This is a genomic window from Lysobacter sp. S4-A87 (assembly GCF_022637455.1).
Taxonomy (GTDB): domain Bacteria; phylum Pseudomonadota; class Gammaproteobacteria; order Xanthomonadales; family Xanthomonadaceae; genus Lysobacter_J.
Genome location: NZ_CP093341.1, coordinates 1,998,795 through 2,226,215 on the forward strand (window position 1 = coordinate 1,998,795; position 227,421 = coordinate 2,226,215).

The following is a 227,421-nucleotide window of genomic DNA, read 5'->3' on the forward strand; positions in this document are numbered from 1 at the left end:
GGTACTTGCGCGCGACGCTGTCGACCACGTCCGGCGTGGTGCCGGTGGCGCCGTCGCTCCAGCCTTCGGGCACGGTGCCAGGCTTCTTGCCGTTGTCGCCGTCGTTGTAGCAATCGGCGTCGCCGTACGAGAGCGCCCAGCGCGGCAGCAGGCCGGCGCGTCCGGTCAGCGCGGTGTAGCGGTCGAGCAGCGTGTGCAGGCTGGCGCCGACGAAGTAGTACGCGTCGAAGCGGTCTTCGCGGTGCATCAGCGTGGCCTGGTCGGACTGGCGCAGGTCGTAGCTGCCGTCGCTCCAGGTGTTGCGCAACATGCCCCAGCCGCGCGAGCTCAGCAGCATCGGCGCAGGACTCGGGCGATCGCCCTCCTCCCAGCCACCGGAATAGGAAATCTCGAGCTCGCGGCCCTTGAACTCGAAGCGGCCGTTCTGCTGGCCGCCACCATAGAAATGTTCGTCGGCCTGGCTCGACAGGGTCTGCACGCTCTGTCCGGTGGCCAGGTCCAGCGGCTGCAGTTCCTGCCACAGCGCGACCGGACTGCCGTCCTCGATGCGCTCGAGCGAGAGCCGCAGCGGCTGGCGCTGGATGTGCAGCACCATGGCATCGGTGCGGATGCGCACTTGCCCCGCGTCTTCTTCGAAGGTGAAGGCCACCGGCGACACCGTCTGCGGCAGTACGATCGGCGCAGCCTTGTCACCGGCGGGAAGCAGCTTGCCTTTGCGACCAGCCTGCACGCGCACGACATCGGCGCGGAGCAGATCGATGCGCACGCGCGCACCGCTGTCGGTGGTCAGGTCCCAGCCGGCCTGGCCGCCCTTGCCGACAACCGGGGCGATCTGGCGCAGGTTTCCCACGGACTCGGCCAGGGCCGTGGCGGGCAGGGCCAGCCACGCAGACGCCATCGCGATGGCCAGGCACACATTCTGTCGTCCGCGGATCTTCAACTTGCCCCCAAGCCCGCAATTGGCGGGAATCCGAAACCATGGCGGCCGACTCTAGGGCAGCAGATTGAAACGTGTCAACGAATTGCAAAGAAAATAGAAGGTATTTTTCTTCATATCGAAACTTTGTGCAAAGCAACACTTTCCTATCGTCAAGACAAGCCTTCGAAAAGCCCTTATCGGCAGGCCGTTTGGCAGACCGGTTCGCGTGGGAACATCGCAAGGGTGACGAACCAGGGCCGCCCGGCAGCGAAACCTCCGCCCCCATAACCTTTTGTTTACCTTTCGATATTTGACATTTCGAAAGAAAACGCAGATCGTGCGCTCGCCCAACAGGAATCCCGAATGGACGCCACCCTCCATCCCGACTTGTCCACCTGGCAGCGCCTCGGCGGCGGCCACACCGCGCAGGAAATCGCACAGCAACCGGCGCTGTGGGACGAACTGGCGGACACGCTGGGGAAGGCCAGCGGCGAGCTCGATGGATTCCTTGGCGACTGCCTGCGCAACCCCTCGCAGCGGATCATCCTCACCGGCGCGGGCAGCTCGGGCTTCATCGCCGAGATGGCGGCCGACCAGATCAACGCGCAGTGGCCGGCCGACGTGCGGGCGATCCACACCACCAGCCTGCTGACCCATCCCGAGCTCTACCTCGATGGCGACCGTCCGACATTGCTGGTGTCGTTCGGGCGCAGCGGTTCCAGCCCGGAGAGCGTCGCCGCAGTCGAGCTGGTGCGCGAGCGCGTGGCGAACGCGCGCTTCCTCGACATCACCTGCAATCCCGACGGCGAACTGGCGCAGCGCGGTCGCGGCCGCAGCGACACGTTCACCCTGCTGATGCCTGCCGCCAGTTGCGACAAAGCCTTCGCGATGACCAGCAGCCTGAGCTGCATGCTGCTGGCGGCGCTGGCGACGTTCGATGCGGCGACGTGGGCACAACGACTGGATCGCCTGCGCACCCTCGCCTCGCTGGGTCGACTGGCGCTGACGCAGTGGGATGCTGACGCTACGCAGCTTGCAAGCGCGGCATACACGCGCGTGATCTACCTGGGCAGCGGCCCGCTCGAGGCGCTGGCACGCGAGTGCGCGCTCAAGGTGCTGGAGCTGACCGCCGGCCGCGTGCTGGCACTGGCCAATACGCCGCTGGGGTTCCGCCACGGCCCCAAGTCCACCGTCGACGGCGACACGCTGGTGGTGGTGCTGCGCAGCGCCCAGCCGCTGGCGCGCCGCTACGAGCAGGACCTGCTCGACGAACTTCGCCGCGATGGCATCGCCGGACGCGTGCTGTCGGTCGGACCGCATGCCGGTGACGACGACGCATCCGACTTCACCCTCGCCGTCCCCGCGCTTCCTGACGCCTGGCTGGCACCGTTGTGGCTGACGCTGCCGCAGCGCTACGCATTGTTGCGCTCGTCCGCGCTTGGACTGACGCCCGACAATCCGTTCCCCGACGGCACGGTCAATCGCGTCGTGCAGGGCGTGACCATCCACCGTCACGGCTGAGCGCATCAGACCATGCAGACCTGTTACGGCATCGACATCGGCGGCACCAAGATCGAACTGGTCGCCTGCGGCCACGATCTCGAGGTCGGTTATCGGCGTCGCATCAACACGCCGACGCAGGACTACGACGCATTCCTGCAGGCGATCGCCGGGCTGGTGCGCGCGGCCGACGCGGACCTGGGCGAAACCGCCACCGCGGTCGGCATCGGGGTACCGGGCGTGGTCGACCGCGGCAGCGGCCGCCAGCTCAGCGCCAACGTGCCCGCACTCACCGGCCAGAACGTCGGCGCGGACCTGCAACGCCTGCTGCGCCGTCCGCTGCACCTGGGCAACGATCTTCAATGCTTCGCCCTCTCCGAAGCGCATGGCGGTGCGGCGGAAGGCTACGCCAGCATGTTCGGCGTGATCCTCGGTACCGGCGCCGGCGGCGGTTACTGCGTCGATGGCCGCCTGGTCGCCGGCTACAACGGCATCGCCGGCGAATGGGGGCACTGGACCATCCCGGCCACGCTGCTGGCGCGGCATGCGTTGCCGATCCTCGAGTGCGCCTGCGGACTGCGCGGCTGCCTGGAGCGCTACGTCTCCGGCAGCGGCCTGGCGCTGATCCATCGCCATATCGGCGGTGATCAGGTCGAGGCCGGCCAGATCGAGGCCAGCCAGGTCGTGGCGCGTGCGCAGGCCGGCGACACGACGGCAAAGCAGGCCTTGGCCATCCATCGCGACCTGCTCGGCCACGGCTTGGCGGGCGTGATCCTGGCGGTGGATCCCCACGTCATTGTCCTGGGCGGCGGACTGTCGAAGTTCGACCAGCTCTATCGCGAGCTGCCCGCCGCGATCGCCACCCACTTGTTCAAGGGCGTGCGGGTGCCGCCGATCCTGCCGCCGACGTTCGGCGATGCCGGCGGCGCGCGCGGCGCGGCCCTGCTCGCACGCCAGCGCAGCGGCGCCATCTGAAACACACCGGAGCCCTCCCCCATGCCCGCAGCCGACTCCCCGATCGCCACCCTGCTCGCCGCCCATCGCCGCGGTGAACACGTCGGCATCTACAGCGTGTGTTGCAGTCACGAGCAAGTGCTGCTCGCGGCGATGCAGGTGGCACTGCGCTACGACACGCTGCTGCTGATCGAGGCGACCTCCAATCAGGTCGACCAGTTCGGCGGCTACACCGGCATGACCCCGCCGCAGTTCCGCGACTACGCGCTGCGCCTGGCGCATGCGCAGGGCTTTCCGGTCGAGCGGCTGGTGCTCGGCGGCGACCACCTCGGTCCGAACGCGTGGCAGAAACGCCCCGCGGACGAAGCGATGGCCAATGCCCGCGACCTGATCGCCGCGTACGTCGCTGCCGGCTTCCACAAGATCCACCTCGATTGCAGCATGTCCTGCGCCGGCGATCCCTCGCCGCTGCCGGACGAGACGGTTGCCGCGCGCTCGGCGGACCTGGCGCGGATCGCCGAACGCACCGCGCGCGATGCCGGCCTGCCAGCGCCCGTGTATGTGATCGGCACCGAAGTGCCGGTGCCCGGCGGCGAAGCCTCGCTGGCCACCGGAATACAGGTGACCCGGCCCGAGGCCGCCGCGCGGACCCTGGAGATCCACCGCCAGGCCTTCGCCGCCCCCGACCTGGCACCGGCCTGGGAACGCGTGATCGCGATGGTGGTGCAGCCCGGCGTCGACTTCGACCACAGCGACGTGCACCACTACGACCGGTCCGCCGCAGCCGCGCTGTCGGACTTCATCGAAGGCCAGCCGCGCATCGTGTTCGAGGCGCACTCCACCGATTACCAGACCGAGCCGTCGCTGCACGCCCTCGTGCGCGACCACTTCGCCATCCTCAAGGTCGGACCGGCAGCGACATTCGCGTTGCGCGAGGCGCTGTTCGCGCTGGCGGCGATCGAGGACGAACTGCTGCCGAAGGGCGAGCACCTCTCGCACCTGCCCGAAGTCCTGGACCGCTGCATGCTCGAGCATCCGTCCCACTGGCAGAACCATTACAGCGGCGACGAGCAGCAACTGCGCCTGCTGCGCCGTTACGCCCTCAGCGACCGCTGCCGCTACTACTGGGGCGAGCCGCGGGTGCGCGACGCGGTAGAGCACCTGGTCGACAACCTGCGGCGCCACCCGCCGACACCGACGCTGCTGAGCCAGTTCATGCCCGAGCAGTACCGCGAAGTGGTGGCCGGCCGCCTGGCGCCGGAGCCGGACGCGCTGATCCAGCACAAGGTCTTCGGCCGCCTGGCCGAGTACGCCCGCGCCTGTGCCCGCAACCAGGCCGGGGCCCGGACGGCATTCGAAACTTCCGCCGCCGTTGCCCTTTCGGAACGATAAGCTTCCCGCTTCCGAACCGAACGAACAGGCCCGCCATGCGAAACACCCGCCAACGCCGGCAACAGATCCTGCAGCTGCTGGTCCTGCACGGCAACGTGCAGGTCGCCGACCTGGTGGAGCGTTTCGGGGTGTCATCGGTGACGATCCGCGCCGACCTGAGCCACATCGAGTCGCAGGGACTGGCCACCCGCAACCACGGTGGCGCCGCGCTGGTGCGTACGCCGCCGCCGGAGCAGAACATCCACGAGAAGGATGCGCTGAACCTGCCACTCAAGGATGCGATCGGTGCGCAGGCCGCGCGGCTGGTGAAGCCGGGCGACAACATCATCATCGACTCCGGCTCGACCACGATGACGCTGGCGCGCCACCTGCACCTGCACCGCGACATCACGGTGATGACCAACGGCCTCAACATCGCCTGGGAGCTGGCCAACGCACCGGGCGTGGAGCTGCTGCTGACCGGCGGCCTGCTGCGCAAGCAATCGCTGTCGCTGCAGGGCAGCCAGGCCGAGGCCAGTCTCAATGCCTACAGCTTCGACACGCTGTTCCTGGGCGTGGACGGACTCGACCTGCAGTTCGGCCTGACCACGCACCACGAGGCCGAAGCCAGCCTCAACCACCGCATGGTCGAGCACGCGCGCAAGGTCGTCGTGCTGACCGATGCCTCCAAGTTCGGTCGGGTCAGCCTGCATCGCATCGGCCGCCTCGACCAGATCCACACCGTCATCACCGACGCCGGCATCAGCAGCGAGTACCGCGAGGGACTGCAGCGGCTTGGCATCGAGGTGATCATCGCCGAGCCACCGCCTTGACCCAAGCACGCACACTGCACGGCCGCATCCTCACCGCAACGGGCTGGATGCGAGGGGAAATCGAGTTCGACCAGCGCGTGCGCAGCCTCCGTGCCACGCCCGACGGCCATCCAGACGGCGACCTGCCGCTGATCCTTCCCGGCTTCATCGACCTGCATGTGCATGGCGCCGCCGGCGTCGACATCATGCAGGGCGGCGATGCGATCAGGACTGTCGCCCGCACCCACGCACGACACGGCACCACCGCCCTGCTCGGCACCACCATGACCGCGCACGAGGACGACATCGTCCAGGCGCTGCGCGGCCTGGCCGGCGCGATCGGCACACGCGATCCGGGCACGGCGCGCGTGCTCGGCGTGCACCTGGAAGGTCCGTTCATCAGCATCGAGCGGCTCGGCGCGCAGCCGCCGCTGGTGGTCGAGGCGACGATCGAACAGGTCGAACGGCTGCATGCGATCGCGCCGATCCGGGTCCTGACCCTGGCGCCGGAAATAGGCAACCACCGCGCGCTGATCCCGCGCCTGAACTCGCTCGGCATCCGCGTGCAGCTCGGCCACAGCGCCGGCACCTACGACGATGGCGTGGCCGCGCTGGAAGCCGGTGCCGCCGGGTTCACCCATCTGTTCAACGGCATGACCGGCGTCGACCACTACCATCCCGGCATCGCCACCGCGGCACTCGCACACGCGCAGTACGCCGAACTCATTCCCGACCTGGAGCACGTGCATCCAGGCGCCATCCGCACCGCGCTGCGCGCGATCCCGCGGCTGTACTGCGTGACCGACGCCACCGCCGCCACCGGCATGCCCGACGGCGAGTACGCACTGGGGTCACAACGCGTCTTCAAATGCCTGGGCTGCGTGCGACTGGCCGCTGGCTCACTGGCCGGCAGCGCGCTGACCATGGACCAGGCCCTGCGCAACCTGGTGTCGCTCGGCCTCGAACTGGCCGACGCCTCCAACCGCCTGTCGCGCTATCCGGCCGACTACCTCGGCCTGCACGACCGCGGCCGCCTGCAGGTCGATTCGTGGGCCGACGTGGTCGTGCTCGATGCGCAACTGCGGGTACGCCAGGTCTTCGTCGAAGGCGACGAGGTCGAACCCGCCTGACTTGCAAGCGTTTTGCCGGCGCGCCCATCGCGCCACGGCAACCCCCACTTCCCAGGACCGGCCCGATGAACGACGTCTCCGTTGCGATGCCCGTGCAAGCCCGCGCAGCCAGCCCGCAGTGGCAGGTCCGCTACCTGCTTTTCATCGCCGGAATGGGCGGGCTGCTCTACGGCATCGATATCGGCATCATCGCCGGCGCGCTGCCGTACCTGGAATCCACGGCCAGCATCAGCTGGCACCTGACCAGCCAGCAGCTCAGCTTCGTCGTCGCGGCGGTGCTGCTGGGCAGCGTGCTGTCGTCGCTGTTCGCCGGCGCCATCGCCGACATGATCGGGCGACGCGGGGCGATGCTGCTCGCTGGCGTGCTGTTCACCCTCAGCATTCCGGTGATGGCGCTTGCTTCGGGTTACGTGCCGCTCTTACTTGGCCGGCTGCTGCAAGGCATCAGCGGCGGGCTGATCGGCGTTGTCGTGCCGCTGTACCTGGCCGAAGTCCTCAGCCCGGACCGCCGTGGCCGCGGCGCGGCGATGTTCCAGTTGCTGCTGACCATCGGCCTGGTGCTCGCCGCGCTGATCGGCCTGTACCAGGCCCACGCGGTCGACAGCGCCGCTGCCACCGAGCAGGCGCTGGCAAGCGAGGAGCAGCGTCGCATCCTCTTCGAAGTGAAGGACCACGCCTGGCGCACGATCTTCTGGAGCTGCCTGCTGCCGGGCCTGGTGTTCAGCGCCGGCGTGATGCTGCTGAGCGAGTCGCCGCGCTGGCTGGTCCGTCGCGGTCGCACCGCGCAGGCGCGGCTGGCATTGCAGCGCACCGTTGCAACCGACGAGGTGGAAGCGACCCTGCGCGCGATGCAGGCACCGTCCACATCGGCCGCCGAAGCGGGTGACAAGCGCGACAGTCTCCTGAGCCGCCGCTACGTGTGGCCGTTCCTGCTCGCCTGCCTGATCCTCGCCTGCACCCAGGCCACCGGCATCAACTCGGTGCTGGCCTACGCCGTGACCATCCTCCATCAGGCCGGCTTGCCCGGTGCGGTCGCCAACGGCGCCGACGTGGCGATCAAGCTGCTCAACGCGGTGATGACCGTGGTGGCGCTGCTGTTGGTGGATCGCAAGGGTCGCAAGTTCCTGTTGATGCTCGGCAGCGGCGGCATCGCGCTGGCGCTGCTGTCGGCGGCGCTGCTGTTCCTGCAGGCCGAACGCGGCAATGTCGACGTGCGCCCGGTGCTGCAGCAACAGGTCACCGCCGACGCGCTGACGCTGAAGCTCGACGCGGAGAACTGGCAACGACTGGCTGGCAGCGATGCGACGCAGCCGCAGCAGCTGACCGTGTCCTACGCCTATGGCGATTTCACCAACGTGCGCTCGTTGCGAAGCGATGCGGTCGATGTCGACGGACTGGTCATCCGCCGCGACGCGAGCGTGCAGGCCGACGGTGTCATCGGCGCGTTCTTCCGCCGCCTCCACCTCAACCCGTTCCCCGACCCCGTCGCCGCCGATCAGGCACCGCTGCTGATCGAGCGCGCCAGCATCGGCCCGGTGCCGCCGCCGGCGCACGGCTGGGCGGTGGCCGTGTGCATCCTGGTGTTCGTCGCCTTCTTCGCCGTCGGCCCGGGCGTATGCGTCTGGCTCGCATTGTCGGAACTGATGCCAACGCGCATCCGCTCCAACGGCATGAGCATCGCCCTGCTGATCAACCAACTGGTGTCGACCACCATCGCCGCGGTGTTCCTGCCGGTGGTCGGCCACTACGGCTACGCGAGCATGTTCTTTGCGTGGGCGGGGTGCGCGGTTGTGTACTTCCTGGTCGCCGCGTTCCTGTTGCCGGAGACCAGGGGGAAGTCGCTGGAGCAGATCGAGGCAAGCTTCCGCTGACGCGCGTCCCGGGTGCGCTTCGCTTACCCGGGCTACCGGTGCGAGGTCGCGCGACTAGAGGTGATCGGCGTCGATCACTGCTTGCGCGAAAGCTTGCGGATGTTCCTGCGGTGGGTTGTGGCCGATCCCCCCGGAAAGGAGCCGATGCTCGTACTTTCCGGTGAAACGTTTGGCGTAACTCTCCGGCAATGGGTGCGGCGCGCCGTTGGCATCGCCCTCCAGCGTTATTGTCGGGACCGTGATCGATGGAAACCGGGCGAGCTTCGCCTCCGGCTCGTCGTATTTCGCCTCGCCTTCCGCCAGGCCAAGCCGCCACCGGTAGTTGTGGATGACGATATCCACGTGGTCCGGATTCTCCAGCGCGGCGGCGCTGCGGTCGAAGGTCGCGTCGTCGAATGCCCACTTTGGCGACGCCAGCTTCCAGATCAGTTTGGCAAAATCGTGCCGGAACCGGGTGTAGCCTGCGCGCCCACGCTCCGTGGCGAAGTAGTACTGGTACCACCACTGCAACTCGGCATCGGGCGCCAGGGGTGTTTGCGCGGCTTGTTGGCTACCGATGAGGTAACCGCTTGCGACCACCAGCGCCTTCACCCGTTCCGGCCACAACGCAGCGACGATGTCCGCCGACCGGCCGCCCCAGTCGTAGCCCGCAATGACGGCCTTGGGGATCCCGAGCGCATCCATCAACTGGATCACGTCGTCCGCCAATGCCGCAGGCTGGCCATTGCGAAGCGCATCGGCGGACAGGAAACGGGTACTGCCGAAACCACGCAGGTACGGGACGATGACGCGGTAGCCCGCCGACGCAAGCAGCGGCGCCACGTCGACATAGCTGTAAATGTCATAGGGCCAGCCGTGCAGGAGGATCACGGGCGGGCCTGCCTCCGGTCCGTCCTGTGCAAAGGCGATCTCCAGCGTGCCGGCACGCACATGCTTCAGCGGAGCGAATGACCTGTGCGCCATGTCCTTTACTCCCACTCCGGCTTTGGCATCCACCATTGGCTGCGCATTGGCCGTGCCGACCACGCCGAGGGGTACCGCTGCGACGCCCAGGGCCGCCGCCTCCAGCAGGAGTCGGCGGTGACGGTCAACGATCCCGGCACTGGTGTGTTCCATGATGCCTCCGATCGATTCGACTGCGGTCGATTCGAGCACGGGATGTGCTTACAGGGAAGATAGCCCGCGAGCACCGCGCTGGTTCCTCGAGAGCAATGATCCAGGCACCCAAGGCGCGCCGTGCCGCCGCCGGGATTGCTCCGGCAGCAGGAGGGCTCAGAGCTCGATGATGCCCCGTCGCGCTGCGACCGTGACGGCGTGAGTGCGGTCCGCCACGCCCAACTTGGCGAAGACGCTTTTCAGGTGTCCCTTTACCGTCTCTTCGGACAACCCGAGTTCAGACGCAACCTGCTTGTTCGCCTTCCCGATTGACACGAGGCGAAGAATCGCCACCTCGCGGCTGGACAACGGTTCATCGACAACGTGGACGGCGATCTCATCGGCGACGTCGCGATGGACGTGACGCTGGCCGCGATGGACGTCTCGAATGGCATCGATCAACTCGGTCCGCAGGCCACTCTTCAGCAGGTATCCGACTGCACCTGCCTTCAGTGCGCGAACCGCCTGCACATCGCCCGCATAAGTAGTGAGGACGATGATCTTGGCCCCCGGGTCTGCTGAGCGGATTTCGGTGATCGCATCGACTCCGTTCATGCCAGGCATCTGGAGATCCATGAGCGTCACATCCGGGCGCAGCGACCGGAACCGGTCGACGGCTTCGCGCCCGTCCCGCGCCTCGCCGATCATCGTCATGTCGGACTGGTTTTCCAGGATGGCGGCAACGCCATCCCGCAGCACCGGATGATCATCGACGACGAGAACGCGGATCTTTGGATCATTCATCGCTGGGATTCCTGTCAAGGAGACGTTGCCACCATGGCCATCCGCGGGGCTTGCGCTTGGCGAATGCGAGCTTCGCCGGCACTGCGAGTGTAACTTCCGAGCCGCCGTCCGGACCGCTGCTGATGGTGATCGAGCCACCCATCTTCTCGGCGCGCTCGCGCATTCCAATCATGCCGAAATGGCCAGCCTTCTGGCCACGCGCAAGAACCGCTGCGGGAATGCCAACTCCGTTGTCCCGCATCCGAATGGCCAGGTGCCTTGCCTCGAATCCGATCGCGATCTCGGCCCACGACGCGTGCGCGTGATAGGCAATGTTGAGCATGGCCTCACGCACGATCCTGGCGATCTCCGCGGCGATGAGCGGATGCAGTGGCCGCGGCCTGCCTTCGACGACGACGCGAACCGGAAGCGGCTGATCGAACGGGATCCCGGCCACGACCTTTTCGACCGTAGCGCAAAGATCGTCCGTGACTTCGTCCGCGCGCAGGTCGCGGACGCGGTTGCGCGCATCCACCACGACGTGCTCTGCCGCCGCCAGCGCCGCCTCGAGATGACCCGTGGACTTGTCCTCGCTGGACAACCGGTCCGCGACAGCCTGGAAGCGCAGGATCAGGCCCTGGACACCCTGCAGCAATGTGTCGTGGAGTTCACGCGCAATGCGTTCGCGCTCCGCGATGCGCTCCTCCAGCCGACTGCGGATGCGAGCGGCCACCTGCGCTACGCGGAATCGATACAACGCCCACAGTGAGGCGAGCGCCAGGGCGGAACACAAGAGAAGGAACCAGACGGATTGAACGAAGCTGGGGGGAATCTCGAAGTCCACCACTCCCCCGGTCCGGTTCCAGACGCCGTCATTGTTGGCGGCAAGCACGCGAAACCGGTACTTGCCCGGAGGGAGGTTGGTGTAGAACGCCTGCCGCCTGGTCCCGGGATCGACCCAACTCCGATCGAAGCCTTCGAGCATGTAGCGGGCGCGAACCCGACCAGGGTCGGCGAAACTCAGTACCGCGAAGTCGATCTCGACATTGGCCGTCGATGTCGGAAGCCTCACCGCCGTTGGATCACGGAAGGTGCGGCCATCCCCGTTGATCGCCCTGATCGAAACGCTGGGTGGGACCAGATTGCGAACCAGTCGTGCCGGATCCATCCATAGCGTTCCGGTTTCGGTGGCTACCCATATTCGGCCATCTCCGCCGCGCACCATGGATCGTTGCGAGTGCGAATGGGGTCTGCTGACCAGCCCGTCCCCAGGACCGAGCGCCAGTGTCGACACTGGAAGCGCCTTGTTGGAGAAGGCGCGCTCAAGCTCCTGTGGCCGGAACCGGGCCAACGACTTTGGATAAGCAAGCCAGGTATCGCCGTCAGGCGTCTGCACGATCCCGTTGATGCGACTGCCGAGGGACACCTCGGGTGCCCACGCGGTCTCGGTTCGCCCCGGTCGATGCCGGGCAAGCCCAAAGCTGCCCGCCGAATAGACCCAGTCTCCAGCGTCCTGGAGCGTGAGTACCTTGAGGCCGCTTCCACCAAAATCCAGGTGAGTGATTGCCTGCGCGGAGCCCCGAACCCAGATCAGACGGTCGCCCGACTGCACGACCACGCCGCCCTGCGGTGTTCGAACCATGGTCGTGGGAAAGAAGTCGACCACGTGGCCCGGCTGCAGGACGGTTTCCCAATGCCCGTTCCCGTACCGGTGCAGGCCGCTGCCTGCGGCGGATATCCAGTAATCGCCACTGGCGTCGAAAGCGCAGTCATAGATGATGTTGTGGTTTGCATCCTTGTCGGGACGTTCGATCGTCTGTCGAATGCTGCCGTTCGCCCAGACCAGGATCTGGTTCTCGAATCCCATCCAGATCGCGCCGTCCGGCGCTTCGCACAGACTCTCCGGCTCCACCACGTCACGCAGTATCGCCTCCGGCATTCCACCCGGCCTGACGCGATGGATGGTTCGCGCCTGCCCGATATAGACACTGCCGTCGGACGCACCCAGGAGCTTGTCGCCGAACTCGGCAGGCGAATCCAGCGCAGCTTCGGCGATCAGCGTGGCGGGCCGGAACCTGTCCAGCCCTACTTCGGTGCCGACCCAGATATTCCCTTCGCGGTCTTCCAGCACCTGGTTGGTAACGTCTGAGGACAGTCCATCGCGGCTGGTGAACGACTCCGTTCCGGTGCCGCCGTCAGTGGCAGGAACGCCGCGCGTACGAATACGTTTGACGCCGTCGTAACGCGTTGCAATCCACAGATTGCCTTCACGATCGAATGTTGGACCGAGCTGGATCTGCTCATCACCCGTGCGATAGGGATTGCGAAATGGGGCTGGCGAGCCGCGGCCACCGGGCCCGGTAATGGGGAAACTTCCGTGGCTGTCGGAGATCCACACGCGACCCTCCGGATCCTGCGACAGCGCGCCCTTGGGCATGCTCCCGACAAGTTCGAACCTCGCCGCGCCTGGCGCCAGGCGCGCGACCGCACTGGTACATGCCACCCAGATCGCGCCATCGGCCGCGACGATCATGTTCGTTATGTTGCTCTGTGGCAGTCCGTCGGCGGAATTGAACGTGCGCCAGCGTCCGTCATGGAAACGCAGCAATTCCGCGTCATAGCTGGCCGTCCGCGCCCAGATCGACCCATCGGGCCCTTCCGCCATCTCGTAGATCCGGCTGGGCGCGGTGATTCCGTCAAGGACATGCAGAGCGCCGTTGCGGTAGATGGCGAAGCGGCGCGAGGTTTCGAAGTTTGTCCACACGTCGCCGCTTCGTGTCACCAGCAGCGCGCTGGGCAGGCCGTGCTTGCCTGCGCTGTTTTCGTCTTCGATCTGCTCGAATCGTATGCCGTCGAATCGAAACAGCCCGTCACCGGTCGCCAGCCAGAGATAGCCATCCCGCCCTTGCGCCATCGCAACCACGGGCACGGGCGCTTCACTTCCGATCCAGCGCTGGTGAACGTAGTGCGCGAAGCGACGGGACTCCCCTGCGGACGCCGCAAGAGGCAACGCCATGACGGCGAACAGAAGGACCCTGGTTAGCCACATGCTGCCATTCCCCGCTTTAGGCTTCGTCCAACCGTCCGGCCTGTAGTTATGCCGGCTGAAGCGCCGCCATCTTACCCTCGAATGGGGGGGCTCCATGCGCCTCGATCGGGTCTGACGTGACGGTGGCGGGGCTTTATCGTCTGCGCATGACCAACTATGTATGCCGGTACCCCGACGGCGCCGCCGGCCTAGGACTGCTGTTCGTTCGCACTTGCCATGTACCCGCCGCTTTTGCCATTGCAGCATCGGCCGTTGCTGTCGATCCCCATGTCAGGTATCCGCTTGCGGGACTGATCGCGCTGCTTCTTGTGCTCGGATTGGCGACACGATTGGCCGCTCTGTCGCTGGGGGTGGCCGCTGCCGTCGCCATGGCGGCCTCCAGTTCAATCGAACCGTGGTTGCTCGTGGGCCATGTCGGCGGCTGCGCGGGGCTCATGTTGCTTGGCGCAGGGGCGTACTCGGTTGACGCAAGGCTTCACGGTCGACGTGTCATCCACCTGCACGCCACTACCCCCGACAGGGGTGCCGACGACTGACCTGCCTTGGGATGCCGCTCGTGCGCAGTCGCTGCCAACCTCAGTCGGCCATACTCACGACACGAGGTCACCATGTCGATCGTCCCGTCACCACAAGCTTCGTTGGACCACCGCGATGCGCTCATCTCGAGCCTGGCCGCCAGCTATACCGGCCTGGTCGCCTTCATCGCCGTGGCCAATGAGGGCAATTTTGCCCGAGCCGCCGACCGGTTGGGCATAGGCCGATCGGCTGTCAGCCGAAGCGTCCAGAGACTGGAGGTGCAAGTGGGAGCGCGCCTGTTCTCGCGCACCACTCGCAACACGACCATCACCCGCGAAGGCGAACAGTTCTACGAGAACTGTCGGCCAGGGCTCGAAAGGCTGCTGCAGGCGCTGGAAGACATGCGGGACCTGCGTGAGGGTCCGCCACAGGGCCACCTGAAGATCAGCGCGCCCATCGGTTTCGGCCGTAACGTCGTCGCCCCACTGCTCGCCGATTTCCGCAGGCAGTTCCCGGAAGTGACGCTGGAACTGCTGGTGGACGATCGCATCGTGGATCTGAGCGCCGAGCGGATTGACGTCGCTTTCCGCGATGGCCGCCTGGAGGACAGTCAGGTGGTCGCAAAGAAGCTGATCCCCATGCGGATGCTGGTTTGTGCGTCGCCAGACTACGCCCGCCGGCACGGCCTGCCGGCTTCGGTCGATGAACTGTCCTCGCACGCCTGCATCAACCAGCGGCTGGCCAATGGCCGGCTGCAGTCGTGGGACTTCAAGGTCGACGGCCATCCCCGCACCGTTACACCGAACTCAACCGTCGTCGTCAACGACCCATCGCTGGCGACCCAGGCGGTGCTCGACGGACAAGGCCTTGCCCAGCTGCCCGCCTATCAGGTTTGCAGCGCGCTGCGTGACGGCATGCTGGTGGCGTGCCTTGAATCGGTGGCACCGGACGATCGCGGGCACTACCTGTGCTATCTGAGCCGCTACCAGCTGCCCAAGCGAGTCCGGGTGTTCATCGACTTCATGACCGCCCGGATACGTGCACTGGACCTCGAAGGTCCACTCGCCGGACTGGGTTCGGATCAATCCCTGCGATCCGCGGACCCGATCGCAGGGATTGGCGTTGCCGCCTGAGCCATGTTGTGCTCGTGCAACTGATTGCACGCAGCACGCATGGACGGCATTGATGCTGCGGATCCAACAGCGTGGTTCCACCCGGTTGCCTACCGCCACCCCACTGCCCTGCCTAGAGTGTCTGACATCGACCATCGGTGGCACGACGCAACAGGAGTGCGACGCGATGAATTCCGACATCAGCGAGGGGTGGCAATGCAACGTTCGCGCAAGAGCATCGACAGGAGATTGTCGTCACTGGACACATGCATGGTGACAATGCGCGCGCGATCCAGTCGCCGCGACGACATCCTGTCTTCGTTCCATTCCGTGTCGACTGCAATAATCGAAGAGGCTGGCGAGCACGAACGCTATGTATCTGCCAGGTTGCGTTCGATCCTGTTTGCAAACGGCTTCCATGGCGAACCATCCATCCATTCGGAAGGTCGTTCGCGCGAACTGAACCACTTTCTCGGACTGATCAACCGGATGGTCCACGCGTGCGTGCGGACGAGAGCATATCGGGGCACCCCATGCAGAGCGGAGTAAGGATCGATCCAGCCACTTCAGTACAGCTGGGTGCCAACACCTGGATTGCCATCGTCGAATCCCTTCCACGATCCATGCGGACACGTATCAGGAAGAAGAGCGGTGCTTACCAGCGATTCGTGGAAGCGGCGATCTGGGTGGCATGGGCGGATGCGCATTGGGCAGAGCTGCCGCCGGAATGCGGCGCCTGGCGATCGGTGCACGCGCGCTTCCTGCGCTGGAATCGTCGCGGCTTGTGGAATGTCGTCGCCATGCACATCGGAAACGAGGCATCCGCGCACCTGTTGCGACGCGCCGCAGGTGCAAGGCAGCGATCACGCCCGACGCTGCCGTTGGCGGCGCGCCCGATTGAGCCACCGCAGATACTTCATCCCGTTCGCAGCGTCGCGATAGTGGATTGAGGCGAGCTTCCGCAAACTCGCGTAGCCTGGATAAGCGCAGCGCATCCGGGGGCCGTCAAGTCACGCGCGTCCCGGGTGCGCTTCGCTTACCCGGGCTACCTGTGCGAGCCGCGAGGCCACAGGATGATAGGACGCGCTGACCCGCGTAGCCCGGATAAGCGCAGCGCATCCGGGGCGTTAGGTCACGCGGTTTACTCCACCGTCACCGACTTGGCCAGGTTCCGCGGCTTGTCGACATCCGTGCCGCGCGCGAGCGCCGCGTGGTACGCCAGCAGCTGCACCGGGATCGCATGCACCACCGGTGACAGCACGCCGACGTGGCGCGGTGCGCGGATCACATGCACGCCGTCGGACGGGCCGAACTGGCTGTCCTCGTCGGTGAACACGAACAGCTCGCCGCCGCGTGCGCGCACTTCCTGCATGTTCGACTTCACTTTCTCCAGCAGGCTGTCGTTGGGCGCGATCACCACCACCGGCATGGTCGCGTCGACCAGCGCCAGCGGGCCGTGCTTGAGCTCGCCGGCCGGGTAGGCCTCGGCGTGGATGTAGGAGATTTCCTTGAGCTTTAGCGCGCCTTCCAGGGCGATCGGGTAGTGCACGCCGCGACCGAGGAACAGTGCGTGCTGGCGCGGCGCGAAGCGCTCGGCCCAGCTGACGATCTGCGGTTCAAGGTTGAGCGCATGCTGGACGCTGCCCGGCAGGTGCCGCAGCGCTTCCAGGTATTCCGCTTCCTTCTCTGCCGACAGTCGCCCCTGCAGCTTGGCCAGCGTAGCGGCCAGCGTGAACAGCGCCACCAGCTGGGTGGTGAAGGCCTTGGTCGAGGCCACGCCGATCTCGGCGCCGGCGCGGGTGTAGTAAACGAGCTTGCTGGCGCGCGGGATCGCGCTCTCGGGCACGTTGCAGATCGACAGGCTCTTGTCGTGGCCGAGCGACTTGGCGTACTTCAGTGCTTCCATCGTGTCGAGTGTTTCGCCCGACTGCGAGATGGTGACGATCAGGTGCCTGGGGTTCGCCACGGCCTTGCGGTATCGGTACTCGCTGGCGATTTCGACCGAGCACGGGATGCCGGCAATCGCCTCGATCCAGTAGCGCGCGGTCATGCCCGCGTAGAAGCTGGTGCCGCAGGCGAGGATCTGCACGCCATCGCATGCGCCCAGCACTTCGGCCGCATTGGCGCCGAACAGCGCCGGCGAAAAACCGGTGCCGTCCATCACCGCTTCGATCGTGTCGGCGATCGCACGCGGCTGCTCGTGGATTTCCTTCTGCATGAAGTGGCGGTACGGGCCCAGCTCCAGCGAGGCCAGCGATACGTCGGAGACATGCACTTCGCGCTCGACCGGCTCGCCGTCGATGTCGAACACGCTGACGCCTTCACGACGGACGTCGGCGGTGTCGCCTTCTTCCAGGAAGATCACGCGACGCGTGGACTGGATGATCGCCGAGACGTCGCTGGCGATGAAGTTCTCGCCTTCGCCCAGGCCAACCAGCAGCGGGCAGCCCATGCGCGCGGCAATCATGCGGCCCGGCTCGTGCTTGCTGACGACGGCGATCGCGTAGGCGCCGGTGAGTTCGCGCACGGCGAAGCGCACCGCCACCAGCAGGTCGCGGCCCTGCGACTGGAAGTAATGGATCAGGTGGGCGATGACTTCGGTATCGGTTTGCGATTCGAAGGTGTAGCCAAGACCACGCAGGCGCTCACGCTGCTCTTCGTGGTTCTCGATGATGCCGTTGTGGACCACGGCCAGCTCGCCGAAGCTGATGTGCGGGTGCGCGTTGGCTTCGGTGACGCCGCCATGCGTGGCCCAGCGGGTGTGGCCGATGCCCAGGCTGGCGTGGAAGCCCTCGGCCTGCGCGGCCGCTTCCATCTCCGAAACCCGTCCGGTGCGGCGCACGCGGCGCATGTCCTGTCCGTCGAACACGGCAATGCCCGCCGAATCGTAGCCGCGGTACTCCAGGCGCTTGAGGCCTTCGATCAGGACCGGGACCACGTCGCGATCGGCGATCGCACCAACAATTCCACACATTCGGCAGCACTCCTTGATGTCGCGCTAGTTTAGCCGGGGCCACGGTATGGCTGCTGTACGGCGGACACCCGGGTGTCCGGGCGGACACAGCGGACACCCTCGGCCCTTCCAAGCCACTGATTTCAATGGACTGATCGCTGGCACGGTTCCTGCGTTGTTTAAGCGCATTCTCATTCCTGCGCATCCGACACTGCATGATCCGCGACACCTCTGGACAAGACCGCGTACTCGCGGCCACACCGGCCAACCCGCGCCGCAAGCAGCTGCTGATCGGCGGCGGCATCGCCGCGGTGCTGCTGCTGGCATTGACCGTCCCCACGCTCGGGCGCTGGCTCGGCTCCGGACAGTCGGTCAGCGGCGAGCGCCTGCGCGTGGCCGAAGTCCGCCGCGGCACCCTGGTCCGCGATGTCGCGGTGCAGGGCCGCATGGTCGCCGCCGTCAGCCCGACCCTGTACGCCCCGGCCGCCGGCACCGTGACGCTGCGGGTGCAAGCCGGCGACGTCATCAAGCAGGGCCAGACCCTGGCCGAAATCGACAGCCCCGAGCTGCGCAGCCGCCTGGTGCAGGAACAGTCGACCCTGGCCAGCCTGGAGGCGGAGGCGCGCCGGGCCGCGCTGGACGCCCAGCTCGCCCGCTCGACCGCACGCAAGCTGCTCGACCAGGCCGAGATCGACCGCACCGCGGCGATGCGCGACCTCGAGCGCGGCCAGCGAGGCTTCGAAGGCGGCGCGGTGTCGCAGGTCGAAGTGGCGCGCGCGCAGGACGCGGTGAAGAAGGCCGACATCGGCCTGCTGCACGCCAAGCGCGACTACAGCCTGCAGGACCAGGGCGTCGGGCTGGACACCCGCAACAAGCACCTGCTCGCGCAGCGCCAGCAGGCGATCGTCGCCGAGCTGCAGCGCCAGGTCGACCAGCTCAACATCCGCTCGCCGGTCGAGGGCGTGGTCGGCACCGTCGCGATCACCGACCGCACCGTGGTGCCGGCCAACCAGGCGCTGCTGGTCGTGGTCGACCTGCGCGAGCTGGAAGTCGAGCTGCCTGTGCCGGAAAGCTTCGCCGATGACCTGCGCCTGGGCATGGCCGCCGAGATCAGCTACGGCGGCCACAAGTACGCCGGCAAGTTGCGCTCGGTGTCGCCGGAAGTGGTCAACGGCCAGGTGATGGCGCGCGTGCGCTTCGCCGACGACATCGCCGCCGAAGGCCGTCCGTCGGGCCTGCGCCAGAACCAGCGCGTCAGCACGCGCGTGCTGATCGAGGAGAAGCCGAACGTGCTGATGGTGCAGCGCGGCCCGTTCCTCGACACCGGCGGCGGCCGCATCGCCTACGTCATGGACGGCGACACCGCGATCAAGCGCCCGATCACCGTCGGCGCCAGCAGCCTGTCCGACGTGGAGATCCTCACCGGCCTGCAGCCCGGCGAGCGCGTGGTCATCTCCGACATCACCCCTTTCAACGGCGCCGACCAGGTGCTGGTCAACAACTGATCAACGCAAGAATCGCCATTCAAGACCCAGGAGTACGAACATGTTGAAGATGACCCACCTGAGCAAGGTCTACCGCACCCACATGATCGAAACGCACGCGCTGCGCGGTTTCGACATCCACGTGCGCGAGGGCGAGTTCGTCGCCGTCACCGGGCCGTCCGGCTCGGGCAAGACCACCTTTCTCAACATCGCCGGACTGCTGGAGGAATTCAGCGACGGCGAGTACCTGCTCGACGGCGTCGCCGTGAAGGGCCTCAACGACAACGCCCGCTCGCGCCTGCGCAACGAGAAGATCGGTTTCATCTTCCAGGGCTTCAACCTGATCCCCGACCTGAACCTGTTCGACAACGTCGACGTTCCGCTGCGCTACCGCGGCATGAACGCGGCCGAGCGCAAGCAGCGCATCGAGCACGCGCTCGGCCGGGTCGGCCTGATGTCGCGCATGAAGCACTACCCGTCCGAACTCTCCGGCGGCCAGCAGCAGCGTGTCGCGATCGCGCGCGCCCTGGCCGGTTCGCCGCGCCTGCTGCTCGCCGACGAACCCACCGGCAACCTCGACTCGCTGATGGCGCGCGGCGTGATGGAGCTGCTCGAGGAGATCCACGCCCAGGGCACGACCATTGTCATGGTCACCCACGACCCGGAACTGGCCGCGCGCGCGCAGCGCAACGTCCACATCATCGACGGCCAGGTCACCGACCTGGACGATTCGCCGCGCCTGGGCGGCGAAGTCGCCGCGGCGACCGCTGCCGCGGCCGTGTCGGCCACCTGAGGACATCGCCATGATCGGCTACTACCTCCGTCTGGCACTCATCTCGCTCCGGCGAAACCGCATCCTCACCGCGCTGATGGTCGCCGCCATCGCGCTCGGCATCGGCATGTCGATGACCTCGATGACCGTGCTGCACATGATGTCGGCCAATCCGCTGTCGCATAAGGACGAGCAGATCCGTCGCGTCCAGGTCGACAACTGGGATGCCAACAATCCCTGGGACGACGACAACCCGGCCGAGCCGCCGGACCTGATGAGCTATCAGGACGTGCGCAACCTGGTCGCCGCGCACAAGGCCGAGCACGAGGCCGGCTTCTTCCCCAACGTGCTGTCGCTGGAACCGCCGCAGCGCGAGATCAAGCCGTACATGGTCGAGGCGCTGTTCACCACGCACGGCTTCTTCCCGATCTTCGAACCGCCGTTCAAGTACGGCGGCGGCTGGAGCCAGGCCGAGGATGACAATGCCGCGCGCGTGGCCGTCATCGACCAGGAAACCAACGAGAAGATCTTCGGCGGCGAGAACAGTGTCGGCCGCAAGGTCCGCCTCAGCGGCGAGGACTACACCGTGGTCGGCGTGCTCGAGAAATGGCACCCGACGCCGCTGGTCTATCACATCGCCGCCGGCGCCTTCAACGACCCGCAGGCGGTGTTCGTACCGATGAGCATCGGCATCGAGAAGGAGCTCGTCAGCGGCTCCAACAACAGCTGCTACGAGGACAGCTCCGACCCGGGCTACCAGGGACTGCTGGGCTCGGAGTGCATCTGGATGGACCTGTGGGTGCAGGTCAAGGACGACGCCGACGCGCAGCGCTACCTGAGCTTCCTCAACAATTACGTCGCCGAGCAGAAGAAGAACGGCCGCTTCCCGCGTCCGGTCAACAACAAGCTGCGCAGCGTGTCTGAATGGCTGGTGGCGCAGCGCGTGGTCAGCCGAGACGCACGCACGCAGGTGTGGCTGGCGTTCGCCTTCTTCGCTGTGTGCCTGATCAACACGGTCGGCCTGCTGCTGGCCAAGTTCATGGGCAAGGCGCCGGAGATCGGCCTGCGCCGCGCGGTTGGCGCCAGCAAGCCGGCGGTGTTCGCGCAGTACCTGACCGAATCGGGCCTGGTGGGCCTGGCCGGCGGCGTGATCGGCCTGGTCTTCACCGGCCTGGGCCTGCTCGCGCTGCGCAAGCTCTACGCCGGCACCTCGATCGAGAAGCTGGCGCAGCTGGACTGGACCATGGTCGGTCTGTCGCTGTTGATCGCGCTGGTCGCCAGCCTGATCGCAGGCCTGTACCCGACATGGCGAGCCTGCCAGGTGCAGCCCGCCACGCAATTGAAGACGCAGTAACGGAGCACACACATGGAATTCCGTCCAGTACTCAACGCGCTGATGCGCAACAAGACCGGCCTGCTGCTGATCGTGCTGCAGGTCGCCATCACCCTGGCGATCGTGTGCAACAGCGTCTTCATCATCCTGCAGCGCATCGAGAAGGTGAACCGTCCCAGCGGCATGCAGGAAGCCGGGCTGTTCACCGTCAACAGCCTCGGCTTCGCACCGGACTTCGACCTGCAGGGCAGCCTGCGCGAGGACCTCGATGCACTTCGCTCGATCCCGGGCGTGATCGACGCGACCACGATCAACTCGGTGCCGCTGTCGCAGGGCGGCTGGAGCGAGGGCATCTCCGACCAGCCCGACAGCGTGCCGCAGGAAAAGCGCATCCGTGAGGGTTCGGCTGTCTACATGGTCGACGAACACGGCCTCAACACACTCGGGGTAAAGCTCGTCGCCGGTCGCGACTTCAACGCCGGCGACATCAGTGCCCGCACCAAGGACGACAAGGGCACGCTGCACTCGGTGATCATCACCCAGGCGCTGGCCGACAAGATCTTCCCGGGCGGCTCGGCCGTCGGCAAGACGATCTACAGCAGCCTGCCCGGCAAGAACGGGCCGGTGACGGTGGTCGGCGTGGTCGAGCGCCTGCAGGCGCCGTGGGTGGGCTGGGACAAGGTCGAGCAGACCACCCTGGTGCCGCAGTACAGCCTCGGCGAGTTCGACGCCAACAGCGCCCGCTACCTGATCCGTGCCGAGCCCGACCGTCGCGACGAGGTCATGAAGGAAGCCGAACGCAAGCTCGGCGAGATCAACACCGGCCGCATCGTCCGCGGCCTGCGCTCGATCGAGGAAGTGCGCGGCGACAGCTACCGCCAGGACCGCGCGATGACGATGGTGCTGACCACGGTGATCTTCGCCCTGCTCGCCGTGACCGGCCTGGGCATCGTCGGCATGGTCAGCTTCTGGGTCACCCGGCGCATCAAGCAGATCGGCACGCGCCGCGCTTTGGGCGCCCGCCGCTTCGACATCCGCCGCTATTTCATGATCGAGAACCTGATCGTGGTCGGCATCGGTGTTGCGGTCGGCCTGGTGCTGACCTACGGCTTCAACATGTGGCTGATGAAGCACTACGAGCTGCCGCGCCTGGCCTGGTACTACGCGCCGATGGGCGCGCTGACCGTGCTGCTGCTGGGCCAGCTGGCCGTGTTCGGCCCGGCCACGCGCGCCACCCGGGTCTCGCCGGCCGTGGCCACGCGCACCGTCTAGGCCATGTTGCCGCTGTGCCGGACGGCGACCACCGTCCGGCACATTGCGGCCACGCGGCCCGCTGCTAGGCTAGGCCGATGCGCACCATCCTGGTCATCGACGACAACCATGCCGTGCACGTCGCGCTCGACGTGCTGTTCTCGCTCGCCGACCTGCGCGTACTGAGCGCGGAGTCACCGGACGAAGGCCTGGAGATGCTCGAGCGCGAGAACATCGACCTGGTCATCCAGGACATGAACTTCACCGCCGACACCACCTCCGGCGAGGAAGGCATCGCGCTGTTCCGCACCATCCGCGACCGCTTCCCGGATCTGCCGATCATCCTGCTGACCGCGTGGACGCGACTGGAATCTGCGGTCGCACTGGTCAAGGCCGGCGCCGCCGACTACCTCGGCAAGCCGTGGGACGACCACAAGCTGATGACCGCGGTGACCAACCTGCTCGAACTGGGCGAGGCCAACCGCGCACTGGCCGAGCGCCGCGCCGACGAGCGTCGCCGCCGCAAGGAACTCGAACGCGATTACGACCTGCGCGGCGTGGTCTTCGACGATCCCGCCAGCGAACGCCTGATCAGCCTGGCCTGCCATGTCGCCCGCGCCAATGTGCCGGTGCTGATCAGCGGCCCCAATGGCGCCGGCAAGGAGCGCATCGCCGAAATCATCCAGGCCAATTCCTCGGTGCGCAGCGGGCCGTTCGTGACGCTCAACTGCGGCGCGTTGCCGTCGGAGCTGATCGAGGCCGAGCTGTTCGGCGCCGAGGCCGGTGCCTACACCGGCGCCAACAAGTCGCGCGAGGGCAAGTTCGAAGCGGCCGATGGCGGCACGCTGCTGCTCGACGAGATCGGCAACCTGCCGCCGGCCGGGCAGATGAAACTGCTTCGCGTGCTGGAGACCGGCCGCTTCCAGCGCCTGGGCTCCAATCGCGAGCGCCAGGTCGATGTCCGCGTCATCGCCGCAACCAACGCCGACCTGCCGGCGATGATCCGTGCGGGAACCTTTCGCGAGGATCTCTACTACCGGCTCAACGTCATCGAGCTGCGCGTGCCGCCGCTGTCGGAGCGGCGTGGCGACATCCTGCCGCTGGCCGAACACTTCCTCGAAGGCCGGCGCCAGCTCGACGACAGCGCGCGCTCGGCGTTGTTGCGCCATGCCTGGCCGGGCAACGTGCGCGAGATGAAGAACGCGATCCAGCGCGCCCTGCTGCTCGGCCAGTCCGATCGCATCATGCCGGACGAACTCGGCCTGCCGGACTCGCCGCCGCAACCGCGGCCGCACGGCGATGACGAGATCAGTCGCGACGCCATCGAAACGGCCATGCGGCGCGCCGGCGGCGTGTTGAGCCAGGCCGCCGCCGAACTGGGACTCAGCCGTCAGGCGCTGTATCGGCGCCTGGAGAAGCTGGGCATTCCGCGCTGACGTCATGCGCCCGGCGTCGCACCGCTTTTCGTTGACCGGCAAGCTTGCCTTGCTGCTGTTCGCCTTCGCGCTGGTCGCGGTGGGCGCGACCTGGCTGTTCGACTACCTGCTCGACAACCTGGCGCTCGCCGTTTGCCTGTCGGCGCTGCTGTGCTCGGTGCTGGCGCCGTGGCTGTCGGCCCGCTACCTGGCACGGCAGCTGAGCCTGTTCCGCGCACTCTCCGGTTCGGTCGCCAGTTTCCGCGATGGCGACTTCAGCTTCAGCCTGGCACGCAACTCGAGCGACGAGCTCGACGACCTGGTCGCGGCGCACAACGAGCTGGGGAATGTCCTGCGCCAGGAACGGCAATCGCTGTTCCAGCGCGAGCTGCTGCTCGACACGGTGGTGCAGAACACGCCCACGGCGCTGGTGCTGACCGAACCGGGCGGTGCGATTGTCTACGGCAACCTGGCCGCGCGGCAGCTGTTCAATGACGGCCGCAAGATCGAGGGCGTGCGTTTCGCCCAGCTGGTCGAACGCACGCCGGCGCCGCTGCGCGAAGCCCTGGGGGAAGGTCGCGATCGCCTCTTCACCTTCGAGTACGCCGGCCAGGAAGAGACCTACCACCTTGCCCGCCGCGAGTTCCATCTCAATGGCCGCGTGCACACGCTGTTCCTGTTCAAGCGCCTGACGGCCGAGCTCAATCGCCAGGAAGTGGCGACCTGGAAGAAGGTCATTCGCGTGATCAGCCACGAGCTCAACAACTCGCTGGCGCCGATCACGTCACTGGCGCATTCCGGCGCCGAGCTGCTGCGACGCGAGGATCACAGCAAGCTGGGTCGCATCTTCGACACCATCGAAGAGCGCGCGCGCCACCTGCACGGTTTCCTGCGCGCGTATTCCAGCGTGGCCAAGCTGCCGGTGCCGGAGCTGGAGACGATCCAGTGGACGCCGTTCCTGATGCGCCTGCAGCAGCACTATGCGTTCGAGCTGGACGGCAAGCCGCCGGAAGCCACGGTGCGGTTCGACGCGGCGCAGATCGAGCAGGCGTTGATCAACGTGCTCAAGAACGCGCACGAATCCGGCTCGGCGCCCGAACAGGTGACGCTGGCCGTGCGCCAGATCGGCCGCATGGTGCGCATGGAAGTGGGCGACCGCGGCCCGGGCATGTCGGAAACGGTGCTGGCGAATGCGCTGGTGCCGTTCTACTCGACCAAGCGCACCGGCAGTGGCCTGGGGCTGGCGCTCGCGCGCGAGATCGCCGAAGCGCATGGCGGACGGATCGCGCTGGCCAATCGCGATGGCGGCGGGCTGACGGTGAGCCTGACGCTTCCGGTGGAGTGAACGGACGCCCTCATCCGCCCTCCGGGCACCTTCTCCCGCACGCGGGAGAAGGGACGCTTCTTGTGAACGTAGCCCGGGTAAGGCCAACGGCCGCACCCGGGGAGGCGCACGGCGCCCGGACGCGACCGTACCCCGGGTGCGCTTCGCTTACCCGGGCTACCTGCTCGATTAATGCTTGGGCTGCTTCTTCGGCCGCTGCCAGCCTTCTACCGTCATCTGCCGCGCACGCGCCACGGTCAGCTGACCGTCCGGCGCGTTCTTCGTGATGACCGACCCGGCGGCAATCGTCGCGTCCTTGCCGATCGTCACCGGCGCCACCAGCGAGGAGTTCGAGCCGATGAAGGCGCCGTCCTCGATGATCGTCGTCGACTTGTTCACGCCGTCGTAGTTGCAGGTGATCGTGCCGGCACCGACGTTGACGCCGCTGCCGATTACGGCATCGCCGATGTAGCTGAGGTGGTTGGCCTTGCTGGTCACACCGATGCGCGCGTTCTTGGTCTCGACGAAGTTGCCGATGTGCACACCGTCGGCAAGCACGGTGCCCGGACGCAGGCGCGAGTACGGCCCGATCTGCGCCGCGCCCTCCACGACCACGCCGTCGAGGTCGCAATGCGCGCGCACTTCGGTGCCCGGCCCCAGGCGCACGTCCTTGAGGCGGCAGAACGGGCCGATGCGCACGCCGTCGCCCAGCTCGACGCGGCCTTCGAGCACCACGTCGACATCGATCTCGACGTCACGTCCAACCACCACCTCGCCACGCTGGTCGAACCGGGCCGGGTCGATCAGGCGCGCGCCCTGCACGCACAGTGCACGCGCTGCGCGACGCTGGAACGCGCGCTCGAGCTGGGCCAGCTGCCACGGGTCGTTGGCGCCCTCGACTTCGAGCGGGTCCTGCACATGCACCATCTCGGCGGCATTGAACTCGGCCGCCGCCGACGCGAACACGTCGGTGAGGTAGTACTCGCCCTGGGCGTTGTCGTTGCGCAGGTGCTGCAGCCAACCACGCAGCGCCTCGCCGTCGGCGACGAGGATGCCGGTGTTGACGGTGCGGATCGCGCGCAGCTCGTCGTCGGCGTCCTTGTGCTCGACGATGCGACCGACGCGTCCCTGCGGGTCGCGCACGATGCGGCCGTAGCCGGTGGGATCATCGAGGTCGGCCACCAGCACCGCGATCCGGCCCGGTGCGGCCAGCAGGTGCTGCAGGGTGTCGTGGGCGATCAGCGGCACATCGCCGTACAGCACGAGCACGCGCGCGTCCTGCGGCACGGCGGGCATCGCCTGCTGCAGCGCATGGCCGGTGCCGAGGCGTTGTTCCTGTTCGGTCCAGTGCAGATCGGTCTGGTCGGCGAAGGCGGCACGTACCTGCTCGCCGCCGTGGCCGTACACGACATGGATGCCGTCGGCGCCCAGGCGCCGGGCGGTGTCGATGACATGGGCGAGCATCGGCCGTCCGGCGATCTTCTGCAGCACCTTGGCCGTGGCGGACTTCATCCGCTTGCCCTCGCCCGCGGCGAGGATGACTACGTGCAACTGGCTCATGCGGGATCCTGTTCGATGCTGCGCCGGCGCTGGCGCCCGGCCCAATCTTAGCAATCCCCCGTTGGTCCGGACGCGCAGGGGAAGTCGCAGGTTGCCGGACGCAGGAACATCTGCGCCCGGGGCGCCATCGTGTCTAGAATTGCGCCATGCGAAAACTCCTCCAGGACTCCACGCTCGTCCGCCAGGGCGGCAGCTACTTCGTCATCGGCGTGGGGCAGTTGCTGGTCGACTGGGCGATGTTCGTGGCGTTCAGTGCGCTGGGCATGGCCGTGGAGCCGGCAAACGTCTGCGGCCGCATCGCCGGGGCACTGCTCGGGTTCTGGCTCAATGGCCGCTTCACCTTCGCCGGCGCCGCAACGGCGGTCGGTCGCCGCCAGTTCGCGCGCTTCCTGATGATGTGGCTGGTGACCACTGCGCTGAGCACGTGGGGCGTGGCCCATGTCGAACACGCCGTCGGCCTGAAGTGGGCGTGGCTGGCGAAGCCGGTCATCGACCTGGGCTTGTCGGCAGTGCAGTTCGTGCTGTCGCGGCATTGGGTCTACAAGCGCTGACCGCGCAGCCGACGTTCGAGCCGCATGCCTTCTCCAACGAAAAACGCCGGCACATGGCCGGCGTTCTCGGGTCGTGCATCGATCCGCTGCGCGGACCTGCGTTCGACACTCAGTGCTTCATGTTCTTGCGCAGGCGCTCGAGCGCGCTGAGCTGGGCGATGCTCATGGCCAGCTGGCTCTGGGCTTCTTCCATGCTCATCTTCGGATCCTTCTTCGACAGGATCCGCTCGGCTTCTTCCTTGGCGGCGCGGACAGCGGCTTCGTCGATGTCCTGGGCGCGCACGGCGGTGTCGGCCAGCACGGTCACCACGGTCGGCTGCACCTCGAGGATGCCGCCGGAGATGGCGAAGTCCAGGTGCTCGCCGCCCGGCAGGGTCACCACGACCTTGCCCGGCTTGAGGCGGGTGATCAGCGGCGCATGCTTGGGTGCGATGCCCAGCTCGCCCATCTCACCGGTGGCAACCACCAGCTCGGCTTCGCCGTGGAAGATTTCCTGCTCGGCACTGACGATGTCGCAACGAATGGTGGATGCCATGGGAATCTCTTAATGCGTCTGGGTGAGGATGAGGGCGCTGCATGCCCTCACCCTGACCCTCTCCCGCAAGCGGGAGAGGGAATAAAGATCAGCCTGCGATCTTCTTGGCCTTCTCGACCGCTTCCTCGATGCCGCCGACCATGTAGAACGCCTGCTCCGGCAGGTGGTCGTACTCGCCTTCGACGATGCCCTTGAAGCCGCGGATCGTGTCCTTCAGCGCGACGTACTTGCCCGGCGAACCGGTGAAGACTTCGGCGACGTGGAACGGCTGGCTGAAGAAGCGCTCGATCTTGCGCGCACGCGACACGGCCTGCTTGTCTTCTTCCGACAGCTCGTCCATGCCCAGGATCGCGATGATGTCCTTGAGCTCCTTGTACTTCTGCAGGGTCGACTGGACCTTGCGCGCGACTTCGTAGTGCTCCAGGCCGATCACGTTCGGGTCGAGCTGGCGCGAGGTCGAGTCGAGCGGATCGACTGCCGGGTAGATACCCAGCGAGGCGATGTTTCGCGACAGCACGACGGTGGCGTCGAGGTGGGCGAAGGTGGTCGCCGGCGACGGGTCGGTCAGGTCGTCCGCGGGCACGTACACGGCCTGGATCGAGGTGATCGAACCGGTCTTGGTCGAGGTGATGCGCTCCTGCAGGACGCCCATTTCCTCGGCCAGCGTCGGCTGGTAACCCACGGCCGACGGCATGCGGCCCAGCAGTGCCGACACTTCGGTACCGGCCAGGGTGTAGCGGTAGATGTTGTCGACGAACAGCAGCACGTCGCGGCCCTTGCCCGAGGCGTCCTTCTCGTCGCGGAAGTACTCGGCCATGGTCAGGCCGGTCAGCGCGACGCGCAGGCGGTTGCCCGGCGGCTCGTTCATCTGGCCGTACACCATCGCAACCTTGTCGAGGACGTTGGAGTCCTTCATCTCGTGGTAGAAGTCGTTGCCCTCACGGGTACGCTCACCCACGCCGGCGAACACGGACAGACCCGAGTGCGCCTTGGCGATGTTGTTGATCAGTTCCATCATGTTGACGGTCTTGCCGACGCCGGCGCCGCCGAACAGGCCGACCTTGCCGCCCTTCGCGAACGGGCACATCAGGTCGATGACCTTGATGCCGGTTTCGAGCAGGTCGTTACCCGAGGACTGGTCCTCGTACGACGGGGCAGCGCGGTGGATTTCCCAGTGAGCCGAAGCGGCGACTTCGCCGGCTTCGTCGATCGGGCGACCGAGCACGTCCATGATGCGGCCCAGGGTGCCGGAGCCGACCGGCACCGAGATGCCCTTGCCGGTGTTGATGGCCACCAGGTTGCGCTTGAGGCCATCGGTCGAGCCGAGCGCGATGGTGCGCACGACGCCGTCGCCAAGCTGCTGCTGCACTTCGAGCGTGATCTCGGTGTTGTCGACCTTCAGCGCGTCGTACACCTTCGGCACGGACTCGCGCGGGAACTCGACGTCGACGACCGCGCCGATGATCTGAACGATCTTGCCCTGACTCATGGTGGTTTCCTCGTAACTTTAAAGCTGGTGTGCGGTCGCGACGATCGCGCCCACGGGATTGGGTGTTGCCTGCGCCGGCGCGGTCAGACCGCGGCGGCGCCGCTGACGATTTCCGAGATTTCCTGGGTGATCGCAGCCTGGCGGGCCTTGTTGTAGACCAGGTTGAGCGTGCCGATCAGCTTGGTGGCGTTGTCGGAGGCGGCCTTCATCGCGACCATGCGCGCGGCATGCTCGGAAGCGACGTTCTCCAGCACCGCCTGGTACACCAGCGACTCGACGTAGCGGGTCAGCACGTGCTCGAGCACGCTGGCCGCGTCGGGCTCGTAGATGTAGTCCCAGTCGTGGTGCGCGACCTTCGTGTCCGACTCGGGCAGCGGCAGCAGCTGGTCGAACGCCGCGCGCTGGGTCATCGTGTTGACGAAGTCGTTGTAGCAGATGAAGACGCGGTCGACGGCGCCGCTGCTGTAGCCGTCCAGCATGACCTTGATCACGCCGACCAGCTGCTCGAGCTTGGGCTGGTCGCCCAGGTGGGTGACCGAGCCGACCATGTTGACGTTGATGCGACGGAAAAACACCGAGGCCTTCTGGCCGATGGTGACCACGTCGATCTCGACGCCCTGCTCCTGCCACTTGCGGAACTCGCCCAGCAGCTTGCGGAACAGGTTGTTGTTGAGGCCGCCGGCCAGGCCACGGTCCGAGGACACGATGATGTAGCCGACGCGCTTCACTTCCTGGCGCTCGACCAGGTAGGGATGCTGGTAGTCGGAGTTGGCCTGGGCCAGGTGACCGATCACCTGCTTCATCACGCGCGCATACGGACGCGAGACCTTCATCCGGTCCTGCGCCTTGCGGATCTTGGATGCCGAGACCATTTCGAGCGCGCGCGTCACCTTGCGGGTGTTCTGCACGCTCTTGATCTTGGTTTTGATTTCGCGGCCGCCTGCCATGTATCGCTCGCTTTCGGTTCGTCATCGGGCGGGCCGGAGCCCGCCGTTGGCGCAGGGACGGGCTGGGCCCGTCCTTGCAACGCTTTACCAGGTGCCGGTCTGCTTGAACTCGGCGATACCCTGCTTGAAGGTCGCCTCGATCTCGTCGTTCCAGCTGCCGGTCGCGTTGATCTTGCTGACCAGCTCGCCCTGGGTGTTGACGAAGTGGGCGTGCAGGCCCTCTTCGAACGCCAGCAGCTTGGCGACCGGCACGTCGTTGAGGTAACCCTCGTTGACGGCGTAGATCGACAGCGCCTGCAGCGCGATCGACATCGGCGCGTACTGCTTCTGCTTCATCAGCTCGGTGACGCGCTGGCCGTGCTCGAGCTGCTTGCGGGTGGCTTCGTCCAGGTCGGAGGCGAACTGCGCGAACGCAGCCAGCTCACGGTACTGGGCAAGCGCGATTCGGATACCGCCCGACAGCTTCTTGATGATCTTGGTCTGGGCCGCACCACCGACGCGCGACACCGAGATGCCGGCGTTCACGGCCGGGCGGATGCCGGCGTTGAAAAGGTCGGTCTCGAGGAAGATCTGGCCGTCGGTGATCGAGATCACGTTGGTCGGGACGAACGCCGAAACGTCGCCGGCCTGGGTCTCGATGATCGGCAGCGCGGTCAGCGAGCCGGTCTTGCCGGTGACCTTGCCACCGGTGAACTTCTCGACGTACTCCTCGGACACGCGGGCTGCGCGCTCGAGCAGGCGGCTGTGCAGGTAGAACACGTCGCCCGGGTAGGCTTCGCGGCCCGGCGGGCGCTTGAGCAGCAGCGAGATCTGGCGGTAGGCCACGGCCTGCTTGGACAGGTCGTCGTACACGATCAGGGCGTCTTCGCCGCGGTCGAGGAAGTACTCGCCCATGGTGCAGCCGGAGTAGGCGCTGATGTACTGCATCGCGGCCGACTCGGAAGCGGTGGCGGCAACGACGATCGTGTGTGCCAGGGCGCCGTTCTCTTCGAGCTTGCGCACGACGTTGGCGACGGACGAGGCCTTCTGGCCGATCGCCACGTACACGCACTTAATGCCGGTGCCCTTCTGGTTGATGATCGCGTCGATCGCCAGGGCGGTCTTGCCGGTCTGGCGGTCGCCGATGATCAGCTCGCGCTGGCCACGACCGATCGGGATCATCGAGTCGACGGTCTTGTAACCGGTCTGGACCGGCTGGTCGACCGACTTGCGCCAGATCACGCCCGGGGCGACGCGCTCCACCGGAGCGGTCAGCGTGGCGGTGATCGGGCCCTTGCCGTCGATCGGCTCGCCCAGCGCGTTGACGACGCGGCCGAGCAGTTCCGGACCGACCGGCACTTCGAGGATGCGGCCGGTGGTCTTGGCCACGTCGCCCTCGCGCAGGTGCTCGTAGTCACCCAGGACCACGGCGCCGACCGAGTCGCGCTCCAGGTTCAGCGCGAGTGCGTAGGTCTCGGCGCCCTGATCAGAAGCGGGCAGCTCGATCATTTCGCCCTGCATCACGTCGGCCAGACCGTAGATGCGCACGATGCCGTCGGCCACCGAAGTGACGGTGCCTTCGTTGCGCGCTTCGGCGGTCAGCTTGACCTTCTCGATGCGGGTCTTGATCAGTTCACTGATTTCGGACGGGTTGAGCTGGGTGGTAGCCATGGGTGTGAGTCCCTTGATCCGGCGCTAACCGGAATTTGCAGATGAATTCGTTATTGCGCGAGCGTGGACTGCAGGCGCGCGAGCTTGCCCTTGAGCGAGCCGTCGATGACCACTTCGCCGGCGTCGATCACGGCGCCGCCGATCAGCGATGCATCGACCGCGGTCTCGATCTCGACGTCGCGGCCGAAGCGCTTGACCAGCGCGGCCTTGATGGCGTCGAGCTCGGCGGCCGGCAGTTCGCTGGCAGCAGTGACCTTGGCCTTGACCACGCGCTCGGCATCGGCACGCAGTTCCTCGAACAGGCCGGTGATCTCCGCCAGCAGGGCGAGGCGGCGGTTGTCGGCGAGCAGGCCGAGGAAGCGGGTGAAGGCTTCTTCGGCACCGTCCATCGCCAACAGGCCGACGGCGTCGACCGGGTTGAGCAGCGGGTGGCCGAGCAGCGCCTGCGCCTGCGGATCGGCTGCCACGCGGGCGGCAAACGCGAGCGCCTGCGACCATGCGGCGGTGCGACCGCTTTCGCGCGACAGCGCGAAGGCGGCACGGGCGTACGGACGGGCGAGGGTCAGTGCCTGGGTCATCGCTCAGCTCAGATTTCTGCGGCCAGCTCGTCGAGCAGCGCCTTGTGGGCGTTGGCATCGATTTCGCGCTTGAGCAGCTTCTCGGCACCGGTCACGGCCAGCGTGGAGACCTGCTTGCGCAGCTCCTCACGGGCGCGATTGGCGCTGGCTGCGATCTCGGCGTCGGCCACTGCCTTCTGGCGGGTGGCTTCTGCGATCGCGTCGTTCTTGGCCTGGTCGATGATCTGATTGGCGCGCTGGTGCGCCTGCTCGATGATCTCATTGGCCTTGGTACGGGCGGTGCGCAGCTCGGCGTCGACGCTCTGCTGTGCCTGCGCGAGGTTCTTCTGGCTCTGCTCTGCAGCGGCCAGACCCTCGGCAATCTTGTGTTGACGTTCTTCGATCGCCTTGTTGAGGGGCGGCCAAATGAACTTCATCGTGAACCAGATGAGGATCGCGAACGTGATCATCTGGCCGAAGAAGGTCATGTTGAGATTCATGACAGCTCCGATAGGACGCTGCGGGCGGTGATGCCCGGGAGAGCCGTCCGCATTGCGGACGGCTCCGGTGGATCAAGATGGATCAAACTGCTTGGCAAGCTGCCGCGATCAGGCGCCAGCGGCGGTCTGCAGGGCGCCCAGCAGCGGGTTGCCGAAAGCGAACAGCAGGCCGACGGCGAGCGCGATGATGAACGCCGCGTCGATCAGGCCGGCCAGCAGGAACATACGGCCCTGCAGCATCGGCACCAGCTCCGGCTGACGGGCAGCCGACTCAAGGAACTTCGAGCCCATCAGCGCGATGCCGAGGCAAGCGCCGATAGCGCCGAGGCCGACCATCATGCCGATCGCGATAGCGGTCAGGCCCTGCACACTGGCGATGAATTCCATGGTTTTCTCCTACTGAAACGTTTTGGTTGGACTAACGGATAGATAAAGCGCGGAAGGGTGAAGCGAAAACGAAAAGCGGACTCAGTGACTCTCGTACGCGCCGGCGATGTAGACGACGGTGAGGATCATGAAGATGAAGGCCTGCAGCAGCACGATCAGGATGTGGAACAGCGCCCATGCGGCGTTGAACAGCACGCCCGGCACGAACATCAGCAAGCTGCCGCCGAGCAGGCCGGCGATGAGCATGAACACCAGCTCGCCGCCGTACATGTTGCCGAACAGTCGCATGGCCAGGCTGACCGGCTTGACCAGGTACTCGATGACGTTGAGGCCGAGGTTGGCCGGTGCCAGCGCGATCTTGGTGCCGGTGCCGTGCGCGTGGAACGGCGCGGTCAGCAGCTCCTTGCCGAAGCCGAAGCCGCCCTTGGCCTTCACCGAATGCCACAGGATCAGGAAGAACACGACGACCGACATGGCCAGCGTGGTGTTGAGGTCCGCGGTCGGGACCCAGCGGAAATAGGTGTGGTGCGCGGCTTCGGCGCCGGCAGCGAGCTTGATCGCGGTGTACGGCGCATCCAGCGGCAGCAGGTCCATGCCGTTCATCATCACGACCCACATGAAGATGGTCAGCGCCAGCGGGGTCAGCGAACGGCGGTCGCCGTGGAAGCTGTCCTTCACCTGGCCATCGATGAACTCCAGGATCAGCTCGACAAAGGCCTGGCCCTTGCTCGGCACGCCGGACGTGGCCTTGCGAGCGAAGAAGCCGAACCAGGCGATGAAGATCAAGCCCAGCACCAACGACACCGCCCAGGTGTCGATATGGAACGCACCGCCAAACAACTCGACCGAGTTCTGCTGGAGGTGGTGCTGGATGTATTCGTTCAGGCCGCCCGAACCGGTCTGTTCACTCACGAAAGACACCTATCGTCTAAAAAGGTTGGCCAGGACGAATGCAAGCGTTCCCGCAAGCACTCCCACCAGCATTGGCAACGGCGGCAGCTTGAACCCGGCGAGGCCGAGCGTTAAAACTGCAAACACCACCACCCACTTCAACATCACCCCGGCCAGTAGCCGCCCTACCGCCGTCCCGGCCGGCTGGATACCACCTCCGAGGGCCATCAGGGCCGCTACGACACTGCCCGCGACGATCGCGCCACCGCCGACCGCCGCCGCCAGCGCCGAGGGCGCCCCGAGGGGGAGGAAGGCCAGCGCGACCAGCGCTGCCGCGCCGGCCTGCCAGGCAGTCGCGCGCGACGCCAGCCGGCGACCTGCGGACAATGGATCGTGCACGCGGGACTCGTCGGTCTGGGGCAGGCGCAAAGCGCCCGGTAGAGCCGCAAAAGTATAGAGGTCGCCGGCGTTTCCGGCAACCGCCGCCAGTCCCGTTTGCGAGGGTGCAGGGCCCGGACAGGGCGCTGCGGAGGGCGTCTGGCGGCTTCACGGCGGCCAGCGTGCCGCCGACCGCCCGCACGCTCAATTACCTGGAAGGTAAGGCCGCCGGGGCCTGCAGGAGATGATAGCGCTACCCTATCGAAGCGACTGCAACTTTGAATTTGACTCCGCGCCGCCAGCATGCAGAATCGATAATCATTCTCATTTGGAGCGCGTCATGACCAAGACCCTCAGCTTCGCCGCGGTCCACTTCACCGTCGCGTTCATGGTTGGCTATCTGATGACCGGAAGCGTCTGGGTCGGCGGCGCGCTCGCCCTGGTCGAGCCGGCCTGCAACACCGTCGCTTTCCATTTCCACGAGAAGATCTGGAAACGCATCGAACAGCGCCGGAGCGGTGATCGGCAAGACGGCCCCACGGCGATGACGGCCTGAGCCGCAGTCAGGCAACCAGGCGGCTCAAACGGCACATTGGCGACGGAACCTTTCCTGATTCCACCGGTCCCACCTAGAGATCGCCCGCCCAGTCTCTACTCCTCGTCAAAGCAAGCTACGGCGGGCCCTCCGAAGCCCCGGTCTCCCTACCGGGGCTTCGCCTTTTCCAAGGCGCACGCGTAGCCCGGGCAAGCGAGGCGCACCCGGGAATCGTTGCGTCGAACCCCGGGTGCGCTTCGCTTACCCGGGCTACGGCTTATTTCTTCTTGGGGATGTACAGGTCGGTGATCGTGCCTTCGTACACTTCCGCCGCCATGCCGACCGATTCGCTCAAGGTCGGATGCGGGTGGATCGTGTGGCCGATGTCGGACGCTTCGGCGCCCATCTCGATCGCCAGTGCCACTTCGGTGATCAGGTCGCCGGCATGCACGCCGACGATTCCGCCACCGATGACGCGATGGGTCTTCTCGTCGAAGATCAGCTTGGTGAAGCCTTCGCTGCGGCCGATGCCCACCGCGCGCGCCGAAGCCGCCCACGGGAACTTGCCGACGCCAATGCTCAGGCCCTTTGCCTTCGCCTCGGTCTCGGTCACGCCAACCCAGGCGATTTCCGGATCGGTGTAGGCCACCGACGGAATCACCCGCGCCACCCACTCGCGCTTCTCGCCGGCGGCCACTTCGGCTGCCAGCTTGCCTTCGTGCGTGGCCTTGTGCGCCAGCATCGGCTGGCCGACGAGGTCGCCGATGGCGAAGATGTGCGGGACGTTGGTGCGCATCTGCCGGTCGACCGGTATGAAACCGCGGTCAGTGACCTGCACGCCGGCCTTGTCGGCGTCGATCTTGCCGCCATTGGGCGAACGACCCACCGCCACGAGCACGCGGTCGAAGGTCATCGGCGCCGGTGCGGCGTCGCCTTCGAACGACACGGTGATGCCCTGCTTGGACGCTTCGACGGTGGTTGCCTTGGCCTTGAGGTGGATGGCCACGCCCTGCTTCTTCAGGCGATCGGCCAGCGGCCTGACCAGGTCCTTGTCGGTGCCCGGCATCAGCTGGTCCATGAACTCGACCACGGTCACTTCGCTGCCGAGCGCCTTGTACACCGTGGCCATTTCCAGGCCGATGATGCCGCCGCCAACCACCAGCAACTTCTTCGGCACGTCGACCAGGTCCAGCGCGTCGGTGGAGTCCATCACGCGCGGATCGTCCCACGGGAAGTTCGGCAGCTTCACCGCCTGCGAACCGGCGGCGATGATGCACTGCTCGAAGCGCAACAGCTGGGTCTTGCCGTCGTCGCTCGTGATTTCCAGTTCGTTGGGCGAGACGAACCTGCCCACGCCCTGCACCGTGCGCACCTTGCGCTGCTTGGCCATGCCGGCCAGGCCCTTGGTGAACTGCGAGACGACCTTGTTCTGCTTGAAGTCGCGCAGCTTGTCGATGTCGATCTTCGGCTTGCCGAAGTCGATGCCGATATCGGACGAATGCGCGGCTTCCTCGATCAGCGCGGCAGCATGCAGCAGCGCCTTCGACGGGATGCAGCCGACATTGAGGCAAACGCCGCCGAGCGAGGCGTAGCGCTCGATCAGCACCGTGTCGAGGCCGAGATCTGCGGCGCGGAACGCGGCGGTGTAGCCACCCGGGCCGGAGCCGAGCACGACCATGCGGCATTCGATGTCGGCCTTGCGGCCGCTGGCGGATGCTGCCTTGGGTGCGGGCGCACGGCCCGCAGGCGCGGGCGCAGCTCCGGCGGCCGCAGCGGGCGCCGGGGCTGCCGCCGGTGCAGGCGCTGCGGCGGGTGCCTTTTCTCCGGTCGCGCCGGCGCTTTCGAGGATCGCGATCACCGCACCCTCTGCCACCTTGTCGCCGACCTTGACCTTGAGTTCCTTGAGCACGCCGTCGGCCGACGACGGCACTTCCATCGTCGCCTTGTCCGATTCCAGCGTGACCAGGCCCTGGTCCTTCTTGACGGTATCGCCTACGGCAACCAGCAATTCGATCACCGGCACGCCGTCGTAATCGCCGATGTCCGGCACCTTGACTTCAATGGTCGCCATGCATGTCTCCTGCGCTCAACCGGTGGCGCCGGCGAGCGATTGTTCCAGTTCGTCAAGCTTCTCTTCGAGCTTGCGCCAGCGCTTGATGCGCTTTTCGTCGCTGTCGTCGGTGGCCTCGATCAGCAGGCCGACCTGTTCCATGAGCTGGCTGGCCGGCCCGCAGCCGGGCTGCAGGCCGCTGACGCGCAGATCGTTGACGACGAACAGCAGCACTTCGTTGTCATGGAACTGCGCGGTGCGGTCCGCCGGCACCTGCGTGCTCAACGCACGCTGCCAGTCGGCGACCACGCGTCGCGCCAGCGCGGCCGGCATCGGCACCTGCTGCACGTCGGGCTGCTGGCCCACGCGCAGTTCGCGCTTGCCGTCACTCCAGACCTGCACGCGTTCGTCGGCCTGGCTGTAGCGCAGGGTCCAGTCGCCATCGCCTTCGGCCGCGAACAGCTGCACGGCGCTTTCGACGCTGCGCGCCGGCAGCCGGGTCATGCTCAGCGCCGGCTTGGCGCCGGCCGCGAACAGGCCTTCGACCGCGGAACCGTAGTTCTCGGTCGCCGGCGGCCAGCCGCGGCCGAGGTCGAGGTTGCACACGTCGTCGGCGTGCGCGCTTGCCGCTGCCTGCACGGCCAGCAGGCTCGCCATCAGGTACAGCGCGCGCAGGCTCACAGGAGCACGCGCCGCATGTCGGCCAGCAGCTGCGCCAGGTGGGCGGCGAAGCGTGCGGCCAGGGCACCGTCGATGACGCGGTGGTCGTAGCTCAGCGACAGCGGCAGGATCAGGCGCGGCGCGAACTGCTTGCCATCCCAGACCGGCCGGATCGCCGACTTCGACACGCCGAGGATGGCCACTTCCGGCGCGTTGACGATCGGCGTGAACTTCGTGCCGCCGATGCCGCCCAGCGAGCTGATCGAGAAGCAGCCGCCGCTCATGTCGGCCGGGCCGAGCTTGCCGTCGCGGGCCTTCTTGGCCAGCTCGGAGGTTTCCTGGGCGATCTGGATCACGCCCTTCTTGTCGACATCGCGCACGACCGGAACGACCAGGCCGTTGGGCGTGTCGGCGGCGAAGCCGATGTGGAAGTACTTCTTCATCACCAGGTTCTCGCCGGTCGCGTCGAGCGAGGCGTTGAAGGCCGGGTACTTCTGCATGGCCGCGACCGAGGCCTTCATCAGGAAGGCGAGCATGGTCAGCTTGATGCCGCTCTTCTCGTTTTCCTTGTTGAGCGCGACACGCAGCTCTTCCAGGTCGGTGATGTCGGCGTCGTCGTGCTGGGTGACGTGCGGGATCATCGCCCAGTTGCGCGCCAGGTTCGCGCCCGACAGCTTCTGGATGCGCGACAGCGGCTTGGTTTCGGTCTCGCCGAACTTGCTGAAGTCGATCTTCGGCCACGGCAGCAGGTTGAGTCCGCCACCCAGTGCGACCGGTGCGCCGGCAGCTGCCGGTGCCGCGCCGCCCTGCATCACGCCCTTGACGAACTTCGCCACGTCGTCCTTGCTGATGCGACCGCCGCGCTCGCTGCCGGCGACGTGCGCCAGGTCGACGCCCAGCTCGCGTGCGTACAGGCGCACCGCCGGGCTGGCATAGGGGACCTTGTCGGGCATCAGCTCATCCGCGCCAAAGGTCACCGGCGGGGACACCGGGTTTGACAGCGCCGGCGGCATGGCCTCCGGATCGGTGCCCGGGCGCTGCGCATCGATCGACGCCTGGGCGATGCGGTCGGCCTGCGCCGCCACGACCACCGGTTCGACCCTGGTGCCGGTCTCGGCGGCCTTGACCTGCTGCGACGGCGCGGCCGGTTCGGCGCGCGGCGGCGGCGAAGGCTTGGCCGGTTCCGCAGCCGGAGCCGGTGCAGCCGCGCCTGCCTCGGCCGGCTCGATCAGCGCCACGACACTGCCCTCGGACAGTTCGTCGCCGATCTTGACCTTGATCTCGCGCACGACACCGGCAAAGGGCGCTGGCACCTCCAGCGTCGCCTTGTCGGACTCCAGCGTGACCAGTCCCTGGTCCACTTTCACTGTGTCGCCGACGGCAACCAGCAGTTCGATCACGGGCACGCCATCGTAGTCCCCGATGTCGGGAACGCGCGCTTCTTTGAGGTCAGCCATGTGTGGGGGTCCGGCAGTACGCGAAAACCCTATTGTGCGGCCTGCCGGCGACCGCGCCAACCGCAGGCGACATACGTCACGGTATCGCCCGCAAGGCCGACAGGTCAGCGTGCCTGGGCCTGCGCCGCCTCCGCCGCGGCGTCCCTGGCGGGGTTGGCACCATCCTTGTCGGTTGGCCTGTCCTGGCGTGCTTCCAGCATGTTGAGCGGCTGGCCGTTGGCCAGGCGGAACTCCAGCGAGTCGTCGATCCGGTCCAGCTCGACCATGCGCCGGCACAGGCCGTCGGCACGCTGTTCCAATGCCTTGGCCCGGGGTTCGACCCGCGCTTCGATCTGGGCGTCGAGGTTCTCCAGGCGCCTGAGGCGGCTGGCGTCGCCGCTGAAGGCGGCGCCGATCGCCCCGCTGACGATGTCGCCGATCATGCTCGGGATCACCTCGGCCACGGCGTCGCCGATGCCCTGGCCGAGGTCGCGACCATTGAAGCGCGTGGGCGTGACCGACCGCGCCAGGCGCGTGTCGATCCTGGCCCGTGCCTGCGCGATCCTGGCCTGCGCCGCCTTGGGATCGCTGCTGAAACCGGCGGCGACTTCGCCCAGCACGGTGAAGGCGATGTCGGCCGCTTCGCGCCCGATGGCCTGCGCTTCCGGCATCGCCGCCCGCGCGCCCTTCTCGAAATCGGCGATGCGCTGCGTGTCGGCGCTGCTCAGAGTCACCCAGCGGTCATCCACGAACAGCTTGCCCTGGCGCATCACGATCGCCTTTGGCACGCCGTCGTCGCGGGTGAGGATGACGCTGCGGTCGTCGATGGTCAGGTCGTAGTCACTGTCCATGTTGCATGACAGGTCCACGTCGGTTTCGGCGGCGTGTGCACACGCGACCGGCAATGACAGGGCTATGAGCACGCTGTGCAAGGACACACTGCGCATGACGACCCCCGTGGCTGCTGGAGCCCCCATCTTGCAGCTTCCGCAGCCCGATGTCCCCTGTCGCGCGTTGCCACCTGTTGCGGATTCGTTCGATGCCCACGCGCCACATCGGTCCGCCGTCACCGCGAGTTCATGCGCGTCATGTTTACGCGCGCACGTCAGTGAACACGGGCTTCGCGCGAAAGTTCCGCGCTGCGCGAACGCAGGGGCAAGAACGGTTCATGCATCGGTGATTAGGGTGGGCGCGCCTTCCCCCAAGGCAGCCTCCCCCAAGGCGTCAATCAAGTCGTATCCAATAACGAGGAGTTCCCTCCATGATGCATTTTCGTCATTTGACCCTGGCCGTCGTGGCCACCCTGGCCATCGCCCCGTCCGCCTTTGCGCAGGACGCCACCACCGAAACAGGCGGCAAGCGCTTCGCCGTGGTCGGCGGCTACGCGCTGTCGGAGCCGACCAAGAATCCGGAGATCGCCGGCGCCCGAGCCCACGTCGACGGCGATGCCGCCGCGACGCTGAGCGCGAGCTACTACGTCACCGACAACATCGCCATCGAAGCGTGGGGCGCGGCCGACAAGTTCGGCCATCGCGTCAGCACGCCCAATGGCAAGATCGCCAGCATCGACAGCCAGCCGTACGCGCTGAGCGGCCAGTACCACTTCGGCAGTTCGGCCAACCTCGTGCGTCCGTTCGTCGGCCTGGGTTACTTCGAGGCCAACGTCGACGGCGAGAAGGCCGAGCCGACCGGCGCACTGGCCGGCCAGCACATCGGCGTTGAAACCGCCAAGGGCGCGATGGCCACCGCCGGTGTCGACGTGAACATCACCCCGACCTGGTTCGCGCGCGCCGACGTGCGCTACATGCACGACACCACCGGCCAGCCGGACGTGAAGGTCGACGGCGCCAAGGTGGGCAAGGCCGAGCTGAATCCGGTCGTCCTGGGTGTCGGCATCGGCGCCCGCTTCTGACGTCTGCAGCAACTGCACCGGCAACGGGCCCCGCGCGGGCCCGTTGTTTTCTTCACGCGTCGATGACAACGCGGGGCGGCCGCCGCTCCGGGGCCTCGCGGCGTTCACGCTGCGATCACCGCCCGCAGTTAGGGTCGCGGGTGTTTCCTAAAGGCAGGAGTTACGCATGACGACCAAGCTCGATAAACCGCTGCGTCGCGAGATCCAGATCGAGGATCGCCCGTACACGCTGACCATCGATGCCGATGGCCTGAAGCTGGTGGAGAAGGGGCGCCGCAACGGCCAGGAAGTGCGCTGGGCCGACCTTGTCGGCGGCAATACCGCACTGTCGGCCGCACTGAGCGCCAGTACCGAGAACTGACCACAGTACGTCGCGGCACCGATCGAATCGACGGCGCGGCTCGCCTGGCCGCGCCATCGACCGTCAGGCCGTCAGGGATGCTCGGCTTCCGCGTGCACCCGTTCGCGCTTCAGCAGGTACAGGCCACTGGCGACGATGATCCCGGCGCCGAGCCAGGTGATCGCATCGGGCAGGACGCCCCACAGGGTCAGGTCCAGCAACACGCCCCAGATCAGGGCGGTGTATTCCAGCGGCGCGATCAGCGACGCCTCGCCCATCCGGAACGCTTCGGTGATCGCGTACTGGCCAAGCGCGCCGGCCACGCCCACCCCGGCGATCAGCCACAGGTCCCCGCTGCGGATGGGCACCCACTGCGGCCAGGCCAGCACGCCGGCGCCGACCGCGATCATCGCCATCAGCCACACCATCATCGACTGGGTGCTGTCGGTGCGCGCCAGGATGCGTACCGTGATCGCGCTGACCGAGTACATCAGCGCCGCCACCAGCACCGCCAGCGCGGCCAGGCTCACCAGGCCTTCGCCGGTGGGCCGCAGCAGCACCAGCACGCCGATCAGACCGACGCCAATGGCGGTCCAGCGCCGCGGCCCGACTTTCTCGCCCAGGAACGGCACCGACATCGCGGTGATCAGCAGCGGCGCGACGAAGAAGATCGAGTACGTGGTCGACAGCGGCATCCGGCTCACCGCGTAGACGAACGCGGCCATCATCGCCACGCCCAGCACGCCGCGCAGCAGGTGCAGCGACCAGCGCACCTTCAGCAGCGGCGCCACGCCGACCGTGGCCAGCGCCCACACCAGCACCAGCGGCAGCGAGGCCGCGCCGCGCAGCGAGGCCACCTGGAACGCCGGGTAGTGCGCCGAGAGCTGCTTGAGACCTGCGTCCATCATCGCGAACAGCGCGACGGCGACCAGCATCGTCAGCATGGCGCGGATCTGGCGCGGGTTGTGGCCGGTGGGCACGGTCAACTGCCCTGCGACGCCCAGCGGCCGATGTCGATCACGAAGCGGTAGCGCACGTCAGCCTTGAGCATCCGCTCGTAGGCCTCGTTGACCTGCTCGATGCCGATCAGCTCGATGTCGGAGGCGACGCCATGCTCGGCGCAGAAATCCAGCATCTCCTGCGTTTCGGCGATGCCGCCGATCATCGAACCGGCCAGGCGCCGGCGCCGCCGGATCAGGGTTCCGGCCGACACCGCCTGCGGTGCCTCCGGGATGCCGAGCAGGACCATGGTGCCGTCGAGCTTGAGCAGCTCCAGGTAAGCGTTGTAGTCGTGTTCGGCGGAGACGGTATCGAGGATGTAGTCGAACTGCTGTGCCAGCGTCTTGAAGGCGGTGCCGTCGCGGGTGGCGGCGAAATGCTTCGCACCGAGCGCCAGCGCATCGCCGCGCTTGGACTCCGACGTGCTCAGCACCGTGACCTCCGCGCCCAGCGCCACCGCCAGCTTGACGCCCATGTGCCCCAGTCCGCCCAGGCCGACCACGGCGACCTTGTCGCCTGCCTTGACGCCGAAGTGCTTGAGCGGCGACCAGGTGGTGATGCCGGCGCACAGCAGCGGCGCGGCACGGTCGAGCGGGATCGACGGCGGTATGCGCAGCACATAGGCCTCGTCGACGGTGATGCGGGTGGAGTAGCCGCCGTAGGTCGGCCGCGACTTGTCGAAGCGGCGGTCGCCGGGATTGCGCTCGAAGCTGTTGTAGGTGCCGCTCATGCCCTGCTCGCAGAACTGCTCCTCGCCGGACCGGCAATTGGCGCAGCTGCGGCAGGAGTCGACGAACACGCCCACGCCGACGTTGTCGCCGACCTTGAACTTCGCCACCTGCGTGCCGACGCTGGCGACCCGGCCGACGATCTCGTGGCCGGGCACCATCGGGAAGCTCGAACTGCCCCACTCGTCCCGGGCCTGGTGGATGTCGGAATGGCAGACGCCGCAGTAGAGGATGTCGATCAGTACCTCGGTCGGCCCGGGCTCGCGGCGCTCGATGGTGAAGGGGGCGAGCGGCGAACGGGCATCCTGCACGGCGTAGGCGGGCGTCTTGAGCATGGCGCTTCCAGGCATCTTTCAGGCACGAGTGGGCCGCCAGTCTAGCCTCCACCGGCATTGCGCCGCGCGTGCGCAGGCGCAACGCAGCGTGCCGTGGCTGCGCGGCGACGCAGCCTGCGCTAACCTTTGCGCCCCCGAATTGGTGTTCTGCTGGAGCCGGCCATGCCTTCTTTTGACGTCATTTCCGAAGTCGACACCCACGAGTTGACCAATGCCGTCGACCAGGCCAACCGCGAGCTCGGCACGCGCTTCGACTTCAAGGGCGTCGATGCCAGGTTCGAGCTCGACGACCAGGTGATCAGCCAATCGGCGCCGAGCGAATTCCAGCTCAAGCAGATGAACGACATCCTGCGTGCGCGCCTGATCGCCCGCGGCATCGATGCGCGCTGCCTGGAGTTCGGCGACGTCGAGACCAACCTGGCCGGCGCGCGCCAGAAGATCACCGTCAAGCAGGGCATCGAGCGCGAGCTGGCCAAGAAGATCCAGGCCGCCCTCAAGGACGCCAAGATCAAGGTCGACAGCCAGATCAACGGCGACAAGCTGCGCGTCAACGGCAAGAAGCGCGACGACCTGCAGGCGGCGATCGCCCTGCTCAAGTCCGCCGAGTACGAGCGGCCGCTGCAGTTCGACAACTTTCGCGATTGAGGTGGCGATGAGCGGCGAAGACCCCATCGTCGCGACCCGGCGCTGGCTCGAACGAGCGGTGATCGGGTTGAACCTGTGCCCGTTCGCCAAGGCGGTGTACGTCAAGCAGCAGGTGCGGTTCGTGGTGAGCGAGGCATCCACGCCGGAGGCGCTGCGCGAGGAGCTCGCATCGGAGCTGGCGCTGCTTGCCGCCACCGAGCCGGAGCAGACCGACACGACCCTGTTGATCCATCCGCGGGTACTGGGCGACTTCCTCGATTACAACGACTTCCTCGACCAGGCCGACTCGGTGATCGCGTTCCTGGGACTGGAAGGCCACATCCAGATCGCCAGCTTCCATCCGCAGTACCAGTTCGCTGGCACCGGTGCCGACGATGTCGGCAACTGCAGCAACCGTTCGCCCTACCCGATGCTGCACCTGCTGCGCGAGGCCAGTGTCGAGCGCGCGGTGGCGGCGTTTCCGGATCCGGAGGTGATCGTGGAGCGCAACATCGCCACGCTGGAGAAGCTGGGCATCGAGGGCTGGCGCAAGTTGATGGAGCCGTAGGGCGCAGGCCTGGGTCCCGGCGTTCGCCGGGACGACGGTGTCGGATCAGCGCAGCGCCGGCTCGATCAGCGTGCGTGCCTGCACCAGCGAATCGACGATCCGATGCCCCAGCGCGCGCGCCGTTTCGTCCGGCACCACCAGGTCCGGCACCTGGATCGGCGTCATGCCCGCGGCGAGTGCCGCGCGCACGCCCGGCACCGAGTCTTCCAGCACCACGCAATGCGCGGGCGCGACGCCCAGGCGTTCCGCCGCCAGCAGGTAGATGTCCGGCGCCGGCTTGGAATGAACGACGTCGCTGCCGGTGACGACCGTGACGAAGTGCGGCAACAGGCCGCACAGCTCCAGCTTCTGAATCGCCCGCTCGCGCCGGGTCGAAGTCACCACCGCGCGCGGGACGCCGCGCTGCGCCAGCAGTGACAGCAGCTCGATCAGGCCCGGCTTGAGCGGCAAGCCGGCTTCGACGTGCGCGTCGTAGCGCGTGCGACACCCCTGCAGCAGCGCCTGCAACCGGTCCTCCGGCAGGATCGCGCGCAGCAGTTCATGGCAGGCGCGATCGGACTGACCAACGAACGACAGCCACAGTGAGTCTTCGACTTGCAGCCCCAGCTCGTCCGCGGTTTCGCGCCAGCATTGCAGCAGCGCGCGCTCGCTTTCGATCATCAGCCCGTCCATGTCGAACAGGACCGCGACCGGGGTGAACTGCACCGGTTCCAGCAGGCTCATGCCGCCGCCCCGAACAGGCGCGCGATGTCGCCGGCATCGAGCAGGCGCCATTGCCCGGCCGGCAGGCCATCCAGCCCAAGCCCACCGATGCGGCTTCGATGCAGCGCGTCGACGTGGTTGCCGGTCGCGGCGAACATGCGCCGCACCTGGTGGTAGCGGCCTTCGGTCAGGGTCAGTGCGGCGTGGCGCGGGTCGGTGACCTGCAGCTGCGCCGGTGCCAGTGGCGTGTCTTCGGATTCGAGCACCAGCGTGCCGCTGGCGAACAAGGCACCCTCGTCACCGCGCAGGTCCTGCGCGAGCGTCGTCTCGTAGACCTTCGCCAGCCTGGCCTTGGGCGAGACGATCCGGTGCAGCAGCGCGCCGTCATCGGTCATCAGCAGCATGCCGGAGGTGTCGCGATCGAGCCTGCCGACACTGGACAGGATCGGCGAGCGCAGGCGGTAGCGCGGCGGCAGCAGGTCGTAGATGACGCGGCCTGGGTCCTTGGTGGAACAGGTGTAGCCGATCGGCTTGTGCAGCATCAGGGTCAGCCCGGCGGGCGGGTCGAGCGGCTCACCGTCGATGCGGATGGCGTCGTGGCCGACCTTGTCGTCGGCATAGAGCACCTCGCCGGCAGGATCGGTGATGCGGCCTTCGCGGAACATCGCCGCGACGTCCTTGCGGCTGCCGTAGCCGAGGTTGGCGATCAGCTTTACCAGCTTCATTTCCAGTTCCTTTCCCTGGCCCTGCCCTTGCTCCTTTCCCTGCGCACAGCGCCGGCCGGCGGCGCGGGCGCCGCGTGCGGCGTGGCCATGGCGGCGATCACCTTGAAGCCGTCGCGCTGGGCCACGGTACGCACGTCGCCGAAATGCACCGCCAGCATCTCCTCGTAGGGCAGATGGCGATTGGCGACGAGCCACAACTGCCCGCCAGGCCGCAACGCCTTCGCGGCGGCAGAAATGAAGGCCCGGCCGATGTCGGGGCGATCGGCGCGACCCTGCGCGTGGAACGGCGGATTGCTGACGATCACGTCGTACTGCTTGTCCAGGCCGCGCGTTACGTCGTGCCAATGGAAGCCGAGCTCGACCCGCGATGCCGATGGCGCCAGGTTGCTGCGCGCCAGCTCGAGCGCGCGTCCTTCGGCTTCGAACAGGTCGAGCGCGGTGATGCCCGGGCAGCGCGCCAGCAGCTCGCTGGCGATGTAGCCGTAACCGGCGCCGAGGTCGGCGGCACGGCCGGCCAATGTCGCCGGAAGCTGTTCCACCAGCAGCCGCGAGGCGGGGTCGATGCGGTCCCAGGCGAACAGGCCGGGCCGGCTGAGGAAGCGGCCCTCGGCGATCGCGCGCGGCGCGTCGGCCTGCAGCCATTGCCTGGCCAGCTCCGGATCGGCCGGACCCTCCATGGGCGCGGTCCAGAACACCCGGCACTTGTGCTTGGACAGGTTCCCGACGGGACCGGCGATGCGCGCCAGATCCGCTTCGCCCGATTTGGCACCTTCGTTGTTGCCCAGGCAGGCCACGACGCGACCGCCCGGTGCGCAACGCGCCAGTGCGCGTGCGAACAATGCCCGCGCCTCGTCACGCTGGCGCGGCGGCAGGACCAGCACCAGCGGGTAAAGCGTCTCGTCGCTGGCATCGACCCGGGTGAGGCCAGAGTGTTCGAGCGCGTCGGCCTCGGGCTTGAAGCTCTGTTCACAGACCAGGCCGGGAAGCGCGCGCTGGTGCAGCGGCCAGCCGTCGCGTGCGCGCAGGAACAGCGCGCCACCTGACGCCGGCCAGGCCAGTACGCCGTCCACGAACGGCAGAAGCAGGGCCTGCAGGGCCGCGTCGTCGCCTTCAGCACGCATGCCGGGCACTCTTGGGGGATTGTGCTGGTGTCATTTCACAATTCTACGCGGCCGCGCGCCGCACTACCGCCAACGTGCAGCAGCTTCATGCCGATTCAACGCTTTGCGCGGCACCATGGAGCCAGATTCAGGCAAGGAGAATGGCGATGCGCGCGCTTTTCGTAGGTGGACTGGTCGATAACAGCGAGCTCGACCTGGACGGCGCCGAACCGCCCCTGCATTACCCGGAGAACACCGGCGCGGGGCAATCACGTTATCGGCTGCACCAGATCGGCATGCGCGAAGGCGAGATCGCCTACGCGGTATACGGGGCCCCGGACCTGCCCACCGACGAGGTCGATCGCGTTGCCAGCGAGCGCGGCTACCCGCGACGGTTCAGCGCCAAGCCGCAGCAGGTGTTCCAGTAGCAGGTGCTCCAGTAGCAGGTGCACCAGTAGCCGGGCTTCGAACCTGGCTGCTCCCGCCTCAGCGGGAGCAGCCGCGCTTCAATCCTGCAACTCCCGCAGCGTCACCGACGGTGGCGCGTCGAGCACGCGCCGCGTGGCGAACATGCCCGCCAGCAAGGCCGCCAGCACGCCGATGGCGGCGCCGGCCGCGGCCAGGCGCCAGTCGGTCTTCCACGGCAGGTCGAACACGCGCGTGGCGATCACGCCGGCGAGCACCGATGCGGCGATGGCGGCGGTCAGGCCCGACAGCAGCCCGATCGCGGCGAACTCCGACGCCTGTGCCAGGCGCAGCTGGCGACGGCTGCCGCCGATGGCGCGCATCACGCCACCCTCCAGCAAGCGTTCGTCCTGGCTGGCACTGACCGCGGCCATCAGCACCAGCAGGCCCGCCGCCAGCGAGAACACGAACACCACCTCGACCACGGTCGACACCTGGTCGGCAGTGCTGCGCACCTGCTTGAGCACGGCATCGATGTCGATCACCGACAGGTTCGGGAAACGCTCGACCAGGTCCGCGGTGAAACGCGTGCGTGCCGGTGGCACGCTCACGGCAGTGATGTGGCTGGCCGGGAAACCATCGAGCGACCCCGGTGAGGCAACCACGAAGAAGTTGGGGCGGAAGCTTTCCCAGTCGACGCTGCGCAGGCTGGTGATCTTCGCCTCGAACGGTTGTCCGGCGATGTCGAACGCGATGCGGTCGCCGATCTTCCAGCCCAGTCGCTCGGCGAAGTCTTCCTCGACCGACACTTCCGGATTGGCGGGCCTGCGCTTGCCCCAGAAGGTGCCGGACGTGATCCGGTTGTCCTCGCGCAGCTGATCGCTGACCGACAGGTTGAACTCGCGTTCGGCCAGTCGCTGCGCGCGCTCGCCCTGCGCCTCGTAATCGGCGCCGGTGACCGCCTTGCCGTTGTGCGAGACCAGGCGGCCGCGGATCATCGGGTACAGCACGGGTTCGGCGATGCCCTGCCTGGCGATGAAGGCGCGTACATCGGCGACCTGGTCGTCCTGCACGTTGATGATGAAACGATTTGGCGCATCGGCCGACAGCGACAGCTGCCAGCGATCGAGCAGGTCGGTGCGCACGAAGGTCAGCAGCAGCAGTGCCATCAGGCCCAGGCCCAGCGCCGACACCTGGGCGATGCTGGCGCCGGCACGCCGGCTGACGTTGGCCAGGCCGTAGCGCAGGCTTCCACGCAGGCGCGAGCGGACGCGGCGGACGACCAGGATCAGCAGCCACGCCAGCAGCGCGAGCACGACCAGCGTCGCCGCGATGCCGAGCAGCATCGACAGTCCGAGCGCAGCCGAGCCGGCCTTCCACCACAGCAATGCGGCCAGTCCGGCGAAGCCGGCGACGGTCACCAGCCACGCGCTCGGCTCGGTCGGGTCGAGGTCGCGCCGCAGCACGCGCAGTGCCGGCACGCGCCGCAGCGCCAGTACGGGCGGTGCGCCGAAAGCGAGCAGCACGATCAGGCCGACGCCATACCCTTGCAATGCCGGCAGCAGGCCCGCCGGCGGAATCGACAGTTTCAGCGCCTGCTCCAGCCAGCCGCCGATCAGCCATTGCAGGCCGAAGGCGAGCAGGACACCCACCGTGCTGGCGATCAGGCCCAGCATCACCAGCTCGCCGACTTGGATGGCGACCAGCGTGCGCTGGCTCGCGCCGAGGCAGCGCATCACCGCCGTGCCGGACAGATGACGCTCGCTGTGCCGGCGCGCCGCCATCGCCACCGCGACCGCCGCCAGCACCACCGATACCAGCGCGGCCAGGCCCAGGAACCGGCCGGCGCGATCGAGCGCGGAGCGGATCTCCGGACGCGCATCGGCAATGGTTTCCAGGCGCTGGCCACGGCCGAGCGCCGGGCGCGCACGCGCAACGAAGCGCTCGACTGCAGCCGCGGGTCCGGCGACGACGAGGCGGTAGCGGATGCGGCTGCCTTCCTGCACCAGACCGGTCGACGGCACATCGCCCAGGTTGAGGAACACCTTGGGTGCGACGTTGAAATAGTCCAGTGCCGCGTCCGGTTCCTGCATCACCAGTGCGGCCAGCTTGAAGCGGGTATCACCGATGGCGATGTCGTCGCCGAGCCGGGCACCGAGCGTGTCGGCACCGGCGCGACTCATCCAGACGGTGCCCTTGGCAGGCACCGCACCGGCATCGCGCTCGACGCCACTGGCGTCGGCGATGCGGAAGCTGCCACGCAGCGGGAATCCTTCGCCGAGACCGCGCAGGTCACCCAGCTGCAGGCGCTCGCCGACGCGGATCATGGTCTGCAGCTCCTGCGTCTGCGTGCGCTGCAGTTGCGGGTCGTCGGCCGCCTCGCGCACCACGCCGGTGATCGGCGTGTCCGCGCGCACCACGGCGTCGCCGCCCAGCAGCCGGTTGGCTTCGATCGCCAGCGCGCGTTCGGCGCGGTCGGTGACGAAACCGACCGCGGTCACGGCCAGCACCGCCAGCACCAGCGCCGCGATCAGGATGCGGACGTCGCCGGCGGCGAGGTCACGCCGCAGTTGCCGCCAGGCCAGTCCAATCTGCCTCATGACGCCACCAGCCGGCCGCTGTCCAGGCGCAGCATGCGGCTGCAGCGCGAGGCCAGGTGCTCGTCGTGGGTGACCAGCACCAGCGTCGTGCCGGCGTCGGCATTGAGTTCGAACAGCAACTCGATGATGGCCTGCCCGGTATGGGTGTCGAGGTTGCCGGTGGGCTCATCGGCGAACAGCAATGCCGGCCGGGTGACGAACGCGCGCGCCAGTGCAACGCGCTGCTGCTCACCGCCGGAGAGCTGGCGCGGGTAGTGGCCCAGGCGCTGCGCCAGGCCGACCTTTTCCAGGATCGTGCGCGCGGCCGATTCGACCTCGCGATCACCGCGCAATTCCAGCGGCAGCATCACGTTCTCGATGGCGGTGAGCGAGGGCAGCAGCTGGAAGTTCTGGAAGACGAAGCCGACCTTCTCGCCGCGCACGCGGGCGCGACCGTCCTCGTCGAGCGTGGAAAGCACTTCGCCGTCGAGGCTCACGCGTCCGCTGCTCGGCGTGTCGAGGCCGGCCAGCAGCGACAGGAGCGTGCTCTTGCCGGAACCGGACGCTCCCACTATCGCCACCGTGTCGCCGCGGCCGATCTCGAAGCCGACATCGTCGAGGATGACCAGCTCGCCCGAGGACAGCATCACGCGCTTGCCCAGGCCTTCGACCTGAAGCGTGGCCGAAGCCGTGGCCGGTGGAGTGGCGCGCAGTTCACGTGAATCGGCCATGATCGTCTCTATGCTTGAAGGGGAAATCACTTTTTCAGCCGGAGCCCGGGTCACGATGTTCACCAAGACATTCGCTGCGATGAAACAAGGATATGCGGCATCGTATCGGCGCGTTCAATGTGCCATCGGATGGGGTGCCGCCCTGGCGCTGGCGCTGGCCCTTGCGACGCCAGCATTGGCACAGTCCACGGCGCGCGCGACGCCGGCGGAGCCGTCGCGCACGGTGCTGGTAATGGGCGATTCACTCTCGGCCGGCTATGGCCTGGCCGCATCGCAGGGCTGGGTGGCGCTGACGGCCGACCGGATCGCAAAGGACCGGCCGCGCTGGCGCGTCGTCAATGCCAGCATCAGCGGCGAGACCACGGCCGGCGGGGCGGCGCGCATTGCCGGCGAGATCAAGCGCACGAAGCCGGCAGTGGTGGTGATCGAGCTGGGCGCCAATGATGGTTTGCGCGGCCTGCCACTGGCGCAGTCGCGCGCGAACCTGGAACGCATGGTTCGCGCATCGAAGGACGCAGGCGCGAAGGTGCTGCTGATCGGCATGCGCATGCCGCCCAACCTCGGCCGCGAATACACGCAGGGCTTCGCTGACAACTACAGTGCGCTGGCCAGGCAGTACAGCGTCGCGCTGCTGCCGTTCCTGCTGGAACCGATCGCACTGGACCGCAATGCATTCCAGGCCGACAACCTGCATCCGGTGGCGAGCGCGCAGCCGAAGCTGCGTGACCACGTGTGGACGCAGCTGGGACCGTTGTTGAAGTAGAGGGGTTTGCTCATCCCGGCGCCCGCCGGGGTTGTGTTCAGAGCTTCAGCACGCCCTTCTCGATGATGGCCTTGCCATCCAGCGTGACCGTGCTGCCGGGCAGGAACGCGATGACGCCATAGGGCACCGAGTTGTCGCCGCCGGCCCAGGTGTTGCTGCCGGTGCCCACGGTGACTGCGCCTGCAGGCACCCAGGTGCCGACCGTGCTGCTGGCAGGCAGCGTGACATTCGGATTGATGCCGAAGTCGACGAAGGCGAACTGGTCCTTGCGTGGGTCTTCGACCGCGTCGTATTCGGCCTTGAAGTCGCCATAGCCCGGGCCGTCGCCGGTCATCGACGTGATCTTGCCGCCGTCGATGGTCAGGGTCAGGTTGTCGATGGGCTTGCCGCGGAAGTAGGTGCGCGTGTGCACCACCTTGCCCTGGGCCGAACCGGGTACCGGCGTGGTGTACACCTCGCCGGCCGGCAGGAACGCCGCCAGCGAGGGGCCGCCCGCCTTCTGGTCGTCAGGCGAAATGATGCCGTCGCTGACCAGCACGCGGCGATCCTTCACCTGCAGCTTCAGGTCGGTGCCGTTGGGGTTGGTGATGTGGAGCTCGTTGCCCGCCGAGATCGCCGCCTTGATCTGCTCGCCCCGGGTCTGCAGCTGCGCATAGTCGATGTTGAGTCCCTTCCAGAACGCATCGGCCAATTGCGCCTCGGTCATGCCGTAGCGTTCGGCGCGCCACGGTGTCGGATACAGGTTGTTGCCGACTTCCACGATCCGCACGCCTTCGTTGAGGAAGGCCTGGCTGACCGCCTCGTCGGCCTTGCCGCGCGCGGCCATGCGCTTGGGGTCGGCGCCTTCGAACAGGTTTTCACTGGTGCCGTTGTTGAGGCCGATCGCGACGTCGGCGATGTCGGCCAGCTCCAGGCCGAGCTTGTCGGTCTGCGAGTCGTACTTGTCCGACACGTCGAAGAACATCCGTCGCGACATGCGGTCGCTGCCATAGGTCACCAGCGGGAAGGCGCCGAGCTTGCGCACCTGCACGGCGATGTTCTCGATCAGTTCGGCGTCCTGCGGGCGACCGCTCACCAGCACGACCTCGCCTTCCTTGACCGCGGCAGATTGCGTCACCAGGCGTTCGGCAAGTTGCTCGAGCTCGGTGGCCGAAGGCCTGGGCACGGCCGTCGCCGTGGCGGCGGCAGGCGCGGTAGCGGTACCCGCTGCAGCGGCCGGCGCATTGGCGGCCTCGTTGCCGGACTGTTTCTGGCAGGCGGCGAGCGCGGTGCAGACGGCGACCGCGAGCGCGGCCGTGACGAGGGAACGGTTCATGGCGGGCCTCGCATGCCCCGGGTGGAGGCCGGGCTGGGAAAGCCAACGCCAACCGCCGGGGTCAACGGTCACCGTACGTCGGCAACCGTCCGTCGGCAACGGCCGTCAGGCAGGGTGTCCTTGGTCGTGGTGCAGCATGCGTCCGCCCCATTGCCATGCCAGCGACAGGCCCAGGCAGACCAGCAGCAGGCCGCCCCACCCGGCCGCCTGCGGCGACGGTTGCGGCCACAGGGCGGCGAAGGCCGACGCCCAGCCGGCGCCGTAGATCGCCACCGCACCGACCGCGGCCATGGCCAGCACCGCGATCAGGATCCGCAGCAGCCAGCCTTCGACCCGCTCGCCGAGGGTCTGCGCAGCCTCGACCCGACGCACGATCTGGGCGGCCAGGTCGTACGGCACCGGCTCCATCGCCGGGGCCCGCAGCGCGCGGGCAATCAGCCGGTACTCGCCAATTCGCGGATCGGCGGGATCGAGCGGAACGCCGCGTCGCTCCTGTTCCATGGCGCGCTCCTGTGCCTGCCACTCGCGCTCCAGGCGCTGGGACTCGGCGGGGAGGCGGTGGTTGCCCAGGGGCTTGCGGTCGTCGGGGGTGTTCATGCGATGGCTCCCATCCGGGCCTGCAGGCGTTCGCGCAGGCGCGCCCGGCTCCGGAACAGATGGCTCTTGATCGTGCCTTCGGCGAGACCGGTGATCCGGGCGATCTCGACGATGGGCACTTCATCCAGGTGATACAGCGTCAGCAGGGTTCGCTGCAAGGGCGGCAGCGCCTCGATTTCCTCGTGCAGGCCGGCGGCGATCTCGGCGTCGGCGCAGGCGCCCTCGAGGTCGAAACCGTCGCTGACCTGATCCAGCAGCGAGAGGCCGTCGTCGTCATCGCCGCTGTCGGCAATGGCGATCCGGCGCTTCTCCAGGTGCCGCTTGGCCACCGAATAGGCGACCTGGCCGATCCACGACTTCAGCGCGCTCTCGCCGCGGTACTGGTGCAGGCACTGGTGCACGCGCAGGAAGGCTTCCTGGCACAGCTCGCGGGTGTCCTCGGGCTGGCGGACCATGCGCTGGATGATGTGCCAGCACAGGCCCTGGTACTCGCGCACGAGCCGTTCGAACGCGCCGGGCACGTTGCCCAGCACGTCCTCGACCAGCTTGCGGTCGTCCGGTGTCACAGCAATCCACCCGTCATGGCTATGTGGATACGCGCAGGGCCGGGATGGTTGCAATCGATTTGCGCCCGGGCAGGTGCAACCGGTCCCGGCCTGGCCGTATCTGATGGCCTGAACCCGGAGCCTTTCCTGGTCAACCACGTCCCGACCACCGAGCCAAGAGAGCCGCCATGAATTTCGAGCTGCTGATCCCGATCACCCTGTTCATCTGCGTCACCTACGCCATCAAGGTCGTGGTCGATGCCCGCACCCGCGCCAAACTCATCGCCGGCAACGGCTCGGAAGAGCTGATCCGCACGATGGTCCAGGCCGAAGCGCAGCAGCGCCGCCACACCTCGCTGCGCTGGGGCATCCTGTTCGTCGCTCTGGGCCTGGGCTTCGCCCTGATCGAAGCCTTCGGCTGGCGCGAGATCACCCCCGGCGTGGTCGCCGTGCTGCTGGGCATGACCGGCCTGGGCAACCTGCTGTCGTACGCGGCAGCGCGCAAGCTGGGTTGATCGGCGGCAGCGTGACCGCGCAGTGCGGGACGTGGCTGCCTGATCGCTGAAAAGCAAAAGGCGAAGCATCGCTTCGCCCTTTGCTCACCTCACCCATGCCCTCACCCCGGCCCTCTCCCGCCCTGCGGGAGAGGGAGCAAGGTGTTACTTGCGGTCGCCCGCGGTCGCGTCACGCGCCGCGCGGAACTCCGATGCGGAATCCCAGTTCGGCCAGCGGTCCGAATCGGCCAGGTCGTGGCCGACCGTGTACAGCAGCTGCAGGTCGCGCGCCATGCCGGCGAAGGTCCAGCTCGCTTCCCACTGGTCGGCCGGCTGGTGGTAGCGGTCGGCGACGTATTCGTCTTCGATCTTCTTGCCCGCTGCCAGGCCGCCGTGGACCAGGTCGTTGCCGGAACCGAACGAGATCGCCGGTACGCCGCGCTTGGCAAACGGGAAGTGATCGGAGCGGAAGAAGTGGCCGGCTTCCGGCTTCGGATCAGTCACGTAGCTCAGGTTCCACTGCTGGGCCGTGGTCACCAGCTGGTCGAGCAGCTCCTGCTTGGCGCTGCCGGAGGTGGTGAAGTTGCGCGCCAGGCCGTGCGGGTCGAGTGCGTCCATGTTGATCACGGCCACGGTCTTGCCCAGCGGGTACAGCGGCTTGGAGGCGTAGTACTCCGAACCGAGCAGGCCCTTCTCTTCGGCGGTCACGGCCAGGAACACGATCGAGCGATCCGGTGCCGGGGCCTTGGCGAAGCCGCGCGCCAGTTCGAGCATCGCTGCGATGCCGGTGGCGTTGTCGACGGCGCCGTTGTAGATGGTGTCGCCCTTGGCATCGGGCTGGCCGACGCCGAGGTGGTCCCAGTGGCCGCTGTAGATCACCGTCTCGTCCGGACGCTTGGCACCGTCGATGCGGCCGACGATGTTGTGCGAGGTGATGACTTCGCGGTTGACGTCGTACTTGGCCGACAGCGTCGCGCCCTTGAGCTCGACCGGCTTGAAGTCGCGCGTGGCGGCCTGCTTCTTCAGCGCGTCGAAGTCCTGGCCGGCGCCCTTGAACAGCGCAGCGGCGAAGTCGCGCTGGATCCAGCCTTCCATGGTCGGATGGACCGAGGCCGGGTCGTCGCGGACGACGTCGAACATGGTGTTGGTGTTGGAGTTCTTCACCGTCGCCCAGCCGTAGGAGGCCGGCGCGGTCTCATGGACGATCAGCAGTCCGAGGGCACCCTGGCGCGCGGCTTCCTCGTACTTGTAGGTCCAGCGGCCGTAGTAGGTCATGGCCTTGCCGCCGAAGTCACCCTGGCCGCTCTCGAAGTCCGGATCGTTGATCAGGACGACGGCGATCTTGCCCTTGAGGTCGACGCCCCTGAAGTCGTCCCAGTTGCGCTCCGGCGCCTTGACGCCGTAGCCGACGAACACCAGTGGTGCGTTGGCGATGTCGATGGCGGTGGTGCCGTTCTGCGCGGCGCGCACGGCGATCTGCTCGCCCTGGGTCAGCGCCTGCGACTTGCCTGCGACCTTCACCGACACCTGCGGCGTGCCCTTGATCTCGGCGCGTGCCAGCGGCACGGCCTGGGTCCACTCGCGCTGGCCGTCCTTGAGGTCGCCACCGGGCTTGAGGCCGGCGGCCTTCATCTGCGCAATCACATAATCGACGGTCTTGACCTCGCCCTCGGTGGCGGGGCCGCGGCCTTCGAACGCGTCGGAGGACAGCACCTTCACGTCGTTGGACAGGCGCTTGGGATCGAAGGTCGGGGCGGTCGGCTTGGCCGCCGAGGCTGGCTGGACTGCCAGCGCGATCGACAGCGCCAGCAGGGAAACGGCAGGAAACTTCATGGACGCTCTACCAGTTGGAGTCCGCCGATCTTAGGCAGGGCGGGCGGCCAGGGCCAGCATGACCAACGGCCCGGGCGCCGGGCCGCCCCTCCGGCACGGGGCGGAGCTGAACGTAGACGCGAGCTTCACGGGTGCAACGTTGCCGGATGTGTCGGGATGCTTCGCTGCGTCGGTGTCGCCGCCAGGTCGCGATTACCATGGAACCCAGCGTTGCCCGATCGCGGCTGGTTTCGCCTGCATGCGGCGCGCACACTTTCGGCTCGCACAGTTTTCTTTCCCACGGCTGACCTTTCGCCCTGCGGACCTCGCTTTGCTCCCCCGCCTGTCGTCGCAGGCACGAACCGGTATTCCACGTGACAGCTTCCTCCGCCGTATTGCCGATCGCGCGCCCGCTGTGGCGCGACCGCACGCTGGTGCTCGCCGGCATCGTGCTGTCGGCGTTCAACCTGCGCACGGCGGTGACCTCGCTGACGCCACTGCTCGACAGCCTCGGGCAGACGCTGGGTTTCGGATCGACCATGACCGGTGTGCTCGGCATGGTGCCGACCGCGGCGTTCGCGGTGTTCGGCGTGGCAACGCCCGGCATCGCCCACCGCCTCGGCCTGGAGCGCACCGCGCTGATGGCGATGGTGCTGGCAACGGTGGGCCTGTTCGCACGCGCCTTCGTCGGCGATACCGGGATGCTGCTGCTGACCTCGGCCGTGGCGCTGTCGGGCATGGGCATGGGCAACGTGGTGCTGCCGCCGCTGGTGAAGCGGTATTTCGCCGATCGCGTCGGCACGGTCAGCACCTTCTACATCACGGTGCTGCAGTTGGGCACGATCCTGCCGGCATTGCTGGCCGTGCCGCTGGCGCAGAGCGTCGGCTGGCGCGCCTCGCTCGGCGGCTGGTCGCTGATCGCGGCGGCGGCGGCGCTGCCGTGGATCGCGGTGCTGTGGATGGAACGCTTCGGTCATTCGCGCCAGGCGCAGTCATTGGCGCACGCGCACGATTGCGCGGTGAAGGTCGGCGACGAAGCGCCGGAGCTGGCCGAGCCTGTCGCACCGGGCCGGGTGTCGCGCTCGCCGGTGGCGTGGGGCCTGGCGCTGATGTTCGGCATGACCTCGCTGATCACCTATTCGATGTTCACCTGGTTGCCGAAGCTGCTGGTCGAAGCCGGCGGGAGCCCTGCCCTGGGCGGCAGCATGGTCGCGCTGTTTTCCACGCTCGGGCTGATCAGCGCGCTGGTGCTGCCGGCCGTGGCGGTGCGGGTGAGCAATCCCTATCCGATCGTGATCGCATGCGCCGTCGCCTACATCGCCGCGTTTGCCGGCCTGTTGCTGGCACCGATGTCGGCGCCGTTGCTGTGGGTCGCGCTGCTGGGCCTGGGGCCGAGCACGTTCCCGCTGTCGCTGACGCTGATCAACCTGCGCACGCGTTCGCAGGTCGGCTCGGCCAAGCTGTCGGGCTTCATGCAGGGCGTGGGCTACAGCCTCAGCTGCCTGGGGCCGTTGCTGTTCGGCCTGCTGCACGAGATGACGCATGGCTGGGCCTGGCCGTTCGCCTTCCTGCTGGTCTGCCTGGCGGTGTTGCTGGCCGGTGGCTGGCTCGCCTGCCGGCCGCGCATGCTCGAAGACACCTGGTGATCACCCCGGGTGCGCTGCGCTTACCCGGGCTACAGGCTTGCGGGTAACCTGTCGCAGCTTTTCATCGGCTGCGCCCATGTCCCTGCGTTCGATCACTGCCGCCCGCTACGTCACTCCGCTGCGCGAAGGCGGATCGCTGCCTGCCGTCATCGAGGGCGATGACGACGGCCTGTATGTCCTGAAGTTCCGCGGCGCCGGGCAGGGCCCCAAGGCGCTGGTGGCCGAACTCGTCGCCGGCGAGATCGCCCGCTCGCTGGGCCTGCCGATGCCGGAACTGGTGTTCGTCGATCTCGACCCGGAGCTGGCGCGCACCGAGCCCGACCCCGAGATCCAGCAGCTGATCCGCGACAGCGCCGGGCTCAACCTGGCGCTCGACTACCTGCCCGGCTCGATCAACTTCGACCCGGTCGCCGAGCAGGTCGATGGCGCACTGGCCTCGGACGTGGTCTGGTTCGACGCGTTCGTCAGCAACGTCGACCGCAGCTTCCGCAATCCCAACCTGCTGATCTGGCACCGCAAACCGTGGCTGATCGATCACGGCGCGGCGCTGTACTTCCATCACGGCTGGGACGGCTCGCCGAGCCACGCCGGCAGCGCATTCCCGATGATCCGCGAGCACGTCCTGCTGGCGCGCGCCGACGACATCGCCGGCGCCGATGCGCGACTGGCGCCGAAGCTGGCGCGCGAGGACTTCGCCGCGATCATGGCGATCGTGCCCGATGCCTGGCTGGTCGGCGCCGACACGCCCGCCGACCCGGCCGAACACCGTGCCGCCTACGTCGAACACTTCATGCAACGGCTGGCGCAGCGCCAGCGTTTCGTCGAGGAGGCCGTCAATGCACGCGCCTGACCCGCAACGCCACGACACCTACGACTACGCGGTGATCCGCGTCGTCCCGCGCGTGGAGCGCGAGGAGTTCGTCAACGTCGGCATCATCCTGTCGTGCGCCGGCGCGAAGTTCCTGGAAGCACGGATCGAGCTGGACGAAGCGCGGCTGCTCGCAGTCGATCCGCAGGTCGACCTGGAAACCGTGCGTCGCCACCTGGCGGCGATCGAAGTGATCTGCGCCGGCGGCCCCGGCAGCGGCCCGATCGGCCAGCTGCCGCAGCGCGCGCGCTTCCACTGGCTGACCGCCAAGCGCAGCTCGATCATCCAGACCTCGCCGGTGCACATGGGCCGCTGCCCCGCGGTCGGCTCGGCGATCGACCATCTGATGGCGAAGATGGTGCGGGTTACCCGGGCCTGAGGTCGCGCATGGCCTGGGCCGCATGCAAGGTCGCAGCGGCAAGCCCAAACACTCAGACGCCCCGACAAATGGGCAAAAAAAAACCCGGCCGAAGCCGGGTTTTTCCTTCGTCAGCGCGTTAGCGCCGCGACGATGTCAGACTCAGACCGCCTGCACGGCGTCGGCCTGAAGGCCCTTCTGGCCCTGGACGACGGTGAAGGTGACCTTCTGGCCTTCCTGCAGGGACTTGAAGCCCGAGCCCTGGATCGAACGGAAGTGGACGAACACGTCCTCGCCGTTCTCGCGGCTGATGAAGCCGAAGCCCTTGGCATCGTTGAACCACTTGACGGTACCGGTTTCACGGTTCGACATTTTGTTAACTCCTTGGAACATGGTGAATTACCGCTTTCGCGGCGTGAGGCTGGTTGCAAGGAGAAAACGAGGTGCAACGATGGAGTGAAACATGATCTACATCGGGCCACATTCACGGTGACCCTTGGCTAACTCAGCGCGAGAAACGTTAGTCGCTATTGCCTCGCAAAGCAATGGCGAGGATGCAATTCTGTTCAGAGAGCGTCCGTTTGACCCCTCCAGACGCCCTCCAGCCCTCCTCCACGACCTCCGGGAGCCCCCGATGACAGGCCCCAGCCCGCCATGACCGTGTATGTCGACGACGCCGTTCATCTCTGGCGCGGCCAGCGCTGGGCGCACCTGATGGCCGACACGCTGGACGAACTGCACGCCATGGCCGGCCAGCTCGGGATCCCGCGCCGGGCCTTCCAGGACAAGACCTCCGGAGCCCATTACGACGTCCCCGCCGAGCTGCGCGAGCGCGCCATCGCCCTCGGAGCGGTGCCGATTTCTCGCCACACCGACCGCGAACGGGTCCGCGCCGTCATCCACGTGGCCAAGCTGCAGGGGCGCGGCGAACACCCCTGATCGCCTCCCGCGTGCTTCACGGCGCCTCGGCATCGGCTGCGCATACTCAGCCGACCCTTGCCCCCGCCTGGCCTGCCCCGCCTGGAGACCCGCCGATGAACCCCTCCCGGAAGATGACCGCCGCGCTCCTGCTGGCCCTGTCTGCCGCCTTCGCCCCGGCCGTGGCCCAGCAGCAGGCCGCGGCAGCGCGCGACATCGACCCCAACAGCCTGGCCACGGCGGCGATGCAGGCGGCGCGGCTGATCGATGCCGGCCGCGCCGGCGAAGTCTGGGACGGCTCCTCGGCCGTGGCAAAGCGCAGTGTCGACCGCAAGAAGTTCACCGACTCCATCGCCGCCCAGCGCAAGCCGCTGGGGGCGACCACGGCACGGCGCTGGACCGTGGTGAGCCGGCACTCGACACCCGGCACCGAGCAGCTTCCGGCCGGCACCTACGCCAATGTCGAGTTCGACACCCAGTTCGCGGGCAATCGCGTCGGCCACGAGCTGATCTCGTTCCGCCAGGACGAGGACGGCACCTGGCGGCTGGCCGGCTACGTCCTCAAGTGAGTTCAAGCCGGTGAATTGAAGCCGGACACGGTCCGGGGCCAAGTATCCTTATGGCCCCGCGCGGTCCACGCCGTCGCGGCAGCAGCCACCACGGACCACGACGACCATGACCGACACCGCCCCGCCCGACCGCCTCTCCAACAACCCGCGCAGCCCCCACTACAACGAAGCGATGCTCGAGCGCGGCATCGGCATCCGCGTCAACGGCGTCGAGCGCACCAATGTCGAGGAGTACTGCATCAGCGAAGGCTGGGTCCGCCTTCCGGTCGGCAAGGCGCTCGATCGCCACGGCAATCCGATGACGATGAAGATGCAGGGCACCATCGAAGCCTGGTTCCTGACCTGACTTTCAGAAACCGCCGCTGTACGGCCGCCGCGTCGCCCATGGCGGTGGCGCGGAGGCAGGCAGACAATCGGTGTGTACCAAGTCCGGTACCTCTCCGGAGCCTGCCATGAACCTGCGGCCCGCCCTCATTGCCCTCGCGCTGGCGATCGTCAGCGCCGGCCTGCCCGCCGATGCGCGCACACGCAACGTCACCGATCCCGATGCGCCACGCGCCCTGCCCATGGAGGGCCCGGTGAACGTGCGCTGGGAAGACCCGGCCAAGTTCACCGACATCCGCTACAGCCGCAATCGCTGGGAAGCCGTGCGCGGCAACTGGGTCGAGCAGCTCGCCGAGCACATGCGCAAGAGCGCCGAGAAGCGCCTGCCGCCGGGCCAGCGCCTGGACGTGGACATCGTCGACATCCGCCGCGCCGGTTCCTATGAGCCCTGGCACGGCCCGGACCTCGACGACACGCGCATCATCCGCGACATCTATCCGCCGCGCATGACCCTCACCTTCCGCCACACCGATGCCAACGGAGCGGTCCTGGGCGAAGGCGAGCGCAAGCTCAGCGATACCGGCTTCATGATCGGCGCGAGCCCGGTGTCGAACAACGACATCCTGCGCTACGAGAAAAGCATGATCGACAGCTGGCTGCAGCGCGAGATCGGTTCGCCGCAGACCTGACCAGTCAGGTCGTCGGCTGCCTGGTTCTCCAGCTGCCTAGTTCTTCAACTTCCAGCCGGTGCGGAAGATCCACCACACGATCGCCAGGCACAGCACCAGGAAACCCAGGATCGCCGCCGCGCTGACGCCGACGTTGACGTCGGAGATGCCGTAGAAGCTCCAGCGGAAACCGCTGATCAGGTACACGACCGGGTTGAACAGCGCGATCTTCTGCCACAGCGGCGGCAGCATGTTGATGGAATAGAACGCGCCGCCGAGGAAGGTCAGCGGGGTGATGATCATCAGCGGCACGATCTGCAGGCGCTGGAAGCTGTCCGCCCACAGGCCGATGATGAAACCGAACAGGCTGAAGGTCACCGCGGTCAGCACCAGGAAGCACAGCATCCAGAACGGATGCGCGATCTCGTAAGGCACGAAGAAGCGCGCCGTGACCAGTATCAGCGTGCCCAGCATCAGCGACTTGGTCGCCGCCGCGCCGACGTAGCCGATCACGATCTCGAACGCCGACACCGGCGCCGACAGCAGCTCGTAGATGGTGCCGGCCCACTTGGGCATGTAGATGCCGAAGGACGCATTGGAGATGCTCTCGCTGAGCAGGGACAGCATGATCAGGCCCGGGATGATGAAGGCGCCGTAGCTGACCCCGCCGACTTCGCCCATGCGCGCGCCAATCGCCGCGCCGAACACGACGAAGTACAGCGAGGTCGACAGCACCGGCGAGACGATGCTCTCCATCAGCGTGCGGAAGGTGCGGGCCATCTCGAAGCGGTAGATGGCGCGGATCGCGTGGAAGTTCATGCCCGCACCTCCCGGCCCTGGCGGACCAGGCTGACGAAGATCTCCTCCAGCGAGCTCTCGCTAGAATGCAGGTCGCGGAAATCGATGCCGTGGTCGTGCAGGCGGCGCAGCAGCGCGGCGATGCCGGTCTCCTGCGCCTGCACGTCGAAGGTGTAGACCAGGGTGGAGCCGTCGCCGGACAACTCCAGCGGATAGCCCGACAGCCCCTCCGGGATCGTCTCCAGCGGCGACTGCAGCTGCAGCGTCAGCTGCTTCTTGCCGAGCTTGCGCATCAGCGTGTCCTTGTCCTCGACCAGGATCAGCTCGCCGTGGTTGATCACGCCGATGCGGTCGGCCATGTCCTCGGCCTCCTCGATGTAATGCGTGGTCAGGATGACGGTGGTGCCGTTCTCGCGCAGGCGCCGCACCATCTGCCACATTTCGTGGCGCAGCTCGACGTCGACACCGGCGGTGGGTTCGTCGAGGAACAGGATCTGCGGCTCGTGCGCCAGCGCCTTGGCGATCAGCACGCGCCGCTTCATGCCGCCCGACAGCGCCATGATCTTGCTGTCCTTCTTGTCCCACAGCGACAGGTCGCGCAGCACGCGCTCCAGGTAGGCCGGGTCGGGGGCCTTGCCGAACAGGCCGCGGCTGAACTTCACCGTCGCCCAGACGCTTTCGAACGCGTCGGTGGACAGCTCCTGCGGCACCAGGCCGATCTTGCTGCGCGCGGCGCGGTAGTCGCGCACGATGTCGTGGCCGTCGGCCAGCACCGTGCCGGAGCTGGCGTTGACGATGCCGCAGATGATGCTGATCAGCGTGGTCTTGCCGGCGCCGTTGGGACCGAGCAGGGCGAAGATCTCGCCGCGGCGGATCTGCAGGTCGATGCCCTTGAGCGCCTGGTAACCCGACGCGTAGGTCTTGGTGAGATTGCGGACATCGATGACCGGCACGCGTGGATCCTCTTGCACGGATGGCAGCGCCGCATCGTACCCGAGGGCGCTGCCGGCCATGCCGGCCGCGGTGGTGCGATCGGCCCGGTTCAGCCCATCGCTCCGAAGCTGCGCACGGACGGGGTTGCCAGCGCGCGGATCAGGCCGAGCAGGTGGAGGAGGCGCGAAACGATCGGGGACAGGAACGAGGCGAATGCGGGACGGGCGTGGGCGGACGTCGACATGGGGGCGCTCCATCGGGGGTACGGACAGAGTAGGCAGCGACGGTGTCCGCGATAAGTCGCTGATCCGGGGAAGAATCATCCCGTGAGCGGGCGAATCGCGCGTCTGTCGCCTTTGGCACATGAGCCCGTGCCGCGATCGGCCACAATGGCGGTTCCAACGATCCAGCACCCTGCCAGGAGGCCCCAGTGAAGTTTTTGTTGATGGTGTACACCGACCCCAAGCTGATGGATGCACTGCCCGAGGGCGAGTTCGACCGCATGATGCGGGGCTGCCTGCAGAAGGCCGACGAACTGCGCGCCTGCGGCACCCTGCTCGATGCACAGCAGCTGGAGGCTCCGGTCACCGCCAAGTCGCTGCGCGCGCGCAACGGCAGCACCACCATTTTCGACGGCCCGTTTGCCGAGGCCAAGGAAGTGTTCGCCGGCTTCAACCTGATCGAGGCGGCCAACATCGAGGAAGCGCTGCAGATCGCCCACTCGTTCCCGTGGATCCGCGTCGGCTCGATCGAAGTGCGGCCGGTGCGCGACATGGACGCGGTCCGCGAACGCGTAGGCGCATGACACCAGCTCCCTCCCCCTTCGCGGGGGAGGGTCGGGCGCCATGGACGCCAGCGCGAGGGGAAGCTTTACTCCCCGCCGCGAAACACCTTGCCCTGCTTCATCACCAGCACTGGCCGCTCGGTCGCGCGGATGTTCTCGAGCACATTGCCGGACACGGCCACCACGTCGGCAAACTTGCCGACTTCCAGCGTGCCGGTCTCGCCGTCGACGCCGAGCAGCTTGGCCGAGCCCTGGCTGCTGGTCAGCAGCGCGGTCGCCGGGCTCATGCCCAGGTCGACCATGTCGCCGAATTCCTGGGCGTTCATGCCGTGCGGGTAGACCGCGGCATCGGTGCCCAGCGCGATCGGCACGCCGATCCTCAAGGCTTCCTTGAACATCTTCGTATGCGCCTCGCCGGCCGCGCGCGCCTTGGCACCGATCTTCGGCGGATACGAGCTGGCCTTGTCGACCACCCACACCTGGGTCATGCGCGTGGGCACCAGGTAGGTGCCCTTCTGCTTCATCAGCTGCAGGGTCGAAGCGGTCAGGAAGCTGCCGTGCTCGATCGAATCGACGCCGGCCTCGACCGCCTGCCGCGCGGCCAGGTCGCCGTGGCTGTGCGCGGCCACCTTGCGGCCCCAGGTGTGGGCCTCGCCGATGATGGCTGCCAGCTCGTCCGGGGTCAGCTGCGGCACGTCGACCGGGTCGGCCTCGGACAGCACGCCGCCGGAGGCGCAGATCTTGATCAGGTCCGCGCCGAACTTCATCTGCTCGCGCACGGCCAGGCGGCATTGCTCGGCGCCATTGCAGACGCCTTCCAGGGTGCCGGCCGGCTTGACCCGCTCCGGCGGAAAGGGTGACGCGTCGCAATGGCCGCCGGTCGAGCCGATCGCGTGGCCGGCCACGAGCATGCGCGGACCTTCGGCCAGGCCACCGTTGATGGCATTGCGCAGGGCCACGTCGACAAAGTCCGGGGCACCCACCTCGCGCACCGTGGTGAAGCCCGCTTCGAGCGTCAGCTTGGCGTTGCGCGCGGCGTGGAACGACTGCTCCACCGGGAAGCGCAGCATGTTCTCGTAGAAACCCTGCGCCCAGTTGTCGTCATGGTCGGAGGCAATGTGGGTGTGGGCGTCGATGAAGCCCGGCAGCAGGGTTGCTTCGCCCAGATCGATCACGCGCGCATTGGCGGGCAGCGGCGCCGAGGGGCCGATACCGACGATGCGGTCGCCCTGCACCACCACCAGGCCCGGTGACGTCATCCGCCCGCTGCGGCCGTCGAACAGGTGCGCGGCCCTGAGGACCACCGGTTGCGCGGCAGGTGCCGCGGTGCCCGCGGGCGCCTGGGCGTGGGCGATCAGTGCGGCGGACAGGGCCAGCGACAAGCCCGTCAGGGCAGCGGCGACGTGCAGCTTCATTCGATTCCCCTTGGCGACGATGCGGATGTTGACGATGCGGATGGTGGTGATGCGTCCCGGCCCGAGTGTAGGTCAGCCGTCTCGCCTGGTGCGACCGCCGGCGCCGACACTGGCCGCCTCCTCGTCAGGGAGACAGCGGGGCGACGCGCGGACTGGGCCCGCGCGCCGCCCCGGCTTTTTTCGGCCGCTGAAATCGCTTACCTAAAGGCTGAATGAAGGGCGTCATCCGCGAACAGAGACGGCCGTCATGGTTTGCAAAGGGCGACCCTTGCCTTTGCCGGCGGCGACGTAGGATCGCAGCGCACATGCCAACTGCACTGCAATCCACAGGGGAATCCATGAAGCGCCTGCTCTGCGTACTACTGATCGGTTTCGTGTTCCTGGCGCCAGCTGCGGCTTTTGCCAACGGCAAGAACAAGCGCGGCGACGACCATCACCACCATGACGATCACGACCGCGATCGCTACGACGACCACGACCATCATCCTGGCAAGCACAAGGGCCACCACAAGCAGGAATATCGCCGTGGCGTGGTCTACGTCGAGCGCCGGGTCTATGTCGACGACTACCCGCGCTACCACCTGCACGAGCCGCCGCGCGGCCACCGCTGGGTGCGCAGCGACGACGGCAAGTACGTGCTGATCGCTGTGGCCACGGGCATCATCGCCGACGTGCTGCTGCATCATTGAGGTCCCGCCCCGGGTGCGCTTTGCTTGCCCGGGCTACGCAGGACTGCTTGGAGCCCCGCTTTGGCGGGGCTTTTTGTTTGCCGGTGTGCGGGCATGAACCCGGCCTTCACTTGCCCTTGCGCAGACTGAATCGGGGCGCCCTGCTGCACGGCACATCGCCGACCGGACCCGTCCGGTCGCCGCCATGCCACGGCCGTCCACCCCCGCTGTCCGGCGGCGTCCTTCCGGGTCGCATGCCTGCGTGCGGGCTGCGGATCGCACCTTCCAAGCAATCAATGGAGACCGTAGTGAAGACATCCTCACTGTCGCGCGCCCTTCCCCCAGTCCTGGCGCTGGGCCTGACCCTTGCGCTGGCCACGGCCTGCTCGACCAATGCCCCGGCCGACACCGGCCCGCGGGAAACGGTGGCGATGAACGTGCAAGCCACGGGCAAGATCGTGGACATCGACACGCCCTCGCGCCTGATCACCATCGAGAACGAAGCCGGCAAGCAAACGCAGGTGCACGCCGACGAGACCGTGCGCAATTTCGACAAGATCCGCGTCGGCGACGTCGTCCAGATCGACTACATCAACGCGGTGACCGTCGACATCCAGCCTGCCGGCAGCGCCGAGCCGGGGGCCTACATCAAGGAAGACCAGGACGTCGCCAAGACCGGCGACAAGCCGCGCTACGGCGAATCACAGGTGGTTACGGTGCTGGCCCCGATCGAGGCGATCGACACGGTCAACAACACCATCACCGTCAAGGGTCCGCGCGGCAACGTGGTCACCCTGGACGTAAAGAAGCCCGAACACCAGGCACGGCTGAAGAACCTCAAGGTCGGCGACATGCTGCGCATTGCCTTCACCGAAGCCGCCGCGGTGTCGATCAATCCGACGAAGTAAGCATCCCGCGGATGCAGGAAGGGCGGCCATGCGCCGCCCTTTTTCATGCCCCCAGCACAGTCCGCAGCACGCGCTGCTTCACGCGGCCAGCACCTCCACGACCGGCAGCTGAAGGCTTCCGGCACGGGTTCCTTCGCGTTCAGTCGCGCAGTGGAAACTCGAAGCGGGTATTCCCACGGAGGTACTGCATGAGCATCAAGCCAGTAGCAGCACTGACCGCCGTCGCCTGCGCGATGGCCATCGGCATGTTGGCGCCGGTGCCGGCGCGCGCCGCCGACATCGACTGCAAGCTTTCCTACAAGCTCGACGGCTGGTCGTTCATCTACAAGCAGACGTCCGGCAACGGCACCGTGACCTGCGACAACGGCCAGTCGATGCCGGTGCACGTCAGCGCCAAGGCAGTCGGCCTGACCGCAGGCAAGTGGCAGATCGACAACGGCAAGGGCCGCTTCACCGACGTGCACACCATCAACGACGTGCTGGGTCATTACGCCCAGGCCAGCGCCAATGCCGGCATCGTCAAGTCCGGCGAAGCACAGGTACTGACCAAGGGCCCGGTGTCGCTGGCGTTGGCCGGCGGCGGCGAGGGCATCAACCTGGGCGTGGACGTCGGCGCGTTCAACATCGAGCGCATCGGCGGCAAGCGCTGATCGTGCAGGGCCCCTCTCCTTCTTTGGGGGAGAGGGGCTCGGGCGGGAGCGGCCTCAGCCGCTGACCGGATAGGGACCGTCGGCAAACACCTGGTCGTGATACCCCTTGCTGCCCACCGCTTCGGCGAGCGCGCTGCGGAATTCGCCGCCGCTGGCCATCGCGGCCAGCACGCCGCGGTAGTCATGACGCGGTTCCCAGCCCAGCTCTGACCGGGCCAGCGAGTTGACGTAGACACGATCGAGCTGCGGGAACATCCGCCAGCCGCGCGCGGCATACAGCGATGCCGCCTCGGGGAAGAGCCGGTTGACCACGCCGGGCGCGTCGCGTCGAAGCTCGGCCAGGTCGGACTCGCTGAAGGGTGTCGTGGCCGAGACGATATAGCGACCAAATCCGATATCGGGCGCACGCTCGACCGCAAGCAGGTGCGCATCTACCGCGTCTTCGATGTCGAGCCGGCGGTAGAGCAGTTCGTTGGCCTGCGCGTTGGCGGTGACATAGCCGCTGCGCATGTCGATGCTGTCGTCCGGCTCCGGGAAGAAGCGCGAAGTGCGCAGCACCACCACCGGCAAACGGCGCTTGCGGAAGAACAGCTGGCACAGGTGCTCGGCCGACAGCTTGGTGACGCCGTAGATGTTCTTGGGGATCGGCGCGACGTCTTCGGTGATCCATGCCGCCGGCAAGCCCGGTGCCGGCGTCAGCGCGGCGCCGAACGTACTGGTGGTGCTGGTGAACACGAACGACGCGACTCCGGCGGCGACGGCCTCTTCCAGCAGCACCAGCGTGCCGCTGATGTTGGTGTCGATGAAGTCCTGGTGCGGGTGCGTGGCCACGTGCGGCTTGTGCAGCGTCGCGGTGTGGATGACCGCGTGCACATGCGGCATGCGACGGCGGATGAAATCGCGATCGGTGATCGAGCCGACGTGGTCGGTGAAGGGCGAGGGCTTGATGTCGATGCCGACCGCTTCCCGGCCTGCCGCCCGAAGTTTGCGCATCAGGGCTTCGCCGAGATGGCCGGCGCTCCCGGTCACGAGAATCGTCATGCGTGCGCTCCTGTGGCTGGATGCCTTTGTCCAGAGTATCGGGTCCGGAGCCGAGTCCGGGCTCCAATCCGTGCGGGATCCCGGTCATCCCGGGCGATCGATTGGCCCTGCCGACAGGGGCAATAGTGGCTCTCGCATGGGTCCGCCTGCGCTCCTATCGTCGACCCCGCTGCCCCCACAACCTATGGAGAGGTCGACGATGAATACCCGTTCCCACCGTGCCCTGCGCCCCCTGGCATCCGCCGCCCTGGCCCTGGCCGCCCTGTCGCTGGCCCCGGCGGTCCTGGCCGGCGGCCACGGCAATGCCCGCGGCTGCGCCCGCCAGTTCGAGCTGGCCCAGCGGATGGACATGGAGTCCTTCCGTGACTACGACGAAGAGACCTTCCGCGCCGTCCACGACGACCGCGCGGTCACCATTTTCGGCAGTGGCGCGGTGCGCTACGGCATCGACGCGATCATGACCGCGCTGGCCAGCCACTTCACCGGACGCGAGGCGGTGTGGACCTGGACCGAGAAGTACCGCGTGGTCGATGGCTGCAACTCGGCCTTCATCCTCTACGAGACGGTCTACGAGATCCCGCGCATCGGCTTCCGCCAGCACGCCCTGACCGGCGTCACCTACAGCCATGACGGCCACCGCTGGCTGGCGATCGCCGACCAGGGCACGCCGCTGCCCTGACGGGCGCAACATCGCGCAGTGGCGGGATCTGGCAGATCCCGCCCTGCGCGCGCGTTGGCGGTGGGCTACTCGCTTCCAGCGGACAGGTACGCCGCCTGCGGCGAGGAAAGGCTGCCCTTGACCTGTCGACTGGTGTCGTCGGCAAGGACTTCCTCGCTGCCATCGTGCAGCGCGCGCACGATCTGTTCGGCGACATCCTTCGGTGCGATCTTCGGTGCATCGAAACCGGCGGTCATGTCGGTGTCCATCAGGCCCAGGTGGACGCCGACCACCTGCGTGCCCTGCCCGCGCAGTTCGTTGCGCAGGCCGTTGGTGAGTGACCAGGCCGCCGCCTTGGAGACGCAGTAGGTCGCCGTGCCCGGCAGGCTGATCCAGCTCAGCACCGACAGCACGTTGACGAGGGCGCCACCCCCGTTGCGCGCCAGTGTCGGTGCGAACGCCTGGGTCATCCGCCACGGGCCCCAGAAGTTGGTGTCCATTTCCTCCCGTGCGGTCTGTTCGCCGGTGTCGGAGAGCAATACGCCACCACGGGCGATGCCGGCGTTGTTGATCACCACGTTGACGTCGGGGCAGGCCTTGGCGGCCGCGGCGATGCTGGCGGCCGAAGTGACGTCCAGGGCGATCGGGGTGACGCCTTCGACGTCGATGGAGTCGGGGTTGCGTGCGGCTGCGTAGATCTTCGCCGCGCCGGCCTGCTTGAGCGCGTCGAGCAGGGCCCGACCGAGCCCGCGGTTGCTGCCGGTGACCAGTACAACGGCCTTGCTGATGTCCATCGTGCACCTCTGTGGGGAGTGTTGCGGGTGGGGATGCGGGTGGTGTGTCAGGGCATGCGTTCGATGGCGATCGCGGTGGCTTCGCCGCCACCAATGCACAACGCCGCCACGCCACGGGTGAGGCCGCAGCGCTGCAATGCATGCAGCAGGGTGACGATCAGGCGCGCGCCGGTGGCGCCGATGGGATGGCCGATGGCGCACGCACCACCGTTGACGTTGAGGCGGTCGCGGTCGATGCCCAGGTCCTGGGCGGCGGCCATGGCCACCACGGCGAACGCTTCGTTGATCTCGAACAGGTCGACGTCGGCGACACTCCAGCCGACTTTGTCCAGCAGCTTGCCGATAGCCGGGATCGGTGCAGTCGTGTACCAGGCCGGCGCCTGGCTGTGGGTGGCATGGGCGCGGATCTCGGCGAGGATCGGCAGGCCCTCGCGTTCGGCCAGGGAACGGCGCGTCAGCACCAGGGCCGCGGCGCCGTCGGCGTTGGCCGATGCGCTGGCGGCGGTGATCGTGCCATCGCTGGCGAAGGCGGGCTTGAGCGTCGGGATCTTCTCCGGCGAGACCTTCAGCGGGTGTTCGTCGGTGTGGACGATGCGCTCACCACCCTTGATGGGCACGGGCACTGCGACTATTTCGTCAGCGAACGCGCCGCTTTCGATCGCGCTGCGGGCGCGGGTCAGGGTTTCGACCGCGTAGGCGTCCTGGTCGGCGCGGCTGAAGCCGTATTTCGCCGCAGCCGCCTCGCCGAACTCGCCCATCGCGCGCCCCGGTTCGTAGGCGTCCTCGAGGCCGTCGAGCATCATGTGGTCGAAGATGCGGTCGTGTCCGACGCGGTAGCCGCTGCGCGCTTTCGACAGCAGGTACGGTGCGTTCGACATCGACTCCATGCCGCCGGCCACGATCAGGTCGGCCGAGCCTGCGAGCAGCAGGTCGTGGGCGATCATCGTGGCCTTCATGCCCGAGCCGCAGACCTTGTTGACGGTGGTCGCGCCGACGGCGTCGGGCAGCCCTGCAGCGCGCGATGCCTGCCGCGCCGGCGCCTGGCCCTGGCCGGCGGGCAGCACGCAGCCCATGAGCACTTCATCGATGCGTTCCGGTGCCAGGCCGGCGCGCGCGAGCGCGGCCGAGATCACGTGGGCGCCAAGCTGCGGGGCGGTCAGCGGCGACAGGTCGCCGAGGAAACGTCCCTGCGGCGTGCGGACGGCGGAGACGATGACGATGGGGTCGTGTGGAGAGGACATGCGCAACTCGTTGGGGGGATAGGCAGGAAGCCGGCTCCGGCTAGGTCGCAGGGGCCCGGTCGATCACCAGCAGGGTGGAGGTGGCCGTGGCATAGAGGCGGCCGTCGGCGCCGGTCAGCCGCGCTTCGGCGAACGCGGCGCGGCGACCGATCGAGACGACCTTGCCTTCAGCGCGCAGCAGGCCGGAATCGCGCGTCACTGCCTTGTGATACGCGACCTTGAGTTCAAGCGTCGTGTAAGCCTGCTGCGCGTTCAGCCGTGAATGCACCGCGCAGCCGCAGGCCGAGTCGAGCAGGGTCGCGGCGTAACCGCCGTGGACCATCCCGATGGGGTTGTAGGCATGGTCGCCCGGGGTGCCGGCGAACACCGCACGACCGGGCTCGACTTCGATGAAGTCGAAGTCCAGCGAATGCAGGATGCCGGGCTTGCGCCCCGAGGCGATCAGCGCCTGCAGTTGCGACAGGCCATCCAGGCCTGCGCCGATTTCATCGACCATGCTCATGCATCGATCACCAGGTTGAGGCGGCGGCCCAGCTGCCGGCGTGCCGCCGACAGGAGCGCGTCGGAGCGGGCGCGGTTGCTTTCGCAGCGTGCCATCGCCAGCGTGCCGATCAGTTCGGCCAGCACCGAACTGGCAAGCGCGTGGGCGTCGTCGTGACCCAGGCGCGCCAGCAAACCGGCCAGGCTCTCAGTCAGCTGGCGCGAGCCGCGGGAGTAGGCCTCGCGGGCGGCGGCATCCAGGCGCGGAAGTTCGGACGCCAGCGCGGCCATCGGACAGCCATTGCCCGGTGCATCGCGATGTTCCGCAGACAGATACACCCGAAGACAACTGGCCAGGCCGTCCGCGTCGCCCCGACCTTCCAGGGATTGGCGCCACTGCGCCCCGGAGTCCTCGAACATCTGTGTGATGGCGGCGGCGACCAGCTCGTCCTTGGACTGGAAGTGGGCGTAGAAGCCGCCGTGGGTCAGGCCTGCCTCGCGCATCACCCCGGCAACGCCGACCCGCGCCGGGCCCTCGCTGCGGATGGCGCGGGCGGCGACCCGCAGCACGCGCTGGCGGGTCTGGATCTTGTGGTCGGGGTCGTAGCGCATGCGACTTTATATGATGCCTATCATATAAAGTTCAAGGGTGCCTGCCCCAGGGCGCCCGGTCCGGCGGGCGAACTCCGGAGGCGCCCCCTTACACCTTCGCGTAGCGCACGAAGGCGTGGATCGCCGGCAGCGTCTGGTAGTGCAGCTCCGCCAGCAGCGCGCGCTCGCTGCCCGAGAGCGGCTCCAGCGGTTCGGTGTGGAGATCGCTGTAGCTGCGTCGCCATCCGAGCACCAGGGCGGCATCCATCGGCACGTCCGTGAAGTCGCCGTACGGTCGCCGCGGGGCGATGTAGGGCAGCGGCGAGAACACCTGGCGCGTGCGCCACGAGGCAGCCTTGAGTAACTTCAGGTGCTCGCCGGTGAAGCGGAAGCAGTCGCCCGCCATTCCCGACCTGGGTACATCGAGGAACTCGGCGATGTCGCGCGGCAGGTGATAGTCGCCGGGCACGAGGGTGGCCTTCTCGACGAACTCCGGCAGCGCGAACACGGCTTCGAGGAACAGGCGCAGGCGTTGGCCTTCTTCCTGCAGCGTGGTCATGCGCCGCAGCGACGCGAAGCCGTCTTCATCCAGGTGCAGCGGCGTGATCGGATTGACGCAGGGCGCACCGCTGTCTGTCGGCATCCAGTCGAATCGGATTTCCCGGATCAGCTCGACATGGGCGTCGATCAATGGCACTGGCGTGAAGCCGATGAAACCGCACAGCGCCTCGTAGAAACGTTCACGCTCACCCATCATTCTTTGCAACAACACCGCCACTGGATCAGCAGTTGATCGCGGACGCCAGCGCGGCCCCATAAGAATTGTCTGAATGTGCGGGGATATCGGCCACTCAAGCGCTATCCTTGCCGCTACCGCGTTGCTGTTGCGCAGACCGCATGGCCGCACTCCGATCCATCGGCAGACTGGGTGGGATCAGTTGCCCCACTGCTCCAGGAATGACACGCCTGGCGCTGTCCGGCGCGGTGCTGCTTGCGTCGGCCAGCGGCACGACGCGCGCGCAGGCGGTGATCGACCTTCACCATGTCTCGCTGGCCGATGCCGATTTCGGCCCAGCTGCGGAGCTTGGCGGGCGCGAGGATGGCCTGCTGCTGCGCACGCCGAAATTCGATGTCGCCGGTGGCGGGTTCGACGTCGCCGCCGACTACACCTACACCCATTACGAGTACAGCGGGCTGGCGACGCGCGACCGCGACCTGCACCGGCTGGAACTGCCACTGACCTGGACCGGCAACTCACGCACGCATGGGCGGATCGGCGTCGTGCCGACCGTGGCGGCGTCGTCGAACGTGTTCAAGGACCTGTTCTCCCGCGGCGGCGGCGACGACTTCTCGTTGTATGGCCACGCCAGCATCGAACGACTTCCGAGCCAAGGCTGGGGCTGGCGTGCCGGGGTTGCCTACGATGATGCGTTCGGAGACGAGCGCGCCTACCCGCTGCTGGCACTGTTGCACGACAGCGACGCAGTCACGCTGGCGCTTGGGTGGCCGCACACCCGCGTCGACTGGCATGTGCACCCGCAAGTGGACCTTGGCCTGGACATCGCACCGGCCGGTGGCCGCTGGCATGTGGTCAGCGACGAACGCGACGGCGCCGAATTCTTCTACATCACCAAGGCCTGGCGCGCGCAACTGCTGGCGCAGTGGGCGATCACCCCGCACTGGCACCTGGACGCCACCGTCGGCTACGAGTTCGATCGCAGCCACGAATTCGAGGACGACAACGGCGCGCGCATCGACGAAGACGTCGATTCGACGATCCTGTATGGCGTGAACGTCGCGTACCGGTTCTGACGCCCCTAGGCGACACCCTCGAGCGTCTGCTTCATCGCCTCCAGGCCCTGTTCGATCATGCCGCCGATCTGCGCTTCCAGCGTGTCGGGCAGCAGGTCGGCGATCCACACCAGGCGGGTTCCGCCGTCGCCGGACTCGAAGGCCTGCACCGACGCGTTGTGGTGGGCAAACGGCTCCCCCTGCACCGACCAGACCACCCGCTGCTCGGCGTCGTCGACATCGATGATGCGCTCGCGCACGCTCATGCCATTGGCGAAGGTGATCGTGCGCACGTCGCCTTCAAGCTGGCAATCGGTGACGAATCCGCGCACCAGACGCTCATGAATGCGGCCCACGTCGCGCAGCGCGTCCCAGGCCTGCGCGGGCGGCACCGAGACCTGGATCTCCCTGCGGATCGAGGCCATGGCACTTCCTCCTGTCGAATGCGTGTGAAGACGGCCAGCTTCGTGCGCCCTGTGCCGGCAAGATAGTCTGTCGACGCGCAACCCGATGTGAGGCGCCGTCATCACCAATCAGAGCGTCGCGCGTTCGATGGCCGTATCCTGTCGACTTGGCCAATCGGCGGAGGCCGCCATGAGCACCCATACCGAATACGACCCCGACGACAACTTCGCCCGTTCATTCACCGCCGACGCCGACATCGACGAGGAAGCGGCGCTCGAGGCGGTGGCGTGGCAACTCCTGCTGCTGATCAATCCCGGCGACGAAGACGCCGCGATGCAGCAGTTCCAGGCCTGCCGCGACTCGCTCGACGAGGGCGAGGATCCGGTCGAGCTGATCCGTGACGTGATCGACTGGAAGTCAGGCTTCCACGTCGAGGACAGCGACCCGGCTGGGTTGATCGAAGTGCTCGACGAACTGGCGTCTCGCTTCAACCTGCGCATCGAGTGGGGCGTGGAGGATCCGACCGACGAGGACTTCCTGTCCGACGCCGAAGTCCCGTCGCTGATCGGCGTCGCCTACGACCGCCTGCGCGAACATCACTACACACTGTGGACCTGGGAGACCGGGCACGACACGCACGCCGGTTTCATGACCCTGCAGCGTGACGACGAGGCATTGCGCGCGGTGGCCGGTGCGCTGGGTTTCCACGTCCGGCCCGGCGCGGGTTGACGGCTGCTGTCACGCAGGCATTCGCGCAGGTCATGTGACTTGCACGTGCGCCGGCTCGTCTTCGTTGCCGGCGAACTTGGCTTTGCGCGGCACGGTGGGGGCCGGTTGAGCCTGATCAGATTCCTTGTGCGGCCATCGCGGCCAGCTTCGCGACGGTGTTCAGGTTGCGTGCGGTGCCGGACTTCGCGGCCGGAATGACCAGCTTCGAGCTGGCCATGCCGTCGCCGTAGTGCACGTAGATCTCGCACCTGCCCATGGCGATGGCCTCGTCGGTGCGGTGTCGCACGGCCGCCATCGTGTCGGCAGGCGGCGCTGCATCGAGGAAGATCGCGACGGCGCGGTTGGGCGCGGCATCGGCAAAGGGATTGTCCGCCAGCACCTGTGCCATTTCCGCTGCAGTGCGGATCGCGACACCGACCGGCTTGCCGGCGTAGCGCTCAAGCACCGCCTCAAGCGATGACTTCGCCTTGGCGGCGGTGCCGGTCGTGTCGAACACGACGTTGCCGCTGGCGATGTAGGTGCGCACGTTCGTGAAGCCGAGGGCTTCGCACATGGCGCGCAACTCCGCCATCGGCAGTTTCCCGGTACCGCCGACGTTGACGGCGCGCAGGAGGGCGATGAAGGTGGCCATCGGCGGAAGGATAGCGTCCCTTCCCGTCCATCATCCCCGATTTCGCGGAGATGACTCGCCTACTCCGCCTCGCCCATCGCCAGCGCGACCTCGCTCTGCGTCGCATCGCGCCGCGCCCACGCATAGATCAGCAAGCCGAACAGCGCCGTGACCGCACCGACCACGCCGGTCGACGTCCAGCCGTAGCCAGCGGTGATCGCCATGCCGCCCAGCCACGGGCCCAGCGCGTTGGCCATGTTGAAGGCCGAGTGGTTGGAGGCCGCGGCGAGTGTCTGCGCTTCGGCGGCAACGTCCATCAGGTGCGCCTGCAGGATCGTCGCCAGCGCGCCCATCGTGCCGACCGCGACCACCACCGGCAGCACCGTCCACACCGAGCGTGCGGCCAGCGGGAACAGCAGCAGCACCACGATCGACCACACCAGCACCACCGGCGCCGCGCGGAACTGCAGGCGATCGAACAGCCAACCGCCGGCAACCGTGCCGATGATGCCGCCAATGCCAAAGGCGACCAGGCCAAACGGGATGAAGGTTTCGGCCACGCCGGTGACGTTGACCAGGGTCGGCGCGAGGTAGCTGAAGACGCAGAACATGCCGGCAAAGCCAATCGCGCCGATGCCCAGCGCCAGCCACACCGGCTTGCGGTTGAAGTCGCGCAGCTCGCGCAGCGCATCCGGGCGCGGTGCGTTCATGCCGCGCGGCAGCACGCGCATGGTCATCGCCACCGTCATCAGCGCAATCACCGATACCAGCGCGAACGCCCAGCGCCAGCCGAACGCCTGGCCGAGCCAGGTGGCCAGCGGATTGCCGACCAGCAGGGCGATCGACAGACCCAGCATCACCCGGCCGACCGCCGCGCCGCGTTGCTCCGGTCGGCTGATGCGTGCGGCGACCAGCGCGGCAATGCCGAAGTAGGCACCGTGCGGCAGGCCGGCGACGAAGCGGGCCAGCATCAGCGTGTGGTAATCCGGCGCCATCGCACTGGCGAGGTTGCCGACGGCATAGAAGCCCATCAGCGCCAGCAGCAGGCTGCGGCGGGACATCTTCGAACCCAGGATGGCCAGCACCGGTGCGCCGACCACCACGCCCAGGGCGTAGGCGCTGATCACGTGGCCGACCTGCGGCTCGCTCACGCCCATGCTGCGGGCGATCTCGTTGATCAGCCCCATGATCACGAACTCGCTGGTACCGATGGCGAAACCGCCCATCGCCAGGGCGAACAGGATCAGCGCGACCTGGCGCGGGGACAAAACGGGCGTCGACGCCGCGGGGGCCGCAGCGGGGGGGAGATTGGCAGGCATGTGGCCATTATGGTGCATTGCAGCATGTGACGGGCGGGTGCTGGCGGCCCACAGCGTTGCGGCAGCGCCCCCATGACACCGGATCTGGCGTACGACTCCACCGGTTCGGACGACCAGGACGCTCCGCCAGCTCAGCCTGACCGCCTCCCCACCCTTGGAGGCAGGCGATGAATCGCGGTTGGCAACGTTTCGGATCCACGGCGCTGCGCTGGACGATGGCACTGGCCTTTGTGGCGCTGTGCCTGGCTGTCTCGGCCTATGCCTTCACCTACGTGTATCTCCCGCACGGACCCGGCGACCAGATGGCCGCCAAGTTCGCCCTCTCCGGCCTCGACGTACCGGCGCACTTCTTCGGCGCCGGGTTGGCGCTGCTGCTGGCTCCGCTACAGATGAGCAACCGCATCCGCCAGGTGGTGCCGCGCCTGCACAGGCTCAGTGGCGGGCTCTACACGGGCGGAGTGCTGTTCGGCGGCCTCGGTGGGCTGTCGCTGTCGACCCACGCCACCGGCGGTGCGGCGTCCGGCGTCGGGTTCGCCCTGCTCGCGGTCGCGTGGTTGACCACGACGGGCATCGGGATCGGCTACGCGATCGGCGGCGACCTCATCCGCCATCGGCGCTGGATGGCGCGCAGCATTGCCCTCACCGCCTCAGCGATCACCCTGCGGCTGACACTCGGCGTCGGCCTTGGCGCGCTGCATCTGCCATTCCTGGCCGTCTACATCTTCGCCGCGTGGAGTTGCTGGACGATCAACCTGGCGCTGTGCGAGTTGTGGCTGCACTGGCCGGCCATCCGCGCGCGGCTGATGGCCACCGGTTCGCTGTCACGAGCCGGCGTCGGCCACGGATGATGCCTGCGCCTGTGCCTGCCGGTACGCGCTCGGCGTGACCGACAGCTGCCGCTTGAACGCGGCATTGAAGGTCGACTTGGAGGTGAAGCCGCAGGCGTAGGCGATGTCGAGGATGGTGCGCGTGTCGGCTGCATCGGCCAGGCAGGCCCGGGCGGCCTCCACGCGCTGGCGGTTGATGTAATCCCAGAAGTTGCCGGCGAAGCGGCGGTTGATGACCGCCGAGACCAGGTACTCGGGATAGCCACTGCGTCGCGCCAGCTGGCCGATGGTCAGGGCCGGTTCGCTGTAGAGGTGCTCGCCTTCCATCAGCTGCGTCAGCCGCGCTTCGACGGCGGCAAAGCGCGGGTCGTCCGCGGCGGGAATGGTCTCTGCAGGCGCATCGTTTCCGGGTTCGGCCACCTGCACCACCACTGCTACCTGGCTCAGGCTGAGGTAGCCGATCACGAACACCCAGGCCACCACCGCGCCATAGATCAGCGGGTAATCGATCCACGGGATCCGGAACTGCCATTGCGCCACGGCGATGCACCAGATCACGATCTGCGACAGCGCCATCGCGTCGATCCAGTGCAGCGACATGCGGTCGGCATCGGAGCGGCGCTGCAGGAGCTCCCCTCTGTAGCGGCGCACGCGCACGAGACCGGCGAAGACGTAGGACAGGCTGTAGGCGTAGAGGGCCACGTCCAGCCACGGCGAGCCCCACGACCCGCCCGCGGCGATGCGGTCCAGGAATGCCTGCGTCTGCGCGGGATCCATCAGGAACAGCTTCGCGTGGAGCCCCAGCGCGGCGATGAAGCCAAGCAGGTGCACGCCGTCGCGCACGCCAGGCGCGCGGCCCTGGGTCAACGCGCGGACATAGAGATAGAACGCGCTGCCATACAGGAACGGAAACAAGCCGACGAACCGGTACAGCTTGAACAGGTCCGCCGATGGTTCACGGAAGTAGATCGCCTTCACCGCCAGGTCGAAGCCGATCACCGCGATCCACACCGCCAGCACGCGGTTGGCCTGCGCGTTGACCGGTCGCCGCCACAAGGCAAGCGCCAGCAGCGCCGCCTGCGCGGCACCGATGAGGAAGACGATGCTCCAGAACTTCATCGATCGCGCGTCATGGTCGGGCCGAAACCACGCTCGTCACGGCATCCACCACGACCTGCGGCTGGTCCAGCTGGATCTCATGAGAGGCACCGGGAACGTCGACGCGGCGACCGCGGGTGGAGGCGGCGACCAGGCGTGCGTGGGTCTGGTTGCGCGCGGCCACGAGGACGCCGCGCACGTCATCCGACACGCCCGTGAAGTCGTTGTCGGCCGACAACACGACGACCGGCATCGCGCCGAAGCTGGCATCGGGCGGAACGGGCGCGGCAAAGATGGCGGTGTTCTCGTCCAGCTCCGAGTGCAGCGTTGTCCAGTAGCCGGGTTTGAGCTTGTAGGCACGAATGGCTGCGGCAACCGCGGGGCTCTGCCACGCGGGCGGCTCGCGCAGGCAGGCCTTCAACGGGCCGTCTGCCGCGCCGAGCGTGCCGCCGGCCGCGGCCTGCGCACAGGCATCGAGGAATGTGTTGCGCTGCTTGCGCATGACCTCGTCATCCTGGCGCCATTGCGCCGGCATCTTTCCTTCGGCGCCCTGCTCCGGCGGATCGACCAGGACCAGGCCGGTCACGGCGGACGGATACTGCTGCGCATAGCGGCGGACGATGTTGCTTCCGAGCGAATGGCCGACGAGCACCAGTGGCGCCTTCAGCTTCGCCTTCTCCAGCAGCGCATGCAGGTCATCGACGTCGGCTTGCAGGCTGCGCGGCATCGGGCCAGGGTCGCTGAAGCCATAGCCCGCGCGGTCGTACGAACAAACACGCACCTTGTCCGACAGCAGCGACTGCACGCGGAACCACGTGCTCGAGTCCGCATTGCCGCCGGCTTCCAGCACCACGGTGCGCGGCCCCTTGCCGCTGCAGCGCAGGTTGATCGCGCGGCCGGGGGCGATGCTGACGCGCTCGCCCGCCTGGGCGTAGCTGTCTGGCGTGCGTTGCGGCACGGCCGCGGCGGCGGGCGTCGCGAGCACGAGCAGGAGCACCGGCGTCATCGTCCAGTACGTCACCTTCATGATCGTCTCCATGGGGGAAGGCAGGCTGGAAGCCTGACAGGCCACGGCTGGCGCCCGCAACCGTGCCCGCCACCTTCGCGGATCACCAGCCAGGACCGGTAGAGTCCCGGTCATGGACGCCCTCTCGCCCGCCACGGCCGCTCTGCTGGCCGACGCCATCCTGTTCGCGCACGTCGGCATCGTCGCCTTCGTCGTGCTCGGCGCGGTGGCGATCCTCATCGGCGGCCTGTGCGGGTGGCGCTGGGTCCGCGACTTCCGCTGGCGGTTGGCGCACGTGCTGCTGATGGTGTTCATCGCCGCACAGGCGTGGCTGGGCGCGCTGTGCCCGCTGACGATCTGGGAGCAGGCGCTGCGCGAGCACGCGGGACAGGCGGTCTATCGCGAGTCGTTCATCGCCCACTGGCTGTCGCGGGCGATCTTCTTCGAGGCGCCGTGGTGGGCGTTCGTGGCGGCGTACTCGTTGTTCGCCGCGATCGTCGTGCTGGAGTGGGTCTTCGTGCGCCCACGGCGACCCGGCAACTAGCGCGGCGCCGGCGCCCCGCGCTCGAATCGCGTTGCGGCACTATTGGCCGGTGCGATCCGCGAATCGCTTTGATCCGGCCCCACATCTCCGACGTGGTCGCGATCTCGCCACCTTCGGTACTGCGCAGCGTGTAGTGGACGACACCATGGCCGGCCGTGCGGCCGCCGATCTGCGTATCTGTGGCCGGCTCCATCTTCGCATCAGCAAACTGCCGCGCCCTGGCGGGCACCACCACCTCGATCACGGCCTTGCCCGTGTGCAGAGGCAGCGCGCCGAACGGCTTGTAGAGCACCTTGAGGCTCGGATTCAACCCTTCGTGCGGCTCCGGATGCTGCGCCAGGACGAGCACAGGCGCGCTCGCCTGCTCGAGCACCCGCCGCTTGAGTTCCCCCAGGCGCACGCTCCTGACCCCCCACCCCGGGTCCTTACGTTGACCCGGAATGTCGGCCCCGCTCCCGCCCGTGGCCGCCCCCCCGGAGCCACCATGACCGTCACCAACTCCCAGTCCGGCACCAACGTCCACGAGATCGCCGAGCACATCTACCGGATCAACACGCCGGTGGCGCTGCCGGGCAACACGCCGTTCTCGTTCAACCAGTACCTGGTCGTCGACGACGAGCCGTTGCTGTTCCACACCGGGTTGCGGGGACTGTTCCCGATGGTGTCCGAAGCGGTCGCCAGCGTGATGCCGCTGGCACGCCTGCGGCATGTGGCGTTCTCGCATGTCGAGGCGGACGAGTGCGGCTCGATGAACCAGTGGCTGGCAGCAGCGCCGCAAGCAGCGCCGCTATGCGGGACCATCGCGGCGATGGTATCGATGAACGACCTCGCCGACCGGCCGCCGCGCGCCCTCGCCGACGGTGAAGTGATATCGCTTGGCCGCCATCGCGTGCGCTGGTTCGACGCGCCGCACCTGCCGCATGGCTGGGAGTGCGGCTACCTGATGGAAGAGCACACTTCCACGTTGTTCTGCGGGGATCTGTTCACCCAGCCAGGCACCGGGCATCTGTCGCTCACCGAGACTGATGTGCTCGGACCGAGCGAGGCCTTCCGCCATCAGATGGACTACTACGCGCACTCGACCAATAGCGGCGCGATCCTGGAGAAACTGGCGCAGGCCAGCCCGCACACGCTGGCGTGCATGCATGGGAGCGCGTGGCGTGGGGATGGGGCGGCGCTGTTGCGGGCCCTGGCCGGGGAGTTGGCGCGCTGATCTGGCGGGGCGAGTCGCTTGCTGGCGCGGCGGGGCGTGGGATCTACCAGGCGAGAATGCCTCGCCGAATCCAGTGAACGCTTCGGGACTGGCGTCGTCCATCCGAACGACCTCAATCCAGTTGGAGCATCGCCTCAGCGAACCGCGAACTCCCCTTGCCCCAGGATGTCGTCCTTGAGGCGCACTTCAATCTGGTAGCGACCCGGCTTCCAACCGCCGGGCTGCGTGCCGGAAAGGACGAAACGCTTGCGGCCGCCTTCTTCCAGCGGCGACGTCTGCTCGTGGCGGATGACCGGATGGCCGGCATCGTCCAGGTAGATCCATCGCACGCTCAGTGACTCGCCCACTGCGTCCGGGGACGTCAGCAGGTACTCGACGACCGCGCTCACCTTGTCGCTTGGCGCGAACATCGGAGTGAACATGGCCGCACCGGTATCGCCGCCTTCGACGCCTTCGCCGCCTTCGGCGCCGAGAAGCGTATAGGTCGCCAGCACGCGTACGCCCTGGCTGCAGTGCGGCCACTCCGCCGGAGCGGCAAAATCGACCGGTACGCGCACCCTCGAGCGCACGGGGATGCCGTACTCGAATGCCGGCCTGAACTTCCATTCCAGGCTCGCGGCGTAGGCGGCGCTGTCCAGGGAAGGATGTCCGCTGGATTTCTCGACGACCGTTTCGAGCACCGATCCCGTGGGCGAGATCGTCAGCACGAGCTTGGTCAGTCCCGTCAGCTGGCGGCACAACGCCTCGTCCGGGAACTTGGGCGGCCGGTTGGTCAGCTTGGAAGGCGGAACGTACGAAGGCAGCCGCAAGGAGTTCGTTGAATCAGAAACGGGCGGAGGTGGCGGAAGCAGCGGAGGTGGCGGCGGCAAGGGCGGCAGCGGTACGGCCGGGTCCGCGGCAAGGCAGCTTCCGGCCAGCGGAAGGGCAATGGCAAGCGCAATCCACGCGACAGCGTTGCGTGCTCTCAAGAGATCCCCCAGCGGAGCGCGATGGCCCCTCCAGCCAGCTGCGCAGCCTCCCCAGGCATCGCGTCAGCCCGGCGATGATCGCACGACCGGGCGGCCGCCGGCAGGCGGGCGGAGGCGCGGCGCCTCCGCCCCGCCGAACGGTCAGCGCATGCCGCCGGCCGCGTTCAGCAGCTCACCGCTGAGCCAACCGGAATCGTCCGACGCCAGGAACACCGCGATCGACGCGATGTCGCCCGGCAGACCAATGCGACCCAGCGGGGTCTGCGCGACGGCGTGGTGGTTGAAGTCCGAGCCGATGAAGCCGGCGGCATGGGTGCCCTCGGTCTCGACCATGCCGGGGTTGATCGAGTTGACGCGGATCTTGCGCGGGCCCAGCTCCTGCGACAGCACGCCGGTGATCGCGTCCACGGCGCCCTTGGTGGCGGTGTAGACCGCGCTGCCGGGCGGGGTGATGCGGGTGACGAGCGAACCGATGTTGATGACGCTGCCACCCTCGCCGAGGTGCTTGGCGGCCGCCTGCGTGGTCAGCAGCATCCCGAGGACATTGATGTTGAAGTGGCGATGGAAGTCGGCCTCGGTGATCTCTTCGAGCGGGGCGAAGTTGTAGACACCGGAGTTGTTGACCAGGACGTCGAGCCGGCCGAACTTGGCGACGGCCGCATCCACGATGGCTTCGGCGTCGGATTTGCTGGAGACGTCGCCGCGCACGGCGATGGCCTTGCCGCCGGCTGCGGTGATGCGTGACACGACCGCGTCGGCCGCCTCCTGGCTGGAGGCGTAGTTGACGACAACCGATGCGCCTTCGGCGGCCAGTGCGGTGGCGATGGCGGCGCCGATACCCTTTGATGCGCCGGTTACGACGGCGACCTTGCCTGCAAGCTTGCTCATGATCTTGAATTCCGGAAGTGGGAGATAGGCGAAGGCCAGTGGCCACCGCTCCCCCCAAGACTTGGCGCCCGCCCGGCCGGAGATAAGGGGGGATTCCAGGGAATGAACATCCCGCGCACGGGATGGCGGGGGCATTTGCTGCCGTTTGGATGTCTGCCATGTTGGCGAAGAACCACCAGGCACCTCCACGGCCGGAACGGGGCCAGGACCCACCGGGCCCTGACCCCTCGCAGCTACACCCCGGGCCTCCCGCGTAGCTCCTGCCTCACATCAAAGCGAATGTCGTTCGCCTGCGGAGCCAACGAGTGCGCCAGAGGATTGGCGAAGCCCTCGATCAACGAGATCAGCCGCGGATCGGGCATAGGCACACGCACGATCTTTCCATTGACCAGCGCCACCAGCGTGTTGCCGGGCCCGAGGATATACAGCGGCGTCTCGTGATAGAGCGGCGGCCTGATGGCCATCACCGACAGACGGAGCTTTGCCACCTTCCGGCGCAGGTCGAATGAAACGATGTGGACGCGCACCCCGCCGGTCTGGCCCAGGAGCTGGGTGGTGGCGTCATAGGTCTGGCCCGGTTGCCATTCGTTGTTGTTGCTGGCCAGGTTCGAAGCGATCACCGTCGAGTTCGGATTGGCGGGTTCGTGGATCAACACCGCAGCCCGCGGTATCGCGCTATCGAATCCTTCCGGGATCCGGAACTCCACGATCACGCCACCCAGTTCCGCTGCAAGGAAGCCTGGCGTGTCCGGACTGCTCAGCGCCACCAGGTCGATGTCGTAGATGCCGCTGCTGTTCTTTGATGGCGGATGCCAGACGCGACTGGCCGGCATCCACTCCATGCGCTGCAGGTTGGCGGCATTGAGCAGTGGGCCGCGTGGAGAGAACCGGTGGCCGGCATCGCTGAGGACATTCATCGCACTCATGATGTCGTGCTGATCGTAGTACTCACCCGGCATCGACCAGCTCATCAGCGTTCGTGTGGACTGGTCGAACGAGTGATCAAGGCCCAGCACGTGGCCGATCTCGTGTCCAAGGAATGTCACGTTGGCGTCCTCGGGGGCGCACAGCACGCCGCCCTGGGCGCCACCATCCCCGAGACCGACGTTGAAGATCGCGACCACGGCCGCGAATTGCGACGTATCGACATCACTGAACGCGTCGATGGCGCCCTTGATCTTGTCCCATCGACCCGGATGCGCGGCGATGAAGTCATCCCGGGTGGTATCGATGGTGGTCCATCCGAACACCTGCGACCCATCGAGGTTGATCGCGCCCAGCGATGCCGCCGTAAAGTAGTCGTTGACGCCGCCGGTGCCGCGGCGGACAAGCAGGTCGTTGTAGAACGAGGTCGGATTGGGTTCGGTGTGTGCGGTGTCGTTGAACTTGCATAACAGGACTGCGAGTTTCTGGGGTCCTTTGATTGCCATGACTGTCCCTCTGCGGTGCGTCCAAAGACCGCCGTGGAGAGCCCCCGGCGGGTGCAGATGTAGTGACGAAGTCGATCGGGCGAACCGGACAAGCGACGCGTTCGCTGTCGCCGTGGCGGAATGCCTGGGCGAGGTACTCGCGGCACGGCCGAGGCCGCCGCGTGCCGTCGGTCGGCTGGTGTCAAAGCCTGTTCGGAAGCATCCCCCACTACCCTCCCCGGCAGCCCTCGGGCAGACTCATGCCCTGCCGACACAGCAAGGGTATGGGGATGCCGTTTCTGGGGATGGGACTGCACATCATGATTGCAGTCTGTTTTGCCGTGCATGCCGTGCGAAATGGGCACGACCGCTACTGGCTGATCATTCTTTTCATGTTCCCGCTGCTTGGGAGCCTGGTGTACGCGCTGGCGATCTGGTTGCCGTCGATGCGCTACACACAGCAGGGCCGTGCCGTCACGCGCGGCGTCGACCGCCTGCTCAATCCCGGGCGCGAGCTGCGCGAAGCGCAGGACGCCTTTGACATCGCCGCCACTGTCGACAACCGCCTGCGCCTGGCCGACGCCCTGGTGGGCGACAAGCGCCCGGCCGAGGCGATCGAGCACTACCGCAACGCCCTGCGCGGCATCCACAGCGACGACCCGGACATCCAGGTGCGACTGGGCCAGGCCCTGCTCGAATCCGGCAGGCCCGCCGAAGCGCGCCAGCTGCTGGACGATCTGATCAAGCGCAAGCCGGACTTCCGCTCACCGCAAGGGCACCTGGTCTACGCCCGCGCAGTCGCTGCCGAAGGCAACCGAGACAAGGCGAAGGAAGAGTTCGAGACGCTGATCGGGTACAGCAGCGGCTTCGAAGCGCAGGCGTACTACGCGCAGGCGCTGGTGGACTGGGGTGAGCGCGAACGCGCGCAAGCCGTGTGCGAAGGTGCGCTGGCGCAGGCGAAACGGTTGCCTGGGTATTCGCGCAGGATGAACAAGGATGCGTTGGATCGATTGAAGCGGCTTGGCGCGAAACAGTAATCGGGCAATCTTCCGCGGGGGAGGGAACCATGTTCGTTAGTACGCTCGCAGCTGTAGCGCTGCTGGCTCTCATAGATGTGCACTATGACGCCGCGGTTGCCTGCGGTCAGTCCCAAAGTATCTCTTCTGGAAGCTTGCTGCTGACCTGGTCTTCGTAAGTCGAGTCCACGTGCTTCAAGAAGTCCTCAATAGTTGGAAGACCGGCCGCAAGCTGCAACTTCGTGGTCTCGTCCACAAGATTCGAGCCGTTGATGAGCATCACCGGATACTGGTCCTCATAGATCTCTCGCTGCACGGCGTCGGAGAAGAATGACGTCGTAACGTATGCCCCTAACCACCCTCTTCGAAGGCGAGCGACCGTTCGAGCAATGTGCACTCCACCCGTTGGAGTGTCGACCTTCTCGCACTTGGCCTGGCCAAGCACTACTAGTTTGGTACGTGAGATGCCCTCGCCAACGTCAATGCGGCCCACGAAATCTAGACCTCCGTCGCCCGTCCCTCGCGTCAGCCATCCGCGGCGATAGCTAGCTCCTGTATCTCGGATCATCGACTCGCAGGCTAGGCTCGCCAGCGCCTCGAATCGATGCTTCCTTCCATCGTAGAACGAGTAGATCTTGTCTAACGCCTTTCGCTTTGTTGACTCCGTTGGCGCCACCTGCTCCTTCTTGGAGACGATGTGATACCGCGCGACGCGTCGCCTCAATCCTTCCAACTCAGCGCTTCCATACTGGATCCACTCCCTCCAAGCTTTCGGCGCCAGAGCATTGGCCGCCGTCAAGTCAGCACCCTTCTCTCTTCGACTCGCGATCCAAGCCATATCCACACTCTCTTTCTCGTCAGTGAGCGACACGATTGCGAGATCGAATAGGTAGTTGGTGAAGTATCCGCCATTGCGCTCGGAGTACTGCGTTACACGCTTCGCACCTGTTATGACGGACAGCCCAGCGAATTCCTTGTATCCCTTTCGCGACGACCTGAACAGAAGGATTGGCGCTGCGCGCTCCCTCTTCTTTCGGTCGGGTGACGTATGGAGATCGAACTGCTGCAACAGCTGCCGATTTCCCTTTGGATAGCCAGGATCGAGATCGGGCGTCTTGTTGTCACCAAAGTAGCGAGCAAATCCCGCATCTGGCTCGATGGTGTCGTGCCAGGGATTCTCCGCCGACCCCAGCTTGTTCTCATTGCTCGCCAGCAGAATCACACTGAGTCGTTCACCGTCCCTGGCAAAGGTCGGCGCGGGCGAGTTGATGCCTCGCTCCAGCTGCAGGGTGGGCATACCATCGACCGAGACGATGTGATGGAAGTTCGGCAGGCCATCCACCGTCTCCTCATCGGGAGCCATGGGTCGCGCGTACCGGTAGAAACATCCCATTCTGAATTTCTTCACAAGCCCCCCAGCTTGTTTATTCGCCTCCCCCAAGGCCCCACGGCCACCAGGCAGATGCAGTTCGACGCGGAAACTATTGCTTAGCACGTAATAGGCCGGAAAGATCGGCCGCGACGGCGGTGTCGCAACCAAAAAAAGAGCGGCCATTAGGCCGCTCTCTCCGAGTAACGTCTCTGCTCAAACCCCAATCGGATTCGGCTTCTCCCCATCAATCTTATAAGTCTTGATGGCCCGCGCTACATCCTTCGCCGTCATCTTCCCTTCCGCCGCCAGCGCCGCGATCGCGGCATGGGCGATGTAGTACCGGTCGACTTCAAAGTGGCGGCGCAGGTTCGCACGCGTGTCGCTGCGACCGAAGCCATCCGTGCCCAGCACCGTGTAATGCATCGGCACGAACTCGCGAATCTGGTTGACGTACGTGCGCACGTAGTCGGTGGCGACGATCGCCGGGCCCTGGCGGCCTTCCAGCAGCGTGGTGACGTACGGCTTGCGCGGGGTGGCTTCCGGGTTCATGCGGTTGTGGCGGATGGCGTCTTCGCCGTCGCGCGCCAGCTCGTTGAAGCTCGGGCAGGACCAGATGTCGGCGGTGACGCCGAAGTCCTTGTCCAGCAGTTCGGCCGCGGCAATGGCTTCGCGCAGGATCGTGCCCGAACCCATCAGCTGCACGCGGAGTTCGCCCTTCTTGGCCTTGCCCGCATCCTGCAGCAGGTACATGCCCTTGATGATGCCTTCGGCCGAGCCTTCCGGCATTTCCGGATGGCTGTAGTTCTCGTTCATCAGGGTGATGTAGTAGTACTCGTCCTGCTGCTCGGTGAGCATGCGCTGCATGCCGTGCTGCAGGATCACCGCGACTTCGAAGCCGAAGGTGGGGTCGTAGCTGCGGCAGTTCGGGATGGCGCTGGCCAGCAGGTGGCTGTGGCCGTCTTCGTGCTGCAGGCCTTCGCCGTTGATGGTGGTGCGGCCGGCGGTGGCGCCCAGCAGGAAGCCGCGCGAGCGCATGTCCGCCGCCTGCCAGGCGCTGTCGCCGATGCGCTGGAAGCCGAACATCGAATAGAAGATGTAGAACGGCAGCATCTGCAGGTCGCTGGTGCTGTAGCTGGTGGCCGCGGCCATCCAGCTGGCGAACGCGCCGGCTTCGGTGATGCCTTCTTCCAGCACCTGACCGGCTTCGTCCTCGCGGTAGTACATGAGCTGGTCGCGGTCGACCGGCTTGTACTTCTGGCCGTGCTGGGCGTAGATGCCGATCTGGCGGAACAGGCCTTCCATGCCGAACGTGCGCGCTTCGTCGGCGACGATCGGCACGCAACGCGGGCCCACTTCCTTGTCGCGCAGGATGATGTTGAGCGACTGCACGAACGCCATCGTGGTGCTGATCTCGCGCTCGCCGGTGGCCTTGAGCAGGCGGTCGAACACTTCCAGCTTGGGCGCTTCGAGCGAGATGCTGGCCTTGCGGCGGCGCTTGGGCAGGAAGCCACCGAGCGCGTTGCGGCGCTCCATCATGTATTCCACTTCCGGCGACTTCTCGCCCGGGTGGAAGAACGGCACCTTGCCGTCGGCCAGCTGCGCGTCGGTGACCGGGATGTTGAAGCGGTCGCGGAACATGCGCACGGCGTCGTCGTCGAGCTTCTTGGTCTGGTGGGTCGGGTTGAGCGACTCGCCAGCCGGGCCCATGCCGTAGCCCTTGACCGTCTTGGCCAGGATCACGGTCGGCATGCCCTTGGTGTTCACGGCCTCGTGGTACGCCGCGTAGACCTTGTGCGGATCGTGGCCACCGCGGTTGAGGCGCCAGATGTCGTCGTCGCTGAGGTTGGCGACGAGCTGGGCGGTCTCGGGGTACTTGTTGAAGAAGTTCTCGCGCGTGTACTTGCCGCCGAACGCCTTGCAGTTCTGGTACTCGCCGTCGACAGTTTCCATCATCAGCTGGCGCAGCTTGCCGGTGGTGTCGCGCGCCAGGAGCGGATCCCAGTAGCTGCCCCAGATGGTCTTGATGACGTTCCAGCCGGCGCCGCGGAACTGGCCTTCCAGTTCCTGGATGATCTTGCCGTTGCCGCGCACCGGGCCGTCGAGGCGCTGCAGGTTGCAGTTGATGACGAAGACCAGGTTGTCGAGGCCTTCGCGGCCGGCGACCGAGATCGCGCCGAGCGATTCGGGCTCGTCGGTTTCGCCGTCGCCGAGGAACGCCCAGACCTTGCGGTCGGTCTTGGGCATCAGGCCGCGGCTTTCCAGGTACTTCCAGTTGCGCGCCTGGTAGATCGCGGCGATCGGGCCCAGGCCCATCGACACGGTCGCGACCTGCCAGTAATCCGGCATCAGCCACGGGTGCGGATAGGAGCTGATGCCGCGGCCGTCGACTTCCATGCGGAAGTTGTCGAGCTGCGATTCGGTCAGGCGGCCTTCGAGGAACGAACGGGCGTAGATGCCCGGCGAGCTGTGGCCCTGCACGCCGATGATGTCGCCCGGGTGGTCGCCGTCGGCGCCGCGCCAGAAGTGGTTGAAGCCGACGTCATAGAGCGTGGCCGCCGAGGCGAAGCTGGCGATGTGGCCGCCCAGGTCGCCCGGCTTGCGGTTGGCGCGCACGACCATCGCCAGCGCGTTCCAGCGCAGGATCGAACGGATGCGCCATTCCATCGCGTGGTCACCGGGGCTCTTGGCCTCCATGTGCGCGGGGATGGTGTTGATGTATTCGGTGGTCGGCGAGAACGGCAGGTGCGCGCCGGCGCGACGGGTGACTTCGACCATGCCTTCGAGCAGCTGGTGGGCGCGCTCTGCGCCTTCGCGCTCGATGACGGCCTGGACGGACTCGATCCACTCGCGGGTCTCGGTCGGGTCCGGGTCGTTCTGGAGGATGTCGGAAATCGCGGCGTGGAGAGAAGTCATGCGTATCGCGGCCCCTATTGGCCGCGCCTCGTGTGGGGCGGGGGTTTAGAGTCCGGATTCTAACAGGGCGACACCGGTGGACTAGCCCGTAACGGTGGGCTGGAGCGTTGCGACCAAAGGGGGATTGAAAGCTTGAAATCCCTACGGGCGCGAATGGGGCGGCTGTGGCTCGGCCACGCTGCGCTCCGTCATACCGCGAAGGCGGGAACCCGGCGACTTTGCCGCTTCGGTCGTTCGCACCGTCGGGGGCGTTAGGGCTTCGTTATCCCCAGCCGCCCCGTCATTCCCGCGAAGGCGGGAATCCATGGACGTTGGCTGTCCCGGCGGGACAGGAAAGACGCTCTGCCGTCATCCCGGCGAATGCCGGGACCATTTGCGCTGCTTCTGCCAGGGCAGGAGCGACGTCCTTGGATCCTCGCCTTCGCGGGGATGACGATCCATTACCGGCTCGACGGCGCGATCGGCACGCCCAGGACTTCGCGCTGGAAATTGAGCATCTCCTCGCGGGTCACGCGCTCGTCGTGGTTGGCGTCCATGTGCTCGAACAGCGAGCGGGCGCCGGCGGCGTGTTCCATCGCGGTGACCACGCCGTCGCCGTCCAGGTCCATCGGCATCGGGTCGCTCGGCGGCGGGGGCGGTGCGGCGGGGGCCATGGGGGCCGGCGCGGGAGTCGGCGTCGGCGGCGGGGACGACTGCGCCCAGAGCCAGGCGGGTACGGCGACAATGGTCAGCATCAGCGCTATCCGGACTGCGGCTTTCATGATCCGACCTCCCAGGGACGACGGCACGGCACAAGGTATCGACCCGCCTGTATGCAGGTCTTCACGCCGCGCCGCCCGGCCGTCGGCCATCGCCGCGGCCTGCCTGATGGCCCTGTCTCCGGCGATGGCGCAGCAGGCGCCACCATCGGCCACGACCCTCGACACGGTCGAGGTGCTCGGCGCGCGTCACGCGCTGTCCGACTTCCCCGGTTCGGTCACCGTCATCGACGGCGACGCGCTGCGCGCCGGACAGCGCCAGGTCTCGCTGGCGGAGGCGCTGGTGCGGGCGCCCGGCATCACCGTGCTCGACCGCCAGAACTACGCGCAGGACCTGCAGGTGCAGAGCCGCGGCTTCGGTGCGCGCTCCACGTTCGGCATTCGCGGAATCAAGCTGATCGTCGATGGCATCCCCTCGTCCGCGCTCGATGGCCAGGGCCAGGCGGCGAGCTTTCCGCTCAGTGCGCTCGATCGCATCCAGGTCCTGCGCGGGCCGCTGGCGTTGCAGTACGGCAACGCGGCCGGCGGTGCGATCGTCGGCGAGACGGTGCTCGATGGCGGGCATAGCGTCGATGTCGATGCCTGGACCGGATCGAATACGAGCGGCCGGCTTGCCACCGGCGTCGAGGGCGCCAGCGACGACGATGTCTGGCGCTGGCAGGCGCTGGGCAGCTATTTCACCACCGATGGCGATCGTCCCCATAGTTCGGCCGAGCGCGGGCAGCTCGATGCGATCGCGCAGTGGGTGCCCAGCGAGGGCCAGCGGCTGCGGCTGGTCGCGGGCGGATTGCATCAGCCCTACACCGACGATCCGCTCGGACTCACCCGCGCGCAATGGCAGCGCGATCCGCATGGGACCGATCCGGTCGCCGAGCTGTTCGACACGCGAAAGCGCATCGACAACGGGCAAGCCGGCGCTCGCTGGGAGGATGCGTATGCAAATGGGCGCGAGTACTGGCTGGGCGGCTATGGCGTGGCGCGTGATGTCGTGCAGTTCCTGGCGATCCCGATCGCGGCGCAGCGCGCGCCGACCAGCGCCGGCGGCGTCATCGACCTGGGCCGGCAATCGTCCGGTGTCGAAGCCGGGCACCGCTGGGACGGCCAGCGCGGCGCGCTGACCATCGGCGCCGAAGCCGGCTGGCTGCACGAACAACGGCGCGGTTACGAGAACTTCGTCGGCACGCAGCTCGGCGTGCGCGGACGCCTGCGTCGCGACGAGGACAACCGCATCCGCAGCAACGAGGCCTACGTGCTGGGCGATCTGCGGCCGGCCGACGACTGGACGGTGCTGGGCGCGGTGCGCCATGCCCGCCTGCACTTCTCGTCCGACGACCACTACATCGCGCCGGGCAACGGCGATGACAGCGGCAGCCTGGATTACAGCGAGACCGCGGCATCGCTGGGCGTGGCGCGTGCATTCGCGCAGGGCGAAGTGTTCGCCAGCATCGGCCGCGGTTTCGAGACTCCGACGGTGACCGAGCTGGCCTATCGGCCCGACGGCGGCGCCGGTCTGAACTTCGGCCTGCAGCCGGCGCACTTCGACAGCGCCGAAGTCGGTGCGCGCTGGCGCTTCGGTGGCGGCGACGCCAGCATCGCGGCCTACCGCATCGACGGCGAGGACGAAATCGTGCCGGCCGACAATCGCGGCGGCCGCGCCAGTTTCGCCAACGCCGGACTGACCCGACGCGAAGGCGTGGAGGCCGGCATCGAAGCGCGGCTGCACCCGCGCTGGTCGTACGTGCTGACCGTCAACTGGCTGCGGGCGCGCTTCACCGAACCTTTCAGCTATCGCGTGGTCAGCGGCGGCGTCGAGCAGGTGCAGGAGGTGGATGCGGGCAATCGCATTCCCGGCATCCCGCAGGCCGATGGTTATGCGGAGCTGGCCTGGAACGATGCCAGCGGCCGGCTCATCGCGGCGCTGGAGGCGCGCGCCAGCGACCGCATCGCCACCGATGACCGCAATACCGACTACGCGCCGGGCTATGCGCAGTTCGCGCTGCGATTGCAGTGGCGTGCAGCGGCGTCGGAGTGGCGGGCGTTCATGCGCGTGGACAACGTGTTCGACCGCGAGTTCGCCGGCTCGGTGATCGTCAATGAGGGCAATGCGCGGTTCTTCGAGCCGGGGGCGGGGCGCGGGGTGACGGTAGGGATCGGCTGGGGAGACGGCCGGCAATAGCCCCTCAGTCGCCGTCATTCCCGCGAAGGCGTGAATGACGGGGGTTGGCGCCGGCATCACATCCCGGCGCTATGCTGCGGCGAAGGGGCTCCCGATCCGGTACCGCCATGACCCAGCTCATTGCCGAGTTGCCTGCGTCCGGCCGCGCGGTGCCCTGGTACCGGAGCCTGCGCACGCGGCTGGTGCTGTGGATCTGCCTGGGCTGCGTGGCCGTGCTCGTGGGGGCGACGCTGGTCGTGCAGGCGCGCTCTGCGCAGTTGCTCACGGCGCAGAGCGAGCGCGAGATCCGCACCCTCGCCGAACAGACCGCGCTGGGCCTGCACGCGACACTGGAGTCGGTCCAGGTCGGTGCGACCACCCTGGGCGAGGCCGTGCGCGGGGTCGGTCGCGAACCCCGCACGCTCGACGCCCTGCTCCGCGCCACCGTCGCCGGTGACGACGACATCGAAGGGGCGATGCTGATCCTGGAACCCGGCGCGCTCGATGACGGTGACGCCGGCTACAGCTGGTACGTGCGTCGCGAAGGCAAGGGCTTCTACACCCAGCCGATGCGATCGCGCGGCTACGACTACCACGACCAGCCGTGGTGGAAGCGCACGATCGGTGAGGGTCGCGCCTGGTGGTCGGAGCCCTACCGCAACGCGGCCACCGGCGATCAGATGTTCGTCACCTACAACCGGCCGATCCGGCGCAACCCTGAAGACCTGGCGTCGGCACCGGTCGGCATGGTCAGTCTGGACGTGCCGGTGAGCCGGCTGCGTACGCTGATCGGCCAGCAGTCGATCGACTCGCCGGTGCTGCGGATCGTGCTGAGCCCGGAGCATCTGTATGTCGTGCATCCGTCGCCCGAGCTGGAACTCAAGGTGCGCCTGGACGATCGCGCCCGCCAGCTCGACGGTCATGTCCTGCAGCCGTTGCTCGATGCCGTGCGCGAGCGCCGCAGCGCCGATGTCACCTACCTCGACCCGACCACCCACATCCGCCGCATCGGCATGGTGCAACCGGTCCCCGACAGCGCTTGGACGGTGGCGGTGTCGGTGTCGGAGCAGTACGCACAGGAGCAGCTGCGGCGGACCACGCGTGCGGTGATCGCCGGCGGCCTGCTGGCAGTGCTGGTGCTGGTGCTGGTGCTGTGGCTGATCGCGCGGCCGATCACGCGGCCGCTGCTGGCGTTGACGTCGTCTGCCGGACACTTCGCCGCCGGTGAGTTCGACTGGCCATTGCCGCACACCACCCGCCGCGACGAAGTGGGCCTGCTCGCCCGCGCCTACGACCGCGCGCGCAGCTCGATCAAGTCGCAGTTGGCCGAGATCGAACGCATGGCGCGCAGCCGGCAGAAGCTCGAGAGCGAACTGTCGATCGCGCGCGACATCCAGCTGGCGATGCTGCCGCCGGCACCGACGCTGCATGCCGACGGCCATTGCCTGCAGGCACATGCGCTGCTGGAGCCGGCGAAGGCGGTCGGCGGCGACTTCTACACGTTCTTCGTCCGCGACGAGCGCGTGCTGTGGTTCGTCATCGGTGACGTCTCCGACAAGGGCGTGCCGGCGGCGCTGTTCATGGCGCGGGCGATGACCGTGCTCGAAATCGCCACGGGCCTGGGCGGCACGCCCGACCGGGCATTGCGTGCCGCCGCCGCACGCCTGGTCGAAGGCAACGACACCTGCATGTTCGCCACCGTGCTGTGCGGCGCGATCGATTCCGGGACCGGTGAGATGGTGCTGGCCAGCGCCGGCCACGAGGCGCCGGTGTTGTTGCGTGCCGGTGGTCGCCGCCAGTACGTCGAAGTGCCGACCGGCCCGCCGCTGGGCGTCGACATTGCCGACAGCTACCCGCTCTGGCGCGGCCGGCTGCAGCCCGGCGACGCGTTGGTGGCCTACACGGACGGCATCAGCGAGGCGCTCGACGGCGGACAGAATGCCTTCGGCACAGAGCGCCTGCTGTCCGCGCTGCCCGCCGGCGCCGACGCAAAAGGCCTGTGCGAGGCGCTGGTGGCGGCCGCGCACGGGTTCGCCGACGGTGCCGCGCAGTCCGACGACATCACCGTGCTGGCGCTAAGCTTCGATCCATCGACAGGGGGGAATGCCTGATGCGACTGCGCCTGCAGATCCCGTGCGAACGCACGCAGCTGGGCCTGCTGCTCGATTCGATCGAGCAGTCACTGCTCGAACATGGCATCGCCAGGGAACTGCGCGACGACATGCGCCTGATCGCCGAGGAAGTGGTCAGCAACGCCATCAACCATGGCGATAACGGCGGCGGCGCCGACGGCGAACCCACACCGCGCCGGATCGCGGTCGACATCGCCCGCGACGATGACGGCCTGCATGTCGAGTTCCGCGACAACGGCAAGCCCTTCGACCCGCTCGACCAGGAACCTCCGGACCTGGACGCCGACATCGTCGACCGGCCGGTAGGCGGACTGGGCGTGCACCTGGTGCGTGAACTGGCGCGCAGCGTGCGCTATGTCCGCGAGGAGCCCTACAACGTGCTGCACGTGGTCCTGCGTACCCGCTGATTGCAAGGCAAGTCCCCCACACGAGGTCGCCCATGGAACTCCAGATCCACATCGATCCACCCAGCAACGGTTCGCAGCGCGTCGCCCTCGGCGGACGCCTGGACACCAACAGCTACGCCGAGTTCGACCGCCAGCTCGAGCCGCTGCTGGCCGGCATGCAGTCCCTGCTGCTCGACCTGAGCGAGCTGGTGTACATCAGTTCGGCCGGGATCCGCTCGATCTTCCGCGTGCGCAAGGCGCTGGCGGGGCATGCGGGCAAGGTGCTGGTGCTCAACCCGCAACCGCAGATACAGAAGGTGTTCGACGTGGTGAAGGCGGTGCCGTTGAACGAGATCTTCTCGTCGGCGGCGGAGGCCGACGCGTATCTGGATGCGATGCAGAGCAAGGTGTTGCGGGGTGGCGATGACGACGAAGGGTACTGAGCCGTCGCGCGGTCATCCCCGCCTTCGCGGGGATGACGGGCCAGGGCAACGTCCTTGGATTCCCGCCTTCGCGGGAATGACTGACTAGCCCTGCCCCAGCGACGCGCGGATCTGCGCATCCACCGCCGCGATCGCCGTCATGTTCACCACCCGGCGCGGCGTCGACGCCGGCGTCAGGATGTGCGCCGGCTTGTCCAGGCCCATCAGGATCGGCCCGATCGCCACGCCTTCGGTCATCACCCGCACCATGTTGTAGGTGATGTTGGCCGCATCCAGGTTGGGCATCACGAACAGGTTGGCGCGGCCCTTGAGGCGCGTGTTCGGGAAGATGCGGTGGCGCAGCTCCTCGTCCCACGCGGTGTCGGCCTGCATTTCGCCGTCCATCTCCAGCTTCGGCACGCGGTCCTTGATCAGCTGGTAGACCTTGCGCATCTTCGCGGCCGAGGCGTTGTCGTGGCTGCCGAAGTTGGAGTGCGACAGCAGCGCCACCTTCGGCTCGATGCCGAACAGCTTCAGGCGGAAGCTCGCCTGCAGGGTCGCTTCGGCGATCTGCTCGGCGGTCGGGTCGCACTGCACGTGGGTGTCGAGGAAGAACCACACGCCCTGGTCGTTGATCACGCCGGTCATCGCCGCCGTGCCGGTCACGCCCGGGTCGAAGTCGAAGATGCTGCGCATGTAGCCCAGCTTCTTGTGGAAGCGACCGACCAGGCCGCAGATCATCGCGTCGGCTTCGCCGCGCTCGACCATCAGCGCCGCGATCAGCGTCGGACGCGAACGCAGCAGGTTCTTCGCCGCCGCCGGGGTCACGCCGCGACGCTCGGTCAGGGCGTGGTAGGTCTGCCAGTAGTCGTTGAAGCGCGGGTCGTCGTTGATGTTGGTCAGTTCGAAATCGACGCCGGCGCGCATGCGCAGGCCCAGGCGCTGGATGCGCGTGTCGATCACGTCCGGACGGCCGATCAGGATCGGGAAGGCCAGGCCATCGTCGATCACCGTCTGCACCGCGCGCAGCACGGTCTCTTCCTCGCCTTCGGCGTAGACCACGCGCTTGCGGTCACTGCGGGCGCGGTCGTAGACCGGCTTCATCACCAGGCCGGTGCGGTAGATGAACGTGCCGAGCTTTTCCTCGTAGGCGCGCATGTCCTCGATCGGACGGTTGGCGATGCCCGATTCCATCGCCGCCCGGGCCACGGCCGGGGCCAGGACCACCAGCAGGCGCGGGTCGAACGGGCGGGGGATCAGGTATTCGGCGCCGAACGTCGGCACCTCGCCGCCATAGGCACTGCCCAGGTCGGACGATTCCATCCGCGCCAGCTTGGCGATCGCGCGCACGCAGGCGAGCTTCATCGCTTCGTTGATGCCGGTCGCGCCGACGTCGAGCGCACCACGGAAGATGTACGGGAAGCACAGCGCGTTGTTGACCTGGTTCGGATAGTCCGAACGGCCGGTGGCGATGATGCAGTCCGGGCGGACCTTCTTGGCGTCCTCCGGCAGGATCTCCGGATAGGGATTGGCCAGGGCCAGGATGATGGGCTTGTCGGCCATCGTGGCCACCATCTCCGGCTTGAGGATGCCGCCGGCGGACAGGCCGAGGAAAATGTCGGCGCCCTCCACTATTTCGGCCAGGGTGCGCTGCGCGGTGTCGCGGGCGTAGCGGGCCTTGTCCGGGTCGAGGTGGTCGCGGCCGGTGTAGATCACGCCCTCGCGGTCGAAGGCGGTGATGTTTTCCTTCTTCACGCCCAGCGCGACCAGCATGTCCAGGCAGGCGATGCCGGCGGCACCGGCGCCGGTGGTGGCGATCCTGATGCTGCCGATGTCCTTGCCGACCACTTCCAGTGCGTTGATGACCGCCGCACCCACAATAATCGCGGTGCCGTGCTGGTCGTCATGGAACACCGGGATCTTCATCCGCTCGCGCAGCTTGCGCTCGACGATGAAGCACTCCGGTGCCTTGATGTCTTCCAGGTTGATGCCGCCGAAGGTCGGCTCCAGGCTGGCGATGATGTCGACCAGCTTGTCCGGGTCGCGCTCGTCGATCTCGATGTCGAACACGTCGATGCCGGCGAACTTCTGGAACAGCACGCCCTTGCCTTCCATGACCGGTTTACCGGCAAGGGGGCCGATGTCGCCCAGGCCGAGCACGGCGGTGCCGTTGCTGATCACCGCCACCAGGTTGCCGCGCGCGGTCAGTTCGCTTGCGCAGTTGGGATCGGCGACGATCGCCTCGCAGGCGAAGGCCACGCCCGGCGAGTAGGCCAGGGCCAGGTCGCGCTGGGTGACCATCGGCTTGGTCGCGCTGACCTTGATCTTGCCGGGCGGGCTCAGGCGGTGGTAGTCGAGCGCGGCTTGCTTGAGGTCGTTGGCGGGCGAGGTGTCGGACATCACAGGGAAACCACAGGCGGGCCGCTGATTCTATCCGCTTAATGCGGACGTCGAGGACGCCACGGTATGGCGCGGTTGCCGGCCATTACTCACAATGCGGCCGAAAGGGGGAGACATGGACACTATGCGCACAGGGAATGGGCCGGCATGGCGACAGTGGCTGGCGGTGCTGGCGGCGGTCCTCGTACTGCAGGCGCCGCTGGTGTTCAATCCGGGCTATTTCAGCCATGACGAGCTGCAATGGGCCGCCTTTGCGGGCAATGACGCCAACCTGCTCGGGCGCGGCGACCTGTGGACCGGCCTCGACAGCTTCCAGTACCGCCCGCTGACCTTCAGCCTGTGGCTGTGGCTGTCGCAGCACCTGTTTGCCCATCCGTTCGCCTTCCATGGCGTGATGGTCGCCTGGGGCGGCCTCAACTGCGCGATGCTGGCGGCGCTGCTGCGCCGCTTCGGGGTCGCGCCGGCGCCGGCCTTCACTGGCGCGCTGGTGTTCGCGCTCAGCCCCTTCGCCGTGCAGGCCCATGGCTGGGTCGGCACCATCGGCGACCTGATCTGGGTCGGCTGCGCGCTCGCCACCGGTCTGCTGGCGCAGCGTCCGCGCGCACCGCTGGCGATCGCCGTGGGTGCCGCGGCGCTGACCGCGATCGGCCTGCTGTCGAAGGAATCGGCCATCGTCATACCGGCCCTGACCGCGGTCGCCTGGCTGATGCTGGGCCGCCCCCGCAGCTGGCTCTACGCCACCCTGGGCGCGCTGGTGCCGGTGGCGATCTACCTGGCGCTGCGCCTGGGCGTGATCCTGTTCGCGCCGCGCCAGTCCAACTACGGCTGGAGCCTGGCCAACCTTCCGCTGCGCTGGCTCGAGTACCAGGTGTTCCCGCCGATCGCGACCCGCCTGGGCATCACCGGCCTGCTGCCGGATGGATTCTCCGATGCGCGCACGTGGCTCGGCCTGGGCATCTGGCTGGCGCTGGCCTGGGCGTTCTGGCGCGCCGGCGTGCGCTGGCTGGTGGCATTCGTGCTGCTCGGCGTCGCAGCGCTGGGGCCGGTGCTGATCCTGGCCGAGTCGGCCAACCAGTACGGGTACGGCTACGCGGCCGCTGTCGTCGGGCTCGGTGCGGCGGCATGGGCGCGGATGGCGCGGGCTGCCCGCATCGTGCTGGTGCTGGCGGCGCTGCTGAGCTGCTGGCACGGCGTCAACGTCATGCGCCGCATGCACCAGATCGGCGAATTGCAGTCGGTCTTCTCGCCGTCGCTGGCACGTGCGGTGGCCGCGTCCGGAGACAACGGCGTGCGGATTCGCGCGCTGGTTCCCGGCCAGCACTGGATATACCTTCGCCTGTGCCACGAAATCCCCAGCTATGCGGGGGTGCCCATCGGCGACCGCGTAACGCTGGTGGCCAGCGACGCCCCGGCCGACTACGTGATCGGCAAGGACGGCGCGCTGTCACCCGCACGCTGAACCTGGGCTCCGTTGCCGGACCCGCCAGGCGCCCTCAGGCGCCCGCTTCGACCCGGTAACCGACCCCGCGCACGGTGACGATGCGCAGCCGCGACGCCGCGATCCTGCGGCGCAGGCGGCTGACGTAGAGCTCGATTGCGTTGGGCCCGGCGCCGTCGTCGAAGCCGAACAGGCCACTGCCGATTTCCTCGCGGCTGACGACACGGCCGACGCGGCCGATCAGGATTTCGAGCAGTCGGAACTCGCGGTTGGGCAGGTCGATGACGGCGCCGTCGAGCGTGACCCTGCGCGCAGCGCTGTCGAAATCCAGGCCACCGACCCGCACCAGTTCCGATGCCCGCCCGCGGCTGCGCCGCAGCAGCACGCGGCAACGCGCGTCGAACTCGCGCAGGTCGAACGGCTTGGCGAGGAAATCGTCGGCGCCGACATCCAGCGCCTGCACACGGTCTTCGATCCGGTCGCGCGCGGTCACCACCAGCACCGGCGTGGTGTCGCCGCGTTTGCGCAAGCCTGCAAGCAGCTCCAGGCCGCTCATGCGCGGCAGCCCGATGTCGAGCACGACCAGGTCGAAGCGCTGGTAGCGAAGCACGCGCGACGCCGAGAAACCGTCGGCCTGCCAATCCAGCGCATGTCCATCACGACGCAGCTTGAGAACGATTGCATTGGCGAGACAGGCATTGTCCTCGACCAGGAGGATTCGCATCAGCAGTGCTTCCTTGCACGTTTCTCCTGTCGTCGTTGCGTAATTTGCAATGACAGGTCAATGACAGGTTCGCATGCCTAGCCTGAATCACGCCAACGATTCCAACGCGCGGAATCGCAGCAGATCAGGAGAAAAAGCCGCATGCGAAAGGATCGCAGCCGTCCGTCATCGACCACTCTGTCCACGTTGTTGTTGCTGACCTTGGCCACAACTGTTGCCAATGCAGACGAAGGTGATGTCACAGCAACGCTTGGAGGAAGACTGCACTGGGACTTCGGGCAATTCGAGAACGACCGGCGCGGTGCGCCCAACGTCGACGACACCGAGATCCGCAGGCTGGCACTGGAAGTGTCGGGCAAGCTGTACGGCCTGGAGTACACGGTGGAGGGCAACTTCGCCGACCTGCAGGACGATTTCAGCGTCGAGGCGATCGAAGCCTGGGACGTCCTGGTCAGCAAGAAGTTCAGTGCCGGCAAGCTGACCGTCGGCCAGTTCAAGCAGCACTTCACCCTCGACGACCGGATCAGCTCGAACTACGGCGTGTTCCTCGAGCGGTCGCTGTTCGCACAGACGCTGGCGCCGCTTTACCGCCTCGGCGCGGGCTGGCTCAGTGCCGGCGACGCCTACACCATCGGCGGCAGCGTCTACAGCCTGGAAAGCATCGACGAGTGGCAGATCAAGGGCCGCGCATTCGGTGGCCGCGGCACCTGGGCGCCGATGCACGAGGCCGGGCGCGTGTTGCATCTGGGCCTGTCGGCGGCACGCGAGTACTACGACCATCCCGGCCGCGACGGCGCGCCGGCGTTGCGCATACGACCGCGCCCGGCAGGGCATCTGTCCGACGCCAGCCGCTTGACGCTGGTGAGCTTCGGCAGCGGGCGCGACACCGATGTCGACAAGACGTCCATCGAATTCGCCGCCGTGCGCGGTCCCTTCCATGTCCAGTCCGAAATCGGTGACGCGCGCTTCGACGACGGCGGGCAGAGCGGTCGCGTCGATTCGGCCTATGCCGCCGTCGGCTGGTTCATCACCGGCGAATCGCTGCCCTACGATCGCGGGGGCGGGCGCTTTGGCCGGGTCAAGCCCAACCGCAGCAGCGGCGCCTGGCAGCTGGCGTTGCGCTACGACACGATCCGCGGCCGGCAGAACCTGTACGGCGTACGCGACTTCAGCGACACCTCGATCGCGGCCACCACTGCCGCCGTCAACTGGCACCTTCGCTCCAACCTGCGCTTCCTGCTCGACTGGACCAGCAGCCGCAACTACGACCACCTGCGTGCGCTGACGCTCGACCGCACCCAGGCGCTGACCGGTCGCTTCCAGTACGACTTCTGACGTCTCCCTGCATCCACCACCGGCGCATGCCGGTCTTTGCCATTGCCGATCCACGAGGCCACTGAATGTCCCTGCTCCGCTTCCTGCTTCCTGCTGTCGCCGCCTTGTCGCTGCTGTTGCCCGCACACGCCATTGCCGATCCCTCCCGCCCCGAATGCATCGCCCCGGCTTCGCCCGGTGGCGGCTTCGACCTGACCTGCAAGCTGGCCCAGACCGGACTGGTCGAAGGCAAGGCGCTGTCGCGGCCGATGCGCGTGACCTACATGCCCGGCGGCGTCGGCGCGGTCGCCTACAACACCGTCGTCGCGCAGCGCCCGGCCGATGGCAATGTCATCACCGCCTTCTCCAGTGGCTCGCTGCTCAACATCGCCCAGGGCAAGTTCGGCCGTTACGACGAGAATGCGGTGCGCTGGCTGGCGGCGGTGGGCACCAGCTACGGCGCGATCGCGGTGCGCAGCGATTCGCCCTTCAAGACGCTTGGCGACCTGATGGCAGCGCTGAAGAAGAACCCCGGCAAAGTCGTCATCGGTTCCGGCGGGACGGTCGGCAGCCAGGACTGGATGCAGACGGCCATGCTGGCCAAGGCCGCCGGCATCAGTCCGAAACAGCTGCGCTATGTCGCGCTGGAAGGCGGCGGCGACATCACCACCGCGTTGCTGGGCGGTCATATCCAGGTCGGCAGCACCGACATCGCCGACTCCATGCCGCAGGTGAAGGCGGGCAAGATGCGCATCCTCGCGGTGCTGGCCGACAAGCGCCTTGCCCGGCCCGGCATGACGTCGATCCCGACCGCGAAGGAGCAGGGTTACGACGTCGTCTGGCAGGTCGCCCGCGGCTTCTATGTCGGCCCGAAGGTGAGCGCGCAGGACTACGCCTACTGGAAGGCCGCCTTCGACAAGCTGCTGGCCTCCAGGGATTTCGCCCGCCTGCGCGAAGAGCGCGAGCTGTTCCCGCTGGCGCTGACCGGGCCGCAGCTCGATGCCTACGTGAAGCGGGAAGTCGCGCGCTACCGCCAACTCGCGCGCGAGTTCGGCCTGGCCAAACGCTGACCCAGGCCAAGGAATGCCCATGACGACACAACCCGCCGCGCTGGTGCAGCGGCTGTTTGCCGGGGCCTGGCTGCTGACCTGCATCGTGTTCGCGGTGATCGGCTGGGACTACCAGGCCGAGTTCTCGTACGAGCCGGTCGGCCCGCGCGCGTATCCGCTGCTGTGCCTGGGCCTGATGGCGATCGGCCTGGCGTGGCTGATCGTGCGACCGCCTGCGCTCAAGCACGAAGAAGACGATGCACCGATGGACGCGGCGCTGCTGCGCAAGGCGATGCTGTGCATCGCACTGTTGCTGGCCTATGCCGGGCTGTTCGAACCGCTCGGCTTCATCCCCAGCAGCGCGCTGGTCGGCAGCTTCATTGCCCTGCTCTACGGCGGCCGCCCCCTTCCCGCCGTGACCACCTGCACATTGCTCAGTGCCGGCCTGTACCTGCTGTTCGACTGCCTGCTTGAAGTGCCGCTGCCGCTTGGCGTGCTCGAGCGACTTCCCTTCTGACGGGCCCCATACGATGGAAACCTTCAACTACCTCGGCCAGGGCTTCGGCGTTGCCCTGACCCCCTACAACCTGGTCACCGCGCTGCTGGGAACGCTGATCGGCACGGTGGTCGGGTTGCTGCCCGGCATCGGCCCGATCAACGGCGTCGCCCTGCTGATCCCGGTGGCCTACGCGCTGGGCATGCCGCCGGAATCGGCGCTGATCCTGCTCGCGGCGGTCTACCTGGGCTGCGAGTACGGCGGCCGCATCTCCTCGATCCTGCTCAACATCCCCGGTGAGGCATCGACGGTGATGACCACGCTCGACGGCTACCCGATGGCCAGGCAAGGCCTGGCCGGCGTGGCCCTGTCGCTGTCGGCATGGAGCTCGTTCCTCGGCGCCCTGATCGCCACCTGCGGCATGGTGCTGTTTGCGCCATTGCTGGCGCGGTGGGCGATCGCGTTCGGGCCGGCGGAGTACTTCGTGCTGATGGTGCTGGCAATCGTCGCGCTCAGCGGCCTGGCCAACGATCGGCCATTGAAGACGCTGCTTGCGGCCTTGCTGGGGCTGTTCCTGTCGAGTGTCGGCATCGATGCCAACAGCGGCGTGTACCGATTCACGTTCGACAGCCTGCATGTCGCCGACGGCATCCAGTTCGTGGTGCTGGTGCTGGGGCTGTTCTCGGTCAGCGAGATCCTGTTGCTGCTGGAGAAGACGCACAGTGGCCATCGCATGGTCGAGGCCACCGGTCGGATGCTGTTCAACGCCCGCGAGGCGGCGTCGGTGTTCTGGATCAACATGCGCTGCGGCGTGCTCGGCTTCTTCATGGGCGTGCTGCCCGGTGCCGGTGCGACGCTGGCCAGCGCGGTGGCCTACATGTCCGAGAAGCGGCTGGCCGGCGACAGCGGCCGCTTCGGCCAGGGCGACCTGCGCGGACTGGCCGCGCCGGAAACCGCGATCGGCGGCGCCGCCTGTGGCGCGATGGTGCCGATGCTGACCCTCGGCGTGCCCGGCTCCGGTACGACTGCGGTCATGATCGGCGCGCTCAGCCTGTACAACATCACGCCCGGGCCGCTGCTGTTCCAGGAACAGCCGCAGGTGGTGTGGGGGCTGATCGCGTCGCTGTTCGTCGCCAACGTGATGCTGCTGATCCTCAACGTACCGATGGTGCGCGTGTTCACGCGGATCCTGGCGGTGCCGAACTGGGCGCTGGTGCCAGCGATCGCAATCATCACGACGATCGGCGTGTACGCGGTGCACGCGACCACGTTCGACCTGGTGCTGATGGTGGCCATCGGCGTGCTGGGCTACCTGTTGCGCAAGCTCGACTTCCCGCTGTCGCCGGTGCTGCTGGGTTTCATCCTGGGGGGATTGATGGAGCAGAACCTGCGACGGGCCCTGTCGATCTCCGACGGCGAGCTGGGGATCCTTTGGGCGAGTCCGATCTCGCTGGCGACGTGGGGCCTGGTGGGTCTGATGCTGGTGCTGCCGTTGTGGCGGGCCTGGCGGAAGCGGTGAGGTAGAGGGGGCGCCGCGGGGTCAGAGCTCCGGCGCCTTCCCGTCCACCACGATCTTGTCCAGCCGGATCCGGTTGGCGAACAGCGAGAACGCCAGCATTCCCGCCAGCCCGTTCGCACGCGCCACCCACTGCGGCAGCCAGCGCGCCGGCTTGATCACGCCATCGGCGAACAGCGGCTCGAACCGCTGCACGTCGGTCAGCGTCATCTTGCCGGCGAACAGCCAGCGGCACAGCTGCAACTTGCCGTCGCGCAACGCCCAGCGGAAGAACGTGTGCACGCCGACCAGGCCGCGCAGGTACACGGTGTCCTTGGTGAAAGCATGGCCGCCAGTGGTCGGCACGCCGCGGAAAACGCGCTGCGCCGAGGCGAAGCTGTCCTCCGGCGTTTGCCCGGAGTCGAGGAAATAGCGGAAAACCTCGATGAAGTCGGCGCCGGCCAGCGCCATCGCCACCGCCTCGATGCGCAGGCTGATGCGCTTCATGCGGCCGATGTCGATGCTGCCGGTGATCTGTTCGGCGAACGTCGCCAGGCCTTCCTGGGTCGCGGTGATGCGCGGCGACGACAAGGCCAGGCTCGGCAGTACCGGCTGTTCACGGCCATTGAGGGCAGTGAGCGAGTGCACGAAGGCTTCGTGCTGCAGCAACTGGTGACGGTCGTAGTCGCTGAAGGCGGCGCCATGGCGCAGGCGGATGCGGGTGGCACCCGCGGCGGCCTTGGCGATCAGGTCCGGATCCAGTTCGACCGAGATCACGCGCCCGTCGAAGTAGGTGTCGAGCTCGCGCTGCAACTGCAATTGCAGCGCGGTGGCGGAGATGGTGACGTGCTCGGCCGGCGACATCAGTTCGCGGTCGAGCTCGTCGGCGATCGAGATGAAGTGCTGCGCCGCTTCACGCGTGGTCGGTCCATCGCCCGGAAGGGCTTCGTCGGGGCGACCAAACAGCTTGATCGAGTGCTCGCAGACTGCCGGCGTGCCCAGCGATTCGCACAGTGCCGCGGCCTGCGACCAGCTTCGCGCCGAATCGATCAGGTACTGGCCCAGCGGATGGTGCGGGTCGGCCTGCGTCGCGATCGCCTCCATTTCGGCGCGCGTCTGGCTGAAATCCAGGCTTGGGTATTCGATCTGCGGGAGCTTGACCACACCGCGCGCGTAGTCAGCCAGGAATGCTGCCTCCTGGCCCGCCGGCCAGCTGACCAGGGCCAGCAACCGCACATCCTTCGCCGCTGCGACCATGCGCGCATCGAGCGCGGCGTGATGGGCGATCTCGGGCGCGAATCCGGTCATGTCATCGAGTAGCCCGGGTAAGGCCACAGGCCGCACCCGGGTACCAGGCGCATCCGACCCCGGGTGCGGCCTGTGGCCTTACCCGGGCGACTAGTGCTTCCCATACTTCTCATCGAGGCGCTTGTTGAGCGACTTGCCTGCCACTTTTTCTTCGGCCTTCTGCGCGCGCCGGTTGGCCAGGCGATTGGCGGCGCCGGCAACCTCATCGCTGAGCTTGAGGTAGTTGGCGAAGCGTTGCGGGTCGAGCTTGCCGGCCTCTATCGCTTCGCGCACGGCGCAGCCGGGCTCGCGCGCGTGCTTGCAGTCGCGGAACCGGCACTTCTCGGCCAGGGCTTCGACGTCGCTGAAGTTCTCGGCGACGTCTTCCTCGCCGGTCGGCTTGAGCTCGCGCATGCCCGGGGTGTCGATCAGGCAGGCGCCGGTCGGCAGCGGGATCAGCGCGCGATGGGTGGTGGTGTGGCGGCCGCGCGAATCGTTCTCGCGCACTTCGCCGGTCTTCATCCGCTCGGTGCCGAGCAGGGTGTTGGTCAGGGTCGACTTGCCGGCGCCGGAACTGCCGACGAAGACCGCGGTCGTGCCGGGCTGCAGCCAGGGATCCAGGGCCGCGACGCTGTCGGGGTCGCGGGCGTTGACCGCACGCACCGCCACGCCCTGGGCCGCCAGTTCCACCAGCGCGGCCATCGCATCAGGCAGCACTTCGGGGTCGGCGGCCTCGGCCTGGTCGGCCTTGGTCAGCACCACCACGGGTTCGACGCCGCCGCCGCGCACCAGCAGCAGGTAGCGCTCGATGCGACGCGGATTGAAGTCGGCATCCAGGCCGCAGACCACGAATACGGTGTCGACGTTGGCCGCAATCAGCTGCTGCTGGTAATGCTCGCCGGCGGCGCCGCGCTTGATCGCGCTGCGCCGTGGCAGCAGCGCCACCGCCTTGCGGCCTTCCACCAGCAGCCAGTCGCCGACACCGGGGCGCTGGTCGATGGTGACCGTGCCCTTGCGGTAGCCCGGCGGACGCTGCCATTCGGGCAGGGACTCGACCGGGAAGCCGTGGTCGGGGCCGTCGGCAACGATGTAGCCGCTGCGGTGCTGTTCGATGACCCGCGCCGGCCTTGCACCGGGGTGCTCGGCCATGAGGTCGAGCCAGACCTGGTCGAGCGGCGGGGTCTCAAGCGACGGGGTCTCAAGCGACGGGCTCTCAGGCAGCGAGCTCTCAGGCGACGTGACCTCAAGCGACGAGCCCGCGACCGGATCTGGCGAACTGGCCTTCAACGGCCAACCAATGGCCTGCAGGGCGTCGAAACCGGGGATCAAGACTGTGCGGAGGCTGGGGACATGCCCGGATTCTAGCGGTCAACCGGGGGCAGGGACGGATCCGTGTTGCCGGGTCGGGTCGCGGTCGCGAGCGGATGCACCGTCCGGCACCCGTAGTGAAGGCGCTGGCGGTTACCGCTCACACCGGCGCAGTTGCACGTAATTGCGCCATTTCCGCTGCCGTTCGCGCCGGTTTCGGCTAGTCTGGCTCTCCGACCCCCCATTTGCCTGCAGCAATGTCCCAGTCCCCCGTGAAGACCCGCGAACGCCTGTCCGAAGTCCGCTACGAAATCCGCGGTGAACTGGCCCGGCGAGCCCGCGAGCTGGAGGGCCAGGGGCGCAAGCTGATCAAGCTCAACATCGGCAATCCCGGCGCGTTCGGTTTCCGCGCCCCCGAGCACCTGCAGCGCGCGATCGCCGACCACATCAGCGACACCGACCCCTACACCCACCAGCAGGGCCTGCCGGCCGCGCGCGAGGCCATCGCCAGCTTCCACAAGCAGCGCGGCACGCCCAATGCGAGCCCGGAGCGCGTGTTCGTCGGCAATGGCGTCAGCGAGCTGATCGACCTGTCGCTGCGCGCCCTGCTGAACCCGGGCGACGAGGTGCTGCTGCCCTCGCCCGACTATCCGCTGTGGTCGGCGGCGACCATCCTCAACGACGGCCGCCCGGTCTATTACCGCTGCCTGCCGGAGAACGGCTTCCTGCCCGACCCGGACGAGATCGCCTCGCTGGTGTCCAGCCGCACCCGCGCGATCGTGCTGATCAACCCCAACAACCCGACCGGCGCCGCCTACCCGCGCGAGCTGATCGAGAAGATCGTCGCCATCGCCGCACGCCACAAGCTGCTGCTGATGTGCGACGAGATCTACGACTCCATCCTCTATGACGGCAACCAGTTCACCCCGATCGCACCGATCGCCGGTGACCTGCCGTGCCTGTCGTTCGGCGGCCTGAGCAAGGTCCACCGTGCCTGCGGCTGGCGCGTGGGCTGGGCGGTGCTGTCGGGCGACCCGGTCGCCAGCGGCAACCTGCACCACGCCATGGACCTGCTCGGCGCGCTGCGCCTGTGCGCCAACGTGCCCGGTCAGTTCGCGATCGAGGCGGCGCTGCATGGCGAGGACACCATCGCGCCACTGTGCGCGCCCGGTGGCCGCCTGTTCGAGGCACGACGCGCGGTCATCGACAGCGTCGCCGCCAGTCGCCACTTGCAACTGGTTGAACCGGCGGGCGCGCTGTATGCCTTCCCGGCCGTCACCGGTGCGGCGGCGCAGGGCTTCGACGACCATCGCTTCGCGCTCGAACTGCTGGAGACCGAAGACGTGCTGGTGGTGCCGGGCTCGAGCTTCAACGTGCCCTACCGCAACCATTTCCGCGTCACCCTGCTGCCGCAGCCCGACGACCTGCGCGAAGTGTTCCGCCGCATCGAGCGCCTGCTCGACCGCTACGCGGGCAGCGAAGCCGGACAGGCGCAGGCGGCCGTGGCCTGATCGTGATGGACAGCGTTCCCGCCACCGCTCTGTCGTACCTGGCGCTCGGCGACAGCTACACCATCGGTGAAGGCGTGGCCGCCGATGGCCGCTGGCCGCACCAGCTGGCGCATGCGCTGCGCGGGGAAGGTATCGCCCTCGCCGACCCGCGCATCATCGCCACCACCGGCTGGACCACCGACGAGCTCACCTGGGGCATCGATGGCGCCGAACCGCTGGGCGAATGGGATTTCGTCAGCCTGCTGATCGGCGTCAACAACCAGTACCGCGGCCGCAGCGCGGTCGAATACCGCAGCGAGTTCGAGACCCTGCTCAGGCGCGCTATCGCCTTCGCCCGCGGCCGCGCCGACCGCGTGCTGGTGCTGTCGATCCCAGACTGGGGCGCGACCCCGTTCGTGAAGACCACCCAGGCCACACCGGCCACCATTGCCGCCGAGCTCGACACCTTCAACGCTGCCGCGCAGGTGGTGTGCGAGGCGCACGGCGTGGCGTTCGTCGACATCACGCCGGTGTCGCGCGAGCGCGGCGGCGAGAAGGAGATGCTCGCCGACGACGGCCTGCACCCCTCCGCGGCGATGTACACGCAGTGGACCACGCTGGCCTTGCCGGCCGCGCGCGGGCTGCTGGCACGATGAGCGATTCCTGCGGCGCGACGACGCACGCTGCCACGGCACCGTTGCCGGGCAAGCAGGCACGCGCGCTGGCATCGGCGTTCCTGCCGCGCGAACACTGGTACGGGCGCCGCGACTACTACTATGCGTGGAGCAAGTTCGGCACCGATCCGCTGTATCCCGGTGTCTGCGAGGCCCTGCGCGGAACCCGCGCACCTCTGCTCGACATGGGCTGCGGGCTGGGCCTGCTCGCGCATGCACTGCGCGCCGATGGCCAGCGCATGCCCTACCGTGGCTACGACAACGACGTCGGCAAGATCCTGCGCGCGCGCAAGGCCGCGGCGCGCTGCGACCTGGGCGAGGTGACGTTCGAAACCGCCGACCTGGCCGAGGGCGTGCCCGCGCATCGTGGCAGCGTGGCCGTGCTCGACGTCCTGCAGTTCGTGCCGGTGGAGGCGCAGATGCGGGCGATCGACGAGGCCATCGCGATGCTCACGCCGGGCGCGAAGCTGGTGATCCGCACCGGATTGGCCGACGGCAGCCATCGCGCCCATGTCACGCGCTTCGTCGACATCTTCGCCAAGGTCGTTGGTTGGATGAATGCGGCGCCGTTGAACTATCCCGACGCGGACGCCGTGCGTGCGCGCCTGGCCGATGCCGGATTGAAGGCGAGCTTCACCTCGCTGCGCGGACGCACGCCGTTCAACAACTGGCTGATCGTGGCGGGTTGAGCGTCGCGGGCCGAGCGCTGCCCTACGACTGCGCCTCGAGCTGTTCCGGCAATACAGTGCGGTAGCCGCGCTGGTCGAGGCGGTCCAGCACCGCCGCCAGCGTTTCGACATTGCGACCATGGCGTGAGCCCTCGTGCAGCAGCACGATCGCGCCGGGCGCGAGGTCGCGCTCGATGCGCGCGGCCACCCCGGCCGGCTCCTTCAGCACCGCATCGAAGCCGCGCGCCGACCACGCCACCCGTGCCAGTCCGTGGCGCTTGAGCGCGGCGGCGACAAACGGATTGGCCATGCCGACCACGGCACGGAACCATCGCGGCGGCGCACCGGCCAGTTGCGTCAACGCGGCCTGGGCATCGTCGATCTGCGCCCGCATCGCCATCGGCGGCAGCGCCCAGAACCGCGCCTGGGGATGGGTGTGGCTGTGCTGGCCGATGCCGTGTCCACGGCGCGCGATCTCGCCGACCAGCTCCGGCCGGGCCTGGGCGCGGTCGCCCACCAGGAAGAACGTGGCCCGGGCATTGCGCGCATCGAGCAGGTCGAGCATCGCCCGGGTGTCGTCGGAGGGGCCATCATCGATGGTCAGCCAGACCACGGGCTCGGCCGTCGGCAACCGCGTCAGCACCGGACTGAGCAGGCGCGACTGCGGCCGCAGCGTTGCCCAGACCAGGGTCAGGTGGCTGGCCAGCAGTGCCGCAAGCCCCGCAGGCCAGCCCCATTGCCACCAGATCGCGACCACCGCCAGCTGCGAGGCGGCAAACAGCCAGGCCCAGGCGTGGGGATGGCGAGGCGGTTGATGGAAGACTGGCATCGGGATCCATGGTAGCCGGGGTTGCCTCCCGGCTGCGGCGCCCCCACATGCACCACATCCCCTCAAGGCCAGACCCCATGTCCCTCGACCCCGCCCTGCGTTCGCGCATCGAAACCCTGCTGCAGTCCAACCGTGTCGTCCTGTTCATGAAGGGCGCGCCGGAGGCACCGCAGTGCGGCTTCTCGGCCAAGGCCGTTGGCGTCCTCAATGCGCTGCTGCCGCAGGGCTACGCCCACGTCGACGTGCTGTCGGACGCGGCGATCCGCGAGGGCATCAAGCAGTACGGCAATTGGCCGACCATCCCGCAGCTGTACATCGATGGCGAGCTGGTCGGCGGCAGCGACATCGTCGAGCAGATGGCCGGCAACGGCGAACTGCACGGCGTGCTCGGCCTGCCGGCACCGGACCGCAGCCCGCCGAAGCTGACCATCACCCCCTCGGCGGTCGAGATGCTGCGCGGCGCCATCGCCAATGCCGGCGCCGGCTACGCGGTCCAGCTCGACATCGACGCGCGCCACAACGCCCGCCTGCAGCTGGCACCGGTGGATGCCAATGCGGTGGCGGTCGAAGTCGACGGCGTTCGCGTGCAGACCGACTGGATGCAGGCGCGTCGCGCCGACGGCATCACCATCGACTGGGTCGATGACGAGCGTGGTCGCGGCCTGGTCGTGCACAACCCGCAGGCACCGCCGGCCGTGCAGTCGATCGCGCCGGCGGATGTCGCCGCACGCGTCGCCGCAGGCACGCTGCGCCTGGTTGACGTGCGCCCGGCACCCGAGCGCCAGCTGGCCAGCGTCGCGGTCGCCTTCGACAGTTTCGACAACGGTCTCGATGCGCTCGAAGCGCTGCCCAAGGACACCGCCCTGGCCTTCCTGTGCCATCACGGCGGCCGCAGCCAGCAGGCGGCCGAGCACTTCCGCGACCTGGGATTCCGCGAGGTATACAACGTCGTCGGCGGTATCGACGCGTGGGCGGACGTCGACGCGAGCGTGCCGAAGTACTGACCTTCCCTTGATCCTGCAGGGGCCGGTTCGCTGGCTCCTGCATTCGCCTCTGCCTCAGCCGAAGCCACCGCCCGCATCCAGGTAGGCCTGCTCTTCCGCCGTGTTGATCCGGCCCAGCTCGCGATTGCGATGCGGAAAGCGGCCGAAGCGCGCGATCACGTCGCGATGGCGACGGGCGTAGTCGAGGTAGTTGTTGCCCGATTCGCCACCGATCGAAGACGCCAGTTTGACCGACCGCTCCTGGTCGGCGATCGCCTCGGAGTGTTCGAACGGCATGTAGAAGAAGACGCGCAGCACCGGATCGACCTGGTGGTCGAAGCCGCGTTCGATCGCGCGTGCGGCGTAATGGCGCGCCAGCGGATCGGTGGCGTAGGCATGGCCGCTGCCGCGGAAGACGTTGCGCGGGATCTGGTCGAGCAGGATCGACAGCGCCAGTGCGCCCGGCGCGGTGTCCATCCAGTCTTCGAGTTCGCGGCGTGCGGCGCGGTGGTGCGTTGCCAGCCATTCCTCGTGGCAGCGCGCGTCGAAGCTGTCGTCGCGGTCGAACCAGCGCTCATAGCCGGCTTCCAGCCAGAAGGCGAGGACATCGTGGGGAGTGGTGGGCATGACGGTACTCACACCGATTCGTCGGCCAGCTGCGTTTCCAGCTCGTTGATCCAGAGCTCGGTCACGCTTTCCAATGTCACCGCGTGGATCAACGGGCGGATCGATCCGCCCGAGTACGACTGCGAGACAAAACGCGCGTAGCGCTCGCGGAATGCCAGCCAGCTGCGATGGGCTTCGTCGAACACCACCAGCGATTCGCCGTCGAGCTGGCGACGCAGGTGCGCCACCACCGTGGCCAGCCGCGTTTCGACGCGCTGCAACTCGCTGGCCGCCTGCTGGTTCATGTCGGACTGGGTCACGGCGGCATCGTCGCTCTGGCGGGCGACTTCCTCGGCTTTGGTGAAGTAGTTGTCGGCGATCCGCGCGGCGTTCTCGGCCTTGCCGATCAGGCGCTGCTCGAACTGGCGCAGGTCGTCGAGGTTGGTGTTGGCACTGTCCAGGCCCTGCTTGAGGTCAAGCAGCTTCTGGTTGCGCTCGATGGCCTCGACCGCGCCGCGCCGCTCGACCCTGCGCTGGACGAAATAGAACAGCCAGGTGAGCAGTGCGCCCGCCAGCAGATAGATGAATTTCTCCATTCCCCGTCCCCCGCTCCAAGTCCTCATTCCCAGGCCGCTAGTGTGCCCGGGAGGCGTCGCAAGGTCTGCGATGGCGGGCGGCGAAAGTACTTGGCGGGCCCTGACGACATGTCCTTCACGGGGCCTGCACAAGACTGAACAACCCCGCGGGCCGCTCAGGCGGCCGTCACATCGCCACCGCCATTTTCCATGGCGCAAGTCACTTCCAGAGGGAAACAACCATGAAGCAGTCTGTTGTCGCAGCCCTGTTGCTTGCAGGCCTGCTCGCTCCACTCGCAGGGAACGCGCAGAACATCCAGTGCACGCTGCTCTGCAATCCGCCTCGGATGATCTGCTATCCGGCCGGAACGATACCGCCGATCAACCGAATCTGCCCGCCGAGCCGCACTGCCGAGGCGCCCGTCACCGAGTCGACGCTGGCACCGCCATCGCAGTCGACCGCCGCGCAGAGCGCGTGCTCGGCGGTGTCGGTGTTCAACGAGGAAACGCAGAGCTTCGAGTGGCAGATGGATTGCGATTGATCGCATTGCCATTGCACCGCACGTGGAAAAGGCCGGCAGATGCCGGCCTTTTCTTTGGCGTGCTATCCCGGGTGCGCTTCGCTTACCCGGGCTACCTTGCAACGTGTGGTCCGGGCTGCCTTGGGCGTAGCCCGGGTAAGCGAAGCGCACCCGGGGCCTGTGCAATGACCTACTCGTCGAAGCGCAGGTGCCGCACCGACTTGCCGTTGCGGCGGATCAGCCTGAGTGCTTCGATGCCGACGTTGATGTGGTTGTCGACGTAGTCCGAGCTGACGCGCGCATCCGAGGCTTCGGTCTTGACGCCCTCCGGGATCATCGGCTGGTCGGAGACCAGCAGCAGTGCACCGCAGGGGATGCGGTTGGCAAAGCCCGCGGCGAAGATCGTCGCCGTCTCCATGTCGATGGCCATGCAGCGCATCGTGCGCAGGCGCTCCTTGAAGGCGTCGTCGTGCTCCCAGACGCGGCGGTTGGTGGTGAACACCGTTCCGGTCCAGTAGTCGTGGCCGAGGTCGCGGATCATCGTCGATACCGCGCGCTGCAGCGCGAACGCCGGCAGCGCCGGCACCTGAGCCGGCAGATAGTCGTCGCTGGTGCCTTCGCCGCGGATCGCCGCGATCGGCAGGATCAGGTCGCCGAGCTGGTTCTTCCGCTTCAGGCCGCCGCACTTGCCCAGGAACAGCACCGCCTTGGGCATGATCGCGCTGAGCAGGTCCATCATCGTGGCGGCGTTCGGGCTGCCCATGCCGAAGTTGATCATGGTGATGCCGTCGGCGGTGGCACTGGGCATCGGCCGGTCCATGCCGATCACTTCGGCGCCGGTCAGGCGGGCGAAGGTGTGCAGGTAGCCGCCGAAATTGGTCAGCAGGATGTGTTCGCCGAACTGGTCCAGGGGCACGCCGGTGTAGCGCGGCAGCCAGTTGTCTACGATCTGTTCCTTGTCTTTCACGTACGTGTTCCTCGCGTTGTCTCTTGCCGGGGCCAGCGGACTGGCACAAATGACAAGCTCCAACGCCCGGTCGCCAGCTTGCTGGCGCCTACCAGGGCGGGGGCTGCCTGGAGCTGCATTCTGTCATGCCCGGACATGACCTTCGTCGGCGATTGCACGGACCCGCTACCGCAGCTAGGGTGCGGATTGATTGTTCGTGCCACCTCCGGGGAAATCCATGTTCCGACCTCTGGTCGCCGCGCTGGCCGCGGTGCTTTCCGTCGGCGTCGCCCATGCGGCTTCGCCCGACGCACCTGCGTCGAAGTCCTCCGCCTCGAAGTCACGTTTCGTCGAGGACCCGTACCCGAGTACCTACCGTGCGATCGCCGCCGGCCCGGTCCTGATCGAGCATGCGACCGTGCTCACCGGCACCGGCCAGCGCCTCGACAACGCCGACGTACTGCTGCAGGACGGCAGGGTGATCGCAGTCGGGAGCGCGCTGCAGGCGCCGGCCAACGCCACCCGCGTCGACGGCAACGGCAAGTGGGTGACGCCGGGCATCATCGACGTGCATTCGCACCTGGGCGTGTATCCCGCCCCCGGGGTAAGCGCGCACAGCGACGGCAATGAAATGACCGGCGCGGTCACCGCCAACGTCTGGGCCGAGCATTCGATCTGGCCGCAGGATCCCGGCTTCGCCGCGGCACTGGCGGGCGGCATCACCTCGCTGCAGGTGCTGCCGGGCTCGGCCAACCTGGTTGGCGGTCGCGGGGTGACGCTGAAGAACGTCGCCGCCACCACCTACCAGGCGATGAAGTTTCCGGATGCGCCGTGGGGCCTGAAGATGGCCTGCGGCGAGAACCCCAAGCGCGTCTACGGCCAGAAGAGCGGTCCGGCCACGCGCATGGGCAACGTCGCCGGCTACCGCGCCGCCTTCATCGATGCCAGCGAGTACCTGCGCAAGAACGGTGGCGGCGGCAAGAAGAACGACGAGACGGCGAAGAAGAAGCACTGGTGGCAGTCGAGCAACGGCAACGGCGCCGACAGCGAGAAGGACACCGGCGGCAAGCGCGACCTCAAGCTCGACACGCTCGCCGGCGCCATCAACGGCGACATTCGCGTGCACATCCACTGCTACCGCGCCGACGAAATGGCGATCATGCTCGACCTGGCCAAGGAGTTCGGCTTCAAGGTCGCCGCGTTCCACCACGGCGTGGAGGCGTACAAGCTGGCCGACCGCCTCGCCGCCGAGGGTGTCTGTGGCGCGCTGTGGGCCGACTGGTGGGGCTTCAAGATGGAGGCCTTCGACGGCATCCAGGAGAACATCGCCCTGGTCGATCGTCCCGCCAACAGCTGCGCGATCGTCCACTCCGATTCCGACGAAGGCATCCAGCGCCTCAACCAGGAGGCGGCCAAGGTGATGGCGCACGCCAGGCTCGCCGGCATGGACATCGCGCCCGAGCGCGCGATCCGCTGGCTCACCCAGAACCCCGCGCAGGCGCTCGGGATCCTCGACCGCACCGGCACGCTGGAGCCGGGCAAGATGGCCGACGTGGTGGTCTGGAACGGCAATCCCTTCAGCGTGTACGCGCATGCCGAGCAGGTGTACATCGACGGCGCACGCGTGTTCGACCGCAACGACCGCAACCGCCAGCCGGTGTCGGATTTCATGCTGGGACAGGGCGCTGCGGCGCAGGGAGGTGTGCTGTGAGGACGATCCAATCCCACAAGGCAGGCCGACGTCCATGGATTCCCGCCGTCGCGGGAATGTCGGTGCTGCTGGCAGCGCTGGCGCCCATGGCGGGCGTCGCCCAGGAACTGCTGATCCGCAATGCCACCGTCCACACCGCGACCGCGCAGGGCACGCTGCACAACGCCGACGTGCTGGTCAGCGGCGGCACGATCCGCGCCGTCGGCAATGGCCTGGTCGCGCCCGCGGGTGCGCAGGTCATCGATGCCCAGGGCAGGCCACTGACGCCGACGCTGTTCGGCGGCATCACCGAGATCGGTCTGGAAGAGGTGTCCGGCGAGAAGGACACCAACGACGAGACCCTCACCCTCGGCGCTGAAACCAAGCAGATGACGGTGCGCCCGGAGTTCGACGTGACCCTGGCCTACAACCCCGACTCGGTGCTGATACCGGTCGCGCGGATCGAAGGGATCGGCTGGACGCTGCTCGGCGCCGGCACCGGTGCCGGCGGTTCGATCGTCGCCGGCCAGGGCGGCGTGGTGCGGCTGGACGGCAGCGCCGATCCGGTCGGGCCGCGCGAACTGTTCGTGCGCATCGGTGGCGATGCCATTGGCCTGAGCGGCAACTCGCGCGCCGCGCAGTGGATGATCCTCGACCAGTTGATCGACGAGGTGCGCGGGCGCATCCCGGCCGATGCCAATGCGGCGCTGCTGACGCCGGCCGGACGGGCGACGCTCGCCCGCTACATCGGCGGCGGCGGCCGCGTGGTGGTCGCGGTCGATCGCGCCGCCGACATCCGCCAGCTGCTGCGCTGGTCGGCCCGCCACAACGTCCGCATCGCCATCGCCGGCGGTGCCGAGGCCTGGCGCATGGCCCCGCAGCTGGCCGCGGCCAAGGTGCCGGTGTTCGTCAATCCGCTCGGCAACCTGCCGTACGACTTCGACCAGATCGGCGCGACCATGCAGAACGCCGCACGCCTGCGCGCAGCCGGCGTCCGGGTCGGCTTCACGCAGACCGGCGATGCCTCGCACAACGCCCGCAAGGTCCGCCAGCTGGCCGGCAATGCCGTGGCCAACGGCCTGCCCTGGGACGACGGCCTGGCCGGCCTGACCCAGGTGCCGGCCGAAGCGTTTGGCGTGGCCGATCGGATGGGCAGCATCGCGCCGGGCAAGCGCGCCGACCTGGTGCTGTGGAGCGGCGACCCGCTCGAGGTCAGCGCCCTGGCCCTGCAGGTGTGGATGGACGGCCGCGCGATCCAGATGCGCAGCCGCCAGACCGAGCTGCGCGACCGCTACCTCCACCCGGCCACGCCGGCGGAGAACGGCGGCTTGCCGCGAGCGTATCCGCAGTCGGGTCGCTGAATCCTTCCAGCCCTGGCAGCCCCGGCCCGACTGCGGGCCGGGGCTCAAGCCACGTATGCCCACCAGCTCGTTTGGCAAAGCAGACGGGTATGCTTCGCCCATTCCGCATCACACGAAGACCCGCTCAATGACCTTGCCGCACATCGACTTCAACTGGCTGGCGGTGATCGCCGCGGCCGTCTCCGCGTTCGTCCTGGGCGGGATCTGGTACGGACCGCTGTTCAAGCGCGTGTGGTGCCGCGAGGCCGGCATCGACCCGGACAGCGCTCCGCAGCACCCGAAGCTGACCTTCGCCACCGCCTTCGGCTGCAGCCTGCTGGCGTCGCTGATGTTCGCGATCTTCCTCGGTCCGGATGCCAATGCCGCCAGCGGCTTCGGCGCCGGCTTCGTGGTCGGCCTGTTCTTCGTCGCCATGAGCTTCGGCATCAACTACGCGTTCGCCCAGCGCAGCGCGAAGATGTGGATGATCGATGCCGGCTACCACATCGCCCAGTTCAGCCTGTACGGGCTGATCCTCGGCGCCTGGCACTGAGCCGCGGCCATGAGCGCGGCCCCGCTGGTCTGGTACTTCGATTTCATCTCGCCGTTCTCGTACCTGCAATGGCAGAAGCTCAAGCCGCTGCTGCGCGAGTTCGAGATCGACGGGACGCCGGTGCAGCTGGTGCCGATCGTGTTTGCCGCCGTGCTCGATGCCTGCGGCCAGAAGGGCCCGGCCGAGATCCCGGGCAAGCGTGAATTCACCTATCGGCACGTGCTGTGGCTGGCACGCCAGCAGGGCGTGCCGCTGCGCTTTCCGCCGACGCATCCGTTCAACCCGCTGGCGGCATTGCGGTTGAGCATCGCCGCGGGCAACACGCCCGAGGCGGTCGATTCGATCTACGACTGGCTGTGGGCACAGGGCCGCGCCGGCGACAGCCTCGAAGCGCTGGTGCCGCTGATGGCGGTACTCAACGTGCCCGCCGAGGCGCTCGACGCAGCGCCGACCAAGGCCGAACTGCGCGCCAACACCGATGCGGCGATCGCCGCCGGCGTCTACGGCGTGCCGACCCTGGCCGTGCACGGCGAGCTGTTCTGGGGCAACGACGCCCACGACTTCGCCCTGGCGGCGCTGCGCGAACCGGCGGTCCTGGATGACGCCGAGATGCAGCGGGTCTCGCAGCTGCCGGTCGGCCTGCAGCGCCGGCGCTGAGCGGCCGGAGCACAGACGTAGCCCGGGTAAGCGAAGCGCACCCGGGGCCCGACACGCACGACCCGGGTGCGCTTCGCTTACCCGGGCTACGGTCCGGTCCGATCGGTCCGATCCGGGCTCCATTCAGACTTCCGCTGCGCCGATCCCTTCGCGCAATGCTTTGCTGCACCCGCAGCGAGACGTCCTGCGCGAAGCAGGTATGCTGCGCGTCACAGTTTGACGCCAGCGCTGGTATTCGGAGGGGGAACATGCGCATTGGACTCGTGGTCGATTCGGCCTGCGACCTGCCATTGGAGTATCTGGAGCAACACAACGTCGATGTGTTGCCGATCACCGTGCGCATCGGCGAAGCGGTGCTCGCCGACCGTCGCAACGAACAGGCCACGCTCGAGTTCCTGCACGCCCACGTCGCCGAACGCGGCCACGAAGCGCAGACGACGCCCTACACCGTGCAGCAGATCCAGGACCTGTTCCTGAGCCGGCTGGTGATCGACTACGACTACGTGTTCTGCATGACGATCACCAAGACGCGCAGCCCGATCTTCGACAACGCGCAGCAGGCGAGTTTCGCGATCCTCAGCGACTACAAGGCTGCACGTTCGGCCGCCGGCAACAACACGCCGTTCGCGCTGCGCGTGGTCGACAGCCAGAACCTGTTCGCCGCCCAGGGCATCGGCGCGGTCGAGGCGGTGCGCCTGCGCGAAGCCGGTGAAGGCGCGCCGAAGATCCGCGCGCGCCTGGAGCACCTGGCCCTGCACACGCAGGGCTACATGGTTCCGCCGGACCTCTACTACCTGCGCAACCGTGCCCGCACCAAGGGCGACCGCAGCGTCAGCTTCATCAGCGCCGCACTGGGCAGCGCGCTCGACATCAAGCCGGTACTGCACTGCAATCGTGGCGAGACCGCCCCGGTCGCCAAGATCAAGGGCTTCGAACCGGCGGTGGAGAAGCTGTTCGAGCATGCCGCGCAGCGGGTCGAGGCCGGCGAACTGCTGACCCCGACGATGTGCCTGAGCTACGGCGGCGAACTCGACGACATGCGCAAGCTGCCGGGCTACGAGCGCCTGCGCAATGCCTGCGTCAACAACAACATCGAGCTGTTCGAGTCGGTGATGAGCCTGACCGGCATGGTCAACGTCGGCAAGGGCGCGGTGGTGGTCGGCTTCGCGGCCGAGGGTCAGAAGTTCCACGGCTAGGCATTGCCGTCACGGTGGCGGAGTAATGTAGGCGCACTGGTTCCTAAAACGACCGCACCCCGGACAGACTGCATGGCTACCCGTTTCTACATCCGGCTTCCCGATGCAACACGTGCGCGCGGCAGTGATGCCGCGCTCTCCTTCAGCGCCGTCAGCGCCGAAGGATTCGCCGAGCAGCTGCAGGCCGCGCTGCGCGACAACGCGCTGTTCGAACGCTGGAAAGCCCGCCAGGAGGATCCCGACGCGGTCGATCCCGCGCTCGGTGCGACCGACCCCGCGGCTTCCGTGCACGGCGAGCAGGACGACCTGCACATCGACCTCGTCGTGACCTCGACCATCTCTGGCACGGTCCTCAAGCACCGCCTGCGCCTGCTCGCCGGCGGCGGCTGGGAACTTCGGGACGTGACCTCGGCATGAGCCGGCGGTTGTTGTCGTGGAGCGGCGGCAAGGACGCGGCCTGGACCCTGCACACCTTGCAGCAGCGCGACGATGTCGAGGTCGTGGCCTTGCTGACCACCGTCACCAGCGGTTACGAGCGCGTCGCCATGCACGGCATTCGCCGCGACATCCTGCACGCGCAGGCCGAAGCGACGGGACTGCCGCTGATCGAAGCAGTGATCCCGCCCAAGTGCGACAACGACCACTATGAGTCCGCGTTCGCACTGGCGCTGGCGCAGGCGCGCGAACGCTGGCCGGACCTGGACTGCATCGCCTTCGGCGACCTCTACCTGGCCGATGTGCGCGCCTGGCGCGAGGCCTCGTGCGCGCGCCTGGGCTGGACGATCGACACGCCGTTGTTCGGCGCCGATACCGCGGCGCTGGCGCGCGAGATGACCGCTTCGGGACTGCAGGCGCGGCTGTGCTGCGTCGATACGCAGCAACTGGCGTCGGAGTTCAGCGGGCGCGCGTTCGACGATGCCCTTTTGGCCGCGCTGCCGCCGTCGTGCGATCCGTGCGGCGAGAACGGCGAGTTCCACACGCTGGTGCATGCCGGGCCGATGCTGCGCCGGCCCATCGCGTTGCAGGCGGGCGAGAAGGTGCTGCGCGACGATCGGTTCGCGTACGCCGACTTCCTGCTGGCGTAGCCGCATGCAGGTGCGGGAGGGGCTCGGCCCCTCCCATCGATGCTCAGTCGGCCAGGGCGTGGGCGTGGTGCGCGATGTGCTCGCCGATGAAGGTGGCAATGAAGTAGTAGCTGTGGTCGTACCCCGGGCGCAGGCGCAGATCGAGCGGATGGCCCGCGGCCTCGCACGCGTCGCGCAACAGCTGCGGCCGCAACTGCGTGGCCAGGAACTCGTCCGCCTCGCCCTGGTCGACCAGCAGCGGTAGCCGTTCGCCCGCACGGGCCACCAGTTCGCTCGCGTCCCAGGCTTTCCATGCCTCGCGGTCCTCGCCCAGGTACGCGGAGAAGGCCTTCTGCCCCCAGGGCACCTGGCTCGGCGCGACAATCGGCGAGAACGCCGACACGCTGCGGTAGCGTCCCGGGTTGCGCAGCGCGGCCACCAGCGCGCCGTGCCCGCCCATCGAATGGCCGCTGATCGCGCGCGCATCACTGGCGTGGAAGTGCGCCTCGACCAGCGCCGGCAACTCCCGGGTGACGTAGTCGTGCATCCGGTAGTGCGACGCCCACGGTGCCTGGGTGGCATCGACATAGAAGCCGGCGCCCTGGCCGATGTCGTAGCCATCGGCGTCAGCGATGCCCGGGCCGCGCGGACTGGTGTCGGGCGCGACCACGATCACCCCGTGCTCGGCGGCATGGCGCTGCGCACCGGCCTTGGTGATGAAGTTCTGCTCCGTGCAGGTCAGGCCGCTGAGCCAGTACAGCACCGGCAGCCTGCGCTGCCCGACCTGCGGTGGCAGGTAGACGGCCAGCCGCATCTCGCAGCCGAGCGATGCCGATGCGTGCTTCCACACTTCCTGCTGCCCGCCGAAGCAGGCATGCCGTTCGATCCGTTCCATCATTCTCCTTCCGGTTCAGGCCTTGAGCACGCCGGACTGCTTCGCCGCGTGCGTGGAAAGTGCATCCATCAGTGTCGGTGACAGGCAGTCATAGGGCTCCAGGCCCAGTTCGCGCAGGCGCGCGCGCACCGCAGTCCATGCGCGCCGGGTCGAAGCAAGATTTGATGATCGACGAAACGAACGCGGCAAAACCCGGATGCCCTGGTCCACGGATGGGTGGACGGCCACTGCACTGTTCATCGTTCACCTCCAGTCGTGGCGTCGCAGGTTCGCAGCGACGCGGGTGCCCCCCGGTGCGTGGCTCCCTCAGAAATGGATGACGGTGCGGATCGACTTGCCTTCGTGCATGAGGTCGAACGCCTCGTTGATCTGCTCCAGCGGCATCGTGTGGGTGATGAAGGGATCCAGCTGGATCTCGCCCTTCATCGCCTGCTCGACCATGCCCGGCAACTGCGTGCGGCCCTTGACGCCGCCGAAGGCCGAGCCGCGCCAGACGCGGCCGGTGACCAGCTGGAACGGCCGCGTGCGGATTTCCTGGCCGGCGCCGGCAACACCGATGATCACGCTCTCGCCCCAGCCCTTGTGGCAGCACTCCAATGCGGCGCGCATGACGTCGACGTTGCCGATGCATTCGAAGCTGAAGTCGACGCCGCCGTCGGTCAGCTCGACGATGACCTCCTGGATCGGCTTGTCATGGTCCTTCGGGTTGATGCAGTCGGTCGCGCCCATGCTGCGCGCCAGTTCGAACTTGCCCGGGTTGGTGTCGATGGCGACGATGCGCCCGGCCTTGGCCTGCACCGCGCCCTGGATCACCGCCAGGCCGATACCGCCCAGGCCGAACACCGCGACGCTGTCGCCGGCCTTGACCTTGGCGGTGTTGTGGACCGCGCCGATGCCGGTGGTGACGCCACAACCGAGCAGGCAGACCTTCTCCAGCGGCGCCTGCGGGTTGACCACGGCGAGCGAGACTTCCGCCACCACCGTGTACTCGCTGAAGGTGCTGGTGCCCATGTAGTGGTAGATGGGCTGGCCGTTGTAGGAGAAGCGCGTGGTGCCGTCGGGCATCAGGCCCTTGCCCTGGGTGGCGCGCACGGCCTGGCACAGGTTGGTCTTGCCCGACAGGCAGAACTTGCACTTGCGGCATTCGGCCGTGTACAGCGGGATCACGTGGTCGCCGGGCTTGACGCTGGTGACGCCTTCGCCGACTTCGATGACGATGCCGCCACCTTCGTGGCCGAGCACGCTCGGGAAGATGCCTTCCGGGTCGTCGCCGCTGAGCGTGAACGCATCGGTATGGCAGACACCGGTGTGGGTGATCTTCACCAGCACTTCGCCGGCCTTGGGCGGGGCGACGTCGATTTCGACGATCTGCAGCGGCTGGCCCGGGGCAAAGGCGACGGCGGCACGGCTTTTCATGGGAGGCGGATCCGGAGCGGGGAACAGCCGATGATTCTAGGCCCCGGGTGTAAAGCCAGTGTTGCCCACATCAGGCCGTAGCCCGGGTAAGGCCAAAGGCCGCACCCGGGGCAGACGCGCCCATGACCCCGGGTGCGGCCTTTGGCCTTACCCGGGCTACGTCAGCCGGTGTTCTGGATGCCGGCGGAGATGCCGTTGACGGTGGCCACCAGCGCCTGCAGCAACGCATCGTCGGGACGCCCGGCGGCGCGCCAGCGGGCGAGCAGGTCGACCTGCAGCAGGCTGATCGGGTCGACGTACGGATTCCTCAAGCGGATCGACTGGCGCAGGCGGTAGTCGCCGGCCAGCAGCTCGTCGCTGCCCTTGATTGCCAGTACCGCAGCGCGCGTGCGCTCGAACTCCGCGGCGATGCCCGGGTGGAAGCGCTCGTGCAGGTCCCCTGCGAGTTGCGAATAGCGCTCGAAGATCGCCGGATCGGACTTGGCCAGCATCATCTCCAGGTCGTCGACCAGGGTGCCGAAGAACGGCCAGTCGCGCGCCATTTCTGCCAGTGTGTCGCGGCCATGCGTCTGCAGCGCCTGCGTCAGCGCGCTGCCGACGCCGTACCAGGCGGTCAGGCCGGCGCGATTCTGCGACCAGGCGAACACCCACGGGATCGCCCGCAACGACGACACGTCGCCGTCGCCGGCGCGCTTGGCCGGACGCGAGCCGATGCGCAGGCGCTCGATCACGTCGATGGGCGTGGCGGCGCGGAAATAGGCCGGGAAATCCGGATGCTCGTGCACCAGCGCGCGGTAGTGACTGCGCGCGTTGGCCGACAGCTCGTTGGTGATGGCGCGCCAGGTGGCTTCGCGCGGCTCCGGCGGCCGTGGCCGCAGGGTCGCGCGCATCACCGCGCCGGCGGCCTGCTCGAGGTTGCGCAGCGCGATCGCGCGGATGCCGTACTTGCGGTGGATCACCTCGCCCTGCTCGGTCAAGCGCAGGTAACCGTCGACCGAACCTCGCGGCGCGGCGATCACCGCGCGCTCGGTCTTGCCGCCACCGCGGCTGATCGAACCGCCGCGGCCATGGAAGAAGGCAATGCGCACGCCACTTTCCTGCGCCAGTGCCGTCAGCGCGATCTGGGTGCGCTGCAGTGCCCAGCGCGAGGCCAGCATGCCGCCATCCTTTGCGCTGTCGGAGTACCCCAGCATCACCACCTGGCGGTCACCGCGCGCGGCAAGGTGGCGGCGATAGACCGGGTCGGCGAACAGCGCGCGCAGCGTATCGGGAGCGGCATCGAGGTCGTCGACGGTTTCGAACAGCGGCGCGACATCGAGCGGCACCCGGCCGTCGCCATCGATGCAGCCGGCGATGCGTGCCAGCGCCAGCACCGCCAGTGCGTCGGCGGCGCTGCGGCTCATGCTGACGATGTACGGGCCGAAGGCGCGCGGGCCGTAGCGCGGGCGCAGTCGCGCCACCGCGCGGAACACCTCCAGCGTCGGCCGCGCCTGGCCATTGCCAAGCGTCGGCGCCGGCGCACTGCCGTCGAGCAGGGCGTGCAGTCGCTGCGCGCGCTGTTCGCGGGTGCGCGATTCCCAGGCGGGATCGGCGAGCAGCTCGGCCAATGCCGCGTCGTGCGTCGCCGAATCCTGGCGCAGGTCGAGGCTGGCCAGATGGAACCCGAAGCATTCGATGCGGCGGCGCAGGCGGCGCACGGCGAAACCGCCGGCGTGCTCGCCCTGGTGCGCTGCCAGGCTGCGCTCGATCAGCGAGATGTCGGCCAGGAAAGTCGCAGCCTCCGGATACCCGTGGACATGGTCCTCAGCAGTGGCGCGCAGGCGCGCTCCGATCAGTGCCAGCAGGTTGCGGTAGGGCATGTCGGCGTGGCGCGGGCGCAACGCCGCGGCGGCCTTGGGCAGCAGGTAGCGGTATTCCTCGATGCGCGCCATCACCTCGTCGGCGACGCTGACGCGTCCCAGCGACTGGCTCAGCAGTTCGCCCAGTGCCGATACTTCCTGGCGGTACGCGCCCAGCACCAGCTTGCGCTGGCCGGCCAGGCTGGCGGCAATGGTGTCGGCGCCGACGTTCGGGTTGCCGTCCATGTCGCCACCGACCCAGGTGCCGAAGCCGATCACGTCCGGCGCCGGCGTGGCCTCACCGTAGGCTTCGCGCAGGGCGTCCTCGAACACTTCGTAGAACACCGGCAGCACCCGGTACAGCACTTCCGACAGGTAGAAGCCGACATGCTCGAACTCGTCGGCCACGCTCGGCTTCACCGGCGAGGCTTCGGCGGTCTGCCAGCCGGCGGTCAGCGCCAGTCGCATGCGCTCCAGGTCGGCGCGGTGTTCGTAGGGCGTGCGACTGCGGTCGATGTCGTCGATCAGGCAGGTGACGATCTGCCGTTCCTTTTCCAGCAGCGCGCGTCGCACCGCTTCGGTCGGGTGCGCGGTGAACACCGGTTCGATGCGCAGCCGCGACAGCAGGCCGACCACTTCGTCCAGGCTCACGCCCTGCGCGGCCAGCGACGACAGGACTTCGCGCAGGCTGCCGGGCTGCGCACTGGCGCCGCGGCGCTCGTAGTCGCGGCGGCGACGGATGCGATGGACGCGCTCGGCGACATTGACCGCCTGGAAGTACGTGGCGAAGGCACGGACGAGGTCGCTGGCATGTTCGAGCTCGGTGCCGGCCAGTGCCTGCGCCAGTTCGGCGACCGGCGCCTGGCTTTCGCGGCGGCGGATCGCGGCCCGGCGCAGGCGCTCGACTTCGGCCAGGAACTGCGGGCCCCGCTGCTCGGCCAGGATCTCGCCGACCAGGGCACCGACGGTTTTGACGTCCTCGCGCAGGAGCGCGTCGTTGGGCGCGAACTCGACGACGCGCAAGGGTTCTTCGGCGGGCTCCGCACTCGACTCGGAGGCGGACTGGATCGTGCGGCTCATGGTCATCCGCCGAGCCTACCGCACTGCAACAATTAACGGCGACGGTTTCAGGCGCAACGGATGGGACGGGGCTCCGGAGTCGTGTTCATGCCCCCGCGGCGGCCTCCCGGGCCTGCCCATGGCGTTTCATGTCCAGAATGCCGTCACGCCGTCCTTCGCGCCCTCCACTCCCGGGAAGGAGTGGACCCCGTTCCGCATCTCGTGGTGATAACCCATGACCCGAACCTTGGTTCTGCTGCTGAGCTGCTTCGCCCTGCTCTCCTGCGAAGCCCCTGCCCCCCGTGACGAGAAGGCTGCGGCGGCGCCGCCGCTGTTCGACACGTTCGGGCAACTGCACCGCGACATCGGCACGCGCGTGCCGGAAGCGCAGCGCTATTTCGACCAGGGCCTGCGCCTGGCCTACGGCTTCAACCACGAGGCGGCCGGCCGCGCATTTGCCGAAGCAGAGCGCCTCGACCCCAAGTGCGCGATGTGCGTGTGGGGCCAGGCGCTGGTGCTGGGTCCCAACATCAACCTGCCGATGCCGCCGGAGCTGGCGGCCGATGCGACCCTGCTGGCCACGCGCGCGCAGGACCTGGCCAAAGGCGCCAAACCGGCCGACCGCGCCCTGATCGCGGCACTGGCCAAGCGCTACACCGCCCCCGCACCCGACGATCGCAAGGCACTCGACGAGGCCTATGCGAAGGCGATGGGTGAGGCCGCGACGCAGTTCCCCGACGACGACGACATCGCCACGCTCTACGCCGAATCGCTGATGGACCTGTCGCCGTGGGCGTACTGGGACGCCGACGGCCAGCCTGGCCTGCATACCGGGACCCTGGTCGCCATGCTGGAGAAGGTGCTGCAACGCAATCCCGACCACATCGGTGCGGCCCACTACTACATCCATGCCGTCGAAGCGTCGAACGACCCCAAGCGCGCCGAAGGCTATGCCGACAAGCTCGCTGCGCTGGCGCCGGGTTCCGGTCACCTGGTGCACATGCCTGCGCATGTCTACATCCGCATCGGCCGCTACCACGACGCCACCCTGAGCAACTTCGCCGCCAGCACCGCCGACAAGGATTTCCTTGCCGTATGCCGCGGCAGCAACGGCGCGTACCCGCTGGGCTACGTGCCGCACAACTGGCACTTCGCGGCGATGTCCGCGGCGCTGCATGGCTCGCGCACGCTGACGATGCAGGCCGCCGAGCAGACCGCCAAGCGGGTCGACCCGCAGCAGATGGAAGCGATGAGCTTCATGCAGCAGTTCCTGGTCACGCCGCTGTTCGCGCAGGTCCGCTTCGGCGAATGGGAGCAGATACTGGCGACGCAGGAGGCGCCGGCGGCTTTGCCGTTCCCGCAAGGGGTCTGGCATTTCGCCCGCGGCATGGCGCTGGTGCGCACCGGCAAACCGGCCGCCGCGCGCAAGGAGCTGCGCGCGCTGCAGGCCATTGGCGCCGACCCGGCGCTGGCGAAAGTGGGATTGTTCGGCATGAACAGCGCCGACAAGGTGCTTGCCGTTGCCGAGCCGATGCTGCGCGGCGAGATCGCGCTGGCCGAGCGTCAGCGCAACACCGGCCTCGCCGCGTTGCGCGACGCCGTCGCCGCCGAGGACAAGCTCAACTACAACGAGCCAGCGGACTGGCCGCTGCCGGTACGGCCGTACCTGGGCGCGGCGCTGCTCGATGCCGGGCGTGCGAAGGATGCGGTTGCCGTGTACCAGGAGGATCTGAAGACGTATCCGGAGAACGGCTGGTCGCTGTACGGCCTGGCGCAGGCACAGAAGAAGCTCAAGCAGGATCCGGGCGATGCCGAGCGGCGCTATGCGGCAGCGTGGGAATGGGCGGATGTGAAGCTGGCGGCTTCGCGGTTCTAGGATGCGCCCGGAGTGCGCATCGCAGGCCACCCCGGTCAACGGTCGGTGGCCTGGCCTGCCTGCACGGGCTCAGTAGGCGAACTCGGTGAAGACCGGATCGACGTTGCCGCCCCACGGGCCATGGAACAACTCGAGCTTGCGCTCGGCCGGGGTGATGCCGGCCTCGGCGAACTCCATCATCGGATCCAGATAGATCGACTCGTCGGCGCCGTTGCGGTTGAGGCGTGCGCGCCTGGCCAGGCCGTGCGCGGAAATCTCCAGCGCCCTGCGTGCAAGATCGAGCACCGTGCCGCCACGGAACGGCAGCTTCAACGCCTGGCGCGGCACGCCATCGCGCAGGGCGTGGCGTTCTTCCAGAGTGAAATCCTTGACCAGGTCCCAGGCGGCGTCGAGCGCCGTATCGTCGTAGAGCAGGCCGATCCAGAACGCGGGCAAAGCGCAGATGCGGTTCCACGGGCCGGAATCGGCGCCGCGCATCTCCAGGTACTTCTTCAACCGCACTTCCGGGAAGGCGGTGGTGCTGTGGTCGGCCCAGTCGCGCAGCAGCGGACGCTGGCCCGGGTAGGCCGGCAGCTTGCCGTCGAGGTAATCGCGGAAGGACTGGCCGGAGGCGTCGATGTACTCGCCGTCGCGGTAGACGAAGTACATCGGCACGTCGAGCAGGTAGTCGACATAGCGCTCGTAACCGAAGCCGTCCTCGAAGACGAAATCGAGCAGGCCGGTGCGGCCGGCATCGGTGTCGGTCCAGATGTGCGAACGGTAGCTGAGGTAGCCGTTGGGCTTGCCCTCGGTGAAGGGCGAGTCGGCGAACAGCGCGGTCGCGATCGGCTGCAGCGCGAGCGAGACGCGGAACTTCTTCACCATGTCGGCTTCGGAGCCGACATCGAGGTTGACCTGCACGGTGGACGTGCGGGTCATCATGTCCAGGCCGAGCGAGCCGACCTTGGGCATGTACTCGCGCATGATCTTGTAGCGGCCCTTGGGCATCCACGGCATCTCGTCGCGGCGCCACTTGGGCTGGAAGCCCATGCCGAGGAAGCCCAGTCCCATCGGCTCGGCGATCGCGCGCACTTCCTTGAGATGGCTGGAGGTTTCGCTGCAGGTCTGGTGCAGGTTCTCCAGCGGCGCGCCGGACAGCTCCAGCTGGCCGGCCGGCTCCAGCGATACCGAGGCCTGGTCGCGGGTGAGCGCGATGACGCGGCCATGCTCCTCGACCGGCTGCCAGCCGAATCGGGTCAGGCCCTTGAGCAGCGCCTCGATGCCGCGATCACCGTCGAAGGTGGGCGGGCGCAGGTCATCGTTGCGGAAACCGAACTTCTCGTGCTCGGTGCCGATCTTCCAGTCCTCGCGCGGGCGCGCGCCGGAGCTGAGGAACTCGACCAGGTCGGCCCGGCCCTCAATGGCTACTTCCTTGACATGACTGGGACCGGACACGTGCACCTCGCGGGGGGAACTCCATCTGCAGGGCCGTTGCCCTGCTCGCGCGATGTGGCCAAAGCGCGGAACGGCGATGCAGTGTCGCGATTACTCCCGCAACCGGCGACGTGAAGGCATCAACCTGACCTGCATGGTGGGGACGTACCCGGTGATAGCAAGCCTTGCGCAGTGTAGCGGTGCGCGAATCTGGAACAATGGCGGCCTTGAAACGCTGTAGGTCGCCTTTTGGCTATCGACAGGGGGCCTGGTGGCGGACCCGGGTGCGGCCTTTGGCCTTACCCGGGCTACAGAGTGCCCCGGAGTCGTAGCCCGGGTAAGCGAAGCGCACCCGGGACCAGGCATGCCCCCATTCCGCCCGCGCTGCGCTGCGGCATGCCTTATGGGACAGTGCTGCCTACACTGGCCGAATGTCGCAATTGCAGTTCATCGGTCGCAGCAAGAAGACCAAGACCACCTCGCTCGACATCGCCCACCGGGCCGGCGTCTCGCAGGCAACGGTATCGCGCGTGCTGCGCGGCAGCCCGCTGGTCAATGCCGAAACCCGGCGCCGGGTAGAGGACGCCGTCCGCGAGCTCAACTACAAGGTCGACCGCCACGCCTCGAGCCTGCGCACGCAGCGTTCGGGCACGCTGGCACTGCTGCTGTTCGAGGACCCGACCCCGGACGAGTCGCACATCAACCCGTTCTTCCTGTCGATGGTCGGCTCGATCACCCGCGCCTGCGCGCGCGAGGGCCAGGACCTGCTGATCTCGTTCCAGCAGCTGTCCGACGACTGGCATGCCGACTACGAGGACAGCATGAAGGCCGACGGCCTGATCCTGCTCGGCTACGGCGACTACCTGGCCTACCAGGGCAAGCTGGAGAAGCTGGTCGAGCAGGGCACGCGCTTCGTCCGCTGGGGCGCCGTGCTGCCGGACCAGCCCGGTCAGTCGATCGGCTGCGACAACTTCAACGGTGGCCGCCTGGCCGGCGAGCACCTGGTCGGCCTGGGGCGTCGTCGCATCGCCTTCCTCGGCGGCGCCTCGAGCCATTGCCCCGAGTTCTTCGACCGCTTCCGCGGCTGCGATGCAGCCATGCGCGAAGTCGGCGTGGCGATGGAAGCGATCCTGCAGGTCGATGCGGAGAGCTCGGAGGAGGACGGCTACAACGCCGCCGCCGAGCTGATCGAGCGCGGTGGTGCCTTCGATGCGGTGTTCGCGGCCAGCGACCTGATCGCCATCGGGGCGATGCGCGCGCTGGCCGATGCCGGCCTGCGCGTGCCGGAAGACGTCGCCGTGGTCGGCTTTGACGACATCCCGATGGCGCGTTTCGCCACGCCGCCGCTGACCACGATATTCCAGGACACCAAGCGCGCCGGCGAACTGCTGGTGGAGACGCTGATGCGCCAGGTGCACGGCGAGGCGACGCAGAGCATCACGCTGCCGGCGTCGCTGGTGGTGCGCAAGTCGAGCGGGGCCTGATTCTCCTTTAGGCTATGCCCCCGGGGGCCCGTGCAACGCGGGCGCGGGACATGGAACGGGGACGGGGAACGGGGATGAAGGTGTTCAGACGATTGCTCGTCGTGATGGCGATGGCCGTGACGTTTCCGGCCGTGGCCCAGGTCGATGTTCCGGCCTTCCTCAAGAAGGACAGCTTCGGCGCCATCAAGATTTCGCCGACTGGCGAGTACTACGCCGCGACCGTACCGCTGGTGGATCGCACGGTCCTGGTCGTGATCCGGCGCGCCGACAAGACCTTCACCGCCAAGGTGTCAGGCGGCGAGAACTCGGAAGTCGACGACTTCTGGTGGGTCAACGACGAACGTGTCGTGATCAGCATGGCCGAGCGCTTCAGCACGCTGGAGAAGCCGCTGCCGACCGGTGAACTGCACGCCATCAACGCCGACGGATCGTCCCCCAAGAAGCTGGTGGGAAACGATGAATCCACCGCGCTCGTGCAGGTGGTCAAGTTCGACGGCTTCACCGCGGCGTACCTGATCGACGACCTGCCCGCGGACGACCGCAACGTGCTGATTTCGGTGCAGGCATACAGTGCCAATCCGCAGACGCGCATCGACCAGTTGAACGTCTACAGCGGCCGCCAGTCGACGGTTGCGACCGCGCCCGTCAGGCGCGCCCGATTCACTACCGACCGCTCCGGCGAAGTCCGCTTCGCGCGCGGCGCCGGCAATGACAATTTCAGCAAGCTGTACTACCGCGAGGGCCGCGACGGCGACTGGCGGCTGATCAACGACGAAGCAACCAGCGGCCACGTCGAATGGGCGCTGGGCTTCGCGGCCGACAATCGCACTGCCTACCTCCAGGTCGAACGCGAACGCGGCCCCGATGCCATCGTCGCCATGGACATGGCCACCGGCCAGCGCCGCGAACTGCTGGCCGACCCGAACGTCGACCCATACCAGATCATCTTCGACCACGACGGCAGCGTTCCGGTCGGCGCGACGTACATGAGGGAGCGGATCGAAAGCCGCTTCTTCGACGAGACTTCGACCCGGGCCAGGCTGCAGCGGATGCTGGAGAAGGCGTTCGCGAACCAGACCGTGGAAGTCACCTCCAGCACGGCCGACGGGCGCCTGTGCCTGGTACTGGTGTCGAGCGACCGCAATCCGGGCGACTTCTACCTGTTCGATACGCAGAGCCGCCACGCAAGCCTGTTGTTCAGCCGCGCCGGCTGGCTGGACCCCGGGAAGATGGCGCCGACGCGATCCATCGAGCTTGCGGCCAGGGACGGCGTGCGCCTGCACGGCTACCTCACGCTGCCGCCGGGTTCGACTGGAAAGAACCTGCCGATGGTCGTGGTGCCGCACGGCGGCCCATTTGGCCTGTTCGACGAGATCGGCTTCGGGCGCGAGTCGCAGATACTGGCCGCAGCCGGCTACGCCGTGCTGCAGGTCAACTTCCGCGGGTCCGGCAACTACGGCCGCTCGTTCCTGCAGGCAGGTGCGCGGCAGTTTGGCGGAACGATGCAGGACGATGTCACCGATGCCACCCGCTGGGCCATCGACCAGGGCATCGCCGATCGCAAGCGCCTTTGCATCTACGGTGCCAGCTACGGCGGCTACGCGGCCATGATGGGCGCGGCGCGCGAACCGGATCTGTACGCATGTGCTGCAGGCTATGTCGGCGTGTACGACCTGCCCATGAAGCACGAGGCCAACTCGTCCGAAGCCAGGTGGATGCGCAACTGGTCCAACGACTGGATGGGTGAACGCGACACCCTGGAGCAACGCTCACCCAATCGTATTGCCGACCGCATCAAGGTTCCGGTGTTCCTCGCGGCCGGCGGCAAGGACGAGATCGCACCGATCAAGCACAGCAAGCTGATGGAGGCGTCATTGCGCTCGGCCGGCGTTCCGGTCGAGACGCTGTACTTCCCGACCGAAGGCCACGGCTTCTATACGCAGGAGCACCAGACCGAGTTCTACGGCCGATTGCTGGACTTCCTGGGGCGTCACCTTGGCGGTGCCAAGGCCGGCAGCGGGGCCGCCTCGGCGGCCAAGTAATTACGGCCCTCTCCCCAGCGGCCAGGGAGAGGGTGCTTGCTACTGCGGGCGCTTCGTCCGCATCGCCGCGTCCAGTTCGCGCCGAAGGTCGGCGCGCTCCACCGGCGCATCCAGCAGGTACACCTGTGCGCCGTGCGCCGGCACGGTCGCCGCCAGCGCCTTGCCATCGGCAACATCCACCGCGCCACCGCCGATCGCCGCTTTCCAGCGCCCCGCCTGCAGCCAGCGCTTCACTTCGAATGCCACCGGCGCATCGCCCTTGTTCAACAGCACCAGCGCGATCTGCGACACGCCTTCGTGCTGGTACACGCGATAGAACGCGGCACGGTCACCCTTGAGCAGCACGTCCAGCTGCACGCCACGCTGCAGCGCCGGCGAGGCGGCGCGAACGGTGGCGATGCGCTTGAGGTTCTCGCGGATCGGATTGCCGACCGCGGCGTCGACCCGTTGCTGGCCGAAGTAGTTGCGGTTGCCGGCATGCTCGGCGCGGCCGCGCATGAAGCCGACCTCCGAACCGTAATAGACCACCGGGATGCCGCGCGCGGTGAACAGCCAGTTGTGTGCGTCGATGAAACCTTCGTCACTGGCGTCCAGGCGCGGCATGTCGTGGTTGTCGTAGAACGTCATCAGGTCATACGGGTTGGCGTACGGCCCGCCCTGCAGGTACAGCCGTGGCTGCAGGTTCTCGAAACCGTAGGGCTTGTCGCCACGGCCGAACACCTGCGCCATGCGCTCCTTCATCGGGAAGTCGAGCACGCTGATCGAACCGTTCTTCGCCCAGGTATGCGGTGCGATCTTGTCGGGGTCGTACTCGAAGTTCTCGCCGAACATGAAAAGGCCCGGCCGCTGCGCGCGCATGCGGTCGGCGAACTGCTTCCAGAACCCGTGCGGCATCCAGCCGATGGTGTCGATGCGCAACGCATCGGCGCCCTGCCCCAGCCACTGCAGGTACGCACCTGACAAATAGTCGAGCACGGCCGGATTGCCGTCGTTGAAGCTGGCCAGCTCGGCGATCTCCGCCGGCGAGCGGTAGAACGCATGCAGCGGGTTGTGCGCTGGATCGAGCTTTTCCGGCGGCAGGTTCTGGTGATCGGCGAGCAGCTTGCCGGCGCGATCGTAGACCTTGCCGAACTCCGGCTGGCTGCGTGGCATCGAGAACGCTGGAGAGGCGTGGTTGCCGACGATGTCGAGCACCACCTTCATCTGCTGGCCGTGCATCGCCTGGGTGAACCCGGCGAAATCCAGGCCCGGACTGGGCAGGTGCTCGTCGAGCTTGTAGAAGTTCACGCCCCAGTAGCCGTGGTAGCCGGTCTTGCCCTGGTCGGTCCAGAAGCTGCCCCAGCTGACCGGCTTGCCGCCGGTGAAGGCAGCATCGGGCTGGTCGACGATCGGCGTGATCCACACCGCCGTGAAACCCATGTCGCGAATGTAGCCGACGTTGTCGAGCACGCCTTTGAAGTCGCCGCCGAGGTAGCCGATGTTGTCGGTCTCGCCATTCGGTCCCGGCACCGGCCGGTCGAAACTGCGCGTGGCCGGGTCCGGTCCGCCCTGGTCGCGGTGGTCGTTGCCCGTGTCGCCATTGACGAAACGGTCGGTGACAACGAAGTACACCGCTTCGCTGGCGAACGGCTCCAGCGTGCCGTAGTACTGCGGCGCGCTGTCGGCGGCGGTCGCCTGCGCGCAGATCGCGGCCAGCAGCAGGGCCGCGAGTGGGCGGAGTTTCAGGTTCGGCATTGGCACACGTCTCAATGGCTGGCGGCAAGCGTGGCCGCACGCGGGTCGCGCACGCGCAGCACGCACAGGCCGGCGACAAACAGGCTGATGGCACCGATGGTGAGCGCCTGGATGGGTTGTCCGCCGAAGAATGTGTTCAACAGGAAACCCAGCAGGCTCGCCGCGATCAGCTGCGGGATCACGATGAAGAAGTTGAAGATGCCCATGAACACGCCCATCTTCTCCGACGGCACGCTGTCGGCCAGCAGCGCATACGGCAGCGACAGGATCGAAGCCCAGGCGAAGCCGACGCCGACCATCGACAGCAGCAACCAGTGCGGATCGCGGATGAAGAGGAACGAGATCAGCCCCAGGCCGCCGAGCCACACGTTGATCAGGTGACTCATGCGCAGGCCGATGCGGCGCACCATCCACGGGATCACCACCGCCGCCAGCGCAGCAAAGCCGTTATAGGCCGCAAAGAGAACGCCGACCCAGTTGGCGCCTTCGTTGTACGCGGCCGAAGCGGTATCGCTGCTGCCGTAGTGGACAGCGGTGACGGCACCGGTGGTGTAGATCCACATGCCGAACAGGGCGAACCAGGAGAAGAACTGGACGACGGCGAGGCGGCGCATCTCCGCCGGCATGTCGTGCATGTCGCCGATGATGTGGGCGAAGGCGCTGTCGCGACTGGCCAGCGTCACCAGCAGCAGCGCCAGTCCGTAGCCTGCGGCCAGGCCGGCGAGGATGTAGAGCTGCTTGTCGAGCGCGTAGTGCAACACCACGAAGGCGCCGGCGGCGCCGAGCGCGAGCCACACCAGGCCGTTGCGGCGCGCGCGCGCGTGGTCGAGCGTGCGTCGCGGCGCGCGCTGCAGGGTGTCGTGCGCGCGCAGCACGTCCGGCGGGTACTCGCGGGTGCTGAGGATGGTCCAGCCGACCGACAGCATCAGCACCGCGCCGCCGAAGTAGAAGGCATAGCGGACGGTGTCGGGGACTTCGCCGGGGCCGGCGGTGTTGCCGACGCCGACCTGCGCCAGGAACCACGGCAGCAGACTGGCGATGACCGAGCCGACGCCGATGAAGAAGCTCTGCATGGCGTAGCCGCCTGCGCGCTGCGAGGTCGGCAGCTGGTCACCGACGAAGGCGCGGAAGGGCTCCATCGAAATGTTGATCGACGCGTCGAGCACCCACAGCAGGCCGGCGGCGATCCACAGCGTCGGCGAGTTCGGCATCGCCAGCAGCGCCAGCGTCGCCAGCACCGCGCCGACGAGGAAGTAAGGACGGCGCCGCCCCAGTCCCGTCCAGGTGCGGTCGGACAGGTAGCCGACGATCGGCTGCACGATCAGCCCGGTCAGCGGTGCGGCGATCCACAACGCCGGGATCTCGTCCACGCTGGCGCCGAGGGTCTGGAAGATGCGGCTGACATTGGCGTTCTGCAGGGCGAATCCGAACTGGATGCCGAGGAAGCCGAAGCACATGTTCCAGATCTGCCAGAACGTCAGCTGCGGTTTTGTGGTCATTGGCTGGCCGATCTCGTTGGGTTGGCGTCATTCCCGCGAACGCGGGAATCCAGGGACTTCGACTTTGACTTTGATGAGAGCGGAAGTCACTGGGTCGCCGCCTTCGCGGGGGCGACGGGCACCACGTGCAGCTCCCCCAGCTGGGCCGAGTTCAACGCCCCCGTCGCTCCACCGGTGCCGCCGGTGTAATGGGCGAAGTGGCTCAGGTAGCTCATGTTGAAGCCGTCACGCAGGTCGAAACGGCATTGCGCGCCCGCCTTGGCGTCGAATACGACCGCACTGGAGAGCTGCCGTGCCTGACCGTGCGGCATCACCAGCGTGCCCGTCTGTTGCGGCTGCCCGGCGCAGTCCACCACCAGCACCTTCACCGCGGCGGTGATGCCGGTGTTGATCGGCCCGTGTGCATTGAGGAAATCCAGGCGCACCGAGAACGTGCCGCCCGCCGGCGCGGTCCACTGCCGCGGCCATTCGCCGGCGACCTGCCCTTCCTCGCCGATGCAGCGGGTGGGGCTGTGCAGCGACTCCAGGCCATCGCTGCCGACGCGGGTCAGGCTGAGGCACTGCTGGTACGGCCGGTTGGCCAGGGTGACCGGAGCAGATGCCGTACCCGAATCGGCGCTGCGCTTGCCGTCCACGTACAGTCGCGTGCCCGGCGCGAGCACGATCTGCCATTGCCCCGCGATCCTGTGTGGCTGCGGCGCCTCGGGCGAAGGCGGGGCGAATGTCGCGGCATCCGTCGCCAGGGTCGCCGGCGCGCTGCGCGTGGCAGTGAGATCGACGAGGGTGTCGCTTCCTTCAACGCGCGTTGACCCGGCGACCAGCAGGTCGCCATCGATCACGCGTGGACGCCGCAAGGTCACTTTCCGGTCGCGCAACTGCAGCGAGATCGCGTCCTGGTCGCCGAACAGCGTCGGCACCAGCTCGGCAGGCAGCATCGGCTTGACGCTGCCGTCCTCGCCGACGCCGAACACGCCTTGGATGACCATGTCCAGGTACGCCGCCACCGACCACAGCTGCCGTGGCGAGTTGACCACCGGGCCGCTGTGCGCACCGTCTTCGACGTGCACGGCCTGCGTGACCAGTTCGAAATTCTCCATGTTCGAGCCGGCCAGCGCGGCACCGCGCATCATCGAGCGGATCTCATGGGCGATGCGCGGCGCGTGCCCGACCGTGCGCGCGGCGCGCAGAGAGTAAGCGCTGACGAACGGCCAGATCGCGCGATTGTGGTAGATCGCGGTGTCCGGCTGCTGCGGCCAGATCACCGGGCTGCCGCTGTCCAGCGCCGGGTAGCGCGACAGCGCGCGGCGCGCGCGATCGGCCGGAGCGATGCCGCTTTCGATCACCAGCGCCAGGCCGAGCAGGTCATAGGCCTCGAACGGCACGCGGTGCTCGGCCGTGCCGATGTAACTCATGTACAGGCCGCGATCCTCTCGCCAGAAGGCGCGATCGATGGCCTTGCCAAGCGCATCGGCCTGGCGGGAATAGGTCGCCGCGCGCGGGTCGCCGCGACGCCCGGCCATCTTTTCGCCCAGCCGCAGCGCCTGGTACTGCAGGACGTTGGTCGAAAGGGCGAACGACTGCGCGATGAAGCCGACATCGTTCGCAGTCCAGCGCGGATAGGACTGCTCACGCCAGTCGAGGTAGGAGGTTTCGCCGCGATAGAGCCCGACGTTGTCGTCGAAGACGAAGGCGCGGTCCTGCGCCAGCGTGTCGGTCAGCGCGCGCCAGGTCTCGTCGGCGAAGCGATTGCTGTCGGCACTGCTGGCGTCGACCAGATGCCGCGCCGCCAGGAACCACACCACCCGGTCACTGCTGATCGGCCAGCTGCCGCCCGAGCCGGTGTCCTGGGCGACGAAGAATCCGCCGGCGGCCGCGGGCGGCCTGACGCCCGACAGCTTGAAGCGCAATGAGGCCCGCGTGCGTTCGGGCGACACCCGTGCCAATGCGAGGTCGGCCGCGTAGGAGACATCGCGGGTCCAGACGTAGCGCCACTTCTCGCCGGTCTCGAAGCATGGACAGGCGATCGGCTTGCCGTTGTCGAAGGCGCTGTCGGTGATCGATTCGACCTGCGCCTGCTCCAGCTCGGCCTGGGCGAGCGCGAACAGGCCGTCGAACAACGGGCTCGCGGTCTGGCTGCGCAAGGGCTGCGCCGGGACTGTGCGCGGCGATGCGGCGCCGGCAAGCACATAGGTCGAGTCCTGCTGGCTCATGGTCACCGTCTGCCCGCGCCAGGCCAGTCCGTGCTGCCATGCAGCATCGTCCGGCGCGGCCGGCTCATGCGCCAGCGCGGCCATACAGGCGATGGCGAGCAGGCAGGCACCCATGGCCAGAACCCCGGCCGGGACCCTTGCCCTTGCGGCTTGACTCATGCGTCGCCCCTTTTCGATCAGCGGCCATGGTAGTTCGCGGCGCCGATGCACAAGCGCTTGCTGCATACGTATTCATCGCCTTGCCGAGGGACCAGGCAATCCCGGCGGGCATGCGGCGTGGAATAGTGCGCACCAGCGCGCATCCGACCGATGCGCCCAACGACACAAGCGGCGCGCGGATGACGATGGCGGCAGTCACAACGGACAGGCAGGTGGCAATGCAGCAGACCATGCCCCCTAACAGCGCAGCATGGTGGCGCGGCGCGGTGATCTACCAGATCTACCCGCGCAGCTTCCTTGACACCAATGGCGACGGCGTCGGCGACCTGCCCGGCATCATCGAGCGGCTGGACTATGTCGCCAGCCTCGGCGTCGATGCGATCTGGATCTCGCCGTTCTTCAAATCGCCGATGGCCGACTTCGGTTACGACATCGCCGATTACCGCGACGTCGACCCGCTGTTCGGCACGCTCGACGACTTCGACCGCCTGCTGGCCAAGGCGCACTCGCTCGGCATCCGGGTGATGATCGACCAGGTGCTCAGCCACACCTCGGTCGAGCACGCTTGGTTCAAGGAGAGCCGCGAGAGCCGCGACAACGCCCGCGCCGACTGGTACGTGTGGGCCGACGCCAGGCCCGACGGCACCCCGCCCAACAACTGGCTGTCGCTGTTCGGCGGCGTCGCCTGGCGCTGGGAACCGCGCCGCGGCCAGTACTTCCTGCACAACTTCCTGTCGTCGCAGCCGGACCTCAACTTCCACAACCCGGCGGTGCGCGAAGCGACGCTGGACAATGTGAAATTCTGGCTCGACCGCGGCGTCGACGGCCTGCGCCTGGACGCGATCAACTTCTGCTTCCACGACCAGCAGCTGCGCGACAACCCGCCCAAGCCGGCGGAACTGCGCACGGGTCGCGGCTTCAGCCCGGACAACCCGTACGCGTTCCAGTACCACCACTACAACAACACGCAGCCGCAGAACCTCGACTTCCTCGAGGACCTGCGCGCCCTGCTCGACCGCTACCCGGGCGCGACCACGCTGGGCGAGATCTCCTCGGAGGACTCGCTGGCAACGATGGGCGAGTACGTCAACGAGCAGCGCCTGCACATGGGCTACAGCTTCGAGCTGCTGACCGACGACTTCAGCGCCGCCTACATCCGCGGCACGGTCGAGGACCTGGAAGCGAAGATGACCCGCGGCTGGCCGTGCTGGGCGATCTCCAACCACGATGTTCGCCGCGCAGTGACGCGCTGGGGCGGCGACGACGCGCCCGACGACCTGGCCAAGCAGCTGGTGGCGCTGGTGTGCTCGCTGCGCGGCTCGGTCTGCCTGTACCAGGGCGAGGAACTGGGGCTGACCGAAGCGGAGGTTCCGTTCGAATCGCTGCAGGATCCCTACGGCATCGCGTTCTGGCCAAACTTCAAGGGCCGCGATGGCTGCCGCACGCCGATGCCGTGGAACGGTGGCACGCATTCAGGCTTCAGCGACGGCAAGCCGTGGCTGCCGGTGGCCGCCACGCACAGCGCGCGCAGCGTTGCCGTGCAGGATGCGCAGGCCGATTCGGTGCTCAACGGCGTCCGCCACCTGATGCGCTGGCGCAAGGCGCACCCGGCACTCGTTGCCGGCGACATCGCCTTCCTCGATGCGCCCGAGCCGGTGCTGGCCTTCACCCGCGGCAGCGACGACGAATCGTTGCTGGTGGTGTTCAACCTGTCGGCACAGCCGCAGCAGTGGACACTGCCGGCGCAGCTGGGCGCGCTGGTGGCTGTCGACGATCACGGCCTGCTGGCCGGACGGATCGAAGCGGGACGGCTGCAGCTGCCTGCGCACGCGGTCTTCTTCTCGCGGATTGGCTGACCTGGCGATGCGAGCGCGAGCTGCCCTTGCCGCGCTCGCGTTGACGGCATCGTTCGCCATGGCGGCGCATGCCGAACCCGTGCGCGTGCAGCTCCAGGCACCGGCCTTCGCGCCCGAGCAGGTGAAGGTCGCCGTGTACCTGCCGCCGGGTTACGACGAAGCAAGCGACCGGCGCTATCGCGTCCTCTATATCAATGACGGCCAGGACATGGCGGCCGTCGGCCTCGAGTCCACGCTGTCGCGCCTGTACGCAGACGACGCGATCGAACCGGTGATCGTGGTCGCCATCGACATGCTCAGCGACCGCATGGGCACCTACGGACTGTCCGACCGCGCAGCCGGCGCCAGCTTGCCCGGCACGTCGCGCTTCGGGCCGATCGGCGCGCGCGCGCATGAATACGCGCAATGGCTGGCAACCACGCTCGTGCCCTACGTCGACAGTCACTACCGAACGCGTGTGCAGGCTTCCGACCGCACCATGCTCGGCTGGTCACTGGGTGCCTTGCAGGCATTCGACATGGGCTGGCAGTACCCCGACCTGTTCGCGCGCGTGGGCGCGTTCTCGCCGTCATTCTGGCTGCCGCCGCTGCAGCCTGGCGGCGATGATCGCCTCGCGCAGGGGCAGGTCGAGCGCGGCCCCAAGCGCGATGGCCTGCGCATGTTCATCGCCGTGGGCAGCGCCGAAGAGACCGACGACCGTGATCACGACGGTGTGTTCGATGCCCTCGACGATGCCTTGACGCTGATCCGCGGCGGCCGCGATGGCGCGCGCGACCTGCGCGGCCTCGCCGGTTCGGGCTACCCGGTGTCACTGGCGTATGCGCCGTGCCGCCAGCGCACCGACATCGATTTCTTCCTGCTCGACGACGGTCGCCACAACCAGGCGTCGTGGGCGCGCATGCTGCCGGTGTTCCTGCACTGGGCCTACGCCACGCCCGCGGCCAGCGCGATGCCGCGCTGTCGCGAATACCTGGCGGCACCGGCTATCCCGGAGGTTGCGGCGCCCTAGCGGCCCGCGGCCCGGCACCCTGCGGTGCCGGCCGGCCCAGCCCCCACCGCCCGGCGACCGGCGGCGGCGATTGCGTGCGTCCGGAAAACGATTGCACCCCCCATCTGTCTTCGCGCCACGGCGATGAATACGTATGCAATGGAATTTGTGCAGCGATGCCTGCGTCTACCATCGCGCTACGTTCTGGAACGGTCTTTCACATTGCCAATCCTGGCGCACGGGCTTCGACGATCGGCAGCGCAATCGCTGCGACGTACGCAAGCCGACTATAAAAACACTATGCAGTGGGAGGGGAGATGCAACTCAAGCGCAATCTGCTGAGCGTGGCACTGGCTTCGGCGACGATGCTGATCGCCGCAGGCGCCCAGGCGCAGGAAACCGGCCAGCCGGGCACACCGGGCCAGGACGCCACGACGCTGGACTCGGTCGTCGTCACCGGCATCCGCGCCGGTATCGAAAGCTCCATCTCGACCAAGAAGGATTCGACCTCGATCGTCGAAGCCATCTCGGCCGAAGACATCGGCAAGCTGCCTGACATCAGCATCGCCGAATCCATCGCACGCCTGCCCGGCCTGGCCGCCCAGCGCGTGGCCGGCCGCGCCCAGGTCATCAGCGTCCGCGGCCTGTCGCCCGACTTCGCCACCACGCTGCTCAACGGCCGCGAAGTGGTCAGCACCGGCGACAACCGCAGCGTCGAGTTCGACCAGTACCCGTCGGAGCTGTTCAACGGCGTGACCGTGTACAAGACCCCCGACGCATCGCTGGTCGGCCAGGGCCTGTCGGCCACCATCGACATGCAGACCGTGCGCCCGCTGAGCTTCAGCGAGCCGGTCGCGGTCTTCGGTGCGCGCTACCAGAAGAACTCGCTGGGTTCGGCTGCCGACAGCGACGGCGACGGCAACCGCATCAACGCCAGCTATATCGGCCAGTTCCTCGACAACACCCTGGGCTTCTCGATCGGCTACTCGCACCTTGAGACGCCGATCCAGGAAGAGCAGGTCGGCCTGTACGAGCCGTGGCAGGCCGTCCAGGACGGATGGCGTCCGGGCGTGGCCGGCGGCACGTTCTACTCCGACGGCATCAAGGCCCTGCGCCGCACCGGCTATGCCGAGCGTGACGGCGTCATGGCGACCGTGCAGTACCGCCCGTCCAACGACTGGACGAGCACGCTGGACGTGTTCCATACCGAGGCCGAGCAGGTCGACACCGCCAACCAGTTCGAGGTCAACCTCAGCGGTTACAACGGCGGCTACACCCCGGGCCTGAACATCACCGGTGCGCAGATCAACGGCAACAACACCTTCGTCGGCGGCAGCGCCAGCGGCGTGTATCCGCTGGTGCGCGGCATGTACAACAAGCGCGAGGACGAGATCAACGCGTTTGGCTGGAACAACGACTTCGCCGTGGGCAATGCCCGCGTCAACGCCGACCTCAGCTACTCCAAGGCCAGCCGCGACGAGCTGAGCCTGGAAAACAACACCCAGCGCCTGCCCGCGCCGCAGCTCGACACGGTCAACCTGGGTTACAGCAACGGCAACTTCTCGCAGCTGGCACCGGGCCTGGACTACTCCGACCCGAGCACGCTGTACCTGACCAACACGATCTACGGTTCCGGTTACGGCAAGGTGCCCAGCGTCGATGACGAGCTCAAGGGTGCGCGTGTGGTGGTTTCGCTGCCGGGTCCGACGTCGTGGGGCTGGCTGTCGAACATCGACCTCGGCCTGAACTATGCCGATCGCGAGAAGCAGAAGACCCAGCCGGAAGGCAACATCAACATCTGCAGTGGATGCGACACCACGATCGCCTCTGACTTGCAGTTCGATCCCGTCAACCTGGGCTTCGCCGGCATCGGCTACATTCCGGCGTGGAATGTCCCGGGCGCGGTCGGTCGTTACATGACCTTCAATCCGGTCTCCGACCTGTCGTACCTGGTGTCGAAGGCCTGGACGGTCAACGAGAAGATCACCACCGGCTACGTGCAGGCCGACATCGACACCGAGTGGGGTTCGGTCGGTGTCCGCGGCAACGTCGGCGTGCAGATCCAGCACACCGACCAGTCGTCGAACGCGAATTACTGGGACGGCACGGTACCCGGCGGTGGAGCACCCAAGCCGTTCGAGGACGGCACGACCTACACCGACGTTCTGCCGAGCCTGAACCTGGCGTTCTCGTTCGCGCACGACCAGACCCTGCGTGTCGCCCTGGCCCGCCAGGTCGCCCGCGCCCGCGTGGACGACATGCGCGCTTCGCTGGAGTTCGGCGTCGACACCTCGACCGGCAAGCCCGGCGCGAGCGGCGGCAACCCGCGCCTGGATCCGTGGCGTGCCAATGCGTTCGACGTGTCATACGAGAAGTACTTCGGCGACAATCGTGCCTACGTTGCGGCGGCGTACTTCTACAAGGATCTGCGCAGCTACATCTACAAGCAGACGCAGGACGGCTACGACTTCAGCAGCTTCGTCGCCGACTACGTGCCGCCGCCGGGTGGCGTGCCGGCCCAGACCACGGGCAACTTCACTGCGCCTTACAACGGCCAGGGCGGCATGCTGCAGGGCCTGGAGCTGAGTGCTTCGCTGCCGCTGGACATGCTGTGGGAGCCGCTGGAAGGCTTCGGCATCGTCGCCAACGCCAGCTTCAACGACAGCGACATCGAGATCGTCGATCCGGACAGCGCGAGCAGCGTCGGTTCGCAGCCGATCACGCTGCCGGGCCTGTCGGACGAGGTGTACAGCTTCACGGCGTATTTCGAGCGCGGCGGTTTCGAGGCCCGCGTGAGCCAGCGCTGGCGTTCGGACTTCATCGGTGAGATCGGCAACTTCAACGGCAATCGCACGCTGCGTTACGTGGTGGGCGACGACCAGCTGGATGCGCAGATCAGCTATGAGTTCGGTGACGGGACGATGTCGGGCCTGAGCCTGTACCTGCAGGGCAGCAACCTGACCAACTCGGCCTACCAGACCTACGCCAGCACCAAGGATCGTCCGCTCGAGTACATCGAGTGGGGCCGCACCTACCTGGTCGGCGCGTCGTACAAGTTCTGATACCCCCCACGGGCTGAAGAACCCAACCCCTGCCGGAGCGATCCGGCGGGGGTTTTTCATGCCTCGTGTCGTAACGAGTGCAGCGAGGGGCTTCCTGTTGCGGAGTGGCGTTGTCCGCACCCAACACCGTCATCCCACTGTTGCTGTTGCAAGGGCGTCAGACGCCCAGCCACCCGGCGACCACGGCGCGCGCCTCGTCCACACCCTGCTTCGACTCCCCCGAGAACGTCTGCACACTGACCGTGTCGCCAAACGCACTGAACAGGTCACGCTTGACCGCCTGCAGCGTCTGCATCTGCTGCCCGCGGCCCAGCTTGTCGGCCTTGGTCAACAGCGCATGCGCCGGCAGACCGCGATTGACCGCATAACCGAGCATCTGCCGGTCGTACTCGCGCAACGGATGGCGGATGTCCATCACCACCACCAGCCCCTTGAGCGACTCCCGGGTCTGGAAGTACTGATGGATGAAGGCCTGCCAGTGCGCCTGCAGGTCCTGCGGCACCTTGGCGTAGCCATAACCGGGCAGATCGACCAGGAAACGGCCGGGAACCGGCTCCTCGCTGGGCGGGGTGATGTCGAAATAGACCAGCTGCTGGGTCCGGCCCGGGGTCTTGGAGACCCGTGCCATCGCGTTCTGCTGGCACAGCGCATTGAGGGCGCTGGACTTGCCGGCATTGGAGCGGCCGGCGAAGGCGACCTCGGTCCCGCCCTCGGGGGGCAGCTGCTTGTGGTTGTGCGCCGCCAGCAGGTAGCGGGCGCGGACGAAGGGATTGGCCATGCCATAGGATCGCATGGCCACGCCCCTGACCGCCGGAAACAGCGGCCACGGCGCCCGCGAAAGGTCGAAAACCGCGCAAAACGCCTCACCCGGACAGCTCATCCACGCAATCCGCGTTGACCCAACCGGGAGCGGCGACGATAATTCCGCGGTTCCGGCGTCCGCATCGAGGGCGCCTCTTAAAGTGTTTCGGAGCCCAGCTACATGAGCCAAGCCCGCGTCCTCGGCATGATCGGCCTCGCCGCAATGGCGGCCGCTGCCGTCGCCTACGCCCAGACCACCGTCACCCCGGTCCCGGACAACGCACCGGTCCAGGCCGCTGCGCTGAACACCGCGCCGGAAAAGGTCGTCTGGGGTGACGCCAAGGCTGGCGCGACCAAGGCCGGCACCTGCGCCGCCTGCCACGGCCTGGACGGCAACCCGACCGATCCGCAGTACCCGCGCCTGGCTGGCCAGAGCGAGCGCTACATCGCCCACCAGATCGCCCTGTTCAAGACCGGCGAGCGCAACACCGGCATGGCCGCGGTCATGAAGCCGTTCGCCGACGCCCTCAGTGCCCAGGACGCGCGCGACATCGGCGCCTACTTCGCCACCCAGAAGGCCGGTGCCGGCGTCGCCGACGACACCGTCATCGCGACCGGCCCGAATTCGGGCAAGAAGTTCTTCGAAATCGGCCAGCAGCTGTTCCGCTCGGGCGACAAGGCCCGCGGCATCCCGGCCTGCATGGCCTGCCACGGCCCCGACGGCGCCGGCAACCCGGGCCCGGCCTACCCGCACATCGCGGGCCAGCAGTCGGCCTACACCCAGCGCCGCCTGGAGGAGTACCGCACCGGTACCACCACCCAGCGCGATGCCCACCTGTTCACCGTGATGGCGACCGTCGCCAAGCAGCTCAGTGACGAGGAAATCGGCTCGCTGTCGAGCTACCTGCAGGGCCTGCACCCGAGCCACGACGACCTCGCCGCGGCCAACGCACCGGCTGCGCCGGCCGCCGCTGCTCCGGCTTCCGCTCCGGCCGCCCCCGCCCCGGCCGCTGCTGCCCCGGCCGCCGCTCCGGCGCCCGCCCCGACCCAGGAGCCGGCGGCGCCCGCCTCCGGTTCATAAAAGGCAGAACTTTCGCCGGTGACCGTGGTCACAGCGAATATCTCCTCCCTGTTGTCAGCTTGCGCCGGTCGTGGCCACACGACCGGCGTTTTGTTTTCAGATCCCTTCCATCGTCCGCCCTCAAGAGCCCAATCGATGATCCGTCGTCCTGTCCTGCGGTCTGCATCCGTGCGAAAGCTGGCCGTGCAAGCACTGGTCCTGTTCACCCTGCTGCCCGCCGCCGCGCTCGTCTCCGGCGCGATCGCGGCCAACGCCCCGGCTGCCCTGGTCGAGGGCACCGATTACGTGGTGATCGACGGCGGCAAGCCGTTCGCGCCGGTGAAGGGCAAGGTCGAGGTGGTGGAGGTGTTCGGCTACACCTGCCCACACTGCGCGCACTTCCAGCCGCAGGTCGCCAAGTGGCAGGCCAGCAATGCCAGGCAGGTCAGCTTCGTGCCGATGGCCGCGCCGTTCGGCGGCTACTGGACGCCCTATGCCAAGGCGTTCTACACCGCGCAGGAGCTGGGCGTGGCCGCAAAGAGCCATGACGCGATGTTCCTGGCGCTGCACACCGACGGCACCTTGCCGCTGCGCAATCCGTCGGTCGACGAGATCGCCAGCTTCTACGGACGCTATGGCGTCGATGCGCAGCGCTTCACCGCCACCTACGACAGCCCGCAGGTGCAGGCGCGCATGGAGCGGGCCGAGCAGTTCATCCGCACCAGCGGCGTCGAAGGCACGCCGACGCTGGTGGTCAATGGCAAGTACCGCGTCCTCGGCAACAGCTTCGACGACACCCTGCGCATCGCCGATCAACTGGTACAGCGCGAGCGTGCAACACACTGACTGCGCACTCGGAATACCGGTCAGCCCTGGCGGCCGGTATTCTTGCGGTGACACCTCTTGCCCGGCCCGGTCGCTTGCGCGCCGGCCACACCTTCCAGCAATAGCCATCTGCGGAGAATTCGATCCATGACCTCGCGCCTGCCTCACCTTGCCGTGGTTCTGACCGGCCTGCTCGCCCTGTCCGCCTGCTCCAAGCAGGCTCCGGCCCCGGCCGACACCGCGGCCCCGGCCGCGCCGGTCGCCGCCGCTCCGAGCGAACCGGCTGCACCCGCGCCGACGGAAACGACGGCTGCGGCCACGCCGACCGGTCCCGCTGCCCCGGCTGCTCCGGCGGCTGCCGCCACGGCGCCGGAAGGCCCTGCTCCGGTCGCGGGCACCGATTACATCGAGATCGCCGGCGGCCAGACCTATGAGCCCACCAACGGCAAGATCGAAGTGGTCGAAGTCTTCGGCTACACCTGCCCGCACTGCGCGCACTTCGAACCGCTGGTTGAGGCCTGGAAGGCCAAGCAGCCGGCCGACGTGAAGTTCGTGCCGCTGGCCGCGCCGTTCGGCGGCTACTGGATGCCGTACGCGAAGGCCTTCTACACCGCGCAGGCGATGGGCGTGCTCGACAAGACCCACGTGCAGATGTTCAACGCGATCCATGTCGACCACACGCTGCCGGTGCAGCCGCTGCCGAGCGACGCCCAGATCGCGGGGTTCTACGCCAAGTACGGCGTCGATCCCAAGCAGTTCGAAAGCACCATGAGCAGCTTCGCGGTGAACGCCAAGCTCAAGCGCGCCGAAAGCTTCATCAGCCGCAGTGGCGTCGACTCGACCCCGTCGCTGCTGATCAACGGCAAGTACAAGGTCGTCGGCAAGAGCTTCGAGGACAGCCTGCGCATCGCCGACCACCTGGTCGCGCAGGAACGCGCCAAGTCCGCCGCCCCGGCTCCGGCCGGCGGCTGACCTGGCGACCCCGCCCCGAATGGAGACGCGCCGGCTCCGCCTGCTAAGCGCCAACATCCAGGCGGGGTCGAGCACGCGCGGCTACCACGACTACGTCGCGCGCAGCTGGTCGCACGTGCTGCCGGCCGGCAACAAGCGCGGCAGCCTCGACACCATCGCGCAGCTGGCCGGCGAGCACGACATCGTCGGCCTCAACGAGAGTGATCCCGGCAGCCTGCGCTCCGGGTTCACCAACCAGACCCACTACCTGGCCCAGCGCGGCGGCTTCGATTACTGGAGCCACCAGCCCAACCGCCGCGTCGGCGGCGTCGCCTCCAGTGCCAACGGCCTGCTGAGCCGGCTTGAGCCGCGCGAAGTCATCGACCATCCGCTGCCGGGCCGCATCTCCGGCCGCGGCGTGCTGCTGGCGCGTTACGGCGAGGGCGATGCTGCATTGCTGGTCGCGGTGGCGCATCTTTCGCTCGGCGCCAGTTCGCGTGCCGCGCAGCTGGGCTTCATCGCCGAACTGCTGCACGATCATCCGCACGCGGTGCTGATGGGCGACTTCAACTGCTCGATCGATCGTCCGGAAATGCAGGCGCTGTTCCGCAGCACCCGCCTGCAACCGCCCGAGGGAGACGTGCCGACCTTCCCGAGCTGGCGTCCGCAGCGCGCGATCGACCACATCCTCGTCGGCGACGGCCTGCGCACATCAAACGCGCGCGCATTGCCGGCGGCGCAGTCGGACCACCTCGCGCTGTCTATCCAGCTGGACGTGCCCGACAGCGCATTGCGCTGAGCGGCACCTCGCGTAGCCCGGGTGAGCGAAGCGCACCCGGGTTCCGACACGCACGATTCCCGGGTGCGCTTCGCATACCCGGGCTACCAGACCCAAGAAAAAGAACGGTCGATGCAAGCATCGACCGTCCTCGTTCCGCACGCATTCGCGATCAGACGATCACGAGCACGCCATCAGAAGCGATAGTCCGCGCTCACGTACCAGAACGCACCCGGCAGGTCATACGTACCTGCGTCGTAACCGTTGAGCGAACAGGTCAGGCACACCGGCGGCTCCTTGCCGAAGATGTTGTTCACGCCGACCGTCAGCTTCAAGCCTTCGGTGAACGCGTTGGACCAGTTGAACTGCGCATCGTTGAACGTGGTCGAGCCGAGCTCGTTGAAGTCTTCACCGCCCAGGCAACCCGGCGCGTTGGCAACCGGCACGTTGTCGCACGACTCTTCCACCGACGAGATGTAGCGCAGCGTCCAGCCAGCGTTGAAGTCACCCTTGGTCCAGCCCAGCTGCACGTTGGTCTGCCATTCCGGGATCGCGCTGTCGTCGACTTCGATGCCGACCTCGCGCTGCGAGCGGTTGCCGTCGACGTCGACGGCCTCGTAGTCGTTGACGTAGGTCGACTGCAGCGACGCGTTCAAACGACCCCAGCTCCACTCCGGACCGGCCCAGTTGGCCTTGATGTCCACGCCGTCGGTCTTGATCGAACCCAGGTTGTCGAGGAAGTTGTTGGGCGGATTGAGGTTGCCGCCGGCGCCGCGCGAGAACGGCGTGCAGTTGACCGAGTTGACACCGCCCTCGCGCAGGCAGGTCGTCAGCAATGCCTGCAGGTCGCGGGCCTGGATCGCGTCCTCGATCTCGACGTTGTAGTAGCCGACTTCGAAGTCGATGCGGTCCGACCACGACTGGCCGGCACCCCAGCTGGGCGCATAGACCACGCCGAAGGTCCAGTTGTCGGACGTCTCCGGCTGCAGGTCCGGATTGCCACCGGTGAAGGTGGTGATCTGGGTGTTGGCCTGGACGAAGTTCGGCGGCGCACCCTGCGCGGCGCAGCCCGCCGCCAGGTCAGGCGATGCCGGGCCCGGACGACCGGTGGAACCGCAGGGATCGACCAGCGTCGCGCCGAACTGGGTCAGGCCGAACAGCTCGCCCAGGTTCGGTGCGCGGAAGCCGGTGGAGTACGTGCCGCGGACGACGATGTCCTCGATCGGCTGCCAGCGGAAACCGACCTTGCCGGTGGTCTCGTTGCCGAAGGTCGAGTAGTCCGAGTAGCGGATGGCGGCGCTGAGATCCAGCGACGCCAGCACCGGGAAGCTGAACTCGGTATAGATTTCGTCCACTTCGTACGACGCCGACACCGGCGCTGCGAACGAGTCCTGCGATTCGCCGGTCTGGCGCAGCGGATCGGGATTGAAGTCACCGCGATAACGGCGATGCTCGATGCCCGCGGCGAATCCGGCGGTGCGATCGCCGATGTTGAACATGTCGCCGGTGATGTTGCCCTGGAACAGGTCCAGCACCTGCTTGCTCGAGTCGATCTGGCGGGTGCGGATGTAGTCGATCTGGTCCTGCGTCATCGGTCGGCCCTGGCCGCCGAACAGGTCGAGCGGCGTGCAGCCGGCGACCAGTGCGCAGATCGCCGGATCACCCAGCGCCAGCTTCATCTTGGCCACGTTGTAGCCGTTGAGGAACTCCTGCGTGGCCTTGTTCTCGGAGTGGGCGTAGTTGACGTCCCAGCCGAGGGTGCGGTCGCCCATGCCGAAGGTGCCGTCGAGGCCGATGTTGAAATACGTGGTGTCGACATCCTGGTGGAAGATGCGCGGGCCGACTTCCACCGGACGACGGGTCACCACCAGCAGGTTCGAGGCCGCGTCGAGCGTGTAGCCGAACGGATTGAACGGATTGTCCTGGTGGATGCTGATCGTGTCGGCGATGCCGCCGGTGCCGGCGCCGGGGCCGACGAAGATCGGCTCGGGTGCGGCCTGGTTGGTCGAGGTGCGGTTGTTGTACAGGCCCTTGACGTGCAGGCGCACCTCATCGCTGAGGTCATAGGTGGCACTGGCGAAGATCGACTTGCGCTTGCTCGGCGTGAGCAGGAAGTTGTACGGCGCGAAGTTGAAGCGGTCCGACTGGTCGAACTGGTTGTAGGTACCGCCGTTGGGGTTGCTGGGATCGAACACCGGCGTGGTCGTGCCGTTGTTCAAGGTCATGTCGTACCAGTTCTCGGTGTCGGCATCGCAGCCGCCGACGCCGGTGGTCGGACGGTTCGGGTCGCAGAAGAAGAAGCGTCCCTGCGGGATGCCCGAGCTGCCGCCGGTGACGCCGGTGCCCGGGGTCGGGAACGACGACTGGTCCCAGCTCCCCGAGCTGATTTCCTGCTGCTCGAAGTAGCTCGCGGTGAAGATGCCCGTCCAGCGATCGCCACTGCCGCCGATGGTCAGGCTGGCTTCGGTGGTCTCGCCGCCGTCCTCGTACTCGCCGTAATAGGCATGCACTTCGGCGCCGTCGAACTTGCGGCGGGTGATGATGTTGACCACGCCAGCGATGGCGTCGGAACCGTAGATCGCCGAGGCGCCGTCTTCCAGCACTTCGATTCGTTCCACGATTGCCAGCGGAATGGTGTTGAGGTCGGCGCTGCCGCTCACGCCCGACGCGGACGATTCATTGACCCAACGTACGCCGTCGACCAGCACCAGGGTGCGCTGCGAACCCAGGTTGCGCAGGTCGACCTGGGCCGAGCCGGCGCCGATGCCGCCGCCGTCCGGCGGATAGCCGAAGTTGCCGGAGGAATTGAACTTGGCGTTGAGCGCCTTGCCGCTCGAGCTGAGCTGCTGCAGCAGGTCGCCCACGCTCTGCAGGCCGGTGGCCTCGATCTTGGCGCGGTCGAGCACGTACACCGGCTGCGCGGTGACGACGTTGGTCTGCTTGATGCGACTGCCGGTGACGGTGACCGTATCCAGGGTCGTGGCCGACGATGGCTGCGCGGGTGCCGCTGCGTCCTGTGCGGCCGCGAGGCCAGGCAGGCTGAGCAGCAGCGAAAGTTGTATGGCCCTTGTCAGGGACTGACGTCGTAGTGCTTTCATCGACTCTCTCCAAAAAGAAAAAATCAGGCTGAACAGCTGTACGCGCCCACCCCCCTCCAGGCGGCGTCCCTGAGTTGTAAACAATTCGTAAAGCCGCCACAAGCGGCAAAGAGTCAGCGTCACTTTCGGCACAGAGCGCCGGATTGCCCGGTTTTTCAGGCAATTGAAGCCATCAGGGCGGGAATTCCAGCCGCTTTCGGCAAGTTACGTATGGAAAATCGACCTCAAACTGCGAGTTGTCGCCCAGTTTTATGAGATGGGCGGCACATTCCGTACGTCGGGAAGTCGAAATAGGGTCAGCCGCCGAGCACCAGGCTGGTGCCGACCAGGGCGAGGAAGCCGGCGAACACCCGCTTCAATGTGTCGCCGTTGAGCCGGTGGGCCAGGCGGGTGCCGTACGGCGCGGCCAGCACGGATGCCGCGGCGACGCCGATCGCGGCCGGCAGGTAGACGTAGCCGATCGCGTGCGCGGGCAAGGCGCCGGCCGGCGCATGCAGCGCATAGCCAACCGCACTGGCCAGGCCGATGGCGACGCCGCAGGCGGACGACGTGCCGACCGCGCGCACCGGCGCGATGCCGCGCCAGACCAGCAGCGGCACGGTCATGCTGCCACCACCGATGCCGACCACTGCTGAAACCGCGCCGATGCCGAGACCGGCCGCCGTCATCGTCGCGCCGGTCGGCGCCGACACGCTTGCATCGCCCTTGTTGCGGCTGCGACCAAAGGTGAGCTGCGCGGCGGCGAGGAAGCAGTAACCGGCGACGATCCAGCGCAACACGCCGTCGTCGACGCGCACCGCCAGGCCACTGCCGAGCCAGCCGCCCAGCAGCAGTCCCGGCACCATCCACGCCACGGTCGGCCACAGCACGCTGCCGCGCGCGGCATGCGCGCGCGCCGAAGCCGCTGCTGTGAGGACGATGCTGGCCAGCGAACTGGCCAGCGCCGCGTGCATCGCCGCCTCCTTCGGAACGCCCATGCCCGGCAACAACCACGCAAGCGCCGCCACCAGGACCAGGCCACCGCCGACGCCGAGCAGACCGGCGAGGATGCCGGCGATGCAGCCGAGCGCGAGGAAGATGAGCAGTGCAGTGATCATGGGATTCCTTTGAGAATTTTCGTGCAGATCAGCAACGGCAACTGACTGCATCGCACGTCGTGGCGACGGGCACTTCACAACGCTGGGCTATAGTCCCACGCATGCTCCCCCGCCCGTTCACAATCGTACTCACTGCGTCCATTGCTGCGATCGCCGCAACTGCCTGTGCACAGAGCACGGCAGCGGCGCCGCCGGTGCAGCTGCCCGCATTGCCCAAGGCCAGCGTCGACCCGCAACTGCAACGCGTGCGTGCCGCGCTGGAGGCAGCCGAACTCGGCCGCTTCGACGCCGGCCAGTACAGCGACATCGCCCGTCATCCGCTCTACGGCTGGGTCGAGTTCGCCAGCCTGCGCCGTGACATCGACAACCTCACCGCCAGCCAGGCGCAGTCGTTCCTGTCGCGCTACCGCGGCCAGGCCGTCGCCGAATCGTTCCGCGAAGCCTGGCTTGCGGCCACCGCGCGCCGCCAGGACTGGGCATCGTTCCTCGCCGCGTGGAGCCCGCAGGTCAAGAGCACGGCGTTGCGTTGCGGCGAGCTGAGCGCACGCCTCGCACAGGGCCGGGCCGACGCCAAATGGACCAGCGACGCGCAGGCCATCTGGCGCAGCACCGGCAAGTCGCTGCCGGACGAGTGCGACGCACCGATGGCGGCACTGTCGACGCAGGGCGGCCTGACGCCGGAACTGCGCTGGGAGCGAATCGACCTGGCCGCCGCCGAATGGCAGCCCGGCGTGATGCGCGCCGCGGCCCGCGGCCTGCCCGCCGACGAGCTCGCCCTCGCCAACGACTACGCCGCCTTCCTCGATGCGCCGCACGAGCGCGCGCTGACCTGGCCGAAGACCGCGCGCAGCCGCGCCGTTGCATCGCAGGGCCTGGCGAAGTTCGGCAAGGCATCGCCGGCATCGGCCGAAGCGGTCCTGCCGCGCTATGCCGATGCACTGGGCCTGAGCGACGAGGAGCGCGGTCGCGCGCTGTACCAGATCGCACTGTGGTCGGTGGCGTCCTACGAACCCGATTCGGCGCGGCGCCTCAACGCCGTGCCCGAGGTCGCCTACGACGATCGCCTGCACGAGTGGCGCGTGCGCGAAGCGATGGCACGCTCGGACTGGGCCGCTGCGCTGGCGGCGATCAACAAGATGGGCGCCAAGCAGCGCAGCGATGCACGCTGGGCGTATTTCGAGGCACGGTTGAACGAACGCGCCGGCAGCAAGTCCAGCGCCGACCGCCTGTACCGCGAGGCGGCGAAGAAGCCCGAATTCCACGGCTTCCTGGCCGCCGACAAGCTCGACCTGCCCTATGCGCTGTGCCCGTGGCTGCCCAACGACAGCGCATCGGCACAGGCGACAATCGCACGCGACCCGGCGATCGTGCGTGCGATGGGGCTGTTCCAGATCGACCGCGTCGGCTGGGCCGTGCGCGAATGGGACGATGCACTGTCGCGCTTCAACGACGAACAGCGCCGCATCGCGGTGGAAGTGGCGCAGGGCAACGGCTGGTTCGACCGCGCGGTGTTCTCACTGGGCAAGGGCAAACCCGACGAACTGCGCCTGTACGGCCTGCGCTTCCCGCTTCACCACGAAAGCACCATCCGGCGCGAGGCGGCGAGCAATCGCCTCGATCCGGCCTGGGTCGCGGCCGAGATCCGGGCCGAGAGCGTGTTCTATCCGCGCGCGCGCTCCAGCGCCAATGCAATGGGCCTGATGCAGATCCTGCCCGGCACCGGAGCCGGCGTCGCCGCCCGCATCGGCCAGCCCTGGGGCGGGGCGGACAGCCTGTACGACCCTGACACCAACATCATCCTCGGCACCGCGTACCTGCGCGAGCTGCTCGACAAGTACGGCGGCCAGCCGTACCAGGTGATCGCCGGCTACAACGCCGGGCCGTCGCCGCTGTCGCGCTGGCAGTCGCAGCGGCCGGGCATGGATCCGGACTTCTGGATCGAGACGATCAGCTACAAGGAAACGCGCGAATACGTGGCGCGCGTGCTTGCCTTCAGCGTGCTCTACGACTGGCGTCTCAATGGCGACGCGGCCAAAGTCAGCGACCGCATGCGCGGCCGCGTCGACGGCAGCCGCAAGCAGTTCGTCTGCCCGCAGCCGGCCACCGCAGCGCCGGCTGCAACGACGCCGGCGCAGCCTCCCGTCCAATCACGGCGCCCATCACAGCGCTGAAGGCGATCCGACCTTAAACTCACGGCATGGCACAACGTCATGTCGTCGTCCTGGGTGGAACCGGTTTTGTCGGCCGGCATCTCGTCGCGCGCCTGTTGCAGGGCGGCGACCGCGTCACCGTGCTCAGCCGCGGCGTCGATCCCGGCAAACGAGCGCAGCGCCCGCCCGGCGCGAGCCTGATCGAAGGCGATGTCAGCGACCGCGGCTTCCTGTCCGCCGTTCTCGACGATGCCAATGCCGTCATCAACCTCACCGGCATCCTCAACGAGAAAGGCGATCGCGGCGATGGCTTCGAGCGCGTCTTCGTCGGCATCACCGAGTCGCTGATCGCCGCGATGAAGGACATGGGCGTGCGCAGGCTGCTGCAGATGAGCGCGCTCAACGCCGGCCACGGCGACAGCCACTACCTGCAATCGCGCGGCCGCGCCGAACAGCGCGTGCGCGCCTCCGGCCTCGACTGGACCCTGTTCCGCCCGTCGGTAATCGCCGGTCCCGGCGATGGCCTGTTCTGCCGCTTCGACAGCCTGCTGCGGTTCGCGCCGGTGCTGCCGATCGGCCGCGCCGACGCCCGCTTCCAGCCGGTGTGGGTCGGCGACGTGGTCGAAGCCTTCGTGCGCGCGCTCGATGATCGCCGCAGCGTCGGCGACAGCTTCGACCTGGTGGGCCCGGATGTGATGTCGCTGCGGCGCATCGTGCGCCTGGCCGCACGCGGACGCGGCCGTTACCGCGTCGTGCTCGGCCTGCCGCGATCGCTCGGACAGTTGCAGGCCAACGTGGGCGAGTTCATTCCCGGCAAACCGATCAGCCGCGACAACTGGCGCTCGCTGCAGCTCGATTCGGTGAGCTTCGAAGATGGATTGCGCCGGCTCGGGATCACGCCGACGGCGATCGAACCGAAGCTGCCGGAGATCCTGGCGGGCTGCTGAGCCACCCCGTCATCCCCATGACTGCGGGGATCCATTGACGTTGCCCCTGGCCCCGCCTTCGCGGGAATGAGGGCCAGTGGCTAAGATCACCCGCATGAAAACCTATCTCGTCGGCGGCGCCGTCCGCGACCGCCTGCTCGGCCTGCCGCCCGGCGACCGCGACTGGGTGGTCGTCGGCGAAACACAGGCCTCGATGGAGGCGGCCGGCTTCCGCGCGGTCGGACTCGACTTCCCCGTGTTCCTGCATCCGCAAACCGGCGAGGAGTACGCGCTGGCACGAACCGAGCGCAAGAGCGGCCGCGGTTACCGCGGTTTCGTCGTCGATGCCGACCCATCGGTGACGCTCGAACAGGACCTGCAGCGCCGCGACTTCACCATCAACGCCATTGCCCAGGACGAACACGGCCAATTGGTAGACCCCTACGGCGGCGCGGATGACATTCAGGCACGCGTGCTGCGCCATGTCGGCCCCGCCTTCGCCGAAGACCCGCTGCGCGTGCTGCGCGCCGGGCGATTCATGGCCCGCTTCGCCCCGCTCGGCTTCACCGTCGCGCCGGAAACGATGGCGCTGATGCGCACGATGGCCGAATCCGGCGAACTGTCGGCCCTGGTGCCCGAACGCGTATGGAAGGAACTGCGGCGCGCGATCACCAGTCCGTCGCCGTCGGCGTTCCTGCGCACGCTGCACGATGCCGGCGCGCTCGCCGCCGTGCTGCCGGAAGTCGACGCGTTGTACGGCGTTCCCCAGCGCGCGGAGTACCACCCCGAAGTCGACACCGGCGTCCACGCCGAACTGGTCTGCGACATGGCCGCGCGCCTGGCGCCCGGAGACGAGCTGATCGGCTTCGCCGCACTCACCCACGACCTCGGCAAGGCACTGACGCCCGCCGATGTGCTGCCGCGCCACCTCGGCCACGAGCACGCCGGCGTGAAGCCCCTCAAGGGCCTGTGCGAACGCCTCAAGGTACCGACCGAACACCGCCAGCTGGCCGAGGCCGTATGCCGCGAGCACCTCAACGTGCACCGCTTCGACGAGCTCAGGGCCAAGACCGTGTATGAGCTGATCACGCGCTGCGACGGATTCCGCAAGCCCGCGCGCATCGCCCAGCTGGCGATCGCGTGCGAGGCCGACAAGCGCGGACGCACCGGGCATGAAGACGACGACTACCCGCAAGGTTGCGCGCTGCGCGAAGCACATGCAGCAGCGATGCTGGTGCGTGCGGACCAGGTGGCAGCCGGAATGAGCGGTCCGGCAGTCGGCGAGGCGATGCAGCGCGCGCGGATTGAAGCGATCGCTGCAGCGACCGGGAAGCGTTAGAGCGCGAGCAAGAGCGCCCTCATCCGCCCTCCGCGAAGCAATCGCGGAGATTTCGGCCTTTCTCCACGAGGACCGGGCTATGAAATGCCGAAGCGTCGTCCGCCGGGTCGGGGATTGCGCAGCAGTGGGCCATGGATGGCCCACGCCCCGCCTTCGGACAGGATGTCCGACGAAGGGGCGGAGCAATCCCCGGCCCGGCGGACGACGCCACTCCGAAGCGGAAGCCCGAAACCACGAAGCGCCCACAAAAAGCAACGCCGGCCGACCTCCCCGTCGTCCGGCGTTTCTCTCCCCTTTCGATCTGGTGTCGTCCGCGCGCGGAACCGGCCCCGCCAAAGCGAGGGCCGGCGCGCCGCTACCGGCTAGAACCGGTAGTCGAAGCGGACGTAATAGCTGCCGCCGTTCATGCCGAACGGCATGGTCTCCCAACCGTACTTGAACCCGAGCTGCGGGAACGGTGCACCGGTCACAGGATCCCACTTGTCCGGGTACTGGTCGAAGATGTTGTTGCCGCCGACCGTCACCGCCATCGAATCGTTGATGGCATAGCGCACCTGCGCATCGAACAACCACTTGCCGTCCCAGGTCTGCTTGATGCCGGGCGTGAAGCCCTCACCCGAAACCGAACCGTAGTAGTTGGCACGGCCCGTCACCTGCCACGGACCGTCTTCCCAGATCCCCTGGAACACATGGTGCGCACCCGGCTGGCCCTCTTCGAGCAGCGTCACCTGGGTGTCGTCGAACAGCTGCGTCGGCGACAGGATCGGCGACTGCGAACGACGCGAGCGCACTTCGGTCTCGTTGAAGTGGACCAGCGCCGTCAGGTTCAGCGTGCTGCCACCGTCGAAGGTGGTGTTGTGGTTGACGGTCAGGTCGACACCGGTGGTGCGCGTGTCGATGGCGTTGGTGAAGAAGAGCACCTGGCCGACACCGATCGGATCGAGGATGGCGTGGATCGGGCAGTTGCTGTTGTCGGCCGCGCAGGCATTGCCGTCAGTGCCGACCGACTCCGGCGCGATGTTGCTGGAGAAGATGATGCGATCGTCGATGTCGATCTGGAACACGTCCAGGGTCACCGACATGCGATCACTGGGCTGCCAGACGACGCCCAGCGTGCCGCTGGTGGAGGTTTCCTCCTGCAGCGGCTCGATGCCGAACGCACGCGTGACATCGCTGTCCTGGCGCGCGGTCAGGGTGTCGGTCAGGATGCCGTCGGAGTTGAGGTTGGTCGAACGCTGGCTGTAGAACAGCTGCTGCACGCCTGGCGCGCGGAAGCCGGTCGACAGCGTGCCGCGCACGGCGAAGGTCTCGGTCGCGTCGAAGCGTGCCGACAACTTGCCGGTGGTGGTGTTGCCGAAGTCGGAGTAGTCCTCGAAGCGCACCGCCGCGCCGAGCAGGAACTTCTCGCTCAGGTTGGTTTCGGCATCGAGGTAGACCGCCCAGCTGTCGCGACCGTCATCGACCGCTTCGGTCGGCGAGAAGCCCGGGAAGCCCTGCATGCCCGGCTGGGCGATGTCGCCGGTCTGGCCGACGATGACGATGTCGCGGTTGTTGGTGCGGCCGTAGGTGTACGACACCGGATCGCCGGCGCGGATCTTGTAGTCGTCCTGGCGCCATTCCAGGCCCGACGACAGGTACAGCGGCGTGCCGCCGATGCCGTCGACATAACCGCTGAAGTCGAGGTTGAAGGTGGTCTGGTCGCTCTGCAGCTCGCCGGTGTCGGCCGAGGTCGGGGAGGCGCCGAAGATCGCGCTGTTCGGATCGGCCGGATTGATCGGCTCGTACCACCAGCTGACGTTGACCGAATTGCCTTCCTCGAAACCGAACTTGTTGCGCGCGGTGACCACCGACACGTCCCAGTCCCAGCGCTCGTTGATCGGCTGCTTGAAGCCGACCGCGATCGAGGCATCCTCGACCGTGGTCAGGATGTTGGGCAGGAAGCCATTGGGGTAGAGCTCCGGCACGGTGCGGTTGTCGCCGGCACTGCGGAAGAAGCCCGACGAGTCACCCTCGCGCTTGGAGGCGCCACCGAAGACGTAGAGCTCGCCGCCGGCCAGCGGCAGGCCGCTGTTGAACCACAGGTAGTAATCCTTGGCATCGGCGTCGCCCAGGCGCTGGGTCACGCGCGGCGGATCCACGCGCAGGCTGTCGGGACCGGCGCGGTTGGTCTCGTTGCGGTTGCGCGCTTCGGCCGACAGGTTGATGAAGCCGTCGCCGCCGAGCTTGAAGCCCGTGTTGACAGAGCCGTGCAGCATCTCGCCGTCGCCGGCGTAGTACTGCGAACCTTCCACCGAGATGTCGGTGTGGTCGGTCTGTTCCTTGAGGATGATGTTGATCACGCCGGAGATGGCGTCCGAACCGTACTGCGCCGCGGCGCCGTCACGCAGCACTTCAACGCGTTCGATTGCCGAGACCGGGATCGAGTTGATGTCGGTACCGGCCGAACCGCGACCGATGGTCTGCTGCACGTTGACCAGCGCCTGCTGGTGGCGGCGCTTGCCGTTGACCAGGACCAGCACCTGGTCCGGGCCCAGCGCGCGCAGCGTGGCCGGGCGCAGGATGTCGGTACCGTCACTGACGAACGTGCGGGAGAAATTGAACGACGGCTCGAGCATCTGCAGGATCTGGCCGAGCTCCATCGCGCCGGTGGCGTTGAGCTCTTCCTTGCCGATGACGTCGACCGGTGCGGCCGTGTCTTCGGCGGTGCGGCCGCGCACGCGCGAACCGGTGACCTGGATGCGGTCGAGGGTGGTGGCCTCGGAGCGGACTTCGGCCGCAGTAGGCTCCTGGGCCATGACGGCGGTACTGAACAGGCTGGCGGCCAGACTGGCCGTTACAGCCAGGGCCAAGCGATTGCGGGTGATTGCAGGCATCGGTGCTTCCTTCACTCAGGGTGGGCGGACTCCCCCTGTTGAGCCCGACCCAGAGCTTTAACCACCTTTTAACCTTTGCGCAATACCTACCGTTCGTTTGCCCCATCTGGTGTGATGGCGGTTTTATCGCCAGATGATGCCCGTCACACTATCGAAAGCGGGCCTCCAGCCATTGCAGACCCCGCGAAACAGGGGTCGCCACGAGCATCAGCCCGGCCAGGACACCGAGGGAATTGGCCAGGGCGTCTGCCGAGTCGGCGTGGCGGGAGGCGGTCAGGGCGCCCTGGGCCACTTCCAGGCCGACCCCCAGCGCGATCAACCCGGCCGCCGCCAGCGCCTGCGGCCGGCGCCGCTCGAACAGCATCACGGCAAAGCCGCTGAGGACCAGGTAGGCCAGGAAGTGCTCGAGCTTGTCGACGCCGTCGAACGGCGGCGGTGGCAGGTCCGAGGCGGCCAGCAGCGAGGTCACCGCCACCGCCGCGATCATCAGCAGCCATACCGACAGCCACAGCCAGGGCCAGCGCAGGTCGCGCAGCAGACTCGTCCCGGGCAGCCGCGTCACAGGCGGAAACTCAGGTCGCCGGCGAGGAAGGCGGCGCCGAACTCGACGTCCTTGCTGAAACCCATCACCTGGAAGCGCTCGCCCATTTCCGACGGCAGGGTCAGTCGCTTGACCTCCTGGGTCCGGCGCAGCCGCTCGCCTTCGTCGGCGATGCGTTCGATGCGCTCGAGCACACCGGCCAGACCGTTGCCGAGCAGGAAGCTGGCCTGGGAGCAGTAGCCGGCGAAATCGAATCCGGCAGAGACGCCGGCCTCGGCCAGCGCGGTGAAGTCGACCGAGGCGGTCAGGTCCTGCAGGCCCGGCCACAGCAGCGGCTCGTTGTGCATCCGGTGCCGGTAGAACGCCCGCAGGGTGCCGTCGTTGCGCTCGGGCAGGTAGTACTCGCTGCGCACGTAGCCGTAGTCGACGAACAGCATCGCGCCACTGCGCATGCCGCCGGACACCGCCTGCACCCAGTAGGGCAGCTGAGGCAGCGTTTCGGAGCGGAAGCCCTGCTCGAATTCACGCCCGAGGTTGCGTTCGAGGTGGCGCACCGCATTGCCCAGGAACGCATCGGCCGGGCGCAGCACGCGGACCAGCTCGCCGGCCTCAATCGCCACGTGCTCCTCGTAGACCTCGCCGGCCTCCATGGCGAAGCGCGGCGTCGGCAGGGCATCGATGACTTCGTTGGCGAACAGCACGCCGTCCCAGTCATCGCTGAAGGGGGCGTCGAGCCACTCGACCAGCTCGAACAACGGCGGCGCAAGGCGCTGTTGCAGGCGCTCGCGCTGGCGCTCGCGCAACTGCGCGCTGGGCTCGAGGATGGCGTAGCGATCCGGCAGTGCGTCCAGCTCCATCAGGCGCTTGAGCGCAACCTCGGCGAAGGCGCCGGTGCCGCCGCCCAGCTCCAGGAAGCGGGCCCCCGGGCCGAGCTGCTGCAGCACCGGGGCGACGCTTTCGGCGACGCAGGCAGCGAAGATCGGTCCGATCTCCGGAGCGGTGACGAAGTCACCACTTTCGCCGAACTTGCTCGCGCCAGCGCTGTAATAGCCCAGGCCCGGCGCGTACAACGCCAGCTCCATGAAGCGCGAGAACGGGATGGCACCGCCCTGGTCGGCGATGTGGGTGCGAATCAGCGCATCGAGGCGGGCGCTATGCGCCAGCGCGTCGGAATCGGGGGGAGGCAGAGATGACATGCCAACGATTATCCCCGAGACCCGTAGCCCGGGTAAGCAAAGCGCACCCGGGGTCCAGAGCTCATACGCGTCACCAGTCCCCACTCCCGGGTGCGGCCTTCGGCCTTACCCGGGCTACTCTAGCGCCATGTCACCGCCCCGCCCCGTCGCCCTGATCACCGGCAGCGCCAAGCGCATCGGCGCGCAGATCGCGCGCACCCTGCACGCCGCCGGCTACGACCTCGCCCTGCACTACCGCAATTCGCGCGGGGACATTGATGCGCTCGCCGGCGAGCTCGAAGGCCTCCGGGCCGGCAGCACGCTGGTGCTGCAGGCCGACCTGGGTGAGTTCGACCGGCTGCCGGAACTGATTGCGCATGCGGTGGGCCGCTTCGGCGGGCTCGACGCGCTGGTCAACAATGCTTCCAGCTTCAGCCCGACCCCGGTCGGCACCACGACCCCGATGCAGTGGGATCAGGCATTCGCCAGCAATGCGCGCGCGCCGTTCTTCCTCGCCCAGGCGGCGGCGCCGCACCTGCGCGCGGCGCACGGCGGCATCGTCAACCTGGCCGACATCTACGGTGAGCGTCCGCTGCGCGACCACTCGCTCTACAGCATGGCCAAGGCGTCGCTGCTGATGATGACCCGCTCGCTGGCGCTGGAGCTCGCACCGGAGGTGCGCGTCAACGCGGTCTCGCCAGGCGCGATCCTGTGGCCGGAAGAGTCGGCGAATGTCGCGGCGCAGGAAGCGATGCTCGGCCGCACGCCGATGGGCCGCACCGGCACGCCGGCGGAAGTGGCCGAGGCCGTGCGCTGGCTGCTGATGGATGCGCGTTACAGCACCGGGCAGGTGCTGCATCTGGACGGCGGAAGGCTGCTCAGCGTCTGAGCGACCCCCTCCCTGGCCACACGGGTGGCGCAGGGAGAGGGAACACTGCGATTACTTCGTCGCGAACGCCTGTTCCAGGCGCAGGCTCTGGAACTCCGGCGGCGTCTCGCCCTGCGTGGCGAAGCGGTACAACGCAGCCGAGTAGATGCCGCTCAGTGCCGCCTGGTAGACACCCAGCAGCAGCATCGCGATCACGAACACGATCACCACGGCCACGGCCAGGCCAATCGACAGCTGCGCGGCGACGAATGCGATCAATGCACCGACCACAGCGACGCCGAACATGATCAGGCCGAACGCCAGGCCGATGCCGACGTTGCCGATCGCGTTCTCGCCCCAGGTATGGCGCAGCAGGCCCGCACTCTTCTTGAGCGCCTCGACCGGACCGATCTCCTCGCTGACCAGCACCGGCGCGACCAGGAAGGTCGCCAGCGTCCACGCCGCACCCAGGCCGCTGCCGAGCATGCGCACGAGGATGTTGTTCTCCTTGTTGCGCAGCGCCTGCAGCAGCATGCCCACCGTCGCCGCGATCGCGGCATAACCCAGGATCGCCGGCAGCCGCGCCTTGGCGGCATTGATGCCGTCGGCCAGGGTCGGATCGCCACCTTCCAGTCGGATCATCGCCGCGCCGACCAGGGCGCAATTGAAGAAGATGATCACCGTGTACTGGCAGAAGTAGAAGATGAACATCCACACCATGCCGGTCACGCCGAACCCATGCTGGAACACGCGCCAACCCAGCATCGGCACCATGAACGTGGCCAGCACCACCAGCGTGGCCAGCGCGGACACGATCGGGAAGACCATCAACTCCTTGTCCGAGCGCAGCACCGCCGCACTCGCCTTCACCAGCTCCCAACTGCGCGAGAACTTCTCGAACATCGCAATCCCCTTGCCGTCCCCCATGGACCGAGAGCGCATCCTCGGGCCGCGCGGCGGTAAGGGCAAGTGGGGCGGGGGCAAAAAGCGGACCGCCGACTCATTCGCCGCCGTCGCCTGACCCCGTCATTCCCGCGAAGACGGGAATGACGGACGGCGGGGGTTACAGGGGAACCGCCTCCCACACCGTGCCGTGCTCCGCATGCACCGCCCACAGCTGCGCCAGCGTCCGGCCACTGCCCGGCACCACCACTTCCGGCGCAATCTCCGCCAACGGCCGCAGCACGAATGCGTGCTTCAGCTCCGGCCGCGGAATGCGCAGATTGCCGGCGCCTTCCAGCACGCGGTCATCGAAGAGCACGATGTCGATGTCGAGCGTGCGGTCGCCGTAACGCGGACCGCTGCGGTCGCGACCGTGACGGTCTTCCAGCGCATGCAGCCAGGTGTTGAGCGCCTGCGGCTCGAGGTCGGTCTCGATGATCGCGGCGGCGTTATGGAAGTCGGGTCCGTCGAAGCCGACGGCGCGCGTGCGATACACCGGCGACAGCACGACGTCGCCGAAACGCTCGCGCAGGTCCGCGACGGCAGCGCGCAGATGACGGGTGGCGTCGACATTGCTGCCGAGGCTCAGGTAGGCAAGGCTCATGCGCGACGTTCAGCCCGCCGGGCGGACGATGGACACGCCGACCGCGCGCGCACCGCGCACAGCGCCGGGCTTGCTGAGCTTGAGGCGGACCTGCTTCACGCCGAACTCTTCGATGATGATCGCCGCCACGCGCTCGGCCAGCGTCTCGACCAGGCCGAAGTCGGACTGCGACACGTAGTCGACGATGCGCTTGCTGACCGCCTTGTAGTTGAGCGTGTCCTCGATGGCATCGCTGGCCGCCGGGATGCGGTTGTCGAAGGCCATCTCGATGTCGAACACGAGTGGCTGGCGGATCCGCCGCTCCCAGTCGTAGATGCCGATCAGCGCCTCGATCTCGAGGCCTTCGATGAAGACGTGGTCCATGGGGGCAATGGCCGGAACGTGGTCAGGGGTGGGGAATGTAGCGTTGTCGGGGGTTACGGAGAACCCACCACTTCCAGCGTCGCCATGTCCCACCGCGGCGTTACCCGCACCGCCAGGTCACCGTGCTGGCCGGCCTGCAGGCGCAGCGCGCCGGCGAAGGCGATCATCGCGCCGTTGTCGGTGCAGAAGGCCGGGCGCGGGAAGCTGACCCGACCGCCGCGCTTGCGTGCCATCTCTTCCAGCCGTGCCCGCAGGCGCTTGTTGGCGCCAACACCGCCGGCGACCACCAGGGTCCCGCAACCGGCCGCGTCCAGCGCGCGGCCGCACTTGATGGCCAGCGTCTCGACCACCGCATCCTCGAAGCCGCGGGCGATGTCGGCACGGGTCTGGTCGGACTGGTCGCTGTCGCGCCAGGCCAGCAGCACCTGGGTCTTGAGGCCGCTGAAGCTGAAATCCAGTCCGGGCCGGTCGGTCATCGGCCGGGAGAACCTGAACGTCCCCGGCGTGCCCTGTTCGGCCAGCGCGGCCAGCTGCGGCCCGCCCGGATAGGGCAGGCCCATCAGCTTGGCGGTCTTGTCGAAGGCTTCGCCGGCGGCGTCGTCCAGGGTCTCGCCAAGCAGGCGGTATTGACCAATTGCCTCGACGTGGACCAGCTGGGTATGGCCGCCAGATACCAATAGCGCCACGAACGGCGGCTCCGGCCGCCCGCGCTCGGGGTCGTCCTCCAGCAGCGGCGCCAGCAGGTGGCCCTCCATGTGGTGGACCCCGATCGCCGGAACGTCCAGCGCCCAGGCCATCGAGCGGGCCACGCCGGCGCCGACCAGCAGCGCCCCGACCAGGCCCGGGCCGGCGGTATAGGCGACGCCATCGATGTCGGTGGTGGCCAGTCCGGCCTCGGACAGGGTCTGGCGGACCAGGGGCAGCAGCTTGCGGACGTGGTCACGGCTGGCCAGCTCGGGCACCACGCCGCCGTACTGCGCATGCAGGGCGATCTGGCTGTACAAGGCATGCGCGCGCAGGCCGGTGTCGGTGTCGTAGACGGCCACACCGGTCTCGTCGCAGCTGGTTTCGATGCCAAGGACTTTCAAAGGACGGGTTCCAGGGGGATGGAAACGTGCCGGCAGCGCCCGTAGGTGCGGTTCCGGCCGGGAATCAAGGACCTGTGCCCTTGATGGGGGAACCATGTTGCACCTTCAAGGCGGCCATCGCTATAATGCGCGGCTCTTCCCCGGCCTGCCCGGGCCGGTTCCCGAAACGAGATTACGTATGCCCAGCGTCAAAGTCCGCGAAAACGAGCCTTTTGAGTTTGCTCTGCGTCGCTTCAAGCGCACCTGCGAGAAGGCCGGCGTCCTGGCCGAGACCCGCAAGCGCGAGTTCTACGAGAAGCCGACCCAGGAACGCAAGCGCAAGGCCGCCGCAGCGGTGAAGCGTCAGGCCCGTCGCGCCTCGCGCGATGTGACCAAGCGTCAGCGCCTGTACTGATCGCCCCAGCGGGCCCCGCGCAGCGCGCGGACCCGCCACAGAGCGCATCACACAAGCCGGCCGCGCCCATGCGCCGCCGGCTTTTTGTGTTTCCGAGTTTTTTACGCGTCGCCCCATTGGGCCGGCGCCCTGCCAGGGAGCAGCACGATGAGCCTCAAGACGCGACTCACCGATGACATGAAGGCCGCGATGAAGAGCGGCGACAAGCACAGCCTGGGCGTGATCCGCCTGATCAACGCCGCCATCAAGCAGCGCGAAGTCGACGAGCGCATCGAGCTCGACGACACCGCCGTGATTGCCGTGCTCGACAAGATGGTCAAGCAGCGCCGCGACTCGGTCAGCCAGTACGAGGCGGCCAACCGCGAGGACCTGGCCCAGGTCGAGCGCGAGGAGATCGTGGTGATCGAGCGCTACGTGCCGGCCAAGATGGGCGAGGCCGAGATCCTGGCGGCCATCGACGCCGCGATCGCCGAGACCGGCGCCACCGGCCCGGCCGACATGGGCAAGCTGATGGGCCCGCTCAAGGCCAGGCTGGCCGGCCAGGCCGACATGGGCCAGGTGTCGGTGCTGGTGAAGAAGCGCCTGGCAGGCTGAGGCCGTTTGCCCCCTCCCCTGTCCGCAGGGGAGGACCGGAAACCCCCACCTCCCGCACCAACGCAGGACGCGGTACAAAGCTCCGATGGCCCGCATCCCCGACGCATTCATCGACGACCTGCTCGCCCGCTCCGACATCGTCGAGCTGATCGGGTCGCGCGTGCCGTTGAAGCGCCAGGGCAAGGAGTACTCGGCGCGCTGCCCGTTCCATGACGAGCGCTCGCCCAGCTTCACGGTCTCGCCGACCAAGCAGTTCTATCACTGCTTCGGCTGTGGGGCGCACGGCACCGCGATCAGCTTCCTGATGAACTATGACCGCCTCGAGTTCCTCGACGCGGTCGAAGAGCTGGCCAAGCGCATCGGCATGGAAGTGCCGCGCGATACCCAGCAGCGCAACGTCAATCCCGACAGCATCGACCTCTATGCCGCCGTCGAGGCCGCATCGAAGTTCTTCCAGAAGCAGCTCGCCGGCAGTGCCAAGGCGCTGGCCTATCTGGATGGGCGCCAGGTCAGCGCCGCAGTCCGCACCCAGTTCGGCATCGGCTACGCGCCCGACGGCTTCAACGCGCTTCGCGATGCGCTCGGCACCGACGCGCGACGCATGTCGCTGCTCGAACGCGCCGGCATGTTCTCGAAGAACGACAGCGGCCGCGTCTACGACAAGTTCCGCGACCGGGTGATGTTCCCGATCCACGACCGGCGCGGGCGCACGATCGCATTCGGCGGTCGCGTATTGGACAAGGACGACGGCCCGAAGTACCTCAACTCGCCCGAGACCGCCCTGTTCCACAAGGGACGCGAGCTGTACGGGTTGTGGCAGGTGCGCCAGGCGCACAACAAGATCGACAAGCTCATCGTCGTCGAAGGCTACATGGACGTCGTCGCGCTGTTCGAGCACGGCGTCGATTGCGCCGTGGCGACGCTGGGCACGGCGACCACGCCCGACCACGCCGAGCTGCTGTTCCGCAACGCACCCGACGTCTACTTCTGTTTCGACGGCGACCGCGCCGGCCGCGGCGCGGCATGGAAGGCGGTGGAGTCCGTACTGCCGCGAATGAAGGACGGTCGCCAGGCGTTCTTCCTGTTCCTGCCCGAAGGCGAGGACCCGGATTCGCTGGTGCGCAAGGAAGCCCGCGAGGGTTTCGAGCTGCGCCTGCGCGAAGCCACGCCGCTGTCGCAGTTCTTCTTCGACTCGCTCTCCAGCGACGTCAACCTCAGCACGCTCGAAGGCCGCGGCCGCCTGGCCGAGCGCGCCAAGCCGCTGCTGGCACAGATTCCCGACGGCGCCTTCGGCGACCTGATGAAGCAGCGCCTGACCGAGCTGACCGGCGTCGGCGCACGCGCCAACAGTCCCGAGTCGACGGCGCAGCGCGCCAGGCCAGCCACGCCGACGGCCAACAAGCCGTCGCTGGTGCGCAGCGCGATCACCATGCTGCTGCAGCAGCCGGCCATCGCGCTGGCGGTGCCGTCGTCGCTGCATTTCGCTTCGCTCGACCAACCCGGCGTCGGCCTGCTGGTGGAGCTGGTGGAGCTGGTGCACGAGCGCCCCGACATCTCGACCGGCCTGATCCTGGAGCACTTCGCCGATCGCAGCGAAGCGCCGGCGCTGACCAAGCTGGCCACTGCGCGGGCAGTGGAGACCACCGCCGCCACGCCGCTGGACGCACGCGTGCTCGACGATGCCGACAAGCGCCAGCAGGCGTTCCTCGACTCGATCTCGCGCCTGGAGGAACAGGCCATCCAGCAGCGCATCGAGGCATTGCAGTCGCGGCGCACCTCCGAACTGGATGACGCCGAGAAGCACGAGATGCGCGAGTTGCTGAGCCTGCGGGCAAGCCGGGCGCGGGCGATCCCGCGCAGCTGAGGCCATCGCCTGCGGCGTGACTTCCGACCCGGCCACGCCAGGGCGGCCCGGGCTAAGCTCGGTACCAACGTCCGACGTCACCGGGGAGACCAGAAGATGCCACTGCACCGCAGCCTAGCGCTGTCGATCCTTGCGCTCGCCAGCCTGCCCGCCCTGTCGGCGCCGACGACCACCCCGGTTGCGCGCGAACAGGTCGGCAACCGCACCAGCGAGAACATCCCGGCGATCCCGCCGGCCCTGGTCGAACAGCTCAGCCGCTACCAGAACACCCGCGGCGCCACGTTCGCCGGCTGGAGCGGCAGCTGCATGCTGATCAGCACGCGCTTCGCCGAGACCGCGCAGGCGCACCGCGTCTGCCAGCCGATGGGCATGCGCGAGCAGCTCACCTTCTACCCCGAACCGCTGGCCGCGATCGAATCCGCACCGGCTGCGTCCAGGCGCGACGGCTTCGTGTTCGGCAAGGACGTCGGCGGCAACGAGTTCTGGCAGTTGCACTGGTTCGACCTGAAGACGCGCACCACCACGCTGCTCAGCGACGGCAAGGCACGCAACCAGGGGCCGCTGTTCTCGCACGATGGCAGCCGCTTCGCCTGGAGCAGCACCGTGCGCAACGGAACCGATACCGACCTGTGGGTGATGGACTTCGCGACGAAGAAGTCGCGCGCGCTGATCACCGAAGGCGGCTCGTGGAATGCCATGGATTTCTCGCCCGACGGCAAACTCCTGCTGGTGATGAGGTACGTCTCCGCGGCCGAGACCTATCCGGGCGTGGTGGATGTCGACAGCGGCAAGCTACAGATGTTCCCGGTCGACGGCGGCAAGGCCTCGTTCAAGGATTTCAAGTTCGCGCCGGACGGCAAGACGGTCTACTTCATCTCCAACGAAGCCATTGGCGGAATCCCGCAGGAATTCCACACCCTGCGCTACCACAACCCGGCCACTGGCAAGTTCGAAGTACTCACCGCGGCGACGCCGTGGGACGTGGAGGACCTGGAGATCGCCGACGACGGTCGCCACCTGGCCTACACCACCAACGAAGGCGGCATCTACCAGCTGCACGTGCTCGCCCTGCCCTCGCACAAGCCGGTGAAGCTGCCGGAACTGCCGATCGGCCTGGTCGTCAACCTGGGCTTCTCGCCCGACGGCAATCGCCTGGCGGTGACGATGAACTCGGCCACCTCGCCCAGCGACGTCCACGTGATCGACCTCGCCAAGGCATCGCTGACACGCTGGACGCAGAGCGAGGTCGGCGGACTGGATCCGTCGAAGTTCGTTGCGCCCACGCTGATCCACTACCCGACGTTCGACACCGTCGACGGCAAGCCGCGCATGATCCCGGCGTTCTACTACCGGCCGGCCAACGTGCCGGCGGGCAAGCGCATCCCGGTCGTCATCAATATCCATGGCGGCCCGGAAGGCCAGTCGCTGCCGACCTTCAACCCGACCGCGCAGTTCCTCGCCAACGAACTCGGCGTGGCGATGCTGCTGCCGAACGTGCGCGGCTCGGAAGGCTACGGCATGACCTACCTGGACCTCGACAACGCCGACAAGCGCGAGGATTCGGTCAAGGACATCGGCGGCCTGCTCGACTGGATCGGCCAACAGCCCGGGCTCGACGCCGGGCGCGTCGGCGTCTATGGCGGCAGCTACGGGGGCTACATGGTTCTGTCGTCGCTGATGCACTACGGCGACCGCATCAAGGCCGGCATCGACATCGTCGGCATTTCCCACTTCGGCACGTTCCTGAAGAACACCGAGAACTACCGCCGCGACCTGCGCCGGGCCGAGTACGGCGACGAGCGCGACCCGGCGATGGCGCTGGTGTTCGACCGGATCTCGCCACTGAACCATGCCGCCCGCATCAGCTCCAAGCTGTTCGTCGCCCAGGGCAAGAACGATCCGCGCGTGCCCTACAGCGAAGCCGAGCAGATCGTCAAAGCGGTGCGCGGCAATGGCCAGCCGGTGTGGTACCTGCTGTTCAACGACGAGGGACATGGCTTCAGGAAGAAGACCAACGTCGACTACTTCGGCGCCGCCTCGATCCTGTTCTGGCAGCAGAACCTGATCGGCGGGCCGCAGCCGGATTCATGAACAAGCGGTGACACTTGCCGCCGGGTCGATGTCGCTCGACGTTGACCCGGCCACCACACGCAGGCGCCTACGCTGGCCACATTCTCCGGAGTGCGGTCATGCGAGCGTTGTGGTTGTCCGTTGCCCCGATTGTGCTGCTGGCAAGCGTGCTGGGTGCCGGTTGCGCGGAGCATGCCGGCACCACCACCACCGCCGTCGCGGTGGCACCATTGCCGGTGGTCAGCGAGCGCCAGCGCGCCGAGACCGCCCTGGCCGCCTTCCTTGCCTCGCGCAGCATCCGTGAGATGCCGGCCCATCGCGACGCCAGCGTCGACCTCGATGGCGACGGCATCGATGACCTGCTGATGCTGCTCGACGACCAGAACTGGTGCGATGCCGGTGGCTGCACGCTGCTGGTGTTCCGCGGCGGCGCCGATGGCTACCGCCTGGTCAGCGACTCGGTGTCCACCCGCGCGCCCATCGCGGTTGCCGACCGTATGAACCGCGGCTGGCACGACCTGATGGTCACGGTCGGCAGCGAGGGTGAATCCGGCGTGGTCGCGCTCGAGTTCGACGGCACGCGCTACCCCAGCGACCCGACCATGGGCGCCCTGCTGGATCCCTCGCGCCTGATCTCGGCCAAGCCCCTGATCGCCGCAACAGGCACCGCCGTAGCCTCCCAGTAGCCCGGGTAAGCGCAGCGCACCCGGGACGGCCCGACTCAGCGGCTGGACGCGTCCTTCACCACCACGCCGCCCTTCATCACGAACGGCACCGACTCCAGCAACGTCACGTCCTGGATCGGGTCGCCAGCGACGGCGATCAGGTCGGCCCAGCGATTGGCCTCGACCAGGCCCACGTCCTCGCGACCAAGCGCCTGCGCGGCGTTGACGGTCGCCGCCTGGATCGCCTGCGCCGGCGTCATGCCGTAGCGGACCATCACCGCGAACTGCTTGCCGTTGTTGCCGTGCGGATAGACGCCCGCGTCGGTGCCGTAGACCATCTTCACCCCGGCCTTGTTCGCCTTGCGGAAGTTCTCGCGCTGGATGTCGGCGACCTCGCGGTCCTTGCGCAGGTTGTCTTCGAGCACGCCGTTCTTCTTGCCTTCGGCCTGGGTGTAGTCGGTGTTGTAGATGTCCATCGACAGCCACGCGCCGCGCTCGCGGGCGAGGCGGATGCCTTCGTCGTCGATCAGGCTGGCGTGCTCGATGGTGTCGATGCCGGCGCGGATCGCGTCCTTGATGCCGTGGGCGCCGTGCGCGTGCGCGGCGACCTTCAGGCCCCACAGGTGCGCCTCGTCGGCGACGGCCTTCATGTCCTCGAAGCTCATCTGCTGCTGGCCAGGCTCGGTGTTGCGCGAGAACACGCCGCCGGTGGCGCAGATCTTGATCACCTGGGCACCGTACTTGCGCAGTTCGCGCACGCGCTTGCGCGCTTCTTCCGGGCTGTCGGCGTTGTATTCGCTTTGCTGGTGCATCGACGGCGGGAAGAAGGTCGAGTCGCAATGACCGCCGGTGGCGCCAAACGCATACGCGGCGGTGACCACGCGCGGGCCGACGACCTTGCCCTCTTCGATGGCCTGGCGCAGGCCGACGTCGTTCCAGGCATCGGAGCCGACGTTGCGCACCGTGGTGAAGCCGGCCATCAGCGTGCTCTGCGCGTGCGGCACGGTCAGGATCGACCAGAAGCGGTCGTTGAACTGCAGCCCGGTGTAGCCGCCGTAGCTCGGGTCGCTGTCGAGGTGGACGTGCATGTCGATCAGGCCCGGCAACAGGGTCATGCCGGGCAGGTCGACGCGGCGTGCACCGGCCGGCGCGGCATCGCCGGCATGGCCGACCGAGACGATACGACCGTCGCGGATCAGCACCTGCGGGCTGTCGACATAGCGGCCGCTGCGCGCATCGAACAGGCGCTGCGCCGTCACCACCACGTCGCCCTTGCCTTCGGCGGGCTGGCCCGGGGTGACGGGTTGGGCCGGCGCGGCGCCGGCAAAGGCCAATGCAACAAACAGCGAGGACAACGACAGGGTCAGGCGGTCTCGCTGCTTCAGCATGGGCGCTTCCTGTGGTTGGATTGGAAAGGTGTCTCAGCGTACAGGCTGCAGTTCCATCACGGCAGCCGGCTGCAGGAACGGCAGCAGCCAGTGGTCGAGCAGCAGGAAGGCGAACAGCGCCATCAGGTAGACGATGGAGTAGTTGAAGACCTTCATCGCATACAGCTCGTCGGGCGGGTCCATCAGCTTCCAGGCATAGCCCAGGAACACCGCGCCCAGCACCAGCGCGCCACCGAGGTAGAACAGGCCGCTCATGCCGGCCACCCACGGCAGCACGGTCACGGCGACCAGCAGCACGGTGTAGAACAGGATCTGCCAGCGCGTGTACTGCACGCCGTGCGTCACCGGCAGCATCGGCACCATGGCGCGCGCGTAGTCGGCGCGGCGGAAGATCGCCAGCGCCCAGAAGTGCGGCGGCGTCCAGACGAAGATGATCAGCACCAGCAGCAGCGCGTGCGGCCAGTCCCACTCGCCGCGCATGCCGGTGATCGCCGCCCAGCCCAGCAGCGGCGGCGCCGCGCCGGCGATGCCGCCGATGACGATGTTCTGCGGCGTGGCACGCTTGAGGAACACGGTGTAGACCACCGCATAGCCGATCAGCGAGGCGAAGGTGAGCAACGCGGTGATCGTGTTGACCCACACCACCAGCACGGTCATCGACAGCGCCGCCAGGATCAGCGCGAACACCAGCGCCTGGGTCGGCGTGATCTGCCCGGCGACGATTGGACGCCACGAGGTGCGCGCCATCTTCGCGTCGATGCGCGAGTCCAGCAGCTGGTTGATCGCGGCCGCACTCGACGCCGCCAGCCAGATGCCGAGGAAGCCCAGCACCGACTCCTTCAGCGGCGGCAGGCCCGGCACTGCCAGGAACATGCCGACCAGCGCGGTGAACACGATCAGCGCGACCACGCGCGGCTTGGTCAGGTCCCAGTACTGCTTGACGGTGCCATGAGGCATGGAAGCCTGGGGCGTGGGTGCTTGGGGCGTCGAAGTAGCCATCACGGCTCCGGCGTGCGCAGGCGCGCGAGCAGCGAGACCAGCACGAACAGCAGCAGCACCGCGCCGGCGTTGTGAAGCACGGCGACGGTCAGCGGCAGGCCGAGCTTGACGTTGGCGATGCCCAACCCGACCTGCGCCAGCGTCAGCAGGCCCAGCAGCGTCGCCCAGCCACGCATGCCCGGCGTGCGCACCAGCTTGAACGCCAGCCACATCAGGTAGACGAAGACGATCAGCGCCATCGTCCGGTGCGCGAGCTGGATGGCGATGCGCGCCTCGCCGTCGAGGATGCCGCCTTCGTAGTCGACGCCGATGCCGCGCCACAGCACGAAGGCTTCGCGGAAGTCGTGCGCCGGCATCCACTGGCCGACGCAGCGCGGGAAGTCGTTGCCGCAGGCAAGCGCGGCGTAGTTGGCGCTGGTCCAGCCGCCGAGCGCGATCTGCACGCCCAGCAGAACGATGCCGGCGATCACCAGTCGGCGGACCGTCACCGCTTCGGCCAGCCGGATCGGCAGGTCGGTCGCACGCCACGCCATCCACAGCAGCAGCGAGAACGTCAGCAGGCCGCCGAGCAGATGGCCCATCACGACGATGGGCTTGAGCAGCCAGGTCACCGTCCACATGCCGAGCAGGGCCTGGAAGATGATCACCGCCAGGGTGATCACGGCGACGCGGGCCAGGTCGAGGTTGCTCCAGCGCAATGCAGCAAACAGCAGGATCGCTTCGCCCGCGATCGCCAGCACCGAGGCGGCGACGTGTTCGCCGTGCATGTACATCGGGATGCCGATCGCCACCAGCGCGGCCGCGGCCAGCACCTGGGCGATGCCGAAGCGGCGCTTGCGTGCCGCCAGCAGCGCCAGGGTCAGGGTCAGCACGCCGAGCGCGCCGGCGATCATGCGGTGGAACTGCTCGCGCCAGGCCTTGTGCACTTCGACCGGGCGGATGGCGGTGGCGGCGTGGTCGACGATCTCGTGGGCGACGGTCGGCCATGCGGCGCGGCCGTAGCAGGTCGGCCAGTCCGGGCAGCTCAGGCCGGCATTGGACAGGCGCACGAACGCACCGAACACGATCACGCCCAATGCGAGCGCGACCGCCAGCCAGGCGATCCGATGGAAGTGGCGATATGTCGCCGGCCGATACTGCGCCGAGCGCGGGGCGCGGCTGTCGGCAGGCTTGTGGTCCACGGCTTGGTTCATGGTTGGCGTCTTGATGAGATCACTTCAGCTTGAGCAGCTTGGCGACATCGGCGCGCAGCCCGGCCGGATCGAAGCCGGGAGGGTAACGCAGAATGACGAAGCCGTACGGGTCGACGACGTAGACCGGCAGATCGCCGTCCTTGCCGGGCACGCGCTCGTCCAGGCGCGGCAGGCCCGCGCGCAGGCGCGGGTCGGGTTGCAGCAGCTTGAGCGTGGCCGGCGCCGGCGTGCTCGCCGGCCATTTGCAGTCGATCCTGGCGCACGACCACAGCACGTGCACGTCGTCGGCATCCTTGCCGAACAGCTGCCATACCGTGTCGATATCGTGGGCGAGCTTGCTGCACTTGGCGCCGCAGTCGGCCGGCGGCGCGACCACAATGCGCCAGGTGCGCTCGCCGCTCTTCCACGCGTACTCCCCGCCATCGAGCAGCCGCGGCGACAGCGCGCGCAGGTCGCCCGGCGGCTTGAGCAGCTCGCCGAAGTTCTTGCTGCCCTGCGGGCGCCAGCCGGAGAAGCGCAGCAGCCCGGCCACCAGCATGGTGCCGAAGAACAGGCCGAAGATGAGCAGCAAGGCGACGCGGTTGCGCTTGCGGTGGTGCTCGTGGGCGTTGGGATTTTCTTGCATGTTCGTCTGCATGGGTTCTTCAGGCCTTTCGGCGCTTTCGGAAAGTCAGGATCAATGCGGTGGCGAGCACCGCCAGGGCCAGTGCGAACCACTGCACGGCATAGCCGCGATGTTTCTCCGGCGGCAGGGTGTTGGGCAGCAACTCCAGGTCGCGCTCGTAGCCCATCTTCATCGCCGGATCCAGGCGCAGCACCCGCGGCGCCAGCGGCGCCGACAGGCCGGTCGCCTTTTCCATCGCGCCCAGGTCGACGCGTGTCATCAGCCAGGCCTGGTGATCGCGACCCAGCGCCGGCCCCAGTGCCAGCCCCGTCGACGGCGGCGGCGCCAGCAGGCCGCGCAGCTCGAGCGCGCCCTCCGGTCGCGGCACCTGCGGCAGCTTGCGGTCACCGGGCAACGGCAGCCAGCCCAGGTCGACCAGCAACGGGCCGCCGTGTTCGGGCAGGAAGATCCGGTACGCACGCACGCCTGCCTGGCCATTGCGCTGCTGGTTGTCGAGCAGGAGCACATCGCGCTTGTCGAACTCGCCACGGCCCAGTGCCCAGTCGTAGGCGTGGGCCCGCGCGGCATCGTCCGCCACGGCCAGCGATTGCGGATCGCGACGTTCGAGCACCTTCGCGGCGGCATCGAGCATCGCTTCCTTCTCGACCGCGCGGTGGGTCTGCCACAGGCCAAGGCGGACGAAACCGGCGATGACGAGCGCGGCCAGGACCCAGGCGACCGCGAGGTTGCGGCGCCTGCTCACGCGTTCGCTCCGCGCGGCTGCGATAATGAACGCCTCGCCCTGCCATGGAGCCGACTGGAGGCCGCCATGAACGATTCACTCAAGACCCTGGTGATCATCGCCTTCCTGATCGTCATTCTCTGGAACCTGGGCGCCGGCCTCTACTACATGCTCGTGGACAAGGGCGAGAGCAAGCGCACCGTCAATGCGCTGACCCGCCGAATCGCGCTGTCCATCGCGCTGATACTGCTGGTGGTGCTGGCCAACTACATGGGCTGGATCAAGTTCCACGGCGTCGGTACCTGACCGCCGGGCGACTCAAAAACAGGCCCCAGAAAAGCAAAAGAGCGACGGCATGCCGTCGCTTTTCTGCTGGACCAGGTTTTCGACGCCGCTGTAGCCGATTGCGAACCCTGGTCCGGGTCGCGGTGCTTACAGCACGTAGACGAACAGGAACAGGCCGAGCCAGACCACGTCGACGAAGTGCCAGTACCAGGCCACCGCTTCGAACGCGAAGTGCTGGTCCTTGCTGAAGTGACCCTTCAGGCAACGGAACCAGATCACCGCCAGCATGATCGTGCCCAGCGTGACGTGCGCGCCGTGGAAGCCGGTCAGCATGAAGAAGGTCGAACCGTAGATGCCCGAACCCAGCGTCAGGTTCAGTTCCTTGTAGGCGTGGATGTACTCCTCGGCCTGGAAGAACAGGAACAGCGCGCCAAGCGCGACGGTCAGGCCCAGGAACACCAGCAGCTGCTTGCGGTGGCCGGCCTTCAGCGCGTGGTGCGCGATGGTGACGGTCATGCCCGAGGTCAGCAGGATCAGCGTGTTGAGCAGCGGCAGGCCCCAGGCCGGGATGGTCTGGTAGACGCCACCGATCGCGCCCGGGCCGTTGCTCGGCCAGGCGGCGCTGAACTGCGGCCACAGCAGCGCGTTGGTCATCACGCCGTCGCCTTCACCACCCAGCCACGGCATCGCCAGCTGGCGGGCGTAGAACAGCGCGCCGAAGAACGCGCCGAAGAACATCACTTCCGAGAAGATGAACCAGATCATCCCCATGCGGAACGAGGTGTCGACCTGCTTGTTGTAGTTACCGCGCACCGACTCGCGCACGACGTCGCTGAACCAGCCGAACAGCACGCCGACCATCAGCGCGAGGCCGAAGAAGAACGCCGGCTTGCCCCAGGTGCCCAGTTCCGAGAACCAGGCGGCGATGCCGATCATGGTGATGAACAGCGCGATCGAACCGAGGAACGGCCAGCGGCTGTGGTGCGGCACGTAGTAGTGGCTGGCGTCTGGCGTATGGGCTTGGGCCATGGCGGCGTTCCGTCTGAGTGGTGCGATTACGAGGAAAGGGGCAACGTCACGGTGCCGACACCGGCGTGGTCGCGGCCTTCGCCGTGCCTTGCGCCTGTGCGGTGAGCGTGTCGTTCTTGAAGAAGGTGTACGAGAGGGTGATCGTCTTCACGTCGGCCGGCAGGTTCGGGTCGACGATGAAACGCACCGGCATCTCCCGCACTTCACCGGCCTGCAGGGTCTGGGCGGTGAAGCAGAAGCATTCGGTCTTGCTGAAGTAGCCCGAGGCGCGCGCCGGCGCGACCGACGGCACCGCGCTGCCCACGATGGTGCGCTGCGCGGTGTTGCGGGCGTGGTAGGTGGTCTCGTACTGCTCGCCCGGCACGACCTGCATCGTCACCTGGTTGGGCGTGAAGTCCCACGGCAGCTTGGAGTTGACGCCACCGTCGAACTGCACGGTGATCACGCGCTTGGCCGCCGGCGTCCTGGCGTCGGCGACGCCTTCTGCCGCGGTGCGCTCCAGGCGGATGCCGAAGACCTTCTCGCATGCGATGCGGTACAGCGGCACCAGCGCGAAGGTCAGGCCGAAGGCGAAGATCGCCACGACGACCATCTTGGCCAGGCCGGCGCTGTTCTTCTTGTCCTGCTGCTGCGGCGCCTTGCTCATTTGCCGAGCACTCCGCCGAGCAGGAACAGCGCGTAGATCGCGACCGCGACCACCGCCACCCAAATGGCGGTGCGGCGCGCCGCCTTGCGGCGCGCTGCAACGTCAGTGGAGTCGGTGATCCGGGTCATGTCGATCAACTTCGATTAGTGCGTGATGTCGCCGTGGGCGAGGTCGCCGTCACGGATGACCGGCGGCGTGGTGAAGGTGTGGTGCGGCGCCGGGCTCGGCACGGTCCACTCCAGGCCACGCGCGGTCGGCCAGGCGCGGGCTTCGGCCTGGACGCCAGCCGCCTTCGAGCGCCACAGGATGAAGGCCATCATGAAGGGCGTGGCGAACATGCCGAACGCGCCGATCGAGCTGACCAGGTTCCAGTCCGCGAACACCACGTTGTAGTCCGGGATGCGGCGCGGCATGCCGGCCAGGCCCAGGAAGTGCTGCGGGAAGAACAGCAGGTTGACGAAGATCATCGTCCACCAGAAATGGAACTTGGCCATGCCTTCGCTGTACATGCGGCCGGACCACTTCGGCCACCAGTAGTACACCGCGGCGATGATCGCGAACAGCGCACCGGTCACCAGCACGTAGTGGAAGTGCGCCACCACGAAGTAGGTGTCGTGGTACTGGAAGTCAGCCGGGACGATGGCCAGCATCAGGCCCGAGAAACCGCCGATGGTGAACAGGACCACGAACGAGATCGCCCACAGCATCGGCGCCTCGAACGAGATCGAGCCGCGCCACATCGTGGTGACCCAGTTGAACACCTTCACGCCGGTCGGCACCGCGATCAGCATGGTGGCGAACATGAAGTAGATCTCGCCACCGAGCGGCATGCCGACGGTGAACATGTGGTGCGCCCACACGATGAACGAGAGGAAGGCGATCGAGGCGGTCGCGTACACCATCGCCTGGTAGCCGAACAGCGGCTTGCGGCTGAAGGTCGGGATGATCTCCGACACGATGCCGAACGCCGGCAGGATCATGATGTAGACCTCGGGGTGACCGAAGAACCAGAAGATGTGCTGGAACATCACCGGGTCGCCGCCGCCGGCCGCGTTGAAGAACGAGGTGGCGAAGAACTTGTCGGTCAGCAGCATCGTCACCGCACCGGCCAGCACCGGCATCACGGCGATCAGCAGGAACGCGGTGATCAGCCAGGTCCAGCAGAAGATCGGCATCTTCAGCAGGTCGATGCCCGGGGCGCGCATGTTGAGGATGGTGGCGATGACGTTGATCGCGCCCATGATCGAGCTGATGCCCATCATGTGGATGGCGAAGATGGTGAAGGCGACGTTGTTGCCACCCTGCAGCGACAGCGGCGGGTACAGCGTCCAGCCACCGGCAGGGCCACCGCCCGGCAGGAACAGCGTCATCAGCAACAGGGTGAAGGCGAACGGCAGGATCCAGAAGGACCAGTTGTTCATGCGCGGCAGCGCCATGTCCGGCGCGCCGATCTGCAGCGGGATCATCCAGTTGGCCAGGCCGACGAAGGCCGGCATGACGCCACCGAAGATCATCACCAGCGCGTGCATCGACGTCATCTGGTTGAAGAACTCAGGGGTGACATGCTGCAGGCCCGGCGTCGCCAGCTCGGTGCGGATCACCACCGACATGCCTGCGCCGATGATGAACATGACGAAGCTGAAGATCAGGTACAGCGTGCCGATGTCCTTGTGGTTGGTCGAAAAGAACCAACGCTCGATGAAGCCCTGCTTGTGGGCGTGATCATCGTGATGGGTGTCAGCGTGCGTGACGGCCATGGCCTACCTCAGGATTGCGTGACGATCAGCCGGCAGCCGCGACAGCGGCGACGGCTTCGGTGTTCGGGGTGGTGCCTTCCGGCGCCGGCGTTTCGGCCGGGGCGGTGGCAGGCTCGGCGGGGGCTGCAGCAGGCGCGGCGGGAGCGGCGGCCGGGGCCGGGGCGTTCCTGGCCTTCTGCGAGGCCAGCCACTGCTGGTATTCGGCCTTCGGCACGGCCTTGACCACGATCGGCATGAAGCCATGGTCCTTGCCGCACAGCTCGGCGCACTGGCCGCGGTAGATGCCCGGCTCCTTGATGTCGGTCCAGGCCTCGTTGACGATGCCCGGGATCGCATCCTGCTTCCAGCCCAGGGCCGGCACCCACCAGGCGTGGATCACGTCGTCGGCGGTGATCACGAAGCGGATCTTGGTTTCGGTCGGCAGCACCAGGACGTTGTCGACGTCGAGCAGGTAGTGCGGGTTCTGGGCGATGGTCGGGACGGCCTTGCTCTGGCGGACCTCGTCGCTCTTGCGGTCGAGGCGGCTGGTGAAGGCCACGTTCTCGCCCAGGTACTCGTACTTCCACATCCACTGGTAGCCGGTGACCTTGACGGTCATCTCGGCATTGCGGGTGTCGTACATCTTGATCAGCTTGCTGGTGGCCGGGAATGCCATTGCCACCAGCAGCACCACCGGGACCACGGTCCAGACGATTTCCAGCTTGGTGGAATGGGTGAAGTCCTTGTCCGGCACCGCACCCTTGGAGTGGCGGAACTTGACCATGGCCACGGCCATGGCGCCGAACACCAGGATGCCGATGATCACGCAGATCCACAGCGCGAGCATGTGGGCCTCGTAGGCATTGACGGACTGGGCGGTGACGCCCTTGCCCATGTTCAGCTGCCACGGCTTGGGATCGGCCGCCTGCGCGAACGCAAGGACCGGCAGCGCCATTGCGGCGATGCCCGCTGCCCACTGCTTGAAACGACCGGCTTTCATCTGTTCGAGCCCCAGAAATATCAACTAGGTAACGTGTAGGGATACGGTTGCTGCGTCGTGCTCCGCGGGCTGCCTCTCCCGGCACCGGCCGCGCAACACGCGGGGACCGTCCGGACGGAGGTGGCTGGCGAGCCCCTGACACTCGGTACGGGGCCCATCACGCCGGGGCGGATGGCCCCATAGCGCTACGGATAACCGAGAAATGGTAGCCGCCGACCACTGTTGCGGCAACCCGCGAGATGCATGTAGCCGCTCACAGACCTTGCAAAAACGGCTCTTTGCCGCACAAAAGGGCCTCGCGGCCTGTTTTGCCCTGCCGTACCTGCGACCCCGGGTGCGCTTCGCTTACCCGGGCTACGGACCCCGGCCAGGCAACGTAGCCCGGGTATGCGCAGCGCACCCGGGGCCGCCACCCACAGATTCGACCCCAGCCAGCCCGTCCCGGCCGCCGGCGCACAGGCCAGCGCCACGCATAGCCTCTAAACTAGTGGGCTCCCCACGGCAGTCTCCCCGGGCCAGATGACCATCAACGCTTCCCCCGCCGTCCCCTCCGACGGTCCGCCGCCGCCGCGCGTGCTGCTCAGCCCCGAACTTCCGCCGCCGCCGGCCGCGCCCCGTGCCGCGATCACCGCAGGCTGGGTCCGCGACGAGGCCGGGCACGTGCGCGCACTGCTCGAGCTCGCGCGCCTGCCCGACGCCGAGCGCGACGCCGCCCAGGCCACCGCCGCCGGCATCGTCCAGCGCGTACGCGCCCGCGCCAAGGACCAGGGCGCGATCGAAGCCTTCATGCGCCAGTACGACCTGGGCAGCGAGGAAGGCGTGCTGCTGATGTGCGTGGCCGAAGCGCTGCTGCGCATCCCCGACCAGGACACCGCCGACAAGCTGATCCGCGACAAGCTCGGCGATGCCGACTGGAAGCGGCACATGGGCCAGTCCGACTCGGTGCTGGTCAACGCCTCGACCTGGGGCCTGATGCTCACCGGCCACCTGGTCGACCTCAACGACGAAACCAAGCGCGATGTGCATGGCGCTTTCAAGCGCCTGCTCGGTCGCGTCGGCGAGCCGGTGATCCGCCTGGCCGTGCGCCAGGCGATGAAGATCATGGGCCACCAGTTCGTGATGGGCCGGACGATTGGCGAGGCTCTCGCGCGCTCGGTCAAGGGCGCCAATGCGAGCTACCGTTATTCGTTCGACATGCTCGGCGAAGGCGCGCTGACCACCAGGGATGCGCTGCGCTACCTGCAGGCTTACCGCGATGCGATCCATGCGATCGGCAAGAGCGGTAACTTCGTCGGCACCGACGTGTTCGCCGCACCCTCGATCTCGGTCAAGCTCTCGGCGCTGCATCCGCGCTACGAGCATGCCAAGCGCGAACGCGTGTTCGCCGAACTCACCCCGCGCGTGCTCGAACTGGCGCAGCTGGCCAAGTCGTACGGCATCGGCTTCACCATCGATGCCGAGGAAGCCGACCGCCTGGAGATGTCGCTGGACGTGATCGCCGGCGCCTACGCCGATGCCTCGCTCAACGGCTGGGAAGGCTACGGCCTGGCCATCCAGGCCTACCAGAAGCGCGCACCGGAAGTGATCGCGTACATCGCCGACCTCGCCCGCCGCCACGGTCGCCGCATCCCCGTGCGCCTGGTCAAGGGCGCGTACTGGGACAGCGAGGTCAAGCGCGCCCAGGTCGACGGCCAGGCCGGCTACCCGGTGTTCACGCGCAAGCCCAACACCGACGTCAGCTACCTGGCCAACGCGCGCCGCATGCTCGAGGCCGGCGACGCCATCTATCCGATGTTCGCCACCCACAACGCGCAGACGATCGCCACGATCCACCAGCGCGCGAAGTCGATGGGGCGCGCGAAACACTTCGAGTTCCAGAAGCTGCACGGCATGGGCGACGACCTGTACGCCGAAGTCATCCCGGCCGACCGCCTGGATGTTCCGTGCCGCGTCTACGCGCCGGTTGGCAGCCACGAAGACCTGCTGCCGTACCTGGTGCGCCGCCTGCTCGAGAACGGCGCCAACTCCAGCTTCGTCAACCGCATCACCGACGAGGCCATCGCCATCGATGACCTCATCCACGATCCGGTCGCCACCGTTTCCGCATTCGAATCCATCGCGCACCCGCGCATCCCGCAGCCGGTCGATCTGTACCGCAGCTACGGCATCGACAGGACCAATTCCATGGGCATCAACTTCGCCAACGACGACCAGCTGCGCGCACTCGCCGAGCAGGTCAACCAGGCCACCCGCAGTGACTGGCGCGCGACCCCGCTCGTGCCGGGCGCGACCATCGGCGGCGCCAGCATCGCCGTGACCAATCCCGCCGACCGTCGCGAGACCGTCGGCCAGTGGCAGGCGGCCGATGCCGCCACGGTCGAGCTGGCGCTGAAGAATGCCGTCGCCGCACAGGACGCCTGGAACACCATGCCGGCCGCCAGCCGCGCCACGATCCTCGAATACGCCGCCGACCTGCTCGAGCAGCGCATGCCGCAGTACCTGGCGCTGTGCACCAAGGAAGCCGGCAAGACCCTGCCCGACGGCGTCGCCGAAGTGCGCGAGGCAGTCGACTTCCTGCGCTACTACGGTGGCCAGGCGCGCAAGCTGTTCGCGGTCGAAGCGCTGCCGGGCCCGACTGGCGAGTCCAACACGCTGCAGCTGTCCGGCCGCGGCGTGTTCGTCTGCATCAGCCCGTGGAACTTCCCGCTGGCGATCTTCGCCGGCCAGATTGCCGCCGCGCTCGCCGCCGGCAACGCCGTCATCGCCAAGCCTGCCGAGCAGACCAACCTGATTGGCTATTACGCGGTGAAGCTGCTGCACGAAGCCGGCATCCCCGAGGCCGTGCTGCAGTTCCTGCCCGGCGACGGCGCGACCGTTGGCGCCGCGCTCACGCGCGATCCGCGCATCGCCGGCGTCGCCTTCACCGGCTCGACCGACACCGCGCGCGCGATCAACCGCGCCCTGGCCGCGCGCGACGCCGCGATCGGCGTGCTGATCGCCGAGACCGGCGGCCAGAACGCGCTGATCGCCGACTCGTCGTCGCTGCCGGAGCAGGTGGTCAAGGATGCGATCGGCTCGGCCTTCACCTCGGCCGGCCAGCGCTGCTCGGCCGCGCGCGTGCTGTTCGTGCAGGACGACATCGCCGACAAGGTGACCTCGATGCTGGCCGGTGCGATGGCCGAGCTGAAGGTCGGCGACCCGGGCCTGCTGTCGACCGACGTCGGCCCGGTGATCGACGAGGACGCGCTGAAGATGCTGGTCGACCATGCCGCGCGCATGGACGTGGAAGCGACGAAGATCGGTGAAGTGGCCGTCGACGCCGACGCCGCGCACGGCAGCTTCTTCGCTCCGCGTGCGTATGCGCTCAAGTCGCTGGACCAGTTGCACAAGGAGGTCTTCGGTCCGGTGCTGCACGTGATCCGCTGGAAGGCCGACCAGCTCGACGCGGTGATCGATGCGATCAACGCCACCGGTTACGGCCTGACCCTGGGCATCCACTCGCGCATCGACGAGACCATCGAGAAGATCAGCGCGCGGGTGAAGGTGGGCAACTGCTACGTCAACCGCAACCAGATCGGCGCGGTCGTCGGCGTGCAGCCCTTCGGCGGCCAGAACCTGTCCGGCACCGGCCCCAAGGCCGGCGGCCCGCACTACCTGCCGCGATTCACGACCGAGAAGACCATCACCGTGAATACGACGGCAGCGGGTGGCAATGCGTCGCTGCTGACGCTGGGCGACTGATACACCTCGGGCTTCGTTCTGCGGTCCTGCGTCGTCCCCGGGTGCGCTTCGCTTACCCGGGCTACGCGTTGGGCCCATGGCGCCGTTAAGCGGAAGAAGGGCGAAAAAAAAGCCCCGCCGAAGCGGGGCTTTTTCATGCGGCAATGAACCGCTCGATCAGAAGTTGTACTTGGCCGAAACGCCGTACAGGTTGATCGTCGCGTCATACTCGCCGAACAGCGTGTGACCACCCTCGGTCAGACCGATCTGCGGGTTGCTCACGTCGAGGTAGGTGTAAGCGAAGTTGACCTCGAGGTTCTGCGTGGCCATCCAGCTGGCACCGACCGAGTACCAGGTGCGGTCCTCGTCCGGCAGGCGCGGCGTGCGCGTGGCGAACGTGGTCGGCGTCTCGTCGTAGGCCCAACCGGCGCGGAAGGTCCAGGCATCGTTGAACTTGTACTCGCCACCCAGCGAATAGAAGCGCGTGTCCTGCCAGCGGAACTGCTCAACCGAGTTCGGATCCGGGTTGACGAAGTCGATGTTGATCTGCTGCAGCGACTCCCAGCCGGTCTCCGAGTAATCGGCCAGCAACACGAAGCGGTCGGTGAACTGGTACGACACCGAAACGGTCGTGACCGACGGCGTGGTCAGCTTGGCACCGGCGCCACCGTCCTGGAACAGCGGACGGGTCGTCGGGCTCGCACCCAGCACGGCCTGCACATTGCCCGGCACGGTCCAGTCGACGGTGCCGCTGATGTCGTGGTCGATTTCCGAACGGTACGAGAGGCCGATGCCGAGCTTGTCGGTCGGGCGCAGCGTGGCGCCGACCAGCCAGCCCATGCCGGTGTCGTCGCCTTCGATCTCTGCATGGCCGTCAGCAGCCTGCGGACGTGCGAACGGCAGCGGACGGGTCGCCGGGTTGGCGAACAGCAGGCTGCCGAAATCGACGGACTTCGACAGGGTCACGTCGGCGCGCTCGTAGATCAGGCCCAGGCCGACCGAGAACTTGTCCGGAATGATGTCCAGGGCAGCCGACAGGGTCAGGTCGACGGTCTTGAGGTCCGACTTGTCGGCGTAGTAACGGCCAACCCAGCCAGCTTCGTATTCGGTCTTCAGGCCGAACGGTGCATCCACCTGGGCGCCAAGGGCAATGCCGTTGTCGAACTTGTGGATGAAGGCCATCGACGGGACCGGGATCACGTCGCCGGCGTCGCCGCCGTCACCGCCGGTGATCGGACGACCGAGGGCATCGTAGCCGCCGCCGTCGAACTCGAACCCGAGGTCGATCACGGTGACGTCAGCCTGGAAAGAGGTGCCTTCGAACTGCGCCATGGCGGCCGGGTTGTTGGAGACAACCGAGACATCGCCCGGGGCGATGGCCGAACCCGCGAACGAGCGGCCCTGTGCCTTGACGCTGTTTTCCTTGATCTGGAACGCAGAAGCGTGAACCTGACCGATTGCCAGTGCGCCGGTGATGCCCAGAGCCAGCGCCGACAGGCGGGTGAAGCGGTGAACGTGTTGCATGCGTGTAGTCTCCATTGGAGTATTTATGTCTTCCGCGGCCGTCATTGCCTTGGCACCCGGCCGATTCGGGCGCCAGATGCGCGCCGGAAACCCCTCCCGACGTACGACGCCGTATGCACTATAGCGCGGCAGTTAACCCGAAGCTAACAATAGCCGGCATGCCCGTCCGCACTTGCACGCACCTCCAAACCCGGCCTGTCCTGCCCTTTCCGGGCCGGGAGACCTGACCGGTGTTCGTCTCGATCCCGACCCGCGAGCGCACCCCGCTTCGCTGGGCCACGCCAGCCCTGTTCAGCGTCCTGTGGCTGTGCTTTATCGGGGTCGAGCTGCTGCCGGACTCCGATCAGAGACGCCTGCTGCTGGAATGGGGCGCCCTGTCCGGCGGGCTGGCTTCGCCCGATGAGTGGTGGACCTCACTGCGCACCGGCGCCGCGCTTCGCCTGTTCACCGCCCTGTTCCTGCATGCCGACTGGGCCCACCTGCTGGGCAATCTGGTGTTCCTGCTGATCTTCGGCCTGCCGGCTGAGCGGGCGATGGGGCCGTGGCGGCTGCTGATGCTGTTCCTGCTGGGCGGCGCGGTGGCCAACCTCGCGGCGGTGATCGCCATCGCCACCCCGGATCGGCTGATCATCGGCGCCAGCGGCGCGGTGTCGGCCCTGATCGGCGCCTACCTGGCCCTGTTTCCGAGCGCCAAGCTCGGCGTGGTGGTGCCGCTGGGCCTGTTCCTGCAGTTCGTGAAGGTGCCGGCGCCCCTGCTGATCGGCGTGTGGGCGCTGCTGCAGCTGCTCTTCACCTTCATCGGCCCGGCCTTTGGTGCCGTGGCCTGGTCGGCGCACCTGGCCGGCTTCGCCTTCGGCGGCGTGTTCGCACTGATCGCGCGCGCCGGCATCGCCAGGCGCCTGCGCAGAAAGCGCGGACTGTAAGCAAGACAGCCTCGTCAGGCCTGTCGCTCAAACTTGAGAAGACACGGTTCCCGCCCCATTGTCTGGGCTACTGCTGCGTCGAATCGCCGCGGACCCCAACGTCGGACATTCCCTGCGCCATGGCCAAGCCCCTCTACAAGGTGACCTTCCTCAACGCCGGCAAGGTGTACGAGCTGTATGCCCGTCACGTCGGGTCCGGTGCGCTGTGGGGTTTCACCGAAGTCGGTGAGCTGGTGTTCGATGTCCACGAGGGCGTGGTGATCGATCCGACCGAGGAGCGGCTGCGCGACGAGTTCGGCAACACCCGCGTGCTGCACCTGCCGATGCACAGCATCGTCCGGATCGAGGAAGTCGAGCGCAAAGGCCAGTCGGCGATCCGCGATGCGACCACCGGCGAGAAAGTGGTCACGCCGTTTCCGCTGCCGGCAAAGCCGCGCTGATTGGCGATGCAGGAGCCACCCGGGCTCCTGCAGAACCGTCTGTAATCGCGGTTACTGCTTCGCCGCCGGCTTGGCGTTGCTCGCCACCGGCTTCTTCAGTTCGATCAGCGCCGCCGTGATCGGCGCATCGCCATCGAGCACGTCGCCGGCGTTGTCGCCGGGCTGGCCGTCGGCCTCTTCCTCGTCGCCACGCAGGTGCCCCGGCAGGCTCGCCTCGCTGATGTTGCGCACGCTCTTGTCGTCGTCCTTGGCCGGATGCAGGACCACGTCGGGCGTGATCCCCAGTGCCTGGATCGACTTGCCGCTGGGCGTGTAATAGCGCGCGGTGGTCAGCTTGACCGAGTCGCCGTTGTCCAGCGGCAGCACGGTCTGCACCGAGCCCTTGCCGAAGGTGCGGCTGCCGACGATGCGCGCACGACCGTTGTCGCGCAGCGCGCCGGCCAGCACTTCCGCGGCGCTGGCCGAACCGGCGTCGACCAGCACCACCAGCGGCGCGCCGGCGAGGCGGTCGCCCGGCGTGGCGGAGAATTCGGCATCGCTGATGGCGATGCGCCCACGCGTGCTGACGATCTTGCCCTTGTCGAGCAGGTCGTCGGCGATCTGCACCGCCGAAGTCAGCAGGCCACCGGGATTGCTGCGCAAGTCGATGACCAGGCCGCGCAACTTGCCGCCAGCCTGGGCCTTGAGGGCTTCAATCTTCGTTTCGAAGTCGGCCGCGGTGTCGGCCTGGAACGCGCTGATGCGGATGTAGCCGTAGCCCGGCTCGAGCATCTTGCTGCGCACGCTGGCGATGCGGATGGTCTCGCGCTGGATGGTCACATCGAACGGCTTGTCCTTGCCCTCACGCACGATCGTCAAGGTGACCTTGCTGCCGGCGGCACCGCGCAGCGGACCGGAGTTGTCGCCTTCGTCGGGCTTGAACGGTTTGCCGTCGATCGCGGTGATCACGTCGCCGGCCTTGATGCCGGCGCGCGCCGCGGGTGTTTCGTCGATGGGGGCGATCACCCGCAGGCTGCCGTCGGGCTGGCGCATCAGTTCGACACCGACGCCGTCATACGCGCCGCGCGACTGCTCCTCGAAACTCTCCGCGTCGTCCTTGTCGAGGTAGACGCTGTGCGGGTCGAGGTCGAACAGCAGGCCGCGGATCGCCGAGTGCATCAGCTTGTCGTCGCCGACCGGTTCGACATAGGCCTGCTTGACCGCGTTGTAGACCGACACGTAGCGACGGATCTCTTCCAGCGGGACCTTGGAGTCGGTGGTCTCGGCGTCGGGCGATTCGATCGGCGCCTGCGCGGCGTCGGTGGCGTCAGGCGGAGTCTCCTGCGCCGCAGCCGGCAACGCGACCGCAACGGCCAGGGCAAGCGGAACCAGGACCAGGTGGCGCAGGGACATGCACGAAACTCCGGGACGGTGCGACGGACAGGACATCATGTTCGACAGCGTGTTTGTTCGGCGGCGTGGACCTTCGCTGGGAGGACCACGGCTGCCTGCGATTATGGACACGTTGGCGGCGGGCAATGGAAGGCTTTCGTTAATCCACCAGACCGGCGGCGCAGGTGCATTCAGCCGTCAGCGCCGCAACCAGGTGCCCGGGTTCACCGGCGCGCCATTCCGGCGCAACTCGAAGTACAGCGCCGGCCGCCCCTGGCCGCCGGAGTTGCCGACCGTGGCCACGGTATCGCCGCGCTTGACGCTGGCACCGACGTCCTTGAGCAGGGCATCGTTGTGCGCATACAGGCTCATGTAGCCGTTGCCGTGGTCGACGATGAGCAGCAGGCCGTAGCCGGTCATCCATTCGGCGTAAACGACGCTGCCGTCGGCGACGGCCTTGACCGGCGTGCCGGCGCTGGCGGCGATCAGCAGGCCGTCGCTGCCGCGCCCGTCGGGCATGGTGGCGCCGAACCCGGCCAGCAGCGCGCCCGACACCGGCCAGCCGAGTCCGCCCACCTGGGGCGCCGGCGCGCTGGCCACCACCACCGGCTTGCGCGGCGCGGTCTCGCCGCCGCTGCGTCGTGCTTCCTCGCGCGCGGCGCGTTCGGCGGCGGCGCGCCGTTGCGCCTCGGCGCGGGCCGCGGCGACGCGAAGCTTCTTCAACAGCTGTTCCAGGCCCTTGGCATCGCGGCCGAGCGCGCGTTCGCGCGAGCTGCGGTCCTTGTAGCGCTGGTCGAGCGAGGCCACCAGCGCCGCGCGTTCCTTGCGATCGGACTGCAGGTCGCCCAGCTGGCTGCGCTGCTGCTGGCGCGTGCTGTCGAGCTCGCTGCGCCGCTGCACGATCTGCGCCTCGAGCGTGTCGAGCTCCTTGAGCTGCGTGCTCAGCTCGGCGATGCGGCGGGTGCGGTCGCGTTGCAGATAGCCGTAGTAGGCCAGGGTGCGACTGCCCTCGGCGACGCTGTCCTGCGCCAACAGCAATTTGAGCGGCGCGTCCTGGCCCTGCAGGTACGCGCCGCGAAGCAGCTGCGCCAGCTCCTGGCGCTGCGCCGTCATCCGCGCTTGCAGCGTTTCGCGCTGCTGCTGCAGTTGCTGCAGCGATGACTGCTCGCGTGCCAGGCGCGTCTCGATCTCGCGCAGGCGGCGGTTGGACTGGCCCACCTTTTCGTCGGCCGCACGCAGTTTGCGCGAAGCGTCGCCGCGCTGGTCCTCGATCTTGCGACGCTCGTCGGCGACCGACTTCAACTCGCGCTGGATCTTCTCCAGCTTGCGCTCGGCCTCGCGGCTGCTCTGCGCACCCGCCGGCGTCGCCACTAGGGTGGCGAGGCCGAAGGCAACGATGGCGAACGCACGCAGCAGTCGCATCGTCGGGGAGGTCGGCATCGTTGCGGTCAGCCCGCCAGCAGGCTCGTGCCGCTCATTTCCGCCGGTTGCGGCAGTCCGAGCAGGTCGAGGATGGTCGGCGCGACATCGCGCAGGGCGCCGCCGCCGCGCAGCGTCGCTGCACGCGGGCCGACATACACGAACGGAACCGGGCCGACGGTGTGGGCGGTGTGCGGTTGGCCCGTGGAGGCGTCCCGCATCATTTCCAGGTTGCCGTGGTCGGCGGTGACCAGCAGCGCGCCGCCGGTGTCGCGCACCGCCTGGGTGATCGCACCGATGGCGATGTCGACCGCCTCGGCAGCCTTGATCGCGGCGGCAATATCGCCGGTATGACCGACCATGTCGGGATTGGCGATGTTGCAGATGGCGACATCGATGTCGCCCGAACGGATCGCCGCGGTCAACCTGGCGGTGACCTCGGGGCAGCTCATTTCCGGCTGCAGGTCATAGGTGGCGACCTTCGGGCTGGGCACGAGGATGCGGGTCTCGCCTTCATAGGGGTCCTCGCGGCCACCGCTGAAGAAGAAGGTCACGTGCGCGTACTTTTCGGTCTCGGCGATACGCAGCTGCCTGAGGCCGTTGGCGGCCAGCACTTCCCCCAGGGTGTTGCGCAGATCGTCCGGACCGAATGCGACCGGTGCCGGCAGGCGCGCGTCGTACTCGGTCAGGCAGACGAAGCGCGACAACGCAGGGCGACGCGCGGCGAAGCCGTCGAAGGTCGGCGAGACAAACGCAGCGGTCAGCTGGCGCGCGCGATCGGCGCGGAAGTTCATGAACACCACCGCGTCACCGTCGGCCATGGGCGCGCTGCCCTGGATCACGGTGGGGGCGACGAACTCGTCGTTCTCGCCGCGCTCGTAAGCCTGCAGCAATGCCTCCACCGGACCGGTGGTGACGTGCTCGCTGCGCGCTTCGACCATCGCGTCCCAGGCGCGGCGCACGCGGTCCCAGCGCTGGTCGCGGTCCATCGCGTAGTAGCGGCCGCTGACGCTGGCGACATGGGCGTTGCCGAGCTTGCGGCAGACATCGAGCAGGCGCTTGAGGCTGGGTTCGGCCGACCGCGGCGGCATGTCGCGACCGTCGAGGAAGGCGTGCACCGCGACTTTCGCGACGCCGGCCTGACGGGCCAGCTCGAGCATGGCGAAGATGTGGTTCTCGTGGCTGTGGACGCCGCCGGGCGAGAGCAGGCCCATCACGTGCAGCGTGCCGCCGTTGTTCTGGGCCGCGGCGCAGGCCGCACGCAGCTCCTCGTTGCCGAAGAAGCTGCCGTCCTCGATCGCGGCGTCGACGCGGGTCAGGTCCTGGTAGACGATCCGGCCGGCGCCCAGGTTCATGTGGCCGACCTCGGAATTGCCCATCTGCCCGTCCGGCAGGCCGACGTGGCGGCCCTCGGTGTGGATCAGGGTGTGCGGGGCGCTGGCCAGCAGCGCGTGCCAGTTGGGCAGGGTGGCCTGGGCCAGGGCATTGTCGGTCGGGTCTTCGCGGTGGCCCCAGCCGTCGAGGATGAGCAGGACAACGGGTTTGGGGCGCACGGGGGAGGCTGACACGTCGGGATTTCCCTGGTCGGTAAAGGGTGGGACTCTACGCGGAGTGACTTCGGGCACGGGCCTGGGCCGGCGCTGGCTGCGATTGTAGCGAAGCGGCGTAAACCGAAGCCGCCCTCACCGCATCTCCTGCATTGAAGCCTGTCCCAATACGGAATCCCGAACGATGCGCATCAGCCCAGTAGTCGTACTCCCCCTCGCCCTCGCCCTGTCCGCTCCTGCGGCCTTCGCCGCCCAGGACATCGAGAAGGTCAACGGCAGCATCACGGTCGATGCCGGCCAGCAGGCCGGCAATCTCGAGACCGTCAACGGCAGCATCACCATTGGCGCGGGTGCCCGCACCGGTGACGCCGAAACCGTCAACGGCAGCATCCGCGCCGCCGAGAACGTCCAGGCCGGCGGCCTGGAGACGGTCAACGGCAGCATCCGCGTCGGCGAGAAGTCGCGCCTGGACGGTCGCCTTGAAACGGTCAACGGCGGCGTCTTCGTCGATCGCAGTGGCGAGGTCCGCGGCGGCATCGAAACCGTCAACGGCTCCATCGGCCTGGTCGACACCGATGTCGGCGGCGACATCACCACCGTCAACGGCGACCTCACCGTCGGCGTCGACTCGCACGTGAAGGGTCGCATCCATTACTCCAAGCCGAGCCAGAGCTGGTTCTCGATGAACAAGCGTGACCCGAAGGTGATCATCGGACCCAACGCCGTGGTCGATGGCCCACTGGTGTTCGAACGCAAGGTCACCCTGTACGTGCACAACACCGCCAGGACCGGCGCCATCACCGGTGCCACCGCCGTGCGCTACGACGGCACCCTGCCGCCGGAGTAAGTCCCTGTCGTCCCGGAGCCAGGGGACCTGCGAAGCGGGTCCCTCACTCGCCCGGGACACTGGCAGGGCCGGGATGGCGCGACAAACTGTCGGATCCGGCACGTCGTGGTCGCGGATCCGGGGCCTAGAATGGAAATCCGCACCCGCCGCCAGGCCGGTGCGGCTGGTCCATTCCGGAGGTCCCATGTCCCGCATTTCCCTGCTCACCGCCGCCATCGTCGGCACGCTCGCGCTGGCGGCCTGCTCCAAGCCGGAGGCCGATGCGCCGACGGCGGCCGCACCGTCCCCCGCTCCCGCCGACCCCGGCAACCGCCATCCCTTCGGCGACACGATCAACGCCGCCGACTTTGCCGAGCACGTGAAGACGCTGGCATCGGACGAATACGAAGGCCGCGCACCCGGCAGCGCCGGCGAGGACAAGACCGTCGCCTACCTGGAAGCGCAGTTCAAGCGCATGGGCCTGCAGCCCGGCAACGGCGACAGCTACGTGCAGACCGTGCCGATGGTGGAAACCGTCGCCAGCGAGGGCACGGTGCTCAAGCTCGACGTCAAGGGCCAGCCGCGCGAGCTCAAGTTCGGCAGCGACATGGTGGTCGGCACCCGCACCGGCAAGAACGAGGTCAAGGTCGACGGCAGCGACCTGGTGTTCGTCGGCTACGGCGTCAACGCCCCCGAGCAGAAGTGGAACGACTACGCCGGCGTCGACGTGAAGGGCAAGACGGTGGTGATGTTCGTCAACGACCCCGGATTCCACGGCCAGGATCCGAAGCTGTTCGAAGGCAAGCGGATGACCTACTACGGCCGCTGGACCTACAAGTTCGAGGAAGCCGCACGCCAGGGTGCTGCAGCGGCGCTGATCATCCACGACAGCGATGGCGCCTCCTATGGCTGGGACGTGGTGAAGAATTCCTGGTCGGGCGCGCAGTTCGACCTGCCGGCCAAGGACGATCCGGAGCCGCGCCTGCCGGTGCAGGGCTGGATCACCGGCGACGTCGCGCGCACCCTGCTGTCCTCGCTCGGGCAGAACCTGGACGAGCTTTACAAGGCGTCCGGCAAGCCCGGGTTCAAGGCCATCGCGCTGCAGGCGAAGCTGTCGGTCGACCTGAAGAGCACGATCAGCGAGAAGTCCTCGCGCAACGTGGTCGCACGCCTGCCCGGCGCCACGCGTCCGGACGAGTCCATCGTCTACATGGCGCACTGGGACCACCTGGGCAACCATGGCCACGAAGGCCACGGCGAGGCCACACCGGCCGGCAGCGACAACATCTACAACGGCGCGATCGACAATGCGACGGGCGTGGCCGGCATCCTCGAGATCGCCGAAGCCTTCAGCAAGCAGCAGCCTCCGCCGGATCGCTCGCTGCTGTTCCTGGCCGTGACGCTGGAAGAGTCCGGCCTGCTTGGCTCCAAGTACTACGTTGCCCACCCGACCGTGCCGCTCGACAAGACCGTGGCGGTGATCAACCTCGACGCCATGCCGGTGATCGGCAAGTCGCGCGACATGACCGTGGTCGGTTTCGGCAGCTCCGAACTCGAGGACATCCTCAAGACCGTCACCGACGGGCAGCAGCGAGTGCTGCATGCCGAAGCCACGCCGGAAGACGGCTTCTACTTCCGCTCAGATCATTTCAACTTCGCCAAGGCAGGCGTGCCCGCGCTGTATGCCAGGGGCGGCGACGACCTGGTCGACGGCGGCACGGAGGCCGGGCAGAAGGCGCAGGTCGACTATCGCGACAACCGCTATCACAAGCCCGGCGACCAGTACGACCCGACCTGGAAACTCGAGGGCGTCATCCAGGACCTGGATGCGCTGTATGGCGTCGGCAAGACCCTGGCGGGCAACGATCAGTGGCCCAACTGGTATGAGGGCAATGCCTTCCGCGCCGCCCACGACAAGTTGATGAAGCCTGCGGCGAAGTAATCTGCCTGCAGTTGCACGGCCGACGACGGCGCCCCCGAAGTGGGGCGCCGTTGTCGTTTTCGGCTACGCTGGCGCCTCGTTCAGCCGGGGAATGCCATGACGCTTGCCACTGCCTACGTCTGTGTCCTGATCGCCGCCGTCCTGCCCTACCTGTGGGTCGCCATCGCCAAGGCCAGCGGCGAGCGCTACGACAACCGCGATCCGCGCCGCTGGCAGGAACGCCAGCAGAGCCAGCGTTCGCTCCGCGCCAGCGCAGCCCAGCTCAACAGTTACGAGGCGTTTGCGCCGTTCGCGGCGGGCGTGATCATGGCCCAGCTGGCCGGCGTGCCGCATGCGCAGATCGGCACGCTGTCGGTCGCGTTCATCGTTTTCCGCATCCTGCACGGCCTGCTCTATGTCAGCGGGCGGCACTTGCTGCGCACCGCCGCGTGGTTCGCCGGCTACGCCTGCGTGATCTGGCTGCTGGTCCAGGCAGCGTTGAACATCACCGTCTGACAACTTCGAAACTACATCTCCGATATCGCGCGCGGCGACCCCGCCGCGCCTTGCCTGTCATCCCCCACATGCAAACCCCCGCCGAATCCACCCTGTCCGCCTTGCACGAAACGCTCAGGCGCGACGGCTTCAGTTTTGTCGCCGGCAGCGTCATGCGCGAACTCTTCGAACATCGCCATGCGCTCGATGACTGGGCGCGCTTTGCCGCCAGTTGGGACGACCTCGCCCCGGACGCCTACCTGGCCAGCGTCGGCCACAACCGCAGTCGTCGCTACGCGGTGTTTGCCGCAGGCAGCAGCGGCGCGATCGTGCGCCAACCGCACCAGCCGCATTACCAGAGCCGGGACTACAACAACCTGCAGGGCGGGATCGAGCGCTGGTTCGAACCGGTGCGACCGGAAATCGCAGAGAGCTACAGCCTGCGCACGATCCTCGAGTTCTGCCGTGATTTCTACGGCGAGCTGTCGCCGGAGGTGGCGGCCTGGCATATCGAACTTCACCAGTTCCGCATCGAGGCCCGTCCCGGCGAACCCGGCCAGCCGACACCGGAAGGCGTCCACCGGGACGGCGTGAATTACGTCCTGGTCCTGCTGATCGATCGCCACAACATCGTCAGCGGTACGACCACGATCCACGCCGCCGATGGCCGCGAACTGGGCAGCTTCACGCTGACCCACACCATGGACGCGGCACTCGTCGACGATTCCCGGGTATTCCATGGCGTTACGGCCGTGGAGGCACAGGATCCCGGGCAGCCATCGCATCGCGACGTGCTGGTGGTGACGTTGCGCGCTGCGGGCTGAAAGCTCCCGGGTGCGCTGCGCTTACCCGGGCTACGAAAACCTTGTCGGTAGCCCGGGTAAGCGCAGCGCACCCGGGTCATGCGTCCCGCACCGCGCGCCAGATAATCCCCCGCAGCGCAGTGATTAACTTCACGCCGGGCCACACCATTAACTTTCCAAACGCGCAAAGAAAAACCCCCAACCTTTCGGCTGGGGGTTTTAGGGTAAAGCCCCTGGCGATGACCTACTCTTGCATGGCTTAAGCCACACTACCATCGGCGCATGTGCGTTTCACTTCCGAGTTCGGAATGGGATCGGGTGGGACCACACAGCTATTATCACCAGGGAGAGGGTGGAGGGTCGCGGATCTCGGTGTACTGAGTCGCGCACACGCTCTCGTTTGGTTGCTTTCACGGGATGTATTCCGTGTCGGCGAATGGGTTGGGAATTGTAGCAAGTTTTTGGCGAATGGTGTCCGACGCGTCGGAAGCCAAAGCAACTTGAGGTTATATGGTCAAGCCACACGGATCATTAGTACAGGTTAGCTCAATGCATTGCTGCACTTACACACCCTGCCTATCAACCACCTGGTCTTGATGGTTCCTTTAGGGGACTTGAAGTCCCGGGAGATCTCATCTTGAGGCGCGCTTCCCGCTTAGATGCTTTCAGCGGTTATCGCTTCCGAACATAGCTACCCGGCAGTGCCACTGGCGTGACAACCGGAACACCAGAGGTTCGTCCACTCCGGTCCTCTCGTACTAGGAGCAGCCCCTCTCAAATCTCCAACGCCCACGACAGATAGGGACCGAACTGTCTCACGACGTTCTGAACCCAGCTCGCGTACCACTTTAAATGGCGAACAGCCATACCCTTGGGACCGACTACAGCCCCAGGATGTGATGAGCCGACATCGAGGTGCCAAACACCGCCGTCGATATGAACTCTTGGGCGGTATCAGCCTGTTATCCCCGGAGTACCTTTTATCCGTTGAGCGATGGCCCTTCCATACAGAACCACCGGATCACTAAGACCTACTTTCGTACCTGCTTGATCCGTCGATCTTGCAGTCAAGCACGCTTATGCCTTTGCACACAGTGCGCGATGTCCGACCGCGCTGAGCGTACCTTCGTGCTCCTCCGTTACACTTTGGGAGGAGACCGCCCCAGTCAAACTACCCACCATACACGGTCCCCGATCCGGATTACGGACCTAGGTTAGAACGTCAAGCACTTCAGGGTGGTATTTCAAGGTTGGCTCCGCCGAAGCTAGCGCCTCGGTTTCATAGCCTCCCACCTATCCTACACAGAAGAACTCAACGTTCAGTGTAAAGCTATAGTAAAGGTTCACGGGGTCTTTCCGTCTTGCCGCGGGAACGCTGCATCTTCACAGCGATTTCAATTTCACTGAGTCTCGGGTGGAGACAGCGCCGCTGTCGTTACGCCATTCGTGCAGGTCGGAACTTACCCGACAAGGAATTTCGCTACCTTAGGACCGTTATAGTTACGGCCGCCGTTTACCGGGGCTTCGATCAAGAGCTTCGCCTTGCGGCTGACCCCATCAATTAACCTTCCGGCACCGGGCAGGCGTCACACCCTATACGTCCACTTTCGTGTTTGCAGAGTGCTGTGTTTTTGATAAACAGTCGCAGCGGCCTGGTCACTGCGGCCCCTCCCAGCTATTCACCAGAAAGGGCGCACCTTCTCCCGAAGTTACGGTGCTATTTTGCCTAGTTCCTTCACCCGAGTTCTCTCAAGCGCCTTAGAATTCTCATCCTGCCCACCTGTGTCGGTTTACGGTACGGTCTGCGTAAGCTGAAGCTTAGGAGCTTTTCCTGGAAGCGTGATATCGGTTGCTTCGCCCTGATGGGCTGGTCCTTAGTCTCAACGTTGCTCCCCCGGATTTGCCAAAGGGAACCGCCTCAACTCTCTCACCGGGACAACCAACGCCCGGCCAACCTAACCTTCTCCGTCCCTCCATCGCACTTACGCGAGGTGCTGGAATATTAACCAGCTTCCCATCGACTACGCATTTCTGCCTCGCCTTAGGGGCCGACTCACCCTGCGTCGATTAACGTTGCGCAAGGAAACCTTGGGCTTTCGGCGTGCGGGCTTTTCACCCGCATTATCGTTACTCATGTCAGCATTCGCACTTCCGATACCTCCAGCAGACTTCTCAATCCACCTTCAACGGCTTACGGAACGCTCCTCTACCGCGCATAACCAAAGTTATGCACCCCAAGCTTCGGTTCATCGCTTAGCCCCGTTAAATCTTCCGCGCAGACCGACTCGACCAGTGAGCTATTACGCTTTCTTTAAAGGGTGGCTGCTTCTAAGCCAACCTCCTGGCTGTCTGTGCCTTTCCACATCGTTTTCCACTTAGCGATGAATTTGGGACCTTAGCTGTGGGTCTGGGTTGTTTCCCTTTTCACGACGGACGTTAGCACCCGCCGTGTGTCTCCCCTACATTCTGTCCTGGTATTCGGAGTTTGCCATGGTTTGGTAAGTCGCAATGACCCCCTAGCCATAACAGTGCTCTACCCCCAGGAAGATTCATAGGAGGCGCTACCTAAATAGCTTTCGAGGAGAACCAGCTATCTCCGGGTTCGATTAGCTTTTCACTCCTAATCACACCTCATCCCCTACCTTTGCAACGGGAGTGGGTTCGGGCCTCCAGTTGATGTTACTCAACCTTCACCCTGGGCATGACTAGATCACCCGGTTTCGGGTCTACTGCCCGCGACTATGCGCCCTTATCAGACTCGGTTTCCCTTCGCCTCCCCTATACGGTTAAGCTCGCCACGAACAGTAAGTCGCTGACCCATTATACAAAAGGTACGCCGTCACCCTTGCGGGCTCCGACTGCTTGTACGCACACGGTTTCAGGGTCTATTTCACTCCCTTCACCAGGGTTCTTTTCGCCTTTCCCTCACGGTACTGGTTCACTATCGGTCGGTCAGGAGTATTTAGCCTTGGAGGATGGTCCCCCCATGTTCAGACAGGGTTTCTCGTGCCCCGCCTTACTCGATTTCATTGGAAGAGCTCTTTCGCATACCGGGCTGTCACCGTCTATGGCCAACCTTTCCAGGTTGTTTTGCTAGAACTCAATCAACTTAAGGGCTGGTCCCCGTTCGCTCGTCACTACTCAGGGAATCTCGGTTGATTTCTTTTCCTCCGGGTACTTAGATATTTCAGTTCTCCGGGTTTGCCTTGCATGGCTATTTATTCACCATGCAATACCTCTTGCGAGGTGGGTTTCCCCATTCGGACATTGCGGGATCAATGCTTGTTGCCAGCTCCCCCGCACTTTTCGCAGGCTGCCACGTCCTTCATCGCCTCTGACCGCCAAGGCATCCACCGTGTGCGCTTATTCGCTTGACCATATAACCCCAAGTTGCCTTGGAGCTACATTCGGACCAGGGGTACAAAGCCCGGTCTGGAATATAACGACTCAATTAATAAAGTGTCCGAAGACACTCGCCTTAGCCTCACGACACGTCATGGACACAATTCGTCTCAAAACGCTCGCTACAATTCCCAATTTTCAAAGAACGCAAATGGGCCTCAACGCCCAGCTGCTTCAATATTTGATGTGTGCGCAATCAGAGTTTCGTTCGCTGGAACCACTTTAGCGGTGGTGGGTCTGGGAGGACTCGAACCACCGGCCTCACCCTTATCAGGGGTGCGCTCTAACCACCTGAGCTACAGACCCAAAGTGTTTCCCGCCGGCATAATCGCCAGGCAAGGGTCTTCGCCCAAGGTGGTGGAGCTTGTCGGGATCGAACCGACGACCCCCTGCTTGCAAAGCAGGTGCTCTCCCAGCTGAGCTAAAGCCCCATCGAATTCCCTGGAGGGATCCGGGGACGCTCCCGCAGCCACCCCTATGGGCGACCCGGAACTCTGAATGCAGGTTACTTGTGCGGACGTCCGACCAGCAATTTGCTGTCTTTAGTCTCTAAAGGAGGTGATCCAGCCGCACCTTCCGATACGGCTACCTTGTTACGACTTCACCCCAGTCATCGGCCACACCGTGGCAAGCGCCCTCCCGAAGGTTAAGCTACCTGCTTCTGGTGCAACAAACTCCCATGGTGTGACGGGCGGTGTGTACAAGGCCCGGGAACGTATTCACCGCAGCAATGCTGATCTGCGATTACTAGCGATTCCGACTTCATGGAGTCGAGTTGCAGACTCCAATCCGGACTGAGATAGGGTTTCTGGGATTGGCTCGCCCTCGCGGGTTTGCAGCCCTCTGTCCCTACCATTGTAGTACGTGTGTAGCCCTGGCCGTAAGGGCCATGATGACTTGACGTCATCCCCACCTTCCTCCGGTTTGTCACCGGCGGTCTCCTTAGAGTTCCCACCATTACGTGCTGGCAACTAAGGACAAGGGTTGCGCTCGTTGCGGGACTTAACCCAACATCTCACGACACGAGCTGACGACAGCCATGCAGCACCTGTGTCACGGTTCCCGAAGGCACCAATCCATCTCTGGAAAGTTCCGTGCATGTCAAGGCCAGGTAAGGTTCTTCGCGTTGCATCGAATTAAACCACATACTCCACCGCTTGTGCGGGCCCCCGTCAATTCCTTTGAGTTTCAGTCTTGCGACCGTACTTCCCAGGCGGCGAACTTAACGCGTTAGCTTCGATACTGAGGGCCAAGTTGCCCCCAACATCCAGTTCGCATCGTTTAGGGCGTGGACTACCAGGGTATCTAATCCTGTTTGCTCCCCACGCTTTCGTGCCTCAGTGTCAGTGCTGGTCCAGGGTGTCGCCTTCGCCACAGATGTTCCTCCCGATATCTACGCATTTCACTGCTACACCGGGAATTCCACACCCCTCTACCGCACTCTAGTCAGCCAGTTTCCAATGCAGTTCCCAGGTTGAGCCCAGGGCTTTCACATCAGACTTAACAAACCACCTACGCACGCTTTACGCCCAGTAATTCCGAGTAACGCTTGCACCCTTCGTATTACCGCGGCTGCTGGCACGAAGTTAGCCGGTGCTTATTCTTCCGGTACCGTCATAACTCCGGGTTATTAACCCGAAGCTTTTCTTTCCGGACAAAAGTGCTTTACAACCCGAAGGCCTTCTTCACACACGCGGCATGGCTGGATCAGGCTTGCGCCCATTGTCCAATATTCCCCACTGCTGCCTCCCGTAGGAGTCTGGACCGTGTCTCAGTTCCAGTGTGGCTGATCATCCTCTCAGACCAGCTACGGATCGTCGCCTTGGTGGGCCTTTACCCCGCCAACTAGCTAATCCGGCATCGGCTCATCTATCTGCGTGAGGCCCGAAGGTCCCCCACTTTCTCCCGTAGGACGTATGCGGTATTAGCGTAAGTTTCCCTACGTTATCCCCCACAAATAGGCAGATTCCGATGCATTCCTCACCCGTCCGCCACTCGCCACCCACAGTATTGCTACTGCTGTGCTGCCGTTCGACTTGCATGTGTTAGGCCTGCCGCCAGCGTTCACTCTGAGCCAGGATCAAACTCTTCACTTAAAATTGCATGGATCCGAAGATCCAAATTTTTTGAGTGCAAAGCTCGTTCCAGGCACCAATTACTCGCTTGCATTTGCATGCATTTGAATCGTTGTTGCTTGGTACGAACATCTGCTCAATGGACAACCATCCACCAGCCAGACGTCCGCACAAGTTACCTGCGCACACTGTCAAAGATCTTCGGGGCCGGCCTCAGCGCCTTTCCCGTCTCACCCCGCCGCACCAAAGTGCCCGAGGGAGCCGACTATCTTACAGCGAATTTCGATTCCGTCAACACCGTGTCGAAATCTTTTTTCGCTCCCCGAAGGTCCGTTCAGCGTCCTTTCGGACCGCCCCAGGACCACCGGGCCGCGCATCTTACAGCATGCTCGAGAACCGTCAACCGCCTCGAACCACACCGTCTTTTCCGCGTCCCGCCGCGATCAAGTTCACCGTGGCGGGGCGCGCATTGTGCACATGCACAACGCGCATTGGAAGGGGTAGATCGAAAAATTCTTTGCGAATTTTTTGTTGACGTTTGCGATGAGTGGGTTCATCGCTTTATGCGGCGGTGATTGAGCGCGTTGCGCGTGCATTTCTCTGCATGCATCCGCATGCAGAGAAGGAAGATCGCGTGCTTACGCCGCTATCAGCCGCACGCGTGCAAACGTGCGCTTGCCCACCGCGAGCACACCCTCGAAGCCTGGCGTGAACACGCGCTGCGCATCCTCGATCACCTCACCGTCGATTCGCACCGCGCGTTCCTTGAGCTTGCGGTTCGCCTCTGAATTGCTGGGCGTGAGCCCGGCCGCGGTAAGAAGCGCGGCAATCCGCATGCCCTCGGCCGGCACGGCTACGTCGGTCAACGACAGGCTGGAGACGTCGCCCTCGCCGCGGACAGCGGCATTCCAGCCCGCCACGGCTTGTTCCGCCGCGGATTCGCCGTGGAATCGCACCGCGAGCTCGCGCGCCAGGCGCATCTTCAGGTCGCGCGGATTCAGCTGGCCACCTTCGATGTCGGCACGAAGCTTCGCGGCTTCGGCCATGGAGATCTCGAAGCTGAGCAGATCGATCCAGCGCCACATGAGCACGTCGTCGATTTTCATCGTCTTGGTGACGATGTCGATCGCCGGCTCATTGATGCCTATGTAGTTGCCCAGCGACTTGGACATCTTGTTGACGCCGTCCAGGCCCTCCAGCAGCGGCATGGTCAGGACGATCTGCGGCGCCTGGCCGTGGTGCTCCTGCAGGCCGCGGCCCATCAGCAGGTTGAACTTCTGGTCGGTGCCGCCCAGCTCGACGTCGGCCTGCAGCGCCACCGAGTCGTAGCCCTGGACCAGCGGATAGAGGAATTCATGGATGGCGATCGACTGCTGGGCCGCATAGCGCTTGGCGAAGTCGTCGCGCTCGAGCATCCGCGCCACCGTGTGCTGGGCGGCCAGCTTGATCATGTCCGCCGCGCCCATCTTGCTGAACCACTCGGAATTGAAGCGGACCTCGGTGCGGTCCTTGTCCAGCACCTTGAAGACCTGGTCGGCGTAGGTCTGGGCATTGGCCAGCACGTCCTCGCGGGTCAGCGGCTTGCGGGTGACGTTCTTGCCGGTCGGGTCGCCGATCATTCCGGTGAAGTCGCCGATCAGGAAGATGACCTGGTGCCCGAGGTCCTGGAACTGCCGCATCTTGTTCAGCAGGACGGTATGGCCGATATGCAGGTCCGGGGCGGTCGGATCGAACCCGGCCTTGATCCGCAGGGGCCGGCCCAGCTTGAGGCGGGCTTCCAGCTCCTCGCGCTTGAGGATCTCGTCGGCACCACGGCCGATCAGGTCTAGGGCGTCTTGGACGGAGGCTGGGGACTGGGGGGACAAGGCTCGGACTCGCTGGTGAATGGTGAACGCGAAGTGCGATCACCGTCATGGATTTGGGTTAAACCGAAGTTAAACATCCGGATACTGAGTTGTGATGAAAAACCCTATTCAGGACAAGGGTTTGACGCACACTTCTCGCGTCACTATGGTAACGCGGCAACGCGGCCTTCACACCAGCGCGCGAGATACCTCAAATGACAGCACACGATAGCGGTACGGAACGGCGCGAGCGCCTCAAGGCCCTGCGCGAAGCCGCTCTGCACCGACCGGTGCTGGCCACAGGCGCTTCCAATGGTTTCAACGGTCGCTGGTCGCGTCGGCAATGGGCTCACGCGAGCCTGTTTGCAACGCTCGGCGTTCTCGTTGCCGCCATTGTCCCCGGTTTCGGTCCCGCTGCCAGCAAACAGCCGCTGCATACGCAGCGCAGCTCGCTGGCGCTTGCCTTGCCGCCGCTGCCGCTGTCGCGCCTGAAGGGCCACAACGGCGACAGCTGGCAGATCGTCCGCGTCGAACGCGGCCAGACCCTGGGCGCGGTGTTCGAGGATCTCGATCTTCCGGCCTCGACGATGCACCGGATCCTGGACGAATCGGGCGACAAGGCGATCCTGACCCGGCTCAAGCCCGGCACGGAACTGGCCTTTGACCTTCCGCAGGGCGCCAACGGGCAACCGGGTGAGCTGCGCACGTTCCGCTATGACCGCGACGACAGCCACCGCGTCGAACTGAGCCTGGCCGGCGACAAGGTCACCGAGAAGGTGCTGGTCCGCCCGACCGAGAGCCGTACCGTCGTCATCAGCGGCAAGGTCGGCAAGTCGCTGTTCCGCTCGGGCCGCAAGCTGGGCCTGTCGGGCAGCAACATCAACACGCTCACCGACGAGATCTTCAAGTACGACATCGACTTCAACGAAGACGTCGGCGCCGACGATCGCTTCAGCGTGGTGGTCGAGCAGACCTGGCGCGAGGGCGAACTGCTGCGCACCGGTCCGGTGCTGGCGGCGACCTTCACCACCGGCGGCAAGCTGCACACCGGTTTCCGCTTCGAACGCAACGGCAAGTCCGAGTACTTCACCGGCGACGGCCGCCCGTTGAAGAAGAGCTTCATCCGCATGCCGATCCCGTATGCGCGCCTGACCTCCAACTTCGGCACCCGCAAGCACCCGGTGCTGGGCCGTACCCGCATGCACAAGGGCGTCGACTACGCCGCGCGCACCGGCACGCCGATCATGGCCGCCGGCGACGCACGGGTGAAGACGGCCGGCTGGATGGGCGGCTACGGCAACGCGGTCGTCCTCGACCACGGCCGCGGCTACACCACGCTGTATGGCCACATGTCGCGCATCGGCAAGATCCGCCCGGGCCAGCGCATCGCCCAGGGCACGGTGATCGGCTACGTCGGCACCACCGGCATGTCGACCGGCCCGCACCTGCACTACGAGTTCCGCGTCAACGGCGTGCACCGCAACCCGCTGTCGATCACCATGCCGCCGCCGGAGCCGCTGTCGGGTGCCGCGCTGGCCCAGTTCCGCACCCAGACCAGCGTCGCGCTGGCGCGGATCCAGAAGGTCGAGAACATCATCTACGCCGACGCGGATGCGCCGGCTCCGGCGCCCACCGCGGCGCCTGGCAAGGCCAAGAAGCCCGCCAAGACCAAGGCCTGACATGCCCGCGCTCCACGCCGGGCCGGCCGGCAGTCCCGTTGACGGCCTGTTCGTCGGGCTGATCTCGGGCACCAGCGCCGACGGCATCGATGCCGCGCTGGTGCGGTTCTCGCAAGACGACGTCGAACTGCTCCTGGGCCGCACCTACGCCTGGGATGCAGGCATCCGCGAGCGCCTGGTGGCCCTGGGCCAGGGCGGAGAGGCGCAGTCACTGGACGAGATCGGCACGCTCGACGTGCAGATTGCCGAGGCCTTCGCCGCAGCAACGCAGCAGCTTCTCGTCGAGGCCGGCATCGGCCCGGCGCAGGTGGTTGCCGTCGGCTCGCACGGGCAGACCGTGCGCCATCGTCCCGAAGGCGCCCGCTTCAATGGCCAGCACCCTTTCACCTGGCAACTCGGCGACGGCAACCTGATCGCAGAGCGCACCGGCATCACCACCGTCGCCGACTTCCGTCGCCGCGACGTGGCTGCCGGGGGCCATGGCGCACCCCTGCTGCCGGCGCTGCATGCCGCGCTGCTGCACGACGCAGGCGAAGACCGCGCGGTGCTCAACCTGGGCGGCATCGCCAACTTCACGCTGCTGCCGGCGCAGGGCCTGGTGCGCGGATTCGACACCGGCCCGGCCAACTGCCTGCTGGATGCCTGGTGCCAGCGCCACACCGGCCGGACCTACGATGCCGGCGGCGCGTTCGCCGCGCAGGGACAGCCGGATGCCGATCTGCTTGCGCGCCTGCTCGACGAGCCGTGGTTCATGCTGCCGCCGCCAAAGAGCACCGGCCGCGAGCACTTCCACCTCGACTGGCTGCAGGCACGGCTGGCCGGCACGGAAGCCCCGGCGGACGTGCAGGCGACGCTGCTGGAACTGAGCGCGATCACGATTGCCGATGCCCTGCTCGCGCACCAGCCCGACACCCGTCGCGTACTGGCCTGCGGCGGCGGCGTGCACAACCCGCGCCTGCTGGCGGCGATCGCCCAGCACCTGCCAGGCGCGACCGTCGAATCGACCGCGCGCCATGGCGTGGACCCGGATTTCGTCGAGGCCATGGGTTTCGCGTGGCTGGCCCGGCAAACGATGTCCGGCCGTCCCGGCAACCTGGCCAGCGTCAGTGGCGCCCGCGGTCCGCGCGTGCTCGGCGCGATTCATCCTGCCTGACGCTGCCTCTGGCGCCCCGGTTGCGCCTCAACTCTTCTTGACGAAGTCGAGCAGGTCGCGGTCGATGTCGGTCAGGCCCTGCTGTTCCAGCGTCGGCGTCTTCACGTCCGCTGGCCGTTCGACGCGGCCGATCAGGGCATAGCCGGGGTCGCTGGGGATTCCCTCGAGCGCGGCAATGGCCGACTGCAGGGCCATCGCATCGGTATCGGTGAAACGCGCGGCTATCTCCGCCTCGATGGCGAACAGGCCGTGCTCGAGCAGATGCATCAGCGACTCCTGCAGCCCCCATCCGCGCTGGTTGGCGACGCGCTTGATGCGGTCCAGCAACAGGGGGTCGATGTCGTGCAGGATGATGTCGGTCATGGGTACTCCTTCGCGGGCAGCGCGCTCCACAGAGCGCGGACTAGCCGGTCAAACCATTGGCCGCGGGCGCACCAGGCGCCGCGCCAGGACGGCGCACGGCCAGTATCAGGCAAAGCAGCAACGCAGGCACGCCGATAAGGGCCGTACCCACGAAGAATAGCGAATAGGCGTCGAGCAAACTGCGCCCCACTTCCAGATGCTCGACCGCGACCCCGGAAAGGCCCTTCAGGAACTTGCCCGGCAGCGCGTAGAACGAACTGAGCAGGGCGTACTGGGTGGCGGTGTAGCCGACATTGGTCAGGCTCGACATGTAGCCGATCAGGGCCACGCCGGCAAAACCGCTGCAGAAGTTGTCGATCACCATTGCCGCGGTGAACACGCCCGGATCGGCACCGTGGTGGGCCAGGTAGGCGAAAGCCAGGTTGGAGGCCGGACCGAGCACGGCGCCGGCCAGCAGGGTGGCAATGAAGCCAAAGCGCAGCGCCGACAGGCCGGCCGCGGCAATGCCGACGGTGGTCGCCACCAGGCCGAACGAACCGCGCACGGCACCGACGGTTTCCTTGTCGATCCCCAGGTCGGCATAGAACGGGTTCGCCATCGGGCCGAAGACGAAGTCCGGGAGGCGGTACAGGCTGATCGTCACCAGCATCAGCAGCGCCCAGCGGCCGTGGTCGCGGAAGAACACCACGAACGGGCCGATCAGGGCGTCGAACAGGCCTTTGGCGGTGAACAGCGCCGGATGCGGCGTCTTCGCCGCCAATACGCTTGCCGCCGGCTCTCGCGCGGCCAGCGTCGCCATCATGCCCACGCCCATCAGCGCGGCCATCACTTCGTACGACATCGACCAGCCGATATGGGCGGCGAAGATCAGGATCAGGGCGTCGGTGACCAGCAACGCACCGCGGTAGCCCAGCGCAGAGGTCGCCGTCAGCAGTCCCTGCTGCTCGTTGCTGTCGGCAATCTCGATGCGCCAGGCGTCGATGACGATGTCCTGGGTCGCCGAGGCGAATGCCACCACCAGCGCCAGCGCGCCGAACACCAGCAACTGGTTGAGCACGACTCCGGCCAGCACCAGCTGGCCCTGCTGCGGTTGCACCATCGCCATGCCGACCAGGGCCACGGCGACCACGATCTGCGACAGCAGCATCCAGCCACGGCGACGGCCGAGCCAGCGGCCGAGCACCGGTGCATCGAGCTTGTCGACCAGCGGTGCCCACAGGAACTTGAGCGAGTAGGCCAAGCCCACCCACGACAGGAAACCGATCGTCGACAGCTCGATGGCGTTTTCGCGCATCCAGAAGCCGAGGGTGTTGCCGACCAGGTAGATCGGGATGCCGGAGCTGAAGCCCAGCAGCAGCATCACCAGCACCTTGGGCTGGCTCAGGTTGGCCAGGACCAGTTTCCAGCCTCTGCGCGCCGGCTTGGCGGCGACGGCCACGTCAGAGCTCATAGTCGACCGTGAAAGGGGCGTGGTCGGAGAAGCGCGGATCGCGCGAGATCGAGCAGGCCTTCAGCCGGTCGCGCAGCGACGGCGTCGCCAGCTGGTAGTCGATGCGCCAACCGACGTTGTTGGCGCGGGCGGCGCCGCGGTTGCTCCACCAGGTGTAGTCCTGGCCGTCGGTGTGCAGCGCGCGGTAGGTATCGACCCAACCGCGGTCGTCGGCGCACAGGCCGTTGAGCCACTCGCGTTCCGGCGGCAGGCAGCCGGAGTTCTTCTGGTTGCTGGTCCAGTTCTTGATGTCCAGGCGCGAGCGGACGATGTTCCAGTCGCCGCACAGGACGTAGTCGCGGCCGCTGGCCAGCCATTCTTCCAGGCGTGGCTTGAGCCACTCCATGACTTCGAACTTGAAGCCCTGGCGCTCGTCGCCGGAGGAACCGGAGGGGATATAGAACGACACGACGCTGAGATTGCCGAAGCGCGCCTCGATGTAGCGACCCTCGTCGTCGAACGGTGCCCAGCCCATCGCGGTGCGGACTTCGTCGGGCTCGCGGCGGCTGTAGATCGCCACGCCGCTGTAGCCCTTCTTGGTGCTGGCGTCCTTGAACCAGGCGCCATAGCCGTCCGGACGGAAGGCCGCATCACCCAACTGGTGCTCCTGCGCCTTGGTTTCCTGGACGCACAGCACGTCGGCATCCTGGGACTTGAACCAGTCGAAGAAGCCCTTGCTGGCGGCCGAACGCAGGCCATTGGCGTTGAAGCTGATGATGCGCATGCGCACTCCATGACGGTGTGCGGCGATCATAGCCCGGACGCGGCAGGCAGGGCCTATCATTCCCGCCATGCCAGCCATCGCGCCCATGGAAACCGCCACCCGCGTGCGCGTCACCGGCGTCCTCGACGAGGCGACCGCCAACGCGGTCCGCTCGCTTCGCGTCGGCGAGGGCCAGTATCGCTATGTCGGCGACACCGCCTTCAACCTCGGCGACAGCCTGCGCGACCCGATGAGCGAGGCGATGGCGGTGCTTGCCAATGACCGCGTCGTCGGCTTCTACCGCCTCGACTTCGCCCCCAATGCCGTCGCCGGCCGGCCCATGCACGCCCCCAGCGTTGGCCTGCGCGCGTTCGTGATCGACCACGACCAGCAGGGGCGCGGCATCGGCACGCAGGCGATGGCGGCATGTTGCGCCGACCTGCGTCGGCGCCATCCCGATCGGGCCTTGCTGGTGCTCACCGTCAACTGCAGCAACCACGCCGCGATCGCCGCCTACCGCAAGGCCGCTTTCGTCGACACCGGCGAGCTGTTCCAGGGCGGCAGCGCCGGCCCGCAACACCTGATGCTCTTTTCCCTTCACCCGATTCCCTGACAGCACCCGCCATGACCGACCACCGCACCCGCTTCCTGCAGCTTGCCCTGCGCGCCGACGCCCTGCGCTTCGGCGAGTTCACCCTCAAGTCCGGGCGTCAGAGCCCGTACTTCTTCAATGCCGGCCGTTTCGACTCGGGCACGGCCATGGCCGAGCTGGCCAGCTGCTATGCCGACGCCATCGATGGCCAGGGGGTCGATTTTGACCTGCTGTTCGGCCCGGCCTACAAGGGCATCCCGCTGGCGACCGCGCTGGCGTGCGAGTACGCGCGCCGTGGCCGCGACCTGCCGCTTGCGTTCAATCGCAAGGAAGCCAAGGCCCACGGCGAAGGCGGCAGCCTGATCGGCGCGCCGCTGAAGGGTCGCAAGGTGCTGATCGTCGACGACGTGATCACAGCCGGCACCGCGATCCGCGAGGCGCTGTCGATCATCCGCGAGGCCGGTGGCGAGCCGGCCGGGATCGTGATCGCACTCGACCGCCAGGAAGCCGTCGACCCGGCCACTTCCCGACGCTCCGCGGCACAAACGGTCGCAGCCGACCAGGGCCTGCCGGTGATTGCCGTGGCCAGCCTGTCCGACCTGCTTGCCTTTGCCAGCGGCAATGCCGGGCTTTCCAGCCAGCGCGAACGCCTGCTGGCGTACCGCGACGCCTATGGAAGCGAAGCGGCGGCGTGATCGGCGCGAAGGTGGCGTGAGTCTTGCATGTGCTTGTGAATAACATTGCCGCCAGCAAATCCCCCATGAACAAGACGCTTCCCTTGCTCGCCTGCTCCCTGCTGATCGCCGTGACCGGGTCGACACTCGCCCAGCAGGCGCCGTCGAAGAAGCTCTACTGCTGGAACGAGAACGGCGGCAAGGTCTGCGGCGACGCGTTGCCCGCGCATGCGGTCGACAACGCGCGCACCGAGTTCAATGCCAAGAGCGGCCGCGCCGTCAGCCAGCTGCCGCGCGCACTGACCGAGGAAGAGCGCGCTGCCGCTGCGGTGCAGTCCAAGGTCGAGCAGGAGGCCAGGGCGGCAGCCGAGGTCGCGGCGCGACGCGACCGGGCCATGGCCGAGTCCTATTCGACCGAAGACGACCTGCGCCGCGCCTTCGGCGAGCGCATCGGGGTGATGGACGAGACGATCAAGGCCTCCCGGCTGGTCGTCGAAGGACGCCGCCAGAGCCTGATCAGCCTGCTTGGGCGCGCCGGCGAGAACGAGCTGTCCGGCAAGCCGGTCCCGAAGAAGGCGGCCGAGAACATCCAGACCCAGCACGAGTTGCTGCTGCGCCAGAAGGCGATGCTGGCCGACCAGCTGGCCGAGCGCGAGCTGATTGACGAGGACCTGGCTGCGGCGCTGGAGCGCTACCACGCGATGAAGAAGTCCAACGACAAGGGCTGAGCAAGACCGGGCGCCGCAAGGTCTGCGCCGACCGACGACCCGCGCACGGCCCCCATTCCGCCACCCGCTGACAGCCCTTCCCCCACGCGGGAGAAGGGCTGAAGCTTTTTCAGAACGGCAGCACCAGGTCCGGCTTCAACGCCAGCAACTGGTTGCGGAAGTCGGCCTTGATGCGCGCCAGCGCGTCGGCACTGTCGGCGTCAAAGCGCATCACCAGCACCGGCGTGGTGTTGGACGCACGCACCAGGCCCCAGCCATCGGCAAAGTCGACGCGCAGGCCATCGATGGTCGACAGTCGCCCGCCCTCGAACCGGGCCTCATCGCGGAAGCGCTCGACGAAGCTGTGCGGGTCGCCGTCGGGCGCGTCGACCTTGATCTCCGGGGTCGACACGCCATTGGGCAGCGCGGCGAGGGTCTCGCTCGGGCTGCGCGGCTGCGCGGCCAGGATCTCCAGCAGGCGCGCGGCGGCATAGATGCCGTCGTCGAACCCGTACCAGCGCTCCTTGAAGAAGAAGTGGCCGCTCATCTCGCCGGCCAGTTCCGCATCGGTTTCGCGCATCTTGGCCTTGATCAGCGAATGGCCGGTCTTCCACATCAGCGGACTGCCGCCGTGGCGCAGGATCTGGCCCGGCAGGCGACCGGTGCACTTCACGTCGTACAGGATCACCGCGCCCGGGTTGCGTTCGAGCACGTCGGCCGCGAACAGCATCAGCAGGCGATCGGGGAAGATGTTCTCGCCATCGCGGGTGACCACGCCCAGGCGGTCGCCATCGCCGTCGAAGGCGATGCCCAGGTCGGCGTCCAGGCGCTGCACCATCTTGGTCAGGTCGACCAGGTTGTGCGGCTCGCTCGGGTCCGGATGGTGGTTCGGGAAGGTGCCGTCGATGTCGCAGTACAGCGGCGTGACTTCGGCACCGATGGCACTGAGCACGCGCGGACCGATCTCGCCGGCGACGCCGTTGCCGGCATCGACCACGACCCGCAGCGGGCGGTCGATCTGCACGTCGGAGGCGATGCGCTGGACATAGTCCTCGGAGATGTCGCGCTCGCTGAGGTTGCCCAGGTCGCCCAGGTGCAGGCGGTCGTCGGCGATGCGCGCATACAGGTCGGTGATCGCGGTGCCGGACAGGGTTTCACCGCCGACCACGATCTTGAATCCGTTGTAGTCCGGCGGATTGTGGCTGCCGGTCACCGAGACGCAGGAGCCGGCGCGCAGGTGGTAGGCACCGAAGTACACCACCGGCGTCGGCGCCATGCCGATGTCGATGACATTGCGACCGGCCTTGCGCAGGCCGGCGATCAGGCCTTCGGCCATCACAGGACCGGACAGGCGGCCATCGCGACCCACCACGATGTCGGTCAGGCCCTGGTCGTGCATCAGCGAGCCGACGGCATGGCCGATCAGCTCGGCCACGCCGGCGTCCAGCGATTGGCCGACCACGCCACGGATGTCGTAGGCGCGGAAGATGCCGCGGTCGATGGCGATGGGCTGGGCGCTGGATACTGGCTTGGAAGGAGGCACGGGCGGCGATTTCACGGGCAGGGGAGATTGTTCCATGCTCTCCGCCAGCGTCTGAACGTCACCTTCATCTGCCGCCTCGACCTTGCCCCGCGCCAGCTTGAGGTGCGGCGCGCGCCAGGCCAGCAGGGCCAGCAGGGCGAACACGATGGCGGCGGCGAAACAGAGCATCGCGTCCAGGCCAAGCGGACCGCCGGCGACGTCCGGCACCGCCGCGGCCACGCGCAGGTCGCTGCCCGGCACCTTGGCAGCCAGTGCCTCGGCACCGCCCGCCAGGGAGGTATCGCCGCGCTCGACCGCGCTGAAGCCACCCTGACGCAGGGCCACGTAACTGTCGTCGGAGACGCTGGCCTGCTCGAGATTGCCACTGACCTTCTGCAGCGGCAGGCGGACGTAGGCGACGCCAACTACCTTTTCGCCATTGCGTGCCGGTGCCGCCAGTGCCAGTTGCGTATCGCCACCATGGCGCACCAGGCCGGCGGTCGGCTTGTCCGCGGCGATGGCCGCTTCGATCACGCCCAGGCGGCCGTAACCGCCCTTGGGCAGCGTCGCGTACTCGCCGGCGAGGTCCGTGGACAGGATGCTGGCGTCGGCGGCGCCAGCCCAGCCCTCGCCAAGGAGTCTGGAGGCCCCCGCCAGATCGCCTGCGGCCAGCGCTGCCTGCAGCGGCTGCGCGGCCAGGCGATCGGCGAGCTGCTTCTGCTCGGCAGCCAACCCGCGCTGCGCGGCCGAGACTGCGTCGTCACGCACCTGGGTGACGGATTCGCGGCGCTCGCCGTCCTGGTGCAGCTGCCAGCCGCTCCAGCCGAACCAGGCGGCCAGCAATGCGCAGGCCGCGATGACGAGCGGCAGCACCGCCTTCAGCTGGGAGGCAGATGCCGCCAGCTGCTCTTTCTGTGCAACGTTCATGAACTTCCCCTTATCCAGCGCAACGTCAGCGCACGCCGGTGTGGCCGAAGCCACCGGCACCACGGGCGCTGGTTTCGAATTCCTCAACCACCTGCAGCGTCGCCCGCACGATTGGCAGGATGACCAGCTGGGCGATGCGATCCCCAGGCTGCATCGTAAAAGGCTCGCGACCACGGTTCCAGACGCTGATCAACAACGGCCCCTGGTAATCGGCGTCGATCAGGCCTGTGCCGTTGCCCAGCACGATGCCGTGCTTATGGCCCAGGCCCGAACGCGGCAGGATCACCGCACACATCGTGGGGTCGCCCAGGTGGATGGCCATCCCCGACGGCACCAGTGCGGTATCGCCCGGCTGCAGCACCAGGGGTTCGGCGAGCGCGGCGCGCAGGTCGAGGCCGGCGCTGGCGGTGGTGGCGTAATCCGGTAGCGGCCACTCCGAGCCGAAACGCGGGTCGAGGATCCGGAGCTGGAGGATGTGGTGCATTCGTGGGTTCTGATGGGCGTCGTTGCGGGATGCCGGCATGACAGCCGACGCAAATACCATGCCATGACTGGAGGCAGCCCGGGGTGGTGCGTTGGCGTGTGCGGGCGAGAAAGTGTCGCGCAGAGCCGCGCGGGCTGCTCCGGGCACGCTGCTCAGGGATGGGGCAGTCGCTCGGCGACCAGGTCCAGCAGCGCGTCGGCCAGTTCAACCTTCGGCGCCGGTCCCAGCACGGCCGCAGCGCCATCGGCGGCAAACACATTGAGCGTGTTGTCGTCGCTCTCGAAGCCGCTGCCGGCAACGCCGACGCGATTGGCGGCAATCAGGTCCAGGCGTTTGTTCTCGAGCTTGCCGCGCGCGTAGGCCTCGACGTGATCGGTCTCGGCAGCGAATCCCACGACCAGCCGCGGGCGCTGCGCGTGCGAGGCGATGTCGGCGAGGATGTCGCGGGTGCGCACCAGGGTCAGGGTCAGGGAGTCCTGGCCGGACTGCTTCTTGATCTTGCTGCCGGCTGCCTGCGCCGGGGCGAAGTCGGCGACCGCAGCGGCACCGATGTAGACGTCGGCCGGCAGTTGCGCCAGCAGCGCCTCGTGCATCTGCGCGGCCGAACGCACGTCCAGCCGCTGCACGCCATCGGGCGTCGGCAGCGAGACCGGGCCGGCCACCAGCACCACCTGGGCACCGCGACGGGCTGCCGCCTGGGCAATGGCGAACCCCATCTTGCCGCTGCTCCTGTTGCCGATGAAGCGGACCGGGTCGATGTCCTCGAAGGTGGGGCCGGCGCTGACCACGATGCGCAGGCCGGCGAGCGATGCATGCGTGCTCATGCCAACCTCATGACCGCGCCAGTGCCGAAACGATTTCTTCCGGCTCGGCCATGCGGCCCGGGCCGGACTCGCCTTCGGCCAGCGGACCGTCATTGGGTCCGATCACGTCGACGCCACGGGCACGCAAGGTCGCGATGTTGGCCTGGGTGGCCGGGTGCAGCCACATGCGGTGGTTCATCGCCGGCGCGACGGTGAGCGGCGCGGTCGTCGCCAGGCACAGCGTGCTGACGAGGTCGTCGGCAAACCCGTGAGCGAGTTTGGCCAGCGTGTTGGCCGTGGCCGGTGCGATGACGATACGGTCGGCCCAGCGCGCCAGTTCGATATGGCCCATGGCCGCCTCGGCCGCCGAATCCCACAGCGACGTGCGCACCGGCCGGCCCGACACGGCCTGGAAGGTCGTGGCTCCAACGAAGTGCTGTGCGTTGTCCGTCATCGCCACGGTCACGTCGGCACCGGCGTCGCGCAGGCGGCGCACCAGCTCGGCGGACTTGTAGGCGGCGATGCCGCCGCAGACGCAGAGCAGGATCTTGTGTCCTTGCAGAGCACTGGGTCCGGTCATCTGTGAGAACTACCTACCGACAATTCGATCTTTAGCTTACCCGATGGGGCGTTGCGGCCCGGCGGCGCGAGCGGGCCGCAATGGGTGGAATGGACTCGGGTGGCCGGCCGCCGTGATGCAGCACCCGGGGCCTGCGGAGCCTGCGGAATCCGCAGGACCCGGGTGCAACCCCCTCGCCCTGCGGCGGCCGACCACCTTCCCCAATCCAGGCCCGCAAGGACGCCCATGCCCATCCGCGACTGGCCCTGCAGCGAACGTCCGCGCGAGCGGCTCATGGCCCATGGCGCCGGCGTCCTGTCCGATGCCGAACTGCTGGCACTGTTCCTCGGTTCGGGCGTGCGCGGTCGCGACGCGGTTGCCACTGCGCGCGAACTGCTGCAAGCGCATGGGCCGCTGCGGGCGCTGCTCGAACAGCCGCCGCCGCAACTGGCGCGCCTGCCGGGCCTCGGGCCGGCCCGCGCCTGCCTGCTGGCGGCGGCGCTGGAATTGGGCCATCGCCGGCTGGGTGCCGACCTACAGCGCGGCGCCGCCATCGACGACCCGATGTCGGCCGGCCGCTATTTCGCCCAGCGCCTGCGCGGCCTGACGCGTGAAGTGTTCGCGGTGCTCTTCCTCGACACCCGCCACCGCGCGCTGGCGTTCGAGGAGATGTTCCGCGGCACGCTGGACGGCGCGGAAGTGCACCCGCGCGAAGTGGTCCGGCGCGCGCTGGCACACAACGCCGCGGCGCTGATCGTCGGCCACAATCACCCCAGCGGGAACCCGGAACCCAGCGCCGCTGACCGCGCCCTCACCGCGCGCCTGAAACAGGCCCTGGCGCTGGTCGACCTGCGACTGCTCGACCACTTCGTGATCGCCGACGGGCCGCCGGTGTCGATGGCGGCGCGCGGATGGGTGTGAGGGGCACCGCGGGGGAGGCAGCCGACCCGGGCAGCGAGGCATTGCCGACACGGCAGTGCGCGCCCGGGGCGGACGGCGCCATCCAGGCCTGAGGCCCGATCCCGTCGCGCCTCGTCGCGTACAATCCCGGGTCCCGCAACACCCGCAGACCCCCCGTGAAAGCCACTCTTCGCGCCCTGGTGGCGCAGGCCATCGACGCCCTCCGCGCCGCCGGCACCCTGCCGGCCGACCTGGCCACGCCCGAGTTCGTGATCGAGCGTCCCAAGAGCCATGCGCAGGGAGATTTCTCGACCAACGCGGCGATGCTGCTGGCCAAGCCGGCCAAGTCCAACCCGCGCGCGATCGCGCAGGCGCTGGTCGATGCGCTGCCGGCGAGCGCCGAAGTGGGGCGGATCGAGATCGCCGGCCCCGGCTTCATCAACTTCCACGTCGCCGAAGGCGCATGGCGCGAACGCATCGGCGAAGTGCTGGCGCAGGCCGCGACGTACGGCCGCAATGCCACCGGCAAGGGCCATCGTGCCGGTGTCGAGTTCGTCTCGGCCAATCCGACCGGTCCGCTGCACGTCGGCCACGGCCGCGCCGCGGTTATCGGCGACTGCATCGCACGCGTGCTCGATGCCAACGGCTGGGACGTCACCCGCGAGTTCTACTACAACGACGCCGGCGCGCAGATCAACAACCTGGCCATCTCGGTGCAGGCACGCGCGCAGGGCAAAGGCCCCGATGACGCCGGCTGGCCGGAAGACGGCTACCGCGGCGACTACATCAAGGACGTCGCACGCGCCTACCTCGACGGCGCCAGTGTCGAAGTCGATGACCATGTCGTCACCGGCGCCAGGGACCCGGACGATCTCGACGCGATCCGTCGCTTCGCCGTGGCCTACCTGCGCCGCGAGCAGAACCTCGATCTCGCCGCGTTCGGCGTGTCGTTCGACGTGTACTTCCTCGAGTCGTCGCTGTACACCGACGGCAAGGTCGAGGAGACCGTGCGCGAGCTGGTCAAGCACGGCCACACCTACGAGGAAGGCGGCGCGCTGTGGCTGCGCAGCACCGACTTCGGTGACGACAAGGACCGCGTGATGCGCAAGTCCGACGGCACCTACACCTACTTCCTGCCCGACGTCGCCTACCACCTGTCCAAGTGGCAGCGCGGCTACGAGCGCGCGGTGACCGAGCTGGGCGCCGACCACCACGGCAGCCTGGCGCGCGTGCGCGCTGGCCTGCAGGCGCTGGACTGCGGCATCCCCGAGGGCTGGCCGGAGTACATGCTGCACCAGATGGTCACGGTCATGCGCGGTGGCGAGGAGGTGAAGCTGTCCAAGCGCGCCGGCAGCTACGTGACCCTGCGCGACCTGATCGACGAGGTCGGCCGCGACGCCACGCGCTGGTTCCTGATCGCGCGCAAGCCCGATTCGCAGCTGACCTTCGACATCGACTTCGCCCGCAGCCAGTCGCTCGACAACCCGGTCTACTACGTCCAGGTCTCGCACGCGCGCATGTGCGGCCTGGTGCGCCAGCTCAAGGAGCGTGGCCTGGGTTACGACCAGGCCAACGGCCTGGCGCAACCGCTCGACCTGGACGATGCTCCGGCGCGCGAACTGGTCGCCACCCTGCTGCGCTACAGCGACGTGGTCGAGACCGCCGGCCGCGACCTCGAGCCGCACCAGATCGCCGTCTATTTGCTCGAACTGGCACAGACCTTCCAGACGTACTACAACGACCACCAGTTCCTGGTCGACGACGCCAACACCCGCGATGCACGTCTCGTGCTGGCGATGGCGACGCGCCAGGTCCTGGCCAACGGTCTCGAACTACTGGGCGTCAGCGCCCCCGAGGTGATGTAAGTGGCAGCACGACGCGGCAAGACGCAGGCAAAGCGCAACCAGGGAAATGGCGGCGGCTTGCCGGGATGGGCATGGATGGTCCTGGGCATCCTGCTCGCCGTTGTGGTCATCCTGGTCGCGCCCAAGTACCTGAAGTCCGGCGGCGACGGCTTCTTCCGTCCCCAGCCAAACCCGGACGCAAGGCCGGCGGCGGTGTCGAGCGGCGAAGATGACGCCATCGCCAGCGACGGCGACAGCCGCGAGCCGGCGGACAAGCCCAAGCGCGGCAATGGTGACAAGAAGGACACCGACTACGACTTCTACACCCTGTTGCCGGGCAAGGAAGTGCCGATGTCGGACGCCGAGCTGGCCGCCAGCGAACAGGCCGAAGCCAAGCGCGAGGCCGCGCAGCAGAAGGCAAACAAGGCCGACGATGCCGCCGCGGACAAGGCCGACAGCAAGACCGTCGCCTCGCTGCCCAAGCCGGTCGAGACGGCCCCGGCGGCGACGCCGGCCACCGCGCCGACGAGCGCTGACACGACACCGGCGGCAGCAGCGACCACCGCCAGCGCCGCCACACCGGCCGCAGCGGCGGTCGACGATGGCACCCGTTACCTGCTCCAGGCCGGGGCGTTCCAGGCCTCGGGCCAGGCCGAGGAAATGAAGGCGAAGATCGCCCTGCTCGGCCTGAGCGCGCGCGTGGAGTCGGCGAGCATCAAGGGCTCGACCGTGTACCGCGTGCGGATGGGACCCTACGGCACCGCCAGCGACCTGGCCGACGCCAAGCGCAAGCTCGCCAGCGGCGGACTGCCGGCGATGGCCATCAAGGTCAAATAAACCGGACCGTAGCCCGGGTAAGCGAAGCGCACCCGGGGCACCGGCGACACCACCCCGGGTGCGCTTCGCTTGCCCGGGCTACGTGAGGTCCGGGCTACGTGAGGCCTCTGCGACCACGGTCACCGCGCTGCGCGAACGCGCGGGCTAGACTGCGGCGATCTTAGAGGGGACGGCATGGACAAGCGCATTCTTTGGGGCTGCATCGCGGCATTGGGCCTGCTGATGCTGTTCGCGTGGGTCACGATGCTGTTCGGCGCGCGCATGAACCAGGCACTGGCGACGCCGCTGGGCGAGCTGCCATTGCTCGATCTGCTGGGCGTGCTGGTCGCGATGACCGCCGGCGGCGCCATTGCCGGACCGCGCTTTGCCCGCATCGCGGCGGCGCTGGTGGCACTGGTATGGGTGCTGAGCATCGCCGTGCTGTCCACGCTTCCCGCGCCGTCGATGTCGGTGGCGGCGGTGCTCAGGTTCAATGCGCTGGCGATGGCGCTGTCGTTGGCCTTCGCGGTGCTGGGCGCCCGTGTTGGCGCCCAGTGCGGTGCGCAATGCCTGGCGCGGATCAGCCGCCGCGCTTGAGGGTGATCAGGGCCGAAGTATCGGCCTCGCCCTGGCCGTGTTCGATCAGTTCGGCATAGTCGGCCAGCGCCTGTTCGACGGTCGGCAGTCGCAGGCCGCAGTCGCGCGCGATGGACTGCACGATGCGCAGGTCCTTGAGCATGTGCGCGCACTTGAATCCCGGTGCGAACTCATCGCGCAGCATGGTCGCGCCACGCTTCTCCAGGAACCAGTTGCTTGCCGCGCCGGCCAGCAGGGTCGGCAGCAGCTTGTCGGGAATCAGGCCGAGCTTCTCGCCCAGCGCGAGGCCTTCGCTGACGGCCTCGTTGATCCCGGCGACCAGCACCTGGTTGACCGCCTTGGTGGCCTGGCCGGCGCCAGTCGCGCCCATGTGGGTGACCCGCGCGGCATAGCTTTCAATGATGGGGCGGACGTTGTCGAGCGCCTCGGAATCACCGCCGACCATGACCGACAGCTTGCCGTTGCGCGCGCCTTCGACGCCGCCGGACACCGGTGCATCGAGGAAGGCGATGTTGTGCGCACCGAGCATGGCGGCGCAGCGGCGCGCCGTCTCCACGGCCACGGTGGAGTGGTCGATCACCACCGCACCGGGCTTGAGCACTTCGGCCAGCGCGGCGACGTTCTCCAGAACGTCGGCGTCGAGCGAGACGCACAGCACCACCACGTCGCAGTCGGCGAAGTTCGCCGCCGAGCGCGCCGCGCGCACCGACAGCTCCGCCGCCATCGCATCGGCCTTGGCCTGGGTGCGGTTGCCCACCGCGGTCAGCAAGCCCTTGCTGTGTACGTAACGCGCCATCGGCGCGCCCATCGCACCCAGGCCGATCAGTCCAACTTTCATCGTATTCACATTCCACGTGGTGGCAGGAGGGGCAGCGGTTCGCTGCCACCTTCCTGACTGATAACGCGATCCGCCGCCCCGCGGGGACCGCTGCAGTCCGCGCCGGGGCGCGGAGTCGTATGGGTCGTGTCTGGTTCGGGTTTGACGCTTACGCCAGCGGCGTGTCGTCGAGGTAGGTGTAGCCGGTCAGTCCTGTTTCCAGGGCCGCGTCCATCCGTGCAGCTTCGTCGGCCGGCAAACCCGCCGCGGCAACCTTGGCCTTGTAGGCCGCGCGCAGGTCCGACAGCTTGTAGCCGACGTAGTCGAGCATGACATCGGTCGTGTCGCCGCGACGCTGCTGGGTCAGCTGGTAACCCTCGGTCGCCTTGGTGTCGACACGAACCTCGATGGCATCGGTGTCGCCGAACAGGTTGTGGATGTCGCCGAGGATCTCCTGGTAGGCACCGACCAGGAAAAATGCGAGGCGGTAACTCTCGCCCGGGCGCGGCGCGTGCAGCGGCATCGACGTGTCCAGGCCTTCGTTCTCGACGTAGGTCTTGACCGTGCCGTCGGAGTCGCAGGTCATGTCGGCGAGGATGCCGCGGCGCGTCGGCGCCTCGTCCAGGCGCTCGATCGGCACGATCGGGAACACCTGGTCGATCGCCCACACGTCCGGGATCGACTCGAACACGCTGAAGTTGACGAAGTACTTGTCGACCAGGCGGTCGTTGAGTTCGTCGAGCAGCTCGCGATGGCTCTTCTCGTCGAAGCTCAGACGCTTACGCACGGCGTGCGCGATCGCGTAGAACAGATCGTCGATGCGCGCGCGATGCACCAGGTCTATCTGGCCGAGTGCGTACAGCGACAGACCTTCGCTGTGGTGGTGCTGGGCCTCGTGGAACAGCTCCACCGCCGGGCGCTGGTCGAGTTCGGCGTGGATCTCGCGCAGGTGGCGGATCACGGCCGGCTCGTCGTCGTGCTCGTCGGGGATGCGGCCTTCCGGCGCTTCCTCGACCTCGGACACGTTGGCCACCAGCACCGCGTGGTGCGCGGTCATTGCACGACCACACTCGGTGACGATGCGCGGCGGCACCAGGCCGTGTTCGGCGCAGGCCTCGGCCAGCGGCTGGACGATGTTGCTGGCGTACTGGTGCACGCCGTAGTTGATCGAGCAGTAGCCGCGCGAACGCGTGCCCTCGTAGTCGATGCCCAGACCGCCGCCGACGTCCATGTAGGCGATGCGCGCGCCCAGGCGCGACAGCTCGACGAAGTAGCGCGTCGCCTCGCGCATGCCGTTGGCGATGTCGCGGACGTTGGAGATCTGCGAACCCATGTGGAAGTGCAGCAGCTGCAGGCAGTCGGTCATGCCGGTGTCGCGCAGCTTCTTCCACAGGTCCAGCACCTGGCGCGGGGACAGGCCGAACTTGGCCTTGTCGCCGCCGCTGTTCTGCCACTTGCCGGCGCCCAGGCTGGCCAGGCGCATGCGCACGCCCAGGCCGGGCTTCACGCCCAGCGCCGCGGCTTCTTCCATGACGATCGCCAGCTCGGACGGCTTCTCGATGACGATGAAGGTCTGCATGCCGAGCTTGCGGCCGATCAGGGCCAGGCGGATGTACTCGCGGTCCTTGTAGCCGTTGCAGACGATCAGGCCACCGGGGCGGCTCAGCGCCAGCACCGCCATCAGCTCGGGCTTGCTGCCCGCTTCCAGGCCGAAGCCGTCGCCGTGGTGCGAGGCCAGCGTTCCGGCCACGCCCTGGTGCTGGTTGACCTTGATCGGGTACACGGCGGTGTAGCCGCCGGCGTAGTCCCAGTCGGCCTGGGCCTGGGCGAAGGCCGACTGCAGCTTGCCGAGGCGGTCGCCGAGGATGTCGGGGAAGCGCACCAGCAGCGGCAGCTTGGCGCCGTTGCCGCGGGCGCGGTCGACCACCTCCGGCAGCGACACGTCCGGACCGGCTGCACCGCGCGGACGGACCACGACCTGCCCGGCCGCATTCACATCGAAGTAGCCCTCCGACCAATGCGGAATCGAGTAGGTCTTGCGGGCCTGATCGAGCGACCAGTGGGACATCGGCGTGCTACCGGCGGAGGTTGGGGGAGGCGCATTCTACAGCCCCCCTGCCCTGCGGGCCGTCCACATTCCGCCAACCCCCCGCAGAGCCCCTAGCGGCGGCCGTAGACCGGGGCTCCGGCGGCTTTCTTGACCCGCGAGGCCACCGACCGCTGGTTGGCCGCGGTGAACACGATGAAGCTGCCGGGCAACTCCAGCGCATCCACCACCTTCTGCAGGGTCGAGGACTCGTTGAGCACCATGCCGCGCCAGGCCACCAGCACCGCGTAGTGGTGCACGCCCGAGCTGTCGCCGTCGATCTGCTTGCGCGCGATCCAGGCCTGCTTGACGTTGCCGACGCCGTCGAAGGCCTCGACGGCCTCGCGCAACACGGCCGGTTCCAGGCCGTGGGCGACGAAGCGGTCGCGCGCACCCAGTTCGTTGCGGGCATGCAGCGCATCGATGCGGCGATCGTTCAGCGCGCGCAGGCGCGCCTGCACCGCTTCGCGCTCGGTGATGTTGCCGCGGCGCTGGTGGTAGCGATCGAGCTGGTGGAGCGCGGGCTCGGTCGCGTCCGGGTCGAGGTCCATCGCGCGGCGCAGGTGGACGACGCCGGCATTGTCGTCGCGCTGGAGCAACAGCACGCCCAGCCGGTAGTGCGCCAGCGGGTCATTCGGACTGATCTCGATGGCCGCACGGAACAGCGGCACTGCGTCGACGTCGGGACGCAGGTCATCGACCAGGCGCGCGTGCTCCACCGCCTCGTCGCCCGTGCGTTCGGCCCGGTTTTCCAGTTCGTCGAGGCGGGCGCTATCGCGCCGATGCTGGCCGTGGCGCTCACGCCATTGCTCTTCGACCTGTTCGCGCCACTCCTGGCTGAAGCGCTCCTGCAACAGCTCCTGCAGCGGCCCGAGCAGCACATCGGCGGCACTGCGGTTGGGCGCCGGCACCGGAGCAGCGGCTTGGCCGAGCGCCTCCAGGCGCTGCGCCAGGGTCGGATGCGTGTCCTCCAGATCCGGCGTCTCCTGCAGCAACTCGGCCAGGCGCGTGCTTTCGTCCGCGCCCGGCCTGGAGAAGCTCGCCGCCATCTCGCGGTACAGCGCCAAGGGTGGCTGCGCATGGGTCTGCATGGAGCGCTGCACGCCCGGCCAGAAGTCGCGGTCGAGCACGGTCGCGCCCAGCCCCACCCGCTGCAAGGCCTGGGCTGCCGCAGGCGCACCGACGACGCGTGCCGCCGTCGCATCGGCCTCGTATTCGTTGGCGCGGGCAAGCACGAAGCTGTAGGCGTTGAAATACGGCGCATACCAGTCGAAGAAACGCCTGAACAGCCGCGTGGTCCACGAGCGCTGCAGCGCCAGGCCGTCGAGCAGGGTGTACCAGCTCGCCCGCACGCGGTAGATCCAGCCGGCGAAGCGACTGTGACCGCCACCGAAGTGGCCGAACTCATGGGCGATGACCGAGTCGAACTGCTCGCGGTTCAGCAGCTGCATCAGCGGCAGCCCGAGCACCAGGTAGTGCGCATGCCCGATCAGCCCCATGGCGCGCGGAACGCTGGCTGCTGCAGCGTTGAGCTGCGAGTCGATGATGATGCCCTGCAGCGGCGGCGCGCCGGTCTGCTCGCGCAACCACTCGACCTCGGCCCGCAGCTCCGGCGCCTCGCCGTCGCGCAGCACGTAGCCCGACGGCGGCTCCATGCGGATCCACAGCGACTTGATGACGAACCAGCCGAACGCGATCGGGATCCAGATGATCTTGATCAGTTTGAGCAGCAGGATCGGGCTGATCGCCGCCAGCACGAGCACCAGACCGACCGACATGCCCAGTGCCAGCACGACCGTGCCGCCGAGCACCGCGAAACCCAGGCCCGCCAGCAGCGCCAGCTTGAAGCGGTACCGCCCGGGCGATTGCCGCGCCTCGCGCTCCAGACGATCCACCAACCCCCGATACCGCGCGACTGACGCCATCCTTGTTGCCTCCCCCTGAGGTGGCGACATCGTAGGGGGAATGGGCACCGCTTGAGTAGGCCGCGGCGCGCCGGCGAGCGCCGGGGCCTGGCCGGAACCTTCGCATCCGGCGCGTCACGGCCGGTCCGCTACAATGCCGCCCCCTATCCCCCGCCAGCACCCGGGCCCGTCATCGACGACGGTCACCTTCGGGATGCGGCCACCTCCCCTGGGACGAACCGGCATGAGCAACAACACCTCCTGGCATTACGAAAACTTCGAACCGACCGGCTCGGCCATCGGCTATCGCATCACCCGCAAGCTCGACGAGGTGCAGTCGCCGTTCCAGAAGATCGAGATCTTCGAGAGCACCGACTGGGGCAACCTGATGCTCATCGACGGCGCGATGATGCTGACGACGAAGGACAACTTCTTCTATCACGAGATGATGTCGCACCCGGCGCTGTTCACCCACGCCGCGCCGAAGAACGTCGTCATCATCGGCGGTGGCGATTGCGGCACGCTGCGCGAGGTGCTCAAGCACCCGGGCGTGGAGAGCGCGGTGCAGTGCGACATCGACGAGCAGGTCACGCGCATGGCCGAGAAGTGGTTCCCGGAGCTGTGCGACGCCAACAACGATCCGCGCGCGACGCTGATGTTCGATGACGGCATCGCCTTCATGAAGAACGCCGCGCCCAACAGCCTCGACGTGGTCATCGTCGACTCGACCGACCCGGTCGGTCCGGCCGAGGGCCTGTTCAACAAGGCCTTCTTCGAAAGCTGCTTCCGTGCCCTCAAGGACGACGGCATCCTGGTGCAGCAGTCCGAGTCGCCGCTGATGTTGCTGGAGCTGATCAAGGAAATGCGCGCGGAGATGGGCAAGGCCGGCTTCACGACGTTCCAGACGCTGCCGTTCCCGCAGCCGTGCTACCCGACCGGTTGGTGGAGCTGCACGCTCGCCCGCAAGGGCAAGGGCTTCGATTTCCGCGAAGCCGACGCGCGCGCCAAGAGTTTCCAGACCCGCTACTACACCGCCGACATCCACCAGGGCGCGGCCAAGCTGCCGCCGTTCGTGGCCGCCGAATTGGGCGAGTAAGTCCGGCGACTGGCAGTCCAACAAAGAGCCCCGCACATACGGGGTTCTTTGCGTTTTCGGGCCGGAAGCGGCCGCCGGCACGCAATGCATCGTTCCGTTCGCGGGACTGTCACAAGCGCCAGCGCGGCCTAGAATTCGCGCCTGCCTCGCCCTCCCCCTGCGAGACCGGCCCGTTCCCTCCCCCAGACGGTCCACGGTGCCGGCCTGGATGCCGCCCAATGAATCTGATGAAACTCCCGGCCCCGCGGGTGCGGCCGGTGCCGCGACCGTCGCGGATGCTCAAGCGTGGCGAACGATTGCTTGAGCCCAATGTCTATGTCGCCGACCTGGGCGGACGCCCCGCGGTGATCAAGGATTACAGCCGCTATCGCTGGACGCCACTGGCGCCGTTCGCGCGAATCCTGGTGCGCCGTGAAGCGCGCGTGCTGCGGCTGCTGCGAGGCTGGCGCCACGCACCGGCACTGCTCGGCACGATCGGCGGCCTGGCGCTGGGCATGGAACTGGTACCGGGTGAGCCGCTCGATGCCGACACGCTGCAGGCCGCCGGCACACAGTTG

200 protein-coding genes, 2 tRNA genes, 3 rRNA genes and 3 pseudogenes (2 of these 208 running past the window's edge) are annotated in these 227,421 nt (G+C 67.3%); 101 read left to right on the forward strand and 107 right to left on the reverse strand.

Translation table 11 applies throughout. The annotated features are described in order from the left end of the window. A protein-coding gene (locus MNR01_RS08980) for a TIM-barrel domain-containing protein (RefSeq protein ID WP_241917487.1) crosses the window boundary here: on the reverse strand, nt 1–898 show its start. The gene continues 2,426 nt to the left of window position 1, outside the view; only the first 898 of its 3,324 coding nucleotides appear in the window; the start codon lies at nt 896–898; the stop codon falls past the left edge of the window. Between the two features lie 384 nt (nt 899–1,282). Between MNR01_RS08980 and MNR01_RS08985 the strand changes: the two genes are divergently transcribed. The 6 genes from MNR01_RS08985 to MNR01_RS09010 all read left to right on the forward strand — a co-directional run bounded on the left by MNR01_RS08985 (nt 1,283) and on the right by MNR01_RS09010 (nt 8,557). After that, nucleotides 1,283–2,440, forward strand: coding sequence for an SIS domain-containing protein (locus MNR01_RS08985; RefSeq protein ID WP_241917488.1), 1,158 nt, complete (start codon nt 1,283–1,285; stop codon nt 2,438–2,440). A 12-nt stretch (nt 2,441–2,452) separates the two neighbouring features. Next, on the forward strand, nt 2,453–3,394 hold the full coding sequence (locus tag MNR01_RS08990; protein WP_241917489.1) for an ROK family protein: 942 nt from the start codon (nt 2,453–2,455) through the stop codon (nt 3,392–3,394). 21 nt (nt 3,395–3,415) lie between these two features. Continuing rightward, complete coding sequence (locus tag MNR01_RS08995; protein WP_241917490.1) at nt 3,416–4,765, forward strand: D-tagatose-bisphosphate aldolase, class II, non-catalytic subunit; 1,350 nt, start codon at nt 3,416–3,418, stop codon at nt 4,763–4,765. A gap of 35 nt (nt 4,766–4,800) precedes the next feature. Continuing rightward, nucleotides 4,801–5,577, forward strand: a complete 777-nt coding sequence (locus MNR01_RS09000) for a DeoR family transcriptional regulator (protein WP_241917491.1) — start codon at nt 4,801–4,803, stop codon at nt 5,575–5,577. After that, nucleotides 5,574–6,686, forward strand: a complete 1,113-nt coding sequence (locus MNR01_RS09005; protein WP_241917492.1) for an N-acetylglucosamine-6-phosphate deacetylase — start codon at nt 5,574–5,576, stop codon at nt 6,684–6,686. The genes MNR01_RS09000 and MNR01_RS09005 overlap by 4 nt, the downstream gene beginning before the upstream one ends. 65 nt (nt 6,687–6,751) lie before the next feature. After that, complete coding sequence (locus MNR01_RS09010; RefSeq protein ID WP_241917493.1) at nt 6,752–8,557, forward strand: MFS transporter; 1,806 nt, start codon at nt 6,752–6,754, stop codon at nt 8,555–8,557. Nucleotides 8,558–8,611: 54 nt separating this feature from the next. Here the strand turns inward: MNR01_RS09010 and MNR01_RS09015 are convergent, their stop codons facing one another. The 3 genes from MNR01_RS09015 to MNR01_RS09025 all read right to left on the reverse strand — a co-directional run bounded on the left by MNR01_RS09015 (nt 8,612) and on the right by MNR01_RS09025 (nt 13,484). After that, nucleotides 8,612–9,712, reverse strand: a complete 1,101-nt coding sequence (locus MNR01_RS09015) for an alpha/beta hydrolase (RefSeq protein ID WP_241917494.1) — start codon at nt 9,710–9,712, stop codon at nt 8,612–8,614. Nucleotides 9,713–9,829: 117 nt separating this feature from the next. Continuing rightward, nucleotides 9,830–10,456, reverse strand: a complete 627-nt coding sequence (locus tag MNR01_RS09020) for a response regulator transcription factor (RefSeq protein WP_241917495.1) — start codon at nt 10,454–10,456, stop codon at nt 9,830–9,832. After that, nucleotides 10,449–13,484, reverse strand: a complete 3,036-nt coding sequence (locus tag MNR01_RS09025) for a sensor histidine kinase (RefSeq protein ID WP_241917496.1) — start codon at nt 13,482–13,484, stop codon at nt 10,449–10,451. The genes MNR01_RS09020 and MNR01_RS09025 overlap by 8 nt, the downstream gene beginning before the upstream one ends. Before the next feature lie 146 nt (nt 13,485–13,630). Here MNR01_RS09025 and MNR01_RS09030 point away from each other — a divergent pair, with 146 nt between their 5' ends. From MNR01_RS09030 to MNR01_RS09040, 3 genes are all read left to right on the forward strand, one after another. Then, the gene (locus tag MNR01_RS09030; protein WP_241917497.1) at nt 13,631–14,020 is read left to right on the forward strand and encodes a hypothetical protein; all 390 of its coding nucleotides are present in this window, start codon (nt 13,631–13,633) and stop codon (nt 14,018–14,020) included. 72 nt (nt 14,021–14,092) lie between these two features. Further along, nucleotides 14,093–15,133 carry a LysR family transcriptional regulator gene (locus MNR01_RS09035; RefSeq protein ID WP_241917498.1) on the forward strand — a complete coding sequence of 347 codons (1,041 nt, stop codon included), beginning with the start codon at nt 14,093–14,095 and terminating at the stop codon, nt 15,131–15,133. Between the two features lie 512 nt (nt 15,134–15,645). Next, nucleotides 15,646–16,062, forward strand: a complete 417-nt coding sequence (locus MNR01_RS09040; RefSeq protein WP_241917499.1) for a transposase — start codon at nt 15,646–15,648, stop codon at nt 16,060–16,062. 191 nt (nt 16,063–16,253) lie between these two features. On the opposite strand, the gene glmS is transcribed toward MNR01_RS09040, so the two are convergent. Beyond that, the gene (gene glmS / locus MNR01_RS09045) at nt 16,254–18,086 is read right to left on the reverse strand and encodes a glutamine--fructose-6-phosphate transaminase (isomerizing) (protein ID WP_241917500.1); all 1,833 of its coding nucleotides are present in this window, start codon (nt 18,084–18,086) and stop codon (nt 16,254–16,256) included. A 194-nt stretch (nt 18,087–18,280) separates the two neighbouring features. On the opposite strand from glmS, the gene MNR01_RS09050 reads away from it, so the two are divergent. The 6 genes from MNR01_RS09050 (at nt 18,281) to MNR01_RS09075 (ending at nt 25,665) form a co-directional block, all read left to right on the forward strand. After that, a complete protein-coding gene (locus MNR01_RS09050; protein ID WP_241917501.1) occupies nt 18,281–19,570 on the forward strand; it encodes an HlyD family efflux transporter periplasmic adaptor subunit in 1,290 nt (429 codons plus the stop codon). A 40-nt stretch (nt 19,571–19,610) separates the two neighbouring features. Continuing rightward, a complete protein-coding gene (locus MNR01_RS09055) occupies nt 19,611–20,342 on the forward strand; it encodes an ABC transporter ATP-binding protein (RefSeq protein ID WP_241917502.1) in 732 nt (243 codons plus the stop codon). Nucleotides 20,343–20,352: 10 nt separating this feature from the next. After that, nucleotides 20,353–21,675, forward strand: a complete 1,323-nt coding sequence (locus MNR01_RS09060; protein WP_241917503.1) for an ABC transporter permease — start codon at nt 20,353–20,355, stop codon at nt 21,673–21,675. 12 nt (nt 21,676–21,687) lie between these two features. Further along, on the forward strand, nt 21,688–22,926 hold the full coding sequence (locus MNR01_RS09065) for an FtsX-like permease family protein (protein ID WP_241917504.1): 1,239 nt from the start codon (nt 21,688–21,690) through the stop codon (nt 22,924–22,926). 77 nt (nt 22,927–23,003) lie between these two features. Beyond that, complete coding sequence (locus tag MNR01_RS09070; protein WP_241917505.1) at nt 23,004–24,341, forward strand: sigma-54 dependent transcriptional regulator; 1,338 nt, start codon at nt 23,004–23,006, stop codon at nt 24,339–24,341. A gap of 4 nt (nt 24,342–24,345) precedes the next feature. Then, a complete protein-coding gene (locus MNR01_RS09075; protein ID WP_241917506.1) occupies nt 24,346–25,665 on the forward strand; it encodes an ATP-binding protein in 1,320 nt (439 codons plus the stop codon). A 168-nt stretch (nt 25,666–25,833) separates the two neighbouring features. Here MNR01_RS09075 and glmU read toward each other — a convergent pair whose 3' ends face one another. After that, nucleotides 25,834–27,204 (reverse strand): bifunctional UDP-N-acetylglucosamine diphosphorylase/glucosamine-1-phosphate N-acetyltransferase GlmU, encoded by a 1,371-nt coding sequence (gene glmU, locus MNR01_RS09080; protein ID WP_241917507.1) that lies wholly within the window; start codon nt 27,202–27,204, stop codon nt 25,834–25,836. Nucleotides 27,205–27,350: 146 nt separating this feature from the next. On the opposite strand from glmU, the gene MNR01_RS09085 reads away from it, so the two are divergent. Further along, on the forward strand, nt 27,351–27,755 hold the full coding sequence (locus MNR01_RS09085; protein WP_241917508.1) for a GtrA family protein: 405 nt from the start codon (nt 27,351–27,353) through the stop codon (nt 27,753–27,755). Between the two features lie 109 nt (nt 27,756–27,864). Here MNR01_RS09085 and MNR01_RS09090 read toward each other — a convergent pair whose 3' ends face one another. The 9 genes from MNR01_RS09090 to MNR01_RS09130 all read right to left on the reverse strand — a co-directional run bounded on the left by MNR01_RS09090 (nt 27,865) and on the right by MNR01_RS09130 (nt 35,110). After that, complete coding sequence (locus MNR01_RS09090) at nt 27,865–28,290, reverse strand: F0F1 ATP synthase subunit epsilon (protein WP_158732385.1); 426 nt, start codon at nt 28,288–28,290, stop codon at nt 27,865–27,867. A gap of 88 nt (nt 28,291–28,378) precedes the next feature. Beyond that, nucleotides 28,379–29,779 (reverse strand): F0F1 ATP synthase subunit beta, encoded by a 1,401-nt coding sequence (gene atpD, locus MNR01_RS09095; protein WP_241917509.1) that lies wholly within the window; start codon nt 29,777–29,779, stop codon nt 28,379–28,381. 83 nt (nt 29,780–29,862) lie between these two features. Then, nucleotides 29,863–30,726 carry a F0F1 ATP synthase subunit gamma gene (gene atpG / locus MNR01_RS09100; protein ID WP_241917510.1) on the reverse strand — a complete coding sequence of 288 codons (864 nt, stop codon included), beginning with the start codon at nt 30,724–30,726 and terminating at the stop codon, nt 29,863–29,865. An 84-nt stretch (nt 30,727–30,810) separates the two neighbouring features. Further along, entirely contained in the window at nt 30,811–32,376 is a 1,566-nt protein-coding gene (atpA, locus tag MNR01_RS09105; RefSeq protein ID WP_241917511.1) for a F0F1 ATP synthase subunit alpha, read from the reverse strand. Nucleotides 32,377–32,426: 50 nt separating this feature from the next. Continuing rightward, nucleotides 32,427–32,954 carry a F0F1 ATP synthase subunit delta gene (locus tag MNR01_RS09110; RefSeq protein ID WP_241917512.1) on the reverse strand — a complete coding sequence of 176 codons (528 nt, stop codon included), beginning with the start codon at nt 32,952–32,954 and terminating at the stop codon, nt 32,427–32,429. A gap of 8 nt (nt 32,955–32,962) precedes the next feature. Next, nucleotides 32,963–33,433: a F0F1 ATP synthase subunit B gene (locus tag MNR01_RS09115; RefSeq protein WP_241917513.1), complete on the reverse strand. Its 471-nt coding sequence runs from the start codon at nt 33,431–33,433 to the stop codon at nt 32,963–32,965. A 108-nt stretch (nt 33,434–33,541) separates the two neighbouring features. Further along, entirely contained in the window at nt 33,542–33,820 is a 279-nt protein-coding gene (atpE, locus tag MNR01_RS09120) for a F0F1 ATP synthase subunit C (protein WP_115841924.1), read from the reverse strand. 81 nt (nt 33,821–33,901) lie between these two features. Continuing rightward, entirely contained in the window at nt 33,902–34,732 is an 831-nt protein-coding gene (gene atpB, locus MNR01_RS09125) for a F0F1 ATP synthase subunit A (protein ID WP_241917514.1), read from the reverse strand. Nucleotides 34,733–34,741: 9 nt separating this feature from the next. Beyond that, a complete protein-coding gene (locus tag MNR01_RS09130) occupies nt 34,742–35,110 on the reverse strand; it encodes a hypothetical protein (protein ID WP_241917515.1) in 369 nt (122 codons plus the stop codon). A gap of 319 nt (nt 35,111–35,429) precedes the next feature. On the opposite strand from MNR01_RS09130, the gene MNR01_RS09135 reads away from it, so the two are divergent. Further along, the gene (locus MNR01_RS09135) at nt 35,430–35,645 is read left to right on the forward strand and encodes a DUF2061 domain-containing protein (RefSeq protein WP_241917516.1); all 216 of its coding nucleotides are present in this window, start codon (nt 35,430–35,432) and stop codon (nt 35,643–35,645) included. Nucleotides 35,646–35,901: 256 nt separating this feature from the next. Here MNR01_RS09135 and lpdA read toward each other — a convergent pair whose 3' ends face one another. The 4 genes from lpdA to MNR01_RS09155 form a co-directional block, all read right to left on the reverse strand. Then, a complete protein-coding gene (gene lpdA / locus MNR01_RS09140) occupies nt 35,902–37,695 on the reverse strand; it encodes a dihydrolipoyl dehydrogenase (RefSeq protein WP_241917517.1) in 1,794 nt (597 codons plus the stop codon). 15 nt (nt 37,696–37,710) lie between these two features. Next, nucleotides 37,711–38,355, reverse strand: a complete 645-nt coding sequence (locus tag MNR01_RS09145; protein ID WP_241917518.1) for a hypothetical protein — start codon at nt 38,353–38,355, stop codon at nt 37,711–37,713. After that, nucleotides 38,352–39,791: a dihydrolipoyllysine-residue acetyltransferase gene (locus MNR01_RS09150; protein WP_241917519.1), complete on the reverse strand. Its 1,440-nt coding sequence runs from the start codon at nt 39,789–39,791 to the stop codon at nt 38,352–38,354. The genes MNR01_RS09145 and MNR01_RS09150 overlap by 4 nt, the downstream gene beginning before the upstream one ends. Before the next feature lie 104 nt (nt 39,792–39,895). Continuing rightward, entirely contained in the window at nt 39,896–40,717 is an 822-nt protein-coding gene (locus MNR01_RS09155) for a DUF2884 family protein (RefSeq protein WP_241917520.1), read from the reverse strand. Nucleotides 40,718–41,031: 314 nt separating this feature from the next. Between MNR01_RS09155 and MNR01_RS09160 the strand changes: the two genes are divergently transcribed. Beyond that, entirely contained in the window at nt 41,032–41,682 is a 651-nt protein-coding gene (locus MNR01_RS09160) for an OmpW family outer membrane protein (RefSeq protein ID WP_241917521.1), read from the forward strand. Between the two features lie 166 nt (nt 41,683–41,848). Then, complete coding sequence (locus tag MNR01_RS09165) at nt 41,849–42,043, forward strand: hypothetical protein (protein WP_241917522.1); 195 nt, start codon at nt 41,849–41,851, stop codon at nt 42,041–42,043. Nucleotides 42,044–42,114: 71 nt separating this feature from the next. Here the strand turns inward: MNR01_RS09165 and MNR01_RS09170 are convergent, their stop codons facing one another. Together MNR01_RS09170 and MNR01_RS09175 are read right to left on the reverse strand one after the other, a co-directional pair. Continuing rightward, nucleotides 42,115–43,002, reverse strand: a complete 888-nt coding sequence (locus MNR01_RS09170; protein ID WP_241920576.1) for a DMT family transporter — start codon at nt 43,000–43,002, stop codon at nt 42,115–42,117. A 2-nt stretch (nt 43,003–43,004) separates the two neighbouring features. Then, nucleotides 43,005–44,084 carry an NAD(P)-dependent alcohol dehydrogenase gene (locus MNR01_RS09175; RefSeq protein WP_241917523.1) on the reverse strand — a complete coding sequence of 360 codons (1,080 nt, stop codon included), beginning with the start codon at nt 44,082–44,084 and terminating at the stop codon, nt 43,005–43,007. Between the two features lie 162 nt (nt 44,085–44,246). Here MNR01_RS09175 and MNR01_RS09180 point away from each other — a divergent pair, with 162 nt between their 5' ends. Further along, nucleotides 44,247–44,729, forward strand: a complete 483-nt coding sequence (locus MNR01_RS09180; protein ID WP_241917524.1) for a YajQ family cyclic di-GMP-binding protein — start codon at nt 44,247–44,249, stop codon at nt 44,727–44,729. A gap of 7 nt (nt 44,730–44,736) precedes the next feature. Then, complete coding sequence (locus MNR01_RS09185) at nt 44,737–45,276, forward strand: DUF1415 domain-containing protein (RefSeq protein WP_241917525.1); 540 nt, start codon at nt 44,737–44,739, stop codon at nt 45,274–45,276. A 45-nt stretch (nt 45,277–45,321) separates the two neighbouring features. Here MNR01_RS09185 and MNR01_RS09190 read toward each other — a convergent pair whose 3' ends face one another. From MNR01_RS09190 to MNR01_RS09200, 3 genes are read right to left on the reverse strand one after another with little or no spacing between them, the layout of a single operon-like run. Further along, nucleotides 45,322–45,999, reverse strand: coding sequence for an HAD family phosphatase (locus MNR01_RS09190; protein WP_241917526.1), 678 nt, complete (start codon nt 45,997–45,999; stop codon nt 45,322–45,324). Beyond that, on the reverse strand, nt 45,996–46,703 hold the full coding sequence (locus tag MNR01_RS09195) for a pseudouridine synthase (protein ID WP_241917527.1): 708 nt from the start codon (nt 46,701–46,703) through the stop codon (nt 45,996–45,998). Before MNR01_RS09195 ends, MNR01_RS09190 begins: the two co-directional genes overlap by 4 nt. After that, nucleotides 46,700–47,824, reverse strand: a complete 1,125-nt coding sequence (locus MNR01_RS09200; RefSeq protein ID WP_241917528.1) for a class I SAM-dependent methyltransferase — start codon at nt 47,822–47,824, stop codon at nt 46,700–46,702. Before MNR01_RS09200 ends, MNR01_RS09195 begins: the two co-directional genes overlap by 4 nt. Before the next feature lie 146 nt (nt 47,825–47,970). Here MNR01_RS09200 and MNR01_RS09205 point away from each other — a divergent pair, with 146 nt between their 5' ends. Continuing rightward, the gene (locus tag MNR01_RS09205) at nt 47,971–48,231 is read left to right on the forward strand and encodes a hypothetical protein (RefSeq protein WP_241917529.1); all 261 of its coding nucleotides are present in this window, start codon (nt 47,971–47,973) and stop codon (nt 48,229–48,231) included. Between the two features lie 78 nt (nt 48,232–48,309). On the opposite strand, the gene MNR01_RS09210 is transcribed toward MNR01_RS09205, so the two are convergent. Together MNR01_RS09210 and MNR01_RS09215 are read right to left on the reverse strand one after the other, a co-directional pair. Further along, nucleotides 48,310–50,808: an FtsX-like permease family protein gene (locus MNR01_RS09210; RefSeq protein WP_241917530.1), complete on the reverse strand. Its 2,499-nt coding sequence runs from the start codon at nt 50,806–50,808 to the stop codon at nt 48,310–48,312. Continuing rightward, entirely contained in the window at nt 50,805–51,434 is a 630-nt protein-coding gene (locus MNR01_RS09215; protein ID WP_305852249.1) for an ABC transporter ATP-binding protein, read from the reverse strand. The genes MNR01_RS09210 and MNR01_RS09215 overlap by 4 nt, the downstream gene beginning before the upstream one ends. A gap of 31 nt (nt 51,435–51,465) precedes the next feature. Here MNR01_RS09215 and MNR01_RS09220 point away from each other — a divergent pair, with 31 nt between their 5' ends. Beyond that, a complete protein-coding gene (locus MNR01_RS09220) occupies nt 51,466–52,281 on the forward strand; it encodes an arylesterase (protein WP_241917532.1) in 816 nt (271 codons plus the stop codon). Between the two features lie 37 nt (nt 52,282–52,318). On the opposite strand, the gene MNR01_RS09225 is transcribed toward MNR01_RS09220, so the two are convergent. The 3 genes from MNR01_RS09225 to MNR01_RS09235 all read right to left on the reverse strand — a co-directional run bounded on the left by MNR01_RS09225 (nt 52,319) and on the right by MNR01_RS09235 (nt 54,759). Continuing rightward, nucleotides 52,319–53,596, reverse strand: coding sequence for an aminopeptidase (locus tag MNR01_RS09225; RefSeq protein WP_241917533.1), 1,278 nt, complete (start codon nt 53,594–53,596; stop codon nt 52,319–52,321). 105 nt (nt 53,597–53,701) lie between these two features. Further along, nucleotides 53,702–54,193 (reverse strand): hypothetical protein, encoded by a 492-nt coding sequence (locus MNR01_RS09230; RefSeq protein WP_241917534.1) that lies wholly within the window; start codon nt 54,191–54,193, stop codon nt 53,702–53,704. Continuing rightward, nucleotides 54,190–54,759, reverse strand: a complete 570-nt coding sequence (locus tag MNR01_RS09235) for a sigma-70 family RNA polymerase sigma factor (protein WP_241917535.1) — start codon at nt 54,757–54,759, stop codon at nt 54,190–54,192. The genes MNR01_RS09230 and MNR01_RS09235 overlap by 4 nt, the downstream gene beginning before the upstream one ends. A 167-nt stretch (nt 54,760–54,926) precedes the next feature. Here MNR01_RS09235 and MNR01_RS09240 point away from each other — a divergent pair, with 167 nt between their 5' ends. Then, on the forward strand, nt 54,927–55,253 hold the full coding sequence (locus tag MNR01_RS09240; RefSeq protein ID WP_241917536.1) for a DUF6249 domain-containing protein: 327 nt from the start codon (nt 54,927–54,929) through the stop codon (nt 55,251–55,253). Nucleotides 55,254–55,397: 144 nt separating this feature from the next. On the opposite strand, the gene MNR01_RS09245 is transcribed toward MNR01_RS09240, so the two are convergent. Beyond that, the gene (locus MNR01_RS09245; protein ID WP_241917537.1) at nt 55,398–57,065 is read right to left on the reverse strand and encodes a M28 family metallopeptidase; all 1,668 of its coding nucleotides are present in this window, start codon (nt 57,063–57,065) and stop codon (nt 55,398–55,400) included. A 392-nt stretch (nt 57,066–57,457) separates the two neighbouring features. On the opposite strand from MNR01_RS09245, the gene MNR01_RS09250 reads away from it, so the two are divergent. From MNR01_RS09250 to MNR01_RS09260, 3 genes are all read left to right on the forward strand, one after another. Further along, on the forward strand, nt 57,458–58,690 hold the full coding sequence (locus MNR01_RS09250; protein ID WP_241920577.1) for an MFS transporter: 1,233 nt from the start codon (nt 57,458–57,460) through the stop codon (nt 58,688–58,690). Nucleotides 58,691–58,772: 82 nt separating this feature from the next. Further along, nucleotides 58,773–59,540, forward strand: coding sequence for a HipA family kinase (locus MNR01_RS09255; RefSeq protein WP_345779042.1), 768 nt, complete (start codon nt 58,773–58,775; stop codon nt 59,538–59,540). Continuing rightward, a complete protein-coding gene (locus tag MNR01_RS09260) occupies nt 59,527–59,937 on the forward strand; it encodes a DUF3037 domain-containing protein (protein ID WP_241917539.1) in 411 nt (136 codons plus the stop codon). The genes MNR01_RS09255 and MNR01_RS09260 overlap by 14 nt, the downstream gene beginning before the upstream one ends. A gap of 141 nt (nt 59,938–60,078) precedes the next feature. Here MNR01_RS09260 and MNR01_RS09265 read toward each other — a convergent pair whose 3' ends face one another. Then, nucleotides 60,079–60,288, reverse strand: coding sequence for a cold-shock protein (locus MNR01_RS09265; protein ID WP_158732419.1), 210 nt, complete (start codon nt 60,286–60,288; stop codon nt 60,079–60,081). Nucleotides 60,289–60,570: 282 nt separating this feature from the next. Between MNR01_RS09265 and MNR01_RS09270 the strand changes: the two genes are divergently transcribed. The 4 genes from MNR01_RS09270 to MNR01_RS09285 all read left to right on the forward strand — a co-directional run bounded on the left by MNR01_RS09270 (nt 60,571) and on the right by MNR01_RS09285 (nt 62,416). Then, complete coding sequence (locus MNR01_RS09270; RefSeq protein WP_241917540.1) at nt 60,571–60,855, forward strand: DUF4031 domain-containing protein; 285 nt, start codon at nt 60,571–60,573, stop codon at nt 60,853–60,855. A gap of 95 nt (nt 60,856–60,950) precedes the next feature. Continuing rightward, a complete protein-coding gene (locus MNR01_RS09275; RefSeq protein ID WP_241917541.1) occupies nt 60,951–61,403 on the forward strand; it encodes a DUF4019 domain-containing protein in 453 nt (150 codons plus the stop codon). Between the two features lie 106 nt (nt 61,404–61,509). Further along, complete coding sequence (locus MNR01_RS09280) at nt 61,510–61,749, forward strand: DUF3297 family protein (RefSeq protein WP_241917542.1); 240 nt, start codon at nt 61,510–61,512, stop codon at nt 61,747–61,749. 106 nt (nt 61,750–61,855) lie between these two features. Continuing rightward, nucleotides 61,856–62,416 (forward strand): DUF3016 domain-containing protein, encoded by a 561-nt coding sequence (locus MNR01_RS09285; protein ID WP_241917543.1) that lies wholly within the window; start codon nt 61,856–61,858, stop codon nt 62,414–62,416. Nucleotides 62,417–62,452: 36 nt separating this feature from the next. Here the strand turns inward: MNR01_RS09285 and MNR01_RS09290 are convergent, their stop codons facing one another. The 3 genes from MNR01_RS09290 to MNR01_RS17460 are packed head-to-tail and all read right to left on the reverse strand — an operon-like array spanning nt 62,453 to nt 64,370. Continuing rightward, complete coding sequence (locus MNR01_RS09290; RefSeq protein WP_241917544.1) at nt 62,453–63,214, reverse strand: ABC transporter permease; 762 nt, start codon at nt 63,212–63,214, stop codon at nt 62,453–62,455. Continuing rightward, nucleotides 63,211–64,206, reverse strand: a complete 996-nt coding sequence (locus tag MNR01_RS09295; protein ID WP_241917545.1) for an ABC transporter ATP-binding protein — start codon at nt 64,204–64,206, stop codon at nt 63,211–63,213. The genes MNR01_RS09290 and MNR01_RS09295 overlap by 4 nt, the downstream gene beginning before the upstream one ends. 29 nt (nt 64,207–64,235) lie before the next feature. Then, a complete protein-coding gene (locus MNR01_RS17460; protein ID WP_256451836.1) occupies nt 64,236–64,370 on the reverse strand; it encodes a hypothetical protein in 135 nt (44 codons plus the stop codon). Nucleotides 64,371–64,556: 186 nt separating this feature from the next. On the opposite strand from MNR01_RS17460, the gene MNR01_RS09300 reads away from it, so the two are divergent. After that, nucleotides 64,557–64,931 (forward strand): YciI family protein, encoded by a 375-nt coding sequence (locus MNR01_RS09300; RefSeq protein WP_241917546.1) that lies wholly within the window; start codon nt 64,557–64,559, stop codon nt 64,929–64,931. Between the two features lie 65 nt (nt 64,932–64,996). Here MNR01_RS09300 and MNR01_RS09305 read toward each other — a convergent pair whose 3' ends face one another. Then, nucleotides 64,997–66,325: an amidohydrolase family protein gene (locus MNR01_RS09305; RefSeq protein ID WP_241917547.1), complete on the reverse strand. Its 1,329-nt coding sequence runs from the start codon at nt 66,323–66,325 to the stop codon at nt 64,997–64,999. Between the two features lie 338 nt (nt 66,326–66,663). On the opposite strand from MNR01_RS09305, the gene MNR01_RS09310 reads away from it, so the two are divergent. The 3 genes from MNR01_RS09310 (at nt 66,664) to MNR01_RS09320 (ending at nt 68,551) form a co-directional block, all read left to right on the forward strand. After that, complete coding sequence (locus tag MNR01_RS09310; RefSeq protein ID WP_241917548.1) at nt 66,664–67,014, forward strand: RcnB family protein; 351 nt, start codon at nt 66,664–66,666, stop codon at nt 67,012–67,014. Nucleotides 67,015–67,301: 287 nt separating this feature from the next. Then, nucleotides 67,302–67,901 carry a hypothetical protein gene (locus MNR01_RS09315; protein WP_241917549.1) on the forward strand — a complete coding sequence of 200 codons (600 nt, stop codon included), beginning with the start codon at nt 67,302–67,304 and terminating at the stop codon, nt 67,899–67,901. A gap of 188 nt (nt 67,902–68,089) precedes the next feature. After that, nucleotides 68,090–68,551, forward strand: coding sequence for a hypothetical protein (locus MNR01_RS09320; RefSeq protein ID WP_241917550.1), 462 nt, complete (start codon nt 68,090–68,092; stop codon nt 68,549–68,551). Nucleotides 68,552–68,605: 54 nt separating this feature from the next. Here the strand turns inward: MNR01_RS09320 and MNR01_RS09325 are convergent, their stop codons facing one another. Then, entirely contained in the window at nt 68,606–69,592 is a 987-nt protein-coding gene (locus MNR01_RS09325) for an NAD(P)-dependent oxidoreductase (protein WP_241917551.1), read from the reverse strand. Nucleotides 69,593–69,791: 199 nt separating this feature from the next. On the opposite strand from MNR01_RS09325, the gene MNR01_RS09330 reads away from it, so the two are divergent. Then, entirely contained in the window at nt 69,792–70,271 is a 480-nt protein-coding gene (locus MNR01_RS09330) for a hypothetical protein (RefSeq protein ID WP_241917552.1), read from the forward strand. A gap of 65 nt (nt 70,272–70,336) precedes the next feature. On the opposite strand, the gene MNR01_RS09335 is transcribed toward MNR01_RS09330, so the two are convergent. The 5 genes from MNR01_RS09335 to MNR01_RS09355 form a co-directional block, all read right to left on the reverse strand. Continuing rightward, the gene (locus tag MNR01_RS09335; RefSeq protein ID WP_241917553.1) at nt 70,337–71,044 is read right to left on the reverse strand and encodes an SDR family oxidoreductase; all 708 of its coding nucleotides are present in this window, start codon (nt 71,042–71,044) and stop codon (nt 70,337–70,339) included. Between the two features lie 47 nt (nt 71,045–71,091). After that, complete coding sequence (locus MNR01_RS09340) at nt 71,092–72,285, reverse strand: acetyl-CoA C-acyltransferase (protein WP_241917554.1); 1,194 nt, start codon at nt 72,283–72,285, stop codon at nt 71,092–71,094. A 40-nt stretch (nt 72,286–72,325) separates the two neighbouring features. Next, entirely contained in the window at nt 72,326–72,787 is a 462-nt protein-coding gene (locus tag MNR01_RS09345) for a PaaI family thioesterase (protein WP_241917555.1), read from the reverse strand. Next, the gene (locus tag MNR01_RS09350) at nt 72,784–73,377 is read right to left on the reverse strand and encodes a TetR/AcrR family transcriptional regulator (RefSeq protein ID WP_241917556.1); all 594 of its coding nucleotides are present in this window, start codon (nt 73,375–73,377) and stop codon (nt 72,784–72,786) included. The genes MNR01_RS09345 and MNR01_RS09350 overlap by 4 nt, the downstream gene beginning before the upstream one ends. 88 nt (nt 73,378–73,465) lie before the next feature. Beyond that, nucleotides 73,466–74,110 carry a hypothetical protein gene (locus MNR01_RS09355; protein WP_241917557.1) on the reverse strand — a complete coding sequence of 215 codons (645 nt, stop codon included), beginning with the start codon at nt 74,108–74,110 and terminating at the stop codon, nt 73,466–73,468. A gap of 203 nt (nt 74,111–74,313) precedes the next feature. On the opposite strand from MNR01_RS09355, the gene MNR01_RS09360 reads away from it, so the two are divergent. Further along, nucleotides 74,314–75,168 (forward strand): hypothetical protein, encoded by an 855-nt coding sequence (locus MNR01_RS09360; protein ID WP_241917558.1) that lies wholly within the window; start codon nt 74,314–74,316, stop codon nt 75,166–75,168. Between the two features lie 5 nt (nt 75,169–75,173). Here MNR01_RS09360 and MNR01_RS09365 read toward each other — a convergent pair whose 3' ends face one another. Next, nucleotides 75,174–75,572, reverse strand: coding sequence for an SRPBCC family protein (locus MNR01_RS09365; RefSeq protein ID WP_241917559.1), 399 nt, complete (start codon nt 75,570–75,572; stop codon nt 75,174–75,176). Nucleotides 75,573–75,741: 169 nt separating this feature from the next. On the opposite strand from MNR01_RS09365, the gene MNR01_RS09370 reads away from it, so the two are divergent. Next, nucleotides 75,742–76,281 carry a hypothetical protein gene (locus MNR01_RS09370; RefSeq protein ID WP_241917560.1) on the forward strand — a complete coding sequence of 180 codons (540 nt, stop codon included), beginning with the start codon at nt 75,742–75,744 and terminating at the stop codon, nt 76,279–76,281. A 115-nt stretch (nt 76,282–76,396) separates the two neighbouring features. Here MNR01_RS09370 and MNR01_RS09375 read toward each other — a convergent pair whose 3' ends face one another. Both MNR01_RS09375 and MNR01_RS09380 read right to left on the reverse strand, forming a co-directional pair. Next, complete coding sequence (locus MNR01_RS09375) at nt 76,397–76,912, reverse strand: DUF1697 domain-containing protein (protein ID WP_241917561.1); 516 nt, start codon at nt 76,910–76,912, stop codon at nt 76,397–76,399. A gap of 59 nt (nt 76,913–76,971) precedes the next feature. Next, entirely contained in the window at nt 76,972–78,210 is a 1,239-nt protein-coding gene (locus MNR01_RS09380) for an MFS transporter (RefSeq protein ID WP_241917562.1), read from the reverse strand. A gap of 167 nt (nt 78,211–78,377) precedes the next feature. Between MNR01_RS09380 and MNR01_RS09385 the strand changes: the two genes are divergently transcribed. After that, nucleotides 78,378–79,058, forward strand: coding sequence for a DUF2306 domain-containing protein (locus tag MNR01_RS09385; RefSeq protein ID WP_241917563.1), 681 nt, complete (start codon nt 78,378–78,380; stop codon nt 79,056–79,058). On the opposite strand, the gene MNR01_RS09390 is transcribed toward MNR01_RS09385, so the two are convergent. Continuing rightward, nucleotides 79,032–80,156: an AraC family transcriptional regulator gene (locus tag MNR01_RS09390; RefSeq protein ID WP_241917564.1), complete on the reverse strand. Its 1,125-nt coding sequence runs from the start codon at nt 80,154–80,156 to the stop codon at nt 79,032–79,034. The genes MNR01_RS09385 and MNR01_RS09390 overlap by 27 nt on opposite strands. A 10-nt stretch (nt 80,157–80,166) precedes the next feature. Continuing rightward, nucleotides 80,167–81,162 (reverse strand): alpha/beta hydrolase, encoded by a 996-nt coding sequence (locus MNR01_RS09395; protein WP_241917565.1) that lies wholly within the window; start codon nt 81,160–81,162, stop codon nt 80,167–80,169. 112 nt (nt 81,163–81,274) lie between these two features. Here MNR01_RS09395 and MNR01_RS09400 point away from each other — a divergent pair, with 112 nt between their 5' ends. Both MNR01_RS09400 and MNR01_RS09405 read left to right on the forward strand, forming a co-directional pair. Continuing rightward, nucleotides 81,275–81,685 (forward strand): DUF2784 domain-containing protein, encoded by a 411-nt coding sequence (locus tag MNR01_RS09400; protein ID WP_241917566.1) that lies wholly within the window; start codon nt 81,275–81,277, stop codon nt 81,683–81,685. 484 nt (nt 81,686–82,169) lie between these two features. After that, nucleotides 82,170–82,898 (forward strand): hypothetical protein, encoded by a 729-nt coding sequence (locus tag MNR01_RS09405; protein WP_241917567.1) that lies wholly within the window; start codon nt 82,170–82,172, stop codon nt 82,896–82,898. A 134-nt stretch (nt 82,899–83,032) separates the two neighbouring features. Here the strand turns inward: MNR01_RS09405 and MNR01_RS09410 are convergent, their stop codons facing one another. From MNR01_RS09410 to MNR01_RS09420, 3 genes are all read right to left on the reverse strand, one after another. Next, nucleotides 83,033–83,707 carry an energy transducer TonB gene (locus tag MNR01_RS09410; protein ID WP_241917568.1) on the reverse strand — a complete coding sequence of 225 codons (675 nt, stop codon included), beginning with the start codon at nt 83,705–83,707 and terminating at the stop codon, nt 83,033–83,035. A 300-nt stretch (nt 83,708–84,007) separates the two neighbouring features. Then, nucleotides 84,008–84,754: a glucose 1-dehydrogenase gene (locus MNR01_RS09415; protein ID WP_241917569.1), complete on the reverse strand. Its 747-nt coding sequence runs from the start codon at nt 84,752–84,754 to the stop codon at nt 84,008–84,010. A 233-nt stretch (nt 84,755–84,987) separates the two neighbouring features. After that, nucleotides 84,988–86,184, reverse strand: a complete 1,197-nt coding sequence (locus MNR01_RS09420; RefSeq protein ID WP_241917570.1) for a hypothetical protein — start codon at nt 86,182–86,184, stop codon at nt 84,988–84,990. A 299-nt stretch (nt 86,185–86,483) separates the two neighbouring features. Between MNR01_RS09420 and MNR01_RS09425 the strand changes: the two genes are divergently transcribed. After that, on the forward strand, nt 86,484–87,200 hold the full coding sequence (locus tag MNR01_RS09425) for a tetratricopeptide repeat protein (RefSeq protein ID WP_241917571.1): 717 nt from the start codon (nt 86,484–86,486) through the stop codon (nt 87,198–87,200). A 106-nt stretch (nt 87,201–87,306) separates the two neighbouring features. Here the strand turns inward: MNR01_RS09425 and MNR01_RS09430 are convergent, their stop codons facing one another. The 3 genes from MNR01_RS09430 to MNR01_RS09440 form a co-directional block, all read right to left on the reverse strand. Continuing rightward, nucleotides 87,307–88,734 carry a restriction endonuclease gene (locus tag MNR01_RS09430; protein ID WP_241917572.1) on the reverse strand — a complete coding sequence of 476 codons (1,428 nt, stop codon included), beginning with the start codon at nt 88,732–88,734 and terminating at the stop codon, nt 87,307–87,309. Nucleotides 88,735–88,764: 30 nt separating this feature from the next. Beyond that, nucleotides 88,765–91,464 carry a pyruvate dehydrogenase (acetyl-transferring), homodimeric type gene (gene aceE / locus MNR01_RS09435; RefSeq protein WP_241917573.1) on the reverse strand — a complete coding sequence of 900 codons (2,700 nt, stop codon included), beginning with the start codon at nt 91,462–91,464 and terminating at the stop codon, nt 88,765–88,767. A 440-nt stretch (nt 91,465–91,904) separates the two neighbouring features. Next, nucleotides 91,905–92,225 carry a hypothetical protein gene (locus MNR01_RS09440; RefSeq protein WP_241917574.1) on the reverse strand — a complete coding sequence of 107 codons (321 nt, stop codon included), beginning with the start codon at nt 92,223–92,225 and terminating at the stop codon, nt 91,905–91,907. 106 nt (nt 92,226–92,331) lie between these two features. On the opposite strand from MNR01_RS09440, the gene MNR01_RS09445 reads away from it, so the two are divergent. The 4 genes from MNR01_RS09445 (at nt 92,332) to MNR01_RS09460 (ending at nt 97,338) form a co-directional block, all read left to right on the forward strand. After that, complete coding sequence (locus tag MNR01_RS09445; protein WP_241917575.1) at nt 92,332–94,398, forward strand: TonB-dependent receptor; 2,067 nt, start codon at nt 92,332–92,334, stop codon at nt 94,396–94,398. Nucleotides 94,399–94,505: 107 nt separating this feature from the next. Beyond that, nucleotides 94,506–96,488, forward strand: coding sequence for a SpoIIE family protein phosphatase (locus tag MNR01_RS09450; RefSeq protein WP_241917576.1), 1,983 nt, complete (start codon nt 94,506–94,508; stop codon nt 96,486–96,488). Beyond that, a complete protein-coding gene (locus MNR01_RS09455; RefSeq protein ID WP_241917577.1) occupies nt 96,488–96,916 on the forward strand; it encodes an ATP-binding protein in 429 nt (142 codons plus the stop codon). The genes MNR01_RS09450 and MNR01_RS09455 overlap by 1 nt, the downstream gene beginning before the upstream one ends. Before the next feature lie 32 nt (nt 96,917–96,948). Further along, on the forward strand, nt 96,949–97,338 hold the full coding sequence (locus MNR01_RS09460) for an STAS domain-containing protein (protein WP_241917578.1): 390 nt from the start codon (nt 96,949–96,951) through the stop codon (nt 97,336–97,338). 84 nt (nt 97,339–97,422) lie between these two features. Here the strand turns inward: MNR01_RS09460 and MNR01_RS09465 are convergent, their stop codons facing one another. Further along, on the reverse strand, nt 97,423–99,717 hold the full coding sequence (locus MNR01_RS09465; RefSeq protein WP_241917579.1) for an NADP-dependent malic enzyme: 2,295 nt from the start codon (nt 99,715–99,717) through the stop codon (nt 97,423–97,425). A 115-nt stretch (nt 99,718–99,832) separates the two neighbouring features. Here MNR01_RS09465 and MNR01_RS09470 point away from each other — a divergent pair, with 115 nt between their 5' ends. After that, nucleotides 99,833–101,176, forward strand: a complete 1,344-nt coding sequence (locus MNR01_RS09470) for a hypothetical protein (protein WP_241917580.1) — start codon at nt 99,833–99,835, stop codon at nt 101,174–101,176. A gap of 34 nt (nt 101,177–101,210) precedes the next feature. On the opposite strand, the gene MNR01_RS09475 is transcribed toward MNR01_RS09470, so the two are convergent. Beyond that, the gene (locus tag MNR01_RS09475; RefSeq protein WP_241917581.1) at nt 101,211–101,879 is read right to left on the reverse strand and encodes a response regulator transcription factor; all 669 of its coding nucleotides are present in this window, start codon (nt 101,877–101,879) and stop codon (nt 101,211–101,213) included. Between the two features lie 141 nt (nt 101,880–102,020). Between MNR01_RS09475 and MNR01_RS09480 the strand changes: the two genes are divergently transcribed. The 4 genes from MNR01_RS09480 (at nt 102,021) to MNR01_RS09495 (ending at nt 106,257) form a co-directional block, all read left to right on the forward strand. After that, the gene (locus tag MNR01_RS09480; RefSeq protein WP_241917582.1) at nt 102,021–103,214 is read left to right on the forward strand and encodes a porin; all 1,194 of its coding nucleotides are present in this window, start codon (nt 102,021–102,023) and stop codon (nt 103,212–103,214) included. A 65-nt stretch (nt 103,215–103,279) separates the two neighbouring features. Further along, nucleotides 103,280–104,263, forward strand: a complete 984-nt coding sequence (locus MNR01_RS09485; RefSeq protein ID WP_241917583.1) for a tripartite tricarboxylate transporter substrate binding protein — start codon at nt 103,280–103,282, stop codon at nt 104,261–104,263. Nucleotides 104,264–104,282: 19 nt separating this feature from the next. Beyond that, on the forward strand, nt 104,283–104,759 hold the full coding sequence (locus MNR01_RS09490) for a tripartite tricarboxylate transporter TctB family protein (protein WP_241917584.1): 477 nt from the start codon (nt 104,283–104,285) through the stop codon (nt 104,757–104,759). A gap of 13 nt (nt 104,760–104,772) precedes the next feature. Further along, nucleotides 104,773–106,257 carry a tripartite tricarboxylate transporter permease gene (locus tag MNR01_RS09495; RefSeq protein WP_241917585.1) on the forward strand — a complete coding sequence of 495 codons (1,485 nt, stop codon included), beginning with the start codon at nt 104,773–104,775 and terminating at the stop codon, nt 106,255–106,257. A gap of 21 nt (nt 106,258–106,278) precedes the next feature. On the opposite strand, the gene MNR01_RS09500 is transcribed toward MNR01_RS09495, so the two are convergent. Both MNR01_RS09500 and rsgA read right to left on the reverse strand, forming a co-directional pair. Next, the gene (locus tag MNR01_RS09500; protein WP_241917586.1) at nt 106,279–107,541 is read right to left on the reverse strand and encodes a flavohemoglobin expression-modulating QEGLA motif protein; all 1,263 of its coding nucleotides are present in this window, start codon (nt 107,539–107,541) and stop codon (nt 106,279–106,281) included. A gap of 90 nt (nt 107,542–107,631) precedes the next feature. Further along, a complete protein-coding gene (rsgA, locus tag MNR01_RS09505) occupies nt 107,632–108,807 on the reverse strand; it encodes a ribosome small subunit-dependent GTPase A (RefSeq protein WP_241920578.1) in 1,176 nt (391 codons plus the stop codon). Between the two features lie 278 nt (nt 108,808–109,085). Between rsgA and MNR01_RS09510 the strand changes: the two genes are divergently transcribed. Genes MNR01_RS09510 through MNR01_RS09520 form a run of 3 tightly spaced genes read left to right on the forward strand, consistent with a single transcriptional unit; the run spans nt 109,086 to nt 111,681 of the window. Then, on the forward strand, nt 109,086–110,339 hold the full coding sequence (locus MNR01_RS09510; RefSeq protein WP_241917587.1) for an aminotransferase class I/II-fold pyridoxal phosphate-dependent enzyme: 1,254 nt from the start codon (nt 109,086–109,088) through the stop codon (nt 110,337–110,339). A gap of 5 nt (nt 110,340–110,344) precedes the next feature. Next, nucleotides 110,345–110,974 carry an SGNH/GDSL hydrolase family protein gene (locus MNR01_RS09515; RefSeq protein ID WP_241917588.1) on the forward strand — a complete coding sequence of 210 codons (630 nt, stop codon included), beginning with the start codon at nt 110,345–110,347 and terminating at the stop codon, nt 110,972–110,974. Next, nucleotides 110,971–111,681 (forward strand): class I SAM-dependent methyltransferase, encoded by a 711-nt coding sequence (locus tag MNR01_RS09520; protein ID WP_241917589.1) that lies wholly within the window; start codon nt 110,971–110,973, stop codon nt 111,679–111,681. Before MNR01_RS09515 ends, MNR01_RS09520 begins: the two co-directional genes overlap by 4 nt. A 22-nt stretch (nt 111,682–111,703) precedes the next feature. On the opposite strand, the gene MNR01_RS09525 is transcribed toward MNR01_RS09520, so the two are convergent. After that, on the reverse strand, nt 111,704–112,489 hold the full coding sequence (locus MNR01_RS09525; RefSeq protein WP_241917590.1) for a polysaccharide deacetylase family protein: 786 nt from the start codon (nt 112,487–112,489) through the stop codon (nt 111,704–111,706). 77 nt (nt 112,490–112,566) lie between these two features. On the opposite strand from MNR01_RS09525, the gene grxD reads away from it, so the two are divergent. Continuing rightward, complete coding sequence (grxD, locus tag MNR01_RS09530; RefSeq protein WP_241917591.1) at nt 112,567–113,493, forward strand: Grx4 family monothiol glutaredoxin; 927 nt, start codon at nt 112,567–112,569, stop codon at nt 113,491–113,493. A 54-nt stretch (nt 113,494–113,547) separates the two neighbouring features. Here the strand turns inward: grxD and MNR01_RS09535 are convergent, their stop codons facing one another. Beyond that, on the reverse strand, nt 113,548–114,099 hold the full coding sequence (locus MNR01_RS09535; RefSeq protein ID WP_241917592.1) for a DUF924 family protein: 552 nt from the start codon (nt 114,097–114,099) through the stop codon (nt 113,548–113,550). Between the two features lie 8 nt (nt 114,100–114,107). Then, entirely contained in the window at nt 114,108–114,674 is a 567-nt protein-coding gene (locus MNR01_RS09540; RefSeq protein ID WP_241917593.1) for a lysozyme inhibitor LprI family protein, read from the reverse strand. A 221-nt stretch (nt 114,675–114,895) separates the two neighbouring features. On the opposite strand from MNR01_RS09540, the gene MNR01_RS09545 reads away from it, so the two are divergent. Further along, nucleotides 114,896–115,195 carry a hypothetical protein gene (locus tag MNR01_RS09545; protein ID WP_241917594.1) on the forward strand — a complete coding sequence of 100 codons (300 nt, stop codon included), beginning with the start codon at nt 114,896–114,898 and terminating at the stop codon, nt 115,193–115,195. Nucleotides 115,196–115,364: 169 nt separating this feature from the next. Here the strand turns inward: MNR01_RS09545 and MNR01_RS09550 are convergent, their stop codons facing one another. After that, nucleotides 115,365–116,141 (reverse strand): AMP nucleosidase, encoded by a 777-nt coding sequence (locus MNR01_RS09550; protein ID WP_241917595.1) that lies wholly within the window; start codon nt 116,139–116,141, stop codon nt 115,365–115,367. A gap of 217 nt (nt 116,142–116,358) precedes the next feature. Between MNR01_RS09550 and MNR01_RS09555 the strand changes: the two genes are divergently transcribed. From MNR01_RS09555 to MNR01_RS09585, 7 genes are all read left to right on the forward strand, one after another. After that, nucleotides 116,359–117,831 carry an amidohydrolase gene (locus tag MNR01_RS09555; protein ID WP_241917596.1) on the forward strand — a complete coding sequence of 491 codons (1,473 nt, stop codon included), beginning with the start codon at nt 116,359–116,361 and terminating at the stop codon, nt 117,829–117,831. A 56-nt stretch (nt 117,832–117,887) separates the two neighbouring features. Then, nucleotides 117,888–119,171, forward strand: coding sequence for an amidohydrolase family protein (locus tag MNR01_RS09560; RefSeq protein ID WP_241917597.1), 1,284 nt, complete (start codon nt 117,888–117,890; stop codon nt 119,169–119,171). 127 nt (nt 119,172–119,298) lie between these two features. Continuing rightward, nucleotides 119,299–119,703: a DUF1761 domain-containing protein gene (locus MNR01_RS09565; RefSeq protein WP_241917598.1), complete on the forward strand. Its 405-nt coding sequence runs from the start codon at nt 119,299–119,301 to the stop codon at nt 119,701–119,703. A gap of 9 nt (nt 119,704–119,712) precedes the next feature. After that, the gene (locus tag MNR01_RS09570) at nt 119,713–120,360 is read left to right on the forward strand and encodes a 2-hydroxychromene-2-carboxylate isomerase (protein WP_241917599.1); all 648 of its coding nucleotides are present in this window, start codon (nt 119,713–119,715) and stop codon (nt 120,358–120,360) included. Between the two features lie 248 nt (nt 120,361–120,608). Next, entirely contained in the window at nt 120,609–121,556 is a 948-nt protein-coding gene (locus tag MNR01_RS09575) for a DegV family protein (RefSeq protein ID WP_241917600.1), read from the forward strand. Between the two features lie 72 nt (nt 121,557–121,628). Further along, the gene (locus MNR01_RS09580; RefSeq protein WP_241917601.1) at nt 121,629–121,973 is read left to right on the forward strand and encodes a hypothetical protein; all 345 of its coding nucleotides are present in this window, start codon (nt 121,629–121,631) and stop codon (nt 121,971–121,973) included. After that, the gene (locus MNR01_RS09585; RefSeq protein WP_241917602.1) at nt 121,970–122,641 is read left to right on the forward strand and encodes an adenine nucleotide alpha hydrolase; all 672 of its coding nucleotides are present in this window, start codon (nt 121,970–121,972) and stop codon (nt 122,639–122,641) included. The genes MNR01_RS09580 and MNR01_RS09585 overlap by 4 nt, the downstream gene beginning before the upstream one ends. A gap of 43 nt (nt 122,642–122,684) precedes the next feature. On the opposite strand, the gene fghA is transcribed toward MNR01_RS09585, so the two are convergent. From fghA to ppc, 4 genes and pseudogenes are all read right to left on the reverse strand, one after another. Next, nucleotides 122,685–123,515: an S-formylglutathione hydrolase gene (gene fghA, locus MNR01_RS09590; RefSeq protein ID WP_241917603.1), complete on the reverse strand. Its 831-nt coding sequence runs from the start codon at nt 123,513–123,515 to the stop codon at nt 122,685–122,687. A gap of 15 nt (nt 123,516–123,530) precedes the next feature. Continuing rightward, a pseudogene (locus MNR01_RS09595) lies at nt 123,531–123,711 on the reverse strand (glutathione-dependent formaldehyde-activating protein); the annotation flags it as partial. Nucleotides 123,712–123,821: 110 nt separating this feature from the next. Then, nucleotides 123,822–124,931 carry an S-(hydroxymethyl)glutathione dehydrogenase/class III alcohol dehydrogenase gene (locus tag MNR01_RS09600; RefSeq protein ID WP_241917604.1) on the reverse strand — a complete coding sequence of 370 codons (1,110 nt, stop codon included), beginning with the start codon at nt 124,929–124,931 and terminating at the stop codon, nt 123,822–123,824. Nucleotides 124,932–125,092: 161 nt separating this feature from the next. Beyond that, on the reverse strand, nt 125,093–127,849 hold the full coding sequence (gene ppc / locus MNR01_RS09605) for a phosphoenolpyruvate carboxylase (RefSeq protein ID WP_241917605.1): 2,757 nt from the start codon (nt 127,847–127,849) through the stop codon (nt 125,093–125,095). 214 nt (nt 127,850–128,063) lie between these two features. On the opposite strand from ppc, the gene MNR01_RS09610 reads away from it, so the two are divergent. After that, nucleotides 128,064–129,704 (forward strand): hypothetical protein, encoded by a 1,641-nt coding sequence (locus MNR01_RS09610; protein WP_241917606.1) that lies wholly within the window; start codon nt 128,064–128,066, stop codon nt 129,702–129,704. A gap of 69 nt (nt 129,705–129,773) precedes the next feature. On the opposite strand, the gene MNR01_RS09615 is transcribed toward MNR01_RS09610, so the two are convergent. Then, entirely contained in the window at nt 129,774–131,138 is a 1,365-nt protein-coding gene (locus MNR01_RS09615) for a glutamate--cysteine ligase (protein WP_241917607.1), read from the reverse strand. Between the two features lie 410 nt (nt 131,139–131,548). Here MNR01_RS09615 and MNR01_RS09620 point away from each other — a divergent pair, with 410 nt between their 5' ends. Both MNR01_RS09620 and MNR01_RS09625 read left to right on the forward strand, forming a co-directional pair. After that, nucleotides 131,549–132,601 carry a LacI family DNA-binding transcriptional regulator gene (locus MNR01_RS09620; RefSeq protein ID WP_241917608.1) on the forward strand — a complete coding sequence of 351 codons (1,053 nt, stop codon included), beginning with the start codon at nt 131,549–131,551 and terminating at the stop codon, nt 132,599–132,601. A gap of 74 nt (nt 132,602–132,675) precedes the next feature. Continuing rightward, the gene (locus tag MNR01_RS09625) at nt 132,676–134,643 is read left to right on the forward strand and encodes a S9 family peptidase (protein WP_241917609.1); all 1,968 of its coding nucleotides are present in this window, start codon (nt 132,676–132,678) and stop codon (nt 134,641–134,643) included. A 39-nt stretch (nt 134,644–134,682) separates the two neighbouring features. Here MNR01_RS09625 and MNR01_RS09630 read toward each other — a convergent pair whose 3' ends face one another. From MNR01_RS09630 to MNR01_RS09640, 3 genes are all read right to left on the reverse strand, one after another. Next, on the reverse strand, nt 134,683–136,377 hold the full coding sequence (locus MNR01_RS09630; RefSeq protein WP_241917610.1) for an alpha-amylase family glycosyl hydrolase: 1,695 nt from the start codon (nt 136,375–136,377) through the stop codon (nt 134,683–134,685). An 11-nt stretch (nt 136,378–136,388) separates the two neighbouring features. Continuing rightward, entirely contained in the window at nt 136,389–137,876 is a 1,488-nt protein-coding gene (locus MNR01_RS09635; protein ID WP_241917611.1) for an MFS transporter, read from the reverse strand. Between the two features lie 86 nt (nt 137,877–137,962). Further along, entirely contained in the window at nt 137,963–140,245 is a 2,283-nt protein-coding gene (locus MNR01_RS09640; RefSeq protein WP_241917612.1) for a Six-hairpin glycosidase-like protein, read from the reverse strand. Between the two features lie 230 nt (nt 140,246–140,475). Here MNR01_RS09640 and MNR01_RS09645 point away from each other — a divergent pair, with 230 nt between their 5' ends. The 3 genes from MNR01_RS09645 (at nt 140,476) to MNR01_RS09655 (ending at nt 146,151) form a co-directional block, all read left to right on the forward strand. Continuing rightward, entirely contained in the window at nt 140,476–142,101 is a 1,626-nt protein-coding gene (locus MNR01_RS09645) for an alpha-glucosidase family protein (RefSeq protein ID WP_241917613.1), read from the forward strand. A gap of 7 nt (nt 142,102–142,108) precedes the next feature. Next, the gene (locus MNR01_RS09650) at nt 142,109–143,110 is read left to right on the forward strand and encodes an alpha/beta hydrolase-fold protein (protein ID WP_241917614.1); all 1,002 of its coding nucleotides are present in this window, start codon (nt 142,109–142,111) and stop codon (nt 143,108–143,110) included. Nucleotides 143,111–143,454: 344 nt separating this feature from the next. Continuing rightward, the gene (locus MNR01_RS09655; RefSeq protein ID WP_241920579.1) at nt 143,455–146,151 is read left to right on the forward strand and encodes a TonB-dependent receptor; all 2,697 of its coding nucleotides are present in this window, start codon (nt 143,455–143,457) and stop codon (nt 146,149–146,151) included. Between the two features lie 157 nt (nt 146,152–146,308). Here MNR01_RS09655 and yihA read toward each other — a convergent pair whose 3' ends face one another. Continuing rightward, the gene (gene yihA, locus MNR01_RS09660; RefSeq protein ID WP_241920580.1) at nt 146,309–146,929 is read right to left on the reverse strand and encodes a ribosome biogenesis GTP-binding protein YihA/YsxC; all 621 of its coding nucleotides are present in this window, start codon (nt 146,927–146,929) and stop codon (nt 146,309–146,311) included. Between the two features lie 204 nt (nt 146,930–147,133). Here yihA and MNR01_RS09665 point away from each other — a divergent pair, with 204 nt between their 5' ends. The 4 genes from MNR01_RS09665 (at nt 147,134) to MNR01_RS09680 (ending at nt 150,587) form a co-directional block, all read left to right on the forward strand. After that, entirely contained in the window at nt 147,134–148,033 is a 900-nt protein-coding gene (locus MNR01_RS09665; protein WP_241917615.1) for a c-type cytochrome, read from the forward strand. 183 nt (nt 148,034–148,216) lie between these two features. Continuing rightward, nucleotides 148,217–148,858: a thiol:disulfide interchange protein DsbA/DsbL gene (locus MNR01_RS09670; protein ID WP_241917616.1), complete on the forward strand. Its 642-nt coding sequence runs from the start codon at nt 148,217–148,219 to the stop codon at nt 148,856–148,858. Between the two features lie 126 nt (nt 148,859–148,984). Beyond that, on the forward strand, nt 148,985–149,809 hold the full coding sequence (locus MNR01_RS09675) for a thiol:disulfide interchange protein DsbA/DsbL (protein ID WP_241917617.1): 825 nt from the start codon (nt 148,985–148,987) through the stop codon (nt 149,807–149,809). A gap of 19 nt (nt 149,810–149,828) precedes the next feature. After that, nucleotides 149,829–150,587: an endonuclease/exonuclease/phosphatase family protein gene (locus MNR01_RS09680; protein WP_241917618.1), complete on the forward strand. Its 759-nt coding sequence runs from the start codon at nt 149,829–149,831 to the stop codon at nt 150,585–150,587. Between the two features lie 173 nt (nt 150,588–150,760). On the opposite strand, the gene MNR01_RS09685 is transcribed toward MNR01_RS09680, so the two are convergent. Beyond that, a complete protein-coding gene (locus MNR01_RS09685; protein WP_241917619.1) occupies nt 150,761–153,664 on the reverse strand; it encodes a TonB-dependent receptor in 2,904 nt (967 codons plus the stop codon). A gap of 296 nt (nt 153,665–153,960) precedes the next feature. Then, complete coding sequence (locus MNR01_RS09690; protein WP_241917620.1) at nt 153,961–154,761, reverse strand: sulfite exporter TauE/SafE family protein; 801 nt, start codon at nt 154,759–154,761, stop codon at nt 153,961–153,963. Between the two features lie 194 nt (nt 154,762–154,955). On the opposite strand from MNR01_RS09690, the gene MNR01_RS09695 reads away from it, so the two are divergent. The 3 genes from MNR01_RS09695 to MNR01_RS09705 all read left to right on the forward strand — a co-directional run bounded on the left by MNR01_RS09695 (nt 154,956) and on the right by MNR01_RS09705 (nt 159,176). Then, on the forward strand, nt 154,956–156,932 hold the full coding sequence (locus tag MNR01_RS09695; protein WP_241917621.1) for a lytic transglycosylase domain-containing protein: 1,977 nt from the start codon (nt 154,956–154,958) through the stop codon (nt 156,930–156,932). A 26-nt stretch (nt 156,933–156,958) separates the two neighbouring features. Then, nucleotides 156,959–157,858 carry a complex I NDUFA9 subunit family protein gene (locus MNR01_RS09700; protein WP_241917622.1) on the forward strand — a complete coding sequence of 300 codons (900 nt, stop codon included), beginning with the start codon at nt 156,959–156,961 and terminating at the stop codon, nt 157,856–157,858. A 94-nt stretch (nt 157,859–157,952) separates the two neighbouring features. Then, nucleotides 157,953–159,176: a multifunctional CCA addition/repair protein gene (locus tag MNR01_RS09705; RefSeq protein WP_241917623.1), complete on the forward strand. Its 1,224-nt coding sequence runs from the start codon at nt 157,953–157,955 to the stop codon at nt 159,174–159,176. Nucleotides 159,177–159,538: 362 nt separating this feature from the next. Here MNR01_RS09705 and MNR01_RS09710 read toward each other — a convergent pair whose 3' ends face one another. From MNR01_RS09710 to MNR01_RS09720, 3 genes are all read right to left on the reverse strand, one after another. After that, nucleotides 159,539–162,049, reverse strand: a complete 2,511-nt coding sequence (locus MNR01_RS09710; RefSeq protein WP_241917624.1) for a TonB-dependent receptor — start codon at nt 162,047–162,049, stop codon at nt 159,539–159,541. Between the two features lie 148 nt (nt 162,050–162,197). Then, the gene (locus MNR01_RS09715) at nt 162,198–162,611 is read right to left on the reverse strand and encodes a VanZ family protein (protein ID WP_345779006.1); all 414 of its coding nucleotides are present in this window, start codon (nt 162,609–162,611) and stop codon (nt 162,198–162,200) included. After that, nucleotides 162,608–163,786, reverse strand: a complete 1,179-nt coding sequence (locus MNR01_RS09720; RefSeq protein WP_241917625.1) for an SAM-dependent methyltransferase — start codon at nt 163,784–163,786, stop codon at nt 162,608–162,610. The genes MNR01_RS09715 and MNR01_RS09720 overlap by 4 nt, the downstream gene beginning before the upstream one ends. 127 nt (nt 163,787–163,913) lie before the next feature. Between MNR01_RS09720 and MNR01_RS09725 the strand changes: the two genes are divergently transcribed. Continuing rightward, nucleotides 163,914–164,654 (forward strand): pteridine reductase, encoded by a 741-nt coding sequence (locus MNR01_RS09725; protein WP_241917626.1) that lies wholly within the window; start codon nt 163,914–163,916, stop codon nt 164,652–164,654. A gap of 51 nt (nt 164,655–164,705) precedes the next feature. On the opposite strand, the gene MNR01_RS09730 is transcribed toward MNR01_RS09725, so the two are convergent. The 4 genes from MNR01_RS09730 to tsaD all read right to left on the reverse strand — a co-directional run bounded on the left by MNR01_RS09730 (nt 164,706) and on the right by tsaD (nt 167,630). Next, on the reverse strand, nt 164,706–165,536 hold the full coding sequence (locus MNR01_RS09730) for a DUF6159 family protein (protein ID WP_241917627.1): 831 nt from the start codon (nt 165,534–165,536) through the stop codon (nt 164,706–164,708). 160 nt (nt 165,537–165,696) lie between these two features. Further along, entirely contained in the window at nt 165,697–166,179 is a 483-nt protein-coding gene (gene folK, locus MNR01_RS09735) for a 2-amino-4-hydroxy-6-hydroxymethyldihydropteridine diphosphokinase (RefSeq protein ID WP_241917628.1), read from the reverse strand. A 9-nt stretch (nt 166,180–166,188) separates the two neighbouring features. Next, on the reverse strand, nt 166,189–166,542 hold the full coding sequence (gene folB, locus MNR01_RS09740) for a dihydroneopterin aldolase (protein WP_158732513.1): 354 nt from the start codon (nt 166,540–166,542) through the stop codon (nt 166,189–166,191). Between the two features lie 53 nt (nt 166,543–166,595). Continuing rightward, nucleotides 166,596–167,630, reverse strand: a complete 1,035-nt coding sequence (tsaD, locus tag MNR01_RS09745) for a tRNA (adenosine(37)-N6)-threonylcarbamoyltransferase complex transferase subunit TsaD (protein WP_241917629.1) — start codon at nt 167,628–167,630, stop codon at nt 166,596–166,598. A gap of 178 nt (nt 167,631–167,808) precedes the next feature. Between tsaD and rpsU the strand changes: the two genes are divergently transcribed. The 5 genes from rpsU to MNR01_RS09770 all read left to right on the forward strand — a co-directional run bounded on the left by rpsU (nt 167,809) and on the right by MNR01_RS09770 (nt 173,238). Then, nucleotides 167,809–168,024, forward strand: a complete 216-nt coding sequence (gene rpsU / locus MNR01_RS09750) for a 30S ribosomal protein S21 (protein ID WP_031371286.1) — start codon at nt 167,809–167,811, stop codon at nt 168,022–168,024. 147 nt (nt 168,025–168,171) lie between these two features. Further along, nucleotides 168,172–168,618, forward strand: a complete 447-nt coding sequence (locus tag MNR01_RS09755; RefSeq protein ID WP_241917630.1) for a GatB/YqeY domain-containing protein — start codon at nt 168,172–168,174, stop codon at nt 168,616–168,618. 85 nt (nt 168,619–168,703) lie between these two features. After that, entirely contained in the window at nt 168,704–170,482 is a 1,779-nt protein-coding gene (dnaG, locus tag MNR01_RS09760; RefSeq protein ID WP_241917631.1) for a DNA primase, read from the forward strand. Nucleotides 170,483–170,578: 96 nt separating this feature from the next. Next, complete coding sequence (locus MNR01_RS09765) at nt 170,579–172,573, forward strand: prolyl oligopeptidase family serine peptidase (protein WP_241917632.1); 1,995 nt, start codon at nt 170,579–170,581, stop codon at nt 172,571–172,573. 98 nt (nt 172,574–172,671) lie between these two features. Then, nucleotides 172,672–173,238 carry a hypothetical protein gene (locus MNR01_RS09770; protein WP_241917633.1) on the forward strand — a complete coding sequence of 189 codons (567 nt, stop codon included), beginning with the start codon at nt 172,672–172,674 and terminating at the stop codon, nt 173,236–173,238. A 35-nt stretch (nt 173,239–173,273) separates the two neighbouring features. Here the strand turns inward: MNR01_RS09770 and MNR01_RS09775 are convergent, their stop codons facing one another. Genes MNR01_RS09775 through MNR01_RS09795 form a run of 5 tightly spaced genes read right to left on the reverse strand, consistent with a single transcriptional unit; the run spans nt 173,274 to nt 178,164 of the window. Continuing rightward, nucleotides 173,274–174,605: an amidohydrolase family protein gene (locus MNR01_RS09775; RefSeq protein ID WP_305852233.1), complete on the reverse strand. Its 1,332-nt coding sequence runs from the start codon at nt 174,603–174,605 to the stop codon at nt 173,274–173,276. Nucleotides 174,606–174,638: 33 nt separating this feature from the next. Continuing rightward, nucleotides 174,639–175,604, reverse strand: coding sequence for a heme o synthase (locus MNR01_RS09780; RefSeq protein WP_256451837.1), 966 nt, complete (start codon nt 175,602–175,604; stop codon nt 174,639–174,641). Beyond that, entirely contained in the window at nt 175,604–176,797 is a 1,194-nt protein-coding gene (locus MNR01_RS09785; RefSeq protein ID WP_241917635.1) for a COX15/CtaA family protein, read from the reverse strand. Before MNR01_RS09785 ends, MNR01_RS09780 begins: the two co-directional genes overlap by 1 nt. Before the next feature lie 19 nt (nt 176,798–176,816). Further along, nucleotides 176,817–177,422 carry a hypothetical protein gene (locus MNR01_RS09790; protein ID WP_241917636.1) on the reverse strand — a complete coding sequence of 202 codons (606 nt, stop codon included), beginning with the start codon at nt 177,420–177,422 and terminating at the stop codon, nt 176,817–176,819. Between the two features lie 19 nt (nt 177,423–177,441). Further along, nucleotides 177,442–178,164, reverse strand: a complete 723-nt coding sequence (locus MNR01_RS09795; protein ID WP_241917637.1) for an SURF1 family protein — start codon at nt 178,162–178,164, stop codon at nt 177,442–177,444. Between the two features lie 66 nt (nt 178,165–178,230). Between MNR01_RS09795 and MNR01_RS09800 the strand changes: the two genes are divergently transcribed. Further along, nucleotides 178,231–178,449 (forward strand): twin transmembrane helix small protein, encoded by a 219-nt coding sequence (locus MNR01_RS09800; protein WP_241917638.1) that lies wholly within the window; start codon nt 178,231–178,233, stop codon nt 178,447–178,449. A 126-nt stretch (nt 178,450–178,575) separates the two neighbouring features. Here the strand turns inward: MNR01_RS09800 and MNR01_RS09805 are convergent, their stop codons facing one another. The 5 genes from MNR01_RS09805 to coxB are packed head-to-tail and all read right to left on the reverse strand — an operon-like array spanning nt 178,576 to nt 182,794. Beyond that, nucleotides 178,576–179,457, reverse strand: coding sequence for a cytochrome c oxidase subunit 3 (locus MNR01_RS09805; protein ID WP_241917639.1), 882 nt, complete (start codon nt 179,455–179,457; stop codon nt 178,576–178,578). A gap of 46 nt (nt 179,458–179,503) precedes the next feature. Next, nucleotides 179,504–180,103, reverse strand: coding sequence for a cytochrome c oxidase assembly protein (locus tag MNR01_RS09810; RefSeq protein WP_241917640.1), 600 nt, complete (start codon nt 180,101–180,103; stop codon nt 179,504–179,506). Continuing rightward, on the reverse strand, nt 180,100–180,231 hold the full coding sequence (locus MNR01_RS17465) for a hypothetical protein (protein WP_256451838.1): 132 nt from the start codon (nt 180,229–180,231) through the stop codon (nt 180,100–180,102). The genes MNR01_RS09810 and MNR01_RS17465 overlap by 4 nt, the downstream gene beginning before the upstream one ends. 15 nt (nt 180,232–180,246) lie before the next feature. Beyond that, nucleotides 180,247–181,860: a cytochrome c oxidase subunit I gene (ctaD, locus tag MNR01_RS09815; protein ID WP_241917641.1), complete on the reverse strand. Its 1,614-nt coding sequence runs from the start codon at nt 181,858–181,860 to the stop codon at nt 180,247–180,249. 25 nt (nt 181,861–181,885) lie between these two features. Next, nucleotides 181,886–182,794, reverse strand: a complete 909-nt coding sequence (gene coxB / locus MNR01_RS09820) for a cytochrome c oxidase subunit II (RefSeq protein ID WP_241920582.1) — start codon at nt 182,792–182,794, stop codon at nt 181,886–181,888. 564 nt (nt 182,795–183,358) lie between these two features. Here coxB and putA point away from each other — a divergent pair. Continuing rightward, nucleotides 183,359–186,580 carry a bifunctional proline dehydrogenase/L-glutamate gamma-semialdehyde dehydrogenase PutA gene (gene putA / locus MNR01_RS09825; RefSeq protein WP_241917642.1) on the forward strand — a complete coding sequence of 1,074 codons (3,222 nt, stop codon included), beginning with the start codon at nt 183,359–183,361 and terminating at the stop codon, nt 186,578–186,580. 156 nt (nt 186,581–186,736) lie between these two features. Here putA and MNR01_RS09830 read toward each other — a convergent pair whose 3' ends face one another. Further along, nucleotides 186,737–188,083 (reverse strand): outer membrane protein transport protein, encoded by a 1,347-nt coding sequence (locus MNR01_RS09830; RefSeq protein ID WP_241917643.1) that lies wholly within the window; start codon nt 188,081–188,083, stop codon nt 186,737–186,739. A gap of 230 nt (nt 188,084–188,313) precedes the next feature. On the opposite strand from MNR01_RS09830, the gene MNR01_RS09835 reads away from it, so the two are divergent. Both MNR01_RS09835 and MNR01_RS09840 read left to right on the forward strand, forming a co-directional pair. Next, entirely contained in the window at nt 188,314–189,006 is a 693-nt protein-coding gene (locus MNR01_RS09835) for a rhomboid family intramembrane serine protease (protein WP_241917644.1), read from the forward strand. Between the two features lie 119 nt (nt 189,007–189,125). After that, complete coding sequence (locus MNR01_RS09840) at nt 189,126–189,446, forward strand: DUF1820 family protein (protein WP_241917645.1); 321 nt, start codon at nt 189,126–189,128, stop codon at nt 189,444–189,446. Between the two features lie 87 nt (nt 189,447–189,533). Here MNR01_RS09840 and MNR01_RS09845 read toward each other — a convergent pair. From MNR01_RS09845 to gpmI, 3 genes and pseudogenes are all read right to left on the reverse strand, one after another. Beyond that, nucleotides 189,534–190,838 (reverse strand): annotated as a pseudogene (locus MNR01_RS09845) (S41 family peptidase); the annotation flags it as partial. Nucleotides 190,839–191,015: 177 nt separating this feature from the next. Then, the gene (locus MNR01_RS09850; protein WP_241917646.1) at nt 191,016–192,257 is read right to left on the reverse strand and encodes a peptidoglycan DD-metalloendopeptidase family protein; all 1,242 of its coding nucleotides are present in this window, start codon (nt 192,255–192,257) and stop codon (nt 191,016–191,018) included. Nucleotides 192,258–192,265: 8 nt separating this feature from the next. Next, entirely contained in the window at nt 192,266–193,804 is a 1,539-nt protein-coding gene (gene gpmI / locus MNR01_RS09855; protein ID WP_305852234.1) for a 2,3-bisphosphoglycerate-independent phosphoglycerate mutase, read from the reverse strand. 169 nt (nt 193,805–193,973) lie between these two features. Here gpmI and MNR01_RS09860 point away from each other — a divergent pair, with 169 nt between their 5' ends. The 4 genes from MNR01_RS09860 (at nt 193,974) to MNR01_RS09875 (ending at nt 197,849) form a co-directional block, all read left to right on the forward strand. Beyond that, nucleotides 193,974–194,630 carry a hypothetical protein gene (locus MNR01_RS09860; protein ID WP_241920584.1) on the forward strand — a complete coding sequence of 219 codons (657 nt, stop codon included), beginning with the start codon at nt 193,974–193,976 and terminating at the stop codon, nt 194,628–194,630. Nucleotides 194,631–194,814: 184 nt separating this feature from the next. After that, nucleotides 194,815–196,551: a M28 family metallopeptidase gene (locus tag MNR01_RS09865; protein ID WP_241917647.1), complete on the forward strand. Its 1,737-nt coding sequence runs from the start codon at nt 194,815–194,817 to the stop codon at nt 196,549–196,551. A gap of 96 nt (nt 196,552–196,647) precedes the next feature. Further along, a complete protein-coding gene (locus MNR01_RS09870; protein WP_241917648.1) occupies nt 196,648–197,046 on the forward strand; it encodes an MAPEG family protein in 399 nt (132 codons plus the stop codon). Nucleotides 197,047–197,114: 68 nt separating this feature from the next. Then, entirely contained in the window at nt 197,115–197,849 is a 735-nt protein-coding gene (locus MNR01_RS09875) for a 2OG-Fe dioxygenase family protein (protein WP_241917649.1), read from the forward strand. Between the two features lie 210 nt (nt 197,850–198,059). Here the strand turns inward: MNR01_RS09875 and rrf are convergent. From rrf to tyrS, 6 genes are all read right to left on the reverse strand, one after another. Beyond that, nucleotides 198,060–198,174 (reverse strand): 5S ribosomal RNA (rrf, locus tag MNR01_RS09880). 164 nt (nt 198,175–198,338) lie between these two features. Beyond that, nucleotides 198,339–201,205 (reverse strand): 23S ribosomal RNA (locus tag MNR01_RS09885). 254 nt (nt 201,206–201,459) lie between these two features. Next, nucleotides 201,460–201,536: transfer RNA gene (locus MNR01_RS09890), tRNA-Ile, on the reverse strand. A 49-nt stretch (nt 201,537–201,585) separates the two neighbouring features. Continuing rightward, nucleotides 201,586–201,661 (reverse strand) — tRNA-Ala (locus MNR01_RS09895). A 120-nt stretch (nt 201,662–201,781) separates the two neighbouring features. Further along, a 16S ribosomal RNA gene (locus MNR01_RS09900) occupies nt 201,782–203,326 on the reverse strand. The 16S, 23S and 5S rRNA genes sit together here with 2 tRNA genes alongside, the layout of an rRNA operon. 617 nt (nt 203,327–203,943) lie before the next feature. Beyond that, nucleotides 203,944–205,170: a tyrosine--tRNA ligase gene (gene tyrS / locus MNR01_RS09905; protein ID WP_241917650.1), complete on the reverse strand. Its 1,227-nt coding sequence runs from the start codon at nt 205,168–205,170 to the stop codon at nt 203,944–203,946. Nucleotides 205,171–205,364: 194 nt separating this feature from the next. On the opposite strand from tyrS, the gene MNR01_RS09910 reads away from it, so the two are divergent. Both MNR01_RS09910 and MNR01_RS09915 read left to right on the forward strand, forming a co-directional pair. Then, nucleotides 205,365–206,828, forward strand: a complete 1,464-nt coding sequence (locus MNR01_RS09910; protein WP_241917651.1) for a M23 family metallopeptidase — start codon at nt 205,365–205,367, stop codon at nt 206,826–206,828. Between the two features lies 1 nt (nt 206,829). After that, nucleotides 206,830–207,981, forward strand: coding sequence for an anhydro-N-acetylmuramic acid kinase (locus MNR01_RS09915; protein WP_241917652.1), 1,152 nt, complete (start codon nt 206,830–206,832; stop codon nt 207,979–207,981). Nucleotides 207,982–208,008: 27 nt separating this feature from the next. On the opposite strand, the gene MNR01_RS09920 is transcribed toward MNR01_RS09915, so the two are convergent. The 3 genes from MNR01_RS09920 to MNR01_RS09930 are packed head-to-tail and all read right to left on the reverse strand — an operon-like array spanning nt 208,009 to nt 210,557. After that, entirely contained in the window at nt 208,009–208,344 is a 336-nt protein-coding gene (locus tag MNR01_RS09920) for a hypothetical protein (protein WP_241917653.1), read from the reverse strand. A 40-nt stretch (nt 208,345–208,384) separates the two neighbouring features. Continuing rightward, complete coding sequence (locus MNR01_RS09925; RefSeq protein WP_241917654.1) at nt 208,385–209,794, reverse strand: MFS transporter; 1,410 nt, start codon at nt 209,792–209,794, stop codon at nt 208,385–208,387. Beyond that, nucleotides 209,784–210,557: an exodeoxyribonuclease III gene (locus MNR01_RS09930; protein WP_241917655.1), complete on the reverse strand. Its 774-nt coding sequence runs from the start codon at nt 210,555–210,557 to the stop codon at nt 209,784–209,786. Before MNR01_RS09930 ends, MNR01_RS09925 begins: the two co-directional genes overlap by 11 nt. A gap of 67 nt (nt 210,558–210,624) precedes the next feature. On the opposite strand from MNR01_RS09930, the gene MNR01_RS09935 reads away from it, so the two are divergent. The 3 genes from MNR01_RS09935 (at nt 210,625) to MNR01_RS09945 (ending at nt 212,530) form a co-directional block, all read left to right on the forward strand. Then, on the forward strand, nt 210,625–211,149 hold the full coding sequence (locus MNR01_RS09935; RefSeq protein WP_241917656.1) for a GNAT family N-acetyltransferase: 525 nt from the start codon (nt 210,625–210,627) through the stop codon (nt 211,147–211,149). 11 nt (nt 211,150–211,160) lie between these two features. Continuing rightward, nucleotides 211,161–211,823, forward strand: coding sequence for an orotate phosphoribosyltransferase (gene pyrE / locus MNR01_RS09940; protein WP_241917657.1), 663 nt, complete (start codon nt 211,161–211,163; stop codon nt 211,821–211,823). Between the two features lie 65 nt (nt 211,824–211,888). Continuing rightward, nucleotides 211,889–212,530 carry a hypothetical protein gene (locus tag MNR01_RS09945; protein WP_241917658.1) on the forward strand — a complete coding sequence of 214 codons (642 nt, stop codon included), beginning with the start codon at nt 211,889–211,891 and terminating at the stop codon, nt 212,528–212,530. Nucleotides 212,531–212,639: 109 nt separating this feature from the next. Here the strand turns inward: MNR01_RS09945 and MNR01_RS09950 are convergent, their stop codons facing one another. The 3 genes and pseudogenes from MNR01_RS09950 to coaBC all read right to left on the reverse strand — a co-directional run bounded on the left by MNR01_RS09950 (nt 212,640) and on the right by coaBC (nt 216,825). Continuing rightward, complete coding sequence (locus MNR01_RS09950; protein ID WP_241917659.1) at nt 212,640–214,958, reverse strand: phosphomannomutase/phosphoglucomutase; 2,319 nt, start codon at nt 214,956–214,958, stop codon at nt 212,640–212,642. Between the two features lie 25 nt (nt 214,959–214,983). Next, complete coding sequence (gene dut / locus MNR01_RS09955) at nt 214,984–215,442, reverse strand: dUTP diphosphatase (RefSeq protein WP_241917660.1); 459 nt, start codon at nt 215,440–215,442, stop codon at nt 214,984–214,986. 152 nt (nt 215,443–215,594) lie between these two features. Continuing rightward, nucleotides 215,595–216,825 (reverse strand): annotated as a pseudogene (gene coaBC / locus MNR01_RS09960) (bifunctional phosphopantothenoylcysteine decarboxylase/phosphopantothenate--cysteine ligase CoaBC). Between the two features lie 225 nt (nt 216,826–217,050). Between coaBC and radC the strand changes: the two are divergent. The 4 genes from radC (at nt 217,051) to MNR01_RS09980 (ending at nt 220,961) form a co-directional block, all read left to right on the forward strand. After that, nucleotides 217,051–217,725 (forward strand): DNA repair protein RadC, encoded by a 675-nt coding sequence (gene radC / locus MNR01_RS09965; protein ID WP_241917661.1) that lies wholly within the window; start codon nt 217,051–217,053, stop codon nt 217,723–217,725. 155 nt (nt 217,726–217,880) lie between these two features. Further along, on the forward strand, nt 217,881–219,569 hold the full coding sequence (argS, locus tag MNR01_RS09970; protein WP_241917662.1) for an arginine--tRNA ligase: 1,689 nt from the start codon (nt 217,881–217,883) through the stop codon (nt 219,567–219,569). Then, the gene (locus MNR01_RS09975) at nt 219,570–220,385 is read left to right on the forward strand and encodes an SPOR domain-containing protein (RefSeq protein ID WP_241917663.1); all 816 of its coding nucleotides are present in this window, start codon (nt 219,570–219,572) and stop codon (nt 220,383–220,385) included. 174 nt (nt 220,386–220,559) lie between these two features. Next, nucleotides 220,560–220,961, forward strand: a complete 402-nt coding sequence (locus tag MNR01_RS09980) for a hypothetical protein (RefSeq protein ID WP_241917664.1) — start codon at nt 220,560–220,562, stop codon at nt 220,959–220,961. On the opposite strand, the gene MNR01_RS09985 is transcribed toward MNR01_RS09980, so the two are convergent. From MNR01_RS09985 to MNR01_RS09995, 3 genes are all read right to left on the reverse strand, one after another. Then, on the reverse strand, nt 220,945–221,895 hold the full coding sequence (locus MNR01_RS09985; protein WP_256451875.1) for an NAD(P)-dependent oxidoreductase: 951 nt from the start codon (nt 221,893–221,895) through the stop codon (nt 220,945–220,947). The genes MNR01_RS09980 and MNR01_RS09985 overlap by 17 nt on opposite strands. Before the next feature lie 52 nt (nt 221,896–221,947). Further along, complete coding sequence (speA, locus tag MNR01_RS09990; protein WP_241917666.1) at nt 221,948–223,846, reverse strand: arginine decarboxylase; 1,899 nt, start codon at nt 223,844–223,846, stop codon at nt 221,948–221,950. Between the two features lie 92 nt (nt 223,847–223,938). Then, nucleotides 223,939–225,759, reverse strand: a complete 1,821-nt coding sequence (locus tag MNR01_RS09995) for a M48 family metalloprotease (protein ID WP_241920585.1) — start codon at nt 225,757–225,759, stop codon at nt 223,939–223,941. A 253-nt stretch (nt 225,760–226,012) separates the two neighbouring features. Between MNR01_RS09995 and speE the strand changes: the two genes are divergently transcribed. Together speE and MNR01_RS10005 are read left to right on the forward strand one after the other, a co-directional pair. Further along, a complete protein-coding gene (gene speE / locus MNR01_RS10000; RefSeq protein WP_241917667.1) occupies nt 226,013–226,864 on the forward strand; it encodes a polyamine aminopropyltransferase in 852 nt (283 codons plus the stop codon). Nucleotides 226,865–227,091: 227 nt separating this feature from the next. Next, on the forward strand, nt 227,092–227,421 hold the 5' portion of the coding sequence (locus MNR01_RS10005; RefSeq protein ID WP_241920586.1) for a kinase. It continues 324 nt past the right edge of the window; the window shows 330 of its 654 coding nt (coding positions 1–330); it begins with the start codon at nt 227,092–227,094; its stop codon lies off the right edge, out of view.

Excerpts from the sequence above, each read along its gene's own strand:
- MNR01_RS08985 (WP_241917488.1), top strand. The coding sequence starts at position 1,283 with ATGGACGCCACCCTCCATCCCGACTTGTCCACCTGGCAGCGCCTCGGC.
- MNR01_RS08990 (WP_241917489.1), top strand. The coding sequence starts at position 2,453 with ATGCAGACCTGTTACGGCATCGACATCGGCGGCACCAAGATCGAACTG.
- MNR01_RS08995 (WP_241917490.1), top strand. The coding sequence starts at position 3,416 with ATGCCCGCAGCCGACTCCCCGATCGCCACCCTGCTCGCCGCCCATCGC.
- MNR01_RS09000 (WP_241917491.1), top strand. The coding sequence starts at position 4,801 with ATGCGAAACACCCGCCAACGCCGGCAACAGATCCTGCAGCTGCTGGTC.
- MNR01_RS09010 (WP_241917493.1), top strand. The coding sequence starts at position 6,752 with ATGAACGACGTCTCCGTTGCGATGCCCGTGCAAGCCCGCGCAGCCAGC.
- MNR01_RS09020 (WP_241917495.1), bottom strand. The coding sequence starts at position 10,456 with ATGAATGATCCAAAGATCCGCGTTCTCGTCGTCGATGATCATCCGGTG.
- MNR01_RS09025 (WP_241917496.1), bottom strand. The coding sequence starts at position 13,484 with ATGTGGCTAACCAGGGTCCTTCTGTTCGCCGTCATGGCGTTGCCTCTT.
- MNR01_RS09030 (WP_241917497.1), top strand. The coding sequence starts at position 13,631 with ATGACCAACTATGTATGCCGGTACCCCGACGGCGCCGCCGGCCTAGGA.
- MNR01_RS09035 (WP_241917498.1), top strand. The coding sequence starts at position 14,093 with ATGTCGATCGTCCCGTCACCACAAGCTTCGTTGGACCACCGCGATGCG.
- MNR01_RS09040 (WP_241917499.1), top strand. The coding sequence starts at position 15,646 with ATGCAGAGCGGAGTAAGGATCGATCCAGCCACTTCAGTACAGCTGGGT.
- glmS (WP_241917500.1), bottom strand. The coding sequence starts at position 18,086 with ATGTGTGGAATTGTTGGTGCGATCGCCGATCGCGACGTGGTCCCGGTC.
- MNR01_RS09050 (WP_241917501.1), top strand. The coding sequence starts at position 18,281 with ATGATCCGCGACACCTCTGGACAAGACCGCGTACTCGCGGCCACACCG.
- MNR01_RS09055 (WP_241917502.1), top strand. The coding sequence starts at position 19,611 with ATGTTGAAGATGACCCACCTGAGCAAGGTCTACCGCACCCACATGATC.
- MNR01_RS09060 (WP_241917503.1), top strand. The coding sequence starts at position 20,353 with ATGATCGGCTACTACCTCCGTCTGGCACTCATCTCGCTCCGGCGAAAC.
- MNR01_RS09065 (WP_241917504.1), top strand. The coding sequence starts at position 21,688 with ATGGAATTCCGTCCAGTACTCAACGCGCTGATGCGCAACAAGACCGGC.
- MNR01_RS09070 (WP_241917505.1), top strand. The coding sequence starts at position 23,004 with ATGCGCACCATCCTGGTCATCGACGACAACCATGCCGTGCACGTCGCG.
- MNR01_RS09075 (WP_241917506.1), top strand. The coding sequence starts at position 24,346 with ATGCGCCCGGCGTCGCACCGCTTTTCGTTGACCGGCAAGCTTGCCTTG.
- glmU (WP_241917507.1), bottom strand. The coding sequence starts at position 27,204 with ATGAGCCAGTTGCACGTAGTCATCCTCGCCGCGGGCGAGGGCAAGCGG.
- MNR01_RS09085 (WP_241917508.1), top strand. The coding sequence starts at position 27,351 with ATGCGAAAACTCCTCCAGGACTCCACGCTCGTCCGCCAGGGCGGCAGC.
- MNR01_RS09090 (WP_158732385.1), bottom strand. The coding sequence starts at position 28,290 with ATGGCATCCACCATTCGTTGCGACATCGTCAGTGCCGAGCAGGAAATC.
- atpD (WP_241917509.1), bottom strand. The coding sequence starts at position 29,779 with ATGAGTCAGGGCAAGATCGTTCAGATCATCGGCGCGGTCGTCGACGTC.
- atpG (WP_241917510.1), bottom strand. The coding sequence starts at position 30,726 with ATGGCAGGCGGCCGCGAAATCAAAACCAAGATCAAGAGCGTGCAGAAC.
- atpA (WP_241917511.1), bottom strand. The coding sequence starts at position 32,376 with ATGGCTACCACCCAGCTCAACCCGTCCGAAATCAGTGAACTGATCAAG.
- MNR01_RS09110 (WP_241917512.1), bottom strand. The coding sequence starts at position 32,954 with ATGACCCAGGCACTGACCCTCGCCCGTCCGTACGCCCGTGCCGCCTTC.
- MNR01_RS09115 (WP_241917513.1), bottom strand. The coding sequence starts at position 33,433 with ATGAATCTCAACATGACCTTCTTCGGCCAGATGATCACGTTCGCGATC.
- atpE (WP_115841924.1), bottom strand. The coding sequence starts at position 33,820 with ATGGAATTCATCGCCAGTGTGCAGGGCCTGACCGCTATCGCGATCGGC.
- MNR01_RS09135 (WP_241917516.1), top strand. The coding sequence starts at position 35,430 with ATGACCAAGACCCTCAGCTTCGCCGCGGTCCACTTCACCGTCGCGTTC.
- lpdA (WP_241917517.1), bottom strand. The coding sequence starts at position 37,695 with ATGGCGACCATTGAAGTCAAGGTGCCGGACATCGGCGATTACGACGGC.
- MNR01_RS09150 (WP_241917519.1), bottom strand. The coding sequence starts at position 39,791 with ATGGCTGACCTCAAAGAAGCGCGCGTTCCCGACATCGGGGACTACGAT.
- MNR01_RS09155 (WP_241917520.1), bottom strand. The coding sequence starts at position 40,717 with ATGCGCAGTGTGTCCTTGCACAGCGTGCTCATAGCCCTGTCATTGCCG.
- MNR01_RS09160 (WP_241917521.1), top strand. The coding sequence starts at position 41,032 with ATGATGCATTTTCGTCATTTGACCCTGGCCGTCGTGGCCACCCTGGCC.
- MNR01_RS09165 (WP_241917522.1), top strand. The coding sequence starts at position 41,849 with ATGACGACCAAGCTCGATAAACCGCTGCGTCGCGAGATCCAGATCGAG.
- MNR01_RS09175 (WP_241917523.1), bottom strand. The coding sequence starts at position 44,084 with ATGCTCAAGACGCCCGCCTACGCCGTGCAGGATGCCCGTTCGCCGCTC.
- MNR01_RS09180 (WP_241917524.1), top strand. The coding sequence starts at position 44,247 with ATGCCTTCTTTTGACGTCATTTCCGAAGTCGACACCCACGAGTTGACC.
- MNR01_RS09185 (WP_241917525.1), top strand. The coding sequence starts at position 44,737 with ATGAGCGGCGAAGACCCCATCGTCGCGACCCGGCGCTGGCTCGAACGA.
- MNR01_RS09190 (WP_241917526.1), bottom strand. The coding sequence starts at position 45,999 with ATGAGCCTGCTGGAACCGGTGCAGTTCACCCCGGTCGCGGTCCTGTTC.
- MNR01_RS09195 (WP_241917527.1), bottom strand. The coding sequence starts at position 46,703 with ATGAAGCTGGTAAAGCTGATCGCCAACCTCGGCTACGGCAGCCGCAAG.
- MNR01_RS09200 (WP_241917528.1), bottom strand. The coding sequence starts at position 47,824 with ATGCGTGCTGAAGGCGACGACGCGGCCCTGCAGGCCCTGCTTCTGCCG.
- MNR01_RS09205 (WP_241917529.1), top strand. The coding sequence starts at position 47,971 with ATGCGCGCGCTTTTCGTAGGTGGACTGGTCGATAACAGCGAGCTCGAC.
- MNR01_RS09210 (WP_241917530.1), bottom strand. The coding sequence starts at position 50,808 with ATGAGGCAGATTGGACTGGCCTGGCGGCAACTGCGGCGTGACCTCGCC.
- MNR01_RS09215 (WP_305852249.1), bottom strand. The coding sequence starts at position 51,434 with ATGCTGTCCTCGGGCGAGCTGGTCATCCTCGACGATGTCGGCTTCGAG.
- MNR01_RS09225 (WP_241917533.1), bottom strand. The coding sequence starts at position 53,596 with ATGAACCGTTCCCTCGTCACGGCCGCGCTCGCGGTCGCCGTCTGCACC.
- MNR01_RS09230 (WP_241917534.1), bottom strand. The coding sequence starts at position 54,193 with ATGAACACCCCCGACGACCGCAAGCCCCTGGGCAACCACCGCCTCCCC.
- MNR01_RS09240 (WP_241917536.1), top strand. The coding sequence starts at position 54,927 with ATGAATTTCGAGCTGCTGATCCCGATCACCCTGTTCATCTGCGTCACC.
- MNR01_RS09245 (WP_241917537.1), bottom strand. The coding sequence starts at position 57,065 with ATGAAGTTTCCTGCCGTTTCCCTGCTGGCGCTGTCGATCGCGCTGGCA.
- MNR01_RS09260 (WP_241917539.1), top strand. The coding sequence starts at position 59,527 with ATGCACGCGCCTGACCCGCAACGCCACGACACCTACGACTACGCGGTG.
- MNR01_RS09265 (WP_158732419.1), bottom strand. The coding sequence starts at position 60,288 with ATGTCGAACCGTGAAACCGGTACCGTCAAGTGGTTCAACGATGCCAAG.
- MNR01_RS09270 (WP_241917540.1), top strand. The coding sequence starts at position 60,571 with ATGACCGTGTATGTCGACGACGCCGTTCATCTCTGGCGCGGCCAGCGC.
- MNR01_RS09275 (WP_241917541.1), top strand. The coding sequence starts at position 60,951 with ATGAACCCCTCCCGGAAGATGACCGCCGCGCTCCTGCTGGCCCTGTCT.
- MNR01_RS09280 (WP_241917542.1), top strand. The coding sequence starts at position 61,510 with ATGACCGACACCGCCCCGCCCGACCGCCTCTCCAACAACCCGCGCAGC.
- MNR01_RS09285 (WP_241917543.1), top strand. The coding sequence starts at position 61,856 with ATGAACCTGCGGCCCGCCCTCATTGCCCTCGCGCTGGCGATCGTCAGC.
- MNR01_RS09290 (WP_241917544.1), bottom strand. The coding sequence starts at position 63,214 with ATGAACTTCCACGCGATCCGCGCCATCTACCGCTTCGAGATGGCCCGC.
- MNR01_RS09295 (WP_241917545.1), bottom strand. The coding sequence starts at position 64,206 with ATGGCCGGCAGCGCCCTCGGGTACGATGCGGCGCTGCCATCCGTGCAA.
- MNR01_RS17460 (WP_256451836.1), bottom strand. The coding sequence starts at position 64,370 with ATGTCGACGTCCGCCCACGCCCGTCCCGCATTCGCCTCGTTCCTGTCC.
- MNR01_RS09305 (WP_241917547.1), bottom strand. The coding sequence starts at position 66,325 with ATGAAGCTGCACGTCGCCGCTGCCCTGACGGGCTTGTCGCTGGCCCTG.
- MNR01_RS09310 (WP_241917548.1), top strand. The coding sequence starts at position 66,664 with ATGAAGCGCCTGCTCTGCGTACTACTGATCGGTTTCGTGTTCCTGGCG.
- MNR01_RS09320 (WP_241917550.1), top strand. The coding sequence starts at position 68,090 with ATGAGCATCAAGCCAGTAGCAGCACTGACCGCCGTCGCCTGCGCGATG.
- MNR01_RS09325 (WP_241917551.1), bottom strand. The coding sequence starts at position 69,592 with ATGACGATTCTCGTGACCGGGAGCGCCGGCCATCTCGGCGAAGCCCTG.
- MNR01_RS09330 (WP_241917552.1), top strand. The coding sequence starts at position 69,792 with ATGAATACCCGTTCCCACCGTGCCCTGCGCCCCCTGGCATCCGCCGCC.
- MNR01_RS09335 (WP_241917553.1), bottom strand. The coding sequence starts at position 71,044 with ATGGACATCAGCAAGGCCGTTGTACTGGTCACCGGCAGCAACCGCGGG.
- MNR01_RS09340 (WP_241917554.1), bottom strand. The coding sequence starts at position 72,285 with ATGTCCTCTCCACACGACCCCATCGTCATCGTCTCCGCCGTCCGCACG.
- MNR01_RS09345 (WP_241917555.1), bottom strand. The coding sequence starts at position 72,787 with ATGAGCATGGTCGATGAAATCGGCGCAGGCCTGGATGGCCTGTCGCAA.
- MNR01_RS09350 (WP_241917556.1), bottom strand. The coding sequence starts at position 73,377 with ATGCGCTACGACCCCGACCACAAGATCCAGACCCGCCAGCGCGTGCTG.
- MNR01_RS09355 (WP_241917557.1), bottom strand. The coding sequence starts at position 74,110 with ATGGGTGAGCGTGAACGTTTCTACGAGGCGCTGTGCGGTTTCATCGGC.
- MNR01_RS09360 (WP_241917558.1), top strand. The coding sequence starts at position 74,314 with ATGACACGCCTGGCGCTGTCCGGCGCGGTGCTGCTTGCGTCGGCCAGC.
- MNR01_RS09365 (WP_241917559.1), bottom strand. The coding sequence starts at position 75,572 with ATGGCCTCGATCCGCAGGGAGATCCAGGTCTCGGTGCCGCCCGCGCAG.
- MNR01_RS09370 (WP_241917560.1), top strand. The coding sequence starts at position 75,742 with ATGAGCACCCATACCGAATACGACCCCGACGACAACTTCGCCCGTTCA.
- MNR01_RS09375 (WP_241917561.1), bottom strand. The coding sequence starts at position 76,912 with ATGGCCACCTTCATCGCCCTCCTGCGCGCCGTCAACGTCGGCGGTACC.
- MNR01_RS09380 (WP_241917562.1), bottom strand. The coding sequence starts at position 78,210 with ATGCCTGCCAATCTCCCCCCCGCTGCGGCCCCCGCGGCGTCGACGCCC.
- MNR01_RS09385 (WP_241917563.1), top strand. The coding sequence starts at position 78,378 with ATGAATCGCGGTTGGCAACGTTTCGGATCCACGGCGCTGCGCTGGACG.
- MNR01_RS09390 (WP_241917564.1), bottom strand. The coding sequence starts at position 80,156 with ATGAAGTTCTGGAGCATCGTCTTCCTCATCGGTGCCGCGCAGGCGGCG.
- MNR01_RS09395 (WP_241917565.1), bottom strand. The coding sequence starts at position 81,162 with ATGAAGGTGACGTACTGGACGATGACGCCGGTGCTCCTGCTCGTGCTC.
- MNR01_RS09400 (WP_241917566.1), top strand. The coding sequence starts at position 81,275 with ATGGACGCCCTCTCGCCCGCCACGGCCGCTCTGCTGGCCGACGCCATC.
- MNR01_RS09405 (WP_241917567.1), top strand. The coding sequence starts at position 82,170 with ATGACCGTCACCAACTCCCAGTCCGGCACCAACGTCCACGAGATCGCC.
- MNR01_RS09415 (WP_241917569.1), bottom strand. The coding sequence starts at position 84,754 with ATGAGCAAGCTTGCAGGCAAGGTCGCCGTCGTAACCGGCGCATCAAAG.
- MNR01_RS09420 (WP_241917570.1), bottom strand. The coding sequence starts at position 86,184 with ATGGCAATCAAAGGACCCCAGAAACTCGCAGTCCTGTTATGCAAGTTC.
- MNR01_RS09425 (WP_241917571.1), top strand. The coding sequence starts at position 86,484 with ATGATTGCAGTCTGTTTTGCCGTGCATGCCGTGCGAAATGGGCACGAC.
- MNR01_RS09430 (WP_241917572.1), bottom strand. The coding sequence starts at position 88,734 with ATGGCCGCTCTTTTTTTGGTTGCGACACCGCCGTCGCGGCCGATCTTT.
- aceE (WP_241917573.1), bottom strand. The coding sequence starts at position 91,464 with ATGACTTCTCTCCACGCCGCGATTTCCGACATCCTCCAGAACGACCCG.
- MNR01_RS09440 (WP_241917574.1), bottom strand. The coding sequence starts at position 92,225 with ATGAAAGCCGCAGTCCGGATAGCGCTGATGCTGACCATTGTCGCCGTA.
- MNR01_RS09445 (WP_241917575.1), top strand. The coding sequence starts at position 92,332 with ATGGCCCTGTCTCCGGCGATGGCGCAGCAGGCGCCACCATCGGCCACG.
- MNR01_RS09450 (WP_241917576.1), top strand. The coding sequence starts at position 94,506 with ATGACCCAGCTCATTGCCGAGTTGCCTGCGTCCGGCCGCGCGGTGCCC.
- MNR01_RS09455 (WP_241917577.1), top strand. The coding sequence starts at position 96,488 with ATGCGACTGCGCCTGCAGATCCCGTGCGAACGCACGCAGCTGGGCCTG.
- MNR01_RS09460 (WP_241917578.1), top strand. The coding sequence starts at position 96,949 with ATGGAACTCCAGATCCACATCGATCCACCCAGCAACGGTTCGCAGCGC.
- MNR01_RS09465 (WP_241917579.1), bottom strand. The coding sequence starts at position 99,717 with ATGTCCGACACCTCGCCCGCCAACGACCTCAAGCAAGCCGCGCTCGAC.
- MNR01_RS09470 (WP_241917580.1), top strand. The coding sequence starts at position 99,833 with ATGGACACTATGCGCACAGGGAATGGGCCGGCATGGCGACAGTGGCTG.
- MNR01_RS09475 (WP_241917581.1), bottom strand. The coding sequence starts at position 101,879 with ATGCGAATCCTCCTGGTCGAGGACAATGCCTGTCTCGCCAATGCAATC.
- MNR01_RS09480 (WP_241917582.1), top strand. The coding sequence starts at position 102,021 with ATGCGAAAGGATCGCAGCCGTCCGTCATCGACCACTCTGTCCACGTTG.
- MNR01_RS09485 (WP_241917583.1), top strand. The coding sequence starts at position 103,280 with ATGTCCCTGCTCCGCTTCCTGCTTCCTGCTGTCGCCGCCTTGTCGCTG.
- MNR01_RS09490 (WP_241917584.1), top strand. The coding sequence starts at position 104,283 with ATGACGACACAACCCGCCGCGCTGGTGCAGCGGCTGTTTGCCGGGGCC.
- MNR01_RS09495 (WP_241917585.1), top strand. The coding sequence starts at position 104,773 with ATGGAAACCTTCAACTACCTCGGCCAGGGCTTCGGCGTTGCCCTGACC.
- MNR01_RS09500 (WP_241917586.1), bottom strand. The coding sequence starts at position 107,541 with ATGACCGGATTCGCGCCCGAGATCGCCCATCACGCCGCGCTCGATGCG.
- MNR01_RS09510 (WP_241917587.1), top strand. The coding sequence starts at position 109,086 with ATGTCCCAGTCCCCCGTGAAGACCCGCGAACGCCTGTCCGAAGTCCGC.
- MNR01_RS09515 (WP_241917588.1), top strand. The coding sequence starts at position 110,345 with ATGGACAGCGTTCCCGCCACCGCTCTGTCGTACCTGGCGCTCGGCGAC.
- MNR01_RS09520 (WP_241917589.1), top strand. The coding sequence starts at position 110,971 with ATGAGCGATTCCTGCGGCGCGACGACGCACGCTGCCACGGCACCGTTG.
- MNR01_RS09525 (WP_241917590.1), bottom strand. The coding sequence starts at position 112,489 with ATGCCAGTCTTCCATCAACCGCCTCGCCATCCCCACGCCTGGGCCTGG.
- grxD (WP_241917591.1), top strand. The coding sequence starts at position 112,567 with ATGTCCCTCGACCCCGCCCTGCGTTCGCGCATCGAAACCCTGCTGCAG.
- MNR01_RS09535 (WP_241917592.1), bottom strand. The coding sequence starts at position 114,099 with ATGCCCACCACTCCCCACGATGTCCTCGCCTTCTGGCTGGAAGCCGGC.
- MNR01_RS09540 (WP_241917593.1), bottom strand. The coding sequence starts at position 114,674 with ATGGAGAAATTCATCTATCTGCTGGCGGGCGCACTGCTCACCTGGCTG.
- MNR01_RS09545 (WP_241917594.1), top strand. The coding sequence starts at position 114,896 with ATGAAGCAGTCTGTTGTCGCAGCCCTGTTGCTTGCAGGCCTGCTCGCT.
- MNR01_RS09555 (WP_241917596.1), top strand. The coding sequence starts at position 116,359 with ATGTTCCGACCTCTGGTCGCCGCGCTGGCCGCGGTGCTTTCCGTCGGC.
- MNR01_RS09560 (WP_241917597.1), top strand. The coding sequence starts at position 117,888 with ATGTCGGTGCTGCTGGCAGCGCTGGCGCCCATGGCGGGCGTCGCCCAG.
- MNR01_RS09565 (WP_241917598.1), top strand. The coding sequence starts at position 119,299 with ATGACCTTGCCGCACATCGACTTCAACTGGCTGGCGGTGATCGCCGCG.
- MNR01_RS09570 (WP_241917599.1), top strand. The coding sequence starts at position 119,713 with ATGAGCGCGGCCCCGCTGGTCTGGTACTTCGATTTCATCTCGCCGTTC.
- MNR01_RS09575 (WP_241917600.1), top strand. The coding sequence starts at position 120,609 with ATGCGCATTGGACTCGTGGTCGATTCGGCCTGCGACCTGCCATTGGAG.
- MNR01_RS09580 (WP_241917601.1), top strand. The coding sequence starts at position 121,629 with ATGGCTACCCGTTTCTACATCCGGCTTCCCGATGCAACACGTGCGCGC.
- MNR01_RS09585 (WP_241917602.1), top strand. The coding sequence starts at position 121,970 with ATGAGCCGGCGGTTGTTGTCGTGGAGCGGCGGCAAGGACGCGGCCTGG.
- fghA (WP_241917603.1), bottom strand. The coding sequence starts at position 123,515 with ATGGAACGGATCGAACGGCATGCCTGCTTCGGCGGGCAGCAGGAAGTG.
- MNR01_RS09600 (WP_241917604.1), bottom strand. The coding sequence starts at position 124,931 with ATGAAAAGCCGTGCCGCCGTCGCCTTTGCCCCGGGCCAGCCGCTGCAG.
- ppc (WP_241917605.1), bottom strand. The coding sequence starts at position 127,849 with ATGAGCCGCACGATCCAGTCCGCCTCCGAGTCGAGTGCGGAGCCCGCC.
- MNR01_RS09610 (WP_241917606.1), top strand. The coding sequence starts at position 128,064 with ATGACCCGAACCTTGGTTCTGCTGCTGAGCTGCTTCGCCCTGCTCTCC.
- MNR01_RS09620 (WP_241917608.1), top strand. The coding sequence starts at position 131,549 with ATGTCGCAATTGCAGTTCATCGGTCGCAGCAAGAAGACCAAGACCACC.
- MNR01_RS09625 (WP_241917609.1), top strand. The coding sequence starts at position 132,676 with ATGAAGGTGTTCAGACGATTGCTCGTCGTGATGGCGATGGCCGTGACG.
- MNR01_RS09630 (WP_241917610.1), bottom strand. The coding sequence starts at position 136,377 with ATGCCGAACCTGAAACTCCGCCCACTCGCGGCCCTGCTGCTGGCCGCG.
- MNR01_RS09635 (WP_241917611.1), bottom strand. The coding sequence starts at position 137,876 with ATGACCACAAAACCGCAGCTGACGTTCTGGCAGATCTGGAACATGTGC.
- MNR01_RS09640 (WP_241917612.1), bottom strand. The coding sequence starts at position 140,245 with ATGAGTCAAGCCGCAAGGGCAAGGGTCCCGGCCGGGGTTCTGGCCATG.
- MNR01_RS09645 (WP_241917613.1), top strand. The coding sequence starts at position 140,476 with ATGCCCCCTAACAGCGCAGCATGGTGGCGCGGCGCGGTGATCTACCAG.
- MNR01_RS09650 (WP_241917614.1), top strand. The coding sequence starts at position 142,109 with ATGCGAGCGCGAGCTGCCCTTGCCGCGCTCGCGTTGACGGCATCGTTC.
- MNR01_RS09655 (WP_241920579.1), top strand. The coding sequence starts at position 143,455 with ATGCTGATCGCCGCAGGCGCCCAGGCGCAGGAAACCGGCCAGCCGGGC.
- yihA (WP_241920580.1), bottom strand. The coding sequence starts at position 146,929 with ATGGCCAATCCCTTCGTCCGCGCCCGCTACCTGCTGGCGGCGCACAAC.
- MNR01_RS09665 (WP_241917615.1), top strand. The coding sequence starts at position 147,134 with ATGAGCCAAGCCCGCGTCCTCGGCATGATCGGCCTCGCCGCAATGGCG.
- MNR01_RS09675 (WP_241917617.1), top strand. The coding sequence starts at position 148,985 with ATGACCTCGCGCCTGCCTCACCTTGCCGTGGTTCTGACCGGCCTGCTC.
- MNR01_RS09680 (WP_241917618.1), top strand. The coding sequence starts at position 149,829 with ATGGAGACGCGCCGGCTCCGCCTGCTAAGCGCCAACATCCAGGCGGGG.
- MNR01_RS09685 (WP_241917619.1), bottom strand. The coding sequence starts at position 153,664 with ATGAAAGCACTACGACGTCAGTCCCTGACAAGGGCCATACAACTTTCG.
- MNR01_RS09690 (WP_241917620.1), bottom strand. The coding sequence starts at position 154,761 with ATGATCACTGCACTGCTCATCTTCCTCGCGCTCGGCTGCATCGCCGGC.
- MNR01_RS09700 (WP_241917622.1), top strand. The coding sequence starts at position 156,959 with ATGGCACAACGTCATGTCGTCGTCCTGGGTGGAACCGGTTTTGTCGGC.
- MNR01_RS09705 (WP_241917623.1), top strand. The coding sequence starts at position 157,953 with ATGAAAACCTATCTCGTCGGCGGCGCCGTCCGCGACCGCCTGCTCGGC.
- MNR01_RS09710 (WP_241917624.1), bottom strand. The coding sequence starts at position 162,049 with ATGCCTGCAATCACCCGCAATCGCTTGGCCCTGGCTGTAACGGCCAGT.
- MNR01_RS09720 (WP_241917625.1), bottom strand. The coding sequence starts at position 163,786 with ATGTCATCTCTGCCTCCCCCCGATTCCGACGCGCTGGCGCATAGCGCC.
- MNR01_RS09725 (WP_241917626.1), top strand. The coding sequence starts at position 163,914 with ATGTCACCGCCCCGCCCCGTCGCCCTGATCACCGGCAGCGCCAAGCGC.
- MNR01_RS09730 (WP_241917627.1), bottom strand. The coding sequence starts at position 165,536 with ATGTTCGAGAAGTTCTCGCGCAGTTGGGAGCTGGTGAAGGCGAGTGCG.
- folK (WP_241917628.1), bottom strand. The coding sequence starts at position 166,179 with ATGAGCCTTGCCTACCTGAGCCTCGGCAGCAATGTCGACGCCACCCGT.
- folB (WP_158732513.1), bottom strand. The coding sequence starts at position 166,542 with ATGGACCACGTCTTCATCGAAGGCCTCGAGATCGAGGCGCTGATCGGC.
- rpsU (WP_031371286.1), top strand. The coding sequence starts at position 167,809 with ATGCCCAGCGTCAAAGTCCGCGAAAACGAGCCTTTTGAGTTTGCTCTG.
- MNR01_RS09755 (WP_241917630.1), top strand. The coding sequence starts at position 168,172 with ATGAGCCTCAAGACGCGACTCACCGATGACATGAAGGCCGCGATGAAG.
- dnaG (WP_241917631.1), top strand. The coding sequence starts at position 168,704 with ATGGCCCGCATCCCCGACGCATTCATCGACGACCTGCTCGCCCGCTCC.
- MNR01_RS09765 (WP_241917632.1), top strand. The coding sequence starts at position 170,579 with ATGCCACTGCACCGCAGCCTAGCGCTGTCGATCCTTGCGCTCGCCAGC.
- MNR01_RS09770 (WP_241917633.1), top strand. The coding sequence starts at position 172,672 with ATGCGAGCGTTGTGGTTGTCCGTTGCCCCGATTGTGCTGCTGGCAAGC.
- MNR01_RS09775 (WP_305852233.1), bottom strand. The coding sequence starts at position 174,605 with ATGCTGAAGCAGCGAGACCGCCTGACCCTGTCGTTGTCCTCGCTGTTT.
- MNR01_RS09780 (WP_256451837.1), bottom strand. The coding sequence starts at position 175,604 with ATGGCTACTTCGACGCCCCAAGCACCCACGCCCCAGGCTTCCATGCCT.
- MNR01_RS09785 (WP_241917635.1), bottom strand. The coding sequence starts at position 176,797 with ATGAACCAAGCCGTGGACCACAAGCCTGCCGACAGCCGCGCCCCGCGC.
- MNR01_RS09790 (WP_241917636.1), bottom strand. The coding sequence starts at position 177,422 with ATGCAAGAAAATCCCAACGCCCACGAGCACCACCGCAAGCGCAACCGC.
- MNR01_RS09800 (WP_241917638.1), top strand. The coding sequence starts at position 178,231 with ATGAACGATTCACTCAAGACCCTGGTGATCATCGCCTTCCTGATCGTC.
- MNR01_RS09805 (WP_241917639.1), bottom strand. The coding sequence starts at position 179,457 with ATGGCCCAAGCCCATACGCCAGACGCCAGCCACTACTACGTGCCGCAC.
- MNR01_RS09810 (WP_241917640.1), bottom strand. The coding sequence starts at position 180,103 with ATGAGCAAGGCGCCGCAGCAGCAGGACAAGAAGAACAGCGCCGGCCTG.
- MNR01_RS17465 (WP_256451838.1), bottom strand. The coding sequence starts at position 180,231 with ATGACCCGGATCACCGACTCCACTGACGTTGCAGCGCGCCGCAAGGCG.
- ctaD (WP_241917641.1), bottom strand. The coding sequence starts at position 181,860 with ATGGCCGTCACGCACGCTGACACCCATCACGATGATCACGCCCACAAG.
- coxB (WP_241920582.1), bottom strand. The coding sequence starts at position 182,794 with ATGGCGCTGCCGGTCCTTGCGTTCGCGCAGGCGGCCGATCCCAAGCCG.
- putA (WP_241917642.1), top strand. The coding sequence starts at position 183,359 with ATGACCATCAACGCTTCCCCCGCCGTCCCCTCCGACGGTCCGCCGCCG.
- MNR01_RS09830 (WP_241917643.1), bottom strand. The coding sequence starts at position 188,083 with ATGCAACACGTTCACCGCTTCACCCGCCTGTCGGCGCTGGCTCTGGGC.
- MNR01_RS09840 (WP_241917645.1), top strand. The coding sequence starts at position 189,126 with ATGGCCAAGCCCCTCTACAAGGTGACCTTCCTCAACGCCGGCAAGGTG.
- MNR01_RS09850 (WP_241917646.1), bottom strand. The coding sequence starts at position 192,257 with ATGCCGACCTCCCCGACGATGCGACTGCTGCGTGCGTTCGCCATCGTT.
- MNR01_RS09865 (WP_241917647.1), top strand. The coding sequence starts at position 194,815 with ATGTCCCGCATTTCCCTGCTCACCGCCGCCATCGTCGGCACGCTCGCG.
- MNR01_RS09870 (WP_241917648.1), top strand. The coding sequence starts at position 196,648 with ATGACGCTTGCCACTGCCTACGTCTGTGTCCTGATCGCCGCCGTCCTG.
- MNR01_RS09875 (WP_241917649.1), top strand. The coding sequence starts at position 197,115 with ATGCAAACCCCCGCCGAATCCACCCTGTCCGCCTTGCACGAAACGCTC.
- MNR01_RS09910 (WP_241917651.1), top strand. The coding sequence starts at position 205,365 with ATGACAGCACACGATAGCGGTACGGAACGGCGCGAGCGCCTCAAGGCC.
- MNR01_RS09915 (WP_241917652.1), top strand. The coding sequence starts at position 206,830 with ATGCCCGCGCTCCACGCCGGGCCGGCCGGCAGTCCCGTTGACGGCCTG.
- MNR01_RS09920 (WP_241917653.1), bottom strand. The coding sequence starts at position 208,344 with ATGACCGACATCATCCTGCACGACATCGACCCCCTGTTGCTGGACCGC.
- MNR01_RS09925 (WP_241917654.1), bottom strand. The coding sequence starts at position 209,794 with ATGAGCTCTGACGTGGCCGTCGCCGCCAAGCCGGCGCGCAGAGGCTGG.
- MNR01_RS09930 (WP_241917655.1), bottom strand. The coding sequence starts at position 210,557 with ATGCGCATCATCAGCTTCAACGCCAATGGCCTGCGTTCGGCCGCCAGC.
- MNR01_RS09935 (WP_241917656.1), top strand. The coding sequence starts at position 210,625 with ATGCCAGCCATCGCGCCCATGGAAACCGCCACCCGCGTGCGCGTCACC.
- pyrE (WP_241917657.1), top strand. The coding sequence starts at position 211,161 with ATGACCGACCACCGCACCCGCTTCCTGCAGCTTGCCCTGCGCGCCGAC.
- MNR01_RS09945 (WP_241917658.1), top strand. The coding sequence starts at position 211,889 with ATGAACAAGACGCTTCCCTTGCTCGCCTGCTCCCTGCTGATCGCCGTG.
- MNR01_RS09950 (WP_241917659.1), bottom strand. The coding sequence starts at position 214,958 with ATGAACGTTGCACAGAAAGAGCAGCTGGCGGCATCTGCCTCCCAGCTG.
- dut (WP_241917660.1), bottom strand. The coding sequence starts at position 215,442 with ATGCACCACATCCTCCAGCTCCGGATCCTCGACCCGCGTTTCGGCTCG.
- radC (WP_241917661.1), top strand. The coding sequence starts at position 217,051 with ATGCCCATCCGCGACTGGCCCTGCAGCGAACGTCCGCGCGAGCGGCTC.
- MNR01_RS09980 (WP_241917664.1), top strand. The coding sequence starts at position 220,560 with ATGGACAAGCGCATTCTTTGGGGCTGCATCGCGGCATTGGGCCTGCTG.
- speA (WP_241917666.1), bottom strand. The coding sequence starts at position 223,846 with ATGTCCCACTGGTCGCTCGATCAGGCCCGCAAGACCTACTCGATTCCG.
- speE (WP_241917667.1), top strand. The coding sequence starts at position 226,013 with ATGAGCAACAACACCTCCTGGCATTACGAAAACTTCGAACCGACCGGC.